This window comes from Paenibacillus sp. sg306046 (genome assembly GCF_059821225.1).
This window is the reverse complement of the sequence record NZ_JCAMRT010000002.1, coordinates 230687-420817: the sequence shown is the minus strand read 5'-3', so window position 1 is coordinate 420817 and position 190131 is coordinate 230687. Positions and strand designations below refer to the sequence as shown.

The 190131-nt window shown below is 56.7% G+C and carries 154 protein-coding genes, 1 other RNA gene, 1 pseudogene and 1 other annotated feature (1 of these 157 running past the window's edge); of the genes and pseudogenes, 21 read left to right on the top strand and 135 right to left on the bottom strand.

The features are described 5' to 3' along the window. Positions 1 to 115: 115 nt before the first annotated feature. The 10 genes from AC6ROY_RS03745 to AC6ROY_RS03700 all read right to left on the bottom strand — a co-directional run bounded on the left by AC6ROY_RS03745 (position 116) and on the right by AC6ROY_RS03700 (position 11570). On the bottom strand, positions 116 to 1384 hold the full coding sequence (locus tag AC6ROY_RS03745; RefSeq protein ID WP_500098643.1) for an adenosylhomocysteinase: 1269 nt from the start codon (positions 1382 to 1384) through the stop codon (positions 116 to 118). Positions 1385 to 1417: 33 nt separating this feature from the next. Then, positions 1418 to 3061, bottom strand: a complete 1644-nt coding sequence (bshC, locus tag AC6ROY_RS03740; protein ID WP_500098642.1) for a bacillithiol biosynthesis cysteine-adding enzyme BshC — start codon at positions 3059 to 3061, stop codon at positions 1418 to 1420. Positions 3062 to 3252: 191 nt separating this feature from the next. Further along, positions 3253 to 4209 carry an ABC transporter ATP-binding protein gene (locus AC6ROY_RS03735; protein ID WP_500098641.1) on the bottom strand — a complete coding sequence of 319 codons (957 nt, stop codon included), beginning with the start codon at positions 4207 to 4209 and terminating at the stop codon, positions 3253 to 3255. Next, positions 4206 to 5237, bottom strand: coding sequence for an ABC transporter ATP-binding protein (locus AC6ROY_RS03730; protein WP_500098640.1), 1032 nt, complete (start codon positions 5235 to 5237; stop codon positions 4206 to 4208). The genes AC6ROY_RS03735 and AC6ROY_RS03730 overlap by 4 nt, the downstream gene beginning before the upstream one ends. A gap of 28 nt (positions 5238 to 5265) precedes the next feature. Continuing rightward, complete coding sequence (locus AC6ROY_RS03725; RefSeq protein ID WP_500098639.1) at positions 5266 to 6180, bottom strand: ABC transporter permease; 915 nt, start codon at positions 6178 to 6180, stop codon at positions 5266 to 5268. Further along, positions 6180 to 7115, bottom strand: coding sequence for an ABC transporter permease (locus AC6ROY_RS03720; protein ID WP_500098638.1), 936 nt, complete (start codon positions 7113 to 7115; stop codon positions 6180 to 6182). Before AC6ROY_RS03720 ends, AC6ROY_RS03725 begins: the two co-directional genes overlap by 1 nt. A 225-nt stretch (positions 7116 to 7340) precedes the next feature. Beyond that, entirely contained in the window at positions 7341 to 8999 is a 1659-nt protein-coding gene (locus AC6ROY_RS03715; RefSeq protein WP_500098637.1) for a peptide ABC transporter substrate-binding protein, read from the bottom strand. A 312-nt stretch (positions 9000 to 9311) separates the two neighbouring features. Continuing rightward, entirely contained in the window at positions 9312 to 9701 is a 390-nt protein-coding gene (locus AC6ROY_RS03710; RefSeq protein ID WP_500098636.1) for a DUF3397 domain-containing protein, read from the bottom strand. Between the two features lie 27 nt (positions 9702 to 9728). After that, a complete protein-coding gene (locus tag AC6ROY_RS03705; protein ID WP_500098635.1) occupies positions 9729 to 10739 on the bottom strand; it encodes a ketopantoate reductase family protein in 1011 nt (336 codons plus the stop codon). A gap of 189 nt (positions 10740 to 10928) precedes the next feature. Continuing rightward, positions 10929 to 11570, bottom strand: a complete 642-nt coding sequence (locus AC6ROY_RS03700) for an RsfA family transcriptional regulator (RefSeq protein ID WP_500098634.1) — start codon at positions 11568 to 11570, stop codon at positions 10929 to 10931. 303 nt (positions 11571 to 11873) lie between these two features. Here AC6ROY_RS03700 and AC6ROY_RS03695 point away from each other — a divergent pair, with 303 nt between their 5' ends. Further along, the gene (locus AC6ROY_RS03695; protein WP_500098633.1) at positions 11874 to 12104 is read left to right on the top strand and encodes a DUF2626 domain-containing protein; all 231 of its coding nucleotides are present in this window, start codon (positions 11874 to 11876) and stop codon (positions 12102 to 12104) included. Positions 12105 to 12157: 53 nt separating this feature from the next. On the opposite strand, the gene AC6ROY_RS03690 is transcribed toward AC6ROY_RS03695, so the two are convergent. Next, the gene (locus AC6ROY_RS03690; RefSeq protein WP_500098632.1) at positions 12158 to 13291 is read right to left on the bottom strand and encodes a class I SAM-dependent methyltransferase; all 1134 of its coding nucleotides are present in this window, start codon (positions 13289 to 13291) and stop codon (positions 12158 to 12160) included. Between the two features lie 108 nt (positions 13292 to 13399). On the opposite strand from AC6ROY_RS03690, the gene AC6ROY_RS03685 reads away from it, so the two are divergent. Further along, positions 13400 to 14335, top strand: coding sequence for a hypothetical protein (locus tag AC6ROY_RS03685; RefSeq protein ID WP_500098631.1), 936 nt, complete (start codon positions 13400 to 13402; stop codon positions 14333 to 14335). A gap of 473 nt (positions 14336 to 14808) precedes the next feature. Beyond that, the gene (locus AC6ROY_RS03680; protein WP_500098630.1) at positions 14809 to 15936 is read left to right on the top strand and encodes a coiled-coil domain-containing protein; all 1128 of its coding nucleotides are present in this window, start codon (positions 14809 to 14811) and stop codon (positions 15934 to 15936) included. An 81-nt stretch (positions 15937 to 16017) separates the two neighbouring features. On the opposite strand, the gene AC6ROY_RS03675 is transcribed toward AC6ROY_RS03680, so the two are convergent. After that, entirely contained in the window at positions 16018 to 17352 is a 1335-nt protein-coding gene (locus AC6ROY_RS03675) for a PhoH family protein (protein ID WP_500098629.1), read from the bottom strand. Between the two features lie 108 nt (positions 17353 to 17460). Between AC6ROY_RS03675 and AC6ROY_RS03670 the strand changes: the two genes are divergently transcribed. Further along, positions 17461 to 18012, top strand: coding sequence for a YhcN/YlaJ family sporulation lipoprotein (locus AC6ROY_RS03670; RefSeq protein WP_500098628.1), 552 nt, complete (start codon positions 17461 to 17463; stop codon positions 18010 to 18012). Positions 18013 to 18096: 84 nt separating this feature from the next. On the opposite strand, the gene AC6ROY_RS03665 is transcribed toward AC6ROY_RS03670, so the two are convergent. The 13 genes from AC6ROY_RS03665 to AC6ROY_RS03605 form a co-directional block, all read right to left on the bottom strand. Further along, complete coding sequence (locus AC6ROY_RS03665) at positions 18097 to 18312, bottom strand: hypothetical protein (protein WP_500098627.1); 216 nt, start codon at positions 18310 to 18312, stop codon at positions 18097 to 18099. A 142-nt stretch (positions 18313 to 18454) separates the two neighbouring features. Then, positions 18455 to 18733 (bottom strand): hypothetical protein, encoded by a 279-nt coding sequence (locus AC6ROY_RS03660; RefSeq protein WP_500098626.1) that lies wholly within the window; start codon positions 18731 to 18733, stop codon positions 18455 to 18457. Positions 18734 to 18740: 7 nt separating this feature from the next. After that, a complete protein-coding gene (locus tag AC6ROY_RS03655; protein ID WP_500098625.1) occupies positions 18741 to 19217 on the bottom strand; it encodes a hypothetical protein in 477 nt (158 codons plus the stop codon). Positions 19218 to 19234: 17 nt separating this feature from the next. Continuing rightward, on the bottom strand, positions 19235 to 19507 hold the full coding sequence (locus AC6ROY_RS03650) for a YlaH-like family protein (RefSeq protein WP_500098624.1): 273 nt from the start codon (positions 19505 to 19507) through the stop codon (positions 19235 to 19237). 101 nt (positions 19508 to 19608) lie between these two features. Continuing rightward, positions 19609 to 21456 (bottom strand): translational GTPase TypA, encoded by a 1848-nt coding sequence (gene typA / locus AC6ROY_RS03645; protein WP_500098623.1) that lies wholly within the window; start codon positions 21454 to 21456, stop codon positions 19609 to 19611. A gap of 171 nt (positions 21457 to 21627) precedes the next feature. Continuing rightward, positions 21628 to 22293 carry a TerC family protein gene (locus tag AC6ROY_RS03640; protein ID WP_500098622.1) on the bottom strand — a complete coding sequence of 222 codons (666 nt, stop codon included), beginning with the start codon at positions 22291 to 22293 and terminating at the stop codon, positions 21628 to 21630. Between the two features lie 44 nt (positions 22294 to 22337). After that, positions 22338 to 23555: a tRNA uracil 4-sulfurtransferase ThiI gene (thiI, locus tag AC6ROY_RS03635; RefSeq protein WP_500098621.1), complete on the bottom strand. Its 1218-nt coding sequence runs from the start codon at positions 23553 to 23555 to the stop codon at positions 22338 to 22340. Continuing rightward, positions 23552 to 24841 (bottom strand): cysteine desulfurase family protein, encoded by a 1290-nt coding sequence (locus AC6ROY_RS03630; protein ID WP_500098620.1) that lies wholly within the window; start codon positions 24839 to 24841, stop codon positions 23552 to 23554. Before AC6ROY_RS03630 ends, thiI begins: the two co-directional genes overlap by 4 nt. Positions 24842 to 24941: 100 nt before the next feature. Then, positions 24942 to 25634 (bottom strand): lytic transglycosylase domain-containing protein, encoded by a 693-nt coding sequence (locus AC6ROY_RS03625; RefSeq protein ID WP_500098619.1) that lies wholly within the window; start codon positions 25632 to 25634, stop codon positions 24942 to 24944. A gap of 216 nt (positions 25635 to 25850) precedes the next feature. Beyond that, a complete protein-coding gene (locus AC6ROY_RS03620; RefSeq protein WP_500098618.1) occupies positions 25851 to 26336 on the bottom strand; it encodes a hypothetical protein in 486 nt (161 codons plus the stop codon). A gap of 48 nt (positions 26337 to 26384) precedes the next feature. After that, a complete protein-coding gene (locus tag AC6ROY_RS03615) occupies positions 26385 to 26594 on the bottom strand; it encodes a DUF1540 domain-containing protein (RefSeq protein ID WP_500098617.1) in 210 nt (69 codons plus the stop codon). A gap of 75 nt (positions 26595 to 26669) precedes the next feature. Next, positions 26670 to 27809, bottom strand: coding sequence for a glycoside hydrolase family 15 protein (locus AC6ROY_RS03610; protein ID WP_500098660.1), 1140 nt, complete (start codon positions 27807 to 27809; stop codon positions 26670 to 26672). Between the two features lie 100 nt (positions 27810 to 27909). After that, positions 27910 to 28410, bottom strand: coding sequence for a YpuI family protein (locus tag AC6ROY_RS03605; RefSeq protein WP_500098616.1), 501 nt, complete (start codon positions 28408 to 28410; stop codon positions 27910 to 27912). 176 nt (positions 28411 to 28586) lie between these two features. Here AC6ROY_RS03605 and AC6ROY_RS03600 point away from each other — a divergent pair, with 176 nt between their 5' ends. Then, entirely contained in the window at positions 28587 to 30494 is a 1908-nt protein-coding gene (locus AC6ROY_RS03600) for a S8 family peptidase (protein WP_500098615.1), read from the top strand. An 87-nt stretch (positions 30495 to 30581) separates the two neighbouring features. Here AC6ROY_RS03600 and rnpB read toward each other — a convergent pair. From rnpB to AC6ROY_RS03480, 24 genes are all read right to left on the bottom strand, one after another. Further along, positions 30582 to 31022: RNase P RNA component class A (gene rnpB, locus AC6ROY_RS03595), an RNA gene on the bottom strand. A gap of 130 nt (positions 31023 to 31152) precedes the next feature. Continuing rightward, the gene (locus AC6ROY_RS03590) at positions 31153 to 32268 is read right to left on the bottom strand and encodes a Nif3-like dinuclear metal center hexameric protein (protein ID WP_500098614.1); all 1116 of its coding nucleotides are present in this window, start codon (positions 32266 to 32268) and stop codon (positions 31153 to 31155) included. Further along, positions 32232 to 33044, bottom strand: a complete 813-nt coding sequence (locus AC6ROY_RS03585; RefSeq protein WP_500098659.1) for a tRNA (adenine(22)-N(1))-methyltransferase — start codon at positions 33042 to 33044, stop codon at positions 32232 to 32234. Before AC6ROY_RS03585 ends, AC6ROY_RS03590 begins: the two co-directional genes overlap by 37 nt. Before the next feature lie 2 nt (positions 33045 to 33046). Beyond that, a complete protein-coding gene (locus AC6ROY_RS03580; RefSeq protein ID WP_500098613.1) occupies positions 33047 to 33892 on the bottom strand; it encodes a hypothetical protein in 846 nt (281 codons plus the stop codon). 122 nt (positions 33893 to 34014) lie between these two features. Continuing rightward, positions 34015 to 35139, bottom strand: a complete 1125-nt coding sequence (gene rpoD / locus AC6ROY_RS03575) for an RNA polymerase sigma factor RpoD (RefSeq protein WP_500098612.1) — start codon at positions 35137 to 35139, stop codon at positions 34015 to 34017. A 46-nt stretch (positions 35140 to 35185) separates the two neighbouring features. Beyond that, positions 35186 to 37030, bottom strand: a complete 1845-nt coding sequence (dnaG, locus tag AC6ROY_RS03570) for a DNA primase (protein ID WP_500098611.1) — start codon at positions 37028 to 37030, stop codon at positions 35186 to 35188. 50 nt (positions 37031 to 37080) lie between these two features. Further along, a complete protein-coding gene (locus tag AC6ROY_RS03565; protein WP_500098610.1) occupies positions 37081 to 37533 on the bottom strand; it encodes a YaiI/YqxD family protein in 453 nt (150 codons plus the stop codon). Between the two features lie 117 nt (positions 37534 to 37650). Further along, positions 37651 to 38463, bottom strand: a complete 813-nt coding sequence (locus AC6ROY_RS03560) for a pyruvate, water dikinase regulatory protein (RefSeq protein WP_500098609.1) — start codon at positions 38461 to 38463, stop codon at positions 37651 to 37653. 179 nt (positions 38464 to 38642) lie between these two features. After that, positions 38643 to 39395 (bottom strand): DNA repair protein RecO, encoded by a 753-nt coding sequence (gene recO / locus AC6ROY_RS03555; protein ID WP_500098608.1) that lies wholly within the window; start codon positions 39393 to 39395, stop codon positions 38643 to 38645. 47 nt (positions 39396 to 39442) lie between these two features. Continuing rightward, on the bottom strand, positions 39443 to 39583 hold the full coding sequence (locus AC6ROY_RS03550; protein WP_500098607.1) for a YqzL family protein: 141 nt from the start codon (positions 39581 to 39583) through the stop codon (positions 39443 to 39445). A 149-nt stretch (positions 39584 to 39732) separates the two neighbouring features. Then, positions 39733 to 40668 (bottom strand): GTPase Era, encoded by a 936-nt coding sequence (era, locus tag AC6ROY_RS03545; RefSeq protein WP_500098606.1) that lies wholly within the window; start codon positions 40666 to 40668, stop codon positions 39733 to 39735. Further along, positions 40668 to 41093 carry a cytidine deaminase gene (gene cdd / locus AC6ROY_RS03540; RefSeq protein WP_500098605.1) on the bottom strand — a complete coding sequence of 142 codons (426 nt, stop codon included), beginning with the start codon at positions 41091 to 41093 and terminating at the stop codon, positions 40668 to 40670. The genes era and cdd overlap by 1 nt, the downstream gene beginning before the upstream one ends. 13 nt (positions 41094 to 41106) lie before the next feature. Beyond that, positions 41107 to 41811 carry a diacylglycerol kinase family protein gene (locus AC6ROY_RS03535; RefSeq protein ID WP_500098604.1) on the bottom strand — a complete coding sequence of 235 codons (705 nt, stop codon included), beginning with the start codon at positions 41809 to 41811 and terminating at the stop codon, positions 41107 to 41109. Beyond that, positions 41808 to 42407, bottom strand: a complete 600-nt coding sequence (ybeY, locus tag AC6ROY_RS03530) for an rRNA maturation RNase YbeY (protein WP_500098603.1) — start codon at positions 42405 to 42407, stop codon at positions 41808 to 41810. The genes AC6ROY_RS03535 and ybeY overlap by 4 nt, the downstream gene beginning before the upstream one ends. A 9-nt stretch (positions 42408 to 42416) precedes the next feature. Continuing rightward, positions 42417 to 44672, bottom strand: a complete 2256-nt coding sequence (locus tag AC6ROY_RS03525) for an HD family phosphohydrolase (RefSeq protein WP_500098602.1) — start codon at positions 44670 to 44672, stop codon at positions 42417 to 42419. 20 nt (positions 44673 to 44692) lie between these two features. Beyond that, positions 44693 to 45655 carry a PhoH family protein gene (locus AC6ROY_RS03520; RefSeq protein ID WP_500098601.1) on the bottom strand — a complete coding sequence of 321 codons (963 nt, stop codon included), beginning with the start codon at positions 45653 to 45655 and terminating at the stop codon, positions 44693 to 44695. Positions 45656 to 45676: 21 nt separating this feature from the next. Next, positions 45677 to 46858, bottom strand: coding sequence for a sporulation protein YqfD (yqfD, locus tag AC6ROY_RS03515; protein ID WP_500098600.1), 1182 nt, complete (start codon positions 46856 to 46858; stop codon positions 45677 to 45679). 21 nt (positions 46859 to 46879) lie between these two features. Next, entirely contained in the window at positions 46880 to 47158 is a 279-nt protein-coding gene (gene yqfC, locus AC6ROY_RS03510; RefSeq protein ID WP_500098599.1) for a sporulation protein YqfC, read from the bottom strand. A 187-nt stretch (positions 47159 to 47345) separates the two neighbouring features. Continuing rightward, entirely contained in the window at positions 47346 to 47963 is a 618-nt protein-coding gene (locus AC6ROY_RS03505; protein WP_500098598.1) for a YqfB family membrane protein, read from the bottom strand. A 39-nt stretch (positions 47964 to 48002) separates the two neighbouring features. Beyond that, complete coding sequence (gene floA / locus AC6ROY_RS03500) at positions 48003 to 48998, bottom strand: flotillin-like protein FloA (RefSeq protein WP_500098597.1); 996 nt, start codon at positions 48996 to 48998, stop codon at positions 48003 to 48005. Positions 48999 to 49128: 130 nt separating this feature from the next. Next, positions 49129 to 50526, bottom strand: coding sequence for an NfeD family protein (locus AC6ROY_RS03495; protein ID WP_500098596.1), 1398 nt, complete (start codon positions 50524 to 50526; stop codon positions 49129 to 49131). A gap of 166 nt (positions 50527 to 50692) precedes the next feature. Continuing rightward, entirely contained in the window at positions 50693 to 51136 is a 444-nt protein-coding gene (locus AC6ROY_RS03490) for a GatB/YqeY domain-containing protein (protein WP_500098595.1), read from the bottom strand. Between the two features lie 12 nt (positions 51137 to 51148). After that, the gene (rpsU, locus tag AC6ROY_RS03485) at positions 51149 to 51322 is read right to left on the bottom strand and encodes a 30S ribosomal protein S21 (protein WP_010491812.1); all 174 of its coding nucleotides are present in this window, start codon (positions 51320 to 51322) and stop codon (positions 51149 to 51151) included. Between the two features lie 168 nt (positions 51323 to 51490). After that, positions 51491 to 51832, bottom strand: a complete 342-nt coding sequence (locus tag AC6ROY_RS03480) for a histidine triad nucleotide-binding protein (protein WP_500098594.1) — start codon at positions 51830 to 51832, stop codon at positions 51491 to 51493. A 203-nt stretch (positions 51833 to 52035) separates the two neighbouring features. On the opposite strand from AC6ROY_RS03480, the gene AC6ROY_RS03475 reads away from it, so the two are divergent. Further along, positions 52036 to 53952, top strand: a complete 1917-nt coding sequence (locus AC6ROY_RS03475; protein ID WP_500098592.1) for an FAD-dependent oxidoreductase — start codon at positions 52036 to 52038, stop codon at positions 53950 to 53952. A 92-nt stretch (positions 53953 to 54044) separates the two neighbouring features. Here AC6ROY_RS03475 and AC6ROY_RS03470 read toward each other — a convergent pair whose 3' ends face one another. After that, on the bottom strand, positions 54045 to 55688 hold the full coding sequence (locus AC6ROY_RS03470) for an extracellular solute-binding protein (RefSeq protein ID WP_500098591.1): 1644 nt from the start codon (positions 55686 to 55688) through the stop codon (positions 54045 to 54047). 49 nt (positions 55689 to 55737) lie between these two features. Then, positions 55738 to 58056: an AraC family transcriptional regulator gene (locus AC6ROY_RS03465; RefSeq protein ID WP_500098589.1), complete on the bottom strand. Its 2319-nt coding sequence runs from the start codon at positions 58054 to 58056 to the stop codon at positions 55738 to 55740. A gap of 275 nt (positions 58057 to 58331) precedes the next feature. Between AC6ROY_RS03465 and AC6ROY_RS03460 the strand changes: the two genes are divergently transcribed. Next, positions 58332 to 61409 carry an S-layer homology domain-containing protein gene (locus AC6ROY_RS03460; RefSeq protein WP_500098588.1) on the top strand — a complete coding sequence of 1026 codons (3078 nt, stop codon included), beginning with the start codon at positions 58332 to 58334 and terminating at the stop codon, positions 61407 to 61409. Positions 61410 to 61534: 125 nt separating this feature from the next. On the opposite strand, the gene AC6ROY_RS03455 is transcribed toward AC6ROY_RS03460, so the two are convergent. From AC6ROY_RS03455 to gpr, 28 genes and pseudogenes are all read right to left on the bottom strand, one after another. After that, the gene (locus tag AC6ROY_RS03455; protein WP_500098587.1) at positions 61535 to 63856 is read right to left on the bottom strand and encodes a stalk domain-containing protein; all 2322 of its coding nucleotides are present in this window, start codon (positions 63854 to 63856) and stop codon (positions 61535 to 61537) included. A 131-nt stretch (positions 63857 to 63987) separates the two neighbouring features. After that, positions 63988 to 64476, bottom strand: a complete 489-nt coding sequence (locus AC6ROY_RS03450) for a hypothetical protein (protein ID WP_500098585.1) — start codon at positions 64474 to 64476, stop codon at positions 63988 to 63990. Between the two features lie 2 nt (positions 64477 to 64478). Next, positions 64479 to 65744, bottom strand: a complete 1266-nt coding sequence (locus AC6ROY_RS03445; RefSeq protein ID WP_500098584.1) for an AAA family ATPase — start codon at positions 65742 to 65744, stop codon at positions 64479 to 64481. Between the two features lie 271 nt (positions 65745 to 66015). After that, a complete protein-coding gene (locus tag AC6ROY_RS03440) occupies positions 66016 to 69696 on the bottom strand; it encodes an AAA family ATPase (RefSeq protein ID WP_500098583.1) in 3681 nt (1226 codons plus the stop codon). 32 nt (positions 69697 to 69728) lie between these two features. Next, positions 69729 to 70913: an exonuclease SbcCD subunit D gene (locus tag AC6ROY_RS03435; protein ID WP_500098581.1), complete on the bottom strand. Its 1185-nt coding sequence runs from the start codon at positions 70911 to 70913 to the stop codon at positions 69729 to 69731. Positions 70914 to 70953: 40 nt separating this feature from the next. Next, a pseudogene (locus AC6ROY_RS03430) lies at positions 70954 to 73761 on the bottom strand (3'-5' exonuclease); the annotation flags it as partial. Positions 73762 to 73850: 89 nt separating this feature from the next. After that, positions 73851 to 75662: a reverse transcriptase/maturase family protein gene (locus AC6ROY_RS03425; protein ID WP_500098580.1), complete on the bottom strand. Its 1812-nt coding sequence runs from the start codon at positions 75660 to 75662 to the stop codon at positions 73851 to 73853. 649 nt (positions 75663 to 76311) lie between these two features. Next, complete coding sequence (locus AC6ROY_RS03420) at positions 76312 to 77658, bottom strand: UvrD-helicase domain-containing protein (RefSeq protein ID WP_500098579.1); 1347 nt, start codon at positions 77656 to 77658, stop codon at positions 76312 to 76314. Then, the gene (gene addB / locus AC6ROY_RS03415; protein ID WP_500098578.1) at positions 77648 to 81367 is read right to left on the bottom strand and encodes a helicase-exonuclease AddAB subunit AddB; all 3720 of its coding nucleotides are present in this window, start codon (positions 81365 to 81367) and stop codon (positions 77648 to 77650) included. Before addB ends, AC6ROY_RS03420 begins: the two co-directional genes overlap by 11 nt. Positions 81368 to 81709: 342 nt before the next feature. Continuing rightward, positions 81710 to 82273, bottom strand: a complete 564-nt coding sequence (locus AC6ROY_RS03410; RefSeq protein ID WP_500098577.1) for a nitroreductase family protein — start codon at positions 82271 to 82273, stop codon at positions 81710 to 81712. A gap of 24 nt (positions 82274 to 82297) precedes the next feature. Continuing rightward, positions 82298 to 83674 (bottom strand): class I SAM-dependent rRNA methyltransferase, encoded by a 1377-nt coding sequence (locus AC6ROY_RS03405; protein WP_500098576.1) that lies wholly within the window; start codon positions 83672 to 83674, stop codon positions 82298 to 82300. 149 nt (positions 83675 to 83823) lie between these two features. Then, entirely contained in the window at positions 83824 to 84255 is a 432-nt protein-coding gene (locus AC6ROY_RS03400) for an NUDIX hydrolase (protein ID WP_500098575.1), read from the bottom strand. Between the two features lie 52 nt (positions 84256 to 84307). Continuing rightward, on the bottom strand, positions 84308 to 85735 hold the full coding sequence (gene mtaB / locus AC6ROY_RS03395) for a tRNA (N(6)-L-threonylcarbamoyladenosine(37)-C(2))-methylthiotransferase MtaB (protein ID WP_500098574.1): 1428 nt from the start codon (positions 85733 to 85735) through the stop codon (positions 84308 to 84310). 1 nt (position 85736) lies between these two features. Further along, positions 85737 to 86540 carry an RsmE family RNA methyltransferase gene (locus AC6ROY_RS03390; protein WP_500098573.1) on the bottom strand — a complete coding sequence of 268 codons (804 nt, stop codon included), beginning with the start codon at positions 86538 to 86540 and terminating at the stop codon, positions 85737 to 85739. 108 nt (positions 86541 to 86648) lie between these two features. Then, positions 86649 to 87338: a site-2 protease family protein gene (locus tag AC6ROY_RS03385; protein WP_500098571.1), complete on the bottom strand. Its 690-nt coding sequence runs from the start codon at positions 87336 to 87338 to the stop codon at positions 86649 to 86651. 10 nt (positions 87339 to 87348) lie between these two features. Continuing rightward, a complete protein-coding gene (gene prmA / locus AC6ROY_RS03380) occupies positions 87349 to 88323 on the bottom strand; it encodes a 50S ribosomal protein L11 methyltransferase (protein ID WP_500098570.1) in 975 nt (324 codons plus the stop codon). Between the two features lie 207 nt (positions 88324 to 88530). Then, entirely contained in the window at positions 88531 to 88746 is a 216-nt protein-coding gene (locus tag AC6ROY_RS03375) for a hypothetical protein (protein ID WP_500098569.1), read from the bottom strand. Between the two features lie 110 nt (positions 88747 to 88856). After that, positions 88857 to 89975 carry a molecular chaperone DnaJ gene (gene dnaJ, locus AC6ROY_RS03370; protein WP_500098568.1) on the bottom strand — a complete coding sequence of 373 codons (1119 nt, stop codon included), beginning with the start codon at positions 89973 to 89975 and terminating at the stop codon, positions 88857 to 88859. A 157-nt stretch (positions 89976 to 90132) separates the two neighbouring features. Further along, positions 90133 to 91971 carry a molecular chaperone DnaK gene (gene dnaK, locus AC6ROY_RS03365; RefSeq protein WP_500098566.1) on the bottom strand — a complete coding sequence of 613 codons (1839 nt, stop codon included), beginning with the start codon at positions 91969 to 91971 and terminating at the stop codon, positions 90133 to 90135. Between the two features lie 34 nt (positions 91972 to 92005). Beyond that, a complete protein-coding gene (gene grpE, locus AC6ROY_RS03360; RefSeq protein WP_500098565.1) occupies positions 92006 to 92590 on the bottom strand; it encodes a nucleotide exchange factor GrpE in 585 nt (194 codons plus the stop codon). A 95-nt stretch (positions 92591 to 92685) separates the two neighbouring features. Continuing rightward, positions 92686 to 94233, bottom strand: a complete 1548-nt coding sequence (locus AC6ROY_RS03355) for a TCP-1/cpn60 chaperonin family protein (RefSeq protein ID WP_500098564.1) — start codon at positions 94231 to 94233, stop codon at positions 92686 to 92688. Next, on the bottom strand, positions 94230 to 95261 hold the full coding sequence (hrcA, locus tag AC6ROY_RS03350) for a heat-inducible transcriptional repressor HrcA (protein WP_500098563.1): 1032 nt from the start codon (positions 95259 to 95261) through the stop codon (positions 94230 to 94232). The genes AC6ROY_RS03355 and hrcA overlap by 4 nt, the downstream gene beginning before the upstream one ends. Positions 95262 to 95437: 176 nt before the next feature. Further along, a complete protein-coding gene (locus AC6ROY_RS03345; RefSeq protein ID WP_500098562.1) occupies positions 95438 to 95905 on the bottom strand; it encodes an N-acetyltransferase in 468 nt (155 codons plus the stop codon). Positions 95906 to 95985: 80 nt separating this feature from the next. Continuing rightward, on the bottom strand, positions 95986 to 97152 hold the full coding sequence (hemW, locus tag AC6ROY_RS03340; RefSeq protein ID WP_500098561.1) for a radical SAM family heme chaperone HemW: 1167 nt from the start codon (positions 97150 to 97152) through the stop codon (positions 95986 to 95988). 74 nt (positions 97153 to 97226) lie between these two features. After that, positions 97227 to 99038, bottom strand: coding sequence for a translation elongation factor 4 (gene lepA / locus AC6ROY_RS03335; protein WP_500098559.1), 1812 nt, complete (start codon positions 99036 to 99038; stop codon positions 97227 to 97229). 113 nt (positions 99039 to 99151) lie between these two features. Further along, entirely contained in the window at positions 99152 to 99571 is a 420-nt protein-coding gene (locus AC6ROY_RS03330) for a hypothetical protein (RefSeq protein WP_500098558.1), read from the bottom strand. Between the two features lie 33 nt (positions 99572 to 99604). After that, positions 99605 to 100867: a stage II sporulation protein P gene (locus AC6ROY_RS03325; RefSeq protein ID WP_500098557.1), complete on the bottom strand. Its 1263-nt coding sequence runs from the start codon at positions 100865 to 100867 to the stop codon at positions 99605 to 99607. A 406-nt stretch (positions 100868 to 101273) separates the two neighbouring features. Further along, entirely contained in the window at positions 101274 to 102272 is a 999-nt protein-coding gene (gene gpr / locus AC6ROY_RS03320) for a GPR endopeptidase (protein ID WP_500098556.1), read from the bottom strand. 208 nt (positions 102273 to 102480) lie between these two features. Here gpr and rpsT point away from each other — a divergent pair, with 208 nt between their 5' ends. Continuing rightward, entirely contained in the window at positions 102481 to 102756 is a 276-nt protein-coding gene (rpsT, locus tag AC6ROY_RS03315) for a 30S ribosomal protein S20 (RefSeq protein ID WP_500098555.1), read from the top strand. A 127-nt stretch (positions 102757 to 102883) separates the two neighbouring features. On the opposite strand, the gene holA is transcribed toward rpsT, so the two are convergent. The 4 genes from holA to AC6ROY_RS03295 form a co-directional block, all read right to left on the bottom strand. Next, positions 102884 to 103903: a DNA polymerase III subunit delta gene (holA, locus tag AC6ROY_RS03310; protein WP_500098554.1), complete on the bottom strand. Its 1020-nt coding sequence runs from the start codon at positions 103901 to 103903 to the stop codon at positions 102884 to 102886. A 118-nt stretch (positions 103904 to 104021) separates the two neighbouring features. After that, a complete protein-coding gene (locus AC6ROY_RS03305; protein ID WP_500098658.1) occupies positions 104022 to 105392 on the bottom strand; it encodes an anti-sigma factor family protein in 1371 nt (456 codons plus the stop codon). A gap of 58 nt (positions 105393 to 105450) precedes the next feature. Next, positions 105451 to 106011 carry an RNA polymerase sigma factor gene (locus AC6ROY_RS03300; RefSeq protein ID WP_500098553.1) on the bottom strand — a complete coding sequence of 187 codons (561 nt, stop codon included), beginning with the start codon at positions 106009 to 106011 and terminating at the stop codon, positions 105451 to 105453. A gap of 346 nt (positions 106012 to 106357) precedes the next feature. Beyond that, entirely contained in the window at positions 106358 to 107272 is a 915-nt protein-coding gene (locus AC6ROY_RS03295; protein WP_500098552.1) for an EamA family transporter, read from the bottom strand. 254 nt (positions 107273 to 107526) lie between these two features. On the opposite strand from AC6ROY_RS03295, the gene AC6ROY_RS03290 reads away from it, so the two are divergent. Then, positions 107527 to 108735 carry an MFS transporter gene (locus AC6ROY_RS03290; protein WP_500098551.1) on the top strand — a complete coding sequence of 403 codons (1209 nt, stop codon included), beginning with the start codon at positions 107527 to 107529 and terminating at the stop codon, positions 108733 to 108735. 20 nt (positions 108736 to 108755) lie between these two features. Here the strand turns inward: AC6ROY_RS03290 and AC6ROY_RS03285 are convergent, their stop codons facing one another. The 6 genes from AC6ROY_RS03285 to AC6ROY_RS03260 all read right to left on the bottom strand — a co-directional run bounded on the left by AC6ROY_RS03285 (position 108756) and on the right by AC6ROY_RS03260 (position 122633). Continuing rightward, positions 108756 to 114647, bottom strand: a complete 5892-nt coding sequence (locus AC6ROY_RS03285; protein ID WP_500098550.1) for a glycoside hydrolase family 78 protein — start codon at positions 114645 to 114647, stop codon at positions 108756 to 108758. 914 nt (positions 114648 to 115561) lie between these two features. Next, entirely contained in the window at positions 115562 to 116806 is a 1245-nt protein-coding gene (locus AC6ROY_RS03280; RefSeq protein WP_500098549.1) for an S-layer homology domain-containing protein, read from the bottom strand. A gap of 221 nt (positions 116807 to 117027) precedes the next feature. Then, positions 117028 to 119868 carry a DNA internalization-related competence protein ComEC/Rec2 gene (locus AC6ROY_RS03275; RefSeq protein WP_500098548.1) on the bottom strand — a complete coding sequence of 947 codons (2841 nt, stop codon included), beginning with the start codon at positions 119866 to 119868 and terminating at the stop codon, positions 117028 to 117030. Between the two features lie 200 nt (positions 119869 to 120068). After that, positions 120069 to 120581 carry a deoxycytidylate deaminase gene (locus AC6ROY_RS03270; protein WP_500098547.1) on the bottom strand — a complete coding sequence of 171 codons (513 nt, stop codon included), beginning with the start codon at positions 120579 to 120581 and terminating at the stop codon, positions 120069 to 120071. Between the two features lie 15 nt (positions 120582 to 120596). Beyond that, positions 120597 to 121889, bottom strand: a complete 1293-nt coding sequence (locus AC6ROY_RS03265) for a homocysteine synthase (protein WP_500098546.1) — start codon at positions 121887 to 121889, stop codon at positions 120597 to 120599. Between the two features lie 114 nt (positions 121890 to 122003). Beyond that, on the bottom strand, positions 122004 to 122633 hold the full coding sequence (locus tag AC6ROY_RS03260; protein WP_500098544.1) for a ComEA family DNA-binding protein: 630 nt from the start codon (positions 122631 to 122633) through the stop codon (positions 122004 to 122006). A 95-nt stretch (positions 122634 to 122728) separates the two neighbouring features. Between AC6ROY_RS03260 and comER the strand changes: the two genes are divergently transcribed. Continuing rightward, positions 122729 to 123562 carry a late competence protein ComER gene (comER, locus tag AC6ROY_RS03255; protein ID WP_500098543.1) on the top strand — a complete coding sequence of 278 codons (834 nt, stop codon included), beginning with the start codon at positions 122729 to 122731 and terminating at the stop codon, positions 123560 to 123562. A gap of 82 nt (positions 123563 to 123644) precedes the next feature. Here comER and leuS read toward each other — a convergent pair whose 3' ends face one another. The 13 genes from leuS to AC6ROY_RS03190 all read right to left on the bottom strand — a co-directional run bounded on the left by leuS (position 123645) and on the right by AC6ROY_RS03190 (position 137021). Next, entirely contained in the window at positions 123645 to 126095 is a 2451-nt protein-coding gene (gene leuS, locus AC6ROY_RS03250) for a leucine--tRNA ligase (protein WP_500098542.1), read from the bottom strand. Between the two features lie 71 nt (positions 126096 to 126166). Then, positions 126167 to 126420: a binding site (T-box leader), on the bottom strand. A 509-nt stretch (positions 126421 to 126929) separates the two neighbouring features. Then, positions 126930 to 127727, bottom strand: coding sequence for a class I SAM-dependent DNA methyltransferase (locus AC6ROY_RS03245; RefSeq protein ID WP_500098541.1), 798 nt, complete (start codon positions 127725 to 127727; stop codon positions 126930 to 126932). A 265-nt stretch (positions 127728 to 127992) separates the two neighbouring features. After that, the gene (locus tag AC6ROY_RS03240; RefSeq protein ID WP_500098540.1) at positions 127993 to 128895 is read right to left on the bottom strand and encodes a CvfB family protein; all 903 of its coding nucleotides are present in this window, start codon (positions 128893 to 128895) and stop codon (positions 127993 to 127995) included. After that, the gene (gene rsfS, locus AC6ROY_RS03235; protein ID WP_500098539.1) at positions 128892 to 129239 is read right to left on the bottom strand and encodes a ribosome silencing factor; all 348 of its coding nucleotides are present in this window, start codon (positions 129237 to 129239) and stop codon (positions 128892 to 128894) included. Before rsfS ends, AC6ROY_RS03240 begins: the two co-directional genes overlap by 4 nt. A 27-nt stretch (positions 129240 to 129266) precedes the next feature. Next, positions 129267 to 129875, bottom strand: coding sequence for a bis(5'-nucleosyl)-tetraphosphatase (symmetrical) YqeK (gene yqeK / locus AC6ROY_RS03230; RefSeq protein ID WP_500098538.1), 609 nt, complete (start codon positions 129873 to 129875; stop codon positions 129267 to 129269). After that, positions 129865 to 130452 carry a nicotinate-nucleotide adenylyltransferase gene (locus AC6ROY_RS03225; protein WP_500098657.1) on the bottom strand — a complete coding sequence of 196 codons (588 nt, stop codon included), beginning with the start codon at positions 130450 to 130452 and terminating at the stop codon, positions 129865 to 129867. Before AC6ROY_RS03225 ends, yqeK begins: the two co-directional genes overlap by 11 nt. Before the next feature lie 48 nt (positions 130453 to 130500). Then, positions 130501 to 130791: a ribosome assembly RNA-binding protein YhbY gene (gene yhbY / locus AC6ROY_RS03220; RefSeq protein ID WP_500098537.1), complete on the bottom strand. Its 291-nt coding sequence runs from the start codon at positions 130789 to 130791 to the stop codon at positions 130501 to 130503. 3 nt (positions 130792 to 130794) lie between these two features. After that, positions 130795 to 131721 (bottom strand): shikimate dehydrogenase, encoded by a 927-nt coding sequence (locus AC6ROY_RS03215; protein ID WP_500098536.1) that lies wholly within the window; start codon positions 131719 to 131721, stop codon positions 130795 to 130797. A 59-nt stretch (positions 131722 to 131780) separates the two neighbouring features. After that, positions 131781 to 132914 carry a ribosome biogenesis GTPase YqeH gene (yqeH, locus tag AC6ROY_RS03210; RefSeq protein WP_500098534.1) on the bottom strand — a complete coding sequence of 378 codons (1134 nt, stop codon included), beginning with the start codon at positions 132912 to 132914 and terminating at the stop codon, positions 131781 to 131783. Positions 132915 to 132921: 7 nt separating this feature from the next. After that, positions 132922 to 133416 carry a YqeG family HAD IIIA-type phosphatase gene (locus AC6ROY_RS03205; RefSeq protein ID WP_500098533.1) on the bottom strand — a complete coding sequence of 165 codons (495 nt, stop codon included), beginning with the start codon at positions 133414 to 133416 and terminating at the stop codon, positions 132922 to 132924. A 123-nt stretch (positions 133417 to 133539) separates the two neighbouring features. Further along, on the bottom strand, positions 133540 to 135117 hold the full coding sequence (locus AC6ROY_RS03200; RefSeq protein WP_500098532.1) for an extracellular solute-binding protein: 1578 nt from the start codon (positions 135115 to 135117) through the stop codon (positions 133540 to 133542). 65 nt (positions 135118 to 135182) lie between these two features. Further along, positions 135183 to 136019, bottom strand: a complete 837-nt coding sequence (locus AC6ROY_RS03195; RefSeq protein ID WP_500098656.1) for a carbohydrate ABC transporter permease — start codon at positions 136017 to 136019, stop codon at positions 135183 to 135185. Positions 136020 to 136097: 78 nt separating this feature from the next. Continuing rightward, positions 136098 to 137021 (bottom strand): ABC transporter permease, encoded by a 924-nt coding sequence (locus AC6ROY_RS03190; protein WP_500098531.1) that lies wholly within the window; start codon positions 137019 to 137021, stop codon positions 136098 to 136100. Positions 137022 to 137287: 266 nt separating this feature from the next. On the opposite strand from AC6ROY_RS03190, the gene AC6ROY_RS03185 reads away from it, so the two are divergent. After that, positions 137288 to 139588, top strand: a complete 2301-nt coding sequence (locus tag AC6ROY_RS03185) for a helix-turn-helix domain-containing protein (protein ID WP_500098530.1) — start codon at positions 137288 to 137290, stop codon at positions 139586 to 139588. A 103-nt stretch (positions 139589 to 139691) separates the two neighbouring features. Here the strand turns inward: AC6ROY_RS03185 and AC6ROY_RS03180 are convergent, their stop codons facing one another. From AC6ROY_RS03180 to AC6ROY_RS03150, 7 genes are all read right to left on the bottom strand, one after another. Beyond that, a complete protein-coding gene (locus AC6ROY_RS03180) occupies positions 139692 to 141917 on the bottom strand; it encodes a transglutaminase TgpA family protein (RefSeq protein ID WP_500098529.1) in 2226 nt (741 codons plus the stop codon). Then, entirely contained in the window at positions 141914 to 143158 is a 1245-nt protein-coding gene (locus tag AC6ROY_RS03175; protein WP_500098528.1) for a DUF58 domain-containing protein, read from the bottom strand. The genes AC6ROY_RS03180 and AC6ROY_RS03175 overlap by 4 nt, the downstream gene beginning before the upstream one ends. Before the next feature lie 5 nt (positions 143159 to 143163). Next, positions 143164 to 144123: an AAA family ATPase gene (locus AC6ROY_RS03170; RefSeq protein ID WP_500098527.1), complete on the bottom strand. Its 960-nt coding sequence runs from the start codon at positions 144121 to 144123 to the stop codon at positions 143164 to 143166. Between the two features lie 239 nt (positions 144124 to 144362). After that, positions 144363 to 144728 (bottom strand): stage V sporulation protein AE, encoded by a 366-nt coding sequence (gene spoVAE, locus AC6ROY_RS03165; protein WP_500098655.1) that lies wholly within the window; start codon positions 144726 to 144728, stop codon positions 144363 to 144365. Positions 144729 to 144741: 13 nt separating this feature from the next. Beyond that, on the bottom strand, positions 144742 to 145758 hold the full coding sequence (gene spoVAD, locus AC6ROY_RS03160) for a stage V sporulation protein AD (protein ID WP_500098526.1): 1017 nt from the start codon (positions 145756 to 145758) through the stop codon (positions 144742 to 144744). A gap of 1 nt (position 145759) precedes the next feature. Continuing rightward, positions 145760 to 146239: a stage V sporulation protein AC gene (gene spoVAC / locus AC6ROY_RS03155; RefSeq protein ID WP_500098525.1), complete on the bottom strand. Its 480-nt coding sequence runs from the start codon at positions 146237 to 146239 to the stop codon at positions 145760 to 145762. A 25-nt stretch (positions 146240 to 146264) separates the two neighbouring features. Beyond that, complete coding sequence (locus AC6ROY_RS03150) at positions 146265 to 147125, bottom strand: DUF421 domain-containing protein (protein WP_500098524.1); 861 nt, start codon at positions 147123 to 147125, stop codon at positions 146265 to 146267. A gap of 203 nt (positions 147126 to 147328) precedes the next feature. On the opposite strand from AC6ROY_RS03150, the gene AC6ROY_RS03145 reads away from it, so the two are divergent. Then, on the top strand, positions 147329 to 147535 hold the full coding sequence (locus AC6ROY_RS03145; RefSeq protein ID WP_159886525.1) for a DUF1657 domain-containing protein: 207 nt from the start codon (positions 147329 to 147331) through the stop codon (positions 147533 to 147535). Between the two features lie 190 nt (positions 147536 to 147725). Here AC6ROY_RS03145 and AC6ROY_RS03140 read toward each other — a convergent pair whose 3' ends face one another. Then, the gene (locus tag AC6ROY_RS03140; RefSeq protein ID WP_500098523.1) at positions 147726 to 147935 is read right to left on the bottom strand and encodes a hypothetical protein; all 210 of its coding nucleotides are present in this window, start codon (positions 147933 to 147935) and stop codon (positions 147726 to 147728) included. 125 nt (positions 147936 to 148060) lie between these two features. Continuing rightward, positions 148061 to 148615, bottom strand: a complete 555-nt coding sequence (locus AC6ROY_RS03135; protein WP_500098522.1) for a L,D-transpeptidase — start codon at positions 148613 to 148615, stop codon at positions 148061 to 148063. 255 nt (positions 148616 to 148870) lie between these two features. Here AC6ROY_RS03135 and AC6ROY_RS03130 point away from each other — a divergent pair, with 255 nt between their 5' ends. Continuing rightward, positions 148871 to 149146: an Rpn/YhgA-type helix-turn-helix domain-containing protein gene (locus AC6ROY_RS03130; RefSeq protein WP_500098521.1), complete on the top strand. Its 276-nt coding sequence runs from the start codon at positions 148871 to 148873 to the stop codon at positions 149144 to 149146. 141 nt (positions 149147 to 149287) lie between these two features. Here the strand turns inward: AC6ROY_RS03130 and aspA are convergent, their stop codons facing one another. From aspA to AC6ROY_RS03060, 14 genes are all read right to left on the bottom strand, one after another. Continuing rightward, positions 149288 to 150769, bottom strand: coding sequence for an aspartate ammonia-lyase (aspA, locus tag AC6ROY_RS03125; protein WP_500098520.1), 1482 nt, complete (start codon positions 150767 to 150769; stop codon positions 149288 to 149290). Positions 150770 to 150988: 219 nt separating this feature from the next. Continuing rightward, positions 150989 to 152116: an ATP-binding protein gene (locus AC6ROY_RS03120; protein WP_500098519.1), complete on the bottom strand. Its 1128-nt coding sequence runs from the start codon at positions 152114 to 152116 to the stop codon at positions 150989 to 150991. Next, entirely contained in the window at positions 152113 to 152724 is a 612-nt protein-coding gene (locus AC6ROY_RS03115; protein ID WP_500098518.1) for a chemotaxis protein CheB, read from the bottom strand. The genes AC6ROY_RS03120 and AC6ROY_RS03115 overlap by 4 nt, the downstream gene beginning before the upstream one ends. A gap of 83 nt (positions 152725 to 152807) precedes the next feature. Further along, positions 152808 to 153659: a CheR family methyltransferase gene (locus tag AC6ROY_RS03110; protein WP_500098517.1), complete on the bottom strand. Its 852-nt coding sequence runs from the start codon at positions 153657 to 153659 to the stop codon at positions 152808 to 152810. After that, a complete protein-coding gene (locus tag AC6ROY_RS03105; protein ID WP_500098515.1) occupies positions 153656 to 157864 on the bottom strand; it encodes a response regulator in 4209 nt (1402 codons plus the stop codon). The genes AC6ROY_RS03110 and AC6ROY_RS03105 overlap by 4 nt, the downstream gene beginning before the upstream one ends. A gap of 224 nt (positions 157865 to 158088) precedes the next feature. Then, entirely contained in the window at positions 158089 to 158283 is a 195-nt protein-coding gene (locus tag AC6ROY_RS03100) for a hypothetical protein (RefSeq protein WP_500098514.1), read from the bottom strand. Positions 158284 to 158443: 160 nt separating this feature from the next. Further along, positions 158444 to 159292, bottom strand: a complete 849-nt coding sequence (locus AC6ROY_RS03095; protein ID WP_500098513.1) for a helix-turn-helix transcriptional regulator — start codon at positions 159290 to 159292, stop codon at positions 158444 to 158446. Positions 159293 to 159427: 135 nt separating this feature from the next. Beyond that, positions 159428 to 160276 carry a sugar phosphate isomerase/epimerase family protein gene (locus tag AC6ROY_RS03090; protein WP_500098512.1) on the bottom strand — a complete coding sequence of 283 codons (849 nt, stop codon included), beginning with the start codon at positions 160274 to 160276 and terminating at the stop codon, positions 159428 to 159430. 6 nt (positions 160277 to 160282) lie between these two features. Further along, positions 160283 to 161389 carry a Gfo/Idh/MocA family protein gene (locus tag AC6ROY_RS03085; protein WP_500098511.1) on the bottom strand — a complete coding sequence of 369 codons (1107 nt, stop codon included), beginning with the start codon at positions 161387 to 161389 and terminating at the stop codon, positions 160283 to 160285. 90 nt (positions 161390 to 161479) lie between these two features. After that, positions 161480 to 162643, bottom strand: coding sequence for a Gfo/Idh/MocA family protein (locus AC6ROY_RS03080; protein ID WP_500098509.1), 1164 nt, complete (start codon positions 162641 to 162643; stop codon positions 161480 to 161482). Between the two features lie 251 nt (positions 162644 to 162894). Further along, positions 162895 to 164232, bottom strand: a complete 1338-nt coding sequence (locus tag AC6ROY_RS03075; protein ID WP_500098508.1) for a TolC family protein — start codon at positions 164230 to 164232, stop codon at positions 162895 to 162897. Between the two features lie 191 nt (positions 164233 to 164423). Beyond that, positions 164424 to 165671 (bottom strand): ABC transporter permease, encoded by a 1248-nt coding sequence (locus AC6ROY_RS03070; protein WP_500098507.1) that lies wholly within the window; start codon positions 165669 to 165671, stop codon positions 164424 to 164426. Positions 165672 to 165677: 6 nt separating this feature from the next. Then, entirely contained in the window at positions 165678 to 166952 is a 1275-nt protein-coding gene (locus tag AC6ROY_RS03065; protein ID WP_500098506.1) for an HlyD family secretion protein, read from the bottom strand. 65 nt (positions 166953 to 167017) lie between these two features. Further along, a complete protein-coding gene (locus AC6ROY_RS03060; RefSeq protein ID WP_500098505.1) occupies positions 167018 to 167593 on the bottom strand; it encodes a TetR/AcrR family transcriptional regulator in 576 nt (191 codons plus the stop codon). Between the two features lie 197 nt (positions 167594 to 167790). Between AC6ROY_RS03060 and AC6ROY_RS03055 the strand changes: the two genes are divergently transcribed. The 5 genes from AC6ROY_RS03055 (at position 167791) to motB (ending at position 171856) form a co-directional block, all read left to right on the top strand. Further along, positions 167791 to 168237 (top strand): MarR family winged helix-turn-helix transcriptional regulator, encoded by a 447-nt coding sequence (locus AC6ROY_RS03055; RefSeq protein ID WP_500098504.1) that lies wholly within the window; start codon positions 167791 to 167793, stop codon positions 168235 to 168237. Positions 168238 to 168269: 32 nt separating this feature from the next. Beyond that, positions 168270 to 168809, top strand: coding sequence for a glutathione peroxidase (locus AC6ROY_RS03050; RefSeq protein WP_500098503.1), 540 nt, complete (start codon positions 168270 to 168272; stop codon positions 168807 to 168809). Positions 168810 to 168860: 51 nt separating this feature from the next. Continuing rightward, positions 168861 to 169859, top strand: a complete 999-nt coding sequence (locus AC6ROY_RS03045; RefSeq protein WP_500098654.1) for an aldose 1-epimerase — start codon at positions 168861 to 168863, stop codon at positions 169857 to 169859. A 370-nt stretch (positions 169860 to 170229) separates the two neighbouring features. Beyond that, positions 170230 to 171024, top strand: a complete 795-nt coding sequence (motA, locus tag AC6ROY_RS03040; RefSeq protein WP_500098502.1) for a flagellar motor stator protein MotA — start codon at positions 170230 to 170232, stop codon at positions 171022 to 171024. Continuing rightward, positions 171017 to 171856, top strand: a complete 840-nt coding sequence (gene motB, locus AC6ROY_RS03035; RefSeq protein WP_500098501.1) for a flagellar motor protein MotB — start codon at positions 171017 to 171019, stop codon at positions 171854 to 171856. Before motA ends, motB begins: the two co-directional genes overlap by 8 nt. Positions 171857 to 172167: 311 nt before the next feature. On the opposite strand, the gene AC6ROY_RS03030 is transcribed toward motB, so the two are convergent. Then, entirely contained in the window at positions 172168 to 172779 is a 612-nt protein-coding gene (locus AC6ROY_RS03030; RefSeq protein WP_500098500.1) for a biotin transporter BioY, read from the bottom strand. A 133-nt stretch (positions 172780 to 172912) separates the two neighbouring features. Here AC6ROY_RS03030 and AC6ROY_RS03025 point away from each other — a divergent pair, with 133 nt between their 5' ends. Both AC6ROY_RS03025 and AC6ROY_RS03020 read left to right on the top strand, forming a co-directional pair. Next, complete coding sequence (locus tag AC6ROY_RS03025) at positions 172913 to 174004, top strand: energy-coupling factor ABC transporter ATP-binding protein (protein ID WP_500098499.1); 1092 nt, start codon at positions 172913 to 172915, stop codon at positions 174002 to 174004. Continuing rightward, positions 174001 to 175767: an ATP-binding cassette domain-containing protein gene (locus tag AC6ROY_RS03020; RefSeq protein WP_500098497.1), complete on the top strand. Its 1767-nt coding sequence runs from the start codon at positions 174001 to 174003 to the stop codon at positions 175765 to 175767. The genes AC6ROY_RS03025 and AC6ROY_RS03020 overlap by 4 nt, the downstream gene beginning before the upstream one ends. A 108-nt stretch (positions 175768 to 175875) precedes the next feature. Here AC6ROY_RS03020 and AC6ROY_RS03015 read toward each other — a convergent pair whose 3' ends face one another. From AC6ROY_RS03015 to AC6ROY_RS02985, 7 genes are all read right to left on the bottom strand, one after another. Next, positions 175876 to 177564, bottom strand: a complete 1689-nt coding sequence (locus AC6ROY_RS03015) for an ABC transporter substrate-binding protein (RefSeq protein ID WP_500098653.1) — start codon at positions 177562 to 177564, stop codon at positions 175876 to 175878. An 86-nt stretch (positions 177565 to 177650) separates the two neighbouring features. After that, positions 177651 to 178550: a carbohydrate ABC transporter permease gene (locus tag AC6ROY_RS03010; RefSeq protein WP_500098496.1), complete on the bottom strand. Its 900-nt coding sequence runs from the start codon at positions 178548 to 178550 to the stop codon at positions 177651 to 177653. 69 nt (positions 178551 to 178619) lie between these two features. Next, on the bottom strand, positions 178620 to 179564 hold the full coding sequence (locus AC6ROY_RS03005; RefSeq protein WP_500098652.1) for an ABC transporter permease: 945 nt from the start codon (positions 179562 to 179564) through the stop codon (positions 178620 to 178622). Between the two features lie 42 nt (positions 179565 to 179606). Beyond that, positions 179607 to 181430: a cache domain-containing sensor histidine kinase gene (locus tag AC6ROY_RS03000; protein WP_500098495.1), complete on the bottom strand. Its 1824-nt coding sequence runs from the start codon at positions 181428 to 181430 to the stop codon at positions 179607 to 179609. A 40-nt stretch (positions 181431 to 181470) separates the two neighbouring features. Then, on the bottom strand, positions 181471 to 182199 hold the full coding sequence (locus tag AC6ROY_RS02995) for a response regulator (RefSeq protein WP_500098494.1): 729 nt from the start codon (positions 182197 to 182199) through the stop codon (positions 181471 to 181473). A gap of 777 nt (positions 182200 to 182976) precedes the next feature. After that, positions 182977 to 183816, bottom strand: coding sequence for a sugar phosphate isomerase/epimerase family protein (locus AC6ROY_RS02990; protein WP_500098493.1), 840 nt, complete (start codon positions 183814 to 183816; stop codon positions 182977 to 182979). After that, on the bottom strand, positions 183813 to 184931 hold the full coding sequence (locus AC6ROY_RS02985; protein ID WP_500098492.1) for a Gfo/Idh/MocA family protein: 1119 nt from the start codon (positions 184929 to 184931) through the stop codon (positions 183813 to 183815). Before AC6ROY_RS02985 ends, AC6ROY_RS02990 begins: the two co-directional genes overlap by 4 nt. 124 nt (positions 184932 to 185055) lie before the next feature. Here AC6ROY_RS02985 and AC6ROY_RS02980 point away from each other — a divergent pair, with 124 nt between their 5' ends. Continuing rightward, positions 185056 to 185985 carry a helix-turn-helix domain-containing protein gene (locus tag AC6ROY_RS02980; protein ID WP_500098491.1) on the top strand — a complete coding sequence of 310 codons (930 nt, stop codon included), beginning with the start codon at positions 185056 to 185058 and terminating at the stop codon, positions 185983 to 185985. A 113-nt stretch (positions 185986 to 186098) separates the two neighbouring features. Here the strand turns inward: AC6ROY_RS02980 and AC6ROY_RS02975 are convergent, their stop codons facing one another. Further along, on the bottom strand, positions 186099 to 189230 hold the full coding sequence (locus AC6ROY_RS02975) for an S-layer homology domain-containing protein (protein WP_500098490.1): 3132 nt from the start codon (positions 189228 to 189230) through the stop codon (positions 186099 to 186101). Beyond that, on the bottom strand, positions 189227 to 190131 hold the 3' portion of the coding sequence (locus AC6ROY_RS02970) for a dockerin type I domain-containing protein (RefSeq protein WP_500098489.1). 2059 nt of this gene lie beyond the right edge of the window; only the last 905 of its 2964 coding nucleotides appear in the window; its start codon lies beyond the right edge, outside the window — the gene reads right to left on this strand; it ends in the stop codon at positions 189227 to 189229. Before AC6ROY_RS02970 ends, AC6ROY_RS02975 begins: the two co-directional genes overlap by 4 nt.

Below are 190131 nucleotides of genomic sequence, written 5' to 3'. Positions count from 1 at the left end.
CCTCCACATCTTACGACATGGAAGCATTTTCTTGAAGGTGTTTTGATTTGTCTCACGTTAGGGGGTCAGTCCCACTCGTGGAAGTTGAGGCTTTTTTTATGGTTGGTTGGGCGGCTTAATGCTCCGCCCAGCTGTCCAGGTACAGCTTCTGCTCATCCGTCAGCGCGTCGATGCCGAAGCCAAGCGCCGCCAGCTTGAAGCGAGCGACTTGCTCGTCCAGCTCGTAAGGCACATTGACGACTTTGCCGCCGATCGCGTTGTAATGATCGTTGACATATTTCAGCGACATCGCCTGCAGCGCGAAGGTCATGTCCATAATTTCAGCCGGATGCCCGTCGCCAGCGGCCAAATTAACGAGGCGTCCTTCCGCCAGCACGTAAACCTTGCGGCCGTCCTTGAGGGAATATTCTTCGATATTGCGGCGCACCGTACGTTTGGAAACAGACAGCGCCTCCAGCTCCGGCTTGTTCACTTCGACGTCGAAGTGGCCGGCGTTGGACAGGATCGCGCCATCCTTCATCACTTCGTAATGCTCGCCGCGGATCACATCGCGGTTGCCCGTTACTGTCACAAAGAAATCGCCCTGCTTGGCCGCTTCCAGCATCGGCATAACCGCAAAGCCGTCCATGTACGCCTCAACCGCTTTGATTGCGTCGATTTCCGTCACGATGACATTGGCGCCGAGACCCTTCGCACGCAGCGCAACACCCTTGCCGCACCAGCCGTAGCCGACAACGACGACCGTTTTGCCGGCAACGACCAGGTTCGTCGTCCGATTGATCCCGTCCCAAACCGATTGACCCGTGCCATAACGGTTGTCAAACAAATATTTGCAGAATGCGTCGTTTACGGCCACCATCGGGAATTTCAGCTGGCCTTCCTTCTCCAGCGATTTCAAACGCAAAATACCGGTTGTCGTCTCCTCCGCGCCGCCACGGACGTTTTTCGCCAAATCCTGACGCTCCGAATGCAAAATGGTGACGAGATCGCCGCCATCGTCAATGATCAGATCAGGTTCGGTTTCCAGCGTCTTGAGCAGCAGCTCTTTGTACTCCTCAGGCTCCGGATTGTACTTTGCAAACACCGTGATGCCGTCCTCGACAAGCGCCGCGCACACATCGTCCTGCGTAGACAGCGGGTTGCTGCCGCAAATCGTCACTTCCGCGCCGCCCGCCTGCACAACCTTAGCCAGGTAAGCCGTTTTCGCCTCCAGATGCAGCGAGATGGCAACCTTCAGCCCTTTGAACGGCTGCTCCTTCTCGAATTGCTCGCGAATTTTATTCAAAACCGGCATATGAGCGTTCACCCAGTCGATTTTCAAATGCCCTTCCGGTGCAAGCGCGATGTCGCGAATAATACTGCGATCTGCCGTACTGTTTGCCATTTTTTATGCCTCCTCAAAAATATTCCATCCTATTTAGATATAACAGATACGCTGCTTCCCGTCGAGCGGAATATTTGCTTGAACAAGCTCCGTCAGCCAATGCTCGCCGTATTTGTTCAGGAAAGCGAGCACATTCAGCACCCGCTCCTGCGGCTTGCCTCCGGGTAACACCGATTGCCCGACCCGGGCGAACTGCCGGAGACCGGCTTCGTTTTGGGTACGCAGGCCATCCTCCGCCTTTTGCCGCAAAAAGTTGATTTGCTCGACAATTTTACCGAGGTTTGTCGTTCCCAGCGTCTGCAGCCCCGGATTAATTTGCGCCAGCGAGGCGATCAGCGGCTCATAGTCAGCCTGGAAGCGCGCAGTAATGTCCGCGAACCGGCCTTCCAGCTGCCATTCATCCCGCTGCCGCAGCCAGTCCTCCTGCTTCTCCTCCAGCCGCTCAAGCACATCCTCAAGCGACAGTGACAGCTTCTGCATGTTTTTTTGCACAGCGCCTTCCAGCAGCGTGACGACCAGCCGCGGCAGCACAAGCGGCAGTCGCATGCCTAATTGATGAAACGCCTGCTTCGTCTGGCTCCAGTAGACGATTTCGGCCGGTCCCAGCACCGTACCTAGCACCGGAAGCAAGTAATCCTGCATCAGCGGCCGCGTCAGCACATTATTGCTCAGCCGTTCAGGCGCTTGCTCCGTCCAGCTGAGCACTTCGTCCCGGCTGTAACGGCGCTCGCCCCGACGGTCTGTGAAGCCTGTCCCCGCTTCATCTTCGTAAAGCAGCACTCGTTCGCCAGCCTCATCATAAATGAAGAGGTTGGCGCTGCGCGGGTGCAGCTCGACCTGCGGTTCATAGCCAAGCTCCTTCACCCGTCCGCTGCCGTCAGCCAAAGCCCGGTTCAGCTCGCCGCTGCGCTCCAGCAGCGTGCGAAACATCGGCCCCTCCAGCTTGCGCAGCGCCGGGTCATCCGAATCCAGCAGCACAAGTCCTTCGCTGCCGAGCAGCGTCACCATCAATCGCGCGAACAGCTCCGACAGCGACGACGAAGCCGCAGCCGCCTCGCGCAGCCGCCCGACAAGCCCTTCCTTGAATTCCGTCGGCATCAGCGACGCTTCCACTTCCGTCAGCACGTCCCCCCATTGCTCTGCGGCAATGACGGTTCGGCTGACCGAGGTGCGCGGTCCGCCCGGATGAGCCAGCCGGATCTTGTCCAGCTTGCCTTCGGTATTCAGCACCAGTACATGGTTGGCTTCGTCAAAATCATGGTCCTCGCCCGCGATCCAGAACACCGGAATGACCGGCCTGGACAATCTGGCCTCGGCTTGCCGCGCCGCCTGAATCAGCGAGATCGCCTTATACAGGACAAGCAGCGGGCCGGTGAACAAGCTCGCCTGCTGGCCGCCCACCATGCATAACGCACGCGGGTCGCGTAGCCGGGCAGCCGCCTCCAGCGCCTGCGGCGTATTGCCGATCCCCTCATTAAAGGCCAGCAGCACGTCCGTCACCTGCGCACGATCCGCTCCGCCGACACGCTCCGTATCCAGCCATGCGGCCCGCTCCTCGAACCCGGAAGCCGTCCACGGGTTATAATCAAACAGCTCGCCCGTCCGGGCAACCTGACGTATGTAATCGTCCGTCAAGGGCTGGCCGGATTTCCAGTCGATTGCGTCGATCCGCAACATACCCGCCGCCTCTCTTATGTTTGGTTAGTTGCCTCCTGTTCGTACGTAAGTCAGCAACCAATCTTATTGTACACAGGTTCACCGGAATCGTCAAAAAAACACGCGCCGCTTGTCGAGCGGCCGCCCTGCGAACGACGATACAAAAAGCTTGCCGAATCACACGTCTGCATGTCTCGGCAAGCTTGCTTCTTCTAATATAAATGGCATGCGGTGAAGTGGCCGGGCTTCACTTCTTTGAACCCCGGCATCGACGCCGCGCACTCCGGCATCGCCTGCGGGCAGCGCGTACGGAACGGGCAGCCGCTCGGCGGATTCAGCGGACTCGGAATTTCGCCCTCCAGAATGATCCGCTCCCGCGTCCGCTCGATTTCCGGGTCGGGAATCGGAATCGCCGACAGCAGCGACTGGGTGTACGGGTGAAGCGGATTCGCATACAGCTGCTCCGAGGTGGTCACCTCGACGAGCTTGCCCAAATACATGACGCCGATCCGGTCCGAAATATGCTTGACCATCGCCAAGTCATGCGCGATAAACAAATAAGTCAAGCCGCGTTCCTTCTGCAGCTTCTTGAACAAATTGACGACCTGCGCCTGTACGGATACGTCCAGCGCCGAAATCGGCTCATCCGCAATAATAAATTGCGGCTCGATCGCGAGCGCGCGGGCAATGCCGATCCGCTGCCGCTGGCCGCCTGAGAACTCATGCGGGAACCGGCTTGCATGCTCCTCGTTCAGCCCGACCGCGTCCAGCAGCTCGGACACCCGCTTTTTGCGCTGGCTTCCGTTGATGATGCCGTGGATGTCCAAACCTTCGGCAATAATATTGCCGACGGTCATCCGGGGATTAAGCGAAGCGTACGGGTCCTGGAACACCATCTGCATCTGCCGGCGAAACTCCTGCATTCGGCGTCCGCGCAGCTTGTGGACATTTTCCCCGTTAAACAGCACTTCGCCGCCAGTCGCTTCATACAACCGGATAATCGTGCGACCTGCCGTTGACTTGCCGCAGCCGGACTCGCCGACCAGACCAAATGTTTCTCCGCGGGCAATCGCAAAGTTCAGGTTATCCACCGCTTTGAGAATTTTGCCGCCGCCGAGGTTAAAATGCTTTTGCAACTGTTTGACTTCCAGAATCGGTTGTTGACTCATCGTGCCGTACCTCCCGCCTCTACCGGACGCTCGACCTGCGGCGCATCCGGATGGAGCAGCCAGCAGGCCGCCGAGTGGGTGCCCGACAGCTCCGTCTGCTCCGGATCATGCTCCAGACATACCTTCATCGCATAAGGACACCGCGCAGCGAACGCACAGCCTTGCGGCGGAGCGAACAAATCGGGCGGTGTGCCGGGAATCGGCACCAGCTCGCTGTTTTTATCCTGATCCAGGCGCGGTACCGAGCGCAGCAGCCCCCATGTATACGGATGGCGCGACCGATAAAAAATTTCATCGACCGTCCCCTGCTCCACGACCTTGCCTGCGTACATGACGACAACACGCTGCGCCATCTCCGCCACCACGCCGAGGTCATGGGTGATCACAATGATCGCCGATTCCGTCTGCACGGACAGCTTTTTCATCAGCTCGATAATTTGCGCCTGAATCGTAACATCCAGCGCTGTCGTCGGCTCATCCGCAATAAGCAGCTTCGGATTACACGCCAGCGCAATCGCAATCATCACCCGCTGCCGCATCCCGCCGGAAAATTCATGCGGATACTGCTTCAGTCGCCCTTGCGGGTTGGACATCCCGACCAGCGTCAAAATTTCGAGCGCCCGCTCGTCTGCCGCGCTGCGGCTCAAGCCCTGATGCTTGATCAGGCCTTCCGTTATTTGCTGGCCTACCGTCATCGTCGGATTCAGGGAGGTCATCGGGTCCTGAAAAATCATGCCCATTTCCGAGCCGCGAATTTTCTCCATCTTGGCATTGGACAGCTTTGTAATTTCAACGCTGCCGTCGAATAAAATCGAACCGCTTTTGATAAAGCTGGGCGGGCTTGGGATCAACCGCATCAGCGTCTGCGCCGTGACGGATTTGCCACAGCCCGATTCGCCGACAATCGCGAGCACCTCGCCTTTATTTAAATGAAAGGAAACGCCGCGCACCGCCTGCACCTCACCGGCATACGTCCGGAACGACACGCGCAAATCCTTGACTTCCAGGATCGGTTTCTGTTTACTCATCTATGGTCACCTCCGAATGAATGACTGCCTACTTGCGCATCTTCGGATCGAGAGCATCGCGCAGCCCGTCGCCGAGCAGGTTGAAGCTCATCAAAATCAAGCCGAATATAATGGTCGGGGATATGACACGGTGCGGATACATCCGGATCGAGTTCGCGCCGTCGGACAGCAGCGAGCCAAGCGAAGCAAGCGGCACCCGGATTCCAAGACCGATAAAGCTCAGGAACGACTCAACAAATATAGCCGAAGGCACGATAAACGTAATTTGTACAATAATCAAGCCGAGCGCATTCGGCACCAGATGCTTCAATATAATCCGGGCGCCGCCTGCGCCCAGCGTACGGGCGGCCAGCACGTATTCCTGCTCCTTGAGCTGCAGCACCTGCCCGCGCACCAGCCTCGCCATCGGCACCCAGCCGGTAATCGCATACGCGATAATAATCGTTTTGAAGCCGGGACCGAGCACGATGATCAGCAAAATCGAGATGAGCAGAAATGGAATCGAATATACGATTTCAATAATCCGCTGCATGATATCGTCCACACGGCCGCCATAATAAGCCGAAATCCCGCCATAGATAACACCAAATACCAGGTCAAACAGCGCTGCTGTAATGCCGATCGCCAGTGAGATCCGGGTTCCCCACCAAACCCGCACCCACAGGTCGCGGCCGAAATCATCCGTACCGAACCAATGTGCGGCCGAAGGCCCCAAATTACGAATGTCGTAGTTTTGGGTCGCATAGTCGTATTTGGACAAAATCGGGCCGAAGATCGACAAAACGATCAGCGTACAGAGTGTAATCAGGCCGAACATGGCCAGCTTGTTTTTACGCAGACGCCGCCAGGCATCCTTCCAGTACGTCAGCGAAGGACGCACAATGGATTCGCCGCCAACCTGCTCACGCGTGACCGGTTGAAAAAGGTCCTTCGACACATTCATCATTTGCTTGCTCCCTTCGCCAGACGAATCCGCGGATCAACTAAGCCGTAAATAATATCGGTAATAAACAGCACTACCAGCAATATAAACGAGTAGAAGATCGTCAGACCGGTAATCATCGTGTAGTCATTGGAATAAATCGACTGTACGAAATGTTTGCCCAAGCCCGGCACGACAAAAATTTGCTCCACAACCAGCGTACCCGTGATCAAGTTGACGAAAATCGGACCCAAAACCGTAACGACCGGTAAAATCGCATTGCGGATCGTATGCCGGACAACGATTTTGGACGAGGACAGCCCCTTCGCCTTAGCCGTCTTGATATAATCCTGGTTCAGCACATCCAGCATCGAAGTCCGCATCAGCCGCGCCAGGATGGCAATCGTACCAAACGATAACGCAATCGCAGGCAGCACCCGCGAGGAAGGACCCGTCCACATGCCGGGCGGAAACCAGCCGAGCTTGACGCCGACAAAATAAGACAGCAGCGGTCCGAGCACAAAGGACGGAATCGAAATCCCGATAATAGCCGTAAACATCGCGCCGACATCCAGCCCTTTATTATGGTTCAGCGATGCGATAATGCCCAGCGTCAAACCGATGACAATCGCAATCAGCAGCGCCCACAAACCAAGCTCCAGCGAAGCAGGAAAGCCTTGCTGGATAATATCGGTCACCTTCCGCGTCGGAAACGCATAAGACACCCCGAGATCGCCGTGAATGACATTATTCATATATTTCAGGTATTGCTCCCAGATCGGCTTGTCCAATCCGTATTGCGCATACAAAATTTTGCGTTGTTCAATGCTTAACTTCTGTGAATCTTCACCAAACGGATCTCCGGGCAAGTTTTTCATCAACACAAACGTAAATGTTACGATGAGCCACAGAGTGATCGCCATATATACAAGACGCCGCAGCAAATACCGAAGCATGGCACACCTCCTGAACGAGTGAGAAAACAAAAATGACAGACAGCTCAGCCACGGGCAGCCGAGCTGCTTCGCAAGCATAGTCCGCCTGATGCAGGCTATGTTTGCGAAGCAGCCCCGCATCGCCTGCCGATCCGTGACGTTCGGAATGACAAGCAAAAAGCGAGGCCGTTCTCGGCAATTCAGAACGGCCTCCCTCTTTCACTTCAAACAGCGCAGGCTAGCTGATTACTTGATGCTGACCCAGCGCAGCTCCCATTCCTTGGACAGCGGAGGCAAGATCAGACCCTCCACATTCGGGTTTTTCGCGTATGGGCGGGTACGGAAGTACAACGGAGAAACCGGAGCATCCGTCATCAGGATTTTCTCGGCGTCAGCAAGCATTTTGGCGCGTTTAGCCAAATCTACTTCTTTGTCGGCGCCTTTAATGAGATCATCATAAGCTTTGCTGTTATATTCCACGTAGTTAAACGATTTGTTATCGGATACCCACATGTCAAGGAAAGTCATAGGGTCGTTGTAATCAGCGCCCCACAGAGCGATCAGGGCATCATAGTTATGCTCTTGCATGTTTTTCACGCGCAGTGCAAATGGCAGCGGCTCGCCGTCAACTTCAACGCCCAGGTTTTGCTTCCATTGAGCCTGGATGAATTCGATCGTTTTCTTCGCGCCCTCGGTGTCATCGCCGGTCAGCTTGAACTTCGGCAGCGCCGTCAAGTTCAGCTCCTTCAGACCTTCCGCCAGCAGCTCTTTGGCTTTAGCCGCATCATAAGGAAGCTGAGTATCGCCAGCAGACTTGCGGAATTCCTGCTTGTTGCCATCGCTCACCGTAAATGGCACAAGGCCGGTCGATGGCAGCGACGCGCCGCCGAGCACAACCTCGTTGAATGCTTTACGGTCAACGGCCATACCAAGCGCTGCACGGATTTTCGCATTCGCAAATGCAGGACGCTTGTTGTTGAACATCACGTAAGCCGAGACAAACTCCTTTTTGATGGCCAGCTCAGGCTTGCCCTGGAACGCCTTCGATTGCTCGCCGCGCAGCTCGGTCAGATCAACCTGATTCGTTTCGAACATGTTCAGCGCCGTATTCGCGTCCTTCACCACGTTAACGGTAACCTTGTTCAGCTTCACGTTGGCAGCATCCCAATAGTTTTCATTTTTGACCATCACAAGCTGCTGCTCATGATCCCACTTCTCCAGCTTGAACGGACCTGCGCCAAGCACCTTATCCGCATCTGCGCCGTTTTTGTCGCCTTGCTTCGTGACGAACTCACCCTTTTGCGGGAAAAACAGCGGCAAGGACAACTGGTCTACGAAGAAAGCAACGGGACGCTCCAGCGTAATTTCCAGTGTTTTATCATCCTTCGCTTTTACGCCAAGCTCAGCCTTTTTCGCTTCCAATTCCTCAGGCTTCGCCGTATTCAGCGCCGTACCGCCCTTGATCCAGGCGAGCATCGTTGCATATTTCGCTTTTGTAGCCGGGTCCAGCGTGCGCTGGTAAGCCCAGACAAAATCCTTCGCCGTCAGCGGCGTGCCGTCAGCCCATTTCAAGCCATCGCGCAGCGTAATTGTATAAACCAGACCGTCAGCGGAAATTTTCGGAAGCTCAGACGCAAGCGCCGGCTGAGGCTTGCCTTCCGCATCGAGGCGGTAAAGCCCTTCATTCACCGCATTCAGAATCGTAAACGTTGGGTTCGTCGTTGCAATCGAGCTATCCAATGCCGGCGGCTCTGCCGCCAGGTTGATGCGAATTTCTTGTGCGGACGCTTGTTTGGTGTCTGTTGCGCCGCCCCCTTGAGATGTCGTGTTGCCCGAGCATGCCGCTAACGTGGTGCCGAGCATGGCTGTTACGGAAGCCAATACCAGAAGTTTGTTTAACTTCATAGAAATCCTCCTTTGACATATGTAAGTATATGTTAATTCCGAGTCTATTTCTCAGAATTATCACCTGGTCAATTAATAGGCAGCTTTTTGATAATAACGATTTTTTACGTATTTGTAAACAAGGAACCCTTTATCAATGCAAAATTATACAACCGGGGGTTAATAAAATCTAGTACTATTTTTTGTCTAGGGTCAATTCTTGTTACAAATTACAAAACTCCGGCCCCCGTTTGTTCACAACAACAAAAAAAGAGCCTATCAGCTAGGCTCTCAATGTACAGAAGCATTTATACACAATCTGTTAAATGCGTTTCAAGATTGCAGCATGTATTTTCCGATCCCGACGACCAGCAGCATCACATAGCAGGCGCTAAGCACGAGAAATCCGAGCCGTGCCATCGTCTGCGCAATCTTACGCACATCAACCCGGCCCTTCAACCGATTCTGCATGCTGCCAAGCAAGCCTGCCCCGATCAAAAACAATAAAATAATCAGCCATAACAGGAAAACGGAACCAAAAATATTCCGGCTCATATAGCCGACCGAGCCGATCAAAAACAGCGTGGTGATGTCCATGCTCAGATGCGTCGCTTTACGCTTATTGCGGGTTTTGGAATAAACGATAAACCATGTAATCAAAAAAGCTACAAACGGCAGCAGCGCCAGCAGCGTATATAATTGATGCAGCAAATTCCAAATCATCCCGTCACCCGCCTCACCCTCAATGAATCATTCACCAGCCGTCAATCGGTTTTCCAGCGCCTTGATTAGCCAGTACAGCTGTTGGTGGGCCGGCAGCTCCAGACTCTGAGTCCGGGCCAGCTCCAGCAAGCTGCCTGTGATCGCTTCAATTTCCGTCATCCGACCCGCTTGAATATCCTGCAGCATCGAGGAGCGGTTCGCGGCGGTACGCCGGCATACATGCTGTACGCTCAGCCACAGATCCGTGTCCAGCTCCACCCCGCATGCGTCGGCCAGCCGTACGCCCTCGTCCGTCAGCTTGCGCAAAACCTGCCAAGCCCCTTCCAGCTCCAGCAACGCCCCGTTCCGCACCTGTAATAGCGCTGTCAGCGGATTGATAGCGGCATTGATCAGTAGCTTTTGCCAGACGCGGCTTTGGATGTTATTCGACAGAAAAGCGCGAAATCCTGCCTTTTCCAAATCATCCACCAGCTTTTTTTGCGCCTGTCTGACGAAGGATGGCTGCGAGCCGTCCACGCGGTCTGTTGCATCAGTCTCCGGAAGTCCCCCGGTCCAGGCGCCAATGGCCGTTTCTCCCCGGCCTGTATGCGCGGCTGTCCGGTCCGTGCGCCGCAGCGCCGCCTCCGTCGTCACCGCCAGCAGCAGCCGCTCGGGCGGTACATGCCGCGCCAGCTTGTCCGCATGCCCGATGCCGTTCTGCAGACAAACGACCCAGCTGTTGCCGCTCATCAAGCGACGAATTTCCACAGCCAGCTCATCGGTAATCGCCGACTGCTTCACCGTCAATAAAATAAAATGCGCCTCGCCGTCCGCCAACGGCTTATGATCGGCTGCATCCCCCAGCCTGCCCGTGACAGGCCATGCCGAAAGCTCCGACCCGGACAGCTCAGGCTCAAGCAAAGCCAACCCTTCGCTGACGATCAGCCGCGCCTGCTCCTCCCGGCGTACGTACACCTCCACCGGCAGTCCTGCCTGCGCAAGCCTGACAGTGAACAAAATTCCAAGCGCGCCTGCGCCTATGCATGTATAACGACTCATCCCCGTTCCCCCTCGGCTGATCCGGCTTCCTCCATTGTATTATAAACCGGAACCGCCTTGCTGTCGTGAGCGAAACGAGGTCCCCGTGCAGCTCTGCCTGCCAACATACAAAAAGCCTCCAAGCTGAAAGCCGGACCTGCGATCCGCTCTTTCCCTTGAAGGCTTACTTCGTGTGTGCCGCTGAAGCTGTCAATCGACCCGCTCCAGGTTTCCGTTTTCATCCATCTTGAACCGCGCCTTCATTTCGTCATCTTCCTCGGTCAGAAAAGCCAGCTTGCGCGCACGGTCCATAATTTGAATCAACGCTTTATAATCGTCATTGACGACGCGATAATCGGTGGATACGTCATTGACCTGCCGGCTAAGCGAATTGTTTTCGCTGTGCAGCCGCTCCAGCTCATCCTGCTTTTCATTCAGCTCTTTTTCCAGCTGGCGCAAATGGCGAACCATCTCCTGGTAGCTGCCCTTCCATTGCCGCAAAAAGCGAATGACCGCGTCGATCGACAGCTCCTCCACAATACCATCCGAGCGCACGATGGGCGAATCGACCGTCTCCGCCGTACCGGAAACGCTTGCGTAGGCAGGGGTCTGCTTGCGCTGCTGAGTGCGTTTCTGCCTTTGCGCCTTGGCGGTTTGAATCGCCGTTTCATATTTTTTACGAACAAAGCTGTTCCAGCGAAAACCGCAAGCCGCGGCTGTCCGGCCAATCTTCTCTCCGACTTCCTCAAACGCCGAAAGCTGTGTGCTTCCTTCGCGGATATGGCGCAGCGTCACCTCAGCCAAGATCAAATCATCCTCGTCGCTCCATGCATCCTGTCTAATCACCGTCATCCATACAGGCCTCCTAACCCCTCGCATATTCATCATCTATGAGTGAACAATAGCTGAACGTGCTGTACTACTTTAACTCTATGCCCATAGCAAAGTTCATAGAATACTTTTCTAGTAATTTGTATTGCCACTTTTGCCAGCCTTCATACATCATTTCTCCGATTTGCGTCCATACTAAAAAAGCTTGAGCAACAAATAAATCGCTTTCGTCACCGATTGGTCATTTACACACAACCGCGCATTCGTTATAATGTTGGATAGTAATGTTTAGTTGAATCGTGACCGTAGAGAGGGGGATGCACAATGGATCGCATGTTTCGCGTACTCGGCTTTTGGACGCTTGCTATCGGCTTGATGGCTTTGGCCGGAGATTTGATTCCTATGGCTTTTGTCTTTTTTGCCCAGACAGCCGTCTTCGTATTGCTTGGTTACTTGAAGCTGTCCGAGCGCACCTACATATTATTATTTTGGGGTTACATGATTCTCTCGTTTACCGGAGTTACGTATTGGTCATTCTTCAAAATGCACATCTAGTTCCGGATGAGCCTTCAGCAACGCCCAAAAAAAGTGAGCCGCATGGTTGCGGCTCACTTTTTTTGCTGGACAAGCACCTTAAACAGCTCGCTCATGGCATCGGACAGCAGCAGCTGGCGAATGGCCCGGTTGCGCCGGGCGGTCTCGGAGAACGGATCGGGGTCGGCGTGATTTTGCAGCAGCCCGAGAAGTCCCTGCTCCACCAGAAACTGCTTTTGGGTCTGGTACAGACGCGTCTGCAGCCCGGCCGCTTCACCCGCCTCGGTTAACGCACTGAAGTTCACGTGGGTCGTTATATCCTGCTCGCCAATCGCCTGCAGCGGCGTATCACTGGCCTGATGGTTGCGGTAGCACAGCAGCGTCCCTTCCATCCGATGGGCGGCGTGCAGCTCCTCGCGCACGTCTCCGTAATCAATCGTGACGAGCAGGCTGCCCGGAGCAAGCGCCGACGCCAGCTCCTTGTACCAGCGGAGCGCATCCAGCTGCAGCTCGAAGCGCTGTCCCTCGCGCTGCGGCAGCTGCTCTGCCTGCACAACCTGCAGCAGCTCGGTCGGCTCCAACGGACGCTCTGTCTCGACGAGCTCCCCGCTGCCGGTGTCCCGGCTCACGCCCAGCTCACGCCAGCTGTCCTGTCGATACACGACCCGGTGAACGGGAAATGCGTCCGGCAGCTCGTTGGACCAGACCAAGCTGCGTTCTGCCACTGGCCTGGCTGCCCATTCGGCCGGTGACAGCAGCTCCACCCGGTCCAGATGCCGTTGCAGCGTCTCCGCTTGCAGGCTGCGATGATACGGACTCGTTTCCACTCCGGTATACGTTAATCTGCCATACAAGGCGGGATGCTGCTCCTGCAGCGTATCCAGCACCCGAACAGCCAGCTGCCCCGCACCGCCGCCCCATTCGACAAGCCGCACAGCTCCGTCCTCCGGCTCCAGCTCGCGTGCGATGTACGCGGCGAGACAGCCGCCCAGCAACCCGCCAAGCGAGGACGAGGTATAGAAATCCCCGGCCCGGCCCAGCTTCTCCCGACCGTTCATATAGTAGCCGCAATCCGGCTCATAGAGACACATTGCCATATAATCGCGAAAGGACAGCCACCCGTCCGGACAGTTGTCCAGCCGCGCGTGCAGCCGTTCCAGCAGCTGACGGTTTCCTTGCTCAGACCTGGCTGGCTTGCTTTTGTTCATCGCGGCAGCTCCTCTCTTCTCCACTGTCTTTTTAATATAAACATGCAGACAAAAGCTTCGACAATCGTTATAATAATACGGGTAGTTTCCAAGAAGGGGGCAGAAATTATGAATCCGCTGCGTTTCATTCGTCATGCGGCCGTCATCGGCTGCGCTGTTCTGCTCATCTCAGGCTGTACCGACCACAAGCAGTTGAAGGAGAGCTGGTTGCAGGCCGCTGCCAAACAAGAGCAGATGCAAAGCTATCAATTTGCCGGAGAAGTCGAGCTGCAATTGGATGCCTCGTTATTTAAGGAGGCCCAGCCGTTAACGGCTGCACTGCTGTCCACCTTCAAGGATGGGCGGCTTACGTATCAGGGCCGAACCTCGTTGAAGGAACCCGTGCAAGCAGAAGCAGATTTCAAGCTGACGCCCAAAGGCTCCGAAACCGGACTTGAGATGCCGTTTCTACTTAAAGATAACAAAATGTATGTCCGCTTGCCAATTCTGAATAAAAGCGATGAATATTTGGCGGTGCCGCTCACCCAGGACCCGCAGCGCCTGAACCAGGTCGGACGGCTGTCGGCCTCCGTCAGCGCCAAGCTGCTCCAGGAGCTTAATCCGGATTGGCTCGAAGCGGGCGGCAAGGAGGAAAAGCTGGCAAACGGCGAAGCCGCTACCCGCATTTCCCTCCAGGTCACCGATAAAAACAGGCAGGCGCTAACGGAGCAACTAGCCAAATCGCTGCCCGGAGCGCTGGAGGAATGGAAGCTCAGCGGACTGCTGAGCGAGCAGCAGCTGAAAGCCTGGAACGACAAGGCAGCTGCGCTGCAGGTGCTGCCTGCTTCCAGACTGGATATCTGGATCGACGCCCAAGGTTTTATCCGGCAGCAGCAGGGCGAGCTGCGCTTTACGCTCCAGCCGGACGGCCCTGCTCATCTGATCAAATGGACGCACCGTCTGGATGCGGTAAACGAACCGCCTGCGTTCACCAAAGAAGTGCCCAAGCAGACAAAGCCGCTGTCTGATCTGCTCAAGCTGATTCCCAAGCCGTCAGGCAAATAAAAGACCTTACCCAATAGACGCCTTCACACCCGTATAAGCTGCGGGCATGAAGGCGTCTTTGTACGGCGCTGGAATAAACTTCGTATAAAGGAGATAAATAAAAAAGGGCGCGCCGATCGCTGATGTAAATACGCCCGCCGGCACGTCAAGCGGGGAAAAGCTGCTGCGCCGTAAAAAGGATCGTTTCGTCGCCCAGGCGAAGCCTACCGCTGCCGCTCTCGATGTAATATAATACGTAGATGGCCTGTCGGCGCAGCTTCAGCTTTCCGTTAAAGATACGCCTGCGTAGTCCAGCCAAGTGCATCAGGAAAACATGATGCCTGGATATGCTGTAAACTCCTGTTATCATTCTTTTGCTTCAACCAAAAGTATCGCTTGAAAATTTTTTAGGATCAGCAATTCCGTTAGAAAAATGTCATGTTTTCCCCTCTTCCGTGATAATCTGTACTTGAGAGGAATGGAGGGATGTCGAGATGAAAATTCGAGCCCGGTTGCTGACCGGACTGCTATGGGCCGTCGCCTGCCTGTCCGTCCTGCATCCCGCCGCCGCGATGGATCTGAAGCCGCGCGACACCGATTTATTGCAGCAAGGACTCACCCTGCATGAAATCGATCAGGAGCTGAAACGCATTGAGGTGCAGGAGGGCGAGCTGCAGAGCCGCATCGTGAAAGCTCAAGCTGATCTGACGGGCGCCGCCGCAGCGGTTCAGCATGCACGCGAGCATGCCGCCAAGGTTGTACGCGCTTATTACATGGGGGATCGCGATTCATTGTGGATGATGGTTTTCTCGGCCCGCTCCATCGCGGATGGACTGGCAACCTTCGAATATTTACAGCTGCTGCTCGGCCACGACCAACGCGCGCTTGACAAGCACCAGCTGGCGTACAAGCAGCAGCGCCTTGTGCAGACGGAGCTGGCTGAGGCCGGACAATCGCTGCAGAACGCGAAGCAGCGCTTCCTGCAGCAGCGTGACAAGCAGCTCGCTCTGCAAGCAGAGCTGGACAAGCAAATAGCCGCCCGCGCCCGCTCAGAAGCGGAGGCGGCCTCTCTGCAAGCGCAGATGCTGGAGCTGAATCGCCAATGGCAGGAGCAAGGCATGCCGTTGTTCAAATCGTATTTGCGCGAGCTGGCCCAAGCGATGAAGGAGCTGCCGCAGCATCTGTCCTCCGGCTCGCCGTCCGGCAAGCCCAGCAATATCAGCTTGTTTGACCAAGGGCTTAATTCCAGCTTCCAGCTGACCGACGGCGAGCTGAACGAATACTTGAAATCGCGGCATCCGATGTTCAGCCAGCTCACCTTCAAGTTTTTACCGGATCAAGTCGTCGCTTCCGGCATGCAGGAAGGAATGGAATTGTCGGTGCAGGGCGCCTACTCGCTCGCTCAGAAGGAAGACGCCAAGAGCAAAGCAAGGCATTTCATCCGCTTCACGATTACGCAGCTGAGCTTCAACGGCTTTCAGCTTCCGTCCACCACGATTGAGGCGCTGGAGAAGGACGTTGACCTGGGCATTTACCCGGACCTGCTGATGCCGATGCTTCAACCGACGGAGGTGCGGCTGGCGGAAGGGACTCTTCGCATTGTATTCAAAATTGCACTTTAAGCGCATAAACGCAAAAAACCTTCAATTCCCGTCCAAACGGGACATGAAGGTTTTTTGCGCTACATGATCCTATTCAGTTGCTTACAGCAGATCGGCCGCGAGCTGTGCCAGATGCGATCGCTCTCCGCGCTCCAGCATAATATGACCGCTGATGCTTTGCTCCTTGAACCGCTCCACCACGTAAGTCAGCCCGTTGCTCGAAGCATCCAGATAAGGATGGTCGATCTGCTCCGGGTCGCCAAGCAGCACGATTTTACTGCCCTCCCCGACCCGCGAAACGATCGTTTTGACCTCGTGCTTGGACAGGTTCTGCGCTTCGTCAATAATAATAAACTGACCCGGAATGGAACGCCCGCGAATATACGTAAGAGCTTCGACCTGAATACTGCCGAGACCGGCCAATATTTTATCAATGTCGCCCGTTTTTTTCGTATCGAACAAGTATTCGAGATTATCGTACACCGGCTGCATCCACGGACGCAGCTTCTCTTCTTTTTCGCCCGGCAAGTACCCGATATCCTTGCCCATCGGAACGACCGGCCGCGCAATGAGCAGTTTTTTGTATTTGCGCTCATCCTCGACCTTCATCAGCCCGGCCGCCAGCGTCAGCAGCGTTTTACCTGTACCGGCTTTGCCGGTCAGCGTCACAAGCGGAATATCGTCATTCAGCAGCAGCTCCAGCGCCATCCGCTGCTGGGCGTTGCGGGCCGCGATGCCCCAAACCGGATCATTGCTCAGGTACAGCGGCTCCAGCTTGCGGCCGTCCGCGTTCACCTTGAGCAGCGCAGACTTGCTGGTGCCCATCTCATCCTTGAGAATGACAAATTCATGCGGGTGCAGCGGATACGTCAAATTCAGCGCGCTAACGCTCAAGGAGCGGTAAGAATAAAACTCATCTATAATTGCCGGGTGCACATGCAGGTTCAGATGGCCGGAATAAATTTCATCCGCTACATTAACGACCCGATCGGTCAAATAATCTTGGGCCGTAATGCCCAGCACATCCGCCTTGATGCGCACAAGCATATCTTTACTGACCAGGACGACCGGCTTCGGGTCCGGTTTCTCTTTTTCCTCCAGATGGTAATTCAGCGCCACGGCAAGAATCCGGTTGTCATTCGTCGCCTCGGCAAATACTTCCTGCAGCTTCGCAAAGCTCTTATGGTTCAGCTCCACCTTCAGCTTGCCGCCGCCCGGCAGTTCAATCCCTTCGTACAAATAGCCGCCCGCCCGCAGCGTGTCGAGCATCCGGGATATTTGACGGGAGTTTCTGCCCAATTCATCGGCATTCCGCTTTTTCAAATCAATTTCTTCCAGGACTACCGCCGGAATAACGACATCATTATCATCAAAAGCATAAATCGCATTGGGGTCCTGCAGCAGCACATTGGTGTCCAATACATATATTTTTCTCATGCGAGTCCCTCCCAGGGTTAGGTGTTTGGCTCAAAGCGCATTACATAGTAAATAGCTTGTAAGGACAAACTAGCCAAAGCTGATACCGCAAAGAAAGGAATGATGATCATGATGAAGTTTGTCTCCGTAGTTCTGTTATTGTCCGCTGCGCTTGCAGGCTGCAGCTCCAGACCTATGCCCGGAGCCTCCCCGTCGGAAGCCGAAAGTTCAAGCAAGCAAGTGAGGGTACAGCAAACCGTGCCCCAGAAAAAAGAAATTAAAGATCAGCAGGCGGTTGCCGAGCGTCTGGAGCAAATTGCTACCAGCGTGCCGAATGTCGAGAGCGCCAACTGTGTGGTATTCGGCAATACGGCGATTGTCGGCATCAATGTGCCGCATACGATGGACCGGGCCAAGGTCGGAACGGTTAAGCTGTCCGTAGCCGAAGCGCTGAAGAAAGATCCTTACGGCGTAGACGCCTACGTAACGGCAGATATGGATCTTGGCCAGCGGCTGCATATGATCCGGGAGCAAATGCAAAGCGGCCGCGGCCTGAATGGAATGGCCGAAGAGATGGCCGCCATTATCGGCCGGATTATTCCGCAGATGCCGCGTGATGTCGAGCCGCGACCGGAAGAACCGCAGCAGCCAGGCACGCAACTGCCGAACCGTTCGCTGTAGCCATGCAGCCTCACAGCTGCTAGCGCCCGTACATTTCGGAGTCCAAAAAAAGCCTAGACGCAGGTAACGGCTCTAGGCTTTTCTTCATGGCGCAGCCATCGGCGTGTCCGACAAATTGGCGGCACCCGAAACATACGTCCTCTCATATTCAGATGAATGCACAGATTGACTTGCGGAAGCATGGAGACCACATTTAGCAGGCATGGGCAGCTCATGATCGGCCGTACGCAACGGCTTCAGCGCCTCTTGCTGCAAGTGCTTGGTCAATAGCTCGGAAAAAACGGGAATCGTTTCTGCCATAAGGTCTCCCTCCTGTGATCGGAATCACGGTGCTGCCTTTATTATACCATATGGCAGGTGGAACAGCTACTGACGACCATACCGACGTACACTCCCTTCACGCCCATTTAATCTAGTTTATCTAGGCGCCAGGAGATATATGTCATTCATTGTAGGCCGGGGTGGAATTTATATCCACCAGCAGCTGCTCGGCCAATTCACGCTCGACCCGCTTCTGCTTCATTTGTCCCGCAACCGTATATTCAATCAGATACACGTCTTCCTCTTCCTCACAGGTATACCCGAATTGCTCCAGGGCGTGATCCTCACGTAAAATCGTCACGAAAAAATCTCTCGTCTCGGCAGCCGCCCCATCCTGCGGACGCGCCGCGGCGACAAGACTGATTTGCAGCCAGTTAAACACGGCGTCTTCCAGCTTCATCCTCCGATCAATCCTCCTTCAGCATCATCACCTGACAGCCCTCAGCCAGCCAGGCCCGCATTGCAGCGTACCACCTTTCGGCTCCGGCCTCTTCCTGCACAAGCTCCAGCTTGGCCGCCGCATCAGCGGGTGAGAGCAGTCCGTCCATATAGGCAGCTGCGCAATGGGACAGCTCCCAGCCCAAATCCGCCGGAGCCAGCGGCTCTCCGCTCTGTTCCGCTTCCTCCGGGTCAGCGCCGCTCAGCAGCCTGATCGCAGCCGAGCTATCCAGCGCAAACGGCAGCTCATCCGTTCCGCAAGTCAGAGCCGCAGCGTCCGATAACAGCAGATGCGCCTTAAACGGCAGCAGCAGCCGCGGATGCACCGCTTGCAGCGAGCGGCTGAACCGGCTGCGCAGTTCGTCCGGCTCCAGCGCAAGACGTTCGCCGCCCAGCACGACTCCTTGTTCATCCGGCCGAAGCGGCGTCAGCCAATAGACAGACATGCTGCTCCCTCCTCCGCTTACTTCTGCTTCCGCTCCCGCTCCTGGACAAAATAACGAATTCGCACCATAAGCATCATACCAACCGCCACCGACAAGCTGATAATGATCGGCAATCCGGCGAGCTGAAAAAAGAGCAGCATCACCGAGCCAAGCGCCAGCATCAAATAAATAATCGCGTCCTTCAACAGCGGCAGCTTACGCGCCCGGAACACTTTATTATATACATAAGTAATCAGCACAAAAATCAGAATGTAAGCGATCCAGGGATGCTCACGAAACCAATCGGTCAAAGCCGTTATACCTCCTTAGCGGGGTTAAGCAGCGCTCCTACACTGCGAAGAAAAGCTCTGATTGCTCAGAGCTTCCCCGTTTTTTTGCAGTTATACCAAGCTTACGCGTTAGCTTCGGACATTTTGCGGTTTTTCTCCGCACGCTCGCGCTCGCTCTTGTTGAGAATTTTTTTGCGAAGCCGGATCGACTTCGGTGTAATTTCACAATATTCATCGTCGTTCAAATATTCCAGCGCCTGCTCCATCGAGTGGATGCGCGGCGTCTTCAGCCGGACTGTCTCTTCCTTCGTGGCGGAGCGTACGTTCGTCAACTGCTTTTCCTTACAGATGTTGACGATAATGTCCGTATCGCGGTTATGCTCGCCGACGATCATGCCTTCATACACTTCTGTACCCGGGTCCATGAACAAAATGCCGCGATCTTCAACCGACAGCATGCCGTAGAACGTCGATGTGCCGGTTTCACTGGACACAAGCACGCCTTCATGACGGCCGCCGAGGCCGCTTCCCAGATAAGGACCATAGCTGTCGAACGCATGGTTCATCACACCGTAGCCGCGTGTCAGCGTCAGGAAGTAAGTCCGGTAACCGATCAGACCGCGAGCCGGAATCAGGAACTCCAGACGTACGTTGCCGTTGCCATTGTTGATCATATTGACCATCTCGGCTTTACGTGTTCCGAGACTTTCCATGACCGAACCCATGCTGTCCTCCGGCACATCAATAACAAGACGCTCAATCGGCTCCATCTTCTGGCCGTCGATTTGCTTGATAATAACTTCAGGCTTGGATACTTGCAGCTCGAAGCCTTCACGACGCATATTTTCGATCAGAATGCCGAGATGCAGCTCGCCGCGGCCGGATACGATAAAGGCGTCCGGGCTGTCCGTTTCATCAACGCGCAGCGAAACGTCTGTTTCCAGTTCCTTGAACAGGCGCTCGCGCAGCTTGCGCGATGTGACAAACTTGCCTTCGCGGCCTGCGAACGGGCTGTTATTTACGACAAACGACATTTGCAGCGTCGGCTCGTCGATTTTCAGCACCGGCAGCGGCTCCGGATGAGCCGGGTCAGCCAGCGTTTCACCGATATTGATGTCCTTGATGCCGGAAATCGCAACGATGTCGCCTGCTCCGGCCTGTTCGATCTCCAGACGCTTCAAGCCCTGGAAGCCAAACAGCTTCTCGATTCTTGCCTGCTTCACTTGTCCTTCGCGGTTAATGACCGCAATCGGCTGACCTTGGCGCACGACACCGCGATTGACGCGGCCGATTGCGATCCGGCCCAGGTATTCGTTGTAGTCCATCAGCGTAACGAGGAATTGCAGCGGCTCCTCCACATTTTCCGTTGGGGCCGGGATATGGTTGACGATCGTTTCATACAACGCCTGCATGTTGTTTTCCTGCTTGGCCGGGTCCGGGTCAAGGCTGGACGTCCCCATCAGGGCCGACGCATACGCAACCGGGAACTCCAGCTGGTCGTCATCAGCGCCCAGTTCGATGAACAAGTCAAGCACTTCATCGACAACTTCGCTCGGACGGGCATTCGGGCGGTCGATTTTGTTCACAACGACGATTGGCGTCAGATGCTGCTCAAGCGCCTTGCGCAGCACGAATTTCGTCTGCGGCATCGTGCCTTCGAAAGCATCGACGACCAGCAGCACGCCGTCAACCATTTTCATGATCCGTTCCACTTCGCCGCCGAAGTCGGCATGTCCCGGCGTATCGACAATATTAATCAAGAAATCCTTGTAGTTGATTGCGGTATTTTTGGCCAAAATCGTGATGCCGCGCTCCCGCTCCAGGTCATTGGAATCCATAGCCCGTTCCTGTACGGCCTCGTTGTCGCGGAACGTTCCGGATTGTTGCAGCAGCTTGTCGACGAGCGTTGTTTTGCCATGGTCAACGTGAGCGATAATGGCAATATTACGGAGCTTTTCTCTTGCATGCATAAGTGTACAAAATCCTCTCTTCTGGTTTGGCTGTCCAGCCCGTTCATCAAAGAAGCGTCGACCACCGAAGCGCCGACGCTAGCATTCGTTTTTCATTATACGTGCGTTTGGGTCAAAAGGCAAGAAACTATCGGCGCTTCACGCCGATTTTACAAATGCTTTCGCTCGCCGCTAGACGTGCCGGGGCGTGATCAGCTTCTTGATCAGCCCGCTGGTCAGCACGATCACCGTCGTCACAAGCGGCACAATATAGTGCGGGATGCCGCCAAGCACCCAATCGGACACCTTCGTATCGGCCAAAAACATTTCACCGGCGGTAAAGCCCAAAATGCCCGCTCCGAGAAACACAAGCACCGGAAATTTTTTCAACAGCTTCACGACCAGGTTGCTGCCCCAAATAATAATCGGGATGCTGAGACCGATGCCCAAAATGATGATGCCAATCTCGCCCTGCGCCTTGGCCGCAATCGCCAGCACGTTGTCCAGGCTCATCACAAAATCCGCCAAAATGATCGTGCCTACCGCTTTGCCAAGCGTAGACGCCTGCTTCACATCGGCGTGCCCCTCATCATCCACCAGCAGCTTGATGGCGATCCACAGCAGCAGCAGCGAGCCGACGCCTTGAATGTAAGGAATATCCAGCACATAAACCGCTGCAATCGTCAGCACGACACGCAGCCCGATCGCGCCAAACGCGCCCCACCAAATCGCCTGCCTTCGCTGCTCGGGAGGCAAATTTTTGCTCGCAAGCGCGATGACGACCGCATTGTCGCCGCTCAGCACAATATTAATCAGCATAATTTCAAAAAACAGCAGCAGACTATCCCAAAACATCATGAACGGCCCCTCCGTAAGCTCAAAATTTGACCTGGCCGGCAAGCTTAAAACAAGGAGGCAAAGCGGTCATGCGCCGCTTGTCCCCGCTCAATCCACACCGATTCCGTCCGGGATACCGCATCCTCAATCGCTTCCTCCAGCCATGGCATGCTGCGTTCGATGCTGCGAATGACGTTCAGATTCGGATTGGTGCTCGGACTCGGCGGCAAAAATAACGTACAGCAGTCCTCGTACGGCAAAATTGAAAGCTGAAACGTATCAATCGCTTCGGCAATCGGGATAATCTCCTTCTTCTCCATGCAGATCAACGGCCGCAAAATCGGCAGCTCGACCGACCGCCCGATGACATCCAGGCTTGGCAGCGTTTGGCTTGCCACCTGGCCCAGGCTGTCGCCTGTAATGATCGCACCCGCGCCGGATGCTTCGGCCAGCTTCTCGGTAATCCGGTACATCGCCCTGCGCAGCAGCGTAATGAGCAAATTATCCGCGTAGGCCGCATGAATGCGGGTTTGCACCTCGGTAAACGGCACCATATGCAAACGCACCGAGCCGCTGAAGGCCGTCAGCTTTTCGGCCAGGTCGCGCACCTTTTGCTGGGATTGCTCGCTTGTGTACGGGTAGCTGTGGAAATGGACCGCCTCAACCTTCAAGCCTTGCCGCATCGCCAAATAACCGGCGACCGGGCTGTCAATGCCGCCGGACAGCATCAGCATCCCCCGGCCGTTAGAGCCATACGGAAAGCCGCCTGCCCCGGCGTCTGTGCGGGCATACAGCCAAGCGCCTTGCCCGCGCAGCTCCACCTTCAGCTCAATGTCCGGGTGATGGACATCGACGCCGAGGCCAGGCATCGCCCGCAGCACAGCGCCGCCGACGATCCGGTTCATTTCCTGCGAATCATGCGGAAACTGCTTATTTACCCGCCGTACCGTCACCTTAAATGTCGCCGGACGCGGATCAAGCTGCTGCATCAACAATGCGGCGGCCTCCTGAATGCGCACAGAGTCCAGCTCTACTGCAAGCGCAGGGCTAATGGAGGCTAGGCCAAAAATACGGCGCAGCGGCTCCAGTATTTGTTCATAAGCTGCGCCGTTCAGATGCAGTACAATGCGGCCAAATTCACGCTCGTAGGTGATCGCGGGGTACGGACGAAGCGCCCGCCGTACCTGCTCGTACACCGTTTTTTCGAACCGGTGTCTATTTTTTCCTTTCAAGACCAGTTCACCATAGCGGAGAATGGCCATCGTTGCGCTTGCAGTGTTCATCGTCTTCTTCCTCTCCTGCCTGCCGAGGCCGCTTGCGGACGCAGCCTCCTCATCACTTCCTGCAACGCCCGGTCAAATGCAGCCGCGGTTGCCGTCGGCTCCTGCTCAGCCGAGAAGCTGATCCGAACGCCGCCGCGCGCAGCATCCGTCTCAACTCCCATGGCGAGCAGCACAGGGCTCGGCTCCTCGACGGCCGAGGAGCAGGCCGAGCGGGCCGATACATAGATCCCCTGCTGCTCAAACGCATGCACGAGCACCTCTGACTTCATGCCCGGATATACAAAATGGACAATATGCGGAGCCATTTCAGGTTCGTTTGCAGCATTTGCAGCGTTTGCAGCGTCTGCCATGTCAGAAGTGGTCGGCGTGGTTACCGCACTCTTCTCGGGATTGCCTGCTGTGGCTGCGCCGACAATTCCGGCAGTGCGGGCAGCCCCGGTCACCCGCAGCTCCGGGAACCGGGCGATCGCTTCAATTAAACCGTCGCGCAGCATCGCTGCCTGTGCAGCCGCGGCGGGCTGCTGCTGCACGGCCAGCCGGATCGCTTTGGCCATGCCGACAATTGCAGCAACATTTTCCGTACCGGAGCGCCAGCCGAATTCCTGCCCGCCGCCATGCAGCAGCGGCTCCAGCTCCAGCCCGGCGCGCACATACAGCAGCCCGGCCCCTTTGGGTCCGCCCAGCTTATGCGCAGATACGGACAGCAAGTCCGCTCCCAGCTCGCCCGGCACAACGGGCAGCTTGCCGAGCGCCTGAACCGCGTCCACGTGAAATAACGTTTTGGGACGGCTGCGCAGCAGCTTGCCCACTTCATGGACCGGCTGTACGCTGCCTGTTTCATTATTGACAAACATCAGACTGACCAGCACCGTATCATCCTTCAGCGCGGCTTTCACCGTCTCAAGCTCGACATGGCCTGTACCGGACACGGGCAAATACGTGACGCGGAACCCCTCCCGCTCCAGTTGCCGGAAAACCTCCAGCACAGAAGGATGCTCAATTACGCTTGTCATAATATGATTCCCCCGATGGCGGTGCTTGTACACCACGCCCCGAATCGCCGCGTTATTGCTTTCCGTGCCGCCCGACGTAAATCGCAGCTCTTCGGGACGGCAGCGGAGCAGCTCGGCCACCGTTTCCCTGCTGCGCCGGAGCAGCAGAGCACTTTCCAGCCCAAGCCGGTGCAGGGAGGACGGATTCCCATAATGCTGGCGCATCACCTCGGTCATCGCCGCGATCACGTCGGGATGCATCGGCGCAGTCGCCGCATAGTCCATATATAACAACTTATTGAACCTCGCTTCCAATCATTACTCATCTGCAGAAAAACAAAACCAATCCTCTCGTTTTTCGCTAAACGAAAACCGGGATTGGTCTATAAGGACATTATTCGATAACAAAACCATTTTGCAGCTGCTGTACTTTGCTTACATAGTTCTGCGTTTCGGACGGCAGCAGATGCAGCTTGTCCAGCAGCTCGCGGTCCGTGCGAATGCCTAGCCGGTCGACCCGGCCGGGGCCTGCATTATAAGCAGCAAGCGCAACGGCTTCATTGCCATTGTATCTCGATAACAAATTCGATAAATAACGTGTGCCGCCTGCGATATTTTGAGCAGGGTCGAACGGATTCGTGACGCCAAGTCCTGCGCCTGTCGCATCCATCAGCTGCATCAAGCCTTTGGCTCCGGCCCGGGAAACAGCTTGCGGATTAAAGGAGGATTCAGCTTCAATCACAGCTTTGACCAGACTGGACTGGACACCATAGGTTTGACTGGCTTCCTGAATCAAGCCGTCATATTCCGTAGGCTTGCTTGCACCCAGCAGCGCTGACGGATAGGAGGACCAGTCTTGAGGCATCGGCATGGCCGCACGAGACGAAACAGATGCTGCGCGGCTCGCGGCGGTTTGCTGTGCCGCTTTCGTGGCAAGCAGTCCTTCCAGCAGACTGCCAAAGCTTTGCGCTTGTTCGGAGGCTGGCGAAGACGACGCTTCCGGCGACGCGGCATTAGAAGCAGCTCCGACACGCGCTGACTGTTGACCTGCTTTGTACACATCCGATCGGTCGATCTGAATAGTCATTCATTTTTCCCCTTGGCAGCTATAGTAGATACATCCATTGTACACCCTTTTCAGTTTGCCAGCTACCCTGAATTTGTAAGAAGCAGGAGATCGGATGAGATCAGATTCGCCGGCTGCTCTCTGCTGCCGTATGCCTCACAAGCGATTGCCACGAACGCAAAAAAGTCTCCTTCCCCACGTCGCTTCGTGAGAAAGGAGATTGATTTGGGACTTGCCCTACGACACCCAGAGCCTCAGCAAGACAGCACCCGCCAGTGCCAGCAGGCCAAGCGCCAGCGACCAGCCGCCCAGCTTGCGTTGACCTCGCCAGTAAGCCCATGCGCCAAGTCCCATCCCCGCAATCGCAAGCGTAACCGGGAAAATAAACAAGGCAAGGGTTGACAGCAGCAGCGCTGCATAGCCGAGCCAAATCGTCCAGCCAGCCGCCGTGCTGCTCGCTTGATGCCAGGACTCAGCCGCTTTCCAGGCCCGGGCATCAGCAAGCTGCCGCCGTTGTAAGCGTTCCGCAGCCGCTGCCGTCTTTCCAAGCCGCTGCGCTTGCCCGGGAAGGCCGGTCATGCCGGCCTCCGCTGCAAATTCCGTCAGCTCATCGCGATGACGCGCCTCCTGCTGCAGACGCTGCAGCTTGTACCGGTGCAGCGCCGCTTCCGAGCGCGTCATGCCCGCGGAACGTGACGCCTGTCCTCCAAGCTTCCGTTTCATCCGGCAACCTCCTTGTGTGTAGGAACGTCTGCACCTGCACCTGAAAAATTACTTGGATGATTTCGGCTTGAAGGTGTGGCAACAGGTGTTACCCGCGCTTGCAGCCTTGTCTTGATGCTCGTCGAAGTCGGCTGCAAATTCAGTATCGAAGTCGACCTTCGCATGCTGGTCCACGTCGATCATAATGGCGTTGGCCTGGCATTTATTGCCTTGCGACCAAAAGCTGCAATTGGATACGCTGCACTTCACATCTGGCATTGTCATCACCCCCGTAAACAGGTTGCCCGCCTGCCAAAGGGGGTATTCCTGCCAACGTCGGACCAATCGCTCTATTTACCCTCTACTCCCAGACTCCCCGCGCAAATGAACCTCCAGCACCAGAAACATCGCATGCGACCAAAGCAGCGGCGAAGCAGGCGGTCCCCAGCGGCTTACCCACGCTTCATAACCGCTCCGGTCAGCCAACGCATCCGGCACCTGTTCAGGCAGGCGCCCCAGCGAGTCGGCCTTGGACGCGATCCAGCGTAAGGCCTGCTCGGCCGTTTCCCGCTTTCCTTGGGCCAGCGCCACCCAGCCGTACCACGCCGTCAGCAGCAGCCATTCGCCGCCGCCATAATACGTATCGCCGACATAGCGGCGAATGCCGCCTTGCTCCGTCCGCAGCTCCGCGCCGATCCGGTCGAAGGTTGCCCGCATCACCGGGTCATCCGGCGCAAATACGTGAAACGGCTCGCACAGCCAAAGCAAGCTGGCATCCACCCCTTCATGGCCAAACTCGTATTCGACCCGGCCCTCCGGATAGCGGGGACGCAACGACTTTACTAGATAACCGTCCGGATGCACCGCATGCTGCAGCAAAAATTGCCGGATTTGCAGGCAGCGCGAAGGCAGCTCCTTGCCCTCCAGCTCTGCAATGGCAGCCAAGCCGCCGTAGATGCAGGCGAGCGTCGCCGGATGCACAAAGTCGCTGTACTCTTCCCAGCAGTCAAAATTCGTATACTCCCAGAATGCATCCAGATAATCGACAACCGCTTGCACTGCGCTGCGGTATGCTTCCGGAATCGAGCTTTGCCCGGTCAGCCGCAGATGCTCGCCCAACGCCCACAGCCAGGTGCCGTAGCCGTCAAGCTGAAAATGCCCCCATTCGGAATGCTCGTCATCCCGGCCGTCCAATTGATACCGCGTATGTAAAAAATCTCGCCGCTCGATATATTCCCCTCGATTTTTGCGGCTGATCAGCTCTTCAATTTGCGGACGCTTTCGTTCAATAATGCGGCCTACCCAGCGATGAAACAGCTCGGCGCTTTCAGACCGCCCAGCCAAATTCATACTATAGGCAATAAAGCTGCCATCCCGCAGCCAGCTGAATCCGTAATGCGCGAACAGCGGCGAAGCCGTATAGCCGCCCTCTGCATGCTGGTTCCAAGTAATCAAGCGGATGCTGTCTTCAATCAACGGGTGCATTTGTTTCATTTCCGGCACAGCGCTCGACATCCTCTCTTTTGTACAATTGTAAAGAAAAAAGAGATGCTGGCAGCATCTCTATGATCATCCTGTTAAGCTATGCAGAAATTTATACTTTCTCGCCTTGCATCCGCTTTTGCGTAATATAATCCGTTTCGTAATAAGCCAAATCCTCACGCAGCGTCTCGAAAATTTTCGATAGCTCGATCGTCAGGTCGCGCAGCTCGCGGATCGGCTTTTTGCGGAAGCGGATCGCATCTTGTCCAGTGTACGCGTAACGTCCGTCCTCCGAGTAGCACTCATGCTTCGGATAAAAAAAGCTGTTAACGGAGCTGTGATACACATCATACAGCACTCTCTCGGAGTAATCGAGGTTGAAATTCGGACGGCGCAAAGCAACGCCCAGCTTTTCATACGAAACCTCGGAGAACACAAGCAGATGCCGGGTATCGGTAAGGTAGCCTTTATAGAACTCCTCCATAGCCGGATCGTTCTCGGCGTTAAGAAGCTGTAGGGAGCTTTGATTCAAAAACTGTTCCATTTTGGCGATGGCTTCGCTCAGTTTCGCTCTTGTCGATTCGCATAAGTTTTTAACGTGTTCAACAGCCATAGCGGGAAAGACCTCCTCAACATATAACCAACTTGATTTTAATAAATCGTAAATGACGCTACTTGTATCGTACCATAAATTGCTCAGGTTTGCGATGGGTAACTTTACTGCTGATGCAGAGCCCCCATAGAGGGCATAGTACACCTACAAGAAAGCTCAAGCAGGAGGTCACGTTTATGCGAAAAATTACATGGTCCATTGCTCTCGTGTTACTTGGCACGCTGCTGCTGTTTCCGCGCGGAGACCGGCGGGCCGTGCCGGAGACGCGTCCGGAAGCGATGTCGGCGCATACGGAAATGCAAATGAAGCAAGCGACGATGAACCAGGACCTGGCACGTACAGACGAGCTGTGCCGGCTGCAGTGCAGCTACGCGCTTCGGCGAGTCAGCAGCGAGCTGGGGCAAACGGACGGCTCTGCAGCCGCCGTGTTCAAGCAGCTGACGGCTCTGCAGCAGGACCATCCGCATATGGAATGGCTGCTGGCGGCCAAACGCGGGGAGCCGCTGCGTGTCAACGATGCGGTCGGCCGTTTGCCTCAGCAAATTCAAGGTCAGCTGCAGCCCCACATCGAACAGGCCGGGAACAGCTTGAACGCCGGAGCCGCCTACCAGTCGCCTCCGCTTGAGGCCGACGGCCATCGCTATTTTGTGCTGGGTGAGCCGTCCGCCGACGGCAGCCGCGGCATCATCGCAGTTGTTCAGCAGCATATTTTAAGCGAGGTGGCCGAGCATCAGCGTAAAAATTTGCGACTGGTCCCTTATCCAGCGGAAGGACGCTACAAAATTGAATCCGTGGATTCAGAAACGCTGCGTGATGTGCATGTCGATCATCCGGAGGATAACGAGGGAACAAGCCATTACCATAAAAACCAGATTGTCGTCAAATTCAAGCAAGAGCCGGACGAGGCCAAGCTAGCCGAAATCAAACGAGACATTGCCGGCGGCACTGTTAAGAAGCTCGGCTACACGTATGTATTTGAGTCGGACAAGCTGGAAGCGAAGGCATTAATGGATTACTTCCGCAAGCATGATGTCGCGTATGCCGAGCCGCATTTTTTATACTTGACCAACTCGGCGCTTCACACTACCGTGCGCATGACCGAAACGGCCGACAACCAGGCTTTTCAGCCCAATGACGCGCTTTATCGCCGTTACCAGTGGAATTTGCCGCAAATCGAAACCGAGGCCGGCTGGTCGATCACGAAAGGCTCGGACAAAATCACGGTAGCCGTTGTTGATACTGGCGCGGATTTGTCACATCCCGATTTGAAAAACCAGCTGGTCAGCGGCTTTAATGTCGTTAACCAGGAAGCTCCGCCTCAGGATGACGTCGGTCACGGTACCCATGTAGCCGGGGTAATCGGGGCGCTCGTGAACAACAATCTCGGAGTTGCAGGCATGAGCTGGTACAATCGGGTTATGCCCGTCAAGGTGCTGGACGCAACGGGCGCAGGCAGTACGTACGCGGTTGCCCAAGGCATTATCTGGGCCACGGATCATGGCGCCAAAGTGATCAATATGAGCCTCGGCAATTATGCCGACGCCGAATTTCTGCATGACGCGATCCGATACGCATTTGACCGCGATGTTGTACTGATTGCAGCCAGCGGCAATGACAATACACAGCGGCCCGGTTATCCTGCTGCCTATCCCGAGGTGTTTGCTGTTGCAGCAGTGGATGCCGATAAAAACAAAGCGTCCTTCTCCAACTACGGCGATTATATCGACGTCGCGGCGCCTGGCGTCAGCATCGCCAGCACGTACCCGCATAATCAATACGCCGCCTTGTCCGGCACGTCGATGGCGAGTCCGCATGTCACCGCGCTTGCAGCGCTGATCCGCTCGGCAAACCCGGAGCTGAAAAATACCGAGGTCATGGACCTGATGCGTAATACGGCCCAGGATCTTGGCCCAACCGGCAAGGATGACTATTACGGGCACGGGTTAATCGACGTCGCCCGCGCTCTGCAGGCCGCTGTGCCCCATGCGCAAGGCCAGCAGCAGCAAGCGGCGTCCCCCGCTCAAACAAAGCTGGGCGCCTCTTGGTCAGGCTGGCTGCGCACGCTGTTCGGCACGTCGCAATAACACTGTGGGCAAGTATGAAAAAACAAAGAAACCGCCCTATGAGGCGGTTTCTTTGCACATTGCCAAGCATCGGTTAGCGGTTGGCTGAAAGAAAGCTTGCCGTAAGCCGGGTTCTGTGCTTCCGGTGGTCGTAGCGGGAGCCACCCTGCCACTATGGAAGCGACAATCATCTATCTACGCCAGACATTGCTGCCTGGCTCCAGCGACCAACCCGAACGCGTCCCGGGCCGGGACTGTCTCTCGAAGGAGACCAGCGTTCCATTAGGTCTTGCTCCAGATGGGGTTTACCAGGCACCATGTCACCATGGCTCCTCGTGGTCTCTTACACCACGGTTCCACCCTTGCCTGTGAGGCCGCCCCTGCCGCGCACCGAAATGCGAGACGGGCTGCAGCGCTCCATCGGCGGTCCGTTTCTGTGGCACTAGCCTTCAACTCGCGTTGACTGGACGTTATCCAGCATCATTGCCCTATGGAGCCCGGACTTTCCTCTCGCGGCGCGAAGCCGCCAGCGATTGTCTGTCAAACTTTCTTTTGCAACAGATGCATTTGCTAGTATACAAGGATTCCGTGCAAAACTCAAGCGGCTAATGCTGCCTGCCGAGGAAGCTCGCTTTCACAAAACGCGACGTTACGTAGCAAGCGACTTTCCAATCGCGCTTTAGACAAAACGAAACGGCTCCGTGTTTACGACGGACGCGATGACACGCGTGCCCCAGTTGCGGCTGTCCAGCTTGCGCTGTAAATAATCGGCGATGCCCTGCTTCATAATTTTCTCGACATTATGCCCGGGATCAATCAGAGCAATGCCTGCAGCAAGCGCGTCATGGGCGGTGTGATAGTCGATATCTCCGGTAATCAGCACATCGGCGCCGGCAAACATTGCCGCACGCACATACCGGCTGCCGGAGCCGCCAAGCACCGCCGCCTTGCGGATCAGCCGATCCGGGTCGCCGACGACGCGCAGCATCGGCACCTCGTAAGCGACTTTGACCTGCTCGCACAGCTCGCGCAGCGTCACGGGCGTCTGCAGCTTGCCCGCCCGGCCAAGCCCGAAGGTGCGGGTTTTCAAGTCCAGCGTATACAAATCATAGGCGACCTCCTCGTACGGATGCGCCTTGAGCATCGCCTGCACGACCCGCCGCTCGGCGCTTTGCGGCACAATCGTTTCAATCCGCATTTCCTGCACCTGCTCCAGCTTGCCCGGACGGCCGGTATACGGGATCGTTCCTTCTCCCGGCTTGAAGGTGCCTACGCCCTCCAGATTAAAGCTGCATTGGCTATAGTCGCCGATTTGACCCGCCCCAGCTTCAAACATCGCTGACCGTACTTTGTCCGCATGGTCGACCGGAACAAACACCACCAGCTTCTTGAGCTTGTCGGTGTGGACGGCTTCCAGCGACTCAGCCACCTGCAGCCCGATCGCCTCCGCCATCATATCATTAATGCCGCCATCGGCTACATCCAGATTCGTATGAGCGATATAAACGGCGATATCATGCTTGATCAGCTTCTCATACAAGCGGCCTGCAGGCGTATCCGTCTGCAAATTCGCCAGCGGGCGGTAAATAATCGCATGATGGGCGATAATCAGATTCGCGCCTGCGCGGATCGCTTCGTCCACGACCTCCTCCGTCACATCCAGAGCAACGAGCGCGGCCGGAATTTCCTTTTGCAGCGTACCAAGCTGCAGTCCGATTTTATCGCCTTCCACGGCGTACGATTTGGGCGCCAGCTCCTCTAGCAGCTGAACGACGGCTTGTCCTTTTGCGTACATGCGGCCAATACCTCCTCGATCCGATTCATTTCCAGCCGGAATTCCTGTTCGCGCAAGCGGGCTGCTTCCGTATCCGAACGCCCCAGCTGGGTGCATACATGCTCCAGCTTATCCAGCTCCAGCCGCCACTTCATGAGCCATACATCGGATGCGGCGCGAATCAAATACGGCCCCAGCTTCAGCAGCAGCTCCTTGTCCGCCACCGGACCTCCCGCCAAAGCAAGCGGTTCATACAGCCGCTGCGCTTCTACCCCGGCGGCCGCATCCACTGCCAAGGAACCGTCAGCCTGCGATAATTCCGAAGGAGACAGCGCCGTTAAAATTTCGTATATTTTGCCGTCTTCCTCCAAAATATGCTCGGCGGCAAGCTGCCAGCCATGCTCCAGCAGCCAGCGGCGCACGGCATCCTCGCCAACATTCGGCTGCAGCACAAGCCTGCGGACACCGGCCAGCTTCGCTTGACCCGCCTCCAAAATCGAAGCGATCAGCGCCCCGCCCATGCCCGCGATGGTGATGACATCGACCTCGCCCGGCTCCAGCACGGCCAAGCCGTCGCCGAGCCGGACGGAGATACGCTGCTGCAAGCCCGCCGCGCGAACCTGCCGCGACGCCGCCTCGTAAGGACCGGCATTCACCTCGCCGGCCACGCCGCCCGTAATCAGGCCCCGCTCAGCCAAAGAAGCGGGAAGCAGCGCATGATCGGAGCCGATGTCCGCCAGCCGACTCCCGGCCGGTATCTGCTGCGCAATAAATTCCAATCGTTTTGATAACTTGATAATCACAATACCCACACCGTCCATTTTTTGCGCCAAGCGAACAAAATGATGGCCTGAACGCACATTTTACCAAGCAGCAGCCATTGCAAGGTCTGCATGCCGTACTTCTCGGCATACAGCATACCATACAATTCCGGCATGTACCAAACGATCAAACCAAGCAGAAAAAACACAAGTCCGATCTGCTTGCTGCGCTCATGCACCATCCACGACATCCAGCAGAACAAAATCGCCAGCGGCGTCCAGCTCAGCTCCAGCGTCGGCCAGTCAAGCGTGTCAAGCTGGTGGTGCAGCAGCCACCCATAGCAAAATACAAGCACGACCCAGCCGCATAGCTGAAACAACGCAAGCCGGGCCGCAAGCCCGGTTACGATCCAGATCAAACTTGTCATAAACACATAACCGACCACAGGAACAGGCGCTTCAATCCCATGCAGCTTCATCAAATATACCCCGATAAACAGCAGGAACAAGGAGGCCATGCCCAGCAAAATTTGCGCGGCCATCGGCTCCTTTTCCCGCTTCGAGCCGCCCCATACGTAAAGACTGCCTAAAATAATGAATGAAATACCCATTTGCAATGGTAATTCAAAAGCGTTAAAATTAAGAGCAGCAAAGGACAAACCGCCAGCGAGCAGCAAGAGTAGAACCCATATTTTCCAATTGCTGTTTCTGATTGCTGAAGAGGATAGCCCCATAAGGGTCGGCCCTCTGGATTCGCCGCTTGCCTTATGCTGCTCGGCATCTACATAAATGTTCAGCAAAAAATCGCAGTATTGCTCCGGCAGCAGCCGGCTGCGACGCCAATGCTCGATTTCGCGCACAATCAGCTTCTTTTTTTCATCCATACGCGACAATTCCCCCAAGCCATGTCATGTTCTTCCATACTTTATCGGCCGCCGGGACATAAAAAATTAGACCTTGCTGCGGGCGGCCGCAGAAGGTCCAATCGGTTTATTGCGGGGCTATGCTACTCCAGGAAATCCTTCAACCGCTTGCTGCGGCTTGGATGACGAAGCTTGCGAAGCGCCTTCGCTTCAATCTGCCGTATGCGCTCACGGGTAACGCCGAACACTTTGCCGACTTCCTCCAGCGTTCTCGTACGGCCGTCGTCCAGCCCGAAACGCAGACGGAGTACATTTTCTTCCCGTTCGGTCAACGTGTCGAGCACATCCTCCAATTGCTCCTTCAGCAGCTCATAGGCCGCCGCATCGGCAGGAGCCAGCGCCTCCTGGTCCTCGATAAAGTCTCCCAGATGCGAATCGTCTTCCTCGCCAATCGGCGTTTCCAGCGATACCGGCTCCTGGGCGATCTTCATGATCTCACGAACCTTCTCGGTGCTGAGATCCATTTCCTTGGCAATTTCTTCAGGCGACGGCTCACGGCCCAGCTCCTGCAGCAATTGTCTCGACACCCGAATCAGCTTGTTGATCGTCTCCACCATATGTACCGGAATCCGGATCGTCCGCGCCTGGTCGGCGATCGCCCGCGTAATCGCCTGACGAATCCACCAAGTCGCATACGTACTGAATTTGAAGCCTTTATCATGATCGAACTTCTCGACCGCCTTGATCAAGCCCATGTTGCCTTCCTGAATCAAGTCCAGAAACAGCATGCCACGTCCGACATAACGCTTGGCGATGCTAACGACGAGCCGGAGATTCGCTTCAGCGAGACGGCGCTTGGCCTCCTCGTCTCCCTGCTCGATGCGCTTTGCCAGCCCAATTTCATCCTCAGCGGACAACAACGGCACCCGGCCGATTTCCTTCAGGTACATCCGAACCGGGTCATTGATTTTAATGCCTGGCGGCAGCGACAGATCATCGTCGAAATGGAACTCGTCATGCTCCCGCTCCATCCGGCCGCCGCCCAGCTCTTCCTCCTCGTCGGATTCATTGCCGACATCAATGCCCATCTCCTGCAGCTGCTCGAAAAACTCGTCAATTTGCTCGGGGTCCTGGTCGAAAGGCGCCAGCTTTTCCATAATCTCTTTGTACGTAATGGCCGAACGTTTCTTTCCTTGTTCGATCAATTGTTCTTTCACTTGCTCCAACGTCAACTCTGTCTCTATTTCCGTCCGTTGATCGTTCGCCATTTTCCAACTCCCTCCTCCCTGGAAACACCCGAAACCGTCACTACCGTCAGGACTTCAACTGCTTTTCCAAGGATATAATTTCACTGCCCAACTGCAAAGCTTTCGGAATATCCTTCTCCCGTTCCGCTTGCTTGAGCAGCTCTCTTTTTTGTTCCAGCTCCTGCACGAGCGGATACTTTTTGATTTCACGAATACAATCGTCGATGACGGCCTCATTGATTCCGCCCCGATGATCCATTAAGGTCAAGGAGCTGGCCAAGCTTTCAAGCTTGTCATCCTGCAGCATCCCGATGAACCTGCTCGCGTTCGGCTCGTAGCCTTGCGCATAATACGCATACAGACTGGCGGCAATCGCCGTGTGCATGTCCAGGACAAATCCGTCCCCCAGACGACGCTCCACGTACTTCGCCACGTCCTGATCCAGCATCATGACAGCGAGCAATTGCCGCTCGGCAACCTGATAAGCTGGTAAAATTTGCGGGGTCTTCTCGCGCGGTCTGACATCATTTCTAACATTATTCCACGGATTGGTTTTATTATCCCCGCCACTGCCCGTTTTTTCCATCTTCAGCCTGAACTCATTGACGGTTTGCATCGCCGTTTCGAAGGAATAACGGAACTCCGACGTCAGGTCCTTCACATAATGCTCGCGTTCAATCGGAGACGGAAGTCCCGCGATCATCCGCAGCGATTGCTGAATGTATCGGAGCCGTTCCCCATCCTCCTGCATCCGGTAATCGCGGCGATAATAAAGAAGCTTGTATTTGATCGACGGTACGGCGGCCTCAACAACCTCTCGTACGAATCGCTCCGAGCCGTGCTTGGTAATAAATTCGTCCGGGTCCAAGCCTCCCGGCAGCACGGCGATTCGGATCTGGCATCCTGCATTCTCCAGAATCGGGATGCTCTTGTACGCCGCCGTCTGACCTGCGCCATCTCCATCATAAGCAACCGTTACCCGCTCGGCTACCCGACGGATCGCCTCCGCATGCTCCGGTGTCAGCGCGGTCCCCATCGTGGCCACTCCATGGTGAACGCCCGCATCCCAAGCCCGGATGACATCCATATAACCTTCGAATAACACCAGCTCCTGCGTCTTGCGGATTTGCGGTCTCGCTGCATGCAGATTGTACAAGGTACGGCTCTTGTGAAACAGCATGGACTCGGGACTGTTCATGTACTTGGGTTGACCTTCGCCCATCAGCCGACCGCCGAACGCAATCGTCTGGCCCTTCCAGTCCTTAATGGGAAACATGACACGGTCTCTGAACTTGTCCACGTAGCCAGTGCCATCCTGCTTGGCCGAAATTAATCCGCCCTGCTCCATCAACGGCAGCGGGAACTGATTTTTGTCAAGCAGCTTCACCAGCGTATCCCATCGCATAGGAGCATAGCCAATGCCGAATGTCTCCATCAGCTTGTCGTGAATGCCCCGGCCCCGCAAATAATCTTTGGCCGCCTTGCCCTGCTCCGTGTTATGCAGAATGTACTGGTACAGCTTGCTCGCCAGCTCGTAGCCTTCCTGCAGCTTCGCCCGTTCAGGGTTTTCCCGCGGCTCGTTCCGCTCTCCGCCAGCTCCCCCGGCTCCGCCCAGATCGACGGTCAGCGAGGCTTCCTCCGCCAGCTTGCGCAGCGCCTGTCCGAAGGACAAGCCTTCGATCTCCGAAATAAACCGGATTGCGCTGCCCCCTGCTCCGCAGCCGAAGCAATGAAAGGTTTGCCGTTCAGGAGACACGGTGAAGGATGGCGTTTTCTCGGAGTGGAATGGACAAAGTCCCTTGAGATACCGTCCTTGCTTCGTCAAATGAACATGCCTGCCGACAACCTCTGCAATGTCATGCGCTTTAAGTACGGCATCAATGACTTCATCAGGTATACGTCCGTTACTCAATCCTATCCACCCACATTCCCATTAACACGTATAACTATTCGCTGTTTGGTCTAGTTTTCCTGCAACCTTGTTAAAAGTTTTGTCAAAGATTGTAGAAAATCCTCTCGGTCTTGCCCTGTCATGGCTCGCGGTCCCTTTGTATGCTTGCCTCCGCGGCGCAGCCGGGCTTGTTCGTGGCGGCGGTCCAGCAAAAAATCAATCGTCCGCTCCGTAAACAGCTGGCCGCGGTTGGACATCGCGTGCGCTTTTTTGCCAAGCGCCAGCGCAGCAAGCCCAAAATCCTGCGTAATCAGCACATCGCCAGGGCGAATCCGATTGGCAATGTAGAGATCGACCGATTGATCGGACCGGTCTACCTGCACGATGTCTACGCCTTCCTCCGGCTGCAGCCGATGATCGAACGAAGCGACCATCAGCACAGCCAGACCGAAGCTTGCGGCGGCGCGGCGAATTTCAGCCTTGACCGGACAGGCATCGGCATCAACAATCAGTTTAATGGTCATGTGTATACCTACCGAACTGTGGACTTTATAGCAGCTTACCTTAGTATATACGATGAATTTACAAAAAATCCTGCTTCTCGACAGCAAAGAAACAAAACGTTGCCGGCCGCTTTTTGTTTACCGCGAACGAAATAAATCAATGATCAGACTCGCCGTTTCTTCGACAGCCCGATGAGAGACATCAATAACCTCGCAGCCGATTCGTTTCATAATGGTATCGGCAAACTCCAGCTCTTTCAGGATGCGCTCATTGTTGGCATAAGTCGCGTTGCCCGGCAAGCCGAGCGTTTTCAGCCGTTCGGTACGAATCGCGTTCAGCTTTAACGGATCAATGCGCAAGCCGATAATTTTATGGCGGGACACGGTAAACAGCTGCTCCGGCGGCGCAATTTCCGGGACAAGCGGCACGTTGGCTACCTTAAACGTTTTATGGGCCAAATACATGGACAGCGGCGTTTTGGACGTGCGGGATACCCCGACCAGCACAATATCCGCCTGCAGCACGCCGTTAAAATCGCGCCCATCGTCATATTTAACGGCAAACTCTACCGCTTCAACCTTCTTGAAGTAGTCCTCGTCCAACCGATGGATCATGCCGGGCTCGTGACGCGCCTCCTGATTGAAGCGATGCTCCAGCAGCCGGATAATCGGACCAAGCAGATCGATATACACGATCCCCTTGCGCTCGCATTCCTGAATCAAATAATCACGCAGCCGCGGCAGCACCAGTGTAAATACAATGGCTCCGCTGCGCTCGATGACTTGAACGATAAGCCGGTCAATATCGGACGTATCATGCAGAAACGGAACCCGTCGAATCTCGACCTGCAGCGGATCGAACTGCACGGCGGCGGCACGCACAGCCGCTTCTCCCGTGTCTCCCGCAGAATCTGAGGCGACGAAAATAACCGGCTTTCCTTTCGTTACCATCTGGCACACGCCCCTTTGTCTATGAAATCGGGAAAACGGCTTGTTCTTTTGTACGGATAAGAGAATTGGAACGTTTCAGCAAAGGCAACAAAAAATCCCGCCACCCGGAGCTGTGCTTGCACAAACTCTGCAACGAGAACATGTCGATCTTATGAGTGCAATAACGGTGAGGTGCTTGTTTAAATGCCGTAACGCTCCATCTGCTCGATAAAATCACGCGACTTCATCCGTAAGCCAACATGGGTGTCGAAATACGCGCGCAGCGCCTGCTTGAGCACCTGCTTGGTCGCCGGCTTTACATCAATCGAGCCAAGCCGCCGCACATCGGCCTGCGCCAGCACGCGCAGCAGCTTGAGCGCGCCGGGCGTCAGCGGAATCATCTCCGGGTCCCGCAGCTTGCAGCGCTCACACATCACGCCGCCCAGCCCGACACTGAGTCCGATCGGCAGCTCGTTTGAGCCGCATACGACACATTGCTGCAGCTCGGGCATATAACCTGCCTGTGTCAGCATTTTCAGCTCATACATATGTACAATAATTTGCGTATCCTTGCGCTCCTGCAGCGCCTGAAAGCTGCCCTTCAGCTGCTCGTACACATAGGGGTGGCCCTCATGATCCCCGAACATTTTGTCCGTCAGCTCTGCGAGATACGAAGCGTAAGCTGCGAGATGCAGGTCCTCCCGCAGCGGATGGAATGCCTCTACAATGTCGGCCTGATTCATCGAGCCAAGCCCGCTTTGACCTGATTTAAAAAAAGAAAAGTCGCCCAACGTAAATAGTTGAACGGCTGACCCGAATCGGCTCTTTACTTTTTTCGCGCCGCGGGCGACCACACTCATCTTGCCATGCTCCCGGCTGAACAAGGTAACAATTTTGTTGCCCTCGCCGTGATCCATGCTGCGGATAATAATGCCTTGCAGTCTGTATTGCATGTGGCAGCCTCTTTTCCCGCTTGCCGGGGCTGCTGTCTCCAGCAGCGCTACTGGAGCCATTCGGGCTCCTCTGCCGCCCGTTCCTCCGGCTCCACAGCCTCCCCATCTTCGCCGTTTGATTCTTTATAAAGCAGGTAGGCATCCACGTCGCCGGTCATTGAAAAATACTTCCACGAAAAATCTTTCATGGTACATCCTCCCCTGAGAGACCTGTATTTGAACCAATACCTGTTTATAGGTTTAGGATGATACGAACCTCATCGAAGTATGCGGCACAAAAACTGGCATGTATGATCCCATTACCCTGCTTGACTTTCACTGAAACGCAGACAGCTGCTTATTCGTGCCGGAAGCCAAGGTCCTTCAGCACGCGGTCATGGTTGCGCCAGTCCTTCTTAACCTTAACCCACAGCTCCAGAAATGTTTTGGAACCCAGCAAGGCTTCGATATCGCCGCGCGCTTTTTTGCCGACTTCCTTGAGCAGCGCGCCGCTTTTGCCGATAATGATCCCCTTCTGCGAATCCCGCTCCACATAAATAATCGCTGAAATATGCACGACGCCATTAGGCTGCACCTTCATATCTTCGATGCCGACCGCGATCGAATGCGGAATTTCCTCACGGGTCAGATGCAAAATTTTCTCGCGGATCAGCTCGGCGCAGACGAATTGCTCCGGATGGTCGGTTACTTGGTCGGCCGGGTAATACTGCGGGCCTTCCGGCAAATACTTGACCACCTGCTCCAGCAAGGTGTTGACGTTGTTGCCGTTCATCGCGGAAATCGGCACGATCTCGGCGAACGGATACAGCTCCTTGTACGTCACAATGATCGGCAGCAGCGCCTCCGGATGCACCTGGTCAATTTTGTTCATGACAAGAATAACCGGCGTTTTTACTTTTTTCAGCTGTTCGATAATGTAACGGTCGCCGCCGCCGATGCCATCCACTACGTCGATGAGAAATAAAATCGCTTCGACTTCCTTCAGCGCGCTTTCCGCCGCCTTCATCATGTAATCGCCCAGCTTGGATTGGGATTTATGGATGCCCGGCGTATCAAGGAATACAATTTGCGATTCGTCGGTCGTATACACGCCGTGAATTTTATTGCGGGTCGTTTGCGGCTTGTCAGACATGATTGCGATTTTTTGGCCGATTACCTGATTCATCAAAGTCGATTTGCCGACATTCGGCCGCCCGATAATGGCGACAAAGCCGGACTTAAATGGCGCTTTCCGTCCGTTGCCTTTGCTTGTACCTGTTGAAGATGAAGCCATCAGTTCCGTATTCCTCCGTTCAGATCATGAGATGTAAATGCTCCCGGCAGCAGCGCCGCCACCGTTGTCTCCGTGACATCGCCCCGCACATTGGCCATATAAACCGGCATATCGGGCGAGCAAAGCTCAACCAGCACCTGGCGGCAGACGCCGCAGGGCGAAATGGGCTGTACGGTGTCTCCGATGACCGCAATTGCCTGAAAGGAGCGCGGCGCGACGCCATCGGCAATCGCGCGGTGCAGCGCGGTGCGCTCGGCGCAGTTGGTCGGGCTGTAGGCCGCATTTTCTACATTGCAGCCGAGATGAACGCGTCCTTCGCTGTCCAGCAGCGCACTGCCGACTTTGAACCCGGAATAGGGCGTATACGCCCGCTCCCGTGCTTGTCTGGCCAACTCGATCAATTGGGCGGCTTCCATAGACTTCACGTCCTTTTCCCTGTTAATTCGCAACCAGATAAAAACAAAATACCGTAATCAGACTGCCGGTCAGCGATCCGAGCAGCAGCGAGCTGAAGGGGCGGCGGCGCTTGTCATACAAGGCGAGTGTCAGCACCCCGGCCAGCAAATACCCGAGCAGCGCAATCAGCGTATCCGCCGACCGGTAAGCAATCAGCGTCGCGACGGCAAACGCGACGGCCGCCAGCAGGCTTGGCTTGACCCAGGTGCCCTTGTCGGTAAACCGGGTCTGCACGACGATGACGCTGAGTACAACGAGCAGCAGCAGCACCCACGCTGACCCCGCGGTAAAGGCATGATCGCCCCAAGCCGCTCGTCCGAGCCGGATCAGCCGATCGGCCGGCTCAAAAAATACGATCAGACCGGTCACAACGGCAAAAGCTGCAGTCACCAGTACCGCGGCTGCAGCGACATCTTTGGCGATTTTGGCCAGCGGATGGAGGTCCGGCATGGCCAAATCGACCGCTTTCTCAAGCGCGGTGTTGATCAGCTCGGCAACAATAACAAGCGTCACCGCGAGCAAAATAAACAGGACGTCCGTCTTGGACAAGCCGAACAGCCACGCAAGCCCCAACGCGGCGAAAGCCGCGAAAAAATGAAACTTCATATTGCGCTGGGTAGCCAGCGCATATTTGACCCCTTCGTACGCGTACCGGAAGCTGCGCTGCCATTTGGCAGGCTGTCTCACCGCGTCAGGCCCGCCTGCTGCAAGATTTGCTCTTGCTTGCCGAACATGGCCTTCTCCTCATCCTCTTCCTGATGATCGTAGCCGATCAGATGCAGGAAGCCGTGAACAAACAGGAAGCCAAGCTCCCGGTCCACCGAATGACCGTACTCTTCGGCCTGCGCTACGGCGCGCTCGACCGAAATGATAATATCGCCAAGCGGCTCCTCGTAGCCGTCCTCCTCGTCCTCTTCTTCCTCTTCGTCGTCTTCCAACGCGATATCCGAAGCGGTAGCTCCGTCCAGCGCTGCGCCTTCGGCCGCATCGACAAACTCAAACTCTTCTTCGTCATACTCCTCGTCGCCGTAAATAATTTCGATCTCGTCTTCGCCCATCTCCTGCATCGAGAAGGACAACACGTCCGTCGCCTTGTCCAATCCGCGATACTGCTTGTTCAGCTCCTGAATGGCCGCATCGTTCACAAAGGTAAGCGCCACCTCGCCATGCGGAACATCCTCCGCCTCGCCGGCCAGCTTGAGCAGCTCCTCCAGCTTGGCAATCAGCTCGGGGCTAATTTCAATATCGGTTTGCTCGCTGTTCCATGACAAGCGCAAGCTCATAGGGACACCTCATCCATTCGGTTGTTTATTCGGTTTATTCGGTTCAACAGCCGGCTTAGCGGCCGCTTCGGCCGGATATTCGATCCGGGAGTGGAAAATGCCGAGCAGCGTTTCGTTCAGGGTTCGGGCGATTTGATCCAGCTCCTTGATCGTCAGGTCGCATTCATTAAACTGCCCGTCGTCGAGACGGCTTTTAATAATTTTGCGCACCATCGAGTCGATTTGCTCCACTGTCGGATTGCGCAAGGAACGAACCGCTGCCTCCACGCAGTCGGCGATCCCGACAATAGCCGCTTCCTTGGTCTGCGAGTTCGGCCCCGGATAACGGTATTCCTGCTCGTCCGGCGGCTGCTCGCCGCGCTCCTCAGCCTGCTTCCGCGCCTTGTGATAAAAATATTGCAGCAGCGTCGTGCCGTGGTGCTGCTCGGCGATATCACGGATCGGCTTCGGAATATTGTATTCCTTGAGCATTTCCGAGCCATCCCGGGCATGCGCGACAATAATGGATTTGCTTAATGCAGGCTCAATTTTGTCATGCGGGTTTTCGATATTCGTCTGATTTTCGATAAAATAGCTCGGCCGCTTCGTCTTGCCGATATCATGATAATACGCGCCGACCCGGCACAGCAGCCCGTCTGCGCCAATCGCTTCGGCTGCCGCCTCCGACAGATTGCCGACCATGACGCTATGATGGTAAGTTCCGGGCGTCTCCGTCAGCAGCTTGCGCAGCAGCGGATGGTTCGGATTCGACAGCTCCACAAGCTTGAGCGGCGACAGGATGCCGAATGCGACCTCGAAAAACGGAAGCAGCCCGATGACAAATACGGCGGTCAGCAGCCCGCTGCCGAGCGCAAACGACATCGCAAATATTGCGTCCCGCTTCGACTCCTGCTCCTCAAACATCATCATCGACGCGACCAGCAGCACCGCCAGCAGCGACACCATCGCCCCCGCCTTTAATATCGAGGAGCGCTGGCTTGCCCGCTGAATGGAAAATATCGCGGCAAACGAGGTTGCAATCGTCAGCAGGCCGTACCGGAAATCAAATACCTGCACCTGATCCGAGTTAAAAATAATGCTCGCTGTCACCCCAAGCAGGATTGTCGCAACAAACGCGATTTGCGGATTCAGCAAAATCGTAATCAGCATCGCCCCGATCGCCGTCGGCGCCAAATAAGCGGTAAACGGAAAATCGAGCCCCTGCATCATCGAAAACACCTTCATAAACGTCACGGTCACGAATAAAATAAGCACCAGCATCACAAGCTGAACATTATTGTGGCTGACCGGCAGCGTGCTTTGCTTGACATACATATACAGCAGCAAGCCGCACAGCGAAGCAAACACGAGCAGTCCGAGATGCGGCCAGTAGCTGCGCTCATCCTTGAGCAGCTCCAGCTGGGCAAGCCGCTGGTACAGCTCCTCGGTAATCAGCTCGCCCTTGTGCACAAGCACATCATTTTTATTGACATACACCGGCTTGACATTATCCCGCGCATGTCCCTTCGCTTCCTCCGTTCCCTTCTGGTCATAGAACTTGTTCGCCGTCAGCGAGGCTCTGACCAGCTCCTGCACCAGCTCGCGGGCATTGTTTTTGGATAGCGGAGACGCGTTGACCAGCTCGGCTACTTTGGCCCGCCCCGTCTGGGCGTCCAGCAGCTGATCCGTCATCAGACGGGATACGATGTCGCGGGCGACCGGCTCCATCTCGCCCAGATCCTCTTTCGTCAGCCTCGGCAGCTTGTAAAACGACTCCTCCGGAATGCGATACTGCTGATCATCGAACGCCTTGCGCATCTCCGTTAGCAGCTCCTGGCTGTATTGTCCGCTGCCTTCGAACAGCCTAAGCTGCCGGCTCAGATGATCCTTGACAATTGTCGGAATCACCGTCCGGTAAATACTGACCTTGTCGGTGACCGAAACATCGGTGTCGGCGTTGATTTGCTGCAGCTTCTCAAACATCAGATCAATGGCCGTCTCGTTTTTCAGCCCGACAATTTTATACTCCGGCTGCACACGGGCTGCCGCCTCTTCCTTCGCCTTCTCCGTCTCAATTTCGTTCAAAATGGCGCGGGGGGCGGGGATATCCTTCTCCGCCTGCGAATTCAGCTGAATATCATACGTCTGCGGCACAATCCGGTGCAGCAGCGCTACATACAGAAACGCGACAAAAGCCAAAAACAGAAGAAAGCGCACGAAGGCGCTATATCTCCAGCCGACAAGCTGGTGTTGAAATTTGCCCTGAATGGAAACGCGGTTGTTCATGATGAAAGGTCAGCCCTTTCTCAGCCTTCTTTGTCTTCATTGTAGGCCACAATGATTTTCTGCACGAGCGAATGCCGGACGACATCCTGTTCGGCGAATACGATGAAGCCAAGCTCCTCGATTTTACTCAAAATGCGCTGCGCTTCCACAAGTCCGGACGACTTGCCGCGCGGCAGGTCAATTTGCGTCACGTCTCCCGTAATGACCATCTTGGAGCCGAAGCCCAGACGGGTCAAAAACATTTTCATTTGTTCCGGCGTCGTATTTTGCGCCTCATCGAGAATAATAAATGAATCGTCCAGCGTACGGCCGCGCATGTAGGCAAGCGGCGCAATTTCGATTAAGCCCCGTTCCAGTGATTTGACGACCTGATCAGGTCCCAGCACATCGTTAAGAGCATCATACAACGGGCGTAAATAGGGGTCAACCTTCTCCTGCAGGTCGCCGGGCAGAAATCCGAGACTTTCGCCTGCTTCCACCGCCGGACGGGTCAGCACGATCCGTTTGACCTTGCCTTCCTTCAACGCCGCTACGGCCAGCACGACGGCAATATACGTTTTGCCGGTACCCGCCGGACCGATGCCGAATACAATATCCTTTTTCTTGATCTCGTTGACGTACTGCTTTTGCCCGATTGTTTTGACCCGGATCGGCTTGCCCTTATGGGTGACGGCAATTTCGCCCTTGAACAGATCCAGCAATTGATCGACCTTCAGCTCGCGCGATAAATCAAGCGCGTAGTTCACATCCCGTTCGGTCAGCACATACTGGTTGCGGATCAACTCAAGCAGTACCGTAAACAGATGCTCCAGCCGGTTCGTCTCAGCCGCGCCGCCCTGAATCACGATGGCTTCTTCACGTGTAAAAATCGAGGCCTTAATTTCTTCCTCAATCAGATGCAGAAACTTGTCCTGCGGTCCGAACAGCGCTTGGCCTTCAGACGGGTTTTTCAATGAAATTTTCACCGTTGTCGCTTGTTCCATCAAATTCTCCTTCGTGAAGAGTTATGGCACAATCGGCTGTTCTACTGCGATCGGCTCCTCGACTTCTAAAAGCACTTCCATATAAACTTTACCATTCTCAGCCTTTTCATGCAAAACTTTTTCCGATACAATCCGTGATTCGAGGCCGGCATCCGACAAGATCGCCGCTTTCGCCTGCTGCAAGCCAATGGCCGCCGCCTCCTGCTGCTCGATCGGATGCTCCTGCCGCTGCACCTCCATCACCTTCTCCCGCAGCCATCCGACCGGCAATGTATAATTTCGCCAGCTTAACGTTTTGCGCTCCTGTATCGTCTCCGCCTGGGCAAACGGCTCCTGTCCGTACCCGGTCAGCTGCACGGCGCGACTGCCCAGCACAAGATACAGGCGTCGCGCGGATTCACCGGTGTACACCTTGTACTCGCGCGTCAGCGGCACCTCGACCGTCGGCTTGTACCAAACAATGCCCTTGACCTTCCCGCTGGCGACAACGGTCTGGCTGTTTGTTTCATCGCCAAGCAGCCCGGAAATTAAAATATCTCCTTTGCGCACATACGTGTTCGGCTTGACCACCGGCCGCCCCTTTTCGGCGAAAATATCGGTTACCAGCGCATTTTTTGCAGCTACGAGATGACGCGGATTCATCAGCGGCGGCTTGACAGGAATTTTCGCCTCCACCACCTTCACGATAACGTGAGTGCCCCGCACCTCCACCCCGATCCAGGCCGCCTCCGGCAGCCGGCTCTGCAGCCCCCGGGCCAGCTCGGACGGCTCGCGCAGCCGGAATTTCCATTGCAGCCGGAACACGCCCTCTTCGCGGGCAGCCTGTAAAATACGCTCGGCCTGCAGCTGCTCATTGCCCTCCACCTTCACCTGCCAGATGAGCGAGGACAGCAAATAAATGCCAATGACAAAGCCCAGCAAGCCGATCGCAAAAAACTTGCGGTGCTCCAGCTTGTCCAGCCAAAACGGCAGCCCCTCCTTGCGGCGAATCCGCAAGCCGGAGCCTGTCTCCTTCAACAACGGGCGCAGCCGGAAAAAGTCGCGGACCGTCACATAGCAAACCATTCGCTTCTCGTCCACATACCGGATGTCCCAGACCGCAATTTGTTTCGCCGCCAACTGATTGATCAGCCGCTCGGGCTGCTCTCCCGACACCTCGATTTGCACATATCCCCGCAGGCGCTGAATGAATGATTGCTTCAAGCTCCTCTTCCCCTTTCCGGACTACAGCATATAGTGAACATCGCGGATGACGCCTTCTATCATGACTTCGTCCGGCATAATCGCACGGATGACGAGGCTGGTGCCCACAATCTCAAGCGTTCCCTTGGGCAACGCAAGCTTCAACGACTCGCTCGAAAAATGCAATACGCCGCGATGGTTCTCAATGTACAGCTGCACATTCCCGATCATTGTCAGTCGGGGCAGATCGAGCGCAACATCCTGAGGCAAGTCAAGCAGCTTTGCCGTCCATTGATTGATTCTGCGAGTCAGACTGCGCATACCTAACCTCCTCCGACAGCTTGCTATTTACACGATATGCGCCAAACCCCGGATTATGCCCGCGAGCCGCCAAATACGCGAAAAAGCGCCGTCTCCACCCCGATCGGGTAAAGACGGCGCTGATCCGTTCAAGGACGCGTCTGAGCGTCCTCTTGTGTCCAGTGCCCGCGCTTGCCGCCGCCGCAGCTTAGCGGCGGTAAGGCCGCTTCGCCCGGGGCGGTCCCAATATCTCCGCCCACACCACGCCCCGAGCTACGTCCTCGGGGCGCAGACGACCAAGCGGCCCGCCCGACTCGGCGGGCGCTTCAGCCGCGCCGCGCGATCCGGCGGCGCCTGGTCCCGGCGCTTCGGCGGCTGCGCGAAGCGCGGCGGCAACGCGGCCTTGCGCCGACGCGCGCTCAGCCTCGGAGCGCTGCCGCTCTGCGGACGGCGCAGCAGCAGCCTGCCGGGCATCGGCAGGCTGCTCAGCCGCCGTCTGCGCGGCTCCTCGCGGCCGTTCAACCGGCCGGCCGACCTTTCGCTCCGGCTGGCCGGGCCGCGGGCCGGCAGGCACGCCTTCCGGGCCGGAGCGGCGCACCGGCGGCGTCTCACCGGCTGTCGGCCATCCGGCACGGCCGGCAGGCTGCCTGTGCTGCGGACGGCCGGTCCGCTCCGGCCCGCCGCCGAACGTAGGCATCCCGCCTGGATTGCCGCGCTGCCCAGGACCGCCCTTGCGCCCCCCGCCTTTTATGAACAGCGAGTTGAGCACAAACAGGGCAATTGCGACAAACACCCAATTTTTCAGCAAAAATTCAATGATATTCATCTGCGCTCACCGCCCTTCCGTTCTGCCGGTCAAGCCGCGTCAAGCATCCTCGCCCGGCTTCTGGCCGGTATCGTTTGCACGTCCGAGGCTGGAGCGCATTTGCGTATCGGCTTCAATATTTTGCAAATTCATATAATCCATCACGCCAAGCTTGCCGTCACGCAGCGCTTCGGCCATCGCAAGCGGCACCTGCGATTCGGACTCGACGACCTTCGCCTTCATCTCGACGACGCGCGCCTTCATCTCCTGCTCCTGCGCTACCGCCATCGCCCGGCGCTCCTCTGCCTTCGCCTGCGCGATCCGCTTGTCAGCCTCCGCCTGCTCCGTTTGCAGATGGGCGCCGATGTTTTTGCCTACGTCGACATCCGCGATGTCGATGGACAAAATTTCGAACGCCGTTCCGGCGTCCAGCCCTTTGCCCAGCACGGTCCGGGAGATCATATCCGGGTTTTCCAATACATCCTTGTGCGAACTACTCGAACCGACCGTCGTGACGATCCCTTCCCCAACCCGCGCAATAATCGTTTCCTCACCCGCGCCCCCGACCAGCCGGTCGATGTTCGCGCGCACGGTCACACGGGCAATAACTTTAACCTCAATCCCGTCCTTCGCAACCGCAGACACCGTCGGCGTCTCGATGACACGCGGGTTAACGCTCATTTGCACCGCCTGCAGCACGTCGCGTCCGGCCAGATCAATCGCTGCGGCACGCTCGAACTCCAGATGAATATTGGCCCGGTGAGCGGCGATCAGCGCATTTACAACCCGGTCTACATTACCGCCCGCCAGAAAATGGCTCTCCAGCTGGTTAACCGATACATTCAAGCCTGCCTTCGTCGCCTTGATCAGCGGATTGACGATCCGGCTCGGAATAACCCGGCGCAGACGCATCGCTACCAGCGTAATAATGCCGATCCGGACGCCCGAAGCGAGCGCCGCGATCCACAGCATCACCGGAACAAAGGTGAAAAACGCCCATAACGCCAAAATGACGACAACTACCAAAAACAAAAATGATACTAAACCTGTTCCCATCGTTGAAATGCCTCCTTCAAAATGTTGTTCAGCTTCTTCCGCCTTGCTTCTCCAGACTCGCCTCTCCGCTGCCGGCTGCGACCTGAACGATTGCCCTGGCTTGCCAGGCCACAACCGCTGCACGGTCCAGCTACCGGTGCGTCGTTACGACGATACGCGAGCCTTCCACCAGCTTGATGACAATCGCTGTACCCGCCGTAATAAATTCACCATCTGTCACGACGTCAAGCCGCTCCTCGCCGAATGCTGCCGTTCCGGACGGACGCAGCGTTGTGATCGCCACGCCGGTTTGACCAACCAGCTCCTGCCGGCTGGCTGCCGATACATATCCGGCCTCCGTGGACAGCCGATCCCGCAAAACAAACCGGTTCCACACCCCGCGGTGCTTGAAGATGCGGAGCACAATGACGATGACAACAAGCGCCAGCGCGAAAGCAATTCCCAGATTCGCCATCCCCAGCTTCATATTATGCGCAGACATGACAACGCCGCCGAATAAGCATAACGCGCCAAGAATGCCCAGAATGCCGAAGCTCGCGACAAACAGCTCGGCGATCAGCAGCAGCAAGCCTGCGGCAAACAGCACAATTTCCTCAATTCCGGCGAAGCCTGCCACATAATGGCCGAAGAAATACAACCCGAAGCCAAGTGCGCCCAGTATGCCTGCAATGCCGAAGCCGGTAACAAACAACTCGATGGCGACACCCGCAATTCCGATCAGCAGCAGAATCACGGATACCCAAGGCTGCGTAATCCAGCGCGAAAAATGCTCCGCAAGGCTGGGCTGCACTTCCACTATCGGATGGCCATCGCCACCGACAAACGCATTGACAGCCTGCCGGTCGGCGGCCAGCGTCTCCGCGTAGCCGACCTTTACGGCCTCAGCGGCCGTCAACGTCAAAATATCGCCCGCCGGCACCTCGCGGTTGATCTGCGGCAGCGAGATGCCGTTTCGCTTGTCAACCATCGCCTGCGCGATCAGCGGGTCGCGGCCGCGCAGCTCTGCGGCGGACTTCATCTGCCCGGACCAGTAGGAAATAACCTTGATCTGCTCCACCTCTTGGCCTCCGCCATCCACGACAGCCGCTGCTCCCATCGAGCTGCCCGGCTCCATCGCAATCTGATTGGCGTTCAGCGCGATGTACGTCCCGGCCGACACGGCCTTGCCGCGCACGTAGGCAATCGTCGGAATCGGACTTTCCTTCACCAGCTGACCGATCTCCTGTGCCGACGTAACACGCCCCCCAAGCGTATTAATTTCCAGGATGATGTGCATCGCGCCAAGCTCCTGCGCTTCTCGAAATGCGCGCTGCAAAAAACGTTCAAGCCCGTTCTCGACCGTCCGCTCCACCGGAATGACGACGACCGGCGCGGCCAGCGGCGGAGTCGATCCGGATGTGCCGGACGCTGGCGCTGCTCCGGCTGGCATTGCGAACAAGCCCAGCAGAAGCAGCAGCGTCAAAAAGAGCCAGACCAGCTTGCTGCGACGGGTGAAGCGCTTCCGTCGATCCTCCTCAGTCGTTCTCATCTCCTACCTCCTCTGTAACCTGGCCTGTCAGTCTCCGGAACCATTAGCTTATGCCCCCGGAACGACCTGCATGACCAAGTAATACGCAGCAAACCGCATTCTGATTCATCTTACCACGCCGTAAACAAAGAAAAACACCCCAAAAGGAGTGTTTCTCATCATTAGATTAAGTAAGCAGTTGCTGGACAAACTGGTTGACGATTTTGCCGTCGGCTCGTCCTTTAACTTTTGGCATCAATGCGCCCATGACTTTTCCCATATCCGCTTTTGAAGAAGCCCCCACTTCTTGGATGGTCTGCTGTACAATGGCTTTTACTTCTTCATCGGAAAGCTGTTGCGGCATGTATTCCATCAATATGACGATCTCAGCCCTGAGGTTTTCAGCCAGGTCTTCACGACCGGCCTTTTCAAATTCTTGGAGGGAATCTTTACGCTGTTTGACCTCGCGATTCAAAACATCAAGAACTTCTTGCTCCTCCAAGGGTTTTCGCTGATCTATCTCAATGTTCTTGATAGCGGCACGAACCATACGGATTACGGAGAGTTTAAACTTGTCTTGACTCTTCATCGCGAGCTTCATGTCATCGTTTAGTCTGTCGCTTAAGCTCATCGATTAAGCCTCCTAGAACTTTCTCTTACGAGCAGCCTCAGACTTCTTCTTGCGCTTAACGCTAGGCTTCTCATAATGCTTCCGTTTTTTGACCTCCGCCAACACGCCATCTTTAGCGATGGAACGCTTAAAGCGGCGGAGTGCAGCATCTATCGTTTCGTTCTTGCGAACTCGAGTTTCTGACACCAGTTTTCCCTCCCTCCGAACAGACCGTCCAAGACGATAAAAGACATTCATCACACCTCATTATAGGGTAACAACCTAGAGGATGTCAACCTATAAAAAGAAAACCTCAAGCGAAGCTTTGCAAGGCTGAGCGAACCGCTTCAGCAGCAGGTTTTTTAGCGATTTCCGTCAAGCAATCGGCAAGCCAAGCTTGCCTCCGCCCAGCAGATGGTAATGCACATGGAAAACTTCCTGCCCGCTGTCCGGACCCGTATTCGTCACGAGGCGATAGCCGGACTCGGCCACGCCGCGTTCCTTGGCAATTTGCTGCGCCGCACGGTGAATATCAGCGATCAGAGACAGGTCCTCCTCCGCCAGGGCGTTGATGTCCGGCAGATGCTTTTTCGGGATGATCAACACATGCACCGGCGCCGACGGCCTGATGTCCAGAAACCCAAGCACCCGGTCATCCTCATACACCTTGGTCGAAGGAATGGCTCCCTCTACAATTTTGCAAAAAATACAACTCACGCTTGTTCCCTCCCGGCATGACGATACCTGCTTTTTCCTTACTCTTCTCCTAATCATAGCATGAAGTTCGGGTAAAAGAAAAATTTGTCTGTATGGCAGGTGATTAATTAGACTTGCAGTCTAATATGTCGTATGATATAACCATAATCCACTAATTAGTACTCTCTAATCGTCTTTAATCCGCGTTAATAAGGAGGCGCTCCATGACTCGGTTCATGCGCGCGGCCACCCGGAAGAAACGGGAGCTGCTGCTGGAGACAGCGCTCAGCCTGTTTATCGAGCGAGGCTACGAGCAGGTTTCCGTAGATGACATCATTGCCGCCACAGGCACATCCAAAGGAACCTTTTACCATTACTTCAAAGGAAAAGACGAGCTGCTGCAGGAATGGCCGCGGCAGCAGCTTGCGCTGGTACGCGCCTGGTCCGAGCGAAAACCGACCCAGGTTCCGTCGCTGGAGCATCACATTAACCGGCTGTTTCTGGAGCTGGCTGCCCATGCAGCCCCTTCCCCCCGCTTTATCCGAAGCTGGATTGCGCTGTCGATGCAGACCGACAGTCTGCAAGCGTCGATGGATCAGCTGCGGGCCGCGCTCGACGAGGCGCTCAGACGCTGGCTGCCTGAGCCGGGCAAAGCCGGCGCGCTGATCACCGCCTACTTCGGGACGCTGCTGCTGTGGAGCTCAGAGAACGAAGCCGGCGATTTATCCGAACGAATCGGCCTGCAGCTCGCCTGGGCCTGGGCCGGCATTCGCCAAGACGCGCTGCCGGAGCAGCCAGCGCCGCACCATGAATCGAAAGGGGACTACAAGATGAAAGTAGCGATCATCGGAGGCGGGCTTGCAGGATTAACGGCCGCCGCCTATTTATCGGAGCAGCGGGAGATTCAGGGCGTATTGTTCGAGCGCAGCCCGCAGCTCGGCGGACGCGCCTTTACGTACGAGAAATCCGGCTTTACCTTAAACTACGGCGCGCATGCCGTGTACGGCATCGATCGTCACAAGCTGACGGTAATGGAGCGCGAGCTTGGGCTGTCCTTCAGCTCCAAGCAGGTCGACAAACGCAAGGTCATGTATGCGAAAAACGGCCATCTGACGCCGGCCCCGCTCGACTTTGTCAACCTGATGCGCACCGAGCTGCTGAATCCGCTGCAGAAGGTCCGCTTTGTCGGAGAAATTACCGCAATTATCGCCAACATTCATCAATTGCGCAGCTACCCGACGCTAGGCGATTATTTGGCGGAATCAGATGCCGACGAGGATGTCAAGGAGCTGTGGGAGCATCTCGTTTGCTCCAATTTCTTCATTGCGCCGGAGGAGGCTCGCAAGGTGCCGGGAGCGGTCATCAGCGACTATTACCATAACCTGTTTCTGTCGAGCCGACCGGTCAACTATGTGCTCGGGAGCTGGGCGGTCATCACGAATCAGCTGCGCGACAAAATCGAACAGTCCGGCAGCTGGAGCATTGCGCTGCAGGAAGGCGCGGAAAGCATCCGCTATGCCGACCGGCAATATGTCATCCGCACCAAAGGGCGCGAGGAAGCCTTTGACCGCGTCATCTTCGCTATGCCCGTACAGCAAGTATGCAAGCTGCTCAAGGATACGCCTTGGGAGCCGTTCCTCGCTCCATATGAGCATAATACGTCCACCGAGGTGATGGTCTACGACATCGGCCTGCAGCAGGTCGTCGCCCGGCCGTTCAGCTATATCAGCGACATGGACAACAAGCTGTTTATCAGCGATGTATCGGCCACTGACCATACCCTCGTGCCGGAGGGGGGACAGCTGCTGCAGGGCATCGCTTACCTGAGCGACAGCTTTGAGGACGAAGCAGAACGCAAGGCGTATCTGGACAAAAAAACGCAGCAGATGGAAGCCTTGTTTGACAACTACTACCCCGGCTGGCGGGAGGCTACGGTAGTCAAGCGGGTGTCGAAAAAAGCGATGGTCGCCAGCGTCAAAAACATCGCCGGCAACCGGCTGCTGCCGACACGTGTGGAAAGCGTGCCGTTTTACTTCTGCGGCGACGGCTGTCAAGGCAAGGGCGAGCTGGCCGAGCGCGCCTTTTCGACGGCCAGGCAGGCGGCGCAGGCGGTGATCGAGGAGCTGAGCGTGCTCGCTTAAAGCAGCACGGAAGCAAATCAAGCCGGTCCTCTGATTTGGCCGGCTTGACCGCTTCAGGCCGCAACGTATAGATGAAGCGGTTAACCGCAGCGTTATCGTCCTTGAACTCGCTTTCTGGCATGCTCATGGTACCACTCATTCGCTTCCTGCAGCACCTCAGCGCCGCCGGCCGCCATAAATTCCTGAACAAAGCTATCGAAATACTCCAGAGGCTTGTCGCCGGTGATCATGGACATATAGGCTTTGTTTTTCAGCCTCATTAATTCGGGTCCGTGCTTGATCAAAGAGGGCGTCGCAACCTCCAAAGCATTGTAGATGCCGTCCTTGTCCAGACCCAAGGTGGACGCCCATTGCTCTCTACGCTCTGTCGGCTTCAAAGGCACGGTCATGCCCAGGTTGGCGCCGATCAGATTCGAGTAGCTGAACATCTTGTCATAAGGCGGCAGCTCCATGACATCCTCTTTGGAAGCCCCCGCCCATTGCCAATGCTTCCCCTTGATCCCGTACTTCATCGACGTATATTCATCAAGGTCCGGATTGGCGCTCACATAGTCCAGTATTTGCAGAATCGTCTTCAGCTTGCCCGGCTCCTTAACCGCATTAGCGCCGATCGCCGTGAAGCTCATCAGCATATCGTATGCTTTGGAGCCCCGTTTTCCACCAGGTCCTGTGAAGGGCTCGCCAAACACAATACGGGCTTGCGCATGCTTGGCGGTCAATTCCTTCACATTAAATGTCGCTTCGACCGGAGCTTCCTCGCCACGCGTCCTGCCCTCCTGATTGAAGGTCAAATAATCGCCGGATTGAATCCAATGATAGTAATTGCCCATCGAGGTCATGCCAATTCTTCCATTGATGAAGGCATGGGACAGATGCTTGTAGCCGCCCTTATTTTCTCCGGTAATAAACTCCGGATCAATGACGCCGTCCCGGTACCATTTACGCAAAACCTGCAAAGCTTCCTTCATCTCCGGCTCCAATGCGCCGATGACCAGCTTGTCGTTTTTTTCCCCGAAATAAAGCTGGTCGGCAAAAACGATTTGCCCGAACGCGCCAAAAACAACATTCATCCCTTCGCCGGACAAGCCATACGTATCCTTGAGGCCGTTGCCGTCCGGATCTTCATTGGTGAAGGCATAGATGACCTTCTCAAAATCGGATAACGTCTTCGGCACCGGCAAGCCCAGCTTATCCAGCCAATCCTGCCGATAGACGACCGGAATGCGATAAATGTTCGTCGGATTGACGGCCGGAATCCCGTAATATTTCCCGTCGATTTTGCCATAGTCCTGATAGGCCGGCGTATTTTCCCGGATCGCCTTCATAATGTTGGGCGCATATTGATTCAGCAGCTCCTCCGGAATTTCGGCCAGCATGCCTTGCCGTTGATATTTCAACAGATCCTGCGGCTGTCTGATCCTGAACAGATCGGGAATTGCGCCCCGCGCCAGCTTCATGTCCAGAAGCGCTTCGTAGCGGTTATTTTCCAGGTTCCAGACATCCAGATCAACGTTAAATTTATTTTCCACGTACCGGACCATTTCCGCATCTTCAGGAACCGGCAGATTCAGATGCGTTGTCCAGGAAATGCTGTACCGCGGATTGCCGGGAGCTGACGGGGATTGCAAAGCCTCAGCAGCAGACTGTTGCGCAGGCGGCATGCTGCAGCCGCTGGCGGCCCCTAAGATGACCGCTGCAAAAAGAGCTGTGATCCGCCGTAATTTCTTCATGTCCATGCGACAACCTTCCTTAACATGATCGTTCTGGTTCCACGGATCGAAGCCGCTACGCTTGCTTCACCGTGTCGCGCAAGTAATTTCCCGGTGTACAACCGTACATTTCCTTGAATTTCTTAATAAAATAAGCCGCCGTCCCATAACCAACCGTATTCGCAACCTGTTCGATCGTCATCGTGTTGTTTTCGATCAATGTTTTCGCCCGTTCCATGCGCTGGCTGGTCACATATTCCGTATAGGTGACGCCGATTTCTTCCTTGAAAAGCTTGCTCAAATATTTCGGACTTATAAACACCTGGGCAGCTACCGCATCCAGCGACAGATCATCGGACAGATGCTCCGCGATATATTGCTTGGCAGACTCAATGCTGGAAATGGCCCGTTCGCCGTTCCGCTTCTCCATTTGCGCAATAAAGGCAGTGATCGAATCAACGAGCCACGCCCGAAACGAATGGATGTGATGAAGCTCAATATATTGATTGTACAAGTCCAGGTTCTGCTGCACAGGAGGCTTGTAGCGGACGCTTTTCAAATAATCCGAGTAGACAAACACGGTATTCGCCAAAATAAAGTGGCAATAATCCGCGGGGTACTTGCCTTCCCGAATGTTCGTCACCAGCTGATCAATAGCCGCTGTGATCTCGTGAAGCTGGCGGGTTTGCAATTTTTCCCGAAACTTTACGAGCATGGATTGCGGGATTTCATCCAGGCAGTGCTCCCGCTCCAGCAGGCTGCGATCATTCAGCATCGCAATCTCCGGCAGGAAATAGCCATACTTTATTAAGCTTTGAGCCTCCAGATAACTCATGTGAACGTCAACCAGCTCCGTTACCCAGCAGCCCCACGACAGTTGAACATCCAGCTGAAACTGCTGCTTGCCTGCGGATACGATAAACCGGGATAGCTGCTCCAGCAGTGCATCAGACAAGTGGCTTGCGCAAACGATGACAACCAGCTTCTTGTCCGGAAGCTCCTCGGCAATGATGCGGGCTTCCGGTAAAGAAACAGCCTCCAGCTGCTCCATCATGCGGTGCAGCACGATCTGCATGCTGCTGGAGCTGAGTCGGCCAAACGCTTCACCCGGATTTACAACCATACTGCAGTAATGCTTGTGGGCAAGCGAGATGTCCAGACCTCGCAGCTCCTCTGTCAGCTCCTCGCGGCTGTAGCTGTTGCGGAGCAAGTTCAGTACGACATTATGCTTGATCACCGAGCTGTTCGCCAGCAGCGTCTCCTCCAGATTGCTGACCTTATCCGTCAGCTTGCTGAAGGCTGTATCAATCAGCCTGTATTCATTAGCGCCCTGCTCAGACGTATGGTCAAATAACCCTTTTACCTTGCCGACGAGCCGTTTGATCGGGCTATAGCTCGCTCTGGCAAAAATGCCGGATAACACAAGGCCCACCAGGATCGCAAACAAACAAATGCCAAGCACCAGCTTTTGCACAAAAATAGATTTTTCATAGAAGAAGCTGGCGGGCGAAGCACTGTAAATTTTCCAGCCGGTTGATGGAAGCGTCTGATAGGAAACGACATAGGACGTACGGTCAATCGGTTCGTTAAAGCTCCCGGCTTCCGCCTCAGACATCACGACCTTGGCCACACTGGAGCTGCCCTCGTTATGCAGGTTGAATGCTCCTTGCGTTGAAGCCGTAATCGCGCTGCCGGAACGATCCAGCACAAACGTGCTTTCATATTGGGACGGCATCATATTCCGAATAACCCCGCTAATCGCGCTTTCCTTGACGTCAATCGCAATCATCACATCACAATTTTCGCCGGACGCCTGAAAGGGGTAGCTGTGCACATAAGTAATCAGAGCCTGGCCGTTGCCGCCTGGCAGGCTGGAGAAAATATCCTGCGGGACGGTCCGGGTTGACGTCCAAAGGTAGCTCCCCTTATTGCTGCGCATCCCGTTGATCCAATCGGCAAAAAACGCCGCGCCATCCCCTTGATCGGCATTAAATTTCAGTCCATAAACCGACGAAAGCATCACCTGCTGTCTCGGATAATACAGATGCACCGCCTGCACGATGTCCGAATTGCCGGTTACCTCCGACTTGAGCAGCTCCTGCAGATCGAGCACCTTGCTCAAATTGCCCGGCGAGGCAGAATCGGCAAACAAACGAACGTCGGCTGTTTTATCAAGCGAAAGATTCAAATAAATGTGCTGAACCCGCTGCAGCACCGTCGCCTCAATGGTTTGGGCTGTATTCTCAAGAATGAGCCGGTTTTTGTTGCGCAGCTCTTCTTTATAATTTCCCGGGAAGTAAATGTAGAAGACAGAGCAGAGCAAGAGAACAACGACAAGCACAATGGACACATAGGAAACAGCCAGGTTTGCAAATACAGAGTTCCACTTTTTCATCGCCCATTCTCCCCTCTCATCTGGATTATACACCACGCAATGGACGGGCTTATACCCATTAATCAAATCTTAACATTGGGGACTGTTCCGGTAAAATTTAATTGTAAACGGATACATTTTGCTGATTTTGACCCTAAATTGCCAAATACGCCGCCGATTCAGGCGAAATCATACCATTCTTATATCAAGCAGAAATTGTTATATTGCCGGGCGGTAAGGCTCGATGCTACGTTGAAATCGACTCAAAACTAAAAATTATAGGAGTGGACAAGGCTTTGAAAACAACATCAACAAAAAAGTTTTTAGCTGTTACGTTGGGACTGCTGGTGCTTTCCAATTCCGCTGTCGGCCATTTTGCGCTGGCAGCATCACCTCCAGCTTCAATTGACCTGCCCGCGGCGCCAGAGTGGGGACATTTTGCAGACAGCTACAAAAACAACACGCCTGTTAACAAATCGGTCTATTCCAACCCGAGCATCGGCGTGCTTTCCGGTTTCCTGGAGCTTTGGACACCCGGGTCCGACTGGAACAACGGCACGAAGCTGAACAGCAGCGCGCTGGACGCCAATATTCAATATGTAGCGAATATTGCCGCCACCCGTACGCCTGCGGATGAAACGAGAGCCTATTACGACGACCGCAGAAATCAATCGTACGGCGCGACGGAAGGGCTTGGCTCTCTCGCGGACGTATACCGCACCAAGTCCGGAACGTACACCACCATTACGAGCATTCCGGCAGACGCCACCTCCGTCAAGTACAACGATGGCAACGGCGATAATAAAGCCGGCGATTCCGATTCCGAGCTCGGCAAGATGGTCGACCTGATCGGCAAGCTGCGCGGCAACTATGCGTCCACGACGCAGGCCAAAAACTTTTACAGCTATATGCGCCCTTACCGCTGGCTGAATGATACGTCGGCGATCGTGCCGACACTCGTTCCTGCGATCAGCACGACGCCGGCCACCGACGGCGGCTTCCCGAGCGGCCATACGAACGCTTCGTATCTCGCAGCTTATGCGCTCGCTTATGCTGTGCCTGAACGGTTCCAGGAGCTGATGACCCGCGCTTCCGAGATGGGCAACAGCCGCATTGTCGCCGGGATGCATTCGCCCTTCGACGTGATCGGCGGACGTGTGATGGCCACGGCTTTGGCCGCAGCAACTTTAGCTGACCCGGATAACGCTGAACTCAAGCAAGCTGCTTATGACCAGGCTCACGCCCTGCTGCTGACCCAAACCGGCGCCTCAGAAGATCGCTTCACCGATTATGCGAAAAATAAAGCGCAATACAACGAGCGCTTGACCTACGGCTTCAGCCCGATTCATGCTACGACGGCGGCGATGGTTGTTCCAAAAGGCGCTGAAGTGCTGCTGGAAACACGCCTGCCTTATTTGAGCGACGCGCAGCGCCGTGCCGTGCTGGCGACAACCGGTCTTCCGTCCGGTTACCCGGTGCTGGATGATCCTGAAGGCTGGGGACGTTTGAATTTGTTTGCCGCTGCCGACGGCTACGGCGCTTTGACGAATGACGTTACCGTGACGATGGATGCGGGTAAAGGCGGATTCCATGCAGCGGACCGCTGGCGCAACGACATCTCCGGCACAGGCAAGCTGACGAAAGACGGCTCCGGTACGCTGCGACTGCTCGGCAGCAATACGTACTCCGGAGGCACGCAGTTAAACGCAGGTACGCTGGAGGGCGGTTCGGCAACAGCCTTCGGCAGCGGAGATGTCGTGAACAACGGCGGAACGCTGGTGGAAAAAACCGCTGGAGCGCTGACGATTGGCGGCAAGTTCACCCAATCTGCCGACGGTACGCTGGAGCTTAATGTGGCCAGTGCAGCCGATGTACTGAACATCAAGGGTGCGGTTCAGACCAACGGAAAGCTGCGCGTGAACTTTACAGATCATTATGTGCCGAAAAGCAGCACCGTCACCTTGATGAGCCATGGCGCTGATCAACGGAGCGGACAATTTGCCGCAGTCGACATTCATGGACTGCCAAGCTCGTACAGCGCCAAGGTTGTTTATCAAGCGAACCAGATTGTATTGGCACTGACGAATACGTCCGGTTCTGACGATTCATCAGGATCAGGCGGCTCCGGCAACTCAGGTTCCGCCACAGGCTCAAATGCTTCTAGCGAAACGAAAACCGACACGCCGGCTCAAGCATCATCCGGAATAACGGTAACAGCAAAAGCTGACGCGCAAGGACAAGCAGAAGCTGCCATTGACGATGCTCAAATCAAAGCGCTGGTCGAGCAGGCTCAAGCAAGCGCAGCCGGTACGAAGGCTCTGACGCTGACTGTCGAGCCGGTCGACAAAGCGACTGCCGTAGGGATTACACTTTCCAAGACGGCTGTCTCGAACCTGTCGGCCAGCAAAGCGGATGAAGTCGTCGTTGCCACTCAATTCGGCAGCCTTACCTTTAATCGGGCCACGCTGGCTGCTCTGGAGCAGGCGGCAGGCAGCGACATCAAGATCAAGGTAGCGCAAGCCGATACAGACACGTTACCGGCAGAAGCTAAAAATTTGGTAGGTACAAGACCGGTACTGCATATTACGGTTGAGGCCGGGGCTTCCACGATCTCAACCTTTGGCGGCGGCAGCCTCCGGATTGACATTCCTTATGCGGCTGCGCAAGGCGAAGACGCGAATGCCATCGTCATCTATTACATTGACGGCAGCGGAAAGCCAACCGTCATGAATCGCTCCAGCTACAGCAATGGCAAGGTCACCTTTGTAACGAACCACCTCAGCCAATATGCCGTAGGCTACAACAAGCTCAGCTTTGACGATATCAGCAGCCATTGGGGAAGCGGCTTTATCTCGTATCTGGCAGCGCGGGGCATTGTTTCCGGCAGCGGCAGCAACCAGTTTTCTCCGGATACGGGGATCACAAGAGCAGAATTTTCCAAGCTGCTGGCTGGTATGGCAAACGCAAATATTTCCGGATATAGAACGTCCACCTTTGCCGATGTGAAAGCCGGCGACTGGCACCTGCCTTATGTAGCGTGGGCGGAAGAGCATGCTATCGTGCAAGGCTCAGGCGATGGCCAGTTTAACCCGAATGCACCGATCAATCGCGAGGAGCTTAGCGTCATGCTGCAGCGGTTTGTCGAGCAAGCAGGCATCAAGCTGCCGCAATCGGTCAGTGCCGTAACATTTGCCGATCAAAGCAAGATCAGCGCCTGGGCAGCGGAGTCCATTCTCTCCCTGCAGCAAGCTGGCGTCCTTTCCGGCAAAGGCGGCAACTCGTTTGAGCCGCAAGGCGGCGCTACCCGCGCGGAAGCGGCAAAAATAGCGTCCTTGCTGCTTCAAGAAATGAGCAAGCAAACCTCCGTTCGTTAATCTAAAAAAGTAGGCCATAAACGGCGCACGTAAAAAACCAGAGAGCCCTGTGAATCAGGGACCTCTGGTTTCTTTGCTTCGCCAGCGGGACGTGATCGAATGGATGAAGCTTCCTTGCAGTTGACTTACACGAGCTTTTTCCACAGCACAGCCAGCACGGCGAGCTGCTGCTTGATCCAGCCGAGCCAACCGCTCGCTTGGTCGGAGTCGGCGGCGCCATCCTCCGTAGCTGCGGTGGACGAATCGTCCGAAGCAGCGCCGTCTGTCGCGCCTGCCGAAGCCGAGCCAGTGGCAGCCGAAGCTGCTAACGCTGCAGGGTCAGCCGCAAGGCCGGACCGCTCCGGGCGGCTGCGCTCCGAGAAGGCGGCGGATGTTTGCCGTCCATTCGTTGCAATTTGCACGATGCGGCTGCCGCCATCCCAGCTCACGATTCCGCCAAACGCTTCGCTGGCGAATCTGACCGGCACCATCGTCGAGCCGCCGATCAGCTGTGCAGGCACTTCGAGCGCCTCCGGACGGCCATTGATCAGCGCTTCCTGACCGCCAACGGTGATCTCTACGGTAGTCGCTCCCTTACTGGCAGTGGCTGTTCGCGTCGCAGCGTTCCATTCTACCTTCGCCCCCATCGCTTCAAAAATCGCGCGAATCGGAGCAAGCGTGTTTCCATCGCGGATGACCGGCGGCTGCTCCGTTTGCAGCTCCTTGCCGTCCAACGCTAGCGAAATGCCCGATTCCAGCGGAAACGTTCGGACTGCAACCTGCTTGCCTGCTTCGTTATAGACAACGATGCCAAGCGTAGAGCCTGCGGGAACTGCGCCCGCCTTGACCGTTACCGCGTAGGGCGGAGCCGTCTGCGTGCCGATCAGTGCGCCATTGAGCAAATACTCCACTTTCCCGATATAGATTTCCGGGATTTTGACAAACGGTGTAATCGTCGCCTGCTTGTAGAACACGGAGCCTGCCGTCAGCGGCACCGCCCCCATCTGATCGGCGGGCTTTACTCCCTGTTCAATTTTGGTCAAATAATAAGGCGGCGCAATAAGCTGCTTGTACAGGTTCATCATCGCGTCGTTGTCACGCAGCAAATAGTTGTTTTTGCTCTCCGTCAGCTCCAGATTGACGTTAAAATAAGTCACGGACTTGAGTCGCGGATATTTAAACGGCATAATGCCATACAGCCGCTGCAGATTCAACGTACCGTAAGCGGTAAACGACTCCTGCGGAATGTTGGCATAATGGGATACGGCCGTTTCGCTGATCATCAGCGGCTTGCGATCCGCATATGTCCGGTACAAGTAATCCAGCCGCTCAATCGGACTCGTCGCCTGCATATTGCCTTGGGCGGGATCGCCATTTTCGTAAGGCTCGCTGTACAGGCTTACGCCAACCCAATCGACGTACGCATCGCCGGGGTAATAGGCATCCATCGAGTACATCGGCACATCGCCCGGGCTCCATACCATCGCCACATTCGGCGCTTCCTCCGCCATAATATCATGCACCATGCGAAAATTGCGGATGTATTTATCCGGGTCGCCGTGCCACGGCACCCAGTTGCCATTCATTTCGCTGGCGTAACGGAGAAAAATCGGCAGCCCGGCCGCTTTCGCCCCCTTCGCCCATTCGCGGACAGCCGCCTCGGTGACGGCATCCAGACCGTCCATCGGCTCCCAAGCGATCTGCAAGCCGGCATCCGCCTGCTTCGCGCGGTCCGCATATTGCTTCGGAAACGGCTTTCCCACCTGGGAATACGCCAAATACAACGCATGGCCTTTGCCATAAATGGATGTGGAGCGATTGAAGTAATTCAGCATCTTCGGATCGCGCTCGGTATACATCCCGATATACATGCCGTACGCCGGCTCGAATTTGGCCAGCTTGACGTCCGCAGGCAGCGCACGCTGGCGCAGCGCCTCAGTATCGGATGTTGAGATGTAGGCTTCAACAATCGTGCGGATTTGCTCGGCCCGCTGCAGATCGACGGCGCCCCAATCTTTGCCCGCCTTCAGCCAATACTCATTTTCCCGTTCGTAATACACAATCGCTTGCTCGTAATCGCCGATGGAATCAAAATACGTATTCAGCCTGCCTGAAAATAAAGCGGCATTTTCCCAATCGGCGGCGGCCGCATAATGCTCGACCAAAAAAGTCCAATGCGGCACGGCCGCCGCCGGATTGCCGGCCGCCGTCGCCTTGTCCGCAGCCTGCCAGCGATCCCAGATCGCGTCAGCATGTGCAGGCGGCGCGGCGGCAAACAGCAGCCCTGTGCCGAGCGTCAGCGCCAGCATGGCCTTTGCGGCGGCATGCGGCCAGTACGCTGCCCGGCGCAGCCGGACGGATAAGCCTGCCCCGCTGTCGGAATTCATGCCGGTCAGATCGGCTTGCCGGATTGAACCCGGCGACGGATTGTCGGTAGCTTGCTGCAGCGGTTGTCCGATTTTTTGCATGTGTCTTTCTCCCCTTGTGCGGCAATGCCGTCGTGTCTGCCCATTATATCATGAAGTATGCGGCGCACGGTACGCTTATGCCGGGGATGTCCCGGGGATGCCCTGGCGGGGCATGAATGTTCTACAACTCACTATCGATCTCTTCTTCTTCTAACTGAAGGCATATCTTCATGGTAAGACTGCAAATGATGATCTAAACTCCAAATTCTTATAGAACCTATACCTAATACAGTATCCTTATACTTTTTGTAGACCTGTACGATAGATAAATCACCAATTCCAATCTCCCTAACTGCATTTTCAACAACTTTACTCGATATTTCCAGCAAATCTTCTCTCTCAAACTCTTTCCCATAATATGACCACGGAGCCTGATCATTAACCGTTCTATGTATTAATTCAGCCATTGTTTGGGCTCTTTCTCTTCTCAGATTACCATCTGCAATATGTGCAATATGATTACCAGTTTCTATAATGGTTGCCAAGGGGAGAATCAATGTCTGCTGTCGATCTTCTTGCAATAGAACTAATTCTTCAATTACTTCTTGATGGTCCTGATTCATATGGGGGATGTTTATAATATTACAAAGAATAGAAGTGTCAATTATACTCACATGCATAATTATACCCCCAGCCAGCCTAAATCATTGTTACTTTGAACCGGATTTTTCAAAGCCTTTACTAATTCGTCCCTTACTGTCAGGTCACCTAAGTTACCTTTTGACATTAATGTAGGCAGAGAGTCTATGTCTGGCAAAGGGTAAAACTTACTTGAACCATCATTTGGATCTCTGTAGCATAAAACAACACCTAATAATTCTTCTCGCGAAAGAGCGTTAAGCAGAGTTGGATTATGCGTGGTGATAATAACATCTATTTTTCTTTCTATGGTTAACCTCGATATGGTTTGAATTAGCATCTTAATTCTGCTTGGATGAATACCATGATCAACTTCTTCAATTACAATCATGCTGCCTGGTTGTTCACTAATTAACGAAGATAAGATTGCCAAATACCTGAGTGTACCATCCGATAGCCGCTTCGCTTCAACAAACTCGGAGCGTTCACCAAACTTTTCTTCTAAACTAAACATAACATCGCCAATAGAGGTTTTAATAAACGAAATATCTAAAATCTCATTTTCAGGCAAATCCTTCAGTATCTTAATCAATTCTTGTTTGTATTCCTTAATTTGACACAGTTCATAAAGCACTGAGGATATATTTTCCGCTGTAGGCTTTAACTCGTGATCACTCATTCTGGAGTAATCTCTCATTCGGCTAGGGAGCGGGTCTAAAAATAAAATATTCCCTAACCGTTCCAAAACCAAATGAATGTACGCGACATTTCTTTTGCTGGTTTCGTTTGTCGTTGGCATCTTTGATGAAAGCTGGGCCAGCACAGATACGGAACGAATACATGTAACTTCGGGGTTTCTGCCTCTCTTTCCATTACTATATTCGACAAAAATATCACTAAATTCATCAGAAGTATCTTTAGTTTGAAAAACAACAATCGGTTTGCCGTTAGGAGAAAGCTTAACTAAATGCTCCGCAAGTATAAACACTCGATTGCTTACTTTTATTGTAATTGAATATTCCAAGTCATATTCTTCATCAAGATCTACTACGCAACCTAATGTAAACGTATCTGTCCCAATTCTAGGACATCCAATGCTTCCGCCTCTAATTTCACTATCAACGTTTTTCGATCCATCAAGGATCACCGCTAATTCTCTCCCTGAAGATATTTCGGAAAGAATTTTTATCCCCTCGATTGCATTTGTCTTTCCACCTGCATTTGTACCGATTATCGCAGTCAATTTTTCTATTTCTAATAAGGATTTATTAAAACTTTTGAAGTTTTGGATAGAAAAGCTCTTTATCATAATTCCCCTCCTTCAAATTAGAGTTTAATCGAATACTCCATATTATAACAAATTAAATTCATTGTAATACCTGAAGCAGACTGTTCATTTACTAGGCCAGCAACACATTGCACTCCACATGGCCAGACGCAGGCTCCGACGTGCCGGAAGCAGCTACATCTGGCGTTCATAGCTCGCATACCTTCGCACAACCGCGGGGGACTGGGAGCTGCGTGCCCATCATTTGAAACACAAATCCTCTGTAAAGGTCCTCTCTCCGAGGACAATTCGTTTACATCGTCTCCAGCTCAACCCGGCTTCCCCGAACGCCCGGCTCGGCAGGATGCACAACAAGCCGCCGCGGCAGACGGGCGCGCAGCTCCGGCACGTGGCTGATCACGCCTACTGTCAGCTTATCGAGATGCAGCTTTTCGAGCGCCGTGACGACCGCATCCAGCAGCTCGGGATCGAGTGTTCCAAAGCCTTCGTCCAGGAAAAAAAACTCCAGCGGGTATTCGCCCTTGAGCTGAATTTGGGTAGATAACGCCAACGCTAACGACAGCGAGGTGAGGAACGTTTCACCGCCGGACAACGTCGTCACCGGACGGCGCGTCCCGCCGTTTGCATCGTCACGGATGACGAAGCCGCCGCCGGAATCGACCTCAATCGCATAGCGGCCGCGGGTCAGCTGCCCGAGTCGTTCAGACGCGGCCCGGCTCACGTGCATCAGCTGCTCCTCCGCTAAAAACTCAACAAAGGCATTGCCGCGCAGCACGGCCTGCAGCTTGCCGAGCAGCTCCAGCTCCTGCTGCACCGCAGAGCGCTCCAGCTCCAGCTCCTGCCAGCGGCCGTGCCTAAGCCGCAGCTCCTCGCAATCCCGTTCCGCCCGGGCGCTTGCCTGCAGCGCTTCCTCGTCCTGCTGCTTGCCTGCGGCAAGCTCCCGCTCGGTCAGCTCCCAAGCCTCGTCCGTCACCTGCCGTCCTGCCAGCGCCGCCTCCAGCTCCTGCAGCCTCGCCGCTGTCTGATGCTCCTGCCGGCTATGCGTCTCGACTGCCGACTGCCAGTCGTTGCGCTGCTCCGCCGTGATGAACGCCTCCTCAACTTCACCTGCAGTTGTAAATCCGGCCGCTGCCGACTGCTCCTGCCACTCGGCTTCAGTCTCCGCTTCCACGGCCTGCGCCGATTGCTCAGCCTGCACGGCTGCTGCTGCCTGAGCCGCGGCCTTCTGCTGCGCAGGCTGCGCCTGCTCGCGCTGCCTGCCCGCCGCCGCAGCCGTCTCGCGCAGCCGCTGCAACGCAGCCGTCGCCTCGGCCGCGAGCCGCGCCGGGTCCTCCGCTCCGGTCAAGCTTTGCAGCCGCTCCGCCTGCTGGCCGATGAAGCGCTCAAGCGTCTCCTGCTCCGCGCTTAGCCTGACGGCCTGCTTCTCCAGGCCAATTTGCTCCTGCTGCAGCTGCTGGAGACGCGTATCCTTTTCCTGCAAAAAAACGACGCTCTTATCCAGCCGCTGCCGCAAATCCTCAGCCGCTTCCTCCTGCCGCCTGCTTTGCTCCGCCAATCCGGGTACGGCCGCAGGCTCCCATTCGCCAAAGGTTTGCCGCCAAGTGGTCTGCTGCGCAGCCAGCGCCCCGTTCCATTCGGCAGCCTTGCGTTCCTCCGCTTCAATAGCCGCTTGCAGTGATTGCAGTCGCGCCTCCAATTCGTGCCGCCTGCGTTCGGTTTGCCGGGCTTGCTGCTGCAGCTCCTGCCAGCCTTGCTCCAGTTCATCGGTTGCGCATTCGTAGCTGCGCTGCGTTTCCAGGCAAAAAGCAACGGCTGCTGCCAGACCCTCCGGAAAGTCAAAGCCCAGCTCCCCGATTGATCCGGTTGGCGATATGCCGGGCGCCGTCAGTTCTGCCGAGGCAGCGAAATTAATCCCGGGGTCGGTCGCCGTCGCCGCCGCCGCTTCCGCTTGTCCAAAGGCAGCGCGCCGCTCCGGGTCACTCAGCGGCATGGCCTGCGCAGCCAACTCCGGCTGCACCTGCACGCTCCGGTCCGCGGCAGCAACCAGCGGAGCGCACTGCCGCTCCAGCGAAGCAAGCCGCTGCTGCAGCTGCCGCACCGCAAATTGCGCCGTCCGCGTTTGCTGGCGGCGGCGATCCCGCGCGGCCCGCTCCTGCGCCGCTTCGGCTTTCGCCACGCCTTGGGCGGCCTTCCCGGCTGCATTGGCTGCTCCTTCTGCTGCCGCTGTGCCCCCAGCCGCAGACAGATCGCCGCCGCCTGACCCCGGCGCGGCAGACGAGCCGCCGTCGTCGGCCTGCACCGAGCCGCCGGGTGGATGCCCAGCCAGCGCCGGATGCTCGGCCGAGCCGCAAACCGGACACGGCTCGCCAGCGTGCAGCTGAGCCGCCAGCGCTTCGGCCATTGCCGATCGCTCGGCCGTCAGCTCGCGCTCGCGGCGCAGCTCCTCCTCGCGAGCTTCCGCACGCTCCAGCTCATCGAGCTGCGCGTTCAGCGTCCCGACCGCCTGGCGCAGCCCTGCCGCCGTCTCCAGCCAACTAGCCGCACGCTCGCTCCACGCTCGCTCCTCCGCCGCCAGCGCCTGCTGCTGCTGACGCTCGCGGACGGCCTCCTGCCGCTGCCGGTCCGCATCTGCCTGCCGCTCAGCGACCAGTGCCGCCGTCCGCTCCAGCTCGCGGGCCGCCTGCAGCGCCTCCTGCAGCCGTCGGCGGGCGGCGGCAGGCACGTCCACTCGCGCCAGCTCCGCCTTGAGCTGCGCCTGCCGCTGCTGCGCCTTCTCGCGCAGCTCGCGCTCGCGCGCTTCCTCGGCGCGCTGCGCCGTCAGCCCGGCGGCCACCCGGGCCGCCTCTGCCGTCAGGCCCGCCAGCCGTTCGCGGGCCGTCGCCAGCTCCGCCGCCAGCTCCGCGGCATGGCGCAGCTGCTCCAGCCGCGCGGCGAGCGGCGCCTCCCCGGCCGCCAGCGCTTCGCGGGCGGCCTCGTATGCGGCTTCAGCCGCCGTCAGCGCCTGCTGCGCGGCTGTCAGCGCTTGCGCAGCCGCAGCCGCTGCTGCGCGGGCTTCGATGTGCTGCGCGCGCGCGGCGGCGCGCCTGCGCACGAGCGGGCGCAGCCGCTCCGCTTCAGCGGCGCGCGCCAGCCGCTGCTGAAGCAGCGCGAGCCGCGGCGCATCCGCCGCCAGCTGATCGCGGCGGGCCGCTTGCGCAGCACGCTCGCGCTGCAGCTCGCGCACCGCGCGCTGCTCGGCGGCGAGACGCTCGCTCGCCGTCAACGCTTCGCGGGCCGCCAGCGCGGTGTGGCGCGCCTCAGCCAGTCGGGTCTCGGCAAGCGCCAGCGCCTCGGCCGACGCGTCGCCCAGTCCCTGCTGCTCGGCCTGAAGCTGCTTGAGCGTCTGGTCAGCGGCCTTGAGCCGGGCTGACGTCCGCGCGCTCAGACGGTCGCCGTACGGCTCCAGATGAAACAGCCGCTGCAGCATTGCGCGGCGGTCTTTGCCTGCCAGCGTCAAAAACTCGGCAAATTTGCCTTGAGGCAGCACGACAGCACGCGTGAAATCCGCCATCGACAAGCCCAGCAGCTCCTGCACCCGCTGATTCACCTCGCCTGCCTTGTCAGCCAGCACCATCGTACCGTCCACTTCGTAGCGGATCAGCCGACATACCGTGCCCAGCATCGACTGCTCGCCGTTCCGCTTGAATTGCCGGTCCACCCGGTAACGAATCGCCCCGCCGGCCGCAGCCAGCTCGAAGCTGAACGAAACCGCAAGCACATCCTCGGCCTGGTTCATAATCGCCTGCGTTCCGCCGAAGGCACGCTCCACCTTGCCGAACAAAGCAAGCGTCATCGCGTCGAGCAAGGTCGATTTTCCGCTGCCGGTCGGGCCGAAAATCCCAAACACACCCGCGCCCGTCAGCGCCTCGAAATCAATTTCCTGCAGCTCGCGATAGCTCTGCAAGCCGGTAATTTGCAGCAAGATCGGCCTCATGACCCGCTTCCCCCTTCCAATCGCCAACCCGGCTACTGCCCTGACGCATGGACTTCCTCCTCATCCGCCAGCAGCTCCAGAAACAGCTGCGTCAGCTCCGGCCCCGGCTGTGCGCCACCCGTCTGCCGTTCGTAGAACCGCCGGAACAGCTCCTCCATCGGCACGTCGGCAACCTGCCTCGTCGTTTCCGCTTCCGCCTGCAGCTCCGGATACACCGGCCTGATCTGAATCAAGCCTGCGCGGGCTTGCCGCAGCCGGTGAATATGCTCCAGCGAAATCGTTTCCTGCACATGCAGCTCCAATTCAATCCAGGCCGTCGCATCCTTGCCTGCATCCAGCCACTGCTGCACCTCGGCAAGGCCGCCGCGCGCCTTCCAGAGCACCAGCGGCCGGCCGCTGGACAGAAACACTTCCTCCAGCACCGGAGCGCTTCCCGGCGTTATGTCAACAATTGTCACCGATTTGGTCTGACCGGCCTCCGAGAAGCTGTAGGCAAGCGGGGAACCGCTGTAACGGAGCAAGCAGTCGCCGCTTGCCTGCTGCTGCGGTCTGTGTAAATGGCCCAGCGCCGCATAACTCGCTCCGGCCGCAAGCGCAGACGCGTCGACCGTATAAGCTCCGCCGACCTGAATCGGACGCTCGGACTCCGTTTCCTTGCCGCCCATGACATACAGATGGCTCATCAGCAAATTAACGGTATCTGCACCGAACTGCCGGGATTGCTCCTGTACGATATGCCGCACCCGGTCTGAATAAGCGGCGCGCAGCAGCGTCTCGTCCGTCTCGTCGGTGAGCAGCTCCTTGAGCCGGGATTCCGACGGGTACGGCAGCGCAAACAAGACGGCGCGTTCTCCGGTTCGCCCGATGTCGATCCGATGGACACGCGGCTCCGGCAGTCCGATCAGCCGCACCCCCAGCTTGTCCGCAAGCGGAGCTGCGGCCGCCAGCCGGTCAGGATGATCGTGATTGCCCGCGATCACATAAACCGGACGCCTCCCCTGATCCGACAGCCGGGCAAGCGCGTCATAAAACAACTGCTCGGCCGCTGCCGGCGGATTTACAGAATCGTACACATCGCCTGCCAGCAAAATAAGATCAATTTGCCGCTCGCGGACGAGGTCCACCAGCTCGTCGATAAACGCCTCCTGCTCCGCCAAGCGGCTGCGTCCTTCCAGCGCCCGGCCCAGATGCCAATCCGCCGTATGCAATATACGCATAATCCCACCTCCATCTTGACTCCTTTGCAGCCTCTCCAGACTACAGCTTCACGATATGCGCCCCGTCGAACAGAAAAATAAACCGTTCCTTCACAGGCTTTTTCCAAATCACTTCAACCGCGTGCGCGTAAAGCTCCAGCTGCAAACGGTACTTCGCTGCAATCCCGGCAGGCGGCATGCCTTTGAGGCGATCTGTCTTATAATCGACCAGCACAAAGCCATCTCCTTCATCTATCAAGCAATCAATGACCCCTTGCAGCATAACCGTTTCATCCGCCAGCCCCGCCTGATCGCCGCGATATACATCGGCTGCGGGCATGCCCAGGCTGAAAGGCAGCTCCCGGTACACGCGGGAAGCCGACAGCAGCTTGCCGCCCAGCTCACTGGTGAAAAACGACACGATCACCTGCGGGTCGATCAGCTCCTGCTGCGCCTGCGTAAGCAGCTCTCTGGCGACCATGTCGGCAACCGTACGCCGGATATCGTCTTCGGCAGGCAGCCGGTTAAGCGGAATTTGCTGCATCACGGCGTGAAACACCGAACCGCGCTCGGCCGCTGTCAGCTCCCGCTGCTCGATAAATCGCGGCTTCCGCACAATGAGCGGCCGGTAGCCTTCCACCTGCTTGCGTCGCTCGCCGTCGTTTGCCCCCGCAGCCTGCTGCGCGATCTGCGCGTCGGACGGCTGCTCCGCTACGCGCGTTTGATCCGGCTCCAGCGCTGCCGTCGGACGCGCCGCCAGGCTCCACGCTCCCGGCGCCAGCTCCAGCTCATCCGCTGCCCGGAACAACGACTCACCATCGTCCGCGAGCAGCTCAAGCAGCTTCTCATGCTCGGATAACCGCTTCAGCTCCGTCACCGACGTTTTGGAAAACACTTGCGTTGCCGCCGCACGCGCATAACTCCACGATAACCGCTGCCACACCTCGCCCTCCCAGCGCTCCGTACCGTCCACGGGCTCCTGCCGCATAACGGACGGCCAGCGTTCGTCCCGGGTCACCGGCTCCGTCACGGCCGCCGCCTGGGCGATGTGGGCAAACCGCTCCGGACTGAACAAATGAATGCGCCACTGCGAGCTTTCCCCCCGCATCGACGGATGCGCATCGCTGCTCAAACCTGCCGCTTCGCGAAGAATGTCCCCTTGCGGATGTCGCATCAGCGCCGGTCCGATCCAGTCAAGGTAACATTTGGCAGCTGCAAGCGTATCGTCGGGCAAGGTTGGCTCCCCCTGCTCTGCGTAACGCGCCCAGGAAGCCAGCTGCTTTTCCAGTCCGCGCACGCTTGCGACCAAAATAAGCTTTTCCTTGGCGCGGGTCAACGCAACGTACAGCACCCGCATTTCTTCCGCCAGCATTTCCATCCGGATTTTCTGCTTGATCGCCAGCCAAGACAGCGTCGGATAACTGACCCGCGTGCCCGGCTCCAGCAGCTTGGGTCCGAAGCCAAGCTCCTTATGCAGCAAAAACGCATCGGTCAAATCGCGCCGATTGAACATTTTACCGCAGCCCGCGACAAATACGACCGGAAATTCCAATCCCTTGCTTTTGTGGATCGTCATAATCCGCACGACATCCTCCTGCTCGCCCAGCGCGCGCGCCGTACCGAGATCGCCTCCGGTATCCTGCATCCGCTCGACAAACCGGAGGAAACGAAACAGGCCGCGCAGGCTGGTCGCTTCGTACTGCCGAGCCCGGTCATACAGCGCTCGCAAATTCGCCTGCCGCTGCTCGCCGCCGGGCAGCCCGCCGACGAAGTCGAAGTAACCGGTCTCCCGGTAAATTTGCCAAATCAGCTCCGCCAGCGGCCCCTGCAAAGATTGCATCCGCCATACGCTCAGCGCCGCCTGAAACCGCCGCAGCTTGCCGCGCAGCAGCTCTGCTCCGTCATGCGCAGACGGCTCCGTTTGGTTAAGCTGCAAGGAACGCGCGGACGGCCAGCCGTCCTGCCCGGCTTGCTCCAGCTGCTTCCATGCGGCGGCCTCTCCATCATCCTCCGCTGCCTGCGCCGGCTGTGACGCCGCCGACTTCTCCCTCGGTTCGCCGGCCGCATAGGTGCGCACCGCGTCAAAAAACGAGCCGTTCCGGCGCGCGATCCGGATCGCCGCCAGCTCCTCCTCGGTCAAGCCCACCAGCGGTGAGCGCAGCACGCCCGCAAGAGGAATATCCTGGTATGGATTATCAATAATTTTCAACAGCGACAGCACGACCTGTACTTCGGTAGCGGAGAAATATCCGGTATTCAGCTCGGCATAAGCGGGTATACCCTGCTGGCGCAGCTCCTCGATCAGCACAGGCGCCCATTGCTGCGTCGCACGCAGCAGCACGACCATATCCCGGTAAGCGACATCTCGCATGGCCTTCGTTGTCTTGTCATAAACCTGGTATTTGCCGCCGCCGTCCTCGCCCATCATCGTGCGAATGCGCTCTGCCAGCACACGCGCCTCCAGCTGCGCCGTCTCCAGCTCCAGCGCTTCCGACGCACCGTCCTGCGTGCCGCCTGCTCCGTCGCCCGACTCGCCGTCCGCCTCGGCAGCCCGCTCCGCAGACGGCTCCGCCGATCGGTCGATCAGCACCAGCTCTGCGGCCCGCTCGCCGCCGTCTCCTTCCGGATAAGCGGCCCCATACGCCAGCTCCGCCCGCTGATCGTAGTCGATTTCGCCGACGCTTGCCTTCATCACCTGACGGAAAATGTAATTCGTACCGTCCACCACTTCACGCCGGCTGCGGAAATTGCGGGCCAAATCAATACGCTGCCCCGGTTCTCCCCCGTCCAGCCGGAAGCTGCGGTATTTTTCCTGAAACAACCCCGGCTCCGCCAAACGAAACCGATAAATCGAGTAGGGTAAGCGCCCAGCGCCTTTGCAGTGTTACCACTGTAGGTTTCCAAGCGCTCCCCTCCAAACCGTACGTACACCTCTCAGCGTATACGGCTTTCCATTCATCAGTCTAACTTCCCATTATGGAGATCGACATGACATCCCAAACAGAGCGCTATTGTTTTCCGCCGTCTCTGAATCATATGCTTCTCCCACTTCTTTTTGCCCGAGAGGTCTTTTAGCTTGCGAACATGGTGAATTTCTAGCGGAACACCTTCTGCTCCACAGTGTTCACATGTAGAAGCCATCAATCTGACCAAAAGACTATTGCGGGAGGCATACTTGAATATATTGGGTACATCGTCGATAACCGTGTCGCTTTTCCTGATCGTTCTGTCCGTGACCAGAGGCCCGTCCATGAAGTAGCTCTGCTTGATACCCTGTTGTGTCCGATAGTCCACTTTGAAGCGGCCATTGGCAGAATACTTTGCCCAGATTTTAGAGGCTCTTGTTCTGTACTTACCTGCGTACGTGCGCAACATACTTTGCTGCATAATGTAACGGAACTTATGCAGAACCGATGCATTGTTCGCTAGGCGGTAATAGTTGTAATACCCTCTAATCTCGGCATTGTATTGTGAAAGGATTTCAAGGTCGTCATTTTGTATGAGATTATTCCTTGCTACGGCTTTCCACGTACCATCGGGGGAGACTTTAAGTGCTCCCAGGCTGTTCAGCTTACCAGTCCATTTTTCGTACGGAACGTAGAGTTTGACATGCATATTTTGCCGCGAGACTCGACTGTCGGAGTGTCGCACCACGAGATCAGTACTCCGATCCGTTGTGATGTCGTATCCGAGGAACCGAGCTTTCTTTGCGCTGTTAGTAATGAGGGTCTTTTCCTTCGAGAGCTTCAGTGACAACTTATCACTGAGGAAGGAGGTCAGATCCTCTTTAACAGCCACGGCATCTTCCTTCCTGCCGATAATGCCAACGAGGAAGTCATCTGCATATCTTACGTAGACAAGTCTTTTGTACGATGCGTCGAGGAGATCCTTTGACGGCATCGTTCTCAATTGCTTCTTCAGAATCGATACCTTTTTCACGTATTCCCTACCCTGTGCGGTGTCCAGTCCTACAACCCCTGCACGCTTCGTGTAGTGGCGAATCATGGTGGCCGTGTTCAGGTAAGGCTTACTGTGTTGTCGCTTAGCCCCTTTGTCAAAAGCCTTTTTGTACTCTTCCATGTGTTTGTCTAATTCGTGTAGGTAGATGTTGGAGAGCACTGGGCTAATGATACCGCCTTGAGGTGTACCGCTGTTTGTTGAATGGTATTTCCAATCCTCTAGATAACCAGTCTTTAGAAACTTCCAGATCAGGTTGATGAACTTCTCGTCCTCGATCCGTTGTCTCAGAAGTCTTACGAGCGTTTGGTGCTCAATGTTATCAAAGAAACCTTCGATGTCCCCTTCAACAAACCATCGCACTCCAGAGAACGTTCCCTGCACCTTCATGAGTGCAGTGTGGCAGCTTCTTTCTGGTCGGAAACCATGAGAGCTTTCACGGAAAGCACCTTCATAGATACTTTCGAGTATAAGCCGTACAATCTCTTGAACGAGCTTATCTTCGAACGACGGTATCCCGAGAGGTCTTTTCTTCCCGTTCTTCTTGGGAATGTATACTCTCCTTGCGGGCTGAGGCTTATACGACTGGTCTTTTATTGAGTCGATCAGTTTAGTGACTCTCTCGATGCTCATACCGTCTACGGTTTTTCCGTCTGTTCCCTCTGTCATGTTCCCTGGCTTAGAGTAGATGTTGCTGTAGGCCAAGAAAAAGAAATCAGGGTTGTACAGGTTACGGTATAGGCGTGTGAACTTGTAATTAGTGTCACTCGAATGGGTAGCTAGACTGGACAATACTACTTTTGGATTTCTCATAGAGCCTCACGCTCCTTCCCAATTTTGTATTATTCCAGATGAACTGCTCTCCTTCGCCATCACTCTACTTAAGTAGAGTGTCGTACATGCCTCCATGTACGTGTGGGCAGTTTTCCTGCTTCCGGATTTACGGCAATACCTGTCAGTCCAGGTTCCTCAGACTACTACGAGAGCTCCGTTACCATATGGGATATTCAGAGGCCACAACCCTGTTGGGTTCATCCCTCATAGCCTTAGGTGGCGGTCCCACTTAGGTAATCCCCATTTAGTACGATTAGGAACATGGCAAGTGTAATGTCGGATATGACTTTCGTTCTTTAACCCTTATTGGGCTTGGGAGGCCTTGGCTCGTGAAGAATGTGTCAAACAGTCAGACACTTTCCCAAAGGCCACATACCGTTTCAACTACATTTCGGTACGGATGACGTTAGATCCCCTCGAACTATCATTCAAGCAATACAGCCTTTATCCTCGTTTACACTTTTCACCTCGGTATTCTGCTTCGTCTTCGTAGTTTTGACGGCTTATACCTTTATTCACATGCTATTGTCCCCGCTCTAGTTTCCCCAAGCAAGTAAGTGATTGGTGACAGGAAGTTGATTACGAGCTATTCCCGCAGCCTTGCCAAAGGCTGAATTCCTAATCGCCCTTATGGGCGCACCTGCTTCACGTCCCCCACCATGAACCGGTTGCCCGGCTCCTCCCGCGAAATTAACGCGACAATCGTTTCCTGCACGCGGTTCGTATCCTGGTACTCATCCAGCATCACTTCCACGAAATGCTCGCGGTATTCCAGCGCCGCCGCCGAAGGCAGCGGGCTGTCCGGCTCCGTCCCCGGACCGGATAAAATGTGCAAACAATAATGCTCCAGATCACCGAAATCGACCAGTCCCTTATCGGCCTTCGCCTTCCGGTACGCTTCTCCGAAGGACACCACCAGCTCGACGAGCGTCCGCATCAACGGAGTCATCACGGCCAATTCCCCAGCATACGCCTCCAGACTGCGGCCAAACCATTCTTCCTTGATTGCCGCCAGCTTGTCCTTGGCTGTATTGCGAAGCTCCTTGACCTGCTCCTGCAGCTCCTTGTCTACCTGATCGCCCTTGCACGGCTTCAACTTGCCGAACCCGGCGCCCTGGAACGCATGATACAGGTGCTCCCATGAAGGCGATGCGCTCATCTCCAGCAAATAATCCACAACGGCCAGATCGTCCTCCAGATTGGCCAAATACGGATCAGGACCTCCCGGGCTGCTCGCCAGGCGCACGGCTTCGCGCAGCAGGCCGTCCATCCCTTGAAGCTCCAGCTGCACCGCCGTCCGCAGGCTTGTCAGCCACGGGTGCCGCTCGCCGTCCAGCGGCTCCTCGAACATCTGCACGCAGCTCTTCAGCCAGTGATCCGGCCAGGGATGGCTGCGCGAGTCGTCGTACAGCCGCTGCACAAGCCGGAACAGACCGTCATCGGTCTTATCCCCGCTGAACGTGTCAGCCAGCCGCCAGAACGGATCACCCTCCTCCGCCACACCGTAACGCTCCTCCAGCAGCTCGCCTAACAGCTCCTGACGCATCAGCGCGCTTTCCGTTTCATTCGCGATCCGAAAGCCGGGGTCCAGCTTGATAAGCTGATAATGCTTCTGGATCACCTCCATGCAGAAGGAATGCAGCGTCGTAATAAAGGCCCGCGGAATAAGCGCAAGCTGTCGGCGCACATGCTCCGACCCCGGATCGGCGAGCAGCGCCTTCTCCAGCGCCTCACTGATCCGATGCCGCATCTCCGCCGCCGCTGCCTTCGTAAAAGTCGCGACGAGCAGCCGATCCACATCAATCGGCTGCTGCGGGTCCGTAATTCGGCGAATAATACGCTCGACCAGCACGGCTGTTTTACCTGAGCCTGCGGCTGCGGCTACGAGCACGGACGTATCGCGCGCCGCTATAGCCTGCCACTGGTCGTCGGTCCAGGTGCTGTTGTCCGGCTTGCTTAGCCGATTAATGGTCATTGTCGCCCCTGCCTCTCTCTAACTTGCCTTGCTCCGGCTTGTCCTGCTCGGAGCTGCCTCTATCCGGGCTATTTGCCCGGCCCTGCGCTTTCTCACCATCCGCCGAAGCCGGAAGCACATCCGCAGCAGCCGAAACCGAAAACGCGTCCGCCGCCCCCGTTCGGCGCTCCATCAGCTCCAGCGCCAGCTCCTTGCCAAGCGAAGGCAGCTGTTTGTAGTCGTTGCCCGCGAGCTGCGGGTCGAACTGGCATACCGGCTGGAACGAGCACGTCTGACAAGCGACCGTCGTGCCCTGGCGATACGGCTCAATCGCAATATGACCGGCCGTCATTGAAATGCCGATGTCACGAATCGTCTGCTGTACATGCCGTCGCACCGTTCCCCATTCCCGATCCGTCGCCACCGACGAGGACTTATAAAATGCCCCATCTGTCTTGAGCGCCACGGGCAGCAGCTCGGAATAGCCGCTTGCGCCGATCAGCGCGCTGTCCATCAGCCTGACGGTATCGGCATTGGCGCTCAGCAGCCCCTTCATCTTGAACCGCTTCCGCAGCTCCTTGCCGACCTGCTCGGCGCTCAGCGCGTTTTTCATCTGCAATACAGGATTATGCACATGGAAGTACAACACGCCTGCCGGCTGAGCCTCCGTGCCCAGCCAGCGCGGAGCATGAGTTAAAATCACGTCCAAATACGTCATCATCTGCAGCGACAGACCGTAATACACATCCCCGAGCTGCAGCGCTTTGGAGCTGGACTTGTAGTCGATGACCCGCAGCAGCGTTCCCTGCTCCGTATCCGCACGGTCGATCCGGTCAATCCGCCCGCGTACGTTCATCAGCACGCCATTGTTCAGCTCGACATGCAGCGCCGGAATTTGCTGACCTGCGCCGAAGCCGATTTCCAGGCCGACCGGCTGGAATTGTCCCCGCTTCGCATGCTCGCCGAGCATAAAGGCCGCCCGGCCGATGACCTGCTTCAGCTTCCGCGCAATATAATGGTAGCGCTGGGAGCTGAGCAAAATTTCGCCCTGCAGCCGGGGAGACAGCGCATCAATGACAAGCGCTGCACGCCGCTCGCATTCCGCTGCCGTCAGCCCGCCCCAATCGGCGCCCTCCGCAGCGATTTGTTCGGCAAACTGGCTAAGTGCAGCGTGGAACAGCTGTCCGACATCCGGCGCCTCCAGCCGGTACATCCGGCGCTCCTTCAGCCGCAAGCCATGCGAGGCAAATTGCGAAAACGGACAGGCTACAAACCGTTCCATCCGCGATACGCTCGTATCAATCGTGTCGCCGTACAAAGCCCGGCTCGTCGCTTCGCCAAGCGGCTGAATCCGGTTCGTATACTGCAGCGCTTCGGTCATTCGGGCCAGCTGTCCCCGGAACGCCGGCTGCCGTGCGAACCAGTTGTACACCGACCACCAGACGCCGTGAATCGGAGCGCCCCGCATCCATTGCTTGAGCTGCACGACAAGCAAGGACAACGCCTTGTCCGGGTGCGTCACATAATCAAGCTGTCCGCTTGCTTCTGCCTCGGCCGCAGGCTCATGTAACGCCAGCCGTTCCGCAGCCGCCGGAAACAGCCGCTTGAGCTGCCGGATCACGTCGGACGGCAGCAGCGACTTGCCTTCCTCATCGGCCAGCGGGTAGCTGATCCACAGCCCCTCGCTTGGCGTACATAACGCGGTATAAATCAGGAAATGCTCATCCAGCAGCCGTCGGCGGCTGTCCTCGGCAAGCTGCAAGCCTGCGCCGGCCAAATGAGCCCGCTCCGCTTCAGTCAGCACGCCGCTCTCCACGCTTTTGGCCGGCATGACGCCTTCGTTCACTCCAAGCACAAACAAATGCTTGATCCCGGCCGAGCGGGTGCGATCCATGCTGCCGACCAGCACCTGATCAAGCGTCGGCGGCACAAGCCCCAGCTTGATGCTCTCCGCACCCGCCTCGAACAGCTTCACAAATTGCTCCAGTGACAGCTCCTCATCGCCGGTCAGCTCCACCAGCTGGTCAAGCATATCCATTAGTCGATCCCATACCTGGGCGTGCTCGCGCGCTTTTTCCGGCTGACCGTCAAGCAGCGCCGACTGTCCCCAAGCCTCCAGACGATCCGGCACCTGCAGTCCGGTCAGCAGCTCATACAGCGCTTCAACCCGGCCCCGCACCGTCTTGCGCTCCCGCAGCTGATCCTGGAACACGCCAAGCGGCTCCGAGACGAGCCGCCGATACCGGTTGATCGAGCGCAGAAACGGCGAGTCCGCGCCCGCTGCGCTCTGCTCCTGCTCCATCGACGTTTCGTACCGGTATGTCCAGTCCGCGCCGTTTCGCCAGCGCGACCCTTGAATGCCGAAGGCCAGCACATAATTTTCCAGCTGGTCGAAGCCATACCGCGTAGGCCGAGGCATGCCCCGTTCATCAACAGCTGCGGTGCGGCCCGCTGGCCCAAACGGCAGAAAAAAACCGGTCTTGATGCAGCGGAACACCGCATCATACCGCCAATGCTGGCGAGCCACCTCCAGCGCCGAGCGGACAAATTCCATCAGCGGGTGATGGAGCAGCGTGCGCTTTTGATCCAGAAACAACGGAATGCCATAGTCGGCGAAGGTGCCTGCCACCAGGTCGTCGTACGCGTCCATATGTCGCACCGACACGGCGCAGTCCCGCCAGCGCAGCCCTTGCTCGCGGACCAGCCGCCGAATTTCGCGCGCGACCGACTCCACCTCTGCGCGCCGATGCACAGCCGCCGTCAGCTGCAGCTCGATGCCATCCACGTCCCCGGGCTTCGCCCGGAAAGCCGGCTTCGCGCCAAAGCCCCAATGCCGCTCCAGATGGGCTAACGCCGGATTTGCAGCGAATCTCGCCGGCGGGACGGCGTCCAGCACGACCGGCGGCCGCAGCTCGATGCCCAGCTCGTTCAACGAAGCGGTCAGCCGGGTCATCACACGTGCCGTCGGATGAAACAAATCCAGCTCATGCACCGCTTCCCCGGCAGCGTAAGGGCGATCCGCCGTCAGCGTCAGGCTGACATCGGCCGCATGCAGCGCCAGCTGCTCCAGCACGGCCGCTTCCTGCGGCGTAAAACGGTGAAAGCCGTCCACCCAGCAAACGGCGCCGCGCACGTAGGACGAAGCCGCAATTTGCTGGGCCAGCAGCGTCAAATAATCTTCGCCGTCCAAATAAAGCCTGGACAGCTCCTGTTGAAATTCCGCATAGATCATCTGTAAATCATGCAGCTTATTCGCAAAGGAAACGCCGGCCCGCTCCGCTTCCGACACCCTGTCCTTATAAAAAACAGCCAGTTCATCGGCTGAAATGCGGTAACGCTTCAGCTCCGTGAACAGCTGGTTCATATGCTCCAAATAACCGGCCTGCTCCGCCGCGCCATGCATGCTCCGCAGTCGGCTGCGGTGCTTGTTCAGCAGCCGGTGCAGCAGCAGCTTTTTGCCCGTGTCGTCGATCGGCAGCCGCGAAGTGCCGCCAACCTCCTGCATCACCCACCAGGCCAGCCGCCGGAAGCTCAGCACCCGGGCACGCAGCGTCCCGCCGAGCTCCGGGTCCGAAATCAGCGCATACTCCGCCTGAAACGTCGCCTGCTCCGGCACGAGCCAGATCAGCGCAGGCCCCTGCGGCTCTGCCAGCAGCCGCTGCCTGATCTCCTCCAAACAATAGGTTGTCTTTCCCGTGCCCGCGCGTCCAAGCACAAATTGAAAAGCCATTCCCGCTTCTCCCCTTCCGGCCGTCCGCTCTCTCTTTGCGATAAACAAACCTCTATCACAGAACTTACCAAAGTTCGACGACTATTTCCTGCGCCGCTGCTTGAATTATAACATAATCGCAACATTCGGAACACCCGTTCCCACACAGAACCCATTGACAATGCGTTCCATCCAGGGAAGCCAAAACACCCGCCAGCTCCAGGATGTCGTCTCCACTGGCAGCTGACGGGTGCCCGTCACGAGGTTACAATGAACAAGTGCTTGAACCATAATCAGCGAAATAATCAGCGAACCGACCGATGCTGCTTCCGTACGCTGCACCGCCGCCGGGACTACCCCCGCCTACTCCGTCAGCCACACCGTCTTTTCGGCGACCGGCCTGCGCTTGCCCTCCGGCTGCGCCATATCGGGATGACCGACATAAAGCAAACCGACCAGCTCCTCGCCCGCGCCAAGGCCAAAAGCCTGCTGCATCAGCGGATGGTACATCGGTTCGCCGGATCGCCAGATCGCCCCCAGCTCCTGCGCGTGAGCGGCCAGCAGCATATTTTGCGCCGCCGCATGCGCGGCTGCGTATTCTTCGATGCGGATAACGCCCTTCTCCGAGGACGGGGAAACGGCGACAGCAATAATAACCGGCGACCGGCGCGCCTTGCCCCGGTGCTTCTCCAGCACTTCAGCCGGCAATCCGCCGTCAACCGCTGCTGCCGCAATGGCCGCATACGCTTCTCCGAGCCGATCGCGCCCGCTGCCTGTCATGACAAAAAAACGCCATGGCTCTGTCGCATGATGGCTGGGCGCCCAATTGCCCGCCTCCAGAATACGTTCGACCAGCACCCGGTCTACCGGCGTCTCCTGTACGCGCCCGATCGTCCGGCGCCCTTCAATGGCTGCAAACAGCTCCATCCTCTGCATCCTCCCTGTTCTCTGTTATAGCGACTGGCGCGTCCGCACCTCGAAAATCGCAAATTTTAAATAATGCCCCTCATCCACGCCCAAAATCCGCGGATGATCCTTGCCCGCTCCCCGGAATTCGATCAGACGCAGCGTTTTGCCCGCATCGTGAGCCGCCGCATGAATCGTTTCCAGAAACAAATCCGGCTTCATATGGTACGAGCAGCTTGCCGTTACCAAATATCCGCCTTCGTTCACCAGCTTCATCCCGTGCAGGTTAATGTCCTTGTACCCGCGGCAAGCGCCTTCGACGGCGCTGCGTGTTTTGGCAAATGCCGGAGGATCAAGGATGACGACATCCCATGTCCTGCCCTTGGCCGCCAGCGGCACCGACGTATCGACCTTGCGGCCGCCCGATTTGCCGCGAATTTCGCGCTGCTCCTGTCCCCGCACCTGCTCGCGCAAGTAATCAAATGCATCCGCGACGACAAACTCCACCCGCTCGCTGAACCCGTTCAGCTCCACATTTCGCTGGGCCGACTGCACCGCATGCTCGGAAATGTCAAGGCAGGTGACCTTCTTCGCCCCATATCGGCAGGCGTGCAGCGTGAAGCTGCCTGTATGCGAGAAGCATTCCAGTACCGTCGCACCGTCCCAATAAGGGAACGTCACCTCCTGGCCGCTTTTGTTGACCGGAATCCGCCGCGACGTCCCGTCGTCCAGCAGCTGCTCCACGGTCCGGATGCCGCTGCGCTGGCCCCAGCCAAGCATCAGCGGCGCGATCGCCGCGCGATTTTCCCGCTGGTCGAAGAAATACCCCGTTTTCTGCCCGTCCACAATATCAATCTCCAGCAGCAAGCCGTTCTCGCGAATCGTTACCGGGCTGATGCATTCGCCATACAGCACGCCCTTGCGACGCTCCAAACCTTCCAGCTCCCGCACCGACACATCGCTGCGCTCATAAATGCCGACCGGCTGCATCACCTCAACCAGTGCCGAAATGAGCATCTCCCGTGCCTGCTCCATCCCCAGTGTCAGCACTTGAACGACCAGAATATCCTCGAATTTGTCGACAATCAGGCCTGGTAAAAAATCCGCTTCCCCATACACAAGCCGATAGGAGCGGGCGTCCGGCACGAAGCGCTCGCGCAGCTGGCGGCACGCCTGCAGCCTGGCGGCAAACCAGTCAACCGTCAAGCTTTCCAAAGGCTCATAAGCGACAATCCGGACCGTAAGCTGAGATTTTTCGTTATAATACCCGGTTGCCAGGTACGCGCCGTCATGCCGGCGAACCTCCACCAGACCGCCTGGCACAGGCTCTCCCTCTACGCGTTCGATCTCCGTGCGGTATACCCAGGGATGACCTTCCTCTACCCGTTTTTTCCGTTTCTTGTGTAAATAAACCGTTGCCATCCAATGTCCCTCCGCTTACGTACGCATCTTTAACTCCTGCAAAAAAATAACGGAACCACGGGCGCTTATCCGCAGATTTCAGGTGAAATCCGGGTGCTTGACGCAAGCACAACTAAAGCATCCTGGTTCCGTCATGTTCGCTCAGGCGGCTACTTTATTTCATAACCGAGCGCCAGCAGCGCCTTCCTGAGCACTTCATCATTATTGCCGTAGCCGGCGTTCATTTGCTGCTGCCAGGCGTCCAGCGGCTGCAGCCATTCGACGCCGCGGATTTCCTCCACCTGCGCCTGCAGCTCGCCGCCCGTCGCCTCAACCAAATAGTAGTGCACTTCCTTATCGACTAGCCCGACGCCAGCAAGCTGAAATTGATAGGTGATCGTCTCCAGCGGCTGCACGATGCTGCCCTGGATGCCCGTTTCCTCCAAAATTTCACGAAGCGCCGTTTGCTCCACCGTCTCCCCCGGCTCCATTTTGCCCTTGGGCAGCGTAATTTTCCCGTAGCGGTCCTGAATCATCTGCACCTGAAGTCCGCCGTCTCCGGCTTTTCTGTACACGACTCCGCCTGCTGAAACTTCCTTCATCGACAACATCCTTTCGCGGGTAACGGCCCTGCGACCGCCCGTGTTTTGCGTTCTATACGATCGCTTTGGCCGCCTGGCCGGGAATCGTCTCCGCGTTACCCGCCGAAGCCGAAGCGGCTGCAGGTACAGTCAGCTTGACGCTTCGCGCGCCAACGGCTTTGACGGCAGGCAAGTCTACCAGCTCGCCACGGCATTCGTTCACGCCGGCTTCCGTAACTTTCACCCGGCATACCCGGCCGATCCAGTCCTCACTGCCCGCAAATACAACGGACAAATAGTTATCCGAGTAGCCCATAATGAGGCCGCTGTCCGGCTCTCCCTTATGGCTGCGCTCCGGAATAATTTCCAGCACCTCGCCGACGAACCGCTGCGCATACGCCAGCTGCATCCGCTCCGATAAGTCAATCAGCTCGTGTACGCGGGCGTTTTTAACTTCCTCGTCCACCTGCTCCTCCATCCGCGCCGCAGGCGTGCCTGTCCGCTTGGAGTACGGGAACACATGCATTTCCGAGAAGCCCATCCGCTCTATAAACCGGTAGCCTTCACGAAACATCTCTTCGGTTTCGCCGGGAAACCCGACGATCACATCCGTCGTAATGGCGACGCCCGGCATAATCCGGTGAATATGCTCGATTTTGGCGGCAAATTCGGCCGTCGTATACTTGCGGCGCATCCGCTTGAGCACGTCATCGTCTCCGGCCTGCAGCGGGATATGCAGATGACGGCACATTTTATCCGAATGCTGCAGCACCTCCAGCACATCGTCCGTAATTTGACTCGCTTCAATCGAGCTGATCCGAATCCGCTTCAAGCCTTCGACTTTATCCAGATCCCACAGCAGCTTGGCCAGCGAATAATCTTCCATATCCTCGCCGTACCCGCCCGTATGAATGCCGGTCAGCACAATTTCCTGGTAGCCTGCCGCCACCAGCATCCGCGCCTGCTCCAGCACGCTTTGCGGCTCCCGGCTGCGCATCAGGCCACGCGACCACGGGATGATGCAAAACGTGCAGAAATTGTTGCAGCCCTCCTGAATTTTCAGGAAGGCGCGCGTCCGGTCGGCAAAATCCGGCACGTCCAGCTCCTCGAACGCCCGCGTTTTCATAATGTTGCGCACCGCATTAATCGGCTGCCGCTCGGCTTCAAGCTGCTTGACATAAGTCAAAATTTTGTCGCGGTCCTGGGTGCCGATGACCAGATCAACGCCCGGAATCGCCAAAATTTCGGCAGGCGACGTCTGCGCGTAGCAGCCGGTTACCGCCACGATCGCTTCCGGATTGCGGCGGATCGCGCGGCGGATCATTTGCCGGCTTTTTTTATCGCCGGTGTTCGTCACTGTACAGGTGTTGATGACATACAGGTCCGCCGTCGATTCGAAGTCCACCTGCTCGTAGCCTTCCTGCTTGAATAACTGCCAGATCGCTTCGGTATCGTAGAAGTTCACTTTACAGCCCAATGTGTGAAAAGCGACTGTTCCCATCTTATTGTTCTCCTCCCATTTCTCCGGCTTCGTACAGGATGCAGGTCAACCCGACCATCGCCGCCGTTTCCGTACGCAAAATCCGCTTGCCCAGCGACACTGCACGGCAGCCGGCCGCTTCCGCCTGCGCCGCCTCGCGTTCGCTAAAGCCGCCCTCCGGTCCGACAATCAGCAGCAGCTTGAGCCGCCGGCCTGCTCCATCCGCCGCAGCAGACAGCGTCTGCGCAGGAGCAGCCTGCTGCCGCAGCGCCGCGCGAATCAGCCCGCGCAGCTCCTGCATGTCCTGCTTCTCATAGCAAAACCACGCCGCGTCCGCCGTCCCGGCCAGCTCCAGCAGCCCCTTCCAGCTTTGCACCGCGTCTACGGCAGGAACCCGGTTGCGGTGAGCCTGCTCAGCCGCTTCCTTCGCGATTTTTTGCCAGCGCTCCAGCCGCTTGCCCTCCTTCTTCGCATCCAGCTGGACGACAGTCCTCTCGGAGGTAAACGGGATAAAACGCGCAGCGCCGATTTCCGTCCCTTTCTGAATCACCAGCTCCAGCTTATCGCCCTTGGGCAAGCTCTGGGCAATCCAGACGTCGACGCCCGGCTCGCGGTCCAGCGGCAGCAGCTCCTCGATTTCGGCGATCGCCTCGCCGCCCTCCAGCGACTGAAGGATCACAACCGCCTCGCGCTGCGCGCCGTCGCTGACAATCACGCGGTCTCCGGGCTTAGCCCGCATGACCCGGATCAAATGATGGGCGTCATCGCCCGTTATGTGGACATGTTCAGCGGAAAATTGTTCCGGCTGTATGAAATATCTTTGCATCGCAACCATCGCTTTCACAAAAAAAAGGTGAGACCGTTATACAAAAAACGTAAAACGGTCAACCTTCATCATACACGTTTTCTGCTTGGAATACCAGTGGTCAGCCCGCTACATCCCGATGGACGAACCGAAAAACGGGCTGAGCAGCTTGAGGAAAAACCGCAAAATATCACTTTGCCAGGCAAAAATCGGCCCTAGCGTCACCGCGCGAATCGGCGGAATAAAAAACATCAGCAGCACCGCATAAAACAGCCACTGCTGAATTTGCTGCAGCTTGATCGCCAGCCGGGTCGGCAGCGCATCCTCCAGAATCCGGTAGCCGTCCAGCGGCGGAAAAGGCAGCAAATTTAAAATAAACAGGAAAATGTTCATGGTTACCATATATTTCAGAAACGTAGAGACGGCCAGCGCTACCCCCGGGCTTGCGCCGTGCAGCCAGCCGAAGCTGTCGACCAGCAGCATCACAATCAGAGACAGAAAGCCAAGCACCAGGTTGCTGAACGGCCCGGCGAAGGACACGATGATGCCCATCAGCCGCGGACGCTTGAACCGCCCCCGGTTCACCAGCACCGGACGCGCCCAGCCGATCCCGACGATCAGGAAAAAAATCATGCCCAGCCAGTCCAGATGCGCGCGCGGGTTCAGCGTCACCCGTCCCATCGCGCGCGGCGTCGGATCGCCGAACTTATCCGCCAAAAAAGCATGCGCAAACTCGTGCACCGTAAACGCCAGCAGCAGCACGAGAAACACAAACGGCAGCTCCGCGACCGGATAGGCCAGAAAGGAATTCCAGTTCATGCTTGCTCACCTACGGCTTTCTGGCAACGAGCACGACCCAGTCCTGATCCTCGTTCACCGTGGAGATCACGAAGCCAGCCGCTGTAAGTGCCTCTTGCACCGTTTCCTGCTTGCTTCTGATAACCCCGGATACAATATACGTGCCGCCGGACACAAGCGCGTCATACACATCTTGAATGAAGAGCAAAATAATCTCGGCCAAAATGTTCGCAACAACCACCTGCACCGGCAGCCTGACGCCAAGCGCCGACGCATCGGACGCGCGGGTTTCATTCAGCACCTGCAGCAAATCGCTCAGCTTGATCGTAATTCGGTCCTCCAGACCGTTCAGCAGCGTATTTTCCGTCGCGCTGGATACGGACACCGGATCCAGATCAAGCGCCAGCACATGCTTCGCGCCCAGCTTGGCCGCTGCAATCGCCAGAATGCCGGAGCCTGTACCGACATCAATCACTTCCTCGCCGCCCTGAATCACTTGCTCCAGCGTGCGCAGGCAAAGCGCGGTCGTCGCATGCGTGCCCGTTCCAAAGGCCATCCCTGGATCAAGCTCCAGAATGATCTCGCCTTCACCGGCGGTGTACTCCTCCCAGGTCGGCTTGATCGTCAGCCGCTCCGAGACGCGCAGCGGCTTGAAATATTGCTTCCACGCCGTCGCCCAATCCTCGTCGTCCACGTCGTTCCATTCATACGCCGGATTGCCGGTGTCAATGTCATAGTCCGCCAGCCGATCCACGGCCGACTTCAAATCCGCGAGCACCGCCTCCGTGTTCGTTCCTTCGGCGAAATATCCCTTGATTTCGGCGCGCCCTTCGGGAATATCGTTCAACGGCAGCTCGTACCATTGCCCAAGCGACGTATCCCGCTGCTTATTCAAGGTACCGGACTCCTCAATGGAGACCCCCCCGGCCCCAAGCTCGTGTATAAAATTCGAGATCATTTCGATCGCTTCTTCGGTCGTATGTACCGTAAGTTCATGCCAACGCACCGGATATGTCCTCCCCTATCAGTCAAATTAACGCATAGCCCCTAGTATACAACAAGTTGGAAGGCCGACACAATTTATTCGTTAGGGTGTGGACATGCCTACCCGGACAGCCCAAAAACGGCTCCCGGCTTGAGTCGTCTCATAGCCGCGGAGCCGTTGTCACGGGGATGCAAGTTACGGGGAGCCAGCAGGCTCAGGGCTTACGGGTCAGCAACTGCCGCCCGCTTCGCGCATGACCCGCAGCGCCTGCTCATAGGAAGCGTCACTAACGGTCCCTGTAAGCTGCCCCTGCGTCTCGTCCAGCTGCAGCCCGGATGCTCTTAGCGCCTGCAGCTTGGCGATACAGCCGAGCGCGGCTTCGGGCGAAGCAAACGAAGCGGCAATTCCTTTGTCCGACATGCACAACGCCTCATTTCTCTGCATGATGAATCCTCCCTAGTGTCTCGCATCCCCGGCCCGAATATACCGTCATGGCGGAGCAAAAGCAGAAAAAAGGACGGCATCGACTGCCGTCCCTTCTTCAAGCCAGGCGCCTAGTCACCCAGGAACGCCTTCTTCATCCGTTCGAAAATCGACTGGTTCTGCTCATGCGTATGCTCGCCGCTCAGACGGCTGAACTCGCGCAGCAAATCCCGCTGCTCTTCGCTCATCGAGGTCGGCGTTACAACAACCACCTTCACGTGCTGATCGCCTTGGCCGTATCCGCGAAGATGCGGAACGCCCTTACCCTTCAAGCGGAAATACGTATCTGTCTGCGTGCCGGCTGGAATTTTCAGCTTGACCTTCTCGGTCAGCGTCGGAATTTCGATCTCGTCGCCAAGCGCCGCCTGTGCAAACGTCAGCGGCACCTCGCAATAAATATCGTCGCCCTCGCGCTCGAAAAATTCATGCGCCTTCACACGGATGACCACATACAGATCGCCTGCCGGGCCGCCGCGCAAGCCGCCTTCGCCTTCGCCCGTTACCCGCAGCTGCGCGCCGTCGTCAACGCCGGCCGGGATGTTGAGGTTGATCGTACGCTGCTTTTTAACTTTGCCTGCGCCGTGGCAGGCGCCGCATTTGTCCTTGATGATTTTACCCTGCCCTTGGCAGGCCGAGCAGACACGACGATTCACGATGCGGCCGAAGGCCGTATTTTGCACGACCTCCTGCTGCCCGCTGCCCTGACAGACGCCGCAGGTATCCGGCTTCGTGCCCGGCTTCGCGCCGCTGCCGTGACATGTATCGCATGTTTCGGTACGCGGGATCACGATGTCCGTCTTTTTGCCGAAAACAGCTTCCTTAAAGTCGATGGTCATCGTATACTGCAAATCGTTGCCGCGCTGCGGCGCATTCGGGTTGCGCCGCTGACCGCCGCCGCCTCCGAAGAACATATCAAACAAGTCTCCGAAGCCGCCGCCAAAGTCCGCACCGCCGCCGCCCATGCCCTGATTAGGGTCCACATGGCCGAAACGGTCGTATTGGGCTTTCTTCTGATCGTCGCTCAGCACATCGTACGCTTCCTTCGCCTCTTTAAACTTGGCTTCGGCGTCAGCGGCTTTGTTCACATCAGGGTGATATTGACGGGCGAGCTTGCGGTAGGCTTTCTTGAGATCTTCCTGCGAAGCGTCCTTGCCTAGCCCCAGCACTTCATAGTAATCGCGTTTACTCATCCTTCACTCCCACTCCCTAGCCTTCCGTTAAAGCGGCGCCCTTGCGGACGCCTGGTCATACCGGACAGGAAAACCGAAAGTCAAAGCCGTCCTGCGGCTTTGACTTCGCGGATTCCGTATCACAGTGGCGACCCGAACTTTATTGTACGACAGAAGCTTACTTCTTGTCGTCTACTACTTCATAATCCGCGTCTACGACATTGTCCTTGCGGGAAGCGCCTTGCGGCTCGCCGCCAGCTTCGCCTGCTCCTTGCTGAGCTTGCGCCGCCTGCTCATACAGCTTCACGGACAGCTGCTGGACGATTTCGGTCAGCTCTTCGCTTGCTGCCTTGATTTCATCCAGGTTATCGCCTTCAAGCGCTTTTTTCAGCTTGTCTTTCGCTGCATTTGCTTTTTCGACCTCAGCCTGATCAGCCTTGTCGCCCAAATCCTTGATCGTCTTGTCAACCGAATAAACGAGCTGGTCTGCGTTGTTGCGCACTTCAACCGCTTCCTTGCGCTTGCGGTCTTCTTCAGCGTGCGACTCGGCATCCTTCATCATGCGGTCGATTTCCTCATCGGACAAGCCGCTCGACGAAGTGATCGTAATTTTTTGGCTTTTGCCCGTGCCTTTATCGAGTGCGGACACGTTTACGATTCCGTTGGCATCAATATCGAAGGTGACTTCGATTTGCGGGATGCCGCGCGGCGCCGGAGGAATATCGCCCAGCATAAAGCGGCCAAGCGTTTTGTTGTCGTTTGCCATTGCGCGCTCGCCCTGCAGCACGTGGATTTCCACGCTTGGCTGGTTGTCGGCATACGTCGTGTACACCTGGGATTTCGTTGTCGGAATCGTCGTATTGCGGTCGATCATTTTGGTGAAGACGCCGCCTGCCGTTTCAATTCCGAGCGAAAGCGGAGTAACGTCAAGCAATACAACGTCTTTGACGTCGCCGGTCAAGACGCCCGCTTGAACAGCTGCACCCAGCGCAACAACCTCATCCGGGTTAACGCCTTTATGAGGCTCCTTGCCTGTCAAACGCTTGACTGCTTCCTGTACGGCCGGAATACGGGTGGAGCCGCCGACCAGAACGATCTTGTCGATTTTATCGGCTGTCAGGCCGGAATCGCTCAGCGCCTGGCGAGTTGGGCCAAGTGTGCGCTCAACAAGCGCTGCGGACAGCTCTTCGAATTTGGCGCGGGTCAGGCTGATCTCCAAGTGCTGCGGAACGCCGTCAACAACCGTAATAAACGGCAGCGAAATCGTCGTTGTCAGTACGCCGGACAGTTCCTTTTTCGCTTTTTCGGCAGCATCCTTCAAACGTTGAACAGCCGCTTTGTCCTTGCCGAGGTCGATGCCATGCTCTTTTTTGAATTCAGCTACGAGATAGTCAATGATCACTTGGTCAAAGTCATCGCCGCCCAGCTTGTTGTCGCCGCTCGTTGCTTTAACTTCGAAGAAGCCGTCGCCCAGCTCCAAAATGGATACGTCAAACGTACCGCCGCCAAGGTCATACACCAGAATCGTCTGATCCTCGGACTTCTCCAGCCCGTAAGCGAGCGCAGCCGCTGTCGGCTCGTTGACGATCCGCAGCACTTCCAGACCGGCAATTTTACCGGCATCCTTCGTCGCCTGACGCTGGCTGTCGTTGAAATACGCCGGAACCGTAATAACCGCTTGCGTTACCGTTTGGCCCAGGTAAGCCTCTGCGTCAGCCTTCAGCTTCTGCAAAATAATCGCGGAAATTTCTTGCGCCGAGTAGTCCTTGCCTTCGATCACTTCTTTATGGCTCGTACCCATGTGGCGTTTGATCGACATGACCGTACGGTCCGGGTTCGTGATCGCCTGACGTTTTGCCGTTTCACCGACTACGCGCTCGCCGTCTTTCTTGAAGCCGACAACGGACGGAGTGGTGCGGTTGCCTTCCGGATTCGGGATAACGACGGCTTCGCCGCCTTCCATCACGGCTACGCAGGAGTTGGTCGTTCCAAGGTCAATACCAATAACTTTACTCATGAGAAAATGCCTCCTTGTATTTGTGAATGCCTGATTACGAGCTTACCTTAACCATCGCCGGGCGGAGAACCTTATCCTTCAGCAGGTAGCCCTTCTGAATTTCCTCAACGACAATGCCTTCTTCGTGCTCCTCGGATTCCACCTGCATAATCGCCTGATGGTATTCCGGGTTAAATGGCGCGCCGACCGTCTCCATCGCCTTGAGTCCTTCTCCGGCAAGCACTTGATCCAGCTGGCGGAAAATCATCTCAATGCCTTTGGTCAAGGCGTCTGCGTCCTTGTTATCCTTGCTGGCGGACAGCGCCCGCTCGAAATTATCCACAATCGGGAGCAACTGCTCAATCACCTTGAGCGATGCGTACTTCGCTTGATCTTCTTTTTCCTTCTGCGTCCGTCTTCTGAAGTTATCGAAGTCGGCTTGTGTGCGCAGCAACCGCTGGTAGTGCTCCTCCGCCTGCTTCTTCGCTTCCTCCACCTGTGCCTGGACAGCGTCCTCGGACGGGGAATCAGCCGGATCGGACTGTGCTTGCTCCGAAGCTTCGTATGTAGCGGATTCCGCCTGCTCATGCTGCTCGGCTTGCTGTTCTTGCTGCTGCTCTTGTTTTTGTTCCGTGTTCAATTGATCTGTCACCTCCTTCATGAAATCTGCCTGGCTTCTAGTTCTAGGATAACCACGGGACGCGGCTGCCAACACAGGCCGGCGCCGTTATGCTTTTACGCCTCTTCCCGCGGCTGTCGCATTTTAATAACCGTGTGGATGCGCAGCACCGCCGCCGCTACTTCGCCGGCCGCCTGCAGCGCATGCAGCTTCACGTCCGCCGGGTCCACGACCCCCGCGTCCGCCATGTTCATGACAGCGCCTGTGTCGCAATCAATCGCCAGCGCGTCGCTTGCTTCAGCAAGCTGGGCCGCTCTCGCTTCCTCGACCTTCTCCAGCGGGTTATAGCCCGCGTTGACGACAATTTGCGACAGCGGCTTGCGCAGCGCATAAGCGACGGCTTCGACGCCGAAGCCTTCCATGCCGCGCACCGTCTCCCGGTAGCGCTCCAGCTCGCGGGCGGCGGCCAGCTCAGCCGCGCCGCCGCCAGGCAGCCAGCCGCTGCGCAGCGCGGCCTGCAGCGCCGATGCGGCGTCGCGGGCAATCCGCAGCCGCTCGCCAGCCAGCTCGTTGGTGCTTGCGCCAACGATGATCGACACCTGCGCGCGGCCGCGGCCATCGGCCACGCGCACGCACTCCAGCCGCTCATCGTATGCGATATGACCGGCATAACCGATGTAGCCCGCCCATTCGGCGGCGGGCCGCAGCAGCGCCGTACGCCGCACCGGACGGGCGGCGCTGTACTCGGCCAGCCGCCGCAGCACGGCGCGCGGCACGCGCTGCAGCACCATGATGCCGCGGTCGGTGCAAAACTGCTCCGCTTCCGGGTCCACGCTGCGGTCGCTGGCGACAAGCCCGACGCCCAGCTCGGGCAGCCGTTCCAGCGCTGCGCGGAACTGCTCGCGCAGCTGCAGATGCCGGCTGTAGCCCGCCTCGGTCGTCAACGCTTCCTCTGCAACCTCTTCCGGCGCAAACGCATCCTGCAAAATCAGCACACAGCCGGCTTGCGCCGGAAAGTCGGTCCGCGTGTTGGCCGGCCGCTTGGCGACGATCAGGCCGGACCATACCTCGCCGCGCGCCTGGCCGAGCGACTGCACCACATCGGCGAAGCGGAACGTTTCTTCGCGCAGCTTGGCCGCGCCGAGCAGCCTTGCGCCGCTGGCGATCAGCCCGGCCAGCTCGGCCTGCTCGCGGCCGGCTACATAAGCGATCCGCTCCAGCAGCGGATCATCCAGCCCTTCTACGGGCCGCGCCCGGCTCGCCAGAGCGCGCATCGCACGCGCGACGCCATCCTGAATGCCGCGTACGACTTTGGCCACCGGCACGCCGCGTGTCACCTGGCGAGCGCCTTCGGCGACAAGCGCCCCTGCCAGCACGGTCGCGGTCGTCGTACCATCGCCGATCTGCTCTTGCTGAGCACGGGCAACCTGTACGAGTAGCTGCGCCGCCGGATGCGCGACATCCATTTTCTCCAAAATCGTCACGCCGTCATTCGTAATAATGACTTCGCCGCGCGCGCCGACCAGCATCGTATCAAGCCCCTTGGGGCCTAATGTGCCTTCGACAGCCGAGCAAATCGCGCGGACGGCGTTCACATTGTTGCGCAGCGTGGCGAATGCTTCCTCGCCCTCTTGCCCTGCGCCCGGCTGCCGGGTTTGGCTCATTTATACCAACGCTCCATAAGCTGGGTCATGTCTTTGGACAAATGGTCCAGCAGTTTGATCATCTTGGCATAATCCATCCGCGTCGGTCCAAGTATGCCGATTGTGCCGAGCATCTGGCCTTCATAGGAATAAGTCGCGGTAATCAGGCTGCAATCGTTGACCGCCTCCAGCTTGTTTTCGCTGCCGATTCTGACCTGAATGCCGCTTTTCGCGCCGGTTCCTTCGAACAGCTGAATAATTTTCGGCGTTTCGGCGAGCAGGTCGAGAATATTTTTCACCTTATCGACATCCTTGAACTCCGGCTGCGTCAGCATGTTGGTCGTGCCGCCGAGGAACACCCGCTCCTCCTCGCGCTCGATAATCGAATCCAGCATGACGAGCAGCTCCTCATAGCCGGACACGTAACGGCTCATTTCGGAAGCAATTTCCGTATACAGCTTGGACTTGAAATGCAGCAGCGGCACATTTCGCAGCTTGGTGTTCAAAATCGACACGAATTTCTCGATCTCCGACATCGGGATGCCTTCAGGGATCGTGACCGTCCTGTTTTCAACCTGGCCCGTGTTGGTTACCACAATCGCAACCGCCGTCCGCTCGTTCAGCGGCACGATCTGCAGATGCTTCATCGTCGTCGTCAGCATCTCCGGCCCCATCACGATGGACGTATACGGCGTCACCTGCGACAAAATCATCGCTACCTGCTGAATAACCCGCTCCATCTGCTGCAGACGGTCCGCGAAAAACTGCTTCATGACGTCAATATCTTCATCCACGCCCGAATCGCCGTACGCCATCAAATGGTCGACATAATACCGGTAGCCTTTATGCGAAGGAATCCGGCCAGCCGACGTATGCGGCTGCTCCAGAAATCCCATTTCTTCCAAATCAGACATTTCGTTGCGTATGGTGGCGGGACTGAACCCCACGTTGCCGCGTTTGGATATGCTGCGAGAGCCGATGGGCTCCGCGGAACGGATATAATCGTCTACGATGGCACTTAATATATGTCGTTGTCGTTCGGTTAGCATATGCGCATTCCACCTCCGGCGTACAGATGTTCCCGGCCGCCAGCCGCTTGAGACCTGAATCCGCAAGCCATATAAGGAACGGATCAGCCTCAGCCCGGTTGCCTCTTCGTTAGCACTCCGTCTCAGTGAGTGCTAAGCTACTACAAAAATAACAGACCTCAAGGGTCTGTGTCAAGTCAATCGAGCCGTTTCAACACGGCGATTTCATCACAGCAGTGCTGTTTTTTGCAATGTATGCAATCCCGCCACACCTTCTCGGGAAAAATCTCCTTCTGAACCACTGTAAAGCCGATCCGTTCGAAAAACGCAACCTCATACGTAAGCGCCATAATTTTCGGAATGCCCTGCTTGCGCGCCTCCTCGACAAGCAAGCTGACGATCGCTTTGCCGATGCCAAGCCCCTTGTAGCCCTCCGTCACACCAAGCGACCGGATTTCGACGAGATCAGCACCAAGCCGTGTGTTGGACCCACAGCCGACAAGCTTCCCCTCCACCTCGGCAACGACGAACGTGTCCAGCTGTGCGGTCAGCATCTCGCGTGTTCGCGGAAGCATAATCCCTTTCTCCGCATAACCTTGTATGATGTCATATAACGTATCAATGTCCTGTTCGGTTGCCTTACGGCAGGTCAGGGTTGTTGTCATGGAGCATCCCACCATTCAAATGAAAGAATAATTAATATGAATAAATATACAACATAATTTATAAATATAGCAATCCTTTTTTACCCGACTTCCGCCTGCTCCAGAAAATGGCCAAACACATCATTGCCCAGCAAAATCCCCTGCTCGCTTAGCCGATAACCGCCGGCCGTTTCGGTCAACAGCCCCTTGCTCAGCAGCTCGCGAAGCGCGCTCCCGAATACGGATTCCAGCTCCTGTCCGAATTGCTCGGCGAAATCGGCGCGGCGCACGCCCCGCAGCAGCCGGAGTCCCACCATCATAAAGTCCTCCATCGCTTCGGTACGGTCAACCTCATGATGCTCCAGCAGCGGCCGCCGGTCGCGGGTTGCGTCGATATACGGCTGAACCCCCTTGATGTTCACATGCCGCCGCCCATGCACATAGCCGTGCGCGCCCGCACCCAGGCCGTAATAAGGCTGGTTGCGCCAATACATCGAGTTGTGCCGGCTTTCGAAGCCCGGACGCGCAAAGTTGCTGATCTCATACTGGCCGTAACCGGCCTCGCTCAGCCGCTTCATAATGTGCAGGAACATGCCAACCTCCTCGTCCTCCTCGGGAAGCGGCAGGTTGCCGCGCTCGTACAGCGCATGGAACAGCGTATTTTCCTCCACCTTCAGGCTGTAAATCGAGTAATGCTTGAGATCCAGCGCCAGCGCCTCGCGCAGCGTCGCTTCCATAATGGCAATCGTCTGCTGCGGCAGCCCAAACATCAAATCAATCGACATGTTCGTAAATCCGGCCTTCCGCGCGTTGTCCAGACTGCGGTATACGTCGTCCGTATTATGAATGCGGCCGACCCGCTCCAGCAGCGCGTTATCAAACGACTGCACGCCGAAGCTGATCCGGTTTACGCCGCCTTCCTTCATCGCCTGCAGCTTCTCCAGGTCGGTCGTGCCCGGATTGGCCTCCATCGTAAATTCAAGTTCCGGCGTCCAGCTGCCGAAATACGTCCGCACCCGGCGTAGGAAGCTCTCCATCTGCTCCGGCGTCAGCACCGTCGGCGTACCGCCGCCGACGAAAATCGTTTCAATGCTGCCCGGCGGCACCTCCCGAACGGTACGCTCCATCTCGCGCTCCAGCGCGTCGAGGTAGTCCATCACCGGCTGGCCCTTCAATATATAGGAGTTGAAGTCACAGTAGTGGCATTTGTTCGTACAAAACGGGATATGCAGGTATACCGCGGCCGGCGTTTGGGTAAGTTGTTTCACGGCTGTTCCTTTCTGCCCCTTAAATAAAGGATGATGGCCGCGACGATTGTCTCGACCATCATCCTTCAGACTATTTATTCATCAAGCTTCAGCACAGCCATAAACGCTTCCTGCGGCACTTCCACGCTACCGACCTGCTTCATCCGCTTTTTACCTTCCTTCTGCTTCTCAAGCAGCTTGCGCTTCCGGCTGATGTCGCCGCCGTAGCATTTGGCGAGAACGTTTTTGCGCATCGCCTTGACCGTTTCGCGCGCGATGACCTTCTGGCCGATCGCCGCTTGAATCGGCACCTCGAACATTTGCCGCGGAATCAGCTCGCGCAGCTTCTCGCAAATGATCCGGCCGCGGTTGTAGGCGCGATCGCGGTGGACGATAAACGACAACGCATCCACCTGCTCGTTATTCAGCAAAATGTCCATCTTGACCAGATTCGTCCGTTTGTACCCGGACAGCTCGTAGTCAAACGAAGCATATCCCTTTGTACTCGACTTGAGCTGATCGAAGAAATCGTACACGATTTCCGACAGCGGAATGTCGTAGGTGAGCGTAACGCGCGTCGTGTCCAGATACTCCATGTTCACGAATTCGCCGCGCTTGCCCTGGCACAGCTCCATAATCGCGCCAACGTAATCGTTCGGCACAATCACCTTGGCCTTGACAAACGGCTCCTCAACGAAGTCGATTTTGCCCGGCTCCGGGAACAGCGACGGATTTTCGATGCTTAACGTCTCGCCGTTTGTCTGGGTAACACGGAACACAACGCTTGGCGCAGTTGTAATCAGCGGGATGTTAAATTCACGCTCAATCCGCTCCTGAATAATTTCCATGTGCAGCAGACCGAGGAAGCCGCAGCGGAAGCCGAAGCCAAGCGCCGTTGACGTCTCCGGCTCGAAGCTCAGCGAGGCGTCGTTCAGCTGCAGCTTCTCCAGCGCTTCGCGCAAATCATTGTAATCGCTCGTCTCAATCGGATACAAGCCGCAGAACACCATCGGGTTAATTTTGCGGTAACCCGGCAGCGGCTCCGGCGTCGGATTTTTCGCATCGGTGACCGTATCCCCGACCCGGGTATCGCCGACATTTTTGATCCCGGCTACGATAAAGCCGACATCGCCGATTTCCAGCGAATCGACCATCCCCATCCGCGGCTTGAACGCACCGACCTCGATGACCTCGAACACTTTATCCGTCGCCATAAACTTGATCTTCGAGCCTGCGCGGATCGAGCCGTCGATGACGCGCACATACACGATAACGCCCTTGTACGGATCAAAATGCGAGTCGAAAATAAGCGCCTTCAGCGGGTTCGTCGCTACCCCTGTCGGAGCCGGCACCTTCTTCACGACCTGCTCCAAAATTTCCTTGATCCCGATCCCGGCCTTCGCCGAAGCAGGCACCGCTTCACTGGCATCAAGACCGATGACATCTTCGATCTCCTGCTTCACGCGTTCCGGGTCGGCGCTTGGCAGGTCGATCTTGTTGATGACCGGCAAAATTTCCAGGTTATTGTCCAGTGCCAAATATACGTTAGCCAGCGTCTGGGCTTCGATCCCCTGCGCCGCATCCACGACCAGCAGCGCGCCTTCACAGGCGGCCAGGCTGCGCGATACTTCATACGTAAAGTCGACGTGCCCCGGCGTGTCGATCAGGTTCAATATATAGTCCTCGCCGTCGTCGGCGCGGTAGTTCAGACGAACCGCCTGCAGCTTGATCGTAATGCCGCGCTCACGCTCCAGGTCCATCTGGTCCAGCACCTGATCCTGCATTTCGCGGGAGGTCAGCGCGCCGGTAAACTCAAGAATCCGGTCGGCCAAGGTTGACTTCCCGTGGTCAATATGGGCGATGATACAGAAATTTCTAATTTTCGTTTGTCGGGCTTGAATATCCATCGGCAGCAAAACCTCACTAAACTCGCTTTTTGTACATAACTTTCATTATAGCAGTTGTAAGGGCCGCCAGCAATGAGCAGCGTGTAATCAGGACGTAACCAGAGGCGTAGCCCTCATTTCATCATCCGCTCAAACAGGGACACTACGCTCCGGATCGTATGGTAGGCCGCGATTTCCAGCAGGTCGCCGGCTTTGTTGCCGACCCGGTTAATTCCAGTTTCCGTAGCGGGGGCCTCCGGCCGCTTGGGGACGGGCTTGACCGGTTGGCCGGACGCAGAGGCGGCGTCTTTGGCAGTTGGCTTCGCCGTCGGACGGGCGGCTGCCTGGCTCTCGGCTGGCTGCCTGACTGCAGACGCGGCTGGCTGAACGCTGCCGCTCCGCGCCTGGCCGGCTGCAGCGCCTGTCGTGCTCGCGGTTAACGGACCGTGAATCCGCTCCGTCCCCTGCGTCGCCAGCGTAACGCCAAAGAACAGGCAGAAAGCCATGCCGAGCCCGACCAACCCAAGCTTCACCAACCCTTTTCGACCCGCCATACGAACCTCACTCCTTCTCCGTTGTCAGCACGGTTAACCCGGCTGCTTCACCCCGGCGCCTCCAGGCGCAGGCTTGGCGTTTACCTTCTCGGCTTGCGTCACCACCTCGGCAATTGCAACGGCAAGCGCATCCGCAGTCCGGTAGCATTCCTCAAGCGTATTATCCACCCCGCCGACCTCGATTAATGCGCTATTCGGGGAAAACGTCTGATTATAGACCCCATTGCCTCCAGCCGACTTCGCATGGATGCCCTTGGACAGCCCCGGAAACTTTTCCTCAAGTACCTTGCTGATCTGCTCGGCGAATTCATAGTTTTGCTGGTAGTTCGGATTTTTGCCTCCGATAACAAAAAACACCTGGGCATACGTTTTCCCGTTAATGGTAACCGTTGTTTTCTCGCGGCGCTGGGAATCGCGGTGAATGTCAAAATAATAGTTCAAATCGGGATGGCCTGCGGACGCCTCCTGCAATGTTTTCAATGAATATTTGTAGGAATAGTAATAATTGAACCCCTTTTCGATGGCCGGGTAGTTTTTATCCGAGTGAACCGCGCCGATGCCTTCCTTCTCCAGCTGCTGAGCCAGCCGCAGACCGACCTGCGTTACATTTTTTTTAGGATCATAGGCTTTGTCGGGGTCCTTCTCGCCTAGCAGCTCCGGCAAATACGACTCCTGGTTATGCGACTGGTAAATAAACGCTACATTTTTCCCCGCCGATACGGGCGGTCGTGCAGCTGGTCCAGCGGAACCGGGGTCGATCGGACCGGCCGGAGGAACCGCAGGCCCGCTGCCCGGAATCACCGTAATCGTACCGGCCTCGCCGAGATTATCGCGGTTAAACACATCGGAATTCGGACTGTAATCCTCGGGTGCATCCACAACACCTGTCGCCACCCCGCTTAGTGGTACGGAACGTGTCTGCGCCATCCCCGGAACCTCGCGGGCGATCAGCGTTTTCGGGTCCTTCGGATTTACATCGGTGATGAGGGCAAATAAAAAATGAAACACATTGGACTGGGAAAACGTAAACGACCGGCTATCCCCTCGCAAGCCCGGCACCTCCAGACCGATCATATCCATAAAAAAACGGCTGGACACACTGGCGGCAAGCCCCTTCATCGAGGCGTTCGGCGAGTTGCCGGATACACGCGACTGCACGTAACCAAGTCCGCCCAGCGCGATGAAAAAAATGAGACTGCCGATCATCAGCAGCGAAAAGGTTCGGGAGTATACGCCAAGCGCTTGTCCTGATTTACGGAACTTGCCGGCCGTAGCCGTGACAGATGGCCATTTCATCGGTTTGCTTCCTCCTTCGAGCGTCGGGATCGAGTTGCATGTCTGCTGCCAACGGGAGCGCTGCCCGTCTCTCTAGTTTCTACTCTATGAATGACCGCAGAGCGATAGAACCGAAATCTCGCAAACCAGACCACACGCCGATCTAGGAGACAAGTGAAAGAGGAGACCGATGAAAAAGCCGTCAATAGCCGTTCATATAGAAGAAGGGAAGATGCGGCAGCTCAAAAACGGACAGCCGAAAAAGCCCCGCAACGCGAGGCTTGGCTTTATAAGCCGCCCTTCTCCTGATCAGCTGAAGGATCACACGAGCTGCTCCTGAAGCGAAAGAGGATTGCAGCAGGCTGACAGCTTAACTTGACTTGACGTTTCTCTGGCAACAGGCAAGCCGGATGCTCAAACCCGCCTGTTAGTGCGTGTACGCAGACACATTATCCGCATCCACCGCCTGATGGAGCGCCGCATTTAGCCCGCTGGCGATGATGTTCGCAATGTCTTCAATAAACTGGTCGATTTCCTTCGGCGTGACAAGCAGGTCGTGGCCGAGCGGATTCAGCACTTCCTTTACAAGCCCAAGCCGCTCCTGCTCCTGCATCGTGTCCATCAGACCGAGAATTTGCCCCGTATTTGACGTCTGTCTGGCAAAATGCGCATGCATCATATCAAATGCATTGTTCACAATCGTAGACGCGTACACAACGGTCGGCACGCCGATGGCAATCACAGGTACGCCAAGCGACTCCAGCGTCAGCCCTTTCCGTTTGTTGCCGATGCCTGAGCCGGGGTGAATGCCGGTGTCGGCGATCTGGATCGTTGTGTTCACCCGTTCGAGCGATAAGGAAGCCAGTGCATCAATGGCAATCACCAGATCCGGCTTGGAACGGTCGACGATGCCCTGCACGATCTCGCTGGTTTCGATCCCAGTCGTGCCGAGCACTCCCGGCGCTACAGAGCTGACGGGACGGTAGCCCTGACTGACCTCGCCCGGCATCAGCTCGAAATAGTGGCGAGTCACCATCACATTTTCGACCACCATCGGTCCAAGCGCATCCGGCGTGACGTTCCAGTTGCCGAGTCCGATAATCAATACGCTGGCGTTTACGGGGATGTTCAGCTTGGCCAGAAACTGCTCGAACTCCTGGGCAAACACCGTCGCCACCCGGTCCTGCAAATCGGTGTCCTTCTTGCGCAGCTCAGGCACATCCATCGTCATATAATGACCGGGAAGCTTGCCGATCGCCCGCGAGCCCTCCTCCGACGTAATATCAATGAGGCTGATGCGGATGCCCTGCTCTTCCTTTCTGGTCATCTGAACACCGGGAATCGCGCTTCCCGACGCCGTCGCCAAATCATGCGCCTCCAAAGCCAGGTCCGTTCGTACCGAATACGCGCTTAAATCCAACGTCATCGCGCAGCTCCCCCTTGGATTAAAAATACGATCTCCAATTATTGTGCGATAACGGCGGATGCGTTATGCACCCGACGGGTTTTGGCCATTTGGACGGCAGTTTTATGGCATTCTATTGCAATTTGGAAATGCCCATGTTAGAATACGAAGAGTTGTCAACAAATCATGCTAAATGATTGTTCGCAAGTTGTAGTAGGAGGTGAACGTCATGCCAAACATTAAATCCGCGATTAAACGTGTGAAAGTGAGCGAGAAGCGCCGTCAGCGCAACGCATCTCACAAATCCGCGCTTCGTACTGCTGTGAAAGCTTTTGAAACGGCCGCAGCAGGCAGCAACGTAGAAACCGCTAAGGAAGCTTTGATCACTGCCAGCAAAAAGCTGGATAAAGCAGCGACCAAAGGTCTCGTGCATAAAAATACCGCTGCCCGCAAGAAATCCCGCCTCGCGAAAAAGCTTAATGCGCTTGCTGCCGCTCAAGGCTAAGCGACAAGATACACGCATGCGACAAAGCAAAAGACCCTGCATCTCCTTCGAGAGGTTGCAGGGTCTTTTTTGGTATTCGGCTGGCCGCACGTACCGCCGCGTCTGCTTGGACAAGCGACTGGGCGCATCAAGCGGCCAGCCGCAGCAAAAACATCTCCAGCCCAAGCACCTTGTCGATTTTACCGCTTTTCATCTGGTAGTCCAGCTCAGCCAGCTGCTGCAAAATAACCGTCAGCCGCTTGACCTCGAACCGGCCCGCCTGTCCGGCGGCAATTTTGACCGCGTAAGGATGAAGTCCGATCTGGGAAGCAATCTGCTGCTGCGAATAGCCTTGCTGCATCAAATCCTTCACCTGCAGCATGATGCGGAATTGCCGCGCGACCAGAATGACGATCTTGATCGGCTCCTCCTTGCGCCGCAGCAGCTCCGCCAGCATATTGAAGGCTTGCTCCAGGTTCATCTGCACGATATGCTCCACCATCTGGAAAATATCCTGCTCCACCGTCTTCGTCACCAGCTGACCCAGCTCAGCGGCGGTGATGGTCCCGCCTTGCCCGATATACAGCGAGCACTTCTCCACTTCCTGCGCCAGCGCCTGCAGGCTTGTGCCCGTATAACGGACAAGCTGCTCAGCCGCGCCAGGAGCAAAGGAAAAGCCGGCCCGGCCCGCCTGCTGCTGCAGCCACTGGATCAGCTCGGCTTCGCCGAGCGCCGCACAAGGCACCAACGCCCCCGCATCCTTCAACGATTTGACGATTTTTTTGCGCTCATCCAGCTTGTCTGCATGCACGATCAGCACCAGCACGGTGAAATCGGCCGGGGCCTTCAAGTAAGCAGCCAGCCGGTCGAGATTATGCTCGACCTTGCTCGGATCGCGCGAACCGGTCAGGAACAACGCGCCGGAGGCCACGACCAGCTTGCGTTCTGCGAGAAACGGCAGCATCTCCGCTTCATCCAGCACCGCCTCAATCGGAGTTTCACCCAGATCATACCGCCCTACGGCAAATGCGCGTTCTTCCGCCGGGATCAGCGTCTCCGTCAGACGCTGCACCAGCTCCTGAATCAAATAGCTCTCCGAGCCATACAGGGCATATACCGGAGCTATCTCTCCCTTCGCCACTTGCTTCAGCGCTTGCTTGACATCCATAAGCTCAACCCACTCCGTTGCATTCAGTCAATTCCGTTCATCTGTCCAACTATCATAACAACAACAAGGGGATAACGTCAAAGCCCGATTAAGGCTTCGACAGCATCCCCTGTCATGGTTAAGATTTGATTTCAATTTCCGTTTGCGCCTTCACATCAATTTCGAAGGTTCGCGTCTGCTCGTTCATTTTGACGGCGTACTTCAGCTTGAGCCCGTTCCAGGACAGCAGCTCGATCCGGTCAGCCCCGGTCCACTGGTCGAACTTGGACGGGTAGATTTCCTTGCCGGCTTTGTCATAAACAAGCACCTGATTATTTTTCACAATTCCCTTGTAGCTGCCATCCGCCGTCTCCAGCTCATGCTTGGGCGCAGGTTCAATCCCGGCGATCGAAAAGCTTGGCCCGAGCGTTTTTTCCTGCGGCAGCTTGCCCCTGACGTCAGCCGACTCTTCCGGCAGGGCCGTCTCGGATGCAGCAGGTCCTGTTCTCGCCGTCTGGTCGGCCGCAGTCTCGCCAGACGGTGTCTGCGCAGGCGAGCCTCCGACTGGCGGCGCAAGCTTCTGCGTATCCGCCGCCGACGTTGGCGTCAGTTGCTTGGTCTCGCCAGCGCCGGACGCCGGCGGAGCCTGCTCGGCCGGCGGCCCGGCTTGCAGCGGCGCTGTTCCCCCCGCATCCGGCTTCGCTTCATGTCCGGTAGCCGCGGAAGCAAGCGGCACTTCCTGCGCCGGTTGCGCAGGCGGCTGCACCGGAGCTGCCGCAGCCGGGCCATTTACCTCCGGCGCCTGCTTGCCCGCAGCCGCTCCACCCGGCGCGACAGGCTCGGTTTGCGTCGGCTGTACCGGCTGAATCGACTGGCCCTCTGCAGCGCCCGGCTTCACAGCGTCCGAGCTGTCGCCCGCCGCTTCATTCGAAGCCGGCGTATCCGGTTGAGGCGAGCTTGCCGCCTTTCTGTCCATCGCTACGCCAGAGGTGTCGGCAGCCGCCTTGTTCGCTGCGCCGCCCGTCTGGGCGGCTTGGCTGGCCTCCGACTTGGTGGCCATGCTTTCCGCCACCTGGCTCGGCAGCGTCAAATCTTGCTGGAATACGACGAAGCCGACGATCAGCCCGGCAGCAACCACGCCGCCAAGCACCGGGTAAGATACCCATTCGCGCAGCCGGCTGCGACCCTGAGCTCCACGCTTGGAGCGCGGAGCAGCAAGGGAGGCGTCGCTTCCGCTGCGGCTGGCCGCTTCCTGCTGACCCGACAAGCCTCCGGTAGCGCCTGCGCCGGACTCCAGCCGCTCAATCTCAGGCAAGATCGCATCCACCAGACTGTACGGCGGTTTCACCTTGGGCAGGTTTTCCAGCTCCGTCGATACATTCACAAGACGTTCGAACAATTCAGAGCAATCCGGACACTGCTGCAGATGCCCCAGCATCCGGCGGTATTCGGTTTCTTCGAGATCCCGGTCAAGGTATCTCTGCATCAGTTCGATCACCTCTTGACACATCATCCCCGTACACTACCTTTCCTAACGATTCGTATATCGACTCTTTCTCTGCTCCGCATTATCCCCGCATTGCATCACTGCGCTGTTGCTTGTTGTAATCCTTCAATATGCCCTGCAGCTGCTGCCTCGCCCTGAACAAATACGACTTGACGGTATTGATGGGCAAGTCCAGCGATTCCGCAATCTCATTATACGAGAAATCCTGCAAATACCTGAGTATTACCACGGAACGATGGTGCTCGGGGAGCTTGTCGATCGCTTCGCGGATATCTTGAGCGACATACGCAGACATCACTTCGTCTTCCACCGTTTTGTGGTCGGTAAAGCTCATATCATGCTGCTCGATCGACACCGTTGGCTTGGTCCGCCGGAACTTGTCGATACAAAGATTGGTTACAATCCTCTGCACCCATGTTTTGAACTGAGCTTTTTCTTCGTAGGAGTTGATTTTGGTATAAATCCGGATTAACGCTTCCTGGGCTGCATCTAACGCATCCTGCTCATTGCCCAGAATATAATAAGCCGTGCGATAGACGTGATTTTCAATTTCTCGCAATAGGGTAATTAGAGCGTCGCGATCGCCCGTCTGGGCAGCCTTGATCAAATCTGGCGCTACCAAGGTGATCCCCCTCTCTTGCAATCTTATAAACGAAGCAAGGTGCCATAATGTTGCACGGATGGTTCTTATCAAATTTTGGCATTTCATTGACTCGTAACGGCTGACGCGCCGCCATCCTCGCACTGTCTGTTATACGCGGCAAACCGGGAATTGTTGCGAGAGCCGTCATCCGGACGGGCAAACACTTGCAAGGCCCGGTCATGAAAAAGAAGCCCTTGCGCAGCAAGGGCTTCTCTCCTAACACATTCCCTTGCGGGAAAGCCGGCAGCAACCAGCTGCTCGGCATGCAAGTATGCGATTCATTCGCGCATCCATGTTCAAACGCTCGTTAACGCGATATTGACTTTTAATGAAGCTTCAGCTTCCGGCCCCGTACGGTATAGCCCTTCCATTCCGACACGCCGATCCCGGCCAAAATAAGCGCCACGCCCAGCCATTGCCAGCTATCAGACGGCTCCTGCAGCAGCCAGGCCGAACAAATCATCACGACCGGCAGCTCGACAGAGCCCAGAATGGAAGCCAGACCGGTGTTCAGCCGTGGCACACCCTTGTTAAATAAATACGGCGGCACAATCATGCCAAACAAGCCAAGCACAAGCGCCCACATCCACAGCCCCTGCGACAGCGAACCGTTCCACAAAAATTGCGGCGGATACACAAGCAGCACAGCAGCCGCCCCGCCCGTCAGCATCCAGGCGCTTCGCAGCGTCGGAGGAACCTCCGTTGCTACCCGGCCGCTGACATACACAAACAACGTGTAGCAAACAGCAGCCAGCAAGCCCAGCCCGATCCCGAGCGCGTCAAACTCCATGCGGCCTCCGCCCGTCAGCAAGCCCGATGCCAGTAATGTGCCTGCGCCGACCACAGCAGCTCCGGCGAGCTGCATGCGTCCGGGCCGTTTGCGATGAAACAGCCAGTCGACGGCCAATCCCATCCACGCGAACTGAAACAGCAGCAGCACAGCAAACGACGCGTCCATCCGCTGCAGCGACTGGTAGTAGAAGACACCGGTCAGCCCGGTAAATATCCCGCTGCCCATCAGCTTCAACATCGTGACCGCCGTCATCGTACGGCAGCGCCGCCAGTGCGGAAAGCTGAGCAGCCACATCACCAGACAGCCTAGCAGCACCTGGCTTCCGGTCACTTCCCCGGCGGTAAAGCCATCCGCATAAGCGAGCTTCACCACACTGGAAAGCACGCCATACGAAGCCGCTCCCACGAGTACATAAACGACCGCTTGCCAGCGGTTGTTGTTTTCCATGGTCCATCCTCTTTACATTGTTCCCTCGCCCACCCGCACGATCGTCTCCGCAGAGACGCCTGCCATCAGAGAAATATAACAGAAAAACAGACCTGACACAACATGAATGTTTTCACAAATAAAATACAAGCCCCATCTTATCAGACCTGCGGAAATCAGCTATAATGAAGCCGTCGTTCATGCTGCAGTCTTAATGCTCCGGGACGCACCTCCATACCAGACAACTAACCGACCTTCTAAGGAGTGAACGAGCTGTGCAGCTCACCGGAACCGTACGCAAAATGCTGCTGATGAACGCATCGTCCAACATTATTTTTAACTATATCGGCATTTTCGTTAATTTATATATTTGGGAGCAGGGCCACCGGATTTTTGACGTCGCCTGGTTTAATCTTGTGATGTTTATTGCCTGGGGACTATCATTTGCGATCAGCTCCCGGCTGCTCTCACGCTTTACAACCAGATTGCTGATCCAGACGACAGCGGTGTGCGGCGGGCTGACCTTCCTACTGCTGACAAGCTTGACGCTGGACAATCAGCTGCTCTGGATCGCGACGATTGCGACGCCGGTCGGCATCATGTGGGGCACCTACGGCTCGACACAAAATATTACGCTCAGCCTGATCGGCAAAGGCCAGGATTTTGAGCAATATTTTGCAACAGCGAGTATCGTCGGGCAGCTGATTTCCATCATCAATCCGGTCGTCTCCGCGCTCGTGATCAAGTGGATCGGGTACAACGGCTCCTTTATGCTGATGCTTGTGTTTGTGACGCTCCTGATGATCGTTTCCTTTTTTATCCCGAAAATTACACTGTCCGACCAGTCTGAAACCGTGTTTCAGAGCATGCGCTTTCGGCAGGTGTTTACTTACCGCGCGCTCCTCTGGATGGTGCCCTCCTGCCTGGCGGCCGGGGTTGTGCTGCAGTTCCATAATGTATTTACGCTGCTGTTTACCTTCTCGGTGTCCGGCGACAAGCTGGTGATCGCCTTGCTGAATGTCCTGTATACGGTCGCGACGATGGGAGCTATGCTGCTTTACCGCAGGCTGCGCACCTCTGAACGCCGCTGGCTGCTGGTCGGCGTGGCGGCGATGAGCGCAGGCTTCCTGCTCCCGCTGCTCCAGCATTCGTTTTTCCTCGTCATGTCCAATATCTTGATGACCATTGGCATGTTTTATTTCGGCACCGTATGGAATACCGGGCATTTTCGGCTGATCAGCAAACATTCGGCGCTTGAACAGGCGCGGATTTTGATCTGGCGCGAATGGATGCTGATCGTCACCCGGATTATCGTTCTCGTCTGGGTGCTCGGCATTGAGCAGCTGCGTGGCATTCCTTTCGTTTTGCTGCTGCTGGCGTCCATCCTTTGCGCGCTGGCGATCCCATTTTTCGTCAAAAAAGCGAATGAGGCCGAACTGCCTGCTTCCGTCAAAGATACCCCGCGTCCGCAACCGCTCGGCTGAGGCTGGTTCGATGTGGTGGATCAATGCCGAATCTGCGGTACGATGACCGCGTAAATGACATCAACGATCTGAACCCGCACATCCCGCTGCTGCACAAGGCCGTTGGACCAGTAGACTGTGAATCGAAACGTTTGCGGCCCTTGCGCCAATGTACGGGGATGCTCCGTATTAAGCAAACGTCCCGTATAACGCAACCGGCCGCTCTCCGGCTCCCCTTCCGGCTCCAGTCGTGTCACTTCGCCTGTAGACATCAGCTCCGCCGTAACCTGCAGCGGCTTGGTGTCGCCCGCCCCCGTGTCCGTCACCGTGGAAGACAGCACAAACGCTTCCCCCGCCCAAAACTCATCCGCTGCCCGCGACCGGTCCGGAAACCTCCGGTTCCAATCCAGCCGATAGCGCTCCCAGTCCGGCGTATGCCTCACTGCTCCGGTTAGCTCCAGCGGCAGCACCGGCACAGTGTAGGTTTGCTGAAATTGCCCGCCGTGCGGGTCGGTGACCGTCAGTCGCAGTGTATGCACGCCCTTCGGCAGCGGGCCGTACGTAAATCCGCGCCGTTCCCCGGACGGCACCGTTGTCCATGCTTGCAGTTGCTGGAAGGCTCCGCCTTCGAAGCTGCTTTCGACCGTGATGTGCAGCGGATCTCCGTCCGGATCGGAAGGCTCGACCGTAAATAAGGGCGTATCCTGTTCGTAAACCGGCTCCGTGAATAACAAATGACCTGTCGGGGCCCGGTTAATCATCAGCCAAGCCTGCGGCGACCAATCCGACTCCGCCCCGTAGCTGTCCCATACTTTGACGCGAACGCGCAGCTTTTGGCCGGCTGGCAGGTCGGCATTGACAAGCCACTTGCCAGAGCTGGAGGGCGTATGCTGCCGTACCTTGCAATCCGCCGCAGCCGTGCATGTATCCAGCACAATCGTCGTGTTCGCTTCGTTCGTCACCTGCAGCTGGAAGAACTCGAACACCGTCCCCGCATCCGGGTCCGTTTGCGTCCAGGTTAATGTTGGCCGCGTCGTGTTCGCCAGCGTTGGCGCTGCCTGCGTTCCCCACGGATACGTCATGTAAGCACTCGGCGGACTGTTCGTTGTCATCCAGCCTACCTGACTCCACGGCGACGCCAAATTGCCGTCATCCACGACCTGTACCTGCACCTGATATTTCTTGCCCATCTCCAGCTTCTGATCGAGCGTCCACGCCCAGCTGCCGTATTGCGTGTTCATCGTGACGTTCGTGCGGCATTCCACGCAATTGCCTGCCTCGTCCTTCACCGTCAGGTTAAACACCGTGAAGGTTGTATTCGCGTCCGGGTCCCACTGGTTCCAGCGGATCGTTGGCTGCAGGCTGACCGGCGTTGGCTCGGACTGGCTGCCAGTCGGGAACGTCAGCTCCACGCCGGGCGGATTGTTCGGTACGAGCTGATCCACCCACAGGTTGACTTCATGCCAGTCTGACCAAGCTCCGTATTCGTCTCGTACCGCCTGACGCAGCGTGTAATTTCCTTTCTTCGTCGGCTTCGTCAGCTTCCCGACGCCTACGATACCGTCCGGGTCGGTGTAGCCGTGAACGTAGTCATAAATACCGCGATTCCATACGTATTCCGGCTTCTCGGCGGAAATGTAGCCCGCGCTCAGCCAACGGTCCGGATCATAGGAAGCATCGGTCCACACGATCCTGAAATCTGCGCCTTGAGCTGCCGTAAACAGGCTAATCGGCCTGCGATGCACAATAACCATTTTCGTATCCGGATCAGCGTAATTCCGAAACGCTGCATACGTAGGATCGGGGTAACGCTTACCCGGTGGTGCTGGATCATCCGGCTCCGTGAAGCTGATGCGGAACAAGCCGACCTTGCCAAGTATCGCTTCCGGTGACTGGACCTCCTTGTTCACGTAGCTGTTTGACCCATTTTTATCTGAGAACCCGTCGCCAGCATCAAGGAACTTTTCCGGTTCCGTATTTGTGTACGTCCATTTGGCCAAATCCGAAATCGGTGGATCGTTCTCCGGATCGCTGAAATGAACCGTGTAGTCAATCTTCGTGTTAACCAGTACAATATTGTCGATCAGCTCGCTGCCGCCGGATGCGTTCTCCAGCACGAAGTTTTTGAGATAGGCGTTCGGCGCGTTCGCGAACAGTCCAATCCGTCCCTTCGTAAATGTCCCGTCCGTCACGCTGATCAGCGGCACGCCGTTGACGATCACGTGCAGCCGGTCGCCTTTGGCCGTCACGCGCAAGCTATTGTACGTGCCGGGCTTGATCGGATTGGCTTGACGATCCAAAATCGTCTTTGTGCCATTCACAACCTTGCTCAGCACCACGGCTTTCGTCGTCAGCTCCGCCTGATAGTAGTTGCGGTGATCTGCCGAACGGAACGTAATCCCCGCGCCGTTCAGCTCGCTGAACGTTGTGTTTGTGAATTTCACCGACAGCGACACGCTGCCGTTGGCAAATTCTTTAGCCTTCACCATCACGTTGCCCAGGCTGTACGTTCCAGCGTCGGACTCGGTTGGAATCGTCCAGCTAATCTTGCGGCGGGCATAGTAATATCCCTCGCTGCTCTTCCAGATCAGATAGCCTTCATTGTCTCCTGTTAAGTCAACCGAAACGGTACCTGAGCAAATATCATCCAGATTTGAGCAGGTTGCCGGGTTTGCGTAACCACGCAAATAATCGGATTGAAACAACATGGCTCCTGTGACCATATCGTAGACCTGAATACGCGGCCTTTCGGATTCCGGCCCAGAAGGACCGCCCTTTCGGAAAGGAACGACAAGTTTACCGTCGGATGTCGCGCTTCCCTTAAACGCAATCTGGTAGCTGCCATATGCCCGATGTAGCGGACTCTGGATATTCACGGTAAGTCGGTCGGCTTGCATGTCGTACACTCGTTCGAACGAGGACATCATATAGCACGTATCGCTGTCATCGTCGCCGCAGCTGTACGAGCTGACCTTGATATACGGGCGATAGTAGATCAGGTCGTTATAAAATTGTAAACCCGGCCATACATACTCCGATTCATACCCTTTGACCGCCCAAATGTGCTTGACGCCATTGTACCCGCTCAAGTCGTAGCCCGGCAGTTGGCCTACGTACCGTCCGGTGTTGTTGTCATAGATACCGTCATTCAGCAGGATGCGGGAATTGTCTTCCGTGATGTGCAAAATATCTACGGTGGGCGTCGGCATCAGCGCCGTAGCGGAAATGCTCGAAAAATAGTTGGTATACGATTTGGGACCTGTCCACAGTACACTGCCAGCTGGACTATGTTTTTGGAGACGGCAATCATATTTGTCCCTGTAAGTGGTATTACCATGATTGTCCTCCCCATATTGAACGGATGTCGCCGAACAACTCAAGGCGTAGAAATTGTCTTGTTTATCCTTCTTTGCTGTGATCGTATTCGGCTGCAGCGACTTCACACCATTAACTATAAAATTGTAGGGCTGGGTATCTGCCGGAGCTGGTTTAATATGACTAACCGGCACCCAACCATCCGGTGGCGGATTACTCGGAACAACGGTCCAATCTGTTGTACCTGGGTTGATGTAATACTCGCCAAATGGGACAAAAGAAACGCTCTTGAACGGCGTAAAGTTGCCGGAAGCCATGTCCGATATCCGGTACAAGCGATCCATATTACCGCTGAAGGTTCCATAGCGGCTTGCCGATCGGATCGTACGCATCCAAATCATATCCGCTTCCGGATTCACGGAAAATTGGATATAATCGGCGTACGAATCTCGCCTAAAGTTATGCGTGGTGTTGCTGAGCACATTATGAATATTAAGATTAATCCCATACGGATTACATATCCCGCTGCATTCTGCTAACATACCGTACGTATAGTAAATATTCGTTCCGGCACGTGTACCCATTGGCGTATAGGACCCTTGCTCGTTATTTCCCCGCATGTTCAATCCGGTTGAGCTGTACTGGAGCCCGGCTTCGGTCGGCGCTTTGAACAGGAAGTTTGTACGGTTTGGCGCAGCGATCGCACCCTCTGCCCCATCCACGTACATCGGCGTACTTCGGCTGGCGTTGTAATGATCCTCAATCACATACTTTGCCTTATCCGTCAGCATGTCCGACAAATCGTACTTGATGCCCTCGATGACCGGAGGCTCCGGGTTTTCGCCTTTTACATCAATCGCAACGGTCGGCGCCTGGTTCAGCACAGTAAACGGAAAATCCTTGGTCGCGCTCAGTCCCCAATCCTCCTGCACGTAAATGCGAAGAATATGGTTGGCCAGCACGGTCGGCGTAAACTCAAAGCTACCGTCTTCCTTCACCGTAATGTCGATCACAGGATCATCCTCGAAGCTGCCATTCATGTTCACGTCGGCGATGATCTGCGTCCGGTGAACGACCAGCTTGTCGCCGTCTGGACTAAACGAGTTGTCCGTCATGTGCATGGCCGTGCCGCGAATGCCCTTCGACGCCAGCGTTGCATCGACGATCGGCGGCAAATCAGGCAGCACGGTTAATGTTTTGATCGCCGTCTGCTTCGAACGGAGTCCGGTGTTATCCGTCACATCGAGCTGAATCGCGTAGTTGCCCGCTACCGGAAACACGGGCTGTTTCGTACCGTGCCAATCGCAGGAAGCGATGGTCCGGTTTTTGTACGGCGTCCAGCTGTTCGCGCAGCTGATCTCCGGCGTGTACGGCCTGCGCTCGATGACCTTTGGCGGCAACGTAATTTCCGGAACCGGGTTTTGGTCCACAACCTGCAGCGTCACGTTGTACGGGCCGGCCACGCCGCCGCGACCGTCAAAGGCCATCGCTTGAATCGTGTGCGAACCTAGCTCTTTCGCTAAAATGTTGCTGTAGGAATCCTGGTACGGATAAAGTCCGATCCCGTCGCGGGTATCACCCAGCCACTTGATCCATGAGCTTTTGCTGCTCTCAAATTCATAGTAGTATGTGATGGCATCACCATCAGGGTCATATGGCGTTCCCTTTTCACCGAGCGCGGGGATGGCTGGTTTGGTCACATGGCCTAAGCTTACCCGTTCGCCAATCGGAACGATAGATACCTTCGTGCCATACCCTCCAGCGTAATACGGTTCGGCAAACCACGCAGGCTCGAATTGCGGCGGGCTGTTTGCTTCATCGGCGATGACCTGAAAGCTGCCGGGGCCGATCGTCTTCTTCGTGCCGCAGGTGGTAAGAATATCGTACTGGACCGTGATCGTCCCTGTCGTGAAGCCATTGTACGGATTGGCCGAAAACTGGTCATTGAACGTGCCGCTCTGATTCCGGTTGTACACCTTCTGGCGAGCGCCTTGGGTGTAGATCACGTCGCCTTTTTCCAGCTTGCAGCTTTTGCCGCCCGTTACCTTCACGTCGCGCAGCCACGTGTAATTGATCACCCCGTACTTGACGGTGGGCTTCTCAACCTCCAGCGTGCCGGTGATGACCTCCGGCCCTCCTGTGTCATCATCGCCTGAGCAGTTCGTCTTCGCGGTGAAGGATTCCTGAAAGACGTTATTGCTTCTCGTTTCTGGCTTTTCATCCACTTCATTGTCGGAATCGACCGACAGGGTGAAGTTTTTAGCTACCGTATTCGTGAACGTATACGGCGCCGATCCGCCCAACAGAACGTCCTTGCTGGCCCCGCCGTTCGCACGTTCGGTATGAATCACCTTGCCGTCTACGGACAGCTTGACCGTGAATGGTGTGCTGGTGCTGATCCCGATGTTTTTATAGGCGTACTTGACACTGACTTGCTCCCCGACCTGGATGCAGGCGTTGTCGATCTTGATGTATTCGGCAGCAAGATCAGCCTTCTCCGGAACAGCGTAGGTGATTGCGATCTTTCCGCCGCCGTATGCATAGGTGGTCGCTTCCCATTCGGTGTTGACTTCCATGACGTAGTTGTTGAGTTGGCCATTGTCTGGGCCTTTGGACATGATGCTGCAGGTAATAGCAACACTTTCACAAGATTTATCCAGTACTCTACGAACCGCTATCTGGTTGGAGCCGTCTTTGTATCCCCAATAATACGACTTAATATCTTCACGAAGTTTACTTGCACCGGTTAGCCGGATTGAACCAGGTTTGATAGCGGATTGTTGAATAAGACCATCTGGTGTTTCAATATCACTCGAAGGTTTATCTAGGTAAAAATTAGCAGGTGGGGTTGCATTATATGATCTTGTCACCGCTGCACCCTGATCTCCATAATCCGGGCTTCCCTTTTCTTCTAATCCGTATGGAGGATTCCCATACTCATACCGCAAATCCGGCCCGTTCACGTCGGAAACCTGTGAACCTTTTCCACTGTAGCTCGTTGGTGTTTTGTCCGCAAGCGAATTACTTGGCTGCCGAATGTATCCTTCGGCTGGAATACGTCCAGGCCGCTGCGATAGGCCAGATGATGCGTCATCCGGTATGAATTGCATAATAGGGGTTCGTTCTCCTTTATGCTCCCATCGTTTTCCGTCCGGTAGCCTGTAAATTTGATGACCGGGATTCGTTCGGTCTAACCCATATATGGGTGTTTCAGTACCCTGAATTTCCAAAATAAGTTTATTTCCTGATGTCTGCTTTTTGAGTACCGTTCCCTTGTCTAGCGTTACTTCTGCTGTCAGGAGATTACCCGTCATAAAAGGGGTCAGGTCCAGCTCTTCCTTCCATGTCGATTGGCTGGAATAAAAATGATCATTAACCACTGCTTGCTTTGCTATTTTGTTGGCAAAGTCAAGATAAACAGTTTTCGTTTCGGCAGCCTGCACAGCAGGTTGAAAAATATGCGTGAGAACTTGAATCAAGACAAATACAAATGCGGGAATTGAAGCTTTTTTCATAGATGTATCGCCCCCGTTTACTTGACGAACAAATTGGAATGAACACTATTGACTTGATATGATCCATTTTTAAAGCTGCTATATTGTTTCTCAGGATCAGTTACACTTTTGCTTTTTGCATAAATAACATACCCTTCCTTCTTGCCAACTTCGGTCATTTGAATCCGATCGGCAATCGTAGGAGTCCATACAGAAATCCAACCATTATTATAAAAATGATCAGCCGTTCTGATATAGTAGTCCCTTGCCTTATTCCCCATCTCATATTCAACCTTGTACACAAAGTAGTAGCTGTCCTCCAAGCTTTTATCATCAAAGCGTACCCCACCCTTCAACAACTCCCACACCGGCGACTCCTTATCCGAGCTGTCATAGAACCAGGCTTCCTTGATCGTCATTTTCACATCACTCGTCAGCTGATGTTCGGCCGGCAGCCGCAGCGCGGACTTCATCCCATAAGCCGTCTCGAAATTCGTCCCCGTCAACGCGACTTCAGCGTTCCCTGCCGCATATTTGTCCACCGGCAGCGTCTCGCCTGCAGCACGCTTCAGAATACGATCCAGCACCGTTACCGACTGCGCCCGCGTCGTCAAGCCGTCCAAGGCCAGCTCGCCTTTGTTCAGCCCCTGGATCAAGCCGCTTTTGGTCGCATAGTACATCGCATTGGCATCGTCCAGCTGCAGCTTCTCATCCCGCAGCTCCGGAATCGACGCGCGCGCTGCGATCTTGGCCATTTCGACGCGGGTAATCGGCTTGTCCCACCCTTCGTCTGCCAAGTCGGTACCGCGCAATACGCCTTTGTTACGCAAAGACGAAACGTAAGGCGCATACCAAGCTGAATCGGCGAGCACTGAGCTTCTAGTTCCACCAACGGTTTCACTCACACTATCCTTACTATTCACACCTGTCACGCGACCCCGGCTAGACTCGCCAATCACACCTGCAATACTATTGTTACCAATCAGATCAGCGCCACTGTTCGTAGCAGTCGCATCAGCTTTCCCGCTTATACCTTCAGCCTGCAACGCGCTCGCAACGAGCTTAATAAATTCTGCCCGGCTCACTTGATGCTCCGGCTTAAAGCTGCCGTCCGGGTATCCATCGACATACTTGGCCGTCACCGCCTTGTCGATCGTTGCTGCCGCCCAATGTCCCGCGGTATCCGTAAACTGCGCTTGCGCCGTAACCGGGCTCATATGCACACCTACCGTTGTAGAAATCACCAGCGCCGCTATATTTGTTTTCAGCATCCATTTATTCATCCTCAAATCTCCCCTTTGTAGTTTAAATGGGATATCAGTCGAAAAAATGACGCTCACCGGTCCAGCATCGAAATAAATGGAGCTGCGGCCCGCGGTTCAACTTATCCCTGATATCCAATCCCGTAAATATAGATTTTTCACCGAATTTTTCCATTAAAATGCACTGTTCTTAATATAGCACAACATAGCACAACAAACAGCAATTTCCTTAAATTTCCTAATCAATCAACCGACTCAAGCTTATGACGGATTTCGATTCTGCCGTTTCTGATCTGAAGTTGAATCTCGCCGTCGCGATCCGTCCGGTACACGGCAATGCCGCGCTGAGCCAAACGCTCCGTTACCTTCGGGCTTGGATGACCATACGAATTGTTCACGCCTGCGCTGATCAGCGCTGTCCGGGGCCGCCAGGCATCAAGCCACGCTTCGGACGTTGAAGATTTGCTGCCATGATGCGCTACCTTTAACACATCCACCGGCTGCTCCACCAGCTTGAAGGGCAGTTCAGCCCTTGAAGCGGCAGTCCAGCGGGATAGCAGCTCCTCCTCCTCCCGCACACCCATATCTCCGGTAAGCAACCAGCGGGTACCTGCAAGCTCCATCAGAAATACAAGTGAAATCGGATTTTGCTCCGCCTCCACGTCGATATGCATCCGCTCCTCCGCCCCCTTGCCAAATGGAGCCAGCGCATACAGCTCAAGCTCAGGGCTGATCCGCAAGCGGTCTCCCGCCTCAACCGGCACAAGCTGTGTCCCCCGATCCAGCGCTGTGCGGAATAACGTTTCAACAGCCGGAATCGGCTTCAGCGTTCCGTTAAATAACAGCCTTTTAACTGGAATATGCTCCAATACGGCCTGCAAGCCCCCAAAATGATCGGCATCCTGATGCGTCAATATCAGCTCGTCAATATGCTGGACACCGCGTTTTTTCAGCAGAGGGACCAGCAGCTTACGGCCTACCTCATAGGGATCACTGCGAATTTTCCACGCTTCGCCAGGCTTGCGAAAGGTTACCGTCCCGCCTCCATCGACAAGCAGCGTATGATCGCCCGTCCCCGTGCGGATCAACAGGCTGTCGCCTTGGCCCACATCAAGCATATGTACGGTGCCCTCAGGCGGCAAACGCAGCTCAGGCCGGTAACCGAGCCACAGCTGCATCAGAAACAGCAACACGGTGACCGGCAAAAACAGCCGACGATTCCAGCGATTAAGCCGACTTTTCCACTGCAACGCGATCGGTGTATCCAGCATCGGCCCTTCGCCGGCAGCCTGCTGCTGCCGAAGCGCCTCCATAGCCAGCAAGCCGCCGGCCAACACCCCGTAGTACCCGACAATCCACAACAGCGACGGCGTCGGCCAAATGGTCTGAAACAACGCCAGCTTCCCTGCGTTCTGTACGATCGCAAATAGTAGATCATTAACCTTGCCCACCGGCCAAGCCAGCCAGCTTGCAGCCGCTGTGGAGACAAAACCGACCAGCATCGCAATCGTGCCGACTGGCATCGTAAATGAGCTGAATACCGGTACAAGCGCCAAATTTGCGGCAAACGACAGCAGCGAAAACTGGTTGAAATAATAGAGCGTCAGCGGGAACGAAACGAGCTGCGCGACTAAAGTGAGCGATAAGGCGTCTCTCCATTTTTTGGACCGTACGGGCAGCAAAGCGCTCATCTTGGGCACCAGTAGGATAATGCCAAGCGTTACCAGAAAAGAGAGCTGAAAGCTGACATCCGTTACATAATACGGGTTCCAGATTAACATCAGCAGGCCAACCGCCATGACCAGATGAAGGCCATCCTTTAACCTGTGACGATAGGCGGCATATAACCCGATCATCGCCATCAGCCCAGCCCGGACAATCGACGGAGCCGCGCCCGTCAACGCAATATATACGGGCAGCAGCGCCATCGCCGTCCATAAATACGTTTCTCGGGTCAGACCAATTCGGCGCAGCAGCCAAATGACACAGGCCAGAAAAATCGCTACATTTAATCCGGAGATCGCGATAATATGCGTCAGCCCGAGCCGGGAGAAGGCATCGAACTGCTCCGGATCAATCTCATCGGTCAAGCCGATCAGCATGCCCTTCATAAAGCCGGCCTGTTCGGCGGGAAAAAGCCGGTCCACCATACCGCCAAGCTCCAGACGTATCCCGTCATTCCAGCGCGCCAGCCGCCAGAAGCCCCAGTCCGAGCTGATCGGCCGACTCACCTGAACATCACCCAGCCCTTTCGCCGTCACTTGCCAATGAATATGCTGCTGCTGCAAATAACTCCGGTAATCAAAAGCGCCATAGTTACGCGCCGCGCCCGGACGCTTTAAGCTGCCTTTAAGCTCTACCCGATCCCCGCGCCGCCACGTCAGCGCTGTCTGCTGCTCGCTTTCCTTCAACAGCCGCAGGGAAAGCTGAAAGCGTTCGCCTTTGCCCGCTGCTGCCGTGCCTGCAGATTGTTCTCCCTCCTCATGCGGAGCATTCGTCCCCGTTAGTGCCCCTGACTGTTTTTCAGGCTCATCCTGTATTCCAGCTTGTCCGGGCAGCCTGATGTGCTCGGCCACCGCGTCAAACATCACCTTATCTCCATCAACACGCACAGGCGCAGCAATTCGCCCGGAAAACGTCACGCCGCCGACTTCCTCCACCGCAGACGGGAGCGAAATTAGGGTCCGATTGCGGCCATCGTACATGCCGTACCAGCCGGCCGCTGTGCCTGCAAGCAGCAGCGCGGCCAATGCCAGACGGCCTCGTGGCTTGCCTGTCCACACCAGCAGCAGCAATACGAGCCCGCCGAAAAATAAATATAAGGACATTTCCCGCAAACCGCTCCATTCCATCGCAGCAGCATAGCCGAGCGTCCAGCATACCGTAAGCCAGACGATGGGACGGGATGTCCAGGCTTGGCCTCTGCCCGGCCTGATCGTTTGGACGGCCCCTCTGCCTGTTCCGATGCCCCATTTGCCCGCCATAACGTACGCAGCCCCTGCATGACCATGTTCATTAACAGCTTGCGCTTCGCTTTGCCCCGTACCTGCTCTCCTCCTTTGACCAGCCCCTGCTCCAATCATGGCTGCTTCGCCCCCTCCTGCCTATGCCGTACTTGTTGCTGCTGCTCCTACTCGCACTACCGCTCCACTCTGGCCCCCATCTCCAAACTACACCTGTTCATGCTACCTGCCATGCGCCCAACTCACACCCGCGGCCAACACAAAAAACCTCCTTTCCCTGTCACAGGTAAAAGGAGGTTCTTCCTCGCGGTCAAGCTGATTTAATTGTGTACATCCGTGATCGTGCCGGCCGGAGGTCCATAGCCCTCCATTTGCCGGAAGCCGATGCCTTTCTGTGCCATCAACGCGCCGACCTTCTCGCTGTCCTTCGGATACGCCCGATGGTAAATGATCTCGACGATGCCGCTGTTCGCCAGCATATTTGCGCACGTCCAGCACGGCTGGTCCGTCACATAGACAACTGAGCCTTCACGGTCCTCGCGGTCCGTAAACAGCAGCAAATTTTGCTCGGCATGAATCGTGCGGATGCAGCGCTGCTTTTTCACGACCTGCTCCTGGCCGTTAGCCTGAACAAGCTCGTATTCTTCAACCAGCATGCATCCGGCCTCCGAGCAATCCGCCACACCGGAGGGCGCGCCGTTATAGGCGGTTCCGAGCAGCTTTTTTCCTTGCACCAGTACAGCGCCCACGTGACGACGGCTGCATTGGGAGCGGGTCGAGGCCATATAGGCGATATCCATAAAATAAGTGTCCCAGTCCTTGCGGCGTGCCATGGCTTGGTTGCCCCTTTACTGCTGGCTGGCCTGAATGGCCTGCTCCAGATCGTAGATGATGTCCTCGACGGCCTCCGTGCCGATCGACAGACGAATCATGCCCGGAGATACCCCGGCAGCTTCCTGCTCATCGCCGGACAGCTGCTGATGGGTCGTGCTGGCCGGGTGAATAATGAGCGACTTGGAATCGCCGACATTGGCCAAATGCGACAGCAGCTGCACGCTGTTGATCAGCTTGCGGCCCGCTTCAACGCCGCCCTTGATGCCGAAGGTGAGAATGGCCCCTTGGCCCTTCGGCAAATATTTTTGCGCCAGCTCATAGGAAGCATGGCTTTCCAGTCCGGCATAGCTGACCCACTCGACAGCCTCATGCCCTTCGAGATACCGCGCCACGGCCAAGGCGTTGGAGCTGTGGCGTTCCATCCGCAAATGCAGCGTTTCCAGCCCCTGCAGCAGCAGGAACGAGTTAAACGGCGAAATCGCCGCCCCCATATCACGCAGCAACTGCACGCGCGCCTTAATAATATACGCAATCGGACCAACCGCATCCGTGTATACAACACCGTGATAGCTCGGGTCCGGCTCAGTCAGGCCAGGGAACTTGTCAGCATGCGCCTTCCAGTCAAAGCTCCCGCCATCCACAATGACACCGCCGATGGAGGTACCGTGCCCGCCGATAAACTTTGTAGCGGAGTGAACCACGATGTCAGCTCCATGCTCAATCGGGCGCAGCAAATACGGGCTTGGGAACGTATTGTCCACAATCAGGGGAACACCGGCCTCATGCGCAATTGCCGCGACAGCTGCAATATCCAGCACATCGCCGCGCGGATTGCCGATCGTTTCGGCAAATACGGCTTTTGTTTTGTCCGTAATCGCTGCACGGAAGTTTTCCGGGTTGGACGAGTCGACGAACTTTACAGTAATGCCGAGCTTAGGCAGCGTAATGGCAAATAAATTATAAGTGCCTCCGTACAGGCTGGCCGAGGATACGATTTCATCGCCCGCTCCGGCAATATTGAGCAGCGAATAGGTAATCGCCGCTTGACCGGATGCGGTTGCAAGCGCCGCCGGCGCGCCTTCCAGCGCAGCCACCCGTTTCTCAAACACATCGGTCGTCGGATTCATCAGGCGGGTATAAATATTGCCGAATTCCTTCAACGCGAACAAATCTGCGGCATGGTCCGTGTCCCGAAACCCGTAAGAAGTCGTCTGGTACAAAGGTACCGCCCTCGACATCGTAGCCGGGTCAATTTCCTGACCGGCGTGAACCGCTAATGTTTCCGGAGCAAGCTTGCGTTCTGACATTGTAAAGTATCCCCCTTAGAATGGTAGGTTTTAGATCGACTTCCTTTTCATTCTCTCATATTTCCAGCTAAAACGAAAGGGGGTACCGTCAGATTCATGAACGGCTTCTGCCCCTCATTTTACAACCGTAATAAGCGGCTCCAGCTTCTTAAAGGTCTGGTCGCCGATCCCTTTGACCTCCTTCAGCTGCTCCGTTGAACGAAAGCCGCCGAGCTTCTTCCGCAGCTCAATGATCGCTTGCGCCCGGCTGGGGCCAATTCCGGGCAGCGCATCGAGCTGCTCCGCGGTGGCCCGGTTCAAATCAAGCTTGTCGGCTTCCTTCGGGGAACCTGCCCTACTGCCGCCAGTTTTATCCCCCTGAGCCTCTTCCTTGCCAGAAACTGCCGTCGCCGCGCCATCTGCCAGCTTCCGCCCGCCCTCGCCTGCCGCAGCAGCAGCTTTCTCGTTCACGGCTTCGCTGCCTCCCGATCCTGCCGCCGCAGCAGCAGACTCCCCGCTCCCGGCTGCTCCCCGTTCGAGGCCCTTCAGCGCATGTCCAGCGTCCGTCCCTCTTCCGCCTGGGGCAATCCCCCTCGTGTCGCTTTGCTCCTGCAGCAGCTGCCGCATCGCGTCATCAACCGTGACAAAGCCTGCTTCCGGGGCGGCCGCCAACAAATAACGAAGCAACAGCACGAGCACCGCCAGCGCTGCCGCGCCCGCGATCATCCACCACAGCCGCGGCATGCGTACCGACTGGTTATTCATACAAATCCTCCTTTGTGAAGCAACCTGTCAGGCATATTTCAAAGTTTCCCCCGATATAATGGAAAAAGGCTGCAATCTAAACAGGGGGGATGGTCATGCGAGTTGGTTTCATAGGAACAGGCAGCATGGGAAGTATACTCATCGAAGCATTTATCCGGTCCGGTGCGCTGAACCCGGAGCAAGTCGTCGCGACCAATCGCACACTGGCCAAGGTCGAGCGGCTGGCCGAGCACGTTCCGGGACTGCAGGTGGCCCGTTCCAATAAAGAAGCTGCGCAAGGCGCGGAGCTATTGTTTCTATGCGTCAAGCCGCTGGAATTCAAAGAGGTCATTGAAGAAATCCGCTCCGTCGTAACGAGCGAGCAGCTTATTGTCTCGATTACAAGCCCCGTGCTGCTCCGCCATCTGGAGGAACAGCTTCCTTGCAAAATCGCCAAAATTATTCCGAGTATCACGAATTATGTTTTAAGCGGCGCTACATTGTGCATTTACGGGAACCGGACGATGCCGGAGGATGAAGTGATGCTGGAAAACTTGCTCTCCCATATCGGCTCACCGATTCGCGTATCCGAGCAATACACCCGCATCTCCTCCGATCTGAGCAGCTGCGGTCCCGCCTTCCTCGCTTATTTCGTACAAAAATTCGTCGAAGCCGCAGTCGAGGAAACCGGCATGTCTGAACAGGAAGCGACGCTGCTGGCCAGCGAAATGACACTTGGCACCGGCAAGCTGCTGACGACCGGAGGCTTTACCCCGGTGGCGCTGCAGAAGCGAGTAGCTGTGCCGGGCGGCATTACCGCCGAAGGTCTCCGTATAATGGAAAAAGAGCTGGGCGGGGTCTTCTACGACCTGATCCGCACAACTCATGCCAAATACAATGAAGATGTGGAAAAGGTGGAAGCCCGCTTCTTCGGGACCCAGGTCGACTAGAACGCGATGCTTTCACGTCTTTTCCGTATGAACCGCAGGACAACGGCGTATAACGCCGGTCCCTGCGGTTATTTGGTTTTTGTTAACCGACAACGATGTTCACAAGCTTGCCTTTGACTACGATAACCTTGCGAACGGTTTTACCCGCCGTCGCATCCTTCACTTTATCGAGACCAAACGCCAGCTCCTGCAGCGCTGCCTCGTCGGCATCTGCGGCAACACGCGCCCGATCAGCGATCTTGCCATTTACCTGGACGACGATTTCGACTTCATTGTCCACCGTCCAGGCTTCCTCATATACCGGCCATGCGGCATAAGTAACACTGTCCGTATGACCGAGCTTTTCCCACAGCTCCTCAGCCAAGTGAGGCGCAAGCGGTGACAGCATTTGGACAAACTGCTCCATAGCGGCCTTAGGCAAACGGTCTGTTTTATACGCTTCATTGACGAAAATCATCAGCTGGCTGATCGAGGTATTGAACCGCAGCGCCTCGTTGTCCTCAGTCACCTTTTTGATCGTGCGGTGCCAGATTCGTTTGAACGTCTCGCTGCCCAGCTCCTCGGCGGCGTCAATTTTCGCGCTCAACGCGCCGTCCTCGCCGACAAACAGCCGCCATACCCGGTTCAGGAAGCGGTAAGTACCTTCCACACCGTTGACATTCCAAGGCTTCGTCGCTTCCAGCGGTCCCATAAACATTTCGTACATACGCAGCGTATCTGCGCCGTATTCATTGACAATCTCATCCGGATTGATGACATTGCCGCGCGATTTACTCATCTTTTCGTTATTTTCGCCGAGAATCATGCCTTGGTTGACGAGCTTGTGGAACGGCTCCTTCGTCGCCACTACGCCGAGATCGTACAGCACTTTGTGCCAGAAGCGCGCGTACAGCAAGTGCAGAACGGCATGCTCTGCGCCGCCGATATACAGGTCAACCGGCAGCCACTTGCGCTGCAGCTCCGGCGAGCAAATTTCCTTGTCATTGCGCGGGTCGATAAAACGCAAGTAATACCAGCAGCTTCCGGCCCATTGCGGCATCGTATTTGTTTCGCGGCGCGCTTTCTGCCCGGATACCGGATCGACGGTTTCGACCCATTCCTTGACATTAGCCAGCGGCGATTCGCCGGTGCCGGACGGCTTGATCTCATCAACCTGCGGCAGCAGCAGCGGCAGCTGGTCCTCCGGTACGGTCGTCATTGTTCCGTCCTCGAGATGCAGAATCGGGATCGGCTCGCCCCAGTAGCGCTGACGGCTGAACAGCCAGTCACGCAGACGGTAGGTCACTTTCCCCTTGCCTTTGCCGTCCGCTTCGAGCCGTTCAATCATCGTGCTGATCGCCTGCTCATTGTTCAAGCCATTCAGGAACTCCGAATTAACATGCGCGCCGTCCCCGGCATACGCTTCCTTCTCCACATCGCCGCCTTCAACCACCTGTACGATCGGCAAATTGAACTGCTTGGCGAACTCCCAGTCACGCTGGTCGTGGCCCGGCACAGCCATGATCGCGCCCGTTCCGTATCCGGCCAGCACATAATCGGCGATCCAGATCGGCACCTGTGCGCCGCTGACCGGATTCACTGCGTAAGCGCCGGTAAATACGCCCGTTTTATCCTTCGCAAGGTCGGTGCGCTCCAGATCGCTTTTGCGCGAAGCGCGCTCCTGGTACTCGCGTACCGCATCCGCCTGCCCCGCTGTCGTAATACGTCCGACCAGCTCATGCTCAGGCGCCAGTACGCAATACGTAGCCCCGAACAACGTATCCGGACGCGTAGTGAACACGCGTAGCCCGTCCCCGTCATGCCCTTCGATCGCAAAGGTCACCTCAGCGCCCTTCGACTTGCCGATCCAGTTGCGCTGCATGTCCTTAATGCTTTCCGACCAGTCGAGCTCCTCCAGATCGTCGAGCAGCCGCTCGGCGTATTCCGTAATCCGCAGCACCCATTGGCGCATCGGCTTGCGGACGACCGGGTGACTGCCGCGCTCACTCAGGCCGTCGATCACTTCCTCATTGGCCAGCACGGTACCAAGCGCCGGACACCAGTTCACAGCTACTTCGTCCACATAAGCGAGCCCTTTTTTATACAATTGGATGAAAATCCACTGTGTCCATTTGTAATATTCCGGGTCCGTTGTGCTGATCTCCCGATCCCAGTCGTAGGAGAAGCCAAGCGACTTGATTTGACGGCGGAACGTATCAATATTTTTCTGCGTAAAATCCCGCGGATCATTGCCCGTGTCCAGCGCGTACTGCTCGGCCGGCAAGCCAAATGCGTCCCAGCCCATCGGATGCAGCACATTGTACCCGCGCATCCGCTTGTAACGCGAAACGATGTCCGTCGCCGTATAGCCTTCCGGATGGCCGACATGCAGCCCTGCTCCGGACGGATACGGGAACATATCCAGCGCGTAAAATTTAGGCCTGGAATCGTCGTCCAGCACCTTGAACGTTTTGTTGCGATCCCAATACTGCTGCCATTTCGGCTCGATGGCAAGCGGGTTATATCCCTGGTTTTCTCTTGTTTCCTCTGTCATGGCTGGCTGCCTCCTTCAAGTTCAAGCACACATATGCATACAAACAAAAAAGCCCCCCATCCCTAGCTTGCGCTAGGGACGAGAAGCTTTGTTTTCCCGTGGTACCACCCTAGTTGACTTCAGGCATGCTTTGCCTTCCATCCACTTGATCCCCTTAACGCGGGGAAACGATCCGGCTGCCGGATCATGCTGCCAATTACCCGCCGCATCTCCATCGCCTTCTGGCTCCAGAATGAGTTCACGAACGCGCCGCTACCGGTTCACACCACCCACCGGCTCTCTGTTAACGGACCTGCTCCCTACTACTTCCTGTCGTTGCCTTCTTATCCATTCAGTTATCCATCATTATATGCAAAATAATTCTGCCCTGTCAAGCTGTGCCTCCACCGCAAGGTAAGGAGCAGTAAGGAAAGCACATTCAAGCGGCTTGAAAACCGGCGGCGCCCGGCAACAGGCGGCTTTCAATCACGCTTAAAATGGACGTCTCCCGTCGCAGCCTTTGCAGCTGGAAGGCCCGTGGCCTAGTCCTCCTGCATCCATCATCAACGGTTAATCTAGCCCTGTTTGGATCATACTGGACGTAGAACGCCACGATGACGTTGCGCTGAAAAGGAGAGATCGCGATGCGCGGCCTAGTTAACGGACTGCTGCTTTCCCTGCCGCTGTGGGGCATTGTGTTAGCGGTCCTTCAATTGATTTTGCATCTGCTCGGCACGTGAACAGACGGTAGAAGCCGCCAACCGTCTGACATCGGCCTGCTCCGTTGGAACGTTCTGTCCCGTTGAGACGTTCTGCTCGTACACTCGACCTGCTCCATCTGAGCGATTGCCCAGACTACCGCGGCTTGACCGCCACAAAAAACGCCCGTTCCGTCGTGTCCGTCACTGCTTCCCACGTAAAGTCCGCATATACGGCAACCTCCGTGAACCCCGCCGTACGCAGTGCCGCCTCAATCACCTCAGGCGCATACGCCCGCTGCACATGGGATTCATCGACCCGTTCGAACCGTTCCGCGCTTCCTCGTTCAGCCTGTCCCGCCCGTCCCTCTTCCTTCACGAAAATCGTCAGCGCATGCTCAATCTCACACCGCTCCTCGTCCAGCTCGCATGTCCAGATATAAGCGACATCGTCCTCATTCAACAGAAAGGGCTGGGCTTCCGCATAAGAACGCAGCTGGAACGGCGTATGCATATCAAATACAAATACCCCGCCCGGCGCCAGCGCCTCATACGTATGGCGGAACGCGTCAGCCACCTCCTCCAGCTCCAGCAAATAGTTGAAGCAATCGCAAAACGAGACGACCGCTTCAACCGGCCTGCCCGCCGACCATTCGCGAAGATCCTGCTGCAGCAGCAGCAAGCTGCCTGCTTGCGCTCCCGCCGCCTCGCGCGTCGCCTGATCGGCTTTATCCCGGGCAATAGCAAGCATATCCGCGGACAAATCAACGCCGATCACCTCATAGCCGAGCTGCATTAACGGCACGGACAAGCTGCCTGTTCCGCAGCCCAAATCGACCACCGTATGCGGATTGCCGAAGCTGCGCCAACAGGTGCAGGCAAATTCAAGCCACTCCTCATAAGGCATGTCCTCCATTAACCGATCGTACACATAGGAAAACTGCTCATAAGCCAATCTTTTCCCCTCCTTTTCCACCAGAAAAGCTTCTGACCGAAGCGCCTCGGACGGACAATGCTGGATCCGTTTTCTAGCAGCCGCTTTCGCTTTTCTTGTCAAGTTAAAGAAAACCGGCTGCAACTGCCGAGAGTCGCGAACCGGTATCTGGGTGCTGCTATTGGGATCAACAGAAACGCTGCGAAACGCTCCAACGGAGCTTTTTCAAAGCCCAGGCTCTGCTTGACGCCGATGAACCGCCTGCTCTCCAGCAAGCAGCACTCACTCAGGCTTCCTCTTGCGGCGCAGCCTCCTGCTTCAGATGCGTCCAGCTGCCGTCCTGCACAACAAGCCCTTCCTTCATCAGCTTGCCGAGCGCGCGCTTGAAGGCCGACTTACTCATGCCGAACCGCTGGCTGATCAAGTCCGCAGGCGTCTCATCCGAATACGGCATGGCCGCATTCGGCCGCTCGCGCAGAAACGCAAGCAGCTTCTCGGCATCCTCGTCGCGCACAATTTCCTTGCGCTCGCGCATCGACAGGTTGACGTTGCCGTCCTCCCGCACAAACGCTACGCGCGCCTCCACCCGCTCGCCCAGACGCAGCATCCGCGTGCGTTCCGTCGCGTGAATCAGGCCGATGACGCCAAAGCCCAGCACGCCCGCGTCGCAAACGACAAAGGAGCCCATCTGCAGCGGCTTGTATACCCGGGCTTCGATCGTCCGATTTTTCCAGACCTGCGGAGCCGACACACAGAGCTGGCGAAGCTGCTCTTCCCCGGCTAGCCTCGCGACCATCCGGCCCTGACGGTCATGGCCCAGCACGATAAAAACGCGGTCGCCGACACGCGGATGAAGCTCCTTCAGCTCAGGCAGCTCGCGGAACGGCAGCAGCAGCTGGCGTCCAAGCCCCATTTCGAGAAAACAGCCGAAGCGCGGATGAATATCCGCGACCTCCAGCAGCGCAAGCTCGCCAAGGCTGACCAGCGGCTTGCGCAGCGTAGCGGCCAGCCGGTCTTCCGTATCATGAAACAGGAAAGCTTCGACCGGTTCGCCGATCTGGATCGCCGTCCCGTTTGTTTCGCTATAATGCAGCAGCACATCCATCGTGCCGTCGGTCAAAAAATACCCAAGCGGCGACACCTCGCGGGCGACCTCCAGACGGCGGTACGTTCCGGCTTCCAGCGTCATACCCGCTCAACCACTTTCGCATCCGACCACAGACGCTCGATATTGTAATATTCCCGCTCATCCCGGTGGAACACATGTGCGACAACGTCGCCCAGGTCAATCAGCACCCAGCGAGCCGTATCCATGCCTTCCAGACCGCGTACAGTCGCGCCCGCCTGATCGGCGCGCTTGCGGATTTCAGTCGCAATCGCCTGCACCTGCGTCTCGGAATTACCGTGGCAGATGATGAAATAATCTGAGATTAGCGAAATGCCGCGCAAGTTCAATGCGACCAGGTTCATCGCTTTTTTGTCCTCCGCCGCGTCAACGACGAGCTTCATCAGTTCGTCCGGTTGTACTGCCATGTAGGTTCCTCCCTAACTGTTCCTTGGTTAATCGTTTGCTTCACGCGCAGCTTCGTCAAGGGCAGCCTGCCGGTGCTGCAGCTCGGCAATCAAGCCGTTGCGCGCTGCCAGCGTCAGCGGATAAATGCGCTTGCCCTGATCCAGCAAAAAACGGATTGTACCGTCAAACCCGGTCAGCAGCGCCTGCTCCAGACTATGCTCCGCCTCCTCGCGAATGCGATTCACATGCGGAAAATCTCTTCCAGGCTCCATATAGTCCGCCAGGCAAACGACCTTATCGAGACCGGTCATCCGCTCGCGCCCCGACGTATGGTAGCGGATCGCATCCAGCACCGTTTCATCGCCCACGCCGAACCGGCTCTGCGCAATCCAGGCGCCGGCATGCGCATGCCACAGCTCCTTCTCGTAATCGAGCAGGTCAAGCGGCAAGCCGTTATCGCGGATGATGGCAGCCTGTTCGTCCACCCGCCAATATTTGCACACATCATGCAAAATCGCGGCCAGCTCCGCCTTCACCGGGTCTTCGCCAAACCGGTTCGCAAGCAGCACCGCCGTCTCCATGACACCGACCGTATGCGCCCAGCGCCGCTCCGGCATCTGCTCCTTCACCGCCGCGATGATCTCCTCACGTTTCATACAGTCGGTTCACCTCGATATAATCATTTACCGCATCCGGCACCATATAGCGCACCGACCGACCGGCGGCCCGGCGTTCGCGAATTTGCGTGGATGACAGCTCCAGCTGCGGCATGGAGGCGAGCCGGACCGCCGCATGGATATGCGGAGGCAGCTCCTCCAGGCCCAGCTCATAGCCGGGACGCTGCAGCCCGACGAAGGTGACCAGCCGCACCAGCTCGTCAATCCGCACCCACTTGGGCAAATAACGAACCATATCCGCGCCGATCAAATAATAAAAGTCGTACGCGGGATACTGCTCCCGCAGCAGCAGCACGGTTTCGATGCTGTACGAGACGCCGCCCTTCTCCAGCTCGATTGCGGTCGTCCTGAACCGGTCATAGCCGTTCACCGCCAACCGGACCATCTCCAGCCGCTGGCGCGGCTCCGCTCCCGCTGTCTGCTCCTTGTGCGGCGGCACATTGGTCGGCATAAACCAGATTTCATCCAGCTCCAGCTGCTCACAGACGCTTTGCGCGGCCAGCAAGTGCCCGATATGGATGGGATCGAAGGTGCCGCCCATCAGTCCGATCTTCACATCGCTCACCTCACTTGAATTTCCGCCCGCCTGCTTGCTGGCGAAGGTTTAGGGAAGCTCGATCGTTTTATGATCGCGCGACTCCTTGTACAGCACGATCGTGCTGCCGATCACCTGCACCAGCTCCGCGCCCGCGCCCGCTGCCAGCTCCTCGGCAACCTCCTGGCGGTCATCGGAATTGTTGTTCAGCACCGACACCTTGAGCAGCTCCCGCACCTCGATCGCCTCGGCGATATGACGGATCAAGTGATCGTTTACCCCGCCTTTGCCGACCTGAAAGATCGGGTTCAAGTGATGGGCCTGCGCGCGCAAAAACCGTTTTTGTTTACCTGTCAACATGAATTATCGTTCCCCTTTTTCTGTACGCAATTGCTCCGCCTGCGCAAACGACGCGAGCACAACCTCGCGCATCGCTTCAATCGGCGCAGGCTTGCCCGTCCAATATTCAAAGGCGTAAGCGCCCTGATAAATAAACATGCCCAGTCCGCTATGCACCGCAGCGCCCCGCAGGTCGCGGGCATCGCGCAAAAATTTCGTCAGCAGCGGATTGTAGATCAAATCGCTGACCACCGTATCCGGCCGGATCAGCGCCACATCCATCGGCGATTCGTCCACATGCGGATACATGCCGACCGATGTATTATTGACAATCAGCGCGGCCTCGGCCGCCAGCGCGCCAAGCTCATCCAGCCCGTGACCGGAGACGCTTGCGAAGCTGCTCATCGACTGCGCCAGCTCCTCCGCCTTCGCCTTTGTCCGGTTCGCGATATAAATATGCGCGGCCCCTTCCTTGGCAATTGCGTAACCAACGCCGCGCGCCGCGCCCCCTGCGCCGAGCATCAGCACTTTGCGGCCGCACAGGTCAAGACCCGTCTCTTCCTTCAGCGAACGGATGTAGCCGATCCCGTCCGTATTGTAGCCGGTCAGCCGCCCGTTATCGTTGACAATTGTATTCACCGCGCCGATAATCCGGGCGCCCTCATCAATTTCGTCCAGATAATCCATCACTTCCAGCTTATGCGGCACCGTCACATTTACACCCCGAAACTGCAGTGCGCGGATTCCCGCCACCGCGTCCCCCAGCGTGCCGGGCAATATATGAAAAGCGGCATAGGCCGCATTCACCCCGCTCACCTCAAACGCCCGGTTCAGCATGACCGGCGATTTCGAGTGCCGAATCGGGTCTCCGAACACGCCGAACAGCACTGTATGGCTGTCCAAAGCAATCGGCCCCGGCCGACCGCTCCCGTCTTGATCAAGCTTTGCCATTCTCAAGCCCTCCTGTCCGTCCGCAGCACTTCCTGCCTGCGCTAGATCAGCTAGATCAACTAGATCAGTGACTCGCGCAAAGCAACCTTTACGCCCTTCGGCACATAAATCATCAGATCCGCGCCTGCTTCGCTGTTCGCCTTCACCCAGCCGATGCCCGAAATCGACACATCCATCGGTTTTCCCTTCGGAATCCGGATGGCATGCTTCGTCAACGGAGGCAGTAGCTCCAGCTCCTCCAGCGACGGCGGCGTCAGCAGCACGCCCTTGTGCTCGGCATACAGCGCGTCTGCCCGCTCCAGCTTCGTCCGGTGCGCCGTCAGCGCGTTGGATACGTAGAAGGTAAACGACTGCCGTTCGCCTTGTACGAAGTCAAACCGCACCAAGCTGCCGAAAAACACGCTCTGCTGCGGATTCAGCTGGAATACAAGCGGCTTGACCGGCTTGTCCGGCATCAGCTTCATCAGATCCTTTTTGCCGACCAGCTCGGTCATTCGGTGCTTGTACACAATGCCCGGCGTATCGATGATCGACGTGCCGTCATCCATCGGGATGCGGACGAGGTCAAGCGTCGTACCCGGATACAGCGAGGTCGTCAGCTCCGCATCAAGATCGCTGTAGTCGCGGATCAGCCGGTTAATAAGCGTCGACTTACCGACATTTGTTGCGCCAACGACGTAAATATCGCGACCGTCGCGATGCTCCTCAATCGCTTCAATGACACGCTCGAAGCCCATATTTTTTTTAGCCGAGCACAGCACAACCTCGACGACACGCAGACCCGCTTCCTTCACCTGGCGCTGCACCCAGTTCAGAATCCGGTTATAGTTCGTCACCTTGGGCAGCAGGTCGATTTTATTGACGACAAGCACAATCGGATTGGAGCCCACAAAACGCGCCAAGCCGGAAATCGTGCTGCCCTCGAAGTCGAACAAATCGACGATGTTGACTACCAGCGATTTCGTCGAGCCGACATGCGTCAGCAGCCGCAGAAAATCGTCCTGGTTCAGCGTAATGCTGGATGATTCATTGTAATTTTTGATCCGGAAGCAGCGCTGGCAAATCAGCGGCGTGCGGCTCAAAGCAGAAGCGGGCACATAGCCGAGCTTCTGCGTGTCCTCCGTCTGTATGCGTACGCCACAGCCAGAGCAGTAAAGTTCCTCTTGTTGCATCGGTTCACGGTCAAGCGTCATACGTTCCCTACCTTTTCATCATCATTAATGCGGCTTTTTCAATTCGCCGATTCACCTTCGTAAAGAAGCCTTCGTCAGCAATTGCAATGGGACTGACGAGAATCGTATACAGCCCGAGCCGGTTGCCCCCCAGCACATCGGTCAGCATCTGGTCGCCAACGACAATCGTTTCCCCGGCTTGCAGCCGCATCAACTGCAGCGCCTTGCGAAACGACCGGTTGGTCGGTTTTTTGGCCTGATAAATAAAAGGCAGGGACAACGGCTCGGCAAACTTGGTCACACGCTCCCGCTGATTGTTTGATACAATGACAACCTGAAATCCGATCTGGCCGACAACCTTCAGCCAATCAATGAGTTCCGGTGTCGCGAGCGGCGCCTTGGCCCCCACCAGCGTATTGTCCAAGTCCGTAATAATGCCCCGGTATCCCTGCTTCCATAACATATCCAGTTCGATTTCATAGATGCTGTTTACATGTTCGCGCGGAATAAGCTTGTTCAGCAAAAGCGTTCACCTCAGAAAACAATGGCTATATACGTCAAACTATACCATACTTGTCCTTGTTCATCAAAGAGGGAATCCCGCAGCTCCTTTTCGGAGCGGGGATTCCCTCGGTTGCGCCGCTATTTATTTGATGCCTTGCTCCTGCACGTACGCCAGCCACTGCTGCTTGTAGGCAGCCTGAACTTTTTCCAGTCCTGCGGCCTTCGCCTTTTCCATAAAGGTTTTCAGTCCGCCCTCGACATCCGCTACAAGCCCGGCCTCCAGCGGGAACAAAAACTGCTTCTCCACCTGCTCCAGCGCGGCCCGTTCCGCCTGGTAGCCCGTATAGTCCTCGGCGAAGCCAGTGAATTTGTCAGGCGATTGAATCTTATCGAGCTGGCTGAAAATTCGCTTCACTTCATCATAGCCTTTATCGAAGATCATATAGTCGGGGTTCCGCCATGCCCAGCTCTGCATCGACTCGCGCGGGAAGCCGTTGCTGTTGGCGTCGCCAATCATCGTATAATAGCCGTTGTCAACCTTGTAGTTTTTGCCTTCAATTCCGTATTGGGTCAGCAAATTGTAGGTTTTGTCCGTAACCAGCTTCTCATAGAAGGCAAGCGCGCGCTCCGGATTTTTGCTGCTTTTCGGAACCGCAAAGCCGTTGTGGATCGGATGCACCGGCTCGGCATGGCCCTTGATCAGCGGCGCAGGGTAATAATCCAGCTTCCAGTCCGGGTGCGCCGCGGCGATTTTGATCTTCTGATCATTGAAGCGGCTCGGATTATCGCCCAGATTGGCAGCCGCCTTGCCGCTTGTAATAAGATCGGACATCGAATCCTTCACATTCAGCGTATTTTTGGACATATAGCCGCTTTCCTGCCAGCGTCTGTACGTCTGCAGCTCCTTCAGATGCTCGGCCGAGCCCCAGTAGAACGTAACCTCGGTCGGTTTGGTATACGGGATGGCGATGCCGTAAGGAACGATGCCGACCGGATCAATCGTCAGGTTTTTATACAGCTCGGACAAATTGTTCTTCAAATCGCTGTTGGTCGCCAGCGGAATCATCGTCGGCACGTTTTGCTTGATGCCGGCGAGGTACGCTTCGAAGTTGGCGAGCGAATCCGGCTTGGGCAAATTAAATTTCTCCCGCAAGTCCTCGCGCCAGACGAAGCCCGTCGTCACATACTCCTTGTAAGTGGCCGGCACCGTATAAATCTTGTTGTCAATTTTTACCGCGTTCCACATGTCCTTGGGGACAAAGCTGTTCAGCTTGGGCGCAACCTTGGGCAGCAGCTCGTCGAGCGGCAAAAAAGCGCCCTTTTTGGCATACGATTGGTACTGCGTCCATTCGGCTGTAAAAATCAGATCAATCGGCTGGCCGGACGACAGCAGCAGCTTGTATTTCTGATCCCAGTCGGTCCAGGTCGTAAAATTAAACTTCACCGTCGCATTCAAATCCTTCAGCGCCAGCTTGTTGATTTCAGCCTCAATGACGGGCAAATCCTTCGGCGCCTCGCCAAGCATATAAAACTGCAGCTCGACCTTCTTGGACGTATCGAGACCGGCCGGAGCCGGCGCAGGCGTTTCGCCGGAGGTGGCCGACGGCGCCGGAGTCGGGGCCGGAGTCGGGGCCGGGGTGCTGCTGCAGCCGGCGACAGCCGTCCCGGCCAATGTTAACGCGAGCGATAACCCAAGCATACGTTGCGATGGTTTGTTCATACAAATCCTCCCTTTTTTTCGGATCAGCAGCATTATGTTAACGGCCGGACGAATCCGGTTCCGTGTTAACCCTTCACCGCACCGATCGTCAGTCCTTTGACGAAAAATCGCTGGACGAACGGGTACAAAAATAAAATCGGCCCCGTTACAATCAGCGCCATCGCCAGCTTCGTCGATTCGGTCGGAATCGGCCGCCCCAGCGTTACGCCGGTGCTGACCCCAAGCTGCGAAATGAAGTTAGCCGCATTGATAATGTTGTACAAATAATATTGCAGCTCATATTTATAAGGATCATTGATGAACAGGGACGAGGACAGCCAGCTATTCCAGTAGCCGAGTGCCAGAAACAGACCGACCGTCGCAATCCCCGGCATCGAAAGCGGCAGCACAATGCGCCAATAGATCGTAAAGTCTCCCGCCCCGTCGAGTTTGGACGACTCGGTCAGCTCCTCCGGCACCGCCGACTTAATAAAGCTGCGCATCAGGATGATCAGAAACGGCGTCATCAAGCCGGGGAAAATGAGACCGAAGTACGTATCGGTCACCTGTAAATATTTAGTCATCATAATGTACCACGGCACAAGCCCGCCTCCAAACAGCGTCGTAAAATAAAAGTAGAAGGACAACTGGTTGCGGTACTTGAAATCCTTGCGCTGCAGCACGTATCCGGCCATCGTCATCAGCAGCAGCCCGCACGCCGTGCCGGTTACCGTTACGAACGTGGTCACGCCGTAAGCGCGCAGCACCTGCTGCGGAAAGGTCAAAATCGCCTCATACGCGGAGAAGGAAAACACCTGCGGAATAAGGTGATAGCCGTCGCGTACGATCGAATCATTGTCCGTCAAGGAGCCGGATACGATCAGCGCAAACGGAAATAAGCAAACAAGCGACAGCACCGTCATGCAGCCGTACGCTAACAGCCGGAACGCGACAGAATCGTCTCGCTGTACCTGCACATTCAATCCCCCCTCGTGAATCATTTAAAACAATGCATATTCTTCATTCGTACGGCGAATCCACGCATTGACCGTTATGATGAGGAGGAAGCCAAAAAACGACTGGAACAAGCCTGCGGCCGTCGCCATCCCGATATCAAAGGTCACCTTCAGCGAGCGGAATACATAAGTATCAAGAATGTCCGTCGTCTCATACAGCATCCCGTTATTGCCGATCAGCTGATAAAACAGGTCGAACTGCCCCTTCATAATGCTCCCGAGCGCAAACAGCAGCAAAATCATAAAGGTCGGCTTGAGCATCGGGACGGTAATATACCAGATTCGCTGCCAGATGTTTGCTCCGTCAATTTTGGCCGCTTCATAATAATCGTCACTAATTCCCGTAATCGCCGCCAAATAAATGACCATCGTATAACCGAGATTTTTCCATACATAAAAGACGACCAGCAGCACGATCCAGACAAATGGCTGGTTGTACATGTCCACCGGCTCGCCCCCCATTCCCTTGAGCAGCGCGTTCACAAACCCGGTTTCATAATTAAACATGTTGTAAGCGATTGCACTCAGCAGTACAAACGAGATGAAGTACGGCAAAAACATCACGGATTGGGTAAGCTTCTTAAACCACCTGCCGCGCATCTCGCTCAGCAAAATCGCGCAAAATATCGCCGCCCCGTTCACCAGCACAATAAACGCAAGATTGTAACCAACCGTGTTGCGGGTAAGCTTCCATAACGCACCGGACTTCCATAAAAAGACGAAGTTATCGAGCCCGACAAACGGACTTCCGAATAAGCCTCCGTTAAAGTCAAAGCTGGTGAAGGCGTAATAAATGCCAACCATCGGTACGTAGGAGTTAATGAAAAAATACAGGACGGCGGGCGCGACCATCAGAAACAGCCACCTGTTTTTGATGAACTCATGGGTGAAGCCTTGCCTTTGCTTCATACGGAATTCCTCCAGTCTTCGGGATCGGCAATCACTTTATGTACAGGATTATATCGGCCCGCTGCCTGCAGCGGTACTGAAAATGTTGCACGAATTATGAAGTTGCGGCGGTTTGCGCTGCTGGCTGGATATGCACTTTCTAAAGATTCATGGACTCTGTTGACTTCTGGAGGATTTTCACAGTTTTCAGCGGCTTGTATGCGTTGCCACAATATCCGAGGTACGCTATACTGTGGCTACCAAAGGAGATGGAGGAGGCGGGGACGATGCGCGGAACGGCGGACAACTATCGGATGTACCGGAAGCTGCTGACCGGCATCATTTTGTCGGTTGTCATTACCTTGCTCGTCTCGACAACAATCCTTTATGTCAGCTTCGAGGAAATTGCCCTCCGGCAAGTCTACGAATCGGATTCCAACAGCCTGCTGCAGACAAGTCAGGAAATTCGCAAGGTGTCTGCGACCGCCACCTCGCTGTCCTTTCAAATTTACCGCGACTTTGTCGTCAGCAAACTGATGTATTATGACAAGCCGGATATTTATGATGTGACCAGTGCAATGGAGCAGTTGAACAACTATCGCCTTGCGATGCCCTTTATCGAATCCATCTATGTGTACAATGCCGCATCCGGGCTGTTTTATGTCAGCTCAAGCAACGCGCAAAGCGGCATTCAGACCGCTGACACGCTCGGCGACCCGAGCATGATCGACATTCTCCGGCATGTGCAGGATTATGCGCCGTTTGTTCCGGTGCCCCGGCTGATGAAGCCGGTCGGGTCCGCGCAGCCGGCCACGCCGGCCGGCTACTATTCCTTTCTCTGCTACGACGCGATTAATGTGACTAAAACGCTCAGCTCCGCCGTCGTTGTCAACATCTCCGAAGCGTTTATCAATACGTATATTGAGCGGTCGGCCAGCGAGCTTGCCCACAGTGAGATGATCATCGGCCCGCAAGGAAGATTGCTGTCCACCGACGGAGCGAACCCGCTGCTAAGCGATTATGCGACGAAAAGCTATGTGCAGCAGATGTTGGCCGCTCCTCCCGAGCCTGGCTACATGGTCGAGGACATCGACGGGACCCCCTCTCTTGTCTCCTACACCGCCCCGGACGAGCTGGGCTGGCGGTATTTGCGGGTGACGCCTTATGCCGTCATTACCCGGGAAATCCGCGACATGCGGCTCAAAACCATCGTCATCGGACTGGCGATTCTCGCGGCCGGCCTGCTGGCTTCAGTGCTGGCATCCCGCAGGCTGTTTGGTCCGATTGACAAGGTGCTGCGGCAGCTGCGAACGCTGGAGAGCGAGCAGCGGGACCATCTGCATGTGTTGCGGCAGCATTTCCTGAGGAATATGTGCCTCGGACGGGAGCCTTATTCGAACAGCCAGCTGCAGGAAAAGCTGCTGTACTTCGGCTCCAGGCTGCAGCTCGGCAAGCCGTCGCTGCTGATGCTTGTGCAGGTCGATCATTACCAGGACCAATTGTCGCGGTACGGAGAGCAGTTCAAGCTGCTGCGTTACGGCATGATGAATATTGGCGCAGAAATTGCGGCCGCCGCCCGCTATGAAGCGGAGACAATCGACATGGGAGAGGATCACGTGCTGCTTGTGCTGGCCGCTGGCGATACGGAAGAGCCGCCTGACCCGGCAGCGCTGACTGCAATGCTGCGGCAGCTGCAAGCTGCCATTGGCGATTACATGAAGCTGTCCGTATCGGTTACCATCGGCGCCTGGCAAGCCGGAGCTGCCGCCAGTCTCGCCTTGTACCCGCAGCTGCTGGAGGCGTCACGTCAACGTTTATTTCGCGGCCATGGCTGTGTGATCGAGGCGGAGGACTGGATGAGCAGTCCAGCGAAGCCGTATAAGTTCCCGGTGCACAAGGAAAAGCAGCTGGTAAACTGCCTGATGAGCGGCAACGCGGCGGGCGCGCGTACGATCTACACCGAAATTGTTCAGGAAACAGCCTCCTTCCCGTATGCGGTCGTGCAGCTTGCCATTTCTCATCTGACGCTGTCTGTTGCGCATGTCCTGAATACGCTGAACGCCAATCAGGCGGTAGCTTCGCCGTTGATTTTGGACACGACGATTACCGGCTCGCTTCATCAAGCGGAAACGATTGACGAGCTTCACGCGCATTTTTATCAGCTTTTTGATGACCTGCAAGCAAGGCTGGAGGCAAAGCGAAGCCTCAAGCATGTGGAGCTGATCCAGCGCATCCACGCCATCGTGCAGCGGGATTACGGCGACCAGAGCTTGTCGCTGAACTCGATCGGGGATGAGCTGGATATGTCGCCGATTTATGTAAGCCGCTTGTACAAGCAGCATTGCCTGACCAGTCTGCCTGAGTTTATTCAGGAGGTGCGGATGGCCCGGGCGCGTGAGCTGCTGCTTGGCACCGCTCTGTCCGTCGCCGACATTGCGGAGAAAACCGGCTTTACAAGCGATTCCTATTTTTATCGGCAGTTCAAGAAGCATACGGGGCTGACGCCAAGCGATTACCGCAAGCAGCCGCCCAAAAGCGCCGACCGGCAAGCCGCAGCGGATATCGCCTCCGAGCTGCGGCCGCTGTAACGAGCTCTCTGCAATAGCCAAAGCAAAAAGCCGCCAATCCCTCCGTTTCATCGGGGAGTTGGCGGCTTTCATTTGTTACGCGTTTCATTTGTGCACGCGGGGCTTACAGCTGCGAACGCAGCTTCTCAACGATTTGCGTCGTCTGGAGCCAATCCTGCTCCGTAATTTCTTCCTTGCCGTACTTCGCCTTCTCGAAGTTGCGGAGGACGATGTCCAGCTCGCCCTTCATCCAGCGGCTTGTCGTTGTCCAGCGCCGCACAGCCTCGCGCAGCGTTTCATGCTCCTCGCGAACGTAGCCGTTGCGGCGGAAAATACGCAGCAGGCGCTCGCATTCGACGACCAGCTTCTGCTTGAGCTGTGAAGCCCGGCGGCGGCGCGCCCGCTCCCGCAGCAGCTCGATCAGCTGCCAGCGCCAGATGGCGAGGGCCAGCAAAGCCACAGCGGCCAGCACGCTGCTGCCGATGAGATAATAATGCGGCTCCACGACAGCGGCTGCTGTCGCAGGCGCAGCTTCCGGCTGCGGCACGACAGGGGTTGAGTCGAGAACAGGCTCCTCCACCGGCAGCGCCCGCGGCATCGAGAACCCGGCCGTCGGCTCGAACGGTACCCAGCCGTAGCCGCTGAAATACACCTCGACCCACGAATGGGCGTCCGAGTTGCGCACCGTATACAAACCGGCGCCGTTCGGGTCCATCAGCTCCTCCGGCATAAGCCCGAAGCTCGGCTCCTCGATGGAAGTCGTACCGGAGGAATAGCCTTTGACCCAACGGGTCGGCAGTCCGACCGATCGGGCCATTACAGCCATTGACGTTGAGAAATAATCGCAATAGCCTTCCATAATTTCGAACAGAAACCGGTCGACAAAATCGCGGCTGCGTCCTTTCGTCAAGTCAGGCTTATTTGTATACGTAAAATTCGTCGTCAAATATTGCTCGATCAGCTTGGCCCGGTCATAGTCATTTGTGGCCGTTAACGTAATGTCCTGCGCCAGCTTGCGCACCCGCTCCGGCAGCTGCTCCGGCAGCTGCAAGTAACGGGCCAGCTCCGGCTGCTGCGTCGTGCGCGGAAGGCTGCGCAGCGCGGCCTCATCAATGATCGGCACCTGGGACACGACCGTATACGTCTTCGGATACGGCTGGCGCTCGCTGTAGCGCAGCTCGCCCTGCGACGGCGACCACTGAAGCGCATCGAAGCCGGCCCGGCCTTCATTCAGACCGATGACTCGCTGGACGGCGTAGGCGCCAAACAGCACCGGATATTTATCCTCCGTCAGCAAAGTGACCGTTTGCCTGACCTCCAGCGTCTTCATCTGATCGCCAGGCAGCCTCAAATCCGTCGCGAGCGGCGTATCCGCCCTGACCTGCGTCCAGGCGGCGGCACGGTCCTGCTCGTTCTCCTGCCAGCCGCGGCCTGTATAAAGCGCCAGCGCCTCTCCTCGCCAGTAGCCGCGCTGCGTCGTATCCACCGTCATCACCGGCGAATAGTCGAATTGAAAGCCGCTGCCGAGAAACCGGTCATTGCGGCTGTAGCCCGAGGACGCATCCATCGCATCGAGCGCTGTCGCCACCTGAACGCCCTTCCCAGTCGAGAAGTTCATCGGCTCCCCGCGATAAGCGCGCCAGGCCGTATACGGATCAGTGAAGGTCGGACTGACCTCCGGCATCGCCACCCCGACCAGCAGCGTGATGATAATCATCCCGAAGACAGGCCCCCCGATCGAGAACGGATAATCGGCCAGCTCGCGCCAGGCCGCCGGGTCTTTTTGCCGGAGACGGCGGAAATGCGCCAAAATCACGAGGAACAGCCCGCAGCCGAGCATCATCGCCACCTGCGGCCACAAGTAGACGGCAGAGAACGAATCCCGGATACATAAAGCGAGCACGCTCGCCACCAGCAGGAAATAGATGCGCCACTTGGACTCCACCCACCAGATCATCGTCAAATAAGCGACCCACGTCCCAAGCCCGAACCACAGGTACGGCGTCAGCTCATACAAGTTCAAAAACAGCCGCGAGGTGAAAAAGCTGGTCCACGTCATCGGCTCGATCACTTCATACCGCTCCAGCACCTGCTTGTGGACAACGATCATGGCGACCAGCTGCAGCACGCCGCGCAGCAGCCAGTGCATCGCAGTCAGATGCTCCAGCACCGCAATCGCCGCCAGGCTCCACAGCATGACGCCGACCGTTTCCGGCAGCAGCCAGTACTCCTCCTTCTCGAACCAGAAAAGCAGCTGCAATAAAAACACGCCGCACAGCAGCACCGTCAGCCGGTGCGGCCACTCGTGAAACAGCAGCTTGTTGCGCCATTCCTTCAGGCTTCCTCTCATGCGCTCCGCCCTCCCAAGAGCCCCGGCAGCTCACTCAATTGCTGGATCGGATAACAGCCGATGCCGCGGCTTTGCAGCTGCAGCACCCAGCCGTCATGCCGGACTGCAGGGGGCGCAATCCAAATATGGCACGGATTCATCTGCTGCTGCTTGAGCCATTGCAGCACTTGCAGCATCGGCTCGCCGGAGGCGGCGCTGATGATCGTCAGGAAGCTGCCGGGCACAAGCTGCTGAACCTTGTCCTTGAGCACCGCCCGCAGCGGCACGGCGCTGTCGGCCTCCACGTCGATCAAATGCTGCAGCACCTGCTGCTGCTGCTGTTGCCCGTGACGCGCTTCGAACAAGGTCGTCTCCTTCCCGCTCGATACGAGTCCCAGCGCAAGCCCGCGGTGCAAGCCGTATTGAAACAGCGACGCGGCAATGGACACCGCCAGCTCAAACTGCTCCTGATCCTCATACGCCTGCTGCGCGCGGTCCAAAATGATATAGGTGCGCGGCAGCGATTCGCGTTCGAACTCCTTCGACTTCCAGGTGCCCGTCTTGGCCGTTGCATTCCAGTGAATCCGCGAAATCCGGTCGCCGTACAAATATTCCCGCACCCCGTTGATCTGCGTCGTCTCCCGGACAGCCCGCGTTGTCGTCGAATGATGGTTGGTCCCTTTCATCATCTGGTTATGCTGCTGCCAGTCGCGGATCACGACCGTCTGCGGCAGCACGGAAATTTGTTGAGCCAGCTCCACCTGCCCGCGATGCTCGAACAGGCCAAAAATATCCTCGGTCACACATTCGATCCGCTCAAACGTATAATGTCCTCTGCGCATCGCCGGCGTCCGGTATTCCCAATCCGCGCGCCGCCGCCAGTCAGGCACAAGCGTCGTCTCGAAGGCCAGCTCACGCCCGTTTCGCTGCAGCAGCCGATCCTTGACAAACACGTACGGGATCGGCCAGAAGCCGGGAATCGACAGCTGCACCTTCACGCCCAGCGTCGTTCCCGCTTCAAAGGTCGTGCTGCCGTCCGTCGCCAGCATGACGCGGGACGCCTGCGTACGCTTGATGCCGCTCCATTGGCCCAGCAGCAAGTAAATGCTCAGGAGCAGCATGACGACAAACAACATGAGCGCCAGCTTGCCCCCCTGAAACAGCAGAAAGCCGAGACTGCCGGCAAGGGAAGCGGCGACCGCCCAGAACTTGCGTCCGTACCGGGGACGGCCGGACCATTTCTGCATGAGCATCGTTCTCATCCGGGTCACTTCTCCCAACGTACAGGAACCTTCACTTGCTGGAATACCGATTGCAGCACGGAAGCAACCGTCGCTCCTTCCATACGCGCTTCCGCTTGCAAAATCAGCCGGTGTCCAAGCACGTAAGGCGCCAGAAATTTAATATCATCGGGGATCACATACTCGCGCTGCTGGAGCAGCGCATAAGCTTTGGACGCTTGCACGAGCGCCAGCGTCGCCCGCGGACTCGCCCCCAAATACAGCGAAGGATGCTCGCGTGTCGCCCGTGTGATCGCAACCAGATACGCGGCCACCGCCTCCTCCAGATGAATTTGCTTCACGCGCTGCTGCAGCGATAAGATTTGCTCGACGCTGGACACGGCCTCCAGCCCGTCAAGCGGATGAGAGACGCTCTGGGAAACAATCATCCTTGTTTCCGTCTCCGCATCGGGGTAGCCGAGGCTGAACTTCATCATAAACCGGTCAAGCTGGGCCTCCGGCAGCGTATACGTACCTTCAAAGTCAATCGGATTTTGCGTCGCCAGCAGCAGAAACGGCTTAGGCAGCGCATAGGTTTCGCCGTCGACCGTCACTGACCGCTCCTCCATCGCTTCCAGCAGCGCGGATTGCGTTTTCGTCGTCGCCCGGTTGATCTCATCCGCCAGCAAAATATGGGTCATGATCGGACCCGGGCGGAATATAAAAACTTCATCCTTAGGATGGTAAATAGAGACGCCTGTAATATCGGTAGGCAGCAGATCCGGATTGCATTGAATGCGGCGGAACTGGCCGTGAATAGATTTGGCAAGCGCTTTAATCAGAACTGTTTTGCCGGTACCCGGCACATCCTCAAGCAGGACGTGGCCTCCAGCCAGCATCGCGGTCAGCAGCAATGAAATTTCATCGGACTTCCCCAGAATGCAGGATTCCAGATTGGCTTGAATATGCGTTAACGCTTGTACATCATCTCGAATGATCGTTTCCATCAGCCGTTCCTCCTTTGGTGTCCATGACTTGCCAGTTGCACATAACCACATACTCTACGAAATTTTAGAAAAAAAGGTTCAATCCTAGCATACTTTTCATTGTACCGGATTCAAAAAAGGCCGTATACGTGTAAAATAGATGAATTTGTTTGGAGAAATGCAAAAAAGCTCCTGCTCAGGAGCTTTTACAGCCTTCACTCATGGTCTGACACGGCGGGAGACGGCTTGTCCGGCCCGCGTTACCCTTGCGGCTTAAACACAAGCGCGGCCAAAAAAGAAAAAATAATCGCTGCGGATATGCCCGCGCTCGTCACCTGAAAAATGCCCGTGATGATGCCGACCACGCCATGATCCTTCAGCTCGGTGAGCGCGCCGTTCACAAGCGAATTGCCGAAGCTCGTAATCGGCACCGTCGCGCCCGCGCCGGCAAATTCGATAAATTTGTCATACAGTCCCTTGTCCCCGTACGGAATGGCCTCCACAATCGCTCCGCCTACGACCAGCGCGCTCATCGTATGGGCCGGGGTTAGCCGCAGTACGTCAATCATCAGCTGGCCTACCACGCAAATTGCCCCTCCGATCAGAAATGCCCACATAAATTGCATCCAGTTCATCCTGTTACGCCTCGCTTTCAATAGCTACCGCATGTGCGATGCCGGGAATGCTTTCACCTTGCTGAAACGACAACGGCGACAGCAACGCTCCGGTAGCCACTACCAGAATACGCCGCAGCTCGCCTTTCTTCAGCTTCTTATACAGATGTCCGTAGGTAACGGTCGCCGAGCAGCCGCAGCCGCTTCCGCCGGCCTGTACCTGCTGCGTATTGACATCATAGATCATCAGTCCGCAATCCTGATAAGTCGTATGACCTATGGGGATGCCATGCTTGTTTAAGAGATCAACGGCAATCGTATACCCGACGGTCGCGAGGTCCCCGGTCACAATCAGATCATAGTAGCCGGGATCGCGGTCGAAATCGCGGAAGTGCGACTGCAGCGTATCTACGGCAGCCGGCGCCATCGCAGCTCCCATATTAAACGGGTCCTTGATTCCCATATCGACGACCCGTCCGATCGTCGCGCCGGTAATGACCGGTCCTTGCCCCGCTTCCGAGCGGCCGATAACGGCACAGCCAGCTCCGGTCACCGTGTATTGGGCCGTAGGCGGCTTCTGCGAGCCGTATTCCGTCGGATAGCGAAATTGCTTCTCCGCCGTGCAGTTATGACTGCAGGTTCCCGCCATCGCCACATGCGCATAGCCGCCGTCCACCATCATCGCCGCGATCGCCAGCCCCTCCATCGACGTCGAGCATGCACCGAAAATACCGAGATATGGCGTCTGCATCGTACGTACAGCGAAGCTGTTGCTTATAATCTGGTTCATCAAATCGCCGCCGACGTAAAACTGGACATGCTCCTTGGTCAAGCCTGCCTGCTGGACCGCGTGCTGAGCCGCTTCCTCCAGCATTTTTTTCTCCGCCTTCTCCCAGCTGTCCTGGCCAAGCAACGCATCCCCATGTACGATATCGAACTGATCCCCCAGCGGTCCCGCGCCTTCGTCCGGTCCGACGACCGTCGCCGTGCTCAAGATAACCGGTTTACTGGCAAATTCCCAGCTTTGATGGCCCTTCAGCATCTTATTGCCCCCCTATGCCCAGCATCCAGTGAACAAGTCCGATCACAAACGCGGCCACCGTACCAAACACAATGACCGAACCGGCCAGCTTGAACATGTTGCCGCCGACGCCGAGCACGTATCCTTCGCTTTTATGCTCCAGCGCGGCCGAGCAAAGCGAGTTGGCGAAGCCTGTCACCGGCACCGCCGACCCTGCGCCGGCCCATTGGGCCAGCTTGTCGTAGACGCCGAAGCTCGTCAGCACTACCGACAGGAAAATCATGACCGCTACCGTCGGATCGCCGGCTGTTTTCTGATCAAAGTCAAACCAATGCATAAAGCCTTCCTTCACCAGCTGACCGATTATACAAATCACCCCGCCTACCAGAAACGCCCGCAAGCAGTTGACCAGCACCGGCCGGGCAGGCTCGCGCTGCTTTGCCAGCTCCTGATACTCCTGCTGCACCCAGGTAAGCTTCTTCATTTTCGATTTTGTGGACATCTTGCGGGCAACTCCCTTCAAATGTTCATGTGTTCAACAGCGGCCGGGCTTGGCGGATGACTTCGGCCATCTGTTCGGCCGCCTGCTCGTACATCGCCTTGGCCGCGGGTTGCCGCGTGCTTAAGCCGAACAAGGTTAAGTCCGCCTCGCATTTTTTCAATGTGGCCAGCAGCAGCGGCTTGACAGTCGGTTGCGGCACCTGGACGACGTCATCGTACAGATCAACGGTCAGCTGTCCGTAGCTATCCGCTTGTCCGAGAAACACATTTTCGACGGTTACGCCTATTTTCTCCAGCTCCGTTTGCAGCCATTCGCGGCTGAGACCGGCTGTAGCCAGCGGCTCGTCCAGCATGTTCCCGTCGATGATCACAGCCTGCGGCTCGCTCGACGGCGCAACCTTGATGCCCAGATGCTTCGGCGTCAACGGCTCATTTTCCCGCTTCAGCAGCACATTCAGCTCCCCGCTTGTCTCCAGCACGGCAAACTCGACATCGGCGACATGAAATACATTTTTGGTGCGCAGCTGCTCCATCAGCTCGTCGGCCGTATACCGCTCCTTCTTCAAATTGTCTTCCATAATCTTGCCTTCCTTAATCATCACCGTGCTCTTGCCTTCCACCCACTCCCGCAGCCGCTTGCTTTTGAGCGAAAGCCCCTCGAACAGAAACGGCACAAGGAACCAGACCATAATGGCTATAAAGCCATGCACAAAATGCGCCTCAATGTCCGTCGAAATAAAACCTGCCAATTCCCCGATTGCAATCCCCGTCACATATTCGAAAAAGGTAAGCTGCGAGATTTGCTTTTTGCCTAAAATCCGCGTAATAGAAAATAAAATTACGACCGCCGCCAAAGAGCGGACCGCAATATGCAGCCAGTCTGCCAAAACAGGTTCCTCCCTTTGCCTGAAATAAGCTTGTGTTGCCCAGCTGACCTGGCCGGCTTGCTACCCGGCGACAGGCTGATATACGATAGGGTGCGCCTGTGCCGAGCAAATTATGACCAGCGTTGCGCCAGGCTGTTCTGGATAATATTTACACTCATCGTTCGAGCAACTTTGAACATATTAGGAGGCGGGAGGTGATTCGCATGACAGTCGCATCACAAGTTAAAACAACGCTCGCTTCATTGAAAAGCGCACAAGCCAGCCTCGAAACCTTCGCACTGGGCACCCAAAATCAGGAGGCCAAGTCGCTGTTCGAGAACTGCGCCAAGCAAACGCAGCAAATCGTGGACCAGGTCAATTCGCGTGTCCAGCAGCTGGAAAACGAGGAGCCGCAATACAAAGGCTTCTAACTCGGGCTCGATCCGTCGGTCATGAAGGGCTGGATGAATTCGGCGCGCTGCTGTGCTGAGGCGTTCACAGACGCTTCAGACTCAAACGATTCGCTGATCCTCCGTCCTTCCACACAGGCAAGCCCGGCGCTTTTCGCGAGAAAAGCGCCGGGCTTGTTTCAATGTCATGATAGTCGAGCAAGAGGTTTGCTTAGCCGCGACGCAGCACCAGCAGCCCGTCGGTGCGGCACACAAGACGGAATCCGTTGCAAAGCAGGCAGCGGAGCAAAGGCACCAGCTTGAATCCGATCACAAGCAAGCTGCGGCAAGGCCGCACGCTGCCGATGACCGAAAAGCCGGTAATGATACGCCGACCGTTAGCACAGCGAACAAAGGTGATCGTAATAACATCCTTAGCCATATCTATCCCCCCCTCTCTTCCAGACCTACCATAGTTAATGCTGGAAGAGAGAGTTAGGAAACGGACAAACATGGAGAACGGCAACTCTATGGGTACCTTGGGTATCCAAAACAAGCTTGCGCCGCTTATTCCTTAATCAGCACAACCGTGCCCAGCGGCATATGGCGGTATAGCCATTCCACATCGCGGTTAAGCATCCGGATACAGCCTGACGAAACGCTGGAGCCGATCGCATATGGACGATTCGTTCCATGAATGCCATACGTGTAGCCGCCTGTGCCGGGCACGCTCAGCCCCATCCAACGGGAGCCGAGCGGGTTGGACGGATGGCCGCCGGGGATTTGCTTGCGTACATACCATGGCTTTACAATTTTCGTCACGATCCGAAACGTGCCTGAGGGTGTCAAGCCCGGACGTCTGCCGGTTGCCACCGACATCGTGCGCAGCACCTGGCCGTTGTGGATCACAGACAGCCGATTGCCTTTTTTCTCAATGACGATATACACGCCCTCTTCCTGCAGTCCCATCAGCAGCTCAGCTTCGGCCGCCTTGCGCGCGCTTTCCCGCGGAGCAGCCGCTTCCGCATCAATCGGCGGGAGGAGCACAGCGGACAGCAGCAGCGCGCCGCACATCAGCCTCGCGGCTTGCTTTCGGTACAACCGGATTTGGTTCCAGTTCAACAGTCCTCATTCCTTTGCTCCTGACATGGCTGCCTGTAGTGTTTGCAAGGAACCGGAGAAGGATACGTAAGGGGAACGATACTGCGGGGCAAAAGTCTTTCCCAAACAATTACCGTGGGGTACTTGCCAGTTTATTCATTAATTTGTGGACAAATGCTATACTTTAAGAAGGCGTCATGACGTGCTGCTTGCATTTCTGAACAGTATGTTTCGAGAGGCCGGGGAGGCTTGGGAGGTGCTGACCATGAAGGAGCAATGCTCAAAAAAGCGATGAATACGTTGGAGTTTCTGAGTCAGGATGCGGCGGCGCGTATGGCCTACGATGCCCGGATGAAGGCGCTCAGCGATGAAAAGACGCGAATTGAAGGCGCAAAAGCAGAGGCAAAAGCAGAAGCCAAAGCAGAAGCCAAAGCAGAGACAAGTGCACAAATTGCGGCCAAGCTGCTGGAAAAAGGCGTAGACCTGCAAACGATCGCGGACGCAACGGAAATGTCACTCGAAGAAATCAAGGCGCTGCAGCCGTTTAACTAACAGCCGAGAGGCTGTTTTTTGTTGCCTTGCAAAGAAAACAAAAAATCCTGCCGCCGGAGCGCCAGCGTCAGGACCTCTTCTGAAGCGAGAGGAGGTGAAGAACGGAACGGCTGCCCGGCCTTCACCTCCCTGATCCGAAATTTACTCCTCTGCCTTCGGCTTGGCTGTGTCAGCAGCGGCGTCGGGGGCTGAGGCCGACTGGTCGCGGTTCAGCAGAGCAGCGCCTGCAATGCCGGGATTCGTCATCTCGTAGGGATCGAGAATGAGATTCAGCTCCTCCTCGCGCAGCACATCGTACAGCAGGCACAGCTCGCGGACAGACTTGCCCGTTTCGATCGCTTCGCGGGCAATCCGGGCAACCGGCTCGTAGCCGAGATGCGGATTCAGCGCCGTAATGACGCCGACGCTGCGTTCGACGTAATCCCGCATCCGCTCGACATTCGGCTCGATGCCGTCCAGGCAATGAACCCTGAACACCTTGAACACCTGTGTCATCATGCTGAGCGACTGCAGCAGGTTAAAGACGAGCACCGGCTCCATCACGTTCAGCTCCAGCTGACCCGCCTCGGATGCGAGGCAAATCGTATGGTCGTTGCCGATCACCTGAAATGCAACCTGATTGACGACCTCACACATCACCGGGTTTACTTTGCCCGGCATAATCGAGGAGCCGGGCTGTCTGGCCGGCAAATTGATTTCATTCAACCCTGTGCGCGGCCCGGACGCCATCAGACGCAAATCGTTGGCGATCTTGGACATATTGATCATGCAAACCTTCAACGAAGCGGACACCTCGGTATACGCATCCGTATTTTGCGTCGCATCAACAAGATGCTCGGCGCTTTGCAGCGGATAGCCGGTCAATTCGGCCAGCAGCGCCGCAACCCGATGAATATAACGCGGGTCCGCGTTTAATCCGGTGCCGACAGCGGTCGCACCCATATTGATTTCATACAGATGCTGGCGAGTTTGGCCGATCCGCGTTATATCCCGCGACAAGACGCGGCGGTACGCCTCAAATTCCTGGCCGAGCCGAATCGGCACGCCGTCCTGCAGATGGGTGCGGCCCATCTTGATCATGCCGTCAAACGCCTCTGCCTTCGCGCGGAAGCTGTCATGCAGCTCGGCCAGCACAGCCAGCAATTGATCCAGCATCCGCAGCACGGCGATATGGATCGCCGTCGGAAACGCATCGTTCGTCGATTGAGCCATATTGACATGCGTATTCGGGCTGAGCATGAAATAATTGCCTTTGTCTCCGCCCAGCAGCTCGATGCCGCGATTTGCGATAACTTCATTCGTATTCATATTAATGGAGGTGCCTGCGCCCCCCTGAATCGGATCAACAATAAATTGCTCATGCCATTGACCGGCGATAATTTCATCCGCTGCCTGCACGATGACATCGCCGAATTGCTTCTTCAATTGACCAATCTCCATGTTGGCGATCGCCGCCGCCTTCTTGACGGTCGCCATCGCCACGATCAGCTCCTGGTGGATGCGATAGCCGGTAATCGGGAAATTTTCGACGGCGCGCATCGTCTGGACGCCATAATACGCATGCTGCGGCACTTCCTTCGTACCCAGAAAATCCTTCTCAATCCGAAATCCTGCCTTCGTCATGACCACTCATCCTCTCGAACCGTCTAGAGACGCGTTCCGTGCTGCCCCTGCGTAATGACGCGGGAACGTCTGTCCCCTCCCCATACTAGCAAACTATGCGGGCGGAAACAAATACGACGCACGCTTGCAGCAGCCGCAGACACGCTGCGCCAGGCCGAACGCCCGGAAGCTGCCTGAACTGTCGCTTGGACTTGGTGCCCGAAGAACTTCGAAGGCCTGCTATCCCTCCTGCCGGACCGGGAAAGCGAGCTTGAACGTCGTACCTTCCCCCAGCTTGCTGGTGACGGTAACGGACCCGTGATGGCGTTGAATAATTTGCCGGACCGTCGCCAGCCCAAGCCCCGCTCCTTCATAGCTCTGCGCATTGCTAAGCCGGGTAAACGGATTGAAAATGGTCGGCAGCTCCTTTTCATCCATGCCGATCCCGTTATCCTCGACGTAAAAGCAGCACACCTCATCGCTGGCCAGGCGGATCGAACCGATGCGGATGCACGGGGGACGCACCCCGTCATGATATTTGATCGAATTGGCCAGCAGGTTTTGAAACAGCTGGTACATTTGTGTCCGGTCCGCCTCCATGCGGGGCAAGCAATCGACCTTTTCGATGCTGCCGCCCGTAGCCTGAAGCCTGCTGCTCAGATCGGCTACCACATCGCGCAGCACCTCGTTCAGATCAACGGTCTGGTAGACGGTCGTCTCCGCGTTCACTTGAGAGAACGCCAGCAGGTCCGTAATCAGCTTATCCATCCGCTCCGCGGCGGCCGCGATTTGCTCAACCGTTGCTTTGCCGCGCTCGTTTAGCCCCTCCGTATGCTTGAGCAGCAGCTCGCTCAATCCGGTAATGACATGCAGCGGGTTTTTCAGATCATGCGAGACAACCTGGGCGAATTCAGTCAAGCTGCGGTTGCTCCGCTCCAGCTCGCTCTGGATCGACTCCAGCTCCTTTTTTTTCATGTCCAGCTCCAGAAACACCTTCACCTTGCTTAACAAAATATCGACGTCCACCGGCTTGAATAAATAATCGACCGCTCCGGATTCGTAGCCTTTAAATACGCTTTTATCCTCCGTATTAATCGCCGTCACAAAAATAATCGGAATGCGCTGTGTCTCCTCGTGACTGCGCAGCAGCTCGGCCAACTCAAAACCGTCCATCTCCGGCATGTTGACATCAAGCAAAATCAAGGCGAAATCATGACGAAGCGTCAAGGACAGCGCCTCATTGCCCGAATGGGCCACATGCACCGTGCAGGGCAGTGTCTTCAGCATTTGTTCCATGGCGTACAAATTTTCTTTGCGGTCGTCGACAACTAAAATTTTGGACTGCTGCCTTGCCAGAGCGCCGTTCATCCGGCCTCCCCCTCCCTGTTAGTCGGCTGATCCGCGGGCGGCGACTCACTGAGCTTGATCAGCAGCGCGCCGATCCGCTCCAGATCTACAATGTAATCCGGCTCTGTCTCGCGGATCGCTGCGCCCGGCATCGTCGGACATTCGGCAGTCGCCGGGTTTTGCACAATCGCCAGGCCGCCGCATTTCTTGATCAAGCCGAGTCCGCGGCTGCCATCGCCGTTCGCGCCTGTCAGCACGATACCGATACAGCTCCCGCCGTAGACATAAGCGGCGCTTTCAAACAACACGTCAATGGACGGCCGGGAATGCATCACCGGCGGGTCCACCGACAAGCTCAGGCTGCGGTCGTCCTCGACCAGCATATGATAGCCGGAAGGCGCCACATACGCGCAGCCGGGGGAAATAGGTTCCTTGTCGTCAGCTTCCTTGACCCGGATTAGCGCCAGCTTGTTGAGATGCTCGGCCAGAAAGCTTTCTCCGCCTTCCTTCATATGCTGCACAATGAGCAGCGGCAGCGGAAAGCCGGACGGCAGCGACGACAGCAGACAGCCGAGCGCCTTCAAGCCGCCTGCAGAGACACCGACGACAATCGCTTCGTAGCGTTTCATGCCTTCATCGGCCTCCTGTCTTGAACCTTGAGCGATCTCCCGCCTCATGCCCTCACCCCGGCCCTGCCGGAGTTAATCGCCCGTCACATGCAGGACGGACAGGTCAACGGCTTGCGGAAAATACGCCAGCGCGCCGAAATATCTTCATAGGTCTCCCGCAGCGAAGAAAACTCCAACGATTCCTTGCTCCCCAGACAGAGAAATCCGCGATGGACGAGACTTTGGTCAAACAACCGGAACACCTGAGCTTGCAGCTGCCGGTCGAAATAAATAAGCACATTGCGACACACAATCATATTCATCTCGCCGAACGCATGGTCCGTGACAAGATTATGAGCTGTAAACACGATATTACGTTTCAGCTCCTCGTTCATTTTGGCCATCTGGTATTTGGCATAGTAGTAATCGGAGAAGGATGCCTTGCCTCCGCTGCGGTTATAGTTGCCGGTAAATTTGCGGATCGCGTCCAGAGAGTAGATCCCTTCCTCCGCCGTTTTCAGCGACTGCTGGTTCATATCGGTCGCGTAAATTTGTACGCGGTCGTAGAAGCCCTCCTCCTGCAGCACAATCGCCATGGAATAAACTTCCTCACCGGTTGCACAGCCCGCATGCCAAATTTTTACAAACGGGTACGTCTTCAGCAGCGGAATGACCTTATGCCGCAGCTCCATGAAAAAATCCGGGTCGCGAAACATTTCCGTGACCGTCACTGACATATTTTCCAGCAGCTCGCCGATAAAGCCCTCTTGATGCAGCACCAGCGGGATGAGCTCGGACAGATGGGCCAGCCCGGCCTTCTGCCGGATGTAATGCAGCCTGCGCAGCAGGGAGGAGCGGGCATAGTTGCGGAAATCAAAGCCATGCCCCTCATAAATCGCCTGCAGCACCAGCTCCATTTCGAGCTTCTCCGTTTCCAGCTCCGTCCTCATACTCATGATTCGAACAGCCATACGCGGATCATGGATAATAGCTTGTCGGTATCCACCGGTTTCGTCATATAATCGTTGGCGCCTCCCTTGATGCATTTCTCACGATCGCCGGCCATCGCCTTCGCTGTCAGCGCAATGATCGGCAAATGCTGATGGCGGGGATCGCTTCGGATCATTCGCATGGCCTCGTAACCGTCCATCACCGGCATCATAATATCCATAATGACCAGCTCAATGCCAGGCTCGCTGTCCAGCCGCTCCAGCGCCAGCTTCCCGTTATCGGCCATCATGACGTCCAGCCCGTGCTGGCGAAGCACCTTGGACAACGCGAAGGTATTGCGCAAATCGTCATCCACAAGCAGCACCTTGCGCCCCTTCAAGCTTGCATCCGAATCAAGCGACAGCCTGAGCAGCTCGCGCTGCTCCTCCGACAACGTTTTCTGCACCGTGTGCAGGAACAAGGATACTTCGTCCAGCAGCCGCTCCGGCGAATTTGCGCCCTTGATCACGATGCTGTCCGTGAACCGGTTCAGCTCCTTGTACTCCTGCTGGGTCAGCACCTGGCCGGTATTAATAATCATCGGCGGCGGAGCCGTACCGGTGTCCGCCACCAGCTGCTCCAGCAGCTCCTGGCCATTCATATCCGGCAGCTTCAAGTCCAGAATAACGCAGTCATATGTATGCTGACGGATCAGCCTGAGCCCGTCCTCGCCTGTATACGCGCTATGAATGTCGACATTTTTATGCCGCAGCAGCTCATAAATCGCTTTATGGTTCGCCTTGTCGTCTTCAATAATAAGCACCTGCTTGATATGCTCGTGCAGCACCTGCTCGATGCGCTCGAAGACGACATCCAGATCGCCGCTGTGAACCGGCTTCGCCAGAAAGCCGACGGCTCCCTTGGTCAAGGAGGCTTTGCCCGCGTCCTTGCCGGAAATCATATGCACCGGAATATGCCGGGTAGCGCCGTCCTGCTTCAAGTGATCCAGCACCTTCAGCCCGTTCATGTCCGGCAAGCCCACATCCAGCAGCACGGCGCTCGGCAAGTGCCGTCTGGCCAGCTGAAGTCCGCTGAAGCCGTCGCCTGCCGCCAAGCCGCGGAACCCTTTGCGCCGCGACAAGTCCAGCAGCACCTTGGCGAATACCGGATCATCCTCAATGATCAAAATCGTTTTCTCCGCATGGCCGCCGTCCAGCAGGTGACGGTCATCCGGAATAAACGGGCGAAGGGCGAAGGGCTCCTCATCGGCTGCGGGCTCAGCGCCGCTCGAAGCCGATGCCGCCGCCACCTGCTGCCAGGCAGACCCGTCCGCCTCGCGGTCTGGCAGCTGACCTGCCGTCCGGCCCGGCCGCTGGCGGTCATCGTTAGCTTGCGGCCCTTCCTGCGGGCCAGCCGAGGCATCGGCCGAAGCGGCGCCGTCCGGGACAAGCGGCAAGTACAGCGTAAACGTGCTGCCTTCACCTTCCTCGCTTTGCAGCTGCAGTTTGCCGCCCAGCAGCTTGGTCAGCTCGCGCGAGATGGTCAGGCCCAGCCCGGTCCCTCCGTATTTCCGGCTTGTTGAACCGTCCGCCTGCTGGAACGCCTCGAAGATCGCCTGCTGCTTGCGGGGGGAGATGCCAATCCCGGTATCCGTGACGGAAAAAGCAAGCCAGTCCTCGGCTGTCCGCTGCTCCTGCCCTGCGCCGTCAGCTCGGGTAAACCGGAAAATACGCAGCATAATTCGGCCGTAATGGGTGAACTTGAAGGCGTTGGACAGCAGATTTTTTAAAATTTGCTCGGTCCGCTGACCGTCCGTAACCACATACTCAGGCACGCCGGCCTCGACGACCAGCTCCAGCTCCAGCCCCTTCTCCCGCGCGAGCGGCTGAAACTGCGTCTGCATATTAAGCGCAATCGCTTCCAGACGAACGTCTTCGCGGTGAATGTCCAGCTTGCCGGCCTCTACCTTGGACAAGTCGAGAATATCATTAATAAGCATCAGCAGATCGAGACCTCCGCTATGAATAATTTTGGCCGATTCGATCTGATCCTCGCTCAGATTGCGCTCCTCATTGGCTGCCAGCGACTTGGCTAAAATGAGCAGGCTGTTCAGCGGTGTCCTCAGCTCATGCGACATATTGGCAAGAAACTCCGACTTGTAGCGGCTGGTCAGCTCCAGCTCGGCTGCCTTGACCTCCAGCTCCTGCTGGGAACGCTGGATGAACGCATTTTGCTTCTCGATGTCGGCCTTCTGGAGCTGCAAGTAATTCGTCTTCTCCTCCAGCTCTTCGTTAATCGTCTGCAGCTCCTCGCTCTGGATGCGCAGCTTCTCCTCCGACAGCTTGAGCATCAAGGTTTGCTCCTCCAGCTCCTCATTGGCTGTGCGCAGCTCCTCCTGCTGAGTCTGCAGCTCCTCGGCCAGCAGCTGCGACTCATGCAGCAGTTCCTCGGTGCGCCGGCGGCCCACGATGCTTTGCACGACAACGCCAAGCGCTGCCGACAGCTGCTTCAGCAAATCCTGCTCAATGTCCGTAAAGGGAGCAAACGAAGCCAGCTCCACCACGGCAATCGTCTGTTCCTCAAACCGGACCGGCAGCGCCAGCACGATCTGCGGCTTGCTTTCTCCGAGCCCGGAGCCAATCTTCACATAGTCATCCGGCACATGGCTCAGCTCGATCGGCTTGCCGTCCCGTGCAGCCTGTCCGACCAGCCCTTCGCCCAGCGCGATCCGGCCGGATTCCCCTGCCCGCTCGCGAAACGCATAGCTGCCGTACATCACGTAGACGGGCTTGGCTGCATCCCGCTCGCGGATGTAAAAGACGCCTTGTCCGGCTCCGACCAGCTGGCATATTTCCGTGATCAGCAAGGCGGCCAGCTTCTCCAGATTTTCCACACCCTGCGACAAGCCGAGCAGGCGGGCCAGCTGCGTCTTCAACCAAAACTGCCGCTCGTTTTCCAATCTGGCTTCCCGCAAAGAGTGCAGCATATTGCGCAGCGCCATGTTCAGCACATCGCCATCCGATTTCGGCGTAATGACCTGCTCGTAATCGCCCTTCGTAATCCGGTCGGCGCGGGCAATGACGCTGCATAAACGGCTGCTCAGCTCCTTGAACGCCTCGCTCAGCTCCCCGATCTCGTCCTTTGATGACATTTCGATGGTGACATCCATCTGTCCGTCCAGCAGCTGGCCGATGGAACGCTTCAGCTCCCCGATCGGCCGCAGCAGCTTGCGTACGATCAGCAAGCTCAGCAGCAGCGAGCCAATGAGCAGCAGCCCGTTTGCAACAACGACGGCAACCAGCTCCTTGCGGGAAATTTGCTGCATCGCGCTCATGTCAGCGACAAGCTTGGCGGCCAGCTCATCCTCGGTCCGCTTCATCAGCTCGATCCGTTCGGACGATATATCGAACCAGCTGCCGGGGTCCAGGTTGATTTCCTGACCCGGCTCCACCTCCAGCACCGCCTGCCGCTGCCGCTCCAGCTCCGCTACTGCGCGGCTGGACAGCACAAACTTGCTGAGGATCAACGCATCCGGCGAAGCGAAGGTTTCAAATACTTGCTGGTACACCTGCTGTTCCTGAATAACCGCGCCAAGCCGCCGCATATCGCTCAGGTTCATCCGGTTCTGCGTCAGCTTCTCGAAAACAAAGCTGCGTTCCTGGCTGGCCGCATATTTGCTGCGCGAATAATTAAGCAGGGCCGACATCCGATGCGAAATTTGGCCGTCCGTGCTCAAGTTGTTCAAATTTTCATTGGCGAGAAACGCCTGGGACGTGGCATTGCGGTAATACTGAATGGTCTCCATCTCTGTAATCAGGCCGCCGTCCAGCCTGCTGCGAAGCGCCGGCAGACGGTCGAGCTGGTCCGACAGCTTGACGAATTCATTCCAGATCAACCGATCGCTGACCGTTGGGCCAACCTGCTCAATCATTCTGCGGAGGGCGACGACATAACGGTCTGTGTCCCGCTGCTGACTGGCCATCGCCGCAGCCTCCGCGTCGGTCCGAATCCCAAACATGGTCGGCACAAGACCGCGTTCGATCTGCAGCTCATGCACAAGCTGGTTGGTCACGACAGCCAGCCGGGTCAGCTCCTCCAACTGGTTCATGCTTGTTAGCTGGTGAGCCTTGTCCGCAATCGCCGAAACGGTAAAATACAGCACGCCGAGCATTGGCAGCGCCATCATCAACAGCAGCTTGTGCAGCAGCTTCAAATTTTTCAGCCATCGCATGGTGGTTTCCTCGCTTTTTTCCGCTTGAGGCCGGAAGGCAAAGCATCGCTTTTCCCATCCATCTCCAGCAGCTATTCTGCGATACGTATTCTGCGATGAACAGCCAATCTCCTGCTAAACCGCATGAATTGAAGTCCGTCTTCTACGCAAACAAGGACCGGCCGCCTCCTCAGAGACGCCGGTCCTCGGCATTCAATTAACCATTCGGATAGGCACAGTCGGAATCAGGCCGACTTGCGCGTCCGGTACGGCGCATAAGACGGCTTAAGACTCGCCCGCAGCTCCTCAAGCAGCGCATCCAGCTCATCCTGCAGCTGATGAAGCTCGGCATAGTTCCGCATCTCCATCGCGAACAGCACCGCAGGAGGCAACGATTTGAAGACCCTATAGTCGTTATAGCAAAGGTTCTCTTTTGTCACGATCGCTTCCGTCTCTTCACAGGTCTTCATCATCCGCCATACACCACTCAGCTTCGTCTTTGTTCCTTTGATCGTTATGCTAGAGGTGTAAGCATTTTCAAGTCAATACATAGAGTTGAAATTTTCTGAAAATTTACATTTGAAGCGTTGGGCCATTGCCCTAAGTAGCAGCAAGCCCGCGCTTGTATTGCTCCGGCGTCTGACCAACCTGCTGCTTGAACACGCGGCTGAAGTGCGCCAAATGCTTGAAGCCTACCTTGAAGCCTACCTCCGTCACCGGCAGCTTCGGGTCAAGCAGAAACTCGATCCGCGCCTGATTAATGCGCCGCTGGTACACGAAGTCGAAGATCGTAACCCCTGTGACTTCCTTAAACAGCTTGGACACATAATATTTGCTCAAGTGCAAATCCTGCTGCAGCCGTTCCAGATGCAAATCCTCCATATAGTGCGCTTCCAGATAGGAAATGATCTGCTGCGCCGTCCTTTCCTTCTCGACCGGCTGGTCGCTGCGGCTTTGGAGCGGCTGAACGCAGTGCTTATAAATGAGACAAAGCAAATCGGCGAACGCCAGCCGACAGCGGTAAGCGCCTACCGTATCGCCCGACCGCTGCAGCTCGTCCATCCGTGCGAAAATCGCCTCGACCTCCTCTCGGTCGCTGCCCGTCAGCCGCAGCCGGTAATTGCCCAGCTCCTGAAACGGCTGAAAAATCGGCAGAGCCGGGTACGTCGGGAGCAGCGGCTGGAGCGCCGCAGGCTCGAAATGCACCATCGTCCGAATATACGGAACTGCCGGGTCGATCTTGGCGCAATGCAGCGTCATCCCGTTCATCACAATCAGATCGCCGGGCGCCAGTACATAGATCCGGTCACCAATCAAGTAGTTGCAGACGCCGCTGTGAAAATAATACACCTCATAATGCGAGTGGGTATGAAACATCGGCTTCAACGGCTTATCCGCCTTGTAGGTATACGTAAAAATTGTACCTGGGTCCGCCATCCTTGCACTCATAGGAACCTCCGCAGCGTTCAGCGTTTTTTCCCAGCATACCACGGGACGTCTCCCGGTACAACGCGGAGGGACGGCCGCATCAGAACCACAGCGGCCGTCCCTCCTTGTCATCCGCTTATACGGCAATTGCAGCAGCTACAGCAGCAGCCGGATTTGGGCGGCGTACTCGCGCAGCAGCTCCCGCGAGCCGAGCGTCCCGCTGAAATCCTCCACGCCCAGATAGCCGTCGTAGCCGACCGCCTTCAGATCGTCAATCACCTGCGTCCACGGCACTTGCCCGTTGAACAACGGCTGCCAGTCCGCGCTCCACGCGGGAGCTTCGCCCGCAGCGGCGTCGGTCTGCCGCCAGCCTGCGTTTTTCACATGCACATGCGCCAGATAGGGGCCAAGCAGCTCAAGACCGAAGCGGTAGTTCTCGAAGCCCTCATAGACCATGTTGCCCGGATCGTACAATACCCCGACATCATCCGGGTCCAGTCCGTCCAGCAGCCGGTATGCGCCGCTCGCGCTGGAAGCAATCGTATTGTGATGCGTTTCGATCAGCCCCTTGACGCCGTAATGGCGGCACAGCGGCGCAGCCTCGCGCACATAAGCCTGTCCTTCCGCGAACAGCTCCCGCGCATGACGGGTGCGGTCATAGCCGGGAACGCCCAGCCTGACGTAAGCGGCCCCGATATGCCGGGCGGCGGCCAGCACGCGTTCGGTTGCCTCCAGATCGCCCGCCTGCAAATACGGCGTAACGGTGAGCGAGGTCAGGCCGTTCGCATCCGCAGCCGCTTTGAACCGGTCCCATGCGGCAGGACCGCCCTGCTCCGGCATCGAGCAAAGGTTGTTGCGCCAGAAGGACGGCTTCTCCTCTGCCAGCTCCTGCGGCACATTCTTGAAACGCCATTCGATCGCATGCAGGCCGGCTTCCCTGGCCGCCGCCGCCAACTCCTCCGGCGTCAGATCAGGCGTCGCAACCGTAAAAACGGACAGCTTCATCCCGGGTCACACTCCTTCAATACTTACAGCGCCTGCCGCTTGAAGGGATACCGCCTGCTGCTGCGCGATCAGGCACAGCTCCGCCGCCTTGAACGTATGCGCCTGCGTCATCGCCAGCTCCGTCCGATTGATGCAATCGAGGATCAGCTCGCCGAAAAACGGATAGCCGACTTGACCGGTCACGTTCAGATGATGCTCGCCTTGGCCGTCGACCAAGTAAATATGATTGCCCGTACGCTCGCGGCCGACATCAATATATTTGCGCAGCTCGATATACCCCTTCGTGCCCTGGATAATCGTGCGCCCGTCGCCCCAAGTTCCGAGCCCGTCCGGCGTCAGCCAGTCCACCCGGAAGTAGCCGGTCGCGCCGTTATCCCCAATCAGCGTCGCATCGCCGAAATCCTCCAGCTCCGGATACTGCGGATTGTTGAAGTTGCCGACCTTGCTGTGCACGACCCGCCCGTCCGTATTGCCGGTGTAGTACAAAAACTGCTCGATCTGGTGACTGCCGATATCGCACAGGATGCCGCCGTACCGCTCGCGCTGGAAAAACCAGTCCGGACGAATCGGCGCGTTCAGTCGGTGCGGTCCGAGACCCAGCACCTGCACAACGCGGCCAATGGCGCCCTGCTGCACCAGCTGGCCTGCGTAGACAGCGCTTTCGACATGCAGCCGCTCGCTGTAATAAACCGCGTACTTGCGGCCGGTCGCGTTCACCGTCTCGCGGGCTTCAGCAAGCTGGGCCAGCGTCGTAAACGGCGCTTTGTCCGTGAAGTAGTCCTTGCCGTGGCGCATCACCTTGACGCCAAGCGGACCGCGCTCCGACGGCACGGCCGCCGCTGCGACAAGCTGCACCTCGGCATCCTGCAAAATGTCCTGTTCCGAAGCCGCAGGCTTCGCTTGCGGATAACGTTTCACGAAATCGGCCACCTTCGCCGGATCGGGGTCATACACCCATTTGAGCGAAGCGCCCGCCTCGATCAGTCCGTTGCACATGCCATAAATATGGCCGTGGTCAAGCGCCATCGCCGCAAATACAAAGCTCCCGTCCGTCACAACCGGGCTCGGCTTGCCCTCCGGCGCGTAATTCATTCCGTTCTGAATGTCTGTCATCTTAATTGTTCCTCCTTCATGGTTTTGTTCATATGGTTCTAAAATGTCTCTACAATGTATGACTCTCATGCCTAACGCTCATACGTGGCTCTAATGCGTGCCTTCAACCTCAAGCGTCTTGTATTCATCGGATTTTTTCTTTGTGTCCGAGGCGGCAATGTTTTCCTGCAGCTTGGTCAAAAACAGCTCCTCGTCAATCGGCAGATTTACCCAGTTGTCCGTCCAGGTGGACAGCAGCATGGCGTTGGAAAGCGTCAGCCCGTGGATACCATCTTCGCCCGGCGCGATCAGCGGCGTGCCGTTAGCGATTGCGCTGACCCAGTTGGCCGTTATTCCCTTATGCTGCGGATTGACGCCTTGCGTCTGAATCGGAATTTCCCAGCATTCCGGCTGGCCGAAGCCGCCCTTGAACGTACGGTTGAATTCCGACTCCGGGACGCGCAGACGGTGGAATACCATCTTCCCGTCTTCGATGACAATTTTACCGCGGTCCCCGGTCACCTCGAACCGGTTTGTGCCCGGCGCTTCGCAGGTTGAGGTCACAAACACGCCCGTCGCCCCGTTTTCATATTCCGCATAAGCCGTCACTTCATTTTCCACCTCGATAGAGCGGTGCTTGCCGAATGAGCAAAACGCGCGAATCCGCGTCGGCATCATGCCGATCGTCCACTGCCACAGGTCAAGCTGATGCGGGTCCTGGTTAATCAGCACGCCGCCGCCTTCTCCCGCCCAGGTTGCGCGCCAGCCGCCTGAATCGTAATAGCTTTGAGAGCGGTACCAATCTGTAATAATCCAATTCGTCCGCCGCACCTCGCCCAGCTCCCCGGAAGCAATCAGATCGCGCAGCTTCGCATATAAAGGGTTTGTACGCTGATTATACATAATGCCGAACACCCGGCCCGATGCCTTCGCCGCCTCATTCATTTCCCGCACCTGCTTCGTATACACACCGGCCGGCTTCTCGATCAGTACGTGCAGCCCTTTGCGAAATGCCTGAATCGCCTGCTCGGGATGAAAATAATGAGGAGTATTGATCAGCACCGCATCAATCTCGCCCGAATCCAGCATCGCTTCATAGCTGGTGTACCGGCGTACGCCTTCGCCCAGCTGCTCCAGAGCCCAGGCAAGCCGATCCTCGCGCATATCGCAAACGGCCGTCAATTCGCCATTCGGCACTTCCTTGTCGATCAAATATTTGGCATGGCCCGTTCCCATATTGCCGAGTCCGACCAAACCGATACGTACAGTTGTCATGGAGCTTCATTCCTTTCGGGACCGTGCCCTGAGTTGGTGCAGATCAGTATGTTGCTTGCCTTAATCGTAGCATGAACGGGGCCGCGGCACTTCACTAGCGTTGCCCAATTTGCTCCGGTAATTTAACTCTGGTTGCTGTTACGGTCACCGGGGCAGGCAGAAGCACCGTTTCCGGTCAAACGGCAAACACGCCTCCATCGCCGCGAGCAACGCGGAAATGGAAGCGTTCTATAATGCATGTCATCATGCCATCAAGCAATAAAGCCTTTCTCCATCGCTTTCGCTTTCTCGCGCAGCGTATAATATTTCAGCTTTGCGGCCTCCAGCGTCGTGTCCTGCCCCTGTACCTTGATATCAAATTTGTTCAGATCATGCAGCGAGATCACGCCTGCCTCATAACGCAGCCTCATCTTGTCGCGGTCCGCCTTCGCTTCCGTCAACAGCCGAGCCTCGGCCAGCACACGCTCGTATGCTTTTTCCGCTTCGGCGTAGGTCGCTTCAATTTTTTGAGTCAGCTCCAGCTGGGTTTGCCTGCCCTTGGCTCCCGCGATTGCCGTGTTTACGCCCTGATAGCTTGCCCCGTACGTCGTTTCGGTCACCGTGTTCGACTGCTGCCAGACCGCCTCATCCAGATTGTTGGCGCTTGCCTTCATCCCGTACGATTCCTGCAGCAGCTTCTTGGTGTCGACACGCACAATCGGGGAGATCGGCGCTGTCGACAGCTCGGCAATGTCCTTCAGCTCCAGCTCCGGCTGATACGCAATGCCGATATCGAAGGACAGCTGGATCAGCGCAAGCCGGTAATTTTGCATCAGCGTCGTAACGTCATCCTTATGCTTGGTTAGCGTCTTGCGGGCGGTCAGCACATCCTCGGCGGAAGCCAGCCCCTGCTCCTGCAGCAAGGCGGCCCGGGTCACCTCACGCTGGATGACCGTCTCATACGCCTGCATAAAAGCAAGCTGCTTCTTCTGCCCCAGCAGCTGCGCATATTGGGCAATCGTCTGCAGCCGGATGCCTTGCTTCGCTTCCTCCTGCTGCAGCAGCGTGTTGCGCTGGTCCGTGTACAGCTGGTGAGCCGTCGATTTCATCTGCGTGCGCTGCGCGAGCAGCACTTTATTGAAGCCGTCAGCCATTGCGCCCATCCCTTGGATGACCTGGTTGATCGCCTTGTTGGTCACCGTTGTCATCGGGCCGATCCACAAATTTTCCGCCGGATTGACGACAACGCCCTGCGCGGCCATCCCGGCCACCAGCTCCTGCGGCGTGTCCGGCAGATGCACAGCGCCGACGTACCCGCCGGCCATCGAGCTGGCCTGGGCTTCCAGGTCGAGCTGCTTCGTATTTTGCGCCGCGTACTTGAGCTGCAGCAGCTGCAGGTTCGTCGAATCCTTCAAAGCCCGGTCCAGCACCGTCGGCAAATCAATCGTCTTCACTTCATCCAGCTGCACGTCGTTCAGATACATCTGCTGCTTGGCGTCGGCCGCCTGGTTCGACTCCGCTGCCGCATACGCCAGCGGCCCGACAGCCGTTGCCAGCAGCGCCAGCGCCGCGCACAGCGCCGCCAGCTTCGTTACAGACCTGCTGTTCATGATGTCCATCTCCTTTGTCCACTAGCTTCTCCCGTCAGTCTTATCTCAAGGGCCACGCCGCCGTCCGGACCGGTTTTGTACAGCGTCTCAAGCTGTTGCCATGAGCACGCCCGCAGGTATCTCTGCGCTTCGATCAGCTCAGCCATACGAACATGCTGCAAATCGCAGCCAGTTTTCCGTATCGCTTCGGCCTACTGGCCGATAACAGACACGCCGCACGCCGCTGGCGCAGGGAGCGCTTGGGCCGCCCCATTCGCTTTATCCGCCATCCCTGCTTCGGCTTCCTTGCGGAAAATAACCCAGCGCGACAGCAGCAGCGCGATAAAATAGGTGACCAGCCCGATCATGCCCAGCGCCAGGCAATCGCGCCAGATCGCAGACGTATCTCCGGCCTTCACAAGCACGCTGCGCACGCCGTCGAGGAAATACGTCAGCGGCAGCAGATGTCCCAGCACCTGCAGCCCTTTGGGCATCGCTTCAAACGGCCAGGTAAAGCCGGAGAGCAGAAACGACGGCACTGCGATCAGCATCGCCGTTTGCGTCGCGCCGAGCTGGTTACCGGAAAACAGGCTGATCAGATAGCCGATGCCGCACACGGCAAAGGTGAAAGCCAGCACAACGGCCAGCGCGGCCAGCAAGCTGCCGTACAGCGGCGCGTGAAACGCATAGCTGGCAATGAGCAGCGCGACCGTCGTATTAAACAGGTTGATCAGGAAATACGGAACCGTCTTGGCATACGCGATTTTCCACGGGTCCTTCCGCCAGACAACGAAGCGGGACCATGTGCCGCCATCCTTCTCGCGGGTTACCGTCAAGGCAATGCCGAGAAACAGCACCTGCTGCAAAATGGCCCCGGCCAGTCCATACATCATAAAATCGCTGTAGTTAAAGGCAGGGTTGTACAGCACCCGATAACGGAACGGAATCGGCGACAGCACATTGGCTACCTGCTCATCCTGCAAGCCTTGCTGCAGCTGCAGCTTTTTGGCCGACAGGCCCATGCTGAAGGTCGTAATGACCTCATTGGCCCCCTTGGTCGCCGAGTTGGAGTACAGCATATTGCTGCCGTCCACCCAGGTGAGCAAGGGCAGCGTATGGCCCTGCTTGAGACTTGCCTCGAACCGGTCCGGGATAAACAAGGCAACCCGCGCCGCGCCCGAAGCGATCGCTTGCTGCGCCTCCTGCTCGGAGTGAACCTCCTTCGTCACCCGGAACGTCTCGCTTTCGTCGAAAGCCTGCACCAGCTGGCGGCTGAACGGGCTTTGGTCTTCATCCATAATGACGGTTGTCAGCTCGGTTACCTTATGATTCACGTACAAACCGCCGAACAGGAATAAATACATGACAGGAACAAAAAATAAGATCAGAAACAACCGCCGGTCGCGGAAAATATGCCGCCACTCATCGGCGATGACATGGCCGACTGTTAGCTTAGACATTGTACATCACCCTTCCGTCACGCCGACCCACTGCAGCGTCATCCCGACCGCGGCTCCGTCCGGCAGCTCCGGCAGCTCCACCTTGACGGCAAAGGAGCGCACGTCCGTCTCTCCTGACGTCTGGGTTGCTTTTTTGATCGCAAAATCGGGAGCCGCAGCGATGGTTGTCACGGTCCCCTTGACCTCCTGACCGGTCGCCAGCACCTTGAGCGCCACCTTGTCGTTCAGCTTCAGCCCTGCGAGGGCGTGCTCGGTGAAATAAAACTTTGCCCAGCGGGTATTCGTCGCCTGAATTGAAAAGACCGGGAAGCCGGAGCCGACCAGCTCGCCGGCTTGCGCCGTTTGGGACAGCACGACGCCGTCAGCCGGAGCCGTCAGCTCCGTGTAGCTCTGGTACGTCTCAGCCTCCTGCTGCGCCGCCTTCGCCTGCTGCTCGCCGGAGCTGGCCGACTGGATCGCGCCTTGCGCCTGCCGGATCGCCGCTTCCGATGCGGCCACATCGCCCTGGCGCACCAGCACCTGGGCACGGCCCGCCTGCGCAAGCCCGAGCGCCGCCTGCGCTTGCTCCAGCTGCGCCTCCGCGCCGCGAACCTCCTCGGCGCGCGGCCCTTCGTTGACCAGCTTGCGCTGCTGCTCCGCCAGCTCCAGCTTGGCTTTCGCCTCCTGATGGCTGACCTTCACCTTGTCAACCTCAGCCTGAGCGATCAGCCCCTGGTCCAGCATTGTCTGCATGCGGGTCAAATTTTGCTCGGCGATGGCATACATCTGCCGGGCCGCCTGAAACTGAATGTCGGCTTGCTGCTTTTCTTCCGGCCGCGCGCCGGCATGCAGAGCGTCCACCTTCGCCTGCGCCGCCCTCACGGCCGCCTCCGCCTGCGCAATCTGCTGCTCGGCAGCCTCTTCGGTGGCTGTGACGCCTGCCGCAGCCTGCTGCTTTTTCGCTTGCGCCGTAGCGGTCGCTCCCTGCGCCTCAGCGAGCTTACCCTGCGCAAGCGACACCGCCGCCTTCGCCTGCGCGACTTTGGCTTCCAGCTCCGCGCTTTGCAGCCGGGCAAGCGGCTGGCCTTTTTTGACGAGGTCGCCTTCCTTCACAAGCACCTCCGTAATGCGGCCGCCAATCTTGAAGCTTGCGCCGACTTCATTGGATTCGATATACGCCGTCGGCTGAGCCGACAGCCCCGTTTTGCTGCTGCCGGACGCCTGGTTTGAGGACAACAGAAACCCTCCCGCACCGATCGCCGCGGCCATAACTGTATAAACAACAGGTCTTATAAAACGCATAGATGTTACCTCCTGTAAATGCCTTTATGTGGAATCGACATGAACGATGTTCCAGTCAACAGCTTCTATTCAATAGCAATGCCCCGCATCACGTACAGCTGCAGCAGCTCGGAAATTTGCTTGTTGTCCAGCGGCGGGTTCTCCTTGCCCCAATCATGCACTAATGCCAGATACAGCTTAAAAAGGACAAACGCCGTCACCTCGGGGTCACACGGCTTGAGCAAGCCTCCAGCGACCGCCCGCTCGATGTAGGACGCGACAAAGGCCCGAATTTCCTGCTCGATCTGATCCAGCGCCTGCTTCATCACCGGATTGCCGAACTCGCTTTCCTCGCGAAACAGCTTGATCAGCAGCTCATGCTCCTGACGGAACACCAGAATCTGATAAAGCGCTTGATGAATCCGTTCAAACAAAGCCAGCTCGCGCTGCTGGAGCATCTGATCGGCCATCAGCTTCATTTCGTCAATCAGCGTCCGGATGATCTCGTTTAACAGCTCCTCCTTGCTTGTAAAATATAAATACAGCGTTCCCTTGCCGACGCCGGCCAGCTTGGCGATATGCCCCATCGTCGTGCCCTTGAAGCCGAACAACGCAAACGACTGCTTTGCCGCTTCCAAAATAACGGATTTTTTCGGGTCCATTGTCCTCATCTCCTTGAAAACTGACCAAAATAACTTTTTGGTTCTACGGTCAGTTCTGACTATAGCATATCACCGTTTCATTGACAATAGGTCCCCGGCTTCTATACATTTGATTTTCTGCGGCAGACCTGCTATGTTTAACACATAATTGATTGGATGAAATTGAATTTAACGAAATGCAAGTCCGGGAGGTTACTTTGAACGCTGACGAACTTCTAAAGCTGGAAAATCAGTTCTGTTTCGCTGTCTACGCCTGCGCCCGCGAGGTGACCAAGCTGTATCGTCCCCATCTGGACGAGCTGGGGCTCACCTACACCCAATATGTCGCCATGCTTGCACTGTGGGAGCGGGATGACATTACGGTCAAGGATCTCGGAGCCCGGCTGTATCTGGATTCGGGAACGCTGACCCCGCTGCTCAAAAAGCTGGAGAGCATGAAGCTGCTCCGCCGTCTCCGCGACCCGGAGGACGAACGCAGCGTGCGCATCCGGCTGACGCCGGAAGGCGTCAAGCTGCGCGAGCAAGCGCTGGATATCCCGCAAAAAGTATTTTGTCTGCCTGGCCTGTCGCAGGAAGAAATGAACACGCTCCGCCTGCGACTGACCGACCTGCTCCAGCAGGTCCATACATGGAATGTAACTTAGAGCGAGCATGTGACGACGAGGAGGACTATCAGATGAGTATTTACCCGTTTACGGCCCGGACCATCCGCGGCGAAGAGAAAAGCTTGGAAGCTTACGCTGGCCAGGTGCTGGTCATTGTCAATACAGCCAGCAACTGCGGCTTCACGTCGCAATATGCGGAGCTGCAGCAGCTGCATGAAGCGTACAAGGACCGGGGCGTTGTCGTGCTTGGCTTCCCGTGCAACCAGTTCGGCGGCCAGGAGCCTGGCTCCAATGAAGAAATTCATACGTTTTGCCAGCTTAACTATGGCGTAACGTTCCCGATGTTTGATAAAATCGAGGTGCTCGGCGACGATCGGCATCCCTTGTTTGCCTATTTGACGAAGCAGGCTCCGTTTGCAGGCTTTGATCCCGACCATCCGTCCAGCAAGCTGCTGACCTCTATGCTGGAGCAGCAGGGCAAGCTGGCGGACGATGATATTAAGTGGAACTTCACGAAGTTTCTGGTCGATCGAAACGGCAGCGTTGTCCGTCGCTTCGAATCCACCGTCGGGCCGGCACAGATGCATGAAGCCGTCGAAGCGCTTTTGTAAGACATACAGAAGCCAAAAAAAGACCATGAACGGAGGCTACCCGCAGTGTCATTGAACTTCCAGGCTTATGAAGATACGTACCAGGGGCAATCTGCCGTTACGCTGCAGGCCGGCCGCTATGAAGCGATTGTGCTGCCTGCTGTCGGCGCCAACCTGATCGCGTTTCGCGACAAAACGACCGGCAGCCGCTTTCTCCGCGAGCCGGCTCCGGAGGAGATGAACAGCTTCCTCGCCAGCCCCGGCGTACACGGCATTCCGGTGCTGTTCCCGCCAAACCGGTACGAGGATGGAAATTTCCCATGGAATGGAAGCACTTACACCTTTCCGGTCAATGAAGAAAACCGCAACAACCATCTGCATGGCTTCCTGCACACGATCCCATGGGAGGTCGAATCATTCGGCACGTCGCCGTCCAGCAGCTATGTCAGCCTGATCCAGCGGGTTGATGCGGCGCATCCGGTGTACCGCACTTTTCCGCATGCCTTCACCTTCCGCCTCCAGTACACCTTGAGCGAAGACGGCTTGCATCAGCAGGTGACGATCCGCAACGACGGGCCTGACGCCATGCCTTGCCTGCTGGCGTTTCATACGGCCATTCATGCGCCGTTTGAGCCGGGCAGCGAAGCCGGTGACTGCACGTTCACGCTGACGGCAGGCGAGCGCTACGAGATGAACGAGCGTATGCTGCCGACAGGCAGCGTACAGCCGCTCAGCGCAGGAGAAGCCGCCATGCAGCAGGAAGGCGTCTCGCCGTTTTTCGAAATGATGGACAACCATTACAAGGCGCGTCCCCAAGGCGGGCGCAACCGGATGGTATTAACCGACGGGCGCACCGGCACGAAGCTCATTTACGACGCGGGAACGGCCTACCACTATTGGATGGTCTGGAACGATCAGGCGGTCAACGGCTTCTTCTGCCCGGAACCGCAGGTCAATCTCGTCAACGCGCCGAACATGGATCTGCCGGCCGAGGAAACCGGACTTGTATCGCTCGCGCCCGGCGAAATCTGGGAGGCGTCCAGCCGGCTGTACGTCGTTCGTCCCGTTTAATCCGACGGCTGCCGGACTGTGCCGCAGCAGGCCGGAACGGTCTGAATAGGCGGGCCAATCGGCTTACCGGCAGTTTTTTACAAGAAATGACGGGTTTAGCCTTCAAAACCAGGACTCTGTCACCGATATAAATCGGTACAGAGTCCTTTTTAGGCCGTAAAAAACAATTGCAGGCTTCGGCAGGAGAACTGTCACTTTTTGTCGAACTAGTCACTTTAGCAAGAAAAGCTTCAACCGTAGATGCATGCGTGCTTTCACGGCTTTTCTTGCGATTATAGAATCGTTCCGCTTCGCTGGAAATAATTCTATAATCTTCAAAGAGTTCAGTTCTGGGGTCCGAAAAAATACTGGTGTGGAAGGTGTTACTCTCTTGGAAAAGTCAACTGTAATCGGCATTATTTTAGGCTTCGCCGCAGTTATTGTGGGGATGTTTCTGAAGGGCGCGAATCCGGTCGCTCTCGCGAATCCCGCAGCGATCATGATCATCATGGTCGGAACGGCCGCATCGCTTTTCATCGGCTTTTCGCTGGAGGAAATGAAGCTGTTCCCCAAGCTGCTCAAAATCGTATTCACCGAACAAAAGTCGATTCCTAAAATGGATCTGATCAACATGTTTACCGACTGGGTGTCCATTACCCGCCGTGAAGGCTTGCTTGCGATGGAGAGCAAGGTTGAAGAAATTCAAGACCCGTTTCTGCGCAACGGCATGCGGATGATTATTGACGGCAACGACCAGGATTTCGTCCATGACGTGCTGATGGAAGATATACATGCGATGCAGGAGCGTCATCGGTCCGGCGCGCAAATTTTTACCCAGGCGGGTACCTATGCGCCGACGCTCGGGGTACTTGGCGCGGTTATCGGTCTGATCGCCGCACTCAGCAACCTGAGTGAAGTCGAAGCGCTCGGTCACTTGATTTCCGCCGCCTTCGTTGCAACGCTGCTCGGTATTTTCACCGGTTACGTGCTGTGGCATCCGATTGCGAACAAGCTGAAGCAGAAGTCCAAGAAGGAAGTTGAAATTCGTCTGATGATGGTGGAAGGTTTGCTGTCGATCCAATCGGGGATTTCCTCTACCGCCGTGAAGCAGAAGCTGATGGTGTTCATCCCGACCTCGCAGCGTGATGACAAGAAGGAAGCCAAAGCAGGTAACAGCGATGAGTAAAAAAAAGCATAGCGAGCATCATGAAGAACATGTCGATGAATCGTGGCTCATCCCTTACGCCGACTTGCTGACGCTCCTGCTGGCCTTGTTTATCATTTTGTTCGCTTCCAGCCAAACCGATTCGAAGAAATACAACAGCATCATGCGCTCGCTGAACCAGGCGTTTACCGGGGGCGTCGGCGTATTCGAAATGTCGAACATTGTGCCTATTACTTCGGAGCCGAATGTCGATGCCAAAAAATTCGAGGAGCCGTCCCAGTCACAGCAGCAGCAGCAGCAACAGCAACAGCAGCAACAAACGACCGCTCAGCAACAACAGCAGCAGCAGCAATTGCAGCAGGAACAGAAAGAGCTGGAGCAGCTGAGGGAAAAGCTGGACGGCTATATCAAAGAAAATAACCTCTCCACCCAACTGGATACAAAGCTCACGGATGACCTCCTGATGATCACCATTCGTGACAATGCGCTGTTTGCCTCCGGTTCAGCCACTGTGAAGCCGGAAGCGAGGCTGCTGGCCGTCGCCATATCCGATATGCTGGCTCAATATCCGAATTATCGGATTGAAGTCGCGGGACATACGGACAATGTGCCCATCGGCGGCGCAGCCTTTGAAACGAACTGGGACTTGAGCGGCAAGCGGGCTTTGAATTTTATGAAAATTTTGCTGGAAAATACCCAGGTTGATGAGAAACGCTTCCGTTTCATGGGTTACGGCGAGAATCATCCGATTGATACCAACGATACGGCCGAAGGCCGCGCCAAAAACCGCCGTGTCGAGGTCAGCATCTTGCGTTCGATCAAGCCGCCGGAAATCAAGGATTTGCCGAAATAAACCGTTCGTTATCGGAAACAATCACACAACAAGCGGCGGTGAAGCTGGCTGCGTCCCAAGGACGTTTCCGGCTTCACCGCCGCTTGTTTGTTGCGCGAGCTGGTTTGGCGACTTGCTTGACTTGCTCGGCTACCGGCAATTGATGAAGCAAAGCAGCGGCCGTCTTTGACGTTCAGGCGTGCGAGGCGCTCGGCGCATATTTTGCTCATTCGTCGGATGCAGCAAGGCGTCCCCTACGCTCCCGGCTGACTGAAAACGAAATAAGGGAGCGCCCTCGTCTTCCCGGACGGGTGCGCTCCTCCTTACTTCGGTTACTTTGGATCGCCGGGCAGCGATGCATCCAACTGCACGACCTTGCCGCCCGCCGCTCCGGTCAGCCGCTCGACAGGGAACACCTGACGCAGCGGGATCGCAATCAGCAGCGCAGCTACGGCTTTGACCGCATCCCCCAGCAAATACGGATAGCAGCCCGCAATCATCGCTTTGGACAGCGACATCCCAGTAGTATAGGCAAGCCAAGGTACGCCGCTAATATACGTGAGCCATGAGCCGAAAATGATCAGCACACCAAGTGCCAGCCCATATCCGGCAATGCCGTTGATGCGAATTCGCTGGAGCAGCAGCCCGATCAGCAGCGCCGACACCGGCCACATAAAAACATATCCGCCTGTCGGCCCCAGCAATACGCCAAGTCCTCCTACGCCGTGCAGCAGCGGAAAACCTAGCGCCGTCAGCACAATGACCAGCAGTACGCTCAAGCAGCCGTACAACGGACCAAGCAAAGCTCCGGCCAGCATTACAGCAAGCGACTGCAGGGTGATCGGCACTGGCGTAAATCCCAGCGGAATACTGATGTAACTGAATTGAACAAGCAAGGCAGCGAATAAGGCGCTGAACACAATGCCGCGAAGCGTTAATTTCATGATTGTACGTTCCTCCTGTTTTTGGTATGGTAGATGAAAGAAGCTCGTTAACCAAATTGAATTCATAAAAGTTAACGTATATTGGCATTTCGGATTGTAGCATAAACTTCTGACGTGTGAAAGGATTTTTTTTATGATGCTAACGAACAGCAGCTTACGTGAGCCATTTGTCTCGCTGCGCCAGGCAACTGTCCGTTTCTCGACAGGGTCAGACGCAGACCGTCAGGCTTTAAACAACGTTACGCTGGATATAGGCAAAGGTGAATTTATCGCCATTGTCGGACCCAACGGCAGCGGCAAAAGCACGCTGGCCAGCGTGCTGCTCGGCTTATGCCCGCTGTCGCGGGGAAGCCTTGCCTTCCGGCCAGGAGCCGCGCTGCGCGGTGTGCTCCAGCAGCCGGATACGCAGGTGCTGGGCGAAACGATTATCGAAGAATTTGCGCTGACGCGCGAACAGCTTGAGGAAACGCCGGAGCAGCTGCTCGCAGTGTGCCGGGAAGCGCTGCGAAAAGCCGGCTTGGCCGTTGAGCCGGAAACGCCGTTTGCCCATTTGTCCGGCGGACAACGTCAGCTCGTCAATATTGCCTTGGCGCTGTCCTTGCGCCCGGACGGCATTTTACTGGATGAACCGACTGCGATGCTGGACCCGCATACGCGGGAGCAGGTGCTTGCCAATGTGCTCGCCGCCTGGCAGTCCGGCGTCACGGTGATCTGGATTACGCATCGCATGGAGGAAGCAGCGGCGGCGGAGCGAATTGTTGCACTGGACATGGGCGAGCTTGCCTTTGACGGCGCGCCTCAAGCTTTTTTTTACAGCGAGCCAGCCGCTTCAACGGTTTTCGGAGAGCCGTCGGCGGGCTTAGCCGGGATACGGGACGGCATGACCGACCGCTCGGCCAGGCAAGCGGCCGGCGACCAGCTCCCTGCTGGAACGGGGCTGCCGTCGGCGACGGTTCAATCGGACCCAAGCGCGCTGCAAGCTGCGTGCGAGCGCCTGCGGCTGGAGCCGCCCTTTGTCGTACAGACGGTCCGGGCGCTGCGCGAGCTGGGGATAGCCGTCCCCGGACAACCGCTGCAGCCGGAGCAGCTTGCCGCTGCGCTGCAGGCGATGAACTCGGGTATGGCAGGCGTGCAGCACGAGCTTTTTCACGCGGCGGGGTCCATGCGACAAAGTGAGGACAAGCCGCAGGGAAGGCTTGCGGATAAGGAGGTCGGAGCACGATGAAGTTGTCCTTGCATCAGGCATCATTTGCTTCACCGGACAACGCCGAGCATCTGCTGCTGCAACCTGTTGACCTTGCGCTGACACCCGGCACGATCACCGTTGTCATCGGGCGGACCGGCTCCGGCAAGTCAACCTTGCTTCAGCTGCTTGCGGGTATTCGTCCCCCATCCGCCGGAGAGGTCAGGCTGAACGGACAGCCGCTGTGGCGCAAAGGCCGTGTACAGCGAAGCCTGCTGCTGCCGCTCAGCCTCGTCTTCCAGTTTCCGGAGCAGCAGCTGTTTGCGCGAACGATCCGTCAGGAGTTCGCCTATTCCTTGCGGCCGCTTGGCTTAACCCGCCGTCAGGAAGACGAGCGCATGCAGGCGGCCCGCTTGGTCTGGGATCGCCGGGACCTTCTCGTCCCGGAGCTGTCGCCCTTCGCGCTCAGCGGCGGCGGACGCCGCAGGCTTGCATTGGCAACGACAGCAGCAGCTGGTCCGGACTGGCTGCTGCTGGACGAGCCGACCGCCGGACTGGAAGCGCCCGGCGTGCAGGAGCTGCTTGCCGCGCTCCGGCAGCGGCGGCAGGAAGGCTGCGGCGCTGTCATCGCGACGCATGACCTGGACACGTTTCTGCCGCTGGCAGACCGTGTCCTCGTCTTGCAGGACGGCGTCGTGGCCGCCGACCTGCCTCCGCGCGAGCTGTGCGCGCGGCCGCAGCTGCTGCGGCAGACCGGCGTCGGCTTGCCGGGCTGCCTGGCGTTAGCCGAAGCGCTCGGCGCGCACGGGCTGCCAATTGCGGCGGATCGGCTGACGCCGCAGGAGGCTGCCGCTGCAATTGCGGCAGCTCTTGCTCCGCCTGCGGACGCACACGCCTGCGCGGACGCTCCCGCTGCTGCGCATGCTCCCGCAGCAGCTCCGCCTGCGGCTGCACACGCCCGCGCGGGCGCTCCCGCTGCACCTGCTCCCGCAGCAGCTGCGCTCCCGGAGCCTGCCGCAGCCAGCGTCCGGCCCGCCCCTGCCCACACGGGCTGGGCGCGGCGGCTTGACCCGCGCGCCAAATGGCTGCTCTACATGCTGCTGGTCACCGGAACGATGCTGCAGCAAGGCTGGCTTGGGCTAACCGCCGCTTTGCTGCCGGCGGTGCTGGGCATCGCCACGCTGCCGCGGTCGGCCTTGCGCAGCCTCGGCAAGCTCGCCAAGCCGCTCGCTGTCTTTTTTCTGCTGTCCGTCGGCTTATCCGGACTAACGCTGGCTACCGATGACGGCCCGCTGCGCTTTGGCTTCTCTACGGAGCAGGCGGCCATCACCCTGCTGCACCTGTACAGGCTGCTGGCTCTGATGCTGGCAAGTCTATGGTTTGCGCTCGCGGCATCCTATGGGCAGATGGTGGGAGGGTTAAATTGGGCGCTGGCAGCGCTGAAAAAAATCGGGCTGCCCGTGGAAGCCTTCGCGCTTGCCGTCGCCCTGATTTTTCGCTTTATTCCGCTGATTTTGCACGAGTGGGAGCGCTTTTCGCTCATCGTCCGGGCGCGGGGGAAAGCCCCGCTCCGTCCAGGCGCTGTTCGAGCGCGCGATATTCCGGCGCTGATTGTTCCGCTCCTGCTGGCATTATTCCAGCGCGCGGAGGAAATCACCACCGCAATTGAGCTGAAAAACCTCGGCAGCCGCCAGTCTGCGCTTCCGTCACCGTCCAAGCCTGCCCAGCTCGCGTGGACTCGCTCCGATACATGGAGCGTGCTTGCGGGCGTTGCCGGACTTGGGCTGCTGCTCTGGCTGCGCTAGCCTGTGTCACCCGACAATCGGGGATACTCCGAAAAAAACTCTGGAGGAGGCCAACAGCCTTCTCCAGAGCTACCTACAGCCAGGCGCAGCGCCCTGGCAGTCATCCCCTTACTGATTCCACAACGCGACCCGTTCCTTCAGCAAGCCTTCGAATTGTGCCTCCAGCTTCTTCACGCCGGCCTTCTCCAGCTCCTTCTGAAACGAATCCCATACTTCGTCGAACTTTTCCGGCTTGGCCATGATCGCTTCCGGCACCCGCTTGCGCGTCAACTCCTGCGCCTTCTGGAAAATAATCGCCCCGTCCGTATCCTGCGGAATATTGATCTGCCAAGCCGCACCCCACGGCTTAATGGGGAACTCCGACGCTTTCGGATACAAGTCCTGCCACATCTTCGCCTGGTAGCTCGTCAGCACTTCCTTCTCAATTGCCGAATAGCTTTCCATAATTTGCTGCTCGCTGTTGATCATATACGTCTGGCCCGAAGGGTCCTTTACACCGGGACCATATTGCGGAAACGGGTACACATAAACGCCGATGCCCGTTTTTTTGCCGTACTGCGGATCGTTGTTGCGCTTATCCATCTCTTCCTTTGCGATGACCCGCTTGCCGTTTTGTACCGTGTAGTGAACTCCCTCGATTCCCCAGTTATTGAGCACCTGCGCTTCATCCGAAGCAAGCCAGTCAAGAAACTGGATCGCGCGCACCGGGTCCTTCGCCGACTTCGAGATGCCGATCCCCCAGCCGGCCGAGTAACCGGGGCTTTGAAAATCTCTGTTTTTATAGCTTTCATTTAAAGTAATCGGATACATGCCATAGGTCAGCTCGTACTTCCCGGCCAGCTTTAGCGATTGCTCGGGCTCCCTGTACTGCCATTTGGAATCAATGATCGCCAGCACGCGGCCGGAAGCAATCTTCGCCTTGTATTGATCATATTTCTGCACGAAGCTTTCCGGATCCAGAAGCCCGCTATCGTTCATATGGTTCAGCCAGCGGAAATACTCCTTTTCCTCTGGACGGGTAATATGAAGCACAGGCTTCATCGTCTTCTCGTCGATATACCATTCCCCGTCGTCCGAGCCTCCCGTGGCGAATACGGCCGGGTTCGTCACCGACTGCGCAATCCGCCAGTCATCCGCCAGCAGCGACAGCCCGATCGTCGGCTTGCCGTCAATGGTCGGATGCTTTTCCTTGTACGCCCTGATCGCCGCCTCGTAGTCCTTTACCGTCTTCAGCTTCGGATAACCCAGCTCCTTCACCACCTGATGCTGGAGCTGGAAGCCGTCCTTTGGCTCCCACTGCTGCTCATCGACGCCAAATACACCGAGGAAATACATCGAGCCGTCCGTTTTGCTCCACCGCAGCCGCTTCATATAATCGCCGTACAGCTTTTTCAAATTCGGACCATGCTTGTCGATCAACGGGGCCAGATCCAGAAATCCGCCGGCATCCACAATTAGATTAGAGTCATTTTTGGCAAAAATGAGATCCGGGTATTCGCCGCTCGCCGCCATCAGCGCCACCTTTTGCTTCGGATCGCCGACCGGGTAATCAATTTTCAGCGTAACCCCGGTCAACTCGGTAATTTTTTTACCGACCGCGCTTTGCATTTGCTCATAGTTGGTGTTCGGGTCGGTGGCAAACATCGTCAGCGTGATCGGCGTTTTGTTGTCCTTGGCTGCCGGGCTATTGTCCGCGTCTGCGGGCTGGCTCGTCGTCTGCCCCGCCTCCTGGCTGCAGCCGGCCAGCACAAGTCCGGCCGCTAACGTGAGAGCCATTGCCATTCTGCTTTTTTTCATCCCCATCGTCTCAAAACCTCCTCGAATTTGTACTTATAAGGGGACAGATGCCAGCATCTGTGCATCCCTTGCGTCAGCGCGGGCAGTTATGCCTTGATGGCCCCGAGCGTCAAGCCTTTGACAAAATATTTTTGCAAAAACGGATACACGATCAAAATCGGCACCGTCGCCACCATCGTAATGGCAGCGCGGATCGACTCCGGCGATACTTGAGCGGCCTGCTCCGGATTGCCGCTGCGCGCCAGGTCGGCGTTGCTGGAGCCCATCGTTGTATTGGCCAAAATTTTCATCAGCTCATACTGCAGCGTAGACAGATGCTCGGACGTGCTGTTATACAGAAATGTATCAAACCAGGCATTCCATTGGCTGACCGCAATAAACAGCGAAATCGTAGCCAGCACCGGCTTGCACAGCGGCAATATAATTTTGAAAAAAATCGTCAAATCATTCGCCCCGTCCAGCTTCGCCGATTCCTGCAGGCTGACCGGCAGTCCGTCCATGAAGGAACGGATCACAAATATATTCCACGCATTAACGAGTCCCGGTAAAATATACACCCAAAACGAATTCATCAGCTGCAGCTCGCGCATCAGCATATACGTCGGAATCAGGCCGCCGGAGAAATACAAGGTGAGGACAAACAGAAATGAAATTTGCCGCCGCGCGATAAAATCACGACGACTCAGCACGTAAGCGATCATAGCCGAGCTGAACACGCCCGCCGCCGTACCGATCACCGTTCGCAGCACCGAGTTTTGAAACGCCGTCAGCAGATTGCTGTACGTGTAAATTTGCTTGTAATTTTCCCAGGTAAACATCCTCGGCCACAAATAAATGCCCCCCCGGACCGTGTCCATCGCTTCATTAAAGGAAATCGCCAGCAGGTTGAGAAACGGATACACCGTCACAATAGCCACCAGCACCATCCCGACGTACAGGACCGCTTCAAACGCGCCGTCCTTCACCCGTCTCCAGGCTCTCATCATCACACTGCCTCCCGCCTGCCGTTTCATGACTTGTTTGTAATTCAACCTCATACAACCGCCGATGAACTCCTAGATGACGCTTTCCTTCGTCAACCGCTTGAGCAAGCCATTTGCCGCCAGCAGCAAAATGATCGACACGATCGTATTAACAACCCCCACCGCCGTACCGAAGGAAAAGCGGGCCAGCTTAATCCCGTAATTCAGCACGTACAAGTCAAGCACCTCCGCATAATCCTGCACAACAGCATTGCCGAGCAAATATTGCTTCTCGAATCCGATGCTCATCAGCCAGCCGATCGACAGCACCAGCATGATCATAATCGTGTGACGAATGCCGGGCAGCGTAATGTGCCAGATGCGGCGGAACCGGCCTGCGCCGTCCACCTTGGCCGCCTCGTACAGCTCCGGATCAATGCCAACGATCGCCGCCAAATAAATAATCGAGCTCCAGCCCATCTCCTTCCACAGGTCGGACATCGTCACGATGCCCCAGAACCATTCTCCCGTCGCCATAAATGGAATCGGCTTGTCGATCACGTGCAGCCCAAGCAGCAGCTCATTCACAATGCCGCCATCCGTCGATAACATCTTGGTCACGATGCCCGCCACGACGACCCACGACACAAAATGCGGCAAATACGAAATCGTCTGAATGGCCCGGCGAAACACAGCCAAACGGATCTCATTCAGTAGGATGGCAAACAAAATCGGTACCGTGTAGCCGACGACAAGACTCATCGTGCTCATCGCCAATGTGTTCCGCAGCACGAGGTAAAAATGCGGCTCCTGAAACAGCTGAATAAAATTGTCCAGCCCGACCCAGGTTTGCTCGGTGAACGGCTTGCCGGGCTTGTACTTCTGAAACGCCATCGTCCAGCCCCAGATCGGCACATAATGAAACAGCAGCAGCCAGCCGACAAACGGAAGCGTCATCAAAAATAAATAACGCTGCTGAATGATCTTGCTCCAGGTGGACTTCCTCCGGACCGCAGCGGCGGTTCCGGCACGGCTCATCATATTCATCGCCTTACTCCTCCTTCATCGGCAGCGGCCGATTTACGAAATTTCCCGCGCCTTGGCCTCCACGCCGCCATCCCAAGGCAGCGTAATCCGCACACTGGTGCCTGCGCCGGGAATACTGCTCAGCTGCAGTCCGTATTGCGGACCGTAATACAGCTTGATACGCTGCTGAACGTTGCGCAAGCCGATGCGCTGGCCTTGCTCCGTTTCCGGCGACTCCAGCGCAGCCGCAACCGCCTGGCAATGCTCCGGCTGCATTCCGACGCCATCGTCGGTGACAATAATATGAACCCGCTGCGCCTCCCGTTTGACGCTGATCGTCACGGACCCCCTCCCCCATTGATTTTCGATGCCGTGAATGATCGCATTTTCCACAATCGGCTGCACGAGCATCGGCATAATGATAATCCCGCTGGCGTCGGCGGGCTCCGGCAGCTGGAACATCAGCTTGTCGCCGAACCTGAACCTCTGGATATCCAGATAAGCGCGGATCAAGTCCAGCTCGGCCAGCAGCGGCATCGCGCGATGCCCGATTTCGAGATTGTGGCGGATCAGCTTGCCCAACGCCTGGATGGAGTCAGCAATGTCGTCCTGCTCGCGGCATACGGCCCGCATGCGGATCGTCTCCAGCACATTAAACAAAAAATGCGGATTGACCTGATTCACCAGCATCTTGAACTGAATGTCCCGCTGCCTCAGCTCCAATGCGTGCTTATGCTGCTGCGCTTCATCAACCTGCTTCATCAAGTCGCCGATGCTGCCGACCATCGCATTGAAATGACGGGACAGCTGACCGATCTCATCGCGGCCCGCGACTACCGAATAGCGGCTGAAGTCCCCGCGAGCGACCAGCCGAATATCGCAGATCAGCAGCCGGATTCGTTTCGTCAGCGCGCCGGAGAAAAAATAAATCAGCGCCAGCGCCAGCAGCAGGCTGCCAAACATCACGCTGTAAGCGATCAGGCTGATGCTCCGCGATTCGGCCAAAATCACCTCCAGCGGCACAATGCTGACAATGCGCAGGCTGTTCACGCTGCTGTCGGGATAAATCGACTGGACAATCAGCTTCACCGGCTTGCCGTCGTAGGCCGCATCCTCGACCTGGACCGTTTTCGCCTCTTGGACCCCGGCAACCGACAAGGGCAGCCGGTCAAGCGAGCCGCCGAGCCAATTCGGGTTATTGGCCGCCAGCACCTCATTTTGCTCGGAAATCATCATCGTTTCAAATGGCTCCTGCTCAATGATCGCCTGCAGGCTTTGCGGATTGACCGCGATAACCAGCATCCCGCTTAACGTCATATTGCTGAAATAAAGCGGCCGAACCAGGCTGACCGCCGACTGGCTGTGCCTCGTTTCATCCGGGATGCGGTACCAGCCAGTCTTCCCCCGGTTGACCAGCGCTTCCTTGTACCATCGCTGCTGCCGGATCGTGTCGGTCAGATGGAAAAACGACCAATTTTCCAGCAAAGACGGGTTGACCATATACAAGCGGATACTCGCCACTTCCTTGTATAGCTCCGGGAAATCAGAAAGCGCGGTGTAACTTGCATAGGCTTGATATACCTCCAGATTCGAGGCATAGGTACGGGCGAGCAGCTCCTTCAGCTGCTTGTCGAAATAAAGCACGGTCGAAATATCGGCCGGAATTTTCAACGTCTCGCCCACCTGCCGCTTGATTTTCTCCACATTGTTCATGGATTGCTGGACGGCGTGATCGACCGCCATTTGCTTCAGCGACTGCGTCAGCAGCAGCCCGACCGTCAGCACAGGCGCCAGCACAACCAGCACATAAGACAGCACCAGCTTGCGGCGAATCCGTACGTTGATTGTCCAATTCGTCAATAGCCTGATGATGCTCATCGTCTCCTCCACGCATCCAGCGGCGCTTCCGTCGCAGCGTTCAGCATGTCGCTTTGTATTCCTTCGGCGTCATCCCGGTCATCTTCTTGAACAGCTTGTTGAAATAAACCGGGTCCGTGTAGCCGACCAGTTCGGCAATCTCGTAGTTTTTGAGGCCCGGATGATCGGCCATGAACTGCTTCGCCTTGTCAATACGCAGCCGGATCAAATAGTCCGTTAACGTTTCCTGGGTGCGGTTTTTGAACAGGCGGCTGATGTACCCGGCGCTTTTGCCCAGACGCTCGGCCAGCTTCTCCAGCTCAAACGGCTTGCCGTAATCATGCCGCAGCAGCTCCCTTATTTGCTCCACCTCTCCGTGCGCCTGCTTCTCGTCGATCGCGCCGGCCTCCGCGCTCCGCCGCTTTGCCAGTCGGCTAAGCAGGTCATACAGCTGGCTTTTATCGACCGGCTTGAGCAAATAATCCGTCACCCCGCACCGCAGCGCGGTCCGCGCGTAATCAAATTCACTGAAGCCGCTCAGCACAATAATGGCCAGCGCCTTTTTCTTCTCGCGGACCTGCTCGATCAATCTCAAGCCATCCATGCCCGGCATCTTGATATCCGTAATGAACACATCCAGCTCGTCTCCATCAAGCCTGCACAGATGCGTCAACGCTTCCAGCCCATTGGCGTACGAACCGATCACTTCAATACCAAGCTCCATACGCGACAGCATCTTCTCTAGCCCCATGCGAATATACTGCTCGTCATCGGCGATAATCAGCTTCATCCTGATAGGACCTCCCGCTCAGTCAATTGATTAATTTTCTTTATTTTCAATTGTTAGCGTTTACAAATTTAGTATAAAACGTTCTCTGTATTTGTGAAATGGCTTCAATGTTTATTTCTGGTCTTGTGTTGTCATCGTTGCTGTTCTGTTGACGCTCTTCCTTTTCTGTCTGCCCGCCCAGCGGAAAGTATCAACGAAAAGCAGCCCGCCTCCATCCGGGCGGACTGCTTTCATCCCTGTAGGGCTAGCCGTGACCGTGATGCGGCCTTGAAGGACACGTGAGCCAAAAAAATGCTGTGCGAAGCCATGTGCTCCGTGCTCGCTCTTCTTGCTCTTCTTGCTCTTCTTGCTCTCCTTACTCTCTCCGTCTATTGCCCTGCTGCAAAAACCTCAGCAAATTCAGAGCTGTTCTGGTCATAACGCTTGACGCCGAACAGCGCTCTTCCGACTCTAACAGTCCGTCCTCTGAACTAGCCGCGACAGGTTCTGCTTGTTCACGATGTGTCCATCCTCAGTAGACATGCGTCTTTTCGAGGGTGGACATGACCCTGCCGCTTCTCCCGCCGTCCAACTATCCAGATGTAGGCTCCGACATGCCTGAAACAACTAGATCTGGATACAAGCTGACTCACGCGCCCTGCGATCATCGGGTGTTGGTATGTCCACCTTTTGAAAGACAAATCCTCCGTAAAAGTCCTCTCCACACGGACATTCCCAAACCCCGCCAAACGGTCAGGCTTAGCCGGGAATTCCAGAAAGCTTACGCCAGACCGCTGCCTACGACAAGCCAGCCTCGGCAAATACGCGGTTGAAGCCGTCCCGCGACCGCTGGAGCAGCGCCTCCACCGGCTCCGTCGGCGGCGACGGCTGCAGCACCTCCTGCGCGACCGGGCCGTCGTAGCCAATCCGCTGCAGCGCGCGCAAATACGCGGCGGCGTCGATGACGCCTTCGCCCGTATACAGCCGCCCATTGTCCAGCGCCTCCGCCACCGGCACAGCCGGCGCGTCGTTGATATGGACATGGACGATATCGCGGGCGCTCAGCCGCTCCAGCGCAGCCGGAGCCAGCTCCGTCGCGTACGCATGGTACACGTCGAACAACAGCCCGACATTACGCTCGCCAATCGCGTCAATCCAGTCCATCGTATCCTCCAGCGTCCACAGGAACGGATACGTCCACCGGGTCCGCAGATGATGCGGACCGACAAATTCCAGGCCAAGCCTGATGCCGTAAGCGTCAAGCAGCTGTGCGCATATCCGCAAACGGCGTGTCGCCCGGGCGAGAAATGGCGCAGGCAGCGCGTCTGTCGCGGGCAGCACATACGTGCAGCAGCGTGTGCTGCCGACAGAAGCTGCGCCTGCGGCAGCAGCCGCCAGCAGCCGCAGTCCGGCGGAGAACGCCTCGTCTGTCGTCCGCCATTCCACCGGCAAGCCGAAGGCGCCTGCCTCTACGCCATGCCGCTCCAGACTGGAGCGGATGCTGGCTGCCCGCTCCGGGACAGCCAGCTCCGACGCTCCCAGGTCAACCGACTGGAAGCCGTAGGCGGCCGCCAGCTCGATGAACGTTTCTTCCGTCCCAATGTCGCCTAAACCGGCGCGTGTCAAGCCCCGTTTCATCCCACTTCCACCTTTCCCGCTTCCACCCTCTGCCCCTCCAGCAAGCTCCAGTCTAACACAACCTCATGACCGGTACGCGACGATTCGTAGATCGCATCCAGCACCAGATTGCTCGTCAGCCCGGACAACGCCGGACTGATCGGCTCCTTGCCCTCACGGATGCAGGTCAGGAAATGGCGGCTTAACCGCAGCCGCTCACCTTCATCCTGCTCCGGCCGCGTCAGCAGCGCCTCCAGCGGACGATCAAATTTCTCCAGCAGCAGCTTGCCCGTGTCGCCCCGGTAAGTCGCGCCGCCCTCCGTCCCCATCAGATGGACAAACGGGGAGTTGTCCGTATCCATATGAACAGCCCAGCTGACCTCCAGCGACAGCGTGCTGCCGTCCTCCATTTTGATCAGAGCCGTAGCCAAATCCTCCACATCAAAAACGCCGCTCCAATCCGGCTTGCCCCATGTGCCGATGCCCCGCCGCTTCGGCCCGAACTCGCCGTAGGTCGCCCCGTAGACCGATACCGGCTTCGGATTGCCCATCAGAAACAACGCCAAATCCAGCATATGCACGCCGATGTCGATCAGCGGGCCGCCGCCGGACTCATCCATCCTCGTAAACCAGGTGCCCCAGCCGGGAATACCCTTGCGCCGGTACCAGCCGGTTTTGGCCGTATAGATTCGGCCCAGCTCTCCGCGCTCCACCTGCTCCCGGATGACCATCGGCACCGTCTCCCAGCGCATCTGGTGAGCTACCATCAGCGTACGGTCCGATCGCCGGGACGCCTCCCAAATTTGCCGGGACGCCTGGCCGTTCAGCGCCATCGGCTTCTCCACCAGCACATGCTTGCCCGCTTCAAGCGCCGCAATGGCCAGCGCAGCGTGGTATTGATTCGGCACGCCGATGATGACCGCATCCACGTCCGGACTGGCAATCAGCTCCTCCGGCGTTTCTGCCACATGCGGAATGCCGAACTCCCTGGCGCGCTGCTCCGCCAGCGGTCGGTACATATCCGTCACGGTTGTCAGTTCGCATTGCTCCGCCAGCTTGGAAAATTCACGCATATGCACCTGACCGATATTTCCTGCTCCTATGATGCCGAGCCTGATCCGCTTTGCTTGACTCATCCCGTTTCCATCCCCATTCGTGCAGACTTTTCGTTCACACTCATGATAAAATGAAAACGATTGCTCTGCATGCCCGGATCTTCGATAAATGTCCCAATATTTCGGAAGGACGCTGACCCAAGCTATGACCTATTTTCCAGGCTACCTGAGAACGTACCCGAATATGGATTCCTCGCTGCCGCTTTATTTGAATTTACATCGTCTGGAGCACGGCTACCCGGCCCACCGCCACGACTTCCTGGAATTTTCCTTCGTGATCGAAGGCAGCGGAAGCGAGTCGATTAACGGCATCCGCCATCCGATGAAGCCCGGCACCTTCACCTTTGTGCTGCCCTATCAGGTGCATGAGCTGTTCACGGATCCGGGCAGTACGCTTGTGTTATATAACGGCAACTTCGACATGTCGCTGATCACGGAGCCGGGCAGCCGCTTTGCCCTGACCGGGCTGCTTACCGATGCGGAGCCGCTGCCGCCGTTTATTTATTTCGAGGCCGAGACGGCCCGGCCGATCCAGACGCTGCTGGAGGACATGACCCGCGAATACGCAGGCGACGTCCGTTGGCGCAACGTGCTGCTGGCCTCCAGGCTGAAGGAGCTGCTGATCGCCTTCGACCGGGAGCGTCATCGGCAGCTGGCTTCGGTCAGCTCCGCCGCCGGCCCGTCTGCGCCGTCTTCCTCTCCGAGAGCCAAAGCGGCTCCGCCTGCTCCGGATTCCGTCTGGCTGATCATTCACTACCTTCATACGCATTACCAGGACGAGGAGCTGTCGCTTTCCAGTTTGTCCAACAAATTTGCCATCAGTATGTCGCGAATCAGCGAGCTGCTGAAGCAGGCGACAGGTCAAAGCTTCCTGCCGTTCCTGCACGATCTGCGGCTGCGACATGCGTGCGGCTTGCTTGCCTCAACCCACATGACCATCGCCGAAATCGCCCATGAGGTCGGGTACGGCTCCTTCAAAACCTTCTCCCGCATATTCCGCGAATCCAAAGGGCTGCTGCCGTCCGCCTATCGCAAGGCAAAGCGGGAAGCCCGGCAGACCGAGTCGCGCCCCTAACGGAAAACACCCCTTGGCATGCATCGGATCAACCAAGGGTTGTATCCAATGTCGAGGCCAAGGGATGCATGTCGTCAAGCCGCATGGGCTATTTCAGTAAATCGGCTTTCTTGTCAAATCAGCTCCGACTGTTTAAGCAGCCGTTGCATGAGAGCTGCAACCTCCGCACGGCTGATCGAAGCCTGCGGAGCCAGAAGCTCGGCGCTTCGGCCTGCGACAAGCACGGCTTGCAGGCAGTCGGCGACGCCGGCCTTCGCCCACTCCGCGACCTCTGCCGCATCGGCAAACGGCGCCAGAAGCTCAGCCGCAGCTTTCGCCGGAAGCTTCGCCTTCAGTCCGGTGACCGTCATCGCTTTGGCGATTATCGTCATCGCTTGCTCCCGGGTTATTTTCTCCATCGGGCGGAAGGTACCATCCTCGAAGCCCTGGATCAGGCCGTAAGCGGACAAGGTGCCCACAGCTTCATTGAACCAGTCCTCGCTCCGGACGTCCTTAAAAGACGCCTTGCCCTTCTCCGGCTTCAAACCGAGCCCGCGAACCACAATCGCGGCAAACTCCGCGCGGGTGATCTCCTGATCGGGCTGGAACCTGCCATCGCCGAGGCCGTTCACAACCATCCGCGAGCCCATATCGTTGACCGCAGCCTGCGCCCAGTGGCCGGCAGCATCCTTGAATTCAAGCGGGTGCCAGACGACGGAATAAGTGCTGTTCGTAAGGCTGTTCAGCTGTGCATAATAACGGCCCTCGGACTCGATGACCTTCGTCGGCACATGCCGGACCGTTCCATCCTCATCCACCGCGACGCCTGTCGTGATGCGGCGAGGGTCGACTCCGGACGGAATCGCAAAGGTCCGTTCCACATAAGCGCTGAACGTGGTCACGTCAATGCTCATTTCGCCGTAAATGCCTTTTACGGTGAAGTTGAGAGGCGGTGCAACGACCGTGAAATTCCCCGCCGCAGCCGCAGTCTCCATCAGGCGAATCGCTGCCTCTTGCGGCTTCGCAATTTCAATCCGGATCTGAATATCGCTCAGCTTCACCTCGCGTCCCAGCTTCTCCGAAATAGAGCCGATATGAAGCTGGCCCGCCGGTATCGTATAACTCGCCGTATCGGTGGCGATACGGATCACAGCCTGCTTGTCCTCCATCCCTTTGACCATCTGCCCGGTTAATGCGCCTACGATCGTCTCTGATCCGGCAGAGAACGGAATCGTCAGCACCATGCCGGTTCCCTCAGCGGCCAATCTCTCCTCCAGCTTCGTCGGATCGACAGCTATAGTCGTTACGGTTCGTCCGTCAACTGTCGAAGTGGTTGCGATGCCGGCATTTTGAACCTTGCCGTTAACCAGAACGTCGACGCCCCGGTCAGCCGCAGCAAGAGCCGGACTGGAGCTGCGCTGTTCCTCGACATACGGAGTGACAGGCTCGGTCGGAATCGACAGCGGGCCATAGCCATTCTTGTTCATTGCTTTGACCGTAAACGTGTAGGCCGTTCCTGCCTGTAAGCCGGTGACCGTGATCGAGCTGGCCGTACCGCTGGACGTCATCCCGCCCGGATTGGCCGTAACCGTATAGCCTGTAATCGCACTCCCCCCGTTATCGGCTGGAGCGGTAAAAGTAACGGTCGCCCTCTGTTCACCCGTAGCGGCCTTCACATCAGTCGGCGCTCCCGGCACCGTGCTTGGCGTTGCACTTAGCTCATTGGATCCCGGCCCTTCGGCGCTGCCTATGAACGCCTTGACGGCAAAATAATACGGTGTTCCGTTCGTTAACGGCATGATATCCACGCTGTATACGGAACTGAAAACCGTTACAGGAACCGGAGCATACACGCCTGCAGCCGTTCCATAGTAGACGCTGTAGCCGCTTGCCAATGCGACGCCATCCCATTTCAGCGTCACCGCGCCGTCCTTGGCTTCCGCCGACTGGAGCCATGGCGCGCCGATCGGGCCTACGGTCTGTTGAATGGTGAACACCATTGGCTGCAAATGATCCGCATAGACGGACGCCGTCACGCTGTAGGTCCCTTCAGCCAGACCGTCCTTGGCCCTCACCGTAAACGAGGTGGAGGTAACGACGCTGTCCAGCCTCTGGACCGCAGGCGCCGTGAGTACAAATTGTCCGCTGTCCGCGCCGCTAAGCGCAACGCCCAGGTTCTCCAAAGCTGCCGAGCCGGTGCGCTGGAGCGTAATTGTTCGCACCTCCTGCTCGCCCGGTGCAAAGCCGGTCGTCAAGGCTCGCAGCGTCTGATCGGCGATCGTCCCGATTTCATAAGTCGGCTGGATGCTGACCTTGCCGTTTTGAACCGTTTTGGCCATTTCCACCGCATCAATATCCGTGACCGTGGCCTGCAGCAGGTCAGTCGGCTGTTCAATCGTGATCGGGCTATCGCCTGCCGCCGATCCCGCCTTGATCCTGTACTTGACCGTAAACAAGGTGTCTCCAGCCGCCAGCGGCTGATCGCCTCCGGCCTGGTCGACCCAGCCAGCCTTCAGCCAGCCTGCCTGGTTGTCGAATTTCGATACGAAATATTCGCGGCCCGGACCTGTAATGTCCGCCACCTCCAGCGAGGCGGGGTCGAAGGCAAGCCGTATACCGTAAGAGCCGACGGCCGCCGACGCTTCATAGACCGACACAGGGACACTCACCGTATCGCCGGGCTTCCCTTCCGCTGACCCGATTCGCACAGCAGCCGTTTCCGGCGGCTTGGCCTGCACGAGGACGGCCCCCGCCGTCACATCAGCGCCGGCGATTGTCGCCGGCGCGACATCTTCCGTGTAAGTGCCTGAGCTGACGGTAACCTCCGTGCTGCCGGACGGAGCCGCATCCTTCACCTTGAATTGAAGCTTAAATACGTCCTGCTTCTCCATCACATAGCTGTAGATTTGAGCGTTGACCTTCACCACGCCGCTTCCCGATGCGTCCACAATAAAGCTGTTCGAGGAAGCCAGATCGGAAACCGGGGCGTTCGCCGCCAGCTCCAGCACCTTCGCATCGTAGCTTACATGTAATTCATAAGCCCAGAAGGGGAAATCTCCCGGGTCCATCGCGATTGCTACCTCGGTCAGTCCCCCGGGCGCCGCCTTGGATTGGCCGACCTCAACGGTGACCGGTTTCCCGGCCCCAGCCTGGACGCGGGGAGCTGCAAAAAAGCAGCCCCAGGCCAGCAGAGTGAAAACCATCAGCAGCGTCGTCAGCCTGCCCAGGGTCATCCCTCTTCTTCGATGATCCAATCGAGCCTTCATCCCTGCTGCACCCCCAAGTACATGTCCATAATTATTTTTGTATCCAGGTTGTCAATCAGCCCGTCGTTATTCATATCCAAAATATCCTTCTGCTCATCCGTCAGTGTAAGTTTGCCCTGCACATATTTGGTGATATAGAGGGCATCCGCAGGAGACACGAAGCCGTCCCCGTTCACGTCACCTTTAGCCGGCTTGACCAGCAGCGTCACGTTAAAGGTGACCGGCTTCATGCCTGCCGCCGCAACCGTCACTTTCGCCGTCCACGTCCCTGGCTTCAGCCCGTCCTTGGGCTTTATGGAGAAGGAAGTAGACGGATTCGCCTCATTCAGCACCGCGGACTGCGGCTGCGTCACCTCGAAGGCGTCTGCATGGTCTCCGCCCAGCGAAGCTTTCAGCTGCTTCAAGTCTGCCGTTCCCGTGCGCGTGACTGTCACGCTCTTGCTCCCCTGCGTGCCGGAAACGTAGCCGGTCCGCACATCCGCCAGCTGCTGATCAGCGATATCCGCAATCGTATACGTGCCGGGCAGCTGCAGCTTGGCCGTCATCACCCGCGAAGTATTGACATAATTAGTTTGTCTGAAGCGGTTCAAGAAGCCGATATAAGCCATGTCCCCATCAAGCTCGATGCGTGGCTGTTCCACCCATTCGTCGGTAAAGCCGGCTTCTCCCGCCACCGTCCAGTCACTCCCGTCAAACATCCACAGCGTCAAGCGGCCGCCGCTTTTCTGGTCCGTATAGGCGACATAGACCCGGCCATCGTAATAGAAGCCTTGCGTCTCTAACCCGTGCGATGCTTCTCCGAACGCGCTCGCTCCGACATACTGCCAGCTGGAGCCATCGTATTTCATGACGGACGCCAGTCTTCCATTATTCTGATCAATAAAGGAAACGTGAGGAGCGC

Bases quoted from the DNA above. Each gene is read 5' to 3' on its own strand.
- AC6ROY_RS03385 (WP_500098571.1), bottom strand. From the start codon at position 87,338: ATGAACTGGAATTCCTTTCTGGCCTATCCGGTCGCGGAGCTGCCGTTT.
- AC6ROY_RS03670 (WP_500098628.1), top strand. From the start codon at position 17,461: ATGATGAAGTTTGTCTCCGTAGTTCTGTTATTGTCCGCTGCGCTTGCA.
- AC6ROY_RS03720 (WP_500098638.1), bottom strand. From the start codon at position 7,115: ATGCTTCGGTATTTGCTGCGGCGTCTTGTATATATGGCGATCACTCTG.
- AC6ROY_RS03580 (WP_500098613.1), bottom strand. From the start codon at position 33,892: ATGGATGAAAAAAAGAAGCTGATTGTGCGCGAAATCGAGCATTGGCGT.
- AC6ROY_RS03605 (WP_500098616.1), bottom strand. From the start codon at position 28,410: ATGGCTGTTGAACACGTTAAAAACTTATGCGAATCGACAAGAGCGAAA.
- AC6ROY_RS03710 (WP_500098636.1), bottom strand. From the start codon at position 9,701: ATGATTTGGAATTTGCTGCATCAATTATATACGCTGCTGGCGCTGCTG.
- AC6ROY_RS03115 (WP_500098518.1), bottom strand. From the start codon at position 152,724: ATGAAACGCTACGAAGCGATTGTCGTCGGTGTCTCTGCAGGCGGCTTG.
- AC6ROY_RS03470 (WP_500098591.1), bottom strand. From the start codon at position 55,688: ATGGACATGAAGAAATTACGGCGGATCACAGCTCTTTTTGCAGCGGTC.
- AC6ROY_RS03095 (WP_500098513.1), bottom strand. From the start codon at position 159,292: ATGAGTGCAAGGATGGCGGACCCAGGTACAATTTTTACGTATACCTAC.
- AC6ROY_RS03465 (WP_500098589.1), bottom strand. From the start codon at position 58,056: ATGAAAAAGTGGAACTCTGTATTTGCAAACCTGGCTGTTTCCTATGTG.
- AC6ROY_RS03700 (WP_500098634.1), bottom strand. From the start codon at position 11,570: ATGACGGTGATTAGACAGGATGCATGGAGCGACGAGGATGATTTGATC.
- AC6ROY_RS03280 (WP_500098549.1), bottom strand. From the start codon at position 116,806: ATGAATAAATGGATGCTGAAAACAAATATAGCGGCGCTGGTGATTTCT.
- AC6ROY_RS02995 (WP_500098494.1), bottom strand. From the start codon at position 182,199: ATGAAGCTGATTATCGCCGATGACGAGCAGTATATTCGCATGGGGCTA.
- bshC (WP_500098642.1), bottom strand. From the start codon at position 3,061: ATGTTGCGGATCGACGCAATCGACTGGAAATCCGGCCAGCCCTTGACG.
- AC6ROY_RS03090 (WP_500098512.1), bottom strand. From the start codon at position 160,276: ATGAAGCTGTCCGTTTTTACGGTTGCGACGCCTGATCTGACGCCGGAG.
- AC6ROY_RS03270 (WP_500098547.1), bottom strand. From the start codon at position 120,581: ATGGCACGCCGCAAGGACTGGGACACTTATTTTATGGATATCGCCTAT.
- AC6ROY_RS03005 (WP_500098652.1), bottom strand. From the start codon at position 179,564: ATGAGCCGTGCCGGAACCGCCGCTGCGGTCCGGAGGAAGTCCACCTGG.
- AC6ROY_RS03180 (WP_500098529.1), bottom strand. From the start codon at position 141,917: ATGAGAGGAAGCCTGAAGGAATGGCGCAACAAGCTGCTGTTTCACGAG.
- AC6ROY_RS03015 (WP_500098653.1), bottom strand. From the start codon at position 177,564: ATGAAAAAAAGCAGAATGGCAATGGCTCTCACGTTAGCGGCCGGACTT.
- AC6ROY_RS03325 (WP_500098557.1), bottom strand. From the start codon at position 100,867: ATGAAATGGCCATCTGTCACGGCTACGGCCGGCAAGTTCCGTAAATCA.
- addB (WP_500098578.1), bottom strand. From the start codon at position 81,367: ATGGCTTTTCAATTTGTGCTTGGACGCGCGGGCACGGGAAAGACAACC.
- AC6ROY_RS03505 (WP_500098598.1), bottom strand. From the start codon at position 47,963: ATGAATATCATTGAATTTTTGCTGAAAAATTGGGTGTTTGTCGCAATT.
- AC6ROY_RS03265 (WP_500098546.1), bottom strand. From the start codon at position 121,889: ATGTCAGAACGCAAGCTTGCTCCGGAAACATTAGCGGTTCACGCCGGT.
- AC6ROY_RS03695 (WP_500098633.1), top strand. From the start codon at position 11,874: ATGGATCGCATGTTTCGCGTACTCGGCTTTTGGACGCTTGCTATCGGC.
- aspA (WP_500098520.1), bottom strand. From the start codon at position 150,769: ATGACGAAGGCAGGATTTCGGATTGAGAAGGATTTTCTGGGTACGAAG.
- spoVAE (WP_500098655.1), bottom strand. From the start codon at position 144,728: ATGCAATTTATGTGGGCATTTCTGATCGGAGGGGCAATTTGCGTGGTA.
- AC6ROY_RS03025 (WP_500098499.1), top strand. From the start codon at position 172,913: ATGATGCTAACGAACAGCAGCTTACGTGAGCCATTTGTCTCGCTGCGC.
- rsfS (WP_500098539.1), bottom strand. From the start codon at position 129,239: ATGGCAGTACAACCGGACGAACTGATGAAGCTCGTCGTTGACGCGGCG.
- recO (WP_500098608.1), bottom strand. From the start codon at position 39,395: ATGCAATACAGACTGCAAGGCATTATTATCCGCAGCATGGATCACGGC.
- motB (WP_500098501.1), top strand. From the start codon at position 171,017: ATGAGTAAAAAAAAGCATAGCGAGCATCATGAAGAACATGTCGATGAA.
- leuS (WP_500098542.1), bottom strand. From the start codon at position 126,095: ATGACAGAGGAAACAAGAGAAAACCAGGGATATAACCCGCTTGCCATC.
- AC6ROY_RS03060 (WP_500098505.1), bottom strand. From the start codon at position 167,593: ATGGACCCGAAAAAATCCGTTATTTTGGAAGCGGCAAAGCAGTCGTTT.
- AC6ROY_RS03615 (WP_500098617.1), bottom strand. From the start codon at position 26,594: ATGCCAGATGTGAAGTGCAGCGTATCCAATTGCAGCTTTTGGTCGCAA.
- yhbY (WP_500098537.1), bottom strand. From the start codon at position 130,791: ATGTTGACAGGTAAACAAAAACGGTTTTTGCGCGCGCAGGCCCATCAC.
- AC6ROY_RS03660 (WP_500098626.1), bottom strand. From the start codon at position 18,733: ATGAAGCTGGAAGACGCCGTGTTTAACTGGCTGCAAATCAGTCTTGTC.
- AC6ROY_RS03600 (WP_500098615.1), top strand. From the start codon at position 28,587: ATGCGAAAAATTACATGGTCCATTGCTCTCGTGTTACTTGGCACGCTG.
- mtaB (WP_500098574.1), bottom strand. From the start codon at position 85,735: ATGGGAACAGTCGCTTTTCACACATTGGGCTGTAAAGTGAACTTCTAC.
- AC6ROY_RS03200 (WP_500098532.1), bottom strand. From the start codon at position 135,117: ATGAACAAACCATCGCAACGTATGCTTGGGTTATCGCTCGCGTTAACA.
- AC6ROY_RS03170 (WP_500098527.1), bottom strand. From the start codon at position 144,123: ATGGAAACGATCATTCGAGATGATGTACAAGCGTTAACGCATATTCAA.
- rpsT (WP_500098555.1), top strand. From the start codon at position 102,481: ATGCCAAACATTAAATCCGCGATTAAACGTGTGAAAGTGAGCGAGAAG.
- AC6ROY_RS03000 (WP_500098495.1), bottom strand. From the start codon at position 181,430: ATGAGCATCATCAGGCTATTGACGAATTGGACAATCAACGTACGGATT.
- hrcA (WP_500098563.1), bottom strand. From the start codon at position 95,261: ATGCTAACCGAACGACAACGACATATATTAAGTGCCATCGTAGACGAT.
- typA (WP_500098623.1), bottom strand. From the start codon at position 21,456: ATGCATGCAAGAGAAAAGCTCCGTAATATTGCCATTATCGCTCACGTT.
- AC6ROY_RS03620 (WP_500098618.1), bottom strand. From the start codon at position 26,336: ATGAAACGGAAGCTTGGAGGACAGGCGTCACGTTCCGCGGGCATGACG.
- AC6ROY_RS03105 (WP_500098515.1), bottom strand. From the start codon at position 157,864: ATGCGATGGCTGAAAAATTTGAAGCTGCTGCACAAGCTGCTGTTGATG.
- AC6ROY_RS03355 (WP_500098564.1), bottom strand. From the start codon at position 94,233: ATGAGCCAAACCCGGCAGCCGGGCGCAGGGCAAGAGGGCGAGGAAGCA.
- AC6ROY_RS03080 (WP_500098509.1), bottom strand. From the start codon at position 162,643: ATGACAACTGTACGTATCGGTTTGGTCGGACTCGGCAATATGGGAACG.
- AC6ROY_RS03425 (WP_500098580.1), bottom strand. From the start codon at position 75,662: ATGAGAAATCCAAAAGTAGTATTGTCCAGTCTAGCTACCCATTCGAGT.
- AC6ROY_RS03640 (WP_500098622.1), bottom strand. From the start codon at position 22,293: ATGATGTTTTGGGATAGTCTGCTGCTGTTTTTTGAAATTATGCTGATT.
- AC6ROY_RS03725 (WP_500098639.1), bottom strand. From the start codon at position 6,180: ATGAATGTGTCGAAGGACCTTTTTCAACCGGTCACGCGTGAGCAGGTT.
- AC6ROY_RS03285 (WP_500098550.1), bottom strand. From the start codon at position 114,647: ATGTCCAAAGGCCCAGACAATGGCCAACTCAACAACTACGTCATGGAA.
- AC6ROY_RS03070 (WP_500098507.1), bottom strand. From the start codon at position 165,671: ATGTCTAAGCTAACAGTCGGCCATGTCATCGCCGATGAGTGGCGGCAT.
- AC6ROY_RS03680 (WP_500098630.1), top strand. From the start codon at position 14,809: ATGAAAATTCGAGCCCGGTTGCTGACCGGACTGCTATGGGCCGTCGCC.
- spoVAC (WP_500098525.1), bottom strand. From the start codon at position 146,239: ATGTCCACAAAATCGAAAATGAAGAAGCTTACCTGGGTGCAGCAGGAG.
- AC6ROY_RS03075 (WP_500098508.1), bottom strand. From the start codon at position 164,232: ATGAACAGCAGGTCTGTAACGAAGCTGGCGGCGCTGTGCGCGGCGCTG.
- AC6ROY_RS03655 (WP_500098625.1), bottom strand. From the start codon at position 19,217: ATGTCTGTCTATTGGCTGACGCCGCTTCGGCCGGATGAACAAGGAGTC.
- AC6ROY_RS03405 (WP_500098576.1), bottom strand. From the start codon at position 83,674: ATGGCAACGGTTTATTTACACAAGAAACGGAAAAAACGGGTAGAGGAA.
- dnaJ (WP_500098568.1), bottom strand. From the start codon at position 89,975: ATGAGTAAACGCGATTACTATGAAGTGCTGGGGCTAGGCAAGGACGCT.
- AC6ROY_RS03490 (WP_500098595.1), bottom strand. From the start codon at position 51,136: ATGAGCTTAAGCGACAGACTAAACGATGACATGAAGCTCGCGATGAAG.
- yqeK (WP_500098538.1), bottom strand. From the start codon at position 129,875: ATGAAACGTGAGGAGATCATCGCGGCGGTGAAGGAGCAGATGCCGGAG.
- AC6ROY_RS03185 (WP_500098530.1), top strand. From the start codon at position 137,288: ATGCGCGGAACGGCGGACAACTATCGGATGTACCGGAAGCTGCTGACC.
- AC6ROY_RS03590 (WP_500098614.1), bottom strand. From the start codon at position 32,268: ATGTACGCAAAAGGACAAGCCGTCGTTCAGCTGCTAGAGGAGCTGGCG.
- AC6ROY_RS03565 (WP_500098610.1), bottom strand. From the start codon at position 37,533: ATGACCATTAAACTGATTGTTGATGCCGATGCCTGTCCGGTCAAGGCT.
- AC6ROY_RS03625 (WP_500098619.1), bottom strand. From the start codon at position 25,634: ATGACTATTCAGATCGACCGATCGGATGTGTACAAAGCAGGTCAACAG.
- AC6ROY_RS03745 (WP_500098643.1), bottom strand. From the start codon at position 1,384: ATGGCAAACAGTACGGCAGATCGCAGTATTATTCGCGACATCGCGCTT.
- AC6ROY_RS03330 (WP_500098558.1), bottom strand. From the start codon at position 99,571: ATGGCGGGTCGAAAAGGGTTGGTGAAGCTTGGGTTGGTCGGGCTCGGC.
- dnaK (WP_500098566.1), bottom strand. From the start codon at position 91,971: ATGAGTAAAGTTATTGGTATTGACCTTGGAACGACCAACTCCTGCGTA.
- AC6ROY_RS03390 (WP_500098573.1), bottom strand. From the start codon at position 86,540: ATGCAAAGATATTTCATACAGCCGGAACAATTTTCCGCTGAACATGTC.
- AC6ROY_RS03130 (WP_500098521.1), top strand. From the start codon at position 148,871: ATGCTCAAAAAAGCGATGAATACGTTGGAGTTTCTGAGTCAGGATGCG.
- AC6ROY_RS03065 (WP_500098506.1), bottom strand. From the start codon at position 166,952: ATGCGTTTTATAAGACCTGTTGTTTATACAGTTATGGCCGCGGCGATC.
- AC6ROY_RS03550 (WP_500098607.1), bottom strand. From the start codon at position 39,583: ATGAAAGATTTTTCGTGGAAGTATTTTTCAATGACCGGCGACGTGGAT.
- AC6ROY_RS03195 (WP_500098656.1), bottom strand. From the start codon at position 136,019: ATGACGGTGCTGTCGCTTGTTTGCTTATTTCCGTTTGCGCTGATCGTA.
- AC6ROY_RS03690 (WP_500098632.1), bottom strand. From the start codon at position 13,291: ATGAACAAAAGCAAGCCAGCCAGGTCTGAGCAAGGAAACCGTCAGCTG.
- AC6ROY_RS03240 (WP_500098540.1), bottom strand. From the start codon at position 128,895: ATGACGCTGGAAGCCGGAACGTACCGCCGTCTGGAGGTCGCCCGCGAG.
- AC6ROY_RS03410 (WP_500098577.1), bottom strand. From the start codon at position 82,273: ATGGAGCTGTTTGCAGCCATTGAAGGGCGCCGGACGATCGGGCGCGTA.
- AC6ROY_RS03175 (WP_500098528.1), bottom strand. From the start codon at position 143,158: ATGAGAACGATGCTCATGCAGAAATGGTCCGGCCGTCCCCGGTACGGA.
- gpr (WP_500098556.1), bottom strand. From the start codon at position 102,272: ATGACGTTGGATTTAAGCGCGTATTCGGTACGAACGGACCTGGCTTTG.
- yqfC (WP_500098599.1), bottom strand. From the start codon at position 47,158: ATGCGCAGTCTGACTCGCAGAATCAATCAATGGACGGCAAAGCTGCTT.
- AC6ROY_RS03525 (WP_500098602.1), bottom strand. From the start codon at position 44,672: ATGAACAACCGCGTTTCCATTCAGGGCAAATTTCAACACCAGCTTGTC.
- AC6ROY_RS03715 (WP_500098637.1), bottom strand. From the start codon at position 8,999: ATGAAGTTAAACAAACTTCTGGTATTGGCTTCCGTAACAGCCATGCTC.
- thiI (WP_500098621.1), bottom strand. From the start codon at position 23,555: ATGAACACTGCAAGCGCAACGATGGCCATTCTCCGCTATGGTGAACTG.
- AC6ROY_RS03610 (WP_500098660.1), bottom strand. From the start codon at position 27,809: ATGAAACAAATGCACCCGTTGATTGAAGACAGCATCCGCTTGATTACT.
- AC6ROY_RS03260 (WP_500098544.1), bottom strand. From the start codon at position 122,633: ATGAATAACCAGTCGGTACGCATGCCGCGGCTGTGGTGGATGATCGCG.
- AC6ROY_RS03735 (WP_500098641.1), bottom strand. From the start codon at position 4,209: ATGAGTCAACAACCGATTCTGGAAGTCAAACAGTTGCAAAAGCATTTT.
- AC6ROY_RS03120 (WP_500098519.1), bottom strand. From the start codon at position 152,116: ATGAACGGCGCTCTGGCAAGGCAGCAGTCCAAAATTTTAGTTGTCGAC.
- holA (WP_500098554.1), bottom strand. From the start codon at position 103,903: ATGGATGTCAAGCAAGCGCTGAAGCAAGTGGCGAAGGGAGAGATAGCT.
- AC6ROY_RS03730 (WP_500098640.1), bottom strand. From the start codon at position 5,237: ATGAGTAAACAGAAACCGATCCTGGAAGTCAAGGATTTGCGCGTGTCG.
- AC6ROY_RS02980 (WP_500098491.1), top strand. From the start codon at position 185,056: ATGACCTATTTTCCAGGCTACCTGAGAACGTACCCGAATATGGATTCC.
- AC6ROY_RS03455 (WP_500098587.1), bottom strand. From the start codon at position 63,856: ATGCAAAAAATCGGACAACCGCTGCAGCAAGCTACCGACAATCCGTCG.
- AC6ROY_RS03685 (WP_500098631.1), top strand. From the start codon at position 13,400: ATGAATCCGCTGCGTTTCATTCGTCATGCGGCCGTCATCGGCTGCGCT.
- AC6ROY_RS03445 (WP_500098584.1), bottom strand. From the start codon at position 65,744: ATGATAAAGAGCTTTTCTATCCAAAACTTCAAAAGTTTTAATAAATCC.
- AC6ROY_RS03520 (WP_500098601.1), bottom strand. From the start codon at position 45,655: ATGGAACAAGCGACAACGGTGAAAATTTCATTGAAAAACCCGTCTGAA.
- AC6ROY_RS03495 (WP_500098596.1), bottom strand. From the start codon at position 50,526: ATGAGAACGACTGAGGAGGATCGACGGAAGCGCTTCACCCGTCGCAGC.
- AC6ROY_RS03440 (WP_500098583.1), bottom strand. From the start codon at position 69,696: ATGAGGCCGATCTTGCTGCAAATTACCGGCTTGCAGAGCTATCGCGAG.
- AC6ROY_RS03110 (WP_500098517.1), bottom strand. From the start codon at position 153,659: ATGAGTATGAGGACGGAGCTGGAAACGGAGAAGCTCGAAATGGAGCTG.
- AC6ROY_RS03375 (WP_500098569.1), bottom strand. From the start codon at position 88,746: ATGCAGAGAAATGAGGCGTTGTGCATGTCGGACAAAGGAATTGCCGCT.
- AC6ROY_RS03010 (WP_500098496.1), bottom strand. From the start codon at position 178,550: ATGATGAGAGCCTGGAGACGGGTGAAGGACGGCGCGTTTGAAGCGGTC.
- AC6ROY_RS03085 (WP_500098511.1), bottom strand. From the start codon at position 161,389: ATGACAGACATTCAGAACGGAATGAATTACGCGCCGGAGGGCAAGCCG.
- comER (WP_500098543.1), top strand. From the start codon at position 122,729: ATGCGAGTTGGTTTCATAGGAACAGGCAGCATGGGAAGTATACTCATC.
- AC6ROY_RS03435 (WP_500098581.1), bottom strand. From the start codon at position 70,913: ATGCGTATATTGCATACGGCGGATTGGCATCTGGGCCGGGCGCTGGAA.
- AC6ROY_RS03450 (WP_500098585.1), bottom strand. From the start codon at position 64,476: ATGCATGTGAGTATAATTGACACTTCTATTCTTTGTAATATTATAAAC.
- AC6ROY_RS03145 (WP_159886525.1), top strand. From the start codon at position 147,329: ATGACAGTCGCATCACAAGTTAAAACAACGCTCGCTTCATTGAAAAGC.
- floA (WP_500098597.1), bottom strand. From the start codon at position 48,998: ATGGGAACAGGTTTAGTATCATTTTTGTTTTTGGTAGTTGTCGTCATT.
- AC6ROY_RS03020 (WP_500098497.1), top strand. From the start codon at position 174,001: ATGAAGTTGTCCTTGCATCAGGCATCATTTGCTTCACCGGACAACGCC.
- AC6ROY_RS03665 (WP_500098627.1), bottom strand. From the start codon at position 18,312: ATGGCAGAAACGATTCCCGTTTTTTCCGAGCTATTGACCAAGCACTTG.
- AC6ROY_RS03475 (WP_500098592.1), top strand. From the start codon at position 52,036: ATGACTCGGTTCATGCGCGCGGCCACCCGGAAGAAACGGGAGCTGCTG.
- era (WP_500098606.1), bottom strand. From the start codon at position 40,668: ATGGCTTCATCTTCAACAGGTACAAGCAAAGGCAACGGACGGAAAGCG.
- AC6ROY_RS03295 (WP_500098552.1), bottom strand. From the start codon at position 107,272: ATGGAAAACAACAACCGCTGGCAAGCGGTCGTTTATGTACTCGTGGGA.
- AC6ROY_RS02975 (WP_500098490.1), bottom strand. From the start codon at position 189,230: ATGAAGGCTCGATTGGATCATCGAAGAAGAGGGATGACCCTGGGCAGG.
- AC6ROY_RS03215 (WP_500098536.1), bottom strand. From the start codon at position 131,721: ATGGCAAAGCTTGATCAAGACGGGAGCGGTCGGCCGGGGCCGATTGCT.
- yqeH (WP_500098534.1), bottom strand. From the start codon at position 132,914: ATGACGCTTGACCGTGAACCGATGCAACAAGAGGAACTTTACTGCTCT.
- lepA (WP_500098559.1), bottom strand. From the start codon at position 99,038: ATGGATATTCAAGCCCGACAAACGAAAATTAGAAATTTCTGTATCATC.
- AC6ROY_RS02990 (WP_500098493.1), bottom strand. From the start codon at position 183,816: ATGAAACGGGGCTTGACACGCGCCGGTTTAGGCGACATTGGGACGGAA.
- AC6ROY_RS03345 (WP_500098562.1), bottom strand. From the start codon at position 95,905: ATGACAACAACCCTGACCTGCCGTAAGGCAACCGAACAGGACATTGAT.
- AC6ROY_RS03305 (WP_500098658.1), bottom strand. From the start codon at position 105,392: ATGTGTCAAGAGGTGATCGAACTGATGCAGAGATACCTTGACCGGGAT.
- AC6ROY_RS03190 (WP_500098531.1), bottom strand. From the start codon at position 137,021: ATGAAGCAAAGGCAAGGCTTCACCCATGAGTTCATCAAAAACAGGTGG.
- AC6ROY_RS03275 (WP_500098548.1), bottom strand. From the start codon at position 119,868: ATGATTGGAGCAGGGGCTGGTCAAAGGAGGAGAGCAGGTACGGGGCAA.
- AC6ROY_RS03140 (WP_500098523.1), bottom strand. From the start codon at position 147,935: ATGGCTAAGGATGTTATTACGATCACCTTTGTTCGCTGTGCTAACGGT.
- rpoD (WP_500098612.1), bottom strand. From the start codon at position 35,139: ATGGCGAACGATCAACGGACGGAAATAGAGACAGAGTTGACGTTGGAG.
- AC6ROY_RS02985 (WP_500098492.1), bottom strand. From the start codon at position 184,931: ATGAGTCAAGCAAAGCGGATCAGGCTCGGCATCATAGGAGCAGGAAAT.
- AC6ROY_RS03705 (WP_500098635.1), bottom strand. From the start codon at position 10,739: ATGAGTCGTTATACATGCATAGGCGCAGGCGCGCTTGGAATTTTGTTC.
- spoVAD (WP_500098526.1), bottom strand. From the start codon at position 145,758: ATGCTGAAGGGCCATCAAAGCTGGGAATTTGCCAGTAAACCGGTTATC.
- AC6ROY_RS03420 (WP_500098579.1), bottom strand. From the start codon at position 77,658: ATGACCATTAATCGGCTAAGCAAGCCGGACAACAGCACCTGGACCGAC.
- AC6ROY_RS03675 (WP_500098629.1), bottom strand. From the start codon at position 17,352: ATGAGAAAAATATATGTATTGGACACCAATGTGCTGCTGCAGGACCCC.
- AC6ROY_RS03030 (WP_500098500.1), bottom strand. From the start codon at position 172,779: ATGAAATTAACGCTTCGCGGCATTGTGTTCAGCGCCTTATTCGCTGCC.
- AC6ROY_RS03560 (WP_500098609.1), bottom strand. From the start codon at position 38,463: ATGGTAACGAAAGGAAAGCCGGTTATTTTCGTCGCCTCAGATTCTGCG.
- ybeY (WP_500098603.1), bottom strand. From the start codon at position 42,407: ATGAGCTTGCGCTTGTCATGGAACAGCGAGCAAACCGATATTGAAATT.
- AC6ROY_RS03400 (WP_500098575.1), bottom strand. From the start codon at position 84,255: ATGAAGGAAGTTTCAGCAGGCGGAGTCGTGTACAGAAAAGCCGGAGAC.
- AC6ROY_RS03050 (WP_500098503.1), top strand. From the start codon at position 168,270: ATGAGTATTTACCCGTTTACGGCCCGGACCATCCGCGGCGAAGAGAAA.